This is a genomic window from Actinomycetospora aeridis (assembly GCF_037400275.1).
GTDB classification, from domain to species: domain Bacteria; phylum Actinomycetota; class Actinomycetes; order Mycobacteriales; family Pseudonocardiaceae; genus Actinomycetospora; species Actinomycetospora aeridis.
On the sequence record NZ_JBBEGL010000007.1, the window covers coordinates 54,958 to 245,644 of the forward strand.

At 74.6% G+C, this 190,687-nt stretch carries 201 protein-coding genes (1 of these 201 cut by a window edge); 111 read left to right on the plus strand and 90 right to left on the minus strand.

Features of this window, described 5'->3' with window-relative positions; all coding sequences use genetic code 11:
- Window positions 1-378 carry the 5' portion of an aldo/keto reductase gene (locus tag WCD41_RS23800; RefSeq protein ID WP_337717142.1) on the minus strand. It extends 474 nt beyond the left edge of the window, so only the first 378 of its 852 coding nucleotides appear in the window; its start codon is at window positions 376-378; its stop codon lies off the left edge, out of view.
- 75 nt (window positions 379-453) lie between these two features.
- Between WCD41_RS23800 and WCD41_RS23805 the strand changes: the two genes are divergently transcribed.
- Window positions 454-1,755, plus strand: coding sequence for a PP2C family protein-serine/threonine phosphatase (locus tag WCD41_RS23805; protein WP_337717143.1), 1,302 nt, complete (start codon window positions 454-456; stop codon window positions 1,753-1,755).
- Between the two features lie 30 nt (window positions 1,756-1,785).
- On the opposite strand, the gene WCD41_RS23810 is transcribed toward WCD41_RS23805, so the two are convergent.
- Window positions 1,786-2,397 carry a dihydrofolate reductase family protein gene (locus WCD41_RS23810; protein ID WP_337717144.1) on the minus strand — a complete coding sequence of 204 codons (612 nt, stop codon included), beginning with the start codon at window positions 2,395-2,397 and terminating at the stop codon, window positions 1,786-1,788.
- A gap of 110 nt (window positions 2,398-2,507) precedes the next feature.
- On the opposite strand from WCD41_RS23810, the gene arr reads away from it, so the two are divergent.
- Window positions 2,508-2,936: an NAD(+)--rifampin ADP-ribosyltransferase gene (arr, locus tag WCD41_RS23815; protein WP_337717146.1), complete on the plus strand. Its 429-nt coding sequence runs from the start codon at window positions 2,508-2,510 to the stop codon at window positions 2,934-2,936.
- Here the strand turns inward: arr and WCD41_RS23820 are convergent.
- The gene (locus WCD41_RS23820; RefSeq protein WP_337717148.1) at window positions 2,933-3,901 is read right to left on the minus strand and encodes an aldo/keto reductase; all 969 of its coding nucleotides are present in this window, start codon (window positions 3,899-3,901) and stop codon (window positions 2,933-2,935) included. The genes arr and WCD41_RS23820 overlap by 4 nt on opposite strands.
- Before the next feature lie 44 nt (window positions 3,902-3,945).
- Here WCD41_RS23820 and WCD41_RS23825 point away from each other — a divergent pair, with 44 nt between their 5' ends.
- Window positions 3,946-4,215, plus strand: coding sequence for a DUF2277 domain-containing protein (locus WCD41_RS23825; RefSeq protein WP_337717150.1), 270 nt, complete (start codon window positions 3,946-3,948; stop codon window positions 4,213-4,215).
- 9 nt (window positions 4,216-4,224) lie between these two features.
- Here WCD41_RS23825 and WCD41_RS23830 read toward each other — a convergent pair whose 3' ends face one another.
- Window positions 4,225-5,052: an SCO6745 family protein gene (locus WCD41_RS23830; protein WP_337717152.1), complete on the minus strand. Its 828-nt coding sequence runs from the start codon at window positions 5,050-5,052 to the stop codon at window positions 4,225-4,227.
- A gap of 119 nt (window positions 5,053-5,171) precedes the next feature.
- Here WCD41_RS23830 and WCD41_RS23835 point away from each other — a divergent pair, with 119 nt between their 5' ends.
- The 4 genes from WCD41_RS23835 to WCD41_RS23850 are packed head-to-tail and all read left to right on the plus strand — an operon-like array spanning window position 5,172 to window position 10,112.
- The gene (locus tag WCD41_RS23835; protein ID WP_337717154.1) at window positions 5,172-7,856 is read left to right on the plus strand and encodes a winged helix-turn-helix domain-containing protein; all 2,685 of its coding nucleotides are present in this window, start codon (window positions 5,172-5,174) and stop codon (window positions 7,854-7,856) included.
- Between the two features lie 59 nt (window positions 7,857-7,915).
- Window positions 7,916-8,143 (plus strand): DUF8691 family protein, encoded by a 228-nt coding sequence (locus tag WCD41_RS23840; RefSeq protein WP_337717156.1) that lies wholly within the window; start codon window positions 7,916-7,918, stop codon window positions 8,141-8,143.
- Window positions 8,144-8,154: 11 nt separating this feature from the next.
- Window positions 8,155-8,898, plus strand: a complete 744-nt coding sequence (locus WCD41_RS23845; RefSeq protein ID WP_337717158.1) for a DUF4386 domain-containing protein — start codon at window positions 8,155-8,157, stop codon at window positions 8,896-8,898.
- 50 nt (window positions 8,899-8,948) lie between these two features.
- Window positions 8,949-10,112, plus strand: a complete 1,164-nt coding sequence (locus WCD41_RS23850; RefSeq protein WP_337717160.1) for an acyl-CoA dehydrogenase family protein — start codon at window positions 8,949-8,951, stop codon at window positions 10,110-10,112.
- Between the two features lie 18 nt (window positions 10,113-10,130).
- Here the strand turns inward: WCD41_RS23850 and WCD41_RS23855 are convergent, their stop codons facing one another.
- Together WCD41_RS23855 and WCD41_RS23860 are read right to left on the minus strand one after the other, a co-directional pair.
- Window positions 10,131-11,540, minus strand: a complete 1,410-nt coding sequence (locus WCD41_RS23855) for a cytochrome P450 (protein WP_337717162.1) — start codon at window positions 11,538-11,540, stop codon at window positions 10,131-10,133.
- Window positions 11,537-12,184: a TetR/AcrR family transcriptional regulator gene (locus WCD41_RS23860; RefSeq protein WP_337717164.1), complete on the minus strand. Its 648-nt coding sequence runs from the start codon at window positions 12,182-12,184 to the stop codon at window positions 11,537-11,539. The genes WCD41_RS23855 and WCD41_RS23860 overlap by 4 nt, the downstream gene beginning before the upstream one ends.
- Window positions 12,185-12,338: 154 nt before the next feature.
- Between WCD41_RS23860 and WCD41_RS23865 the strand changes: the two genes are divergently transcribed.
- Both WCD41_RS23865 and WCD41_RS23870 read left to right on the plus strand, forming a co-directional pair.
- A complete protein-coding gene (locus WCD41_RS23865) occupies window positions 12,339-13,229 on the plus strand; it encodes a DUF2188 domain-containing protein (protein ID WP_337717166.1) in 891 nt (296 codons plus the stop codon).
- A 77-nt stretch (window positions 13,230-13,306) separates the two neighbouring features.
- On the plus strand, window positions 13,307-13,849 hold the full coding sequence (locus tag WCD41_RS23870; protein ID WP_337717168.1) for an NUDIX hydrolase: 543 nt from the start codon (window positions 13,307-13,309) through the stop codon (window positions 13,847-13,849).
- Window positions 13,850-13,853: 4 nt separating this feature from the next.
- Here WCD41_RS23870 and hrpB read toward each other — a convergent pair whose 3' ends face one another.
- From hrpB to WCD41_RS23890, 4 genes are all read right to left on the minus strand, one after another.
- Window positions 13,854-16,316, minus strand: a complete 2,463-nt coding sequence (gene hrpB, locus WCD41_RS23875) for an ATP-dependent helicase HrpB (protein WP_337717170.1) — start codon at window positions 16,314-16,316, stop codon at window positions 13,854-13,856.
- A 50-nt stretch (window positions 16,317-16,366) separates the two neighbouring features.
- Entirely contained in the window at window positions 16,367-18,910 is a 2,544-nt protein-coding gene (locus WCD41_RS23880) for an HNH endonuclease signature motif containing protein (RefSeq protein WP_337717172.1), read from the minus strand.
- A 210-nt stretch (window positions 18,911-19,120) separates the two neighbouring features.
- Window positions 19,121-20,158, minus strand: coding sequence for a CHAD domain-containing protein (locus WCD41_RS23885; RefSeq protein ID WP_337717174.1), 1,038 nt, complete (start codon window positions 20,156-20,158; stop codon window positions 19,121-19,123).
- Between the two features lie 116 nt (window positions 20,159-20,274).
- Complete coding sequence (locus tag WCD41_RS23890) at window positions 20,275-21,942, minus strand: YncE family protein (protein ID WP_337717176.1); 1,668 nt, start codon at window positions 21,940-21,942, stop codon at window positions 20,275-20,277.
- A 202-nt stretch (window positions 21,943-22,144) separates the two neighbouring features.
- Here WCD41_RS23890 and WCD41_RS23895 point away from each other — a divergent pair, with 202 nt between their 5' ends.
- From WCD41_RS23895 to wsfD, 15 genes are all read left to right on the plus strand, one after another.
- A complete protein-coding gene (locus WCD41_RS23895) occupies window positions 22,145-22,903 on the plus strand; it encodes an SDR family NAD(P)-dependent oxidoreductase (protein WP_337717178.1) in 759 nt (252 codons plus the stop codon).
- Window position 22,904: 1 nt separating this feature from the next.
- On the plus strand, window positions 22,905-23,408 hold the full coding sequence (locus tag WCD41_RS23900) for a DUF2306 domain-containing protein (RefSeq protein WP_337717180.1): 504 nt from the start codon (window positions 22,905-22,907) through the stop codon (window positions 23,406-23,408).
- A 29-nt stretch (window positions 23,409-23,437) separates the two neighbouring features.
- On the plus strand, window positions 23,438-25,279 hold the full coding sequence (gene asnB, locus WCD41_RS23905) for an asparagine synthase (glutamine-hydrolyzing) (protein ID WP_337717182.1): 1,842 nt from the start codon (window positions 23,438-23,440) through the stop codon (window positions 25,277-25,279).
- Window positions 25,280-25,418: 139 nt separating this feature from the next.
- Complete coding sequence (locus WCD41_RS23910) at window positions 25,419-25,892, plus strand: Asp23/Gls24 family envelope stress response protein (RefSeq protein ID WP_337717184.1); 474 nt, start codon at window positions 25,419-25,421, stop codon at window positions 25,890-25,892.
- 47 nt (window positions 25,893-25,939) lie between these two features.
- Complete coding sequence (locus tag WCD41_RS23915) at window positions 25,940-26,224, plus strand: hypothetical protein (protein WP_337717187.1); 285 nt, start codon at window positions 25,940-25,942, stop codon at window positions 26,222-26,224.
- Between the two features lie 24 nt (window positions 26,225-26,248).
- Entirely contained in the window at window positions 26,249-26,461 is a 213-nt protein-coding gene (locus WCD41_RS23920; RefSeq protein WP_337717189.1) for a DUF2273 domain-containing protein, read from the plus strand.
- Window positions 26,458-26,811: an Asp23/Gls24 family envelope stress response protein gene (locus WCD41_RS23925; RefSeq protein ID WP_337717190.1), complete on the plus strand. Its 354-nt coding sequence runs from the start codon at window positions 26,458-26,460 to the stop codon at window positions 26,809-26,811. Before WCD41_RS23920 ends, WCD41_RS23925 begins: the two co-directional genes overlap by 4 nt.
- Window positions 26,808-27,353 (plus strand): DUF6286 domain-containing protein, encoded by a 546-nt coding sequence (locus tag WCD41_RS23930; RefSeq protein WP_337717192.1) that lies wholly within the window; start codon window positions 26,808-26,810, stop codon window positions 27,351-27,353. The genes WCD41_RS23925 and WCD41_RS23930 overlap by 4 nt, the downstream gene beginning before the upstream one ends.
- Window positions 27,354-27,357: 4 nt before the next feature.
- Entirely contained in the window at window positions 27,358-27,933 is a 576-nt protein-coding gene (locus WCD41_RS23935; RefSeq protein ID WP_337717194.1) for an Asp23/Gls24 family envelope stress response protein, read from the plus strand.
- A 94-nt stretch (window positions 27,934-28,027) separates the two neighbouring features.
- Window positions 28,028-29,353 carry a DUF1254 domain-containing protein gene (locus tag WCD41_RS23940; protein WP_337717196.1) on the plus strand — a complete coding sequence of 442 codons (1,326 nt, stop codon included), beginning with the start codon at window positions 28,028-28,030 and terminating at the stop codon, window positions 29,351-29,353.
- A 246-nt stretch (window positions 29,354-29,599) separates the two neighbouring features.
- Window positions 29,600-30,628: a 3-oxoacyl-ACP synthase III gene (locus tag WCD41_RS23945; protein ID WP_337717198.1), complete on the plus strand. Its 1,029-nt coding sequence runs from the start codon at window positions 29,600-29,602 to the stop codon at window positions 30,626-30,628.
- A complete protein-coding gene (locus WCD41_RS23950; protein WP_337717201.1) occupies window positions 30,625-31,554 on the plus strand; it encodes an alpha/beta fold hydrolase in 930 nt (309 codons plus the stop codon). The genes WCD41_RS23945 and WCD41_RS23950 overlap by 4 nt, the downstream gene beginning before the upstream one ends.
- Window positions 31,551-33,158, plus strand: a complete 1,608-nt coding sequence (locus WCD41_RS23955; RefSeq protein WP_337717203.1) for a fatty acid CoA ligase family protein — start codon at window positions 31,551-31,553, stop codon at window positions 33,156-33,158. Before WCD41_RS23950 ends, WCD41_RS23955 begins: the two co-directional genes overlap by 4 nt.
- Window positions 33,155-34,150, plus strand: coding sequence for an NAD-dependent epimerase/dehydratase family protein (locus tag WCD41_RS23960; protein WP_337717205.1), 996 nt, complete (start codon window positions 33,155-33,157; stop codon window positions 34,148-34,150). The genes WCD41_RS23955 and WCD41_RS23960 overlap by 4 nt, the downstream gene beginning before the upstream one ends.
- Before the next feature lie 38 nt (window positions 34,151-34,188).
- Window positions 34,189-35,706, plus strand: a complete 1,518-nt coding sequence (gene wsfD, locus WCD41_RS23965; protein ID WP_337717207.1) for a glycan biosynthesis hexose transferase WsfD — start codon at window positions 34,189-34,191, stop codon at window positions 35,704-35,706.
- Between the two features lie 13 nt (window positions 35,707-35,719).
- On the opposite strand, the gene WCD41_RS23970 is transcribed toward wsfD, so the two are convergent.
- Window positions 35,720-36,484 carry a PfkB family carbohydrate kinase gene (locus WCD41_RS23970; RefSeq protein ID WP_337717209.1) on the minus strand — a complete coding sequence of 255 codons (765 nt, stop codon included), beginning with the start codon at window positions 36,482-36,484 and terminating at the stop codon, window positions 35,720-35,722.
- A 59-nt stretch (window positions 36,485-36,543) separates the two neighbouring features.
- On the opposite strand from WCD41_RS23970, the gene WCD41_RS23975 reads away from it, so the two are divergent.
- Genes WCD41_RS23975 through WCD41_RS23985 form a run of 3 tightly spaced genes read left to right on the plus strand, consistent with a single transcriptional unit; the run spans window position 36,544 to window position 37,972 of the window.
- Window positions 36,544-36,912 carry a hypothetical protein gene (locus tag WCD41_RS23975; protein ID WP_337717211.1) on the plus strand — a complete coding sequence of 123 codons (369 nt, stop codon included), beginning with the start codon at window positions 36,544-36,546 and terminating at the stop codon, window positions 36,910-36,912.
- Window positions 36,909-37,229, plus strand: a complete 321-nt coding sequence (locus WCD41_RS23980) for a hypothetical protein (RefSeq protein WP_337717213.1) — start codon at window positions 36,909-36,911, stop codon at window positions 37,227-37,229. The genes WCD41_RS23975 and WCD41_RS23980 overlap by 4 nt, the downstream gene beginning before the upstream one ends.
- A 14-nt stretch (window positions 37,230-37,243) precedes the next feature.
- Window positions 37,244-37,972, plus strand: coding sequence for a PIG-L deacetylase family protein (locus tag WCD41_RS23985; protein ID WP_337717215.1), 729 nt, complete (start codon window positions 37,244-37,246; stop codon window positions 37,970-37,972).
- Window positions 37,973-37,975: 3 nt separating this feature from the next.
- On the opposite strand, the gene WCD41_RS23990 is transcribed toward WCD41_RS23985, so the two are convergent.
- The gene (locus tag WCD41_RS23990) at window positions 37,976-38,863 is read right to left on the minus strand and encodes a LysR family transcriptional regulator (protein ID WP_337717217.1); all 888 of its coding nucleotides are present in this window, start codon (window positions 38,861-38,863) and stop codon (window positions 37,976-37,978) included.
- A gap of 95 nt (window positions 38,864-38,958) precedes the next feature.
- Here WCD41_RS23990 and WCD41_RS23995 point away from each other — a divergent pair, with 95 nt between their 5' ends.
- The 7 genes from WCD41_RS23995 (at window position 38,959) to WCD41_RS24025 (ending at window position 45,735) form a co-directional block, all read left to right on the plus strand.
- The gene (locus WCD41_RS23995) at window positions 38,959-40,356 is read left to right on the plus strand and encodes an MFS transporter (RefSeq protein WP_337717219.1); all 1,398 of its coding nucleotides are present in this window, start codon (window positions 38,959-38,961) and stop codon (window positions 40,354-40,356) included.
- On the plus strand, window positions 40,353-41,576 hold the full coding sequence (locus WCD41_RS24000) for an NAD(P)/FAD-dependent oxidoreductase (protein ID WP_337717221.1): 1,224 nt from the start codon (window positions 40,353-40,355) through the stop codon (window positions 41,574-41,576). Before WCD41_RS23995 ends, WCD41_RS24000 begins: the two co-directional genes overlap by 4 nt.
- Window positions 41,573-42,031 (plus strand): cupin domain-containing protein, encoded by a 459-nt coding sequence (locus WCD41_RS24005; RefSeq protein ID WP_337717223.1) that lies wholly within the window; start codon window positions 41,573-41,575, stop codon window positions 42,029-42,031. Before WCD41_RS24000 ends, WCD41_RS24005 begins: the two co-directional genes overlap by 4 nt.
- Window positions 42,028-42,939 carry an RNA polymerase sigma factor SigJ gene (sigJ, locus tag WCD41_RS24010; RefSeq protein WP_337717225.1) on the plus strand — a complete coding sequence of 304 codons (912 nt, stop codon included), beginning with the start codon at window positions 42,028-42,030 and terminating at the stop codon, window positions 42,937-42,939. Before WCD41_RS24005 ends, sigJ begins: the two co-directional genes overlap by 4 nt.
- A gap of 6 nt (window positions 42,940-42,945) precedes the next feature.
- Entirely contained in the window at window positions 42,946-43,791 is an 846-nt protein-coding gene (locus tag WCD41_RS24015; RefSeq protein ID WP_337717227.1) for an alpha/beta fold hydrolase, read from the plus strand.
- A gap of 116 nt (window positions 43,792-43,907) precedes the next feature.
- Window positions 43,908-44,564: a GIN domain-containing protein gene (locus tag WCD41_RS24020; protein WP_337717229.1), complete on the plus strand. Its 657-nt coding sequence runs from the start codon at window positions 43,908-43,910 to the stop codon at window positions 44,562-44,564.
- Window positions 44,565-44,763: 199 nt separating this feature from the next.
- A complete protein-coding gene (locus WCD41_RS24025) occupies window positions 44,764-45,735 on the plus strand; it encodes an alpha/beta hydrolase (protein WP_337717231.1) in 972 nt (323 codons plus the stop codon).
- Between the two features lie 179 nt (window positions 45,736-45,914).
- Here the strand turns inward: WCD41_RS24025 and WCD41_RS24030 are convergent, their stop codons facing one another.
- A complete protein-coding gene (locus tag WCD41_RS24030) occupies window positions 45,915-46,790 on the minus strand; it encodes an N-acetylmuramoyl-L-alanine amidase (RefSeq protein ID WP_337717233.1) in 876 nt (291 codons plus the stop codon).
- 1 nt (window position 46,791) lies between these two features.
- A complete protein-coding gene (locus WCD41_RS24035) occupies window positions 46,792-48,351 on the minus strand; it encodes a serine/threonine-protein kinase (protein WP_373695184.1) in 1,560 nt (519 codons plus the stop codon).
- Between the two features lie 71 nt (window positions 48,352-48,422).
- On the opposite strand from WCD41_RS24035, the gene WCD41_RS24040 reads away from it, so the two are divergent.
- A complete protein-coding gene (locus WCD41_RS24040) occupies window positions 48,423-48,929 on the plus strand; it encodes a HEAT repeat domain-containing protein (protein WP_337717238.1) in 507 nt (168 codons plus the stop codon).
- Between the two features lie 9 nt (window positions 48,930-48,938).
- Here WCD41_RS24040 and WCD41_RS24045 read toward each other — a convergent pair whose 3' ends face one another.
- Window positions 48,939-49,334: a RidA family protein gene (locus tag WCD41_RS24045; protein WP_337717240.1), complete on the minus strand. Its 396-nt coding sequence runs from the start codon at window positions 49,332-49,334 to the stop codon at window positions 48,939-48,941.
- Window positions 49,335-49,432: 98 nt separating this feature from the next.
- Between WCD41_RS24045 and WCD41_RS24050 the strand changes: the two genes are divergently transcribed.
- Window positions 49,433-50,401 carry a helix-turn-helix transcriptional regulator gene (locus WCD41_RS24050; RefSeq protein WP_337717242.1) on the plus strand — a complete coding sequence of 323 codons (969 nt, stop codon included), beginning with the start codon at window positions 49,433-49,435 and terminating at the stop codon, window positions 50,399-50,401.
- 7 nt (window positions 50,402-50,408) lie between these two features.
- On the opposite strand, the gene WCD41_RS24055 is transcribed toward WCD41_RS24050, so the two are convergent.
- The 4 genes from WCD41_RS24055 to WCD41_RS24070 form a co-directional block, all read right to left on the minus strand.
- A complete protein-coding gene (locus tag WCD41_RS24055; RefSeq protein ID WP_337717244.1) occupies window positions 50,409-51,317 on the minus strand; it encodes a catalase family peroxidase in 909 nt (302 codons plus the stop codon).
- A 106-nt stretch (window positions 51,318-51,423) separates the two neighbouring features.
- Window positions 51,424-52,539, minus strand: a complete 1,116-nt coding sequence (locus tag WCD41_RS24060; RefSeq protein ID WP_337717246.1) for an MBL fold metallo-hydrolase — start codon at window positions 52,537-52,539, stop codon at window positions 51,424-51,426.
- Window positions 52,540-52,579: 40 nt separating this feature from the next.
- Window positions 52,580-52,894 (minus strand): hypothetical protein, encoded by a 315-nt coding sequence (locus WCD41_RS24065; RefSeq protein ID WP_337717248.1) that lies wholly within the window; start codon window positions 52,892-52,894, stop codon window positions 52,580-52,582.
- 47 nt (window positions 52,895-52,941) lie between these two features.
- Complete coding sequence (locus tag WCD41_RS24070) at window positions 52,942-53,541, minus strand: TetR/AcrR family transcriptional regulator (RefSeq protein ID WP_337717251.1); 600 nt, start codon at window positions 53,539-53,541, stop codon at window positions 52,942-52,944.
- Between the two features lie 92 nt (window positions 53,542-53,633).
- Here WCD41_RS24070 and WCD41_RS24075 point away from each other — a divergent pair, with 92 nt between their 5' ends.
- Window positions 53,634-55,145, plus strand: coding sequence for a CocE/NonD family hydrolase (locus tag WCD41_RS24075; RefSeq protein WP_337717253.1), 1,512 nt, complete (start codon window positions 53,634-53,636; stop codon window positions 55,143-55,145).
- Window positions 55,146-55,153: 8 nt separating this feature from the next.
- On the opposite strand, the gene WCD41_RS24080 is transcribed toward WCD41_RS24075, so the two are convergent.
- Window positions 55,154-58,348 carry a beta-propeller fold lactonase family protein gene (locus tag WCD41_RS24080; RefSeq protein ID WP_337717254.1) on the minus strand — a complete coding sequence of 1,065 codons (3,195 nt, stop codon included), beginning with the start codon at window positions 58,346-58,348 and terminating at the stop codon, window positions 55,154-55,156.
- Window positions 58,349-58,574: 226 nt separating this feature from the next.
- Between WCD41_RS24080 and ppk2 the strand changes: the two genes are divergently transcribed.
- Window positions 58,575-59,423 carry a polyphosphate kinase 2 gene (gene ppk2, locus WCD41_RS24085; protein WP_337717256.1) on the plus strand — a complete coding sequence of 283 codons (849 nt, stop codon included), beginning with the start codon at window positions 58,575-58,577 and terminating at the stop codon, window positions 59,421-59,423.
- Window positions 59,424-59,426: 3 nt separating this feature from the next.
- Here ppk2 and WCD41_RS24090 read toward each other — a convergent pair whose 3' ends face one another.
- Window positions 59,427-60,371 (minus strand): NADP-dependent oxidoreductase, encoded by a 945-nt coding sequence (locus tag WCD41_RS24090; RefSeq protein WP_337717258.1) that lies wholly within the window; start codon window positions 60,369-60,371, stop codon window positions 59,427-59,429.
- A 96-nt stretch (window positions 60,372-60,467) separates the two neighbouring features.
- Here WCD41_RS24090 and WCD41_RS24095 point away from each other — a divergent pair, with 96 nt between their 5' ends.
- Window positions 60,468-60,971: a MarR family winged helix-turn-helix transcriptional regulator gene (locus tag WCD41_RS24095; protein WP_337717260.1), complete on the plus strand. Its 504-nt coding sequence runs from the start codon at window positions 60,468-60,470 to the stop codon at window positions 60,969-60,971.
- A gap of 107 nt (window positions 60,972-61,078) precedes the next feature.
- Here WCD41_RS24095 and WCD41_RS24100 read toward each other — a convergent pair whose 3' ends face one another.
- Window positions 61,079-61,900, minus strand: a complete 822-nt coding sequence (locus WCD41_RS24100; protein ID WP_337717262.1) for an LLM class F420-dependent oxidoreductase — start codon at window positions 61,898-61,900, stop codon at window positions 61,079-61,081.
- A 106-nt stretch (window positions 61,901-62,006) separates the two neighbouring features.
- Between WCD41_RS24100 and WCD41_RS24105 the strand changes: the two genes are divergently transcribed.
- On the plus strand, window positions 62,007-62,549 hold the full coding sequence (locus tag WCD41_RS24105) for a dihydrofolate reductase family protein (protein ID WP_337717264.1): 543 nt from the start codon (window positions 62,007-62,009) through the stop codon (window positions 62,547-62,549).
- On the opposite strand, the gene WCD41_RS24110 is transcribed toward WCD41_RS24105, so the two are convergent.
- Window positions 62,546-63,085: a hypothetical protein gene (locus WCD41_RS24110; protein ID WP_337717266.1), complete on the minus strand. Its 540-nt coding sequence runs from the start codon at window positions 63,083-63,085 to the stop codon at window positions 62,546-62,548. The two genes, WCD41_RS24105 and WCD41_RS24110, sit on opposite strands and share 4 nt — an antisense overlap.
- Before the next feature lie 160 nt (window positions 63,086-63,245).
- Here WCD41_RS24110 and WCD41_RS24115 point away from each other — a divergent pair, with 160 nt between their 5' ends.
- On the plus strand, window positions 63,246-63,869 hold the full coding sequence (locus WCD41_RS24115) for a ribonuclease H family protein (RefSeq protein WP_337717530.1): 624 nt from the start codon (window positions 63,246-63,248) through the stop codon (window positions 63,867-63,869).
- On the opposite strand, the gene WCD41_RS24120 is transcribed toward WCD41_RS24115, so the two are convergent.
- Window positions 63,866-64,447, minus strand: a complete 582-nt coding sequence (locus tag WCD41_RS24120; protein ID WP_337717268.1) for a TetR/AcrR family transcriptional regulator — start codon at window positions 64,445-64,447, stop codon at window positions 63,866-63,868. The genes WCD41_RS24115 and WCD41_RS24120 overlap by 4 nt on opposite strands.
- 65 nt (window positions 64,448-64,512) lie before the next feature.
- Here WCD41_RS24120 and WCD41_RS24125 point away from each other — a divergent pair, with 65 nt between their 5' ends.
- The 4 genes from WCD41_RS24125 (at window position 64,513) to WCD41_RS24140 (ending at window position 67,909) form a co-directional block, all read left to right on the plus strand.
- Window positions 64,513-65,652, plus strand: a complete 1,140-nt coding sequence (locus tag WCD41_RS24125) for an acyl-CoA dehydrogenase family protein (RefSeq protein ID WP_337717270.1) — start codon at window positions 64,513-64,515, stop codon at window positions 65,650-65,652.
- 40 nt (window positions 65,653-65,692) lie between these two features.
- Window positions 65,693-66,451 carry an SDR family NAD(P)-dependent oxidoreductase gene (locus WCD41_RS24130; protein ID WP_337717272.1) on the plus strand — a complete coding sequence of 253 codons (759 nt, stop codon included), beginning with the start codon at window positions 65,693-65,695 and terminating at the stop codon, window positions 66,449-66,451.
- Window positions 66,452-66,500: 49 nt separating this feature from the next.
- A complete protein-coding gene (locus WCD41_RS24135; protein ID WP_337717274.1) occupies window positions 66,501-66,824 on the plus strand; it encodes a hypothetical protein in 324 nt (107 codons plus the stop codon).
- Between the two features lie 137 nt (window positions 66,825-66,961).
- A complete protein-coding gene (locus WCD41_RS24140; protein WP_337717276.1) occupies window positions 66,962-67,909 on the plus strand; it encodes an AraC family transcriptional regulator in 948 nt (315 codons plus the stop codon).
- Window positions 67,910-67,924: 15 nt separating this feature from the next.
- Here WCD41_RS24140 and WCD41_RS24145 read toward each other — a convergent pair whose 3' ends face one another.
- From WCD41_RS24145 to WCD41_RS24200, 12 genes are read right to left on the minus strand one after another with little or no spacing between them, the layout of a single operon-like run.
- Window positions 67,925-69,361: an NAD-dependent succinate-semialdehyde dehydrogenase gene (locus WCD41_RS24145; RefSeq protein ID WP_337717278.1), complete on the minus strand. Its 1,437-nt coding sequence runs from the start codon at window positions 69,359-69,361 to the stop codon at window positions 67,925-67,927.
- Entirely contained in the window at window positions 69,358-69,735 is a 378-nt protein-coding gene (locus WCD41_RS24150) for a nuclear transport factor 2 family protein (RefSeq protein WP_337717280.1), read from the minus strand. Before WCD41_RS24150 ends, WCD41_RS24145 begins: the two co-directional genes overlap by 4 nt.
- A 29-nt stretch (window positions 69,736-69,764) precedes the next feature.
- Complete coding sequence (locus tag WCD41_RS24155; protein WP_337717282.1) at window positions 69,765-70,505, minus strand: iron-sulfur cluster assembly protein; 741 nt, start codon at window positions 70,503-70,505, stop codon at window positions 69,765-69,767.
- Window positions 70,502-71,746: an NAD(P)/FAD-dependent oxidoreductase gene (locus WCD41_RS24160; protein WP_337717285.1), complete on the minus strand. Its 1,245-nt coding sequence runs from the start codon at window positions 71,744-71,746 to the stop codon at window positions 70,502-70,504. Before WCD41_RS24160 ends, WCD41_RS24155 begins: the two co-directional genes overlap by 4 nt.
- Window positions 71,743-72,069 carry a Rieske (2Fe-2S) protein gene (locus WCD41_RS24165; RefSeq protein ID WP_337717286.1) on the minus strand — a complete coding sequence of 109 codons (327 nt, stop codon included), beginning with the start codon at window positions 72,067-72,069 and terminating at the stop codon, window positions 71,743-71,745. The genes WCD41_RS24160 and WCD41_RS24165 overlap by 4 nt, the downstream gene beginning before the upstream one ends.
- Before the next feature lie 6 nt (window positions 72,070-72,075).
- Complete coding sequence (locus WCD41_RS24170; protein ID WP_337717287.1) at window positions 72,076-73,098, minus strand: ferritin family protein; 1,023 nt, start codon at window positions 73,096-73,098, stop codon at window positions 72,076-72,078.
- The gene (locus WCD41_RS24175; protein WP_337717289.1) at window positions 73,095-73,382 is read right to left on the minus strand and encodes an MmoB/DmpM family protein; all 288 of its coding nucleotides are present in this window, start codon (window positions 73,380-73,382) and stop codon (window positions 73,095-73,097) included. Before WCD41_RS24175 ends, WCD41_RS24170 begins: the two co-directional genes overlap by 4 nt.
- The gene (locus WCD41_RS24180; RefSeq protein WP_337717290.1) at window positions 73,379-73,678 is read right to left on the minus strand and encodes a toluene-4-monooxygenase system B family protein; all 300 of its coding nucleotides are present in this window, start codon (window positions 73,676-73,678) and stop codon (window positions 73,379-73,381) included. The genes WCD41_RS24175 and WCD41_RS24180 overlap by 4 nt, the downstream gene beginning before the upstream one ends.
- Entirely contained in the window at window positions 73,675-75,201 is a 1,527-nt protein-coding gene (locus tag WCD41_RS24185) for a ferritin family protein (RefSeq protein ID WP_337717292.1), read from the minus strand. The genes WCD41_RS24180 and WCD41_RS24185 overlap by 4 nt, the downstream gene beginning before the upstream one ends.
- 16 nt (window positions 75,202-75,217) lie before the next feature.
- The gene (locus WCD41_RS24190; RefSeq protein WP_337717294.1) at window positions 75,218-75,700 is read right to left on the minus strand and encodes a nuclear transport factor 2 family protein; all 483 of its coding nucleotides are present in this window, start codon (window positions 75,698-75,700) and stop codon (window positions 75,218-75,220) included.
- Between the two features lie 16 nt (window positions 75,701-75,716).
- Window positions 75,717-76,148, minus strand: a complete 432-nt coding sequence (locus tag WCD41_RS24195; protein WP_337717296.1) for a nuclear transport factor 2 family protein — start codon at window positions 76,146-76,148, stop codon at window positions 75,717-75,719.
- Between the two features lie 25 nt (window positions 76,149-76,173).
- The gene (locus WCD41_RS24200) at window positions 76,174-77,190 is read right to left on the minus strand and encodes a DJ-1/PfpI family protein (protein WP_337717298.1); all 1,017 of its coding nucleotides are present in this window, start codon (window positions 77,188-77,190) and stop codon (window positions 76,174-76,176) included.
- Window positions 77,191-77,528: 338 nt separating this feature from the next.
- Here WCD41_RS24200 and WCD41_RS24205 point away from each other — a divergent pair, with 338 nt between their 5' ends.
- From WCD41_RS24205 to WCD41_RS24230, 6 genes are all read left to right on the plus strand, one after another.
- Complete coding sequence (locus WCD41_RS24205) at window positions 77,529-78,908, plus strand: flavin monoamine oxidase family protein (RefSeq protein ID WP_337717300.1); 1,380 nt, start codon at window positions 77,529-77,531, stop codon at window positions 78,906-78,908.
- Window positions 78,905-79,801, plus strand: a complete 897-nt coding sequence (locus tag WCD41_RS24210) for a dihydrodipicolinate synthase family protein (RefSeq protein ID WP_337717303.1) — start codon at window positions 78,905-78,907, stop codon at window positions 79,799-79,801. The genes WCD41_RS24205 and WCD41_RS24210 overlap by 4 nt, the downstream gene beginning before the upstream one ends.
- 21 nt (window positions 79,802-79,822) lie before the next feature.
- Complete coding sequence (locus WCD41_RS24215; protein ID WP_337717305.1) at window positions 79,823-81,028, plus strand: PucR family transcriptional regulator; 1,206 nt, start codon at window positions 79,823-79,825, stop codon at window positions 81,026-81,028.
- A 92-nt stretch (window positions 81,029-81,120) separates the two neighbouring features.
- Window positions 81,121-81,303, plus strand: coding sequence for a DUF7455 domain-containing protein (locus WCD41_RS24220; RefSeq protein WP_337717307.1), 183 nt, complete (start codon window positions 81,121-81,123; stop codon window positions 81,301-81,303).
- A gap of 89 nt (window positions 81,304-81,392) precedes the next feature.
- Entirely contained in the window at window positions 81,393-82,589 is a 1,197-nt protein-coding gene (locus tag WCD41_RS24225) for an MFS transporter (RefSeq protein ID WP_337717309.1), read from the plus strand.
- Window positions 82,590-82,630: 41 nt separating this feature from the next.
- Window positions 82,631-83,086 (plus strand): hypothetical protein, encoded by a 456-nt coding sequence (locus WCD41_RS24230; RefSeq protein WP_337717311.1) that lies wholly within the window; start codon window positions 82,631-82,633, stop codon window positions 83,084-83,086.
- On the opposite strand, the gene WCD41_RS24235 is transcribed toward WCD41_RS24230, so the two are convergent.
- Window positions 83,087-84,697 (minus strand): acetate--CoA ligase, encoded by a 1,611-nt coding sequence (locus tag WCD41_RS24235; RefSeq protein WP_337717312.1) that lies wholly within the window; start codon window positions 84,695-84,697, stop codon window positions 83,087-83,089. It abuts the gene before it with no gap.
- A gap of 165 nt (window positions 84,698-84,862) precedes the next feature.
- On the opposite strand from WCD41_RS24235, the gene WCD41_RS24240 reads away from it, so the two are divergent.
- Complete coding sequence (locus tag WCD41_RS24240; protein WP_337717314.1) at window positions 84,863-86,188, plus strand: MFS transporter; 1,326 nt, start codon at window positions 84,863-84,865, stop codon at window positions 86,186-86,188.
- Between the two features lie 135 nt (window positions 86,189-86,323).
- Window positions 86,324-88,174: a glycosyltransferase gene (locus WCD41_RS24245; RefSeq protein ID WP_337717316.1), complete on the plus strand. Its 1,851-nt coding sequence runs from the start codon at window positions 86,324-86,326 to the stop codon at window positions 88,172-88,174.
- 68 nt (window positions 88,175-88,242) lie between these two features.
- Here WCD41_RS24245 and WCD41_RS24250 read toward each other — a convergent pair whose 3' ends face one another.
- Window positions 88,243-89,268, minus strand: coding sequence for a DUF2332 domain-containing protein (locus tag WCD41_RS24250; RefSeq protein ID WP_337717318.1), 1,026 nt, complete (start codon window positions 89,266-89,268; stop codon window positions 88,243-88,245).
- Window positions 89,269-89,374: 106 nt separating this feature from the next.
- The gene (locus tag WCD41_RS24255) at window positions 89,375-90,214 is read right to left on the minus strand and encodes a helix-turn-helix transcriptional regulator (protein ID WP_337717320.1); all 840 of its coding nucleotides are present in this window, start codon (window positions 90,212-90,214) and stop codon (window positions 89,375-89,377) included.
- A gap of 164 nt (window positions 90,215-90,378) precedes the next feature.
- Between WCD41_RS24255 and WCD41_RS24260 the strand changes: the two genes are divergently transcribed.
- The 4 genes from WCD41_RS24260 (at window position 90,379) to WCD41_RS24275 (ending at window position 93,698) form a co-directional block, all read left to right on the plus strand.
- Window positions 90,379-91,260: a bile acid:sodium symporter family protein gene (locus WCD41_RS24260; protein ID WP_337717322.1), complete on the plus strand. Its 882-nt coding sequence runs from the start codon at window positions 90,379-90,381 to the stop codon at window positions 91,258-91,260.
- Window positions 91,261-91,336: 76 nt separating this feature from the next.
- Window positions 91,337-92,299 carry an AraC family transcriptional regulator gene (locus tag WCD41_RS24265; protein WP_337717324.1) on the plus strand — a complete coding sequence of 321 codons (963 nt, stop codon included), beginning with the start codon at window positions 91,337-91,339 and terminating at the stop codon, window positions 92,297-92,299.
- A 98-nt stretch (window positions 92,300-92,397) separates the two neighbouring features.
- Window positions 92,398-93,414 carry a hypothetical protein gene (locus tag WCD41_RS24270; protein WP_337717326.1) on the plus strand — a complete coding sequence of 339 codons (1,017 nt, stop codon included), beginning with the start codon at window positions 92,398-92,400 and terminating at the stop codon, window positions 93,412-93,414.
- Between the two features lie 131 nt (window positions 93,415-93,545).
- Window positions 93,546-93,698 carry a CsbD family protein gene (locus tag WCD41_RS24275; RefSeq protein ID WP_337717328.1) on the plus strand — a complete coding sequence of 51 codons (153 nt, stop codon included), beginning with the start codon at window positions 93,546-93,548 and terminating at the stop codon, window positions 93,696-93,698.
- A gap of 15 nt (window positions 93,699-93,713) precedes the next feature.
- On the opposite strand, the gene WCD41_RS24280 is transcribed toward WCD41_RS24275, so the two are convergent.
- On the minus strand, window positions 93,714-93,986 hold the full coding sequence (locus WCD41_RS24280) for a hypothetical protein (RefSeq protein ID WP_337717330.1): 273 nt from the start codon (window positions 93,984-93,986) through the stop codon (window positions 93,714-93,716).
- Window positions 93,987-94,117: 131 nt separating this feature from the next.
- Here WCD41_RS24280 and WCD41_RS24285 point away from each other — a divergent pair, with 131 nt between their 5' ends.
- Window positions 94,118-95,290 carry a uroporphyrinogen decarboxylase/cobalamine-independent methonine synthase family protein gene (locus tag WCD41_RS24285; protein WP_337717332.1) on the plus strand — a complete coding sequence of 391 codons (1,173 nt, stop codon included), beginning with the start codon at window positions 94,118-94,120 and terminating at the stop codon, window positions 95,288-95,290.
- Window positions 95,244-95,774 carry a GNAT family N-acetyltransferase gene (locus WCD41_RS24290; protein WP_337717334.1) on the plus strand — a complete coding sequence of 177 codons (531 nt, stop codon included), beginning with the start codon at window positions 95,244-95,246 and terminating at the stop codon, window positions 95,772-95,774. The genes WCD41_RS24285 and WCD41_RS24290 overlap by 47 nt, the downstream gene beginning before the upstream one ends.
- On the opposite strand, the gene WCD41_RS24295 is transcribed toward WCD41_RS24290, so the two are convergent.
- On the minus strand, window positions 95,748-96,326 hold the full coding sequence (locus tag WCD41_RS24295; RefSeq protein WP_337717336.1) for a TetR/AcrR family transcriptional regulator: 579 nt from the start codon (window positions 96,324-96,326) through the stop codon (window positions 95,748-95,750). The genes WCD41_RS24290 and WCD41_RS24295 overlap by 27 nt on opposite strands.
- A 73-nt stretch (window positions 96,327-96,399) precedes the next feature.
- Between WCD41_RS24295 and WCD41_RS24300 the strand changes: the two genes are divergently transcribed.
- The 4 genes from WCD41_RS24300 to WCD41_RS24315 all read left to right on the plus strand — a co-directional run bounded on the left by WCD41_RS24300 (window position 96,400) and on the right by WCD41_RS24315 (window position 100,299).
- Complete coding sequence (locus tag WCD41_RS24300) at window positions 96,400-97,272, plus strand: SDR family NAD(P)-dependent oxidoreductase (RefSeq protein WP_337717338.1); 873 nt, start codon at window positions 96,400-96,402, stop codon at window positions 97,270-97,272.
- A gap of 23 nt (window positions 97,273-97,295) precedes the next feature.
- A complete protein-coding gene (locus WCD41_RS24305; RefSeq protein WP_337717340.1) occupies window positions 97,296-97,991 on the plus strand; it encodes a hypothetical protein in 696 nt (231 codons plus the stop codon).
- A gap of 66 nt (window positions 97,992-98,057) precedes the next feature.
- Window positions 98,058-99,320, plus strand: coding sequence for an MFS transporter (locus WCD41_RS24310; RefSeq protein ID WP_337717342.1), 1,263 nt, complete (start codon window positions 98,058-98,060; stop codon window positions 99,318-99,320).
- Between the two features lie 10 nt (window positions 99,321-99,330).
- Window positions 99,331-100,299: a zinc-binding dehydrogenase gene (locus WCD41_RS24315; RefSeq protein WP_337717344.1), complete on the plus strand. Its 969-nt coding sequence runs from the start codon at window positions 99,331-99,333 to the stop codon at window positions 100,297-100,299.
- On the opposite strand, the gene WCD41_RS24320 is transcribed toward WCD41_RS24315, so the two are convergent.
- Window positions 100,289-101,572: an alpha-amylase family glycosyl hydrolase gene (locus WCD41_RS24320; RefSeq protein ID WP_337717345.1), complete on the minus strand. Its 1,284-nt coding sequence runs from the start codon at window positions 101,570-101,572 to the stop codon at window positions 100,289-100,291. The genes WCD41_RS24315 and WCD41_RS24320 overlap by 11 nt on opposite strands.
- 11 nt (window positions 101,573-101,583) lie before the next feature.
- Here WCD41_RS24320 and WCD41_RS24325 point away from each other — a divergent pair, with 11 nt between their 5' ends.
- Window positions 101,584-102,561, plus strand: a complete 978-nt coding sequence (locus WCD41_RS24325) for an alpha/beta hydrolase (RefSeq protein ID WP_337717347.1) — start codon at window positions 101,584-101,586, stop codon at window positions 102,559-102,561.
- Between the two features lie 105 nt (window positions 102,562-102,666).
- Here WCD41_RS24325 and WCD41_RS24330 read toward each other — a convergent pair whose 3' ends face one another.
- A complete protein-coding gene (locus tag WCD41_RS24330; RefSeq protein WP_337717349.1) occupies window positions 102,667-103,596 on the minus strand; it encodes a LysR family transcriptional regulator in 930 nt (309 codons plus the stop codon).
- Window positions 103,597-103,662: 66 nt separating this feature from the next.
- On the opposite strand from WCD41_RS24330, the gene WCD41_RS24335 reads away from it, so the two are divergent.
- The gene (locus WCD41_RS24335; RefSeq protein ID WP_337717351.1) at window positions 103,663-106,014 is read left to right on the plus strand and encodes a sulfatase family protein; all 2,352 of its coding nucleotides are present in this window, start codon (window positions 103,663-103,665) and stop codon (window positions 106,012-106,014) included.
- A gap of 1 nt (window position 106,015) precedes the next feature.
- Here the strand turns inward: WCD41_RS24335 and WCD41_RS24340 are convergent, their stop codons facing one another.
- Genes WCD41_RS24340 through WCD41_RS24355 form a run of 4 tightly spaced genes read right to left on the minus strand, consistent with a single transcriptional unit; the run spans window position 106,016 to window position 109,465 of the window.
- A complete protein-coding gene (locus WCD41_RS24340; RefSeq protein ID WP_337717353.1) occupies window positions 106,016-106,864 on the minus strand; it encodes a formylglycine-generating enzyme family protein in 849 nt (282 codons plus the stop codon).
- Window positions 106,861-107,628 carry an SGNH/GDSL hydrolase family protein gene (locus WCD41_RS24345; RefSeq protein ID WP_337717355.1) on the minus strand — a complete coding sequence of 256 codons (768 nt, stop codon included), beginning with the start codon at window positions 107,626-107,628 and terminating at the stop codon, window positions 106,861-106,863. The genes WCD41_RS24340 and WCD41_RS24345 overlap by 4 nt, the downstream gene beginning before the upstream one ends.
- Window positions 107,629-107,637: 9 nt before the next feature.
- On the minus strand, window positions 107,638-108,450 hold the full coding sequence (locus WCD41_RS24350; RefSeq protein ID WP_337717357.1) for a sulfite exporter TauE/SafE family protein: 813 nt from the start codon (window positions 108,448-108,450) through the stop codon (window positions 107,638-107,640).
- A gap of 16 nt (window positions 108,451-108,466) precedes the next feature.
- Window positions 108,467-109,465, minus strand: a complete 999-nt coding sequence (locus tag WCD41_RS24355; protein ID WP_337717359.1) for a carbon-nitrogen hydrolase family protein — start codon at window positions 109,463-109,465, stop codon at window positions 108,467-108,469.
- Window positions 109,466-109,613: 148 nt separating this feature from the next.
- Between WCD41_RS24355 and WCD41_RS24360 the strand changes: the two genes are divergently transcribed.
- The 5 genes from WCD41_RS24360 to WCD41_RS24380 all read left to right on the plus strand — a co-directional run bounded on the left by WCD41_RS24360 (window position 109,614) and on the right by WCD41_RS24380 (window position 113,616).
- Complete coding sequence (locus WCD41_RS24360; RefSeq protein WP_337717360.1) at window positions 109,614-110,675, plus strand: methylenetetrahydrofolate reductase C-terminal domain-containing protein; 1,062 nt, start codon at window positions 109,614-109,616, stop codon at window positions 110,673-110,675.
- A complete protein-coding gene (locus tag WCD41_RS24365; RefSeq protein WP_337717361.1) occupies window positions 110,672-111,472 on the plus strand; it encodes a methyltransferase domain-containing protein in 801 nt (266 codons plus the stop codon). Before WCD41_RS24360 ends, WCD41_RS24365 begins: the two co-directional genes overlap by 4 nt.
- 95 nt (window positions 111,473-111,567) lie before the next feature.
- The gene (locus WCD41_RS24370) at window positions 111,568-111,891 is read left to right on the plus strand and encodes a putative quinol monooxygenase (protein ID WP_337717363.1); all 324 of its coding nucleotides are present in this window, start codon (window positions 111,568-111,570) and stop codon (window positions 111,889-111,891) included.
- Window positions 111,892-112,029: 138 nt separating this feature from the next.
- Window positions 112,030-112,782, plus strand: a complete 753-nt coding sequence (locus WCD41_RS24375) for a GAF and ANTAR domain-containing protein (protein ID WP_337717365.1) — start codon at window positions 112,030-112,032, stop codon at window positions 112,780-112,782.
- Between the two features lie 81 nt (window positions 112,783-112,863).
- Complete coding sequence (locus WCD41_RS24380; protein WP_337717367.1) at window positions 112,864-113,616, plus strand: GAF and ANTAR domain-containing protein; 753 nt, start codon at window positions 112,864-112,866, stop codon at window positions 113,614-113,616.
- Between the two features lie 9 nt (window positions 113,617-113,625).
- On the opposite strand, the gene WCD41_RS24385 is transcribed toward WCD41_RS24380, so the two are convergent.
- On the minus strand, window positions 113,626-114,459 hold the full coding sequence (locus WCD41_RS24385) for an SAM-dependent methyltransferase (RefSeq protein ID WP_337717369.1): 834 nt from the start codon (window positions 114,457-114,459) through the stop codon (window positions 113,626-113,628).
- Window positions 114,460-114,582: 123 nt separating this feature from the next.
- Here WCD41_RS24385 and WCD41_RS24390 point away from each other — a divergent pair, with 123 nt between their 5' ends.
- The gene (locus WCD41_RS24390) at window positions 114,583-115,644 is read left to right on the plus strand and encodes a hypothetical protein (protein ID WP_337717371.1); all 1,062 of its coding nucleotides are present in this window, start codon (window positions 114,583-114,585) and stop codon (window positions 115,642-115,644) included.
- 4 nt (window positions 115,645-115,648) lie between these two features.
- Complete coding sequence (locus tag WCD41_RS24395) at window positions 115,649-116,227, plus strand: Clp protease N-terminal domain-containing protein (protein ID WP_337717373.1); 579 nt, start codon at window positions 115,649-115,651, stop codon at window positions 116,225-116,227.
- 13 nt (window positions 116,228-116,240) lie between these two features.
- Here WCD41_RS24395 and WCD41_RS24400 read toward each other — a convergent pair whose 3' ends face one another.
- Both WCD41_RS24400 and WCD41_RS24405 read right to left on the minus strand, forming a co-directional pair.
- Window positions 116,241-116,546: a putative quinol monooxygenase gene (locus tag WCD41_RS24400; RefSeq protein WP_337717374.1), complete on the minus strand. Its 306-nt coding sequence runs from the start codon at window positions 116,544-116,546 to the stop codon at window positions 116,241-116,243.
- On the minus strand, window positions 116,543-118,006 hold the full coding sequence (locus WCD41_RS24405; RefSeq protein ID WP_337717376.1) for an FAD-dependent oxidoreductase: 1,464 nt from the start codon (window positions 118,004-118,006) through the stop codon (window positions 116,543-116,545). The genes WCD41_RS24400 and WCD41_RS24405 overlap by 4 nt, the downstream gene beginning before the upstream one ends.
- Before the next feature lie 85 nt (window positions 118,007-118,091).
- On the opposite strand from WCD41_RS24405, the gene WCD41_RS24410 reads away from it, so the two are divergent.
- The 3 genes from WCD41_RS24410 to WCD41_RS24420 all read left to right on the plus strand — a co-directional run bounded on the left by WCD41_RS24410 (window position 118,092) and on the right by WCD41_RS24420 (window position 120,682).
- Window positions 118,092-118,655, plus strand: a complete 564-nt coding sequence (locus WCD41_RS24410) for a TetR/AcrR family transcriptional regulator (RefSeq protein ID WP_337717378.1) — start codon at window positions 118,092-118,094, stop codon at window positions 118,653-118,655.
- A 20-nt stretch (window positions 118,656-118,675) separates the two neighbouring features.
- Window positions 118,676-119,653: an alpha/beta fold hydrolase gene (locus tag WCD41_RS24415; protein ID WP_337717379.1), complete on the plus strand. Its 978-nt coding sequence runs from the start codon at window positions 118,676-118,678 to the stop codon at window positions 119,651-119,653.
- Between the two features lie 72 nt (window positions 119,654-119,725).
- Window positions 119,726-120,682 carry a helix-turn-helix transcriptional regulator gene (locus WCD41_RS24420; RefSeq protein ID WP_337717381.1) on the plus strand — a complete coding sequence of 319 codons (957 nt, stop codon included), beginning with the start codon at window positions 119,726-119,728 and terminating at the stop codon, window positions 120,680-120,682.
- A gap of 9 nt (window positions 120,683-120,691) precedes the next feature.
- On the opposite strand, the gene WCD41_RS24425 is transcribed toward WCD41_RS24420, so the two are convergent.
- Genes WCD41_RS24425 through WCD41_RS24455 form a run of 7 tightly spaced genes read right to left on the minus strand, consistent with a single transcriptional unit; the run spans window position 120,692 to window position 127,778 of the window.
- Window positions 120,692-121,735, minus strand: a complete 1,044-nt coding sequence (locus tag WCD41_RS24425; RefSeq protein ID WP_337717383.1) for a 2,3-butanediol dehydrogenase — start codon at window positions 121,733-121,735, stop codon at window positions 120,692-120,694.
- Window positions 121,735-122,493 carry an SDR family NAD(P)-dependent oxidoreductase gene (locus WCD41_RS24430; protein WP_337717385.1) on the minus strand — a complete coding sequence of 253 codons (759 nt, stop codon included), beginning with the start codon at window positions 122,491-122,493 and terminating at the stop codon, window positions 121,735-121,737. Before WCD41_RS24430 ends, WCD41_RS24425 begins: the two co-directional genes overlap by 1 nt.
- A gap of 7 nt (window positions 122,494-122,500) precedes the next feature.
- Window positions 122,501-124,051: an FAD-dependent monooxygenase gene (locus WCD41_RS24435; protein ID WP_337717387.1), complete on the minus strand. Its 1,551-nt coding sequence runs from the start codon at window positions 124,049-124,051 to the stop codon at window positions 122,501-122,503.
- Between the two features lie 4 nt (window positions 124,052-124,055).
- Window positions 124,056-124,664 (minus strand): VOC family protein, encoded by a 609-nt coding sequence (locus tag WCD41_RS24440; protein ID WP_337717389.1) that lies wholly within the window; start codon window positions 124,662-124,664, stop codon window positions 124,056-124,058.
- Window positions 124,661-125,644, minus strand: coding sequence for an alpha/beta fold hydrolase (locus tag WCD41_RS24445; protein WP_337717391.1), 984 nt, complete (start codon window positions 125,642-125,644; stop codon window positions 124,661-124,663). Before WCD41_RS24445 ends, WCD41_RS24440 begins: the two co-directional genes overlap by 4 nt.
- Window positions 125,641-126,510 carry a fumarylacetoacetate hydrolase family protein gene (locus WCD41_RS24450; RefSeq protein WP_337717393.1) on the minus strand — a complete coding sequence of 290 codons (870 nt, stop codon included), beginning with the start codon at window positions 126,508-126,510 and terminating at the stop codon, window positions 125,641-125,643. The genes WCD41_RS24445 and WCD41_RS24450 overlap by 4 nt, the downstream gene beginning before the upstream one ends.
- A 23-nt stretch (window positions 126,511-126,533) precedes the next feature.
- On the minus strand, window positions 126,534-127,778 hold the full coding sequence (locus WCD41_RS24455) for an acyl-CoA dehydrogenase family protein (protein WP_337717395.1): 1,245 nt from the start codon (window positions 127,776-127,778) through the stop codon (window positions 126,534-126,536).
- A 98-nt stretch (window positions 127,779-127,876) separates the two neighbouring features.
- On the opposite strand from WCD41_RS24455, the gene WCD41_RS24460 reads away from it, so the two are divergent.
- The 3 genes from WCD41_RS24460 to WCD41_RS24470 all read left to right on the plus strand — a co-directional run bounded on the left by WCD41_RS24460 (window position 127,877) and on the right by WCD41_RS24470 (window position 130,736).
- Window positions 127,877-128,638 (plus strand): GntR family transcriptional regulator, encoded by a 762-nt coding sequence (locus WCD41_RS24460; RefSeq protein WP_337717397.1) that lies wholly within the window; start codon window positions 127,877-127,879, stop codon window positions 128,636-128,638.
- 131 nt (window positions 128,639-128,769) lie between these two features.
- Complete coding sequence (locus WCD41_RS24465) at window positions 128,770-129,831, plus strand: alcohol dehydrogenase catalytic domain-containing protein (protein WP_337717399.1); 1,062 nt, start codon at window positions 128,770-128,772, stop codon at window positions 129,829-129,831.
- 26 nt (window positions 129,832-129,857) lie between these two features.
- Window positions 129,858-130,736, plus strand: a complete 879-nt coding sequence (locus WCD41_RS24470; protein WP_337717401.1) for an LLM class flavin-dependent oxidoreductase — start codon at window positions 129,858-129,860, stop codon at window positions 130,734-130,736.
- Window positions 130,737-130,801: 65 nt separating this feature from the next.
- On the opposite strand, the gene WCD41_RS24475 is transcribed toward WCD41_RS24470, so the two are convergent.
- Window positions 130,802-132,337 carry an HNH endonuclease signature motif containing protein gene (locus tag WCD41_RS24475; RefSeq protein ID WP_337717403.1) on the minus strand — a complete coding sequence of 512 codons (1,536 nt, stop codon included), beginning with the start codon at window positions 132,335-132,337 and terminating at the stop codon, window positions 130,802-130,804.
- A 396-nt stretch (window positions 132,338-132,733) separates the two neighbouring features.
- Between WCD41_RS24475 and WCD41_RS24480 the strand changes: the two genes are divergently transcribed.
- From WCD41_RS24480 to WCD41_RS24490, 3 genes are read left to right on the plus strand one after another with little or no spacing between them, the layout of a single operon-like run.
- Complete coding sequence (locus WCD41_RS24480) at window positions 132,734-134,851, plus strand: FG-GAP repeat domain-containing protein (RefSeq protein WP_337717405.1); 2,118 nt, start codon at window positions 132,734-132,736, stop codon at window positions 134,849-134,851.
- The gene (locus WCD41_RS24485; RefSeq protein WP_337717407.1) at window positions 134,848-135,171 is read left to right on the plus strand and encodes a hypothetical protein; all 324 of its coding nucleotides are present in this window, start codon (window positions 134,848-134,850) and stop codon (window positions 135,169-135,171) included. Before WCD41_RS24480 ends, WCD41_RS24485 begins: the two co-directional genes overlap by 4 nt.
- Window positions 135,168-135,794 carry a GNAT family N-acetyltransferase gene (locus WCD41_RS24490; protein ID WP_337717409.1) on the plus strand — a complete coding sequence of 209 codons (627 nt, stop codon included), beginning with the start codon at window positions 135,168-135,170 and terminating at the stop codon, window positions 135,792-135,794. Before WCD41_RS24485 ends, WCD41_RS24490 begins: the two co-directional genes overlap by 4 nt.
- On the opposite strand, the gene WCD41_RS24495 is transcribed toward WCD41_RS24490, so the two are convergent.
- The gene (locus WCD41_RS24495; protein WP_337717411.1) at window positions 135,791-136,255 is read right to left on the minus strand and encodes a MarR family winged helix-turn-helix transcriptional regulator; all 465 of its coding nucleotides are present in this window, start codon (window positions 136,253-136,255) and stop codon (window positions 135,791-135,793) included. The genes WCD41_RS24490 and WCD41_RS24495 overlap by 4 nt on opposite strands.
- A 50-nt stretch (window positions 136,256-136,305) precedes the next feature.
- Between WCD41_RS24495 and WCD41_RS24500 the strand changes: the two genes are divergently transcribed.
- Window positions 136,306-136,788 carry a VOC family protein gene (locus WCD41_RS24500; RefSeq protein ID WP_337717413.1) on the plus strand — a complete coding sequence of 161 codons (483 nt, stop codon included), beginning with the start codon at window positions 136,306-136,308 and terminating at the stop codon, window positions 136,786-136,788.
- A 4-nt stretch (window positions 136,789-136,792) separates the two neighbouring features.
- Here the strand turns inward: WCD41_RS24500 and WCD41_RS24505 are convergent, their stop codons facing one another.
- From WCD41_RS24505 to WCD41_RS24515, 3 genes are all read right to left on the minus strand, one after another.
- Window positions 136,793-137,695, minus strand: coding sequence for a DUF5996 family protein (locus tag WCD41_RS24505; protein WP_337717415.1), 903 nt, complete (start codon window positions 137,693-137,695; stop codon window positions 136,793-136,795).
- Between the two features lie 17 nt (window positions 137,696-137,712).
- A complete protein-coding gene (locus WCD41_RS24510; RefSeq protein ID WP_337717417.1) occupies window positions 137,713-139,215 on the minus strand; it encodes a S10 family peptidase in 1,503 nt (500 codons plus the stop codon).
- A 73-nt stretch (window positions 139,216-139,288) separates the two neighbouring features.
- A complete protein-coding gene (locus tag WCD41_RS24515) occupies window positions 139,289-140,464 on the minus strand; it encodes a M24 family metallopeptidase (RefSeq protein WP_337717419.1) in 1,176 nt (391 codons plus the stop codon).
- 112 nt (window positions 140,465-140,576) lie between these two features.
- Between WCD41_RS24515 and WCD41_RS24520 the strand changes: the two genes are divergently transcribed.
- The gene (locus tag WCD41_RS24520) at window positions 140,577-141,002 is read left to right on the plus strand and encodes a cupin domain-containing protein (protein WP_337717421.1); all 426 of its coding nucleotides are present in this window, start codon (window positions 140,577-140,579) and stop codon (window positions 141,000-141,002) included.
- Window positions 141,003-141,034: 32 nt separating this feature from the next.
- On the opposite strand, the gene WCD41_RS24525 is transcribed toward WCD41_RS24520, so the two are convergent.
- A complete protein-coding gene (locus WCD41_RS24525; protein ID WP_337717423.1) occupies window positions 141,035-141,250 on the minus strand; it encodes a hypothetical protein in 216 nt (71 codons plus the stop codon).
- Between the two features lie 114 nt (window positions 141,251-141,364).
- Here WCD41_RS24525 and fdxA point away from each other — a divergent pair, with 114 nt between their 5' ends.
- Together fdxA and WCD41_RS24535 are read left to right on the plus strand one after the other, a co-directional pair.
- Entirely contained in the window at window positions 141,365-141,709 is a 345-nt protein-coding gene (gene fdxA, locus WCD41_RS24530) for a ferredoxin (protein ID WP_337717425.1), read from the plus strand.
- A gap of 15 nt (window positions 141,710-141,724) precedes the next feature.
- On the plus strand, window positions 141,725-142,663 hold the full coding sequence (locus tag WCD41_RS24535; protein WP_337717427.1) for an NAD(+)/NADH kinase: 939 nt from the start codon (window positions 141,725-141,727) through the stop codon (window positions 142,661-142,663).
- Between the two features lie 2 nt (window positions 142,664-142,665).
- On the opposite strand, the gene WCD41_RS24540 is transcribed toward WCD41_RS24535, so the two are convergent.
- Window positions 142,666-144,912, minus strand: coding sequence for a S9 family peptidase (locus tag WCD41_RS24540; protein ID WP_337717429.1), 2,247 nt, complete (start codon window positions 144,910-144,912; stop codon window positions 142,666-142,668).
- 134 nt (window positions 144,913-145,046) lie between these two features.
- Between WCD41_RS24540 and WCD41_RS24545 the strand changes: the two genes are divergently transcribed.
- The gene (locus tag WCD41_RS24545; RefSeq protein WP_337717431.1) at window positions 145,047-146,021 is read left to right on the plus strand and encodes an amidohydrolase family protein; all 975 of its coding nucleotides are present in this window, start codon (window positions 145,047-145,049) and stop codon (window positions 146,019-146,021) included.
- 27 nt (window positions 146,022-146,048) lie between these two features.
- Here the strand turns inward: WCD41_RS24545 and WCD41_RS24550 are convergent, their stop codons facing one another.
- On the minus strand, window positions 146,049-146,366 hold the full coding sequence (locus tag WCD41_RS24550) for a DMT family transporter (RefSeq protein ID WP_337717433.1): 318 nt from the start codon (window positions 146,364-146,366) through the stop codon (window positions 146,049-146,051).
- Window positions 146,363-146,701 carry a DMT family transporter gene (locus WCD41_RS24555; RefSeq protein ID WP_337717436.1) on the minus strand — a complete coding sequence of 113 codons (339 nt, stop codon included), beginning with the start codon at window positions 146,699-146,701 and terminating at the stop codon, window positions 146,363-146,365. The genes WCD41_RS24550 and WCD41_RS24555 overlap by 4 nt, the downstream gene beginning before the upstream one ends.
- Window positions 146,702-146,773: 72 nt before the next feature.
- Between WCD41_RS24555 and WCD41_RS24560 the strand changes: the two genes are divergently transcribed.
- The 5 genes from WCD41_RS24560 to WCD41_RS24580 all read left to right on the plus strand — a co-directional run bounded on the left by WCD41_RS24560 (window position 146,774) and on the right by WCD41_RS24580 (window position 153,843).
- The gene (locus WCD41_RS24560) at window positions 146,774-147,715 is read left to right on the plus strand and encodes a LysR family transcriptional regulator (RefSeq protein ID WP_337717439.1); all 942 of its coding nucleotides are present in this window, start codon (window positions 146,774-146,776) and stop codon (window positions 147,713-147,715) included.
- A gap of 122 nt (window positions 147,716-147,837) precedes the next feature.
- Window positions 147,838-150,051 carry an RNA polymerase recycling motor ATPase HelR gene (gene helR / locus WCD41_RS24565; RefSeq protein ID WP_337717533.1) on the plus strand — a complete coding sequence of 738 codons (2,214 nt, stop codon included), beginning with the start codon at window positions 147,838-147,840 and terminating at the stop codon, window positions 150,049-150,051.
- Window positions 150,048-150,947 (plus strand): MBL fold metallo-hydrolase, encoded by a 900-nt coding sequence (locus tag WCD41_RS24570; protein ID WP_337717441.1) that lies wholly within the window; start codon window positions 150,048-150,050, stop codon window positions 150,945-150,947. The genes helR and WCD41_RS24570 overlap by 4 nt, the downstream gene beginning before the upstream one ends.
- A gap of 52 nt (window positions 150,948-150,999) precedes the next feature.
- Window positions 151,000-151,740 (plus strand): hypothetical protein, encoded by a 741-nt coding sequence (locus WCD41_RS24575; protein ID WP_337717443.1) that lies wholly within the window; start codon window positions 151,000-151,002, stop codon window positions 151,738-151,740.
- Between the two features lie 93 nt (window positions 151,741-151,833).
- Window positions 151,834-153,843: a SpoIIE family protein phosphatase gene (locus WCD41_RS24580; protein ID WP_337717446.1), complete on the plus strand. Its 2,010-nt coding sequence runs from the start codon at window positions 151,834-151,836 to the stop codon at window positions 153,841-153,843.
- On the opposite strand, the gene WCD41_RS24585 is transcribed toward WCD41_RS24580, so the two are convergent.
- Window positions 153,826-154,395: a hypothetical protein gene (locus tag WCD41_RS24585; protein WP_337717448.1), complete on the minus strand. Its 570-nt coding sequence runs from the start codon at window positions 154,393-154,395 to the stop codon at window positions 153,826-153,828. The genes WCD41_RS24580 and WCD41_RS24585 overlap by 18 nt on opposite strands.
- 53 nt (window positions 154,396-154,448) lie before the next feature.
- A complete protein-coding gene (locus WCD41_RS24590; RefSeq protein WP_373695186.1) occupies window positions 154,449-154,637 on the minus strand; it encodes a helix-turn-helix domain-containing protein in 189 nt (62 codons plus the stop codon).
- A gap of 80 nt (window positions 154,638-154,717) precedes the next feature.
- On the opposite strand from WCD41_RS24590, the gene WCD41_RS24595 reads away from it, so the two are divergent.
- Window positions 154,718-155,518, plus strand: coding sequence for an enoyl-CoA hydratase-related protein (locus WCD41_RS24595; protein WP_337717450.1), 801 nt, complete (start codon window positions 154,718-154,720; stop codon window positions 155,516-155,518).
- Window positions 155,519-155,543: 25 nt separating this feature from the next.
- Here the strand turns inward: WCD41_RS24595 and WCD41_RS24600 are convergent, their stop codons facing one another.
- From WCD41_RS24600 to WCD41_RS24630, 7 genes are all read right to left on the minus strand, one after another.
- Complete coding sequence (locus WCD41_RS24600; protein ID WP_337717451.1) at window positions 155,544-156,758, minus strand: acetyl-CoA hydrolase/transferase family protein; 1,215 nt, start codon at window positions 156,756-156,758, stop codon at window positions 155,544-155,546.
- The gene (locus WCD41_RS24605) at window positions 156,758-157,924 is read right to left on the minus strand and encodes an acyl-CoA dehydrogenase family protein (protein WP_337717453.1); all 1,167 of its coding nucleotides are present in this window, start codon (window positions 157,922-157,924) and stop codon (window positions 156,758-156,760) included. Before WCD41_RS24605 ends, WCD41_RS24600 begins: the two co-directional genes overlap by 1 nt.
- Before the next feature lie 5 nt (window positions 157,925-157,929).
- Complete coding sequence (locus tag WCD41_RS24610) at window positions 157,930-158,388, minus strand: CBS domain-containing protein (protein WP_337717455.1); 459 nt, start codon at window positions 158,386-158,388, stop codon at window positions 157,930-157,932.
- A 101-nt stretch (window positions 158,389-158,489) separates the two neighbouring features.
- Window positions 158,490-159,887, minus strand: coding sequence for a glutamate decarboxylase (gene gad, locus WCD41_RS24615; RefSeq protein WP_507237362.1), 1,398 nt, complete (start codon window positions 159,885-159,887; stop codon window positions 158,490-158,492).
- A gap of 50 nt (window positions 159,888-159,937) precedes the next feature.
- Entirely contained in the window at window positions 159,938-161,329 is a 1,392-nt protein-coding gene (locus WCD41_RS24620; RefSeq protein ID WP_337717457.1) for an alkaline phosphatase family protein, read from the minus strand.
- Window positions 161,326-161,829, minus strand: coding sequence for a cytidyltransferase (locus WCD41_RS24625; RefSeq protein ID WP_337717459.1), 504 nt, complete (start codon window positions 161,827-161,829; stop codon window positions 161,326-161,328). Before WCD41_RS24625 ends, WCD41_RS24620 begins: the two co-directional genes overlap by 4 nt.
- An 11-nt stretch (window positions 161,830-161,840) precedes the next feature.
- Window positions 161,841-163,100, minus strand: coding sequence for an acyl-CoA dehydrogenase family protein (locus WCD41_RS24630; RefSeq protein WP_337717460.1), 1,260 nt, complete (start codon window positions 163,098-163,100; stop codon window positions 161,841-161,843).
- A 61-nt stretch (window positions 163,101-163,161) separates the two neighbouring features.
- Here WCD41_RS24630 and WCD41_RS24635 point away from each other — a divergent pair, with 61 nt between their 5' ends.
- From WCD41_RS24635 to WCD41_RS24680, 10 genes are all read left to right on the plus strand, one after another.
- Window positions 163,162-163,677, plus strand: coding sequence for an isochorismatase family protein (locus WCD41_RS24635; protein ID WP_337717462.1), 516 nt, complete (start codon window positions 163,162-163,164; stop codon window positions 163,675-163,677).
- A gap of 61 nt (window positions 163,678-163,738) precedes the next feature.
- Window positions 163,739-164,080 (plus strand): ArsR/SmtB family transcription factor, encoded by a 342-nt coding sequence (locus WCD41_RS24640; RefSeq protein WP_337717464.1) that lies wholly within the window; start codon window positions 163,739-163,741, stop codon window positions 164,078-164,080.
- Window positions 164,055-164,582 carry an SRPBCC domain-containing protein gene (locus tag WCD41_RS24645; protein WP_337717466.1) on the plus strand — a complete coding sequence of 176 codons (528 nt, stop codon included), beginning with the start codon at window positions 164,055-164,057 and terminating at the stop codon, window positions 164,580-164,582. Before WCD41_RS24640 ends, WCD41_RS24645 begins: the two co-directional genes overlap by 26 nt.
- 169 nt (window positions 164,583-164,751) lie before the next feature.
- On the plus strand, window positions 164,752-165,423 hold the full coding sequence (locus tag WCD41_RS24650; protein WP_337717468.1) for a hypothetical protein: 672 nt from the start codon (window positions 164,752-164,754) through the stop codon (window positions 165,421-165,423).
- 76 nt (window positions 165,424-165,499) lie between these two features.
- On the plus strand, window positions 165,500-166,315 hold the full coding sequence (locus WCD41_RS24655; RefSeq protein ID WP_337717469.1) for an MOSC domain-containing protein: 816 nt from the start codon (window positions 165,500-165,502) through the stop codon (window positions 166,313-166,315).
- A gap of 29 nt (window positions 166,316-166,344) precedes the next feature.
- Window positions 166,345-166,821, plus strand: a complete 477-nt coding sequence (locus WCD41_RS24660; RefSeq protein ID WP_337717471.1) for a DUF1707 SHOCT-like domain-containing protein — start codon at window positions 166,345-166,347, stop codon at window positions 166,819-166,821.
- A gap of 56 nt (window positions 166,822-166,877) precedes the next feature.
- Window positions 166,878-167,357, plus strand: coding sequence for a hypothetical protein (locus tag WCD41_RS24665; RefSeq protein ID WP_337717473.1), 480 nt, complete (start codon window positions 166,878-166,880; stop codon window positions 167,355-167,357).
- Between the two features lie 143 nt (window positions 167,358-167,500).
- Window positions 167,501-168,010 (plus strand): hypothetical protein, encoded by a 510-nt coding sequence (locus WCD41_RS24670; RefSeq protein ID WP_337717475.1) that lies wholly within the window; start codon window positions 167,501-167,503, stop codon window positions 168,008-168,010.
- Window positions 168,011-168,141: 131 nt separating this feature from the next.
- Complete coding sequence (locus WCD41_RS24675; protein ID WP_337717478.1) at window positions 168,142-168,816, plus strand: MBL fold metallo-hydrolase; 675 nt, start codon at window positions 168,142-168,144, stop codon at window positions 168,814-168,816.
- Window positions 168,817-168,866: 50 nt separating this feature from the next.
- Window positions 168,867-169,217: a hypothetical protein gene (locus tag WCD41_RS24680; protein ID WP_337717480.1), complete on the plus strand. Its 351-nt coding sequence runs from the start codon at window positions 168,867-168,869 to the stop codon at window positions 169,215-169,217.
- Between the two features lie 7 nt (window positions 169,218-169,224).
- Here WCD41_RS24680 and WCD41_RS24685 read toward each other — a convergent pair whose 3' ends face one another.
- From WCD41_RS24685 to WCD41_RS24695, 3 genes are all read right to left on the minus strand, one after another.
- Window positions 169,225-170,730 (minus strand): CoA-acylating methylmalonate-semialdehyde dehydrogenase, encoded by a 1,506-nt coding sequence (locus WCD41_RS24685; RefSeq protein ID WP_337717482.1) that lies wholly within the window; start codon window positions 170,728-170,730, stop codon window positions 169,225-169,227.
- Between the two features lie 32 nt (window positions 170,731-170,762).
- Window positions 170,763-171,530: a hypothetical protein gene (locus WCD41_RS24690; RefSeq protein WP_337717485.1), complete on the minus strand. Its 768-nt coding sequence runs from the start codon at window positions 171,528-171,530 to the stop codon at window positions 170,763-170,765.
- A gap of 163 nt (window positions 171,531-171,693) precedes the next feature.
- Window positions 171,694-171,894, minus strand: coding sequence for a hypothetical protein (locus tag WCD41_RS24695; RefSeq protein WP_337717486.1), 201 nt, complete (start codon window positions 171,892-171,894; stop codon window positions 171,694-171,696).
- A 120-nt stretch (window positions 171,895-172,014) separates the two neighbouring features.
- Here WCD41_RS24695 and WCD41_RS24700 point away from each other — a divergent pair, with 120 nt between their 5' ends.
- From WCD41_RS24700 to WCD41_RS24710, 3 genes are all read left to right on the plus strand, one after another.
- Window positions 172,015-172,461: a hypothetical protein gene (locus WCD41_RS24700; protein ID WP_337717488.1), complete on the plus strand. Its 447-nt coding sequence runs from the start codon at window positions 172,015-172,017 to the stop codon at window positions 172,459-172,461.
- Between the two features lie 99 nt (window positions 172,462-172,560).
- On the plus strand, window positions 172,561-173,541 hold the full coding sequence (locus WCD41_RS24705; protein ID WP_337717490.1) for a helix-turn-helix domain-containing protein: 981 nt from the start codon (window positions 172,561-172,563) through the stop codon (window positions 173,539-173,541).
- 131 nt (window positions 173,542-173,672) lie between these two features.
- Window positions 173,673-174,014 (plus strand): hypothetical protein, encoded by a 342-nt coding sequence (locus WCD41_RS24710; protein WP_337711555.1) that lies wholly within the window; start codon window positions 173,673-173,675, stop codon window positions 174,012-174,014.
- 64 nt (window positions 174,015-174,078) lie between these two features.
- Here the strand turns inward: WCD41_RS24710 and WCD41_RS24715 are convergent, their stop codons facing one another.
- From WCD41_RS24715 to WCD41_RS24725, 3 genes are all read right to left on the minus strand, one after another.
- On the minus strand, window positions 174,079-174,900 hold the full coding sequence (locus WCD41_RS24715) for an adenylate/guanylate cyclase domain-containing protein (protein ID WP_337717492.1): 822 nt from the start codon (window positions 174,898-174,900) through the stop codon (window positions 174,079-174,081).
- Between the two features lie 37 nt (window positions 174,901-174,937).
- On the minus strand, window positions 174,938-175,786 hold the full coding sequence (locus WCD41_RS24720) for a GAF and ANTAR domain-containing protein (protein WP_337717539.1): 849 nt from the start codon (window positions 175,784-175,786) through the stop codon (window positions 174,938-174,940).
- Window positions 175,787-175,875: 89 nt separating this feature from the next.
- Window positions 175,876-176,805: a pseudouridine-5'-phosphate glycosidase gene (locus WCD41_RS24725; protein ID WP_337717494.1), complete on the minus strand. Its 930-nt coding sequence runs from the start codon at window positions 176,803-176,805 to the stop codon at window positions 175,876-175,878.
- 74 nt (window positions 176,806-176,879) lie between these two features.
- On the opposite strand from WCD41_RS24725, the gene WCD41_RS24730 reads away from it, so the two are divergent.
- On the plus strand, window positions 176,880-178,586 hold the full coding sequence (locus WCD41_RS24730; RefSeq protein ID WP_337717496.1) for an alpha-keto acid decarboxylase family protein: 1,707 nt from the start codon (window positions 176,880-176,882) through the stop codon (window positions 178,584-178,586).
- On the opposite strand, the gene WCD41_RS24735 is transcribed toward WCD41_RS24730, so the two are convergent.
- From WCD41_RS24735 to WCD41_RS24745, 3 genes are read right to left on the minus strand one after another with little or no spacing between them, the layout of a single operon-like run.
- A complete protein-coding gene (locus WCD41_RS24735) occupies window positions 178,534-179,337 on the minus strand; it encodes a cytochrome c oxidase assembly protein (RefSeq protein ID WP_337717541.1) in 804 nt (267 codons plus the stop codon). The genes WCD41_RS24730 and WCD41_RS24735 overlap by 53 nt on opposite strands.
- A 5-nt stretch (window positions 179,338-179,342) precedes the next feature.
- Window positions 179,343-179,786, minus strand: coding sequence for a DUF2243 domain-containing protein (locus WCD41_RS24740; protein WP_337717498.1), 444 nt, complete (start codon window positions 179,784-179,786; stop codon window positions 179,343-179,345).
- A 39-nt stretch (window positions 179,787-179,825) separates the two neighbouring features.
- Window positions 179,826-180,296 carry a MarR family winged helix-turn-helix transcriptional regulator gene (locus tag WCD41_RS24745; RefSeq protein ID WP_337717500.1) on the minus strand — a complete coding sequence of 157 codons (471 nt, stop codon included), beginning with the start codon at window positions 180,294-180,296 and terminating at the stop codon, window positions 179,826-179,828.
- A gap of 83 nt (window positions 180,297-180,379) precedes the next feature.
- On the opposite strand from WCD41_RS24745, the gene WCD41_RS24750 reads away from it, so the two are divergent.
- Entirely contained in the window at window positions 180,380-181,321 is a 942-nt protein-coding gene (locus tag WCD41_RS24750; protein ID WP_337717502.1) for a hypothetical protein, read from the plus strand.
- 9 nt (window positions 181,322-181,330) lie between these two features.
- Here WCD41_RS24750 and WCD41_RS24755 read toward each other — a convergent pair whose 3' ends face one another.
- The 4 genes from WCD41_RS24755 to WCD41_RS24770 all read right to left on the minus strand — a co-directional run bounded on the left by WCD41_RS24755 (window position 181,331) and on the right by WCD41_RS24770 (window position 185,191).
- The gene (locus tag WCD41_RS24755) at window positions 181,331-182,251 is read right to left on the minus strand and encodes an endonuclease domain-containing protein (protein WP_337717504.1); all 921 of its coding nucleotides are present in this window, start codon (window positions 182,249-182,251) and stop codon (window positions 181,331-181,333) included.
- 111 nt (window positions 182,252-182,362) lie between these two features.
- Window positions 182,363-183,856 (minus strand): flavin-containing monooxygenase, encoded by a 1,494-nt coding sequence (locus tag WCD41_RS24760; protein WP_337717505.1) that lies wholly within the window; start codon window positions 183,854-183,856, stop codon window positions 182,363-182,365.
- On the minus strand, window positions 183,853-184,320 hold the full coding sequence (locus WCD41_RS24765; protein ID WP_337717508.1) for a cupin domain-containing protein: 468 nt from the start codon (window positions 184,318-184,320) through the stop codon (window positions 183,853-183,855). The genes WCD41_RS24760 and WCD41_RS24765 overlap by 4 nt, the downstream gene beginning before the upstream one ends.
- Before the next feature lie 106 nt (window positions 184,321-184,426).
- Window positions 184,427-185,191: an IclR family transcriptional regulator gene (locus WCD41_RS24770; protein WP_337717511.1), complete on the minus strand. Its 765-nt coding sequence runs from the start codon at window positions 185,189-185,191 to the stop codon at window positions 184,427-184,429.
- An 81-nt stretch (window positions 185,192-185,272) separates the two neighbouring features.
- Between WCD41_RS24770 and WCD41_RS24775 the strand changes: the two genes are divergently transcribed.
- From WCD41_RS24775 to WCD41_RS24790, 4 genes are read left to right on the plus strand one after another with little or no spacing between them, the layout of a single operon-like run.
- Entirely contained in the window at window positions 185,273-186,034 is a 762-nt protein-coding gene (locus WCD41_RS24775; RefSeq protein WP_337717543.1) for an SDR family oxidoreductase, read from the plus strand.
- Between the two features lie 7 nt (window positions 186,035-186,041).
- Window positions 186,042-186,533, plus strand: coding sequence for a cupin domain-containing protein (locus tag WCD41_RS24780; protein WP_337717513.1), 492 nt, complete (start codon window positions 186,042-186,044; stop codon window positions 186,531-186,533).
- Complete coding sequence (locus WCD41_RS24785) at window positions 186,530-187,399, plus strand: alpha/beta fold hydrolase (RefSeq protein WP_337717515.1); 870 nt, start codon at window positions 186,530-186,532, stop codon at window positions 187,397-187,399. The genes WCD41_RS24780 and WCD41_RS24785 overlap by 4 nt, the downstream gene beginning before the upstream one ends.
- On the plus strand, window positions 187,396-188,328 hold the full coding sequence (locus WCD41_RS24790) for a DODA-type extradiol aromatic ring-opening family dioxygenase (protein WP_337717517.1): 933 nt from the start codon (window positions 187,396-187,398) through the stop codon (window positions 188,326-188,328). Before WCD41_RS24785 ends, WCD41_RS24790 begins: the two co-directional genes overlap by 4 nt.
- On the opposite strand, the gene WCD41_RS24795 is transcribed toward WCD41_RS24790, so the two are convergent.
- On the minus strand, window positions 188,329-189,273 hold the full coding sequence (locus WCD41_RS24795) for an endonuclease/exonuclease/phosphatase family protein (protein ID WP_337717519.1): 945 nt from the start codon (window positions 189,271-189,273) through the stop codon (window positions 188,329-188,331). It lies immediately after the preceding gene.
- Between the two features lie 25 nt (window positions 189,274-189,298).
- On the minus strand, window positions 189,299-190,687 hold a 1,389-nt coding region (locus tag WCD41_RS24800; protein WP_337717521.1), incomplete at its 5' end, for a carboxylesterase/lipase family protein.

Sequence of the window (190,687 nt, forward strand, 5' to 3'; positions counted from 1 at the left end):
CGACCACGTCTGCACGCACTCGGCGAAGGCGTCGGTCGGCCAGTGCACGAGGTACAGGTCGACGTGCTCGAGGCCGAGCCGGTCCAGGCTGGCCGCGGCGCAGTCCAGGGCGTGGTCACAGCCCTGGTGGCCGTTCCACACCTTGGTGGTGACGAACAGGTCCTCGCGCGGGAGGCCTGAGGCGGCGATGGCGCGCCCCACGCCGTCCTCGTTGCCGTAGACCGCGGCGGTGTCGATGCTGCGGTAGCCCTGCGCGAGGGCCTCGGACACCGACGCCTCGGCGTCGCGGGCCTCGGACACCCCGAAGCCCAGCTGCGGCATCCGCACGCCGTTGTTGAGCGTGATCGTGGCGTCGGCGCGACTCAGTGTCGACGACATGGTGCTCCCCGGTCGGTGGTGGAGCGACGCCGACGACGACGCCGACGCCTCCCCTTCACACCGTAGGGTCCGTGCGTGGCCAGGGACGAGCTGGAGTGGGGCGATGTCCTCACCGCGCTGACGGACCGGTCGCACCTGGTCGTCGGCGAGGGGCTGTCGGCGATGGTCGACGAGATCGTCGCGCCGCGGGGTCTGCGCGCCGACGTCCTGCTCGCGGACCTCGGCCAGGAGGTGCTGACCTCGGTGCGGGCCGACCCGCCGCCCCCGGTCGCGGTGGAGGGGACGCTGGCCGGGCGGGCGTTCCAGCACGGCGAGTTCGTCTCCGGCTTCACCGACGACGGCCGCCGGATCCTCTGGGTGCCGATGCTCGACGGCACCGAACGGGCCGGGGTCGTGCGCCTCGAGCTCGCCGACGACGTGGTCGACGACCTGGAGCTGCGCCGCCGCTGCTGGACGCTGTCGGGGGTGATGGGGCACATCGCGATCGGCAAGCTGCCCTACAGCGATCGCATCCGCCGCATCCGGGCGCCGCGCCCGCTCTCCGTTGCCGCCGAGCTGCTCTGGCAGCTGGTGCCGCCGCGGACCTTCGCGACGGAGAACGTCGTCGTCACCGCCCTCCTCGAGCCCTACGACCAGGTGGCCGGCGACGGCTACGACTACGTCGTCGACGCCGGGACCGCCTACGTCGCGGTGTTCGACGGCGTCGGGCACGACCTCGCGGCCGGGAGCGCGACGGCACTGGCCGTCAGCGCCATCCGCAACGCCCGCCGCCGCGGGGTGGAGGACCTCGCCGAGCTCGCCGCCGAGGCCGACGTCCAGATGCAGGCCGCCGGCACCCGTCCCCGGTTCGTCACCGCCGTCCTGGCCCGGCTGGACCTCGTCACCGGCGAGCTGCGCTACCTGGTCGCCGGCCACCCGCCCCCGCTGCTGCTGCGCCGCGGGCACCTGATCGAGGCGTTCGGGGCGGCCCCCGGTCTCCCCCTGGGCGTCGGGAACCGTGCCGAGGACGCCCAGGTGTCGGCCGAATGGCTCGAGCCCGACGACCGGGTCGTCTTCTACTCCGACGGCATCACCGAGGCCCGGGACGCCGATGGTCACTTCTTCGGCGAACGCCGGCTGGTCGACCTCTGCGAACGCGCCGAGCTCGACGAGGTCTCCGCGCCCGAGACCCTCCGGCGCCTCGCCGCCACGGTCCTCGAGCACCAGGGCGGGGTACTCCAGGACGACGCCACCCTGCTCATGCTGGACTGGTCGACCACCGGGCACGAACGGCTGCTGCCCTCGGTCGCCCGGGACACCGAGGCCGGCCCGCCCGGACGGCGTCCCGAGCAGGTGCCGGGTGCCGCCGCCGAGGGCTTCCGGACGCCCTCACGCTGACACCACGCCTCAGGACTCGAGACCAGACGCTCAGCCGCTGCCGACCCGTCGGTAGCGGATGTGGGTGGCCAGCGGCGAGTGCAGCACCTCGACGGGCTCGTAGTCGAAGGACTCGACACCGTCGAACATGCGCTCCCCGGCCCCGAGCAGGGTGGGGGCGATGTCGAGGGAGAACTCGTCGATCACGCCGGCGTTCAGTGCCTGCCGAACGGTGGAGGCGCCGCCGGCGATGTCCACGCCCCGGTCGCCGGCGGTCTCGAGCGCCCGCGCGTAGGCGGCGTCGAAGCCGTCGGTGACGAAGTGGAACGTCGTCCCGCCCTCCATCTCGATCGACTCGCGGGCGTGGTGGGTCAGCACGAACACCGGGGCGTGGTACGGCGGTTCCGCACCCCACCAGCCGCGCCAGTCCTCGTCCCACCCGCCGCGGACGGGCCCGAACATGTTCCGCCCCATCACGTAGGCGCCACGGGGGCGCATGAGCCAGCTGGTCGCGATCTCGTCGGCCTCGGTCGCCCGGGGGTCGCCGATGTGCCACCCGTGCACCTCGACGCCGCGCTTGCCGAGCGGGTCGTCACGGCTCTGGTCCGGTCCGGCGACGTAGCCGTCGAGGGAGATCGACATGTGGCAGGTGGTGTCCGTCATCGACACTCCCGGGTGATTGCGAGTTGCAAGTGGTCGGAGCACCGTAGATCGTCCGCCGGAGGAAGCGCAAACTCCCCGTCGGGCAGCGAGCACGACCAGGAGGACGGGACATGACGACCGGGCCGACCCCCTTCGAGATCCACGCACCGGGCGTCCTGCTGCACGGCACGAAGGCGGACCTCGCGGTGGGCGAGCTGCTGGTGCCCGGCCGGCTCTCGAACTTCGAGGAAGGCCGGGTGATGAACCACGTCTACGTGACCGAGACGCTCGACGCCGCGACCTGGGGAGCCGAGCTGGCCGCCGGTGAGGGCCGCGGACGCATCTACGTCGTGGAGCCCACCGGCCCGCTCGAGGACGACCCGAACGTCACCGACAAGAAGCTCCCCGGCAACCCCACCCGGTCCTACCGGACCCGCGAGCCCGTCCGCGTCGTCGGCGAGCTCGAGGACTGGACCGGCCACTCCCCCGAGCAGCTCCAGGAGATGGCGGACGGCCTCGCCGACCTCCGGCGACGCGGACTCGCGGTGATCTACGACTAGCGTTCGATGAGCGTCATCTGCGACTCGGTGTGGTGGCCGCCCTCGGCCGGGGGCAGCTCGTCGAGACGACGCCGCTGGTCGGCGGTGAGCTCTACGCCGTCGGCCGCCGCGTTCTCCTCGAGCCGGGTGACGCGCTTGGTGCCCGGGATCGGGGCGATGTCGCCTCCCCGGGACAGCAGCCAGGCCAGCGCGACCTGCGCGGGCGTGGCACCGACCTCGCCCGCCACCGCCCCGACCTCGTCGGCGAGGGCCAGGTTGCGCCGGAAGGCCTCGCCCACGAAGCGCGGGTTGTCCTTGCGGAAGTCGTCGTCGGCGAAGTCCTCGACCGTCCGGATCTGCCCGGTCAGGAAGCCGCGGCCCAGCGGGGAGTAGGCGACCAGCCCGATCCCGAGCCCGCGCAGCAGCGGCAGGATCTCCTCCTGGTCGCGGGTGAACAGCGAGTACTCCGACTGCAGCGCGGTGATCGGGTGGGTCGCGTGCGCGCGGCGGATCGTGTCGGTCCAGGCCTCCGACAGCCCGAGGTGACGGACCTTGCCGGCCTCGACCAGCTCGGCCATCGCCCCGACGGTCTCCTCGATCGGCGTGTCCGGGTCCACGCGGTGCTGGTAGTAGAGGTCGATGTGGTCGACGCCCAGGCGGCGCAACGACCCCTCGACGGCCGCCCGGACGTTCTCCGGGGTGGAGTCGGCGCCCTCGCGACCGGTGTGGGAGATCAGCCCGAACTTGGTGGCGAGCACGACCTCGTCGCGCCGGCCCCGGATCGCCCGCCCGACGAGCTCCTCGTTGACGTACGGCCCGTAGACCTCGGCGGTGTCGACGAAGGTGACCCCGAGGTCGAGGGCGCGGTGGATGGTGCGGATCGCCTCGTCGTCGTCGCTGCCGGCGCCGGTGTAGCCGTGGGACATGCCCATGGCGCCGAGGCCGAGGCGGCTGACCTCGAGGTGGCCGAGCTGCGCGTTCCTCATGTGGTGTCTCCTCCCAGCGGTGCTGTCTAGGGCACGATCGCAGCATGTGCCGCAACATCCGGGTCCTCCACAACTTCGAGCCCCCGGCCACCGACGGTGAGGTGCACGAGGCCGCGCTGCAGTACGTGCGCAAGATCAGCGGGGCGGCCCGGCCGTCGAAGGCCAACGAGGAGGCCTTCGCCCGGGCGGTCGCCGAGATCACGGCGAGCACCCGCGTGCTGCTCGACGAGCTGGTCACCACCGCCCCGCCGAAGGACCGCGAGGTCGAGGCGGAGAAGGCGCGGGAGCGGTCCCGCGAGCGCTACGGCCGCTGACCCGGGGCGTCACTGCGAGCCGGCGGCCACCAGCGTCGCGGTGATCGGCTCGAGCTCGGCGACCAGCTCGTCGAGCTCGGCGGGGGTCAGGGCGGCGTAGGGCGGGGCGGCGAGCTCGTCGGTCCGGGCCTCGATCCGGGCCTTCGTCGCGCGGCCGGCGTCGGTGAACCACCCGTCGGCGTCGACGAGCCCGCGCTCCCGCAGGCCGTCCATCACCGCGGCGAGACGCTCCGGTGGCAGGTGGTGGACGCGCCCGAACGACTCCGGCGGGTGGATGCCCATGTCCAGGGCCGAGAGCACGTGGGCCTCCGTGCTGCCGATCCGCTCGCCGAGCAGGGCGGCGACGTGCCCGTCACCGCGGTGCTCGCGCAGCATCGTCGCCGAGTGCCAGAGCCGCGCGACCGGATCGGCCGGCACCGGCATGCTGCGCATCCCGGCGAACATCACCCGGCCGTTCACCGGAGCGCCCGCGGCCGCCTTCGTGGCCAGGTCCGCGGCCCGCTCGAGGCCCGGAGAGCCGGCCAGTTCCGCGCGGAGGATCCGCCGCACCGAGGCCGCGCTCCCCCGCTCCCGCGCGGCGAACGACGCCTCGGGCGGGATGGTCGCCCACGCGCTCGGGATGTGGCGGGCGGTCTCACCGGGAGCGAAGCTGTAGAAGGCGGCGTCCACGACCTCGGCGGGCACCCGGCCGAGCGGCGCGGCGCGGCTGGCGAAGTAGCCGTCCCAGTACGTGCGGTGGCCGAGGGCGGCCAGCTCCTCGTTGCACTCCTCGGCGAAGTAGGTGACGAGGCAGATCGGCTCGAGGAGCTCGAACATGCGGCGGGCCGTGACGGTCATGGCGGGAGCCTCTCGCTCGGGGTGCGGGCCTTCGACAGGACGACGAACCGGGTGCCGCGGATTCGACATCGGCTCCGGGCACGTGTACGTCGTCGCTCCACGGGTGTAGACCGGCCGGTGTGGTGGGCCCGCTGCTGGAGAGCAAGTACCGGCGCCCGGCCCGCCGTCCGGGCACCGTGGCCCGCGCCCGGCTGACCGGGGCGCTCGACGGCGTCCTGCGCGCGGCGCTGACGGTCGTGTCCGCGCCACCCGGGTTCGGCAAGTCGACGCTGCTGGCCGACTGGCTCGCCACGGTCGGGGAGGACGTGGCCGCCGTCGCCTGGTTGTCGCTCGACGAGCGCGACGACGACGCCGTGCGCTTCTGGACCTACGTCGTCGCCGCGATCCGGGCCTCGGGGGCGGGCGTCGGCGACGGCGCGCTCGGGCTGCTGGCGCCGGGCTCGCCGTCGGCGGAGCCCGCGCTCGTCGCCCTCCTCAACGACGTCGGAGCCATGCCCCGTGACCTCGTGCTCGTCCTCGACGACCTCCACCTCGTGACCGCACCCGAGGTCCACGACGGGATCGCGTTCCTCCTCGAGCACCGGCCACCGCAGCTGCACCTGGTGCTGGCCACCCGGGTCGACCCGCCGCTGTCCCTCTCCCGGTGGCGGGCGCGGGGCGAGCTGCTCGAGCTCCGGTCCGCCGATCTCCGCTTCACCGGGCAGGAGGCCGCGACCTACCTCAACGGCCCCATGGGCCTGACCCTCTCCGCGGGCGACGTCGCGACCCTGGACGGGCGCGCCGAGGGCTGGATCGCGGCGCTGCAGCTGGCCGCGCTGTCGATGCGAGGCCGCGACGACGTCGGCGCGTTCATCACGCGGTTCGCGGGCGACGACCGCCACGTCGTCGACTACCTGACCGAGGAGGTGCTGGCCCGCCAGCCGCCGGACGTCCGGGACTTCCTGCTCGACACGTCGATCCTCGAGCGGCTCACGGGCCCGCTGTGCGACGCCGTCACCGGTCGAGAGGGTGGCCGGGCGATGCTCGCGACCCTCGAGCGCGCCAACCTGTTCCTGGTCCCACTCGACGACCGCCGCCGGTGGTACCGCTACCACCACCTGTTCGCCGACGTCCTGCGCGCGCACCTCGCCGAGGAGCGCGCGGCGTCGCTGCCCGATCTGCACCGGCGGGCGAGCCGATGGCTCGCCGAGGCCGGCGACCTCGTCGCCGCCGTCGACCACGCCCTCGCCGGCGGGCACGTCGACCACGCCGCGGACCTCATGGAACGCGGCACGCCCGCGATGCGCCGCGAGCGGCGGGAGGCCGAGCTCGGCCGCTGGGTGCGGTCGCTGCCCGACGAGGTCGTGCGGGTGCGCCCGGTCCTCGCGATGGCCTTCGTCGGCGCCCTCGCGCAGGTGTCGGACTTCGCCACCGTCGAGCAGCGCCTGGGCGACGTCGAGCACGCGGTGCGACCGGACGGCGGCGCCTGGCCGGAGGAGCCCCCGCCCGGGCTCGTCGTGGTCGACGAGGAGGGCTACCGGTCGATCCCCGCCGGGCTGGAGGTGTACCGGGCGGCGCTCGCACTGCGGCGGGGCGACCTCGACGCGGCGGCCGGCCACGCGCGCGACGGTCTGGCGCTCGCCCCGGCGTCCGACGACCTGGTCCGGGCCGCGGCCGGTGCGCTCGGGGGGCTCGCGTCGTGGGCGCGCGGCGACCTCGTCGCGGCCGAGGCCGCGTACGTCGCGTCGGTCGCCGGCCTGCACCGGGCCGGCTTCGTCGCCGACGTCCTCGGCTGCTGCATCGCCCTCGGCGACATCCGGCGCACGCTCGGACGGACCGGCGACGCCGAACGCCTGTACCGGTGGGCGCTCGACCTGACCGACCCGGCTGCGCCGGTGCGGGGCACCGCCGACATGCACGTCGCCCTCGCCGGCGTGCTGCTCGAGCGCGACGACCTCACCGGCGCCGCCGGGCACCTGGACGCGGCCCGCGGGCTCGGCGAGCACCGCGGCCTGCCGCAGAACCCGTACCGGTCGCGGGTGGCCGCGGCCCGGCTCGCCGAGGCCCGCGGCGACCTCGACACGGCCCTCGCCCTGCTCGACGAGGCCGAACGGCTCCACGACGGCGACTACTCTCCCGAGGTGGCGCCCGTTCCCGCGGTCCGTGCCCGGCTGCGCATCAGACGCGGCGAGCTGCACGACGCCGAGACCTGGGCCCGGCACCTGTCGCCCGACGACGAGCCGACCTACCTCCGCGAGTACGAGCACCTCACCCTCGCCCGGCTGCTCCTGGCCCGGCGCGACGACGCCGCAGGCCTCCTCGAGCGGCTCCGGGTGGCCGCCGAGCAGGGCGCGCGGACCGGGAGCCTGGTCGAGGTCCTCGTGCTGCAGGCGCGGGCCGCGCAGGTCCGCGGTGACATGCCGTCGGCGCTGGGCGTCCTGCGGCGCGCCCTCGGGCTGGCGGAGCCGGCCGGGCTCGTCCGGGTCATCACCGAGGAGGGCCCGCCGATCGCGATGCTCCTGCGGGCGCTGCCGAAGCAGGACCCGGCGTACGGGTCGGCCCGCCGTCTCCTCGCCCGTCTCGAGGCCACCGAGGGCGGCCCCGCCCCCCGGTCGCTCGTCGACCCGCTCAGCGACCGCGAGCTCGACGTCCTGCGCCTGCTCGGCTCCGACCTCGACGGGCCGGACATCGCCCGCGAGCTGTCGGTCTCGCTGAACACGATGCGGACCCACACCAAGGCCATCTACGCGAAGCTCGGCGTCGGCAGCCGGCGCGCCGCCGTGCGCCGGGCCCACGAGCTCGGCGTGCTCCCGCACCGTCGCTGACCGTCACTCACCAGCTGTGGTGAGGACCGCTCACCACGTCGGCGCCCATCGTTCCCGCCATGAGCAGCCGGGAGCCCCGCCGCTACGCGATCCGGGTGCGGGGACGTCTCGCCCCGCGCTGGGCGCCGTGGTTCGAGGGGATGGCCCTCGTCCCGCAGGACGACGGCACCACCGTCATCGACGGCCCCGTCGCCGACCAGCCCGCGCTCCACGGCCTGCTCCGCACGATCAGCGACCTCGGCCTGCCCCTCGTCTCGGTCACCGCGACCGACGAGCCCACCCTCTGAAGGAGAACGCCATGACCACCGACGTCCGCACCGCGCCACCGACGACCCACCGGCCCGACCCGACGAGGAGGATCGCCCTCGCCGGCGGCCTGCTCTACCTCGTCACCTTCGCCGCCTCGATCCCGCAGCTCGCGCTGTTCGCCGACCTCGTCGCCGACCCCGTCGCCTTCGTGAGCACCCCCGGCAGCAACACCGCCGTGCTGTGGGGCTCGTGGCTCGAGGTGATCACTGCGCTCTCCGGCGTCGGCACCGCGCTCGCGCTCTACCCGGTCACCCGGCGGGTCAGCCGGACCGCGGCGATCGGCTTCGTCAGCTCCCGCGTCGTCGAGGCCGGGATGATCCTCGTCGGCGTCCTGTGCGTGCTCAGCCTCGTCGCCCTGCGCGGCGACCTCGCCGGGGCCGTGGGGGCCGAGGCCGGCGCGCTCGGTGTCGTCGGTCAGGCGCTGGTGGAGGTCCGGCAGTGGTCGTTCCTGGTGGGCCCCGGCCTGATCCCGGGCCTCAACGCGCTGTTCCTCGGCTACGTGATGTACCGGTCGCGCCTGGTCCCCCGCATCATCCCGACCGTCGGGCTCGTGGGCGCCCCGCTGATCATCATGTCGGCCACCGTCACCATGCTCGGCGGCTGGGACCAGGTGTCGGTGGCCGGCAGCCTGTGCGCGCTGCCGATCGCGCTGTGGGAGTTCTCGCTGGGCGTGTGGCTGACCGTCAAGGGCTTCCGCCCGACGGCGGCCGCGGCCACCGCCCGGGCCGCGTGACCCCGGTTCCCGGTCTACGTTGATCGGGCCGCCCGCGAGAGGACACCGCCATGCCAGAGCTCGGCACCGAGGAGCAGGCCGTCGTCGACCTCGTCCGCGAGTTCGTCGACCGTGAGGTCAAGCCGCAGGTCCGCGAGATGGAGCACGCGAACTCCTACCCGGAGAAGTTCATCGAGCAGATGAAGGAGCTCGGGATCTTCGGACTTGCGATCCCGGAGCCGTGGGGCGAGGTCCCGGTCTCCATGCCCTGCTACGCCCTCGTGACCGCCGAGCTCGCCCGCGGCTGGATGAGCCTCGCCGGGGCGATGGGCGGGCACACCGTCGTCGCGAAGCTCCTCGTCGAGTTCGGCACGCGCGAGCAGCAGGACCGCTACCTGCCCCGCCTGGCCACCGGTGAGCTCCGCGCGACCATGGCGCTCACCGAGCCGGGCGGCGGGTCCGACCTGCAGGCGATGACCACCGTCGCCCGGGGCGCCGACGACGGCGGCTACGTCGTCGACGGCGCCAAGACGTGGATCACCAACTCGCGGCGCTCGGGGCTCATCGCGCTGATGTGCAAGACCGACCCGCAGGCGCAGCCCAAGCACCAGGGCGTGTCGATCCTGCTCGTCGAGCACGGTCCGGGCCTGACGGTGTCGAAGGACCTGCCGAAGATGGGCTACAAGGGCGTCGAGTCCTGCGAGCTCGTCTTCGAGGGCTACCGGGCCCCGGCCGACGCGCTGCTCGGCGGCGTCGAGGGCAAGGGCTTCGCGCAGATGATGAAGGGCCTGGAGACCGGGCGCATCCAGGTCGCCTCGCGCGCCCTCGGCGTCGGCAACGCCGCCCTGGAGGACGCCCTGCGCTACGCCCAGGAGCGCGAGACCTTCGGCAAGCCCATCTGGCAGCACCAGTCGATCGGCAACTACCTCGCCGACATGGCCACCAAGCTCACCGCCGCGCGCCAGCTCATCCTCTACGCGGCGGAGAAGTACGACGCCGGGCAACGCTGCGACATGGAGGCGGGCATGGCGAAGCTCTTCACCTCCGAGGTCGCCATGGAGGTCGCGCTGAACGCGGTGCGGATCCACGGCGGGTACGGCTACTCGACCGAGTTCGACGTCGAGCGCTACTTCCGCGACGCCCCGCTGATGATCGTCGGGGAGGGCACCAACGAGATCCAGCGCAACGTCATCGCCTCCCAGCTCGTCAAGCGCGGCGGGCTCGACCGCTGGTGACGGCGTTGCCCAGGTTGCTCAGGGCCGCTCGAGGCGCAGGGGCAGGTGGTCGGCCGGCGTCGGGCCCGTCGTCAGCCCGACCGGCATGACGTAGTCCGCCGGCACCGACCAGCGGAACCGCCGCAGCATCGCGTGCATGATCGCCTTGACCTCCATGCCGCCGAAGTGCAGGCCGATGCACTTGTGCACACCGCCGCCGAACGGCATCCACGCGAAGCGGTGCGACTTGTCCTCGGCCCGCTCGGGCGCGAAGCGGTCGGGGTCGAACTCGTCGGGGCGGTCCCACCACGGCTCCATGCGCTGCGAGGCGTGGATGCCGAGCGACATCAGCGTGCCGGCGGGGATGTGGAAGCCCTGCAGCTCGGCGTCGCGGACCGTGATGCGGGCGAGCTGGCCCACCGGCGCGTACATCCGCAGGGTCTCGCGCATCGCCAGGTCCAGCGAGACCAGGGAGTCGAGCTCCGCGGACGTGAGGTCGTCGCTGTCGAGCGCGAGCGACTCCGCGCGCAGCTTCTCCTGCCACTCCGGGTTCCTGGCCAGCAGGTAGCACATCATCGACAGCGTGATCGTCGACGTGTCGTGCGCGGCCATCAGCAGGAAGATCATGTGGTTGACGACGTCGTCGTCGGAGAACGTCTCGCCCTCGTCGCTGCGCGCCCGGCACAGCACGCTGAACATGTCGCGGCCCTCGCCCGCGCGCTTGGCGGGGATCTGGGCGGCGAAGTAGTCCTCGAGGAGCTTCCGGCCGTCGAGACCCCGCTTCCAGGAGCCGCCCGGGACCGGCGCGCGGACCACCGCGACCCCGGCGTGCACGGTGTCGACGAAGGCGCGGTTGACGCGGTCCGCCCGCGGGCCGAGCTCGTCGCCGACGAACACCTCGGTGCCGATGTCGAGGGTCATCTGCTTGATGCGGTCGTAGATCCGGATGCCGTCGCCGGTGGTCCAGTCGTCGAGGCTGCGCCGGATGCGCGGGTTCATGACCTGGAGGTACTCGGCGAGCCGGTCGCGGGTGAACGCCTCCTGCAGGATGCGCCGGTGGGTGCGGTGCTCCTCGAAGTCCAGCAGCATCACGCCGCGGCGGAAGAACGGCCCGATGAAGAAGCCCCAGCCGTCGGCGTTGCCGAAGTACTTGTCCTTGTTGACGAGCACCTGGCCGAGCGCGTCGGGCCCCAGCACCGCCACCAGGGGCCGCCCGAAGGCGCCGGTCCACGACACCGGCCCGTACTTCTCGTAGCGCTGCCGTGCGAAGCCGAGCATGTCCGCCGCGAACTCCAGGGACCGCCCGACGAGGGGGGCGCCGAAGTCGCCGGGGACCGCCGCGAGGTCGCTGCCCGGGGGCGGCGGCGCGAGCGGCGCGGACCGCGAGGGCACGCGGCTGACGGCGTTCGCCACGACCTGCTGGGCGTGGTGGGCCAGCATCGAGGTCATCGTTGCTCCCGGATCTCGGCGCCGTGGACCTCGGCGCAGTGGTGGTCGGCCGCGGCCACGACGAGGCGGGCGCAGCGGGTGAGGAGCGCGTCGACGTCCGCGTCGAGGCGGCCGTCGAGCCAGAACCCGACGGCGTCGACGACGCCGCCGGTCAGCACGAGCGTGGTGAGCTGCAGGTCCTCGCGCCGCAGCTCCGGGTGCGCCTCGGCGATCAGGCGCGCCAGCAGGGCCGCGAAGGCGGCGATGGTGTCCTGCCGGCGTCCGGCGAGCTCGGGGTGGCCGATCGCCTCCCGGTAGAGGCGGGCACTTCGCGGGTCGTCGCCGAGCAGCGTTGTGGTGGCGCCGATGGCCGCCCGGGCGCGGGCCTCGAGGTGGGCGGCCGGGACGGCCTCGGCGGCGCGGACGGCGTGGTCGAGCGCGGTGGCGGCGACGCTGTCGAAGAGGGCCTCGAGCAGGTCCTCGCGGCGGGCGAAGGACTCGTAGAAGTAGCGCTCGGTCAGTCCCGCGGCGCGGCACACGGCGGTCATCGTGAAGTCCCGGACCCCGCGGTCGCCGACGACGTCGAGCGCCGCGGCGACCAGGCGCGCCCGCCGATCGGCCACGCGCTCGGTCGCGCTCGCGCCCTGGAAGGTCCGGGTGACCACGCGAGCATCCTGACAGGACGTCCTGTCAGAAGGGAAGGGGCAACACCCGCCGTGTGGACGCCCGCGCGACACCGGGGCTTCCGGCGGCCCACAGAGGCCGTCCACCCGCCGGGGCGACAGTGATCGGGAGACCGACCACCAGGAGGAGCGCCGGATGTCCGATCGCCACGTCAAGCCCGCCGACGACGGCTGGGCCGTCGAGAAGCCCGACGCCCAGCGCTCGAGCGCGAAGGCGCCGACGCAGGCCGAGGCGATCAAGCGCGCGGTGGAGATCGTCGCCAACGACGGCGGCGGCGAGGTCGTCGTGCACGGCACCGACGGCGACGTCCGCGAGACCCGCACCGTCGACGCCGACGCCGACAACACCGACGCGATCGCCGCGAAGCTCGCCGCGACCGCCGCCGGCACCGGCGCCCGGGTCACGGCCGAGGCCGCGGCGGACGAGGTCTCGGACGCCGCGGACGACATCGCCGACGACGCCTCGATCACGGCGAAGAAGGTGGCCGGCCACACCCGCACCGGCGCCGAGCGCGCCGGCGCGACCGCGGAGGCCGGCGCGTCCGGGATCGGCGACGAGATCGACGCCGCGCGCCGGGGCGAGAAGGGCCTCGAGGCCGCGGCCCGCGACGGCGCCACCATCGCCCGCACCACCGGCGCCCAGATCGGCGAGCAGGCCGACCGGACCGGCCGCCAGGTCGCCGGGGAGGCCCGGGCCGCCGTGGACCGCGCCGCGACCCGGGTCGAGGCCACCGCCGAGGAGGCCGGCGACCACCTCGTCGCCGGCGCCGACCGGGCCGCGACCGTCGGCGCCGGCGTCGGGCAGCGGGCCGAGACCGCCGCCGACCGCGTCGGTCAGCAGATCCACGCCGCCACCGAGGCCGCCGCCGCACCGCTGGACCGGGTCGCGCAGGCGCTCAACCCCGTGCGCCTCACCGGCCGGGCGATCGGGGTGGTGGCCGCGGGCGGGCTGCACCTCCTCGGCCTCGGCGCCACGCGCGGCACGGCCGCCGCGCAGCGCGGCGCCCGCGAGATCACCGGCCGCTGAGCGCTCTCGGCGCGCGCGCAGCCCGGTGTTCGCGTGTCGGCCACCTTCCGTACACCTGTGCGTCCGAGTCTTGTCGCGTGGGCAGCGGCGGGGTGGCGGACGGGGCGGTCCCGCGATCGGCGTGGTCGCCGCCGCGGCGGATCGAGTTCTGGGGCGACACGCCTCCGGCCACCGCCGTCGTGGCGCTCGCCTTCACCCTCGTCCGCGACGGCACCGGGCGCGTCCTGCTGGTCCGCCGGATCGACACCGGCAACTGGGAGCTCCCCGGCGGCACCATCGAGACCGGCGAGACCGCCACGGCCGCTGCCGTGCGGGAGGTGCTCGAGGAGACCGCGGTCGCGATCACCGTGACCGGCCTGGCCGGGGTGTTCTGCGACCCCTCCCACGTCGTCGTCTACCCCGAGTCGGGGCAGGCGCGCCAGCAGCACGTCACCCTGCTGCACGCCGCGCCGGTGCCCGGCGACGCGGGCGAGCCGACCCCCGACGGCGAGGAGACCGACGCCGCCCGGTGGGTCGAGCTCGACGACCTGGCCGGCTTCCCGATCCACCCCTCGGTGCACCGGCGCCTCGACCACGCGCTGCGTCACCTCCGCGGTGACGCCGACGTCCACGTCGACTGACGGCTCAACGCCGCGGGTCCTCCGGCCAGGCGTGCTTGGGGTAGCGGCCCCGCAGCTCGGCGCGCACCTGGGGGTAGCCGGAGTCCCAGAACGACGCGAGGTCGGCCGTGACGGCGGTCGGGCGACCCGCGGGCGAGAGCAGGTGGACGACGACGGGGACGCCCGCCAGCACGGGCGCGCGCTCCCACCCGAACGCCTGCTGGACCTTGAGGGCCACGACGGGGGCGCCCGGGTCGGTGTAGTCGACGCGGACGCTGCGCCCGGACGGCGTGGTGATCCGCTGCGGGGCGAGCTCGTCGAGCCGGCCGGCCTCCGACCACGGCACGAGGTGGCGCAGCGCGGGCGCGACCTTGACCCGCGCGAGGTCGGCCCGGCGGCGCACGCGGGTGAGGTCGAGCCACTCGTCGAGACGCGAGACGAGGGCCTCGTCGTCGACGGCCGGCCACGGGTCGCCCCGCGCCGCGTGCAGGAACGCCAGGCGGGCCCGCAGGGCCGTGGCCACGTCGTCCCAGCGCAGGAGCGCGAGCCCCTCGGCGGCCAGGCCCTCGCGCACGGCGGCCGCGACCGCCGCCGGGTCGGGATGGGCCAGGGGCCGGCGGGCCAGCACGACGGCGCCGAGACGTTCGCGGCGCTCGGCCACGACGTCCCCGTCCTCCCAGGCCACCACCGCGTCGTCGTGCCACCAGCCCGCCGCGGCCTCCCGGGCGAGGTCCTCGTCGATCGGCACGGCGAGCCGCACCCGGGCCACCCGGTCGCCCGGGCCGCGGGCGGCGTCGGCGACGGCGAGCCACGGGCTGCCGCGCAGCCGGGAGCCCGCGGTGAGCTCGACGCCGGCGCCGCCGGTCGTGAGGTATCCCTGAGCGTCGTCGCCGCGGGCGCGGGCGAGGCGGTCGGGGTAGGCGAGGGCGACGACCGTTGCTCCGCCCGCCGACCGAGCGCTCGGCGGCGTCCTGCTCGACACCGAGGGCGACGGCACGCTGACGCCCCGCCGCGGGAGTCCCTCGACCTGCCGGAGCCTGCGCACCTCCGCCCGCCACCGCGGATCGTTCGTGGCCCGGGCCGCGCGCCACCGCTCGTCGAGGTCGTCGGAGTCGCCCCGCACGTCGGCGGCGAGCAGCGCCACCACCTCGGCCGCGGTGTCCGCCCCGACCATCCGGGCGCCGTCGAGCAGGGCGCGCCCCAGCCGGGGGTGCACGCCGGCTGTCGCCACGGCGTGACCGCGCTCGGTGATGCGCCCGCCCTCGTCGGTGAGACCGAGGCCGCGCAGCACCTCCCGGGCGGCGTCGAAGGCAGTCGGCGGCGGCGGATCGAGCAGGGCGATCCCCGCGCCGTCCGGGGTGCCCCAGCGCGCGAGCTGCAGGGCGAACCCGGCGAGGTCGGCGTGCGCCACCTCGGGCGCGTCCTGGCGGTCGCGGTGGGCGTGCTCGGCCTCGGACCAGCAGCGGTACACGGTGCCGCTGGACTCGCGGCCCGCGCGCCCGGCGCGCTGGGTCGCGGAGGACTGGGAGGCGAGGACGGTGACCAGGGCGTCGAGGCCCCGCGCGTGGTCGGTCCACGGGCGCCGGGAGAGCCCGGCGTCGACGACGACCCGCACACCGGGCACCGTCAGGCTGGTCTCGGCGATGGAGGTCGCGAGGACGACGCGTCGATGGTCCGTCGGGCCGCCCAGCACGGCGTCCTGGTGCGCCGCGTCCTGGCCGCCGTGGAGGGTGAGGACCTCGGCGTCGATACCGCCCAGGCGTCGGGTGACCTCGTCGATCTCCCGGCGCCCGGGCAGGAACACGAGTACGTCGCCGGCCGTCCCGGTCAGGGCACGGCGCACCGTCGCGGCCACGTGGTCGAGCAGCGCCGGCTCCACCCGCATCCCGCGCGGCGGCGGGACCGGTCGCGGGGGCGGGCTCCAGACGATGTCGACGGGGTGCATCGGATCCGGCGCGGTGACGACGGGCCCGCCGAGGGCCACGGACAGATCGTCGGCGGCGGCCGTGGCCGAGGTCGCGAGCAGGCGCAGGTCCGGGCGGAGGGCGCCGCGCGCGTCGGCGGTGAAGGCCAGGGCGAGGTCGGTGTCGAGGTGGCGCTCGTGGCACTCGTCGAGGACGACGGCGTCGACCCCCGCGAGCTCCGGGTCGCGCTGCAGCCGGGCGACGAGCAGGCCCGTGGTGACGACCTCGACCCTTGTCTCCGGGCCGGTGCGGCGTTCGCCGCGGATCGCGTAGCCGATCCGCCCCCCGACCGGCTCGCCGAGCAACCAGGCCATCCGTTGGGCCGCCGCGCGCACGGCCACGCGGCGCGGCTCGGCGACGATGACCCGGCCGTCGACCGTGCCGGCGAGCGCCAGGGGCACGAGCGTCGTCTTGCCGGTGCCAGGCGGGGCGACGAGGACGGCCGCGCCGCGCTCCCCCAGCGCCGCCTCGAGCTCCGGCAGCGCGGCGCGCACCGGCAGGTCGAGGTCGACCTCGTCGATCACACGTGCCGGTCTACCAGTCGGGGCGGTGCCCGGCTGAGCTGCCCGCGCCTCTAGAAGGGAGGTGGGTCGTCGGGGTCGAGCGGTGGCGGTGCCTTCGGTGTCTTCTCCTTCTCTTTCTCGGGGTGGCGGCCGGTGAACGTGGCGGCGAGGTGGTCGCGCCAGGCGGGCCCGGTGCCGGGTTCTTCGCCGGGTGCGGGGTCGGGCCAGTGCTCTTCGGGGATCGGCCGAGGCGTGGCCGCGTAGCGAGGTCCGGGGAGCGCGGTGAGGATCTTCTTCGGGCGGGTGGTGTGGGTGACCCCCGCCCGGGTGCGGATGGTGAACCAGCCCGGCCGGGGCTGCCGCACCCGCCAGCGGGCGTGGTGCTTCGCGCGGTGGTGATGCGCGCACCACGCCCCGAGGTTGCTGGTCACCGTGGGCCCGCCGGCGGCGTGCTCGCGGGTGTGGTCGATCTCGGCGCCGTGCGCGGTGCGCCGGCAGGCCGGGGCGACACAGCACCGGTCGCGGGCCCGCACCCAGCGTTCGGCTTCGGCCCCCGCCCGGCGGCGCCGCCAGGTGTCCGGACCGGAGTCGGCGTCCGGTGGGCGCCCCAACTTCCCGTCCGCGCGCAGGTCGGTGACCCGGTGCTGGAGTTCGCGCAGCAACGGCGCCCAGGAGGGGTGATCATCCGGGTCGAGGGCAGCGAGCAGTGTCGTCGGAACCTGCAGTTCGACGATCGCCCCGCTCGGCTGCCCCCGCGCCCGATCCGGGCCGCAGGGGCTGGCTGGTCGGGGACGCCGCGCTGGTCGGTGGCGGGCGAGCAGGACGTGCTCGAGGTGGCCCTCGGGGTCGGTGAGCACCGCGCGCCATTCCCCGTGGTGCCGCTCGCCCACCAGCTGTCGGGCGGTGGGGGCGGTGACGGTGCCGAACCCGGGCACCGCCCCGGGATGCCGGTCCAGGCCCAACGCGGTGGAGAGCCGCAGCCGGACCTCCACCACCCCGCGCCGCAACCGCCCCACCCGCCGGCCGTCGGCGCCCGCTGACCCGGCCTCCCGATCAGGCACCGGGTCGGTCCCGTCCTCGGGCGGGTCAGGCAGCGAGGGAAGTCCGGGGAGCCCGGGGAGGTCGAGGGCGCCCTGCTCGGCGGGGCGCCGCGGCGCCGGCACCACCGCCGACGATCCCTCGGCGGAGTCCTCTTCGACGGGGTCCTCTTCGGTGGGGTCCTCGCCGGGGCCGCCGTGGCCGGGACCACCGTCGCCAGGGCCGGTGTCGCCAGGGCCGGTGTCGCCAGGGCCGGTGTCGCCAGGGCCGGAGTCGCCAGGGCCGGAGTCGCCACGGCCGGAGTCGCCAGGGCCGGAGTCGCCAGGGCCGGAGTCGCCAGAGCCGGTGTCGCCAGAGCCGGAGTCGCCGCGGCCACCGCCATTGCTGGGCCCCTCGTCGTCCGGCCCGTCGTCGTCCGGCCCGTCGTCGTTCGGCCCGTCGTCGTCCGGCCCGTCGTCGTCCGGCCCGTCGTCGTCCGGCCCGTCGTCGTCCGGCCCGTCGTCGGCGGGGCCCTCGTCGGGGCCGTCGTCTTCGAGGCTGTCCTCGCCGGGGCCATCGCCGGGTCCGTCGTCGGGGCCAACGTCGGGTCCGTCGTCGGGACCGTCGTCGGGACCGACGTGGGGTCCGTCGTCGCTCGGCCCGTCGCTGTCGGGGCCGTCGTCGTCGGGGCCGTCGTCGTCGGGGCCGTCGTCGGGGCCGTTGTCGTCGCGGCCGTTGTCGGGGGTGTCGGGCCTGTTGTCGTGGTCGTCGGGGTTGTTGGTGGCGTGGTACTCCGCGGCCAGCAGCAGCACCAGATCGCGGTCGGTCATGCCCTCGGTGGAGCCGTCGAGGATCCGCATCCCCAGATGCGACCGCAGCGCGTCGGGGGTGGTGCGCACCCCGAGCTGACGCAACGCCACCACCAACCCGTCCAGACGGGCCTGGGAGTTGATGCCCTGCGGGGCCGGGGCGTCCACGAACGACAGGGTCGCGGTCCCCGACGGGTTCGCCGTCAGGATCACCCGCGCCCGCGCCTCCGCGCGTCGACGGCGCCGCTCGGCCCAGTCCGGGTCCAGATCGAGCACGATCTCGGTGACCCGCTCCCGCAACCCCATGATCGGCAGCTCGGCGGCCTCGGGCAGCACGACGGCGACAGCGTGGTTGGCGTGGTCGTCGCTCAGATCGGCCACGGTCTCGCTGATCGCGCGGACCTTGGGTTCGTCGAGCCAGCCCGCCCACAACGCCGCCCCCAGCTGCGGCAGCCGGACGTGCAGGTCGTCGGCGAGGTCGAGGCGGCGGGTGGTCATGGTCCGCGAGTGCCCCAGCAGCATCGCCACCTCGTCGCCGGAGAACTCATCCGAGCTCCCGAGCCGGGTGGTGTGCCCGTCCTGCGCCCTGCCGAGTTCCCGCATCCCGGCCAGCAGGTGGGCCTCGGCGCGGTTGTGCAACGCGAACCGCGCCCGCACGTACGCCGCCAGGTCCTCCCCGGCCAGCGTGGTGGGATCGACCTCGTCGAGCTCGACCACCAGCGCCGCGTCCGGGGCGCGGCCAGCCAACCGCGCGGCCAGGCCGCAGCGGGTGCCCGGGTCGATGCTCACGGGAAGAACGCTAGCCCCGACCCCCGACAAAGCCGCCCGCGAACAACCCCAACACAGTCGAACGTCAGATCACGAAAAGGTAACGATGCGCAAGTCGGCGGCCCACGCTCCCGAGCCGGCGTGTTCGAACGGCGCGTGAGAGTGGAGATACGGACACTCAACGTCTGCGGAGCCACTCCGCTGACACCGCGACACGCCCGAAGGAGGAGGTCAGGAGGCGTCCGCGAGCCACTGGTGCAGCTTCGAGCGGCTGTAGGCCGTGACCGCCAGCCCCAGGGCCTCGTCGGCGGCAGCCCGGCGCGCCTCGGCCTCGGCGTGCAGCACGCCGTAGGTGAAGCTCGGCTCCCCGGCCCGGTGGGCGAGGTCGGCGAGGTCGACCAGCCAGTGGGTCACCGACTCGCTGCGGCGACGCTCCTCGACCGTGCCGGCCAGAGCAGCGGCGGCGTCGGCGAGCTTGCGGGCCTGCTTGCCCAGCACGGGCCGGGAGACCCGGGCGGTGGTCGCGACCGTGTGGGCGGCGGTGGCGATCGGGGAGAGCTGGGCCCCGGCGCGGTCGGGGCTCTGCCCCTCCACGACAGCCGCCCCGGCGGCCTCGCGTGCCGCGGCGTCGGCGTCGGCGAGCGCCCGGGCCAGCACCCGCACAGTGCGCTTGGGCTTGCGGCCGCTGATCGGCGCGGTGAGCACGAGCTGGTCGGCGTGGGCGAGCAGGCTCGTCCACTCGGGCTGGACGAGCATCGCGGTGACGGCGTCGCGGCGCTCGGACGTGCGGGCGGCCACGACGATCCCGACCCGCGCCTCCACCGGGCCCTGGCGCAGGGTGGGGTCGAGGTCCTCGAGCAGCTCCTCGAGCACCTCGACCGTGCCGTCGAGCGCGCGGGCCTCCTCCACGGTCGACCGTGCCCAGGCCAGCTCCGCCCGCAGGGCCGGCAGCTCACCACCCTCGATGAGCGGCGCGAACCCCGTGACGACGGCCTCGAGGTCGGCCAAGGCCTCGGCGAGGCGCTCGACGTCCGGCCCGTCGGCGTCGCCCGTGTCGAGGACCGGCTCGTCGTCGGGCGTCTCGTCCTCCGCTGCCGGCACCGTCACCGACGAGCCGCCGTCGGCACCGAAGTCGGACGGTGGGTCGTCACCCTCGGGAGCGGAGACACCCTCGGGAGTGGAGACATCGTCGCTTCCGGGCTCGACGGCGGCATGGAGGGCGGCCACCCGCTCACGGATCGCGGCGAGGACCAACGTGGACGCAGACACGGTGTTCGGCACGTCGCCCGAGTACCCCGAGGACCTCCCGAGTGATCTCTCGACACCCCCCAACAGGAGAGCACCCCGACACGACGACCGTGTCGGGGTGCTCGTCGTCCTGCCGATCAGGGCTCGCGGCCGTCGGACCCGTCCGCGCCGTCGGTGCCGTCGGGTGAGGCGCCGCCGTTGCTGCCGCCGTCGCCGCCGTGGCCACCGGCGTGCTGCCCGGACTCCGACGACGCGTCGCCGCCGTCACCGCCGGCGCCGTTGCTCCCCGTGCCGTCGGCCGCCCCGGGGCCGCCGTCACCGCCGTCGCCACCGGTCGCGGCACCGCTCGAGGCGGCGTTCCCGCCGTCGCCACCGTCGCCGGCGGCGCCGAGGATCGAGTCGGCGCCGTTGCCGCCGTCGCCGCCCGTCGCGCGCCCGTCCGTGCCCCTCGCCGAGGCGTCGCCGCCGTCGCCGCCCCGGCCGCCACCGGCGATGGGGGTCGCGCCGTCGCCGCCGCGCCCGCCGGTCGCCGTGGCGCTGCCCGGGGCACCGGTCTGCCGACCCTGGCCGCCCTGACCCCCGGTCGCCTGCGCCGCGCCGCCGTGGCCACCGTCCCGCGCGTCGGGCGGTGACCCGGGACGCCCCGAGCCGACCGAACCGGCCCCGCCGATCGCGGTGGCGTCCCCGCCGCGGCCACCGACACCCTGTGCCGTCCCGGTCGCCGTGTGAGCGGTCCCGCCGTTGCCCCCGGTGCCGCCGACGGCGACGGCGTCCCGGCCGTCGCGGTCGCTCACCGCGTCGGTGCCGTCATGACCGTGGACGGTCACCGACCCGCCGGCTCCGCCCGCGGCCACGCCGGCGCAGGTGCCGTAGCACCACGCGGTGCCGCCGTCGCCGCCGCGACCACCCGTGGAGGTCTCACCGAACGCCTCGCCGTCCAGCGGACCACCCCGGCCGCCGTTGGCGACGTTGGTGCAGACACCCAGGCAGTAGCCGGTGCCACCACGACCACCGGAGGTGCCGTTCAGCTCGTTGACCCTCGGGCCGTCGGCACCGCTCGCGACGTCCGTGCAGTACCCGATGCAGTAGCCCGTGCCACCGCGACCCTCGTTGACGCCCGCCCGACCCACGGCAACCCCGTGGCAGACACCGGCACAGAACTCGATGTTGTGCGTCGCGTCGGTGAGGCGGAAGAAGTTCGGGCCGTAGGTGACGACGAAGTCCTTCGGAGTGAACGACGCCGCACCGAACGCCGAGAACGGCGCCGGCAGCGGCTGGGTCGCGGGACGACCCGGGGTCGGCTTCGGCGGCCGCGCAGGCTTCGACGCCGTGGCGACCCGTGGCGCGGCGTGCACGACGCCGTCCCGCCCGACGCCGACGATCGTCGGGGCGAAGGCCAGCGGCGTGGTCCGGGTGGCCGCGTAGCCATCCGCGCCGCTCGGGGCGATCGTCGTGACCGAACGGCCGCCCTCGTTCGCCGAGTAGGCCTGGTGGGTCGTGGGGTCCACGGCGACGGACACCGGGCGCGCCCCGGTGCGCACCTGCCCGACCTCGCGCATGCCGGTCGCCGTGCGGGTGTAGACGCGGACGACGTCGTGACGCGGGTCGGCCTGGTAGACGGTGCCGGTCCCGGGGTCGATCGCGACGCCGTGGGCGAGGGGAACGACGGGCGGGGCGGTCGGGGTGCCGCCGAGCGCGAGCACCGCGCCGGCCGCGATCACGAGCACGGCCCACAGGAGCCCCGGGCGCGGCCGGCGTGGTCGTGGCGGGGAGGCCGGCGGCGGATCGGTCAGGGTCGCGGTCATCGGTGTCTCCTCCGGAGGTCTCGGCCTGGACGGGAGCCACGGTCGCGTCGGGGACGGCCCTCTCTCGTCGGTGTCGCCTACGGATATCGGGCGCGGGGATGCCTACGTCGGCCCACCGAGGAAAGCGCTTGCCCAGCGTTCGTTACACCTGATAACTTTGTTAGCGGCAGTCACGCCAGCAGCTCCGACGGAAGGGGCCCGCATGCCCACCGCACTGATCACCGGCGCCACGGCAGGCATCGGCGCCGCCTTCGCCCGCCGGCTCGCCGCCGACGGCCACCGGCTCGTGCTGGTCGCCCGCGACGAGCCCCGCCTCGACGACCTGGCCGGCGAGATGCACGAGCGCCACGGCGCGCCGGCCGAGGGCAAGCACGAGGTGCTGCCCGCCGACCTGGCCACCGCCGAGGGGCGCGCCGTCGTGGAGCAGCGCCTGCGCGACGGCGCCGCCCCGGTGGACATGCTCGTCAACAACGCCGGGATCGGGTCTGTCGGCACGTTCTGGGACACCGACGCCGAGGCGCTGAACGCCCAGTTCGAGCTCGGCACCACCGCGGTGTTCCGCCTGACGCGCGCCGCCCTGGAGGGCATGGTCGAGCGCGACCGCGGCGCGGTCCTCACCGTCGCGAGCTTCGCCGGCCTCCTGGCCGGCCGCAACGGCGCGTCGTACACCGCGGCCAAGACCTACGCGGTGTCGCTCTCGGCCGAGATCGCCGCCGAGCTGCGCGGCACCGGAGTGCAGGCGATGGCCGTGTGCCCGGGCTGGACCCACACCGAGCTGCACCAGCGCTCCGGCAGCGACTGCCCCGAGGACTCCTCGGCGTGGTGGCTCGAGGCCGACGAGGTGGTCGACACCGCCCTGCGCGACCTCGCCCGCGGCCGCACCCGCTCGGTGCCCGGCCGTCGCTACCGGCTGCTGCTCGCCGCCGTCGACGCCATGCCGCACGCGTTCACCCGCCGCTGACATGGCGCTCGAACCGTGGACGCTGCTGATCGGCACCCACGCCGTCGCGGCGGTCCTGGCCCTGGTCCTCGGCGCGGTCAACACGCTGCGGCGGGTCCGCGGTGACCGCCCGCACCGGCGGATCGGACGCGCCTGGCTGGTGTCGATGCTGCTCGTGTCGGCCACGTCGTTCTGGATCGGCGACTACGACGACGCCGAGGGCCTGTTCCTGCACGGCCTCGCCGTCGCCACGATCGTCAGCATCGTCATCGGCTGGTGGGCCGCCCGGCAGGGGCAGTACATCACCCACGGCTGGTGCATGGTCTGCCCGTACGTCGGCCTGCTGGGCGCGCTCGTCGGGGTCGTGGCCACGCCCGTCCGCATGATCCCCAGCTGGTTCCGCGCGTACCCGCTGCCGATGACGCTGATCGCCGCCGGGCTGGTCGTCGCGGCCGCCGTGGGAGCGCGGGTCGCGCTCCGGCGCCGCACGCCCGTCCCGGCGCGCCCCGAACCCGTCACGACCTGACCCCCTGGTTCTGACCCGAGGAGACCACCATGTGCGGCATCACCGGATGGGTGTCCTACGGCACCGACGTACGCGCCCGCCCGGGCGTCGTCGAGGACATGACCGAGCAGCTGCGCGACCGCGGCCCGGACGCCGGCGCGACCTGGACCGACGCCCACGCCGCGCTCGGCCACCGCCGACTCGCCGTCATCGACGTCGCCGGCGGCGCCCAGCCCATGGTGGAGACCACCGCCGACGGGGACGTCGCGCTGACCTACAGCGGCGAGGCCTACAACTTCGCCGCCCTGCGCAGCGAGCTGGCCGGCCGCGGCCACCGCTTCACCACGCGCAGCGACACCGAGGTGGTGCTACGCGGCTACCTCGAGTGGGGCGCGGCGGTGGTCGACCGGCTCGTCGGCATGTACGCCTTCGCCGTCTGGGACGCCCGCGACGACACCCTGCTGCTGGTGCGCGACCGCCTCGGCGTCAAGCCGCTCTACTACTACCCCACCGCCGACGGCATCGTCTTCGGCTCCGAGCCCAAGGCGATCCTGGCGCACCCGGACACCGTCGCGGCGGTCGGCCTGGACGGCATGCGCGAGATCTACTCGGGCATCAAGCGACCCGGGGTCGCCGTGTTCGAGGGCATGCGCGAGTTGCGCCCGGGCCACACGCTGCGGCTGGACCGCTCGGGGCGCCGCGAGCACGAGTACTGGGCCCTGCAGGCCCACCGGCACGACCTCGACGGGCCCGCGACGGTCGCCCGCACCACCGAGCTGCTCGAGGAGATCGTCGACGAGCAGCTCGTGTCCGACGTGCCGCTGTGCACGCTGCTCTCGGGCGGGCTGGACTCGAGCGCCATCACCGGGATCGCCGCCGAGCGCGGCCGGGCCCACGGCGGGACCGTGCGCAGCTTCTCGGTCGACTTCCAGGGCCACACCGAGAACTTCCGGGCCGACCGCCACAACACCAGCGCCGACGCGCCCTTCGTCGCCGACGCGGCGGCCCACATGCGCACCGAGCACCGCGACGTGGTGCTCGACCCGAGCGCGCTGTCCGACCCGGCCGTGCGCCGCGCCGCGGTGGAGGCCCGGGACATGCCGGTGGGCTTCGGGGACATGGACATGTCGCTGTACCTGCTGTTCTCGTCGATCCGCGAGCGCTCGACCGTGGCGCTGTCGGGCGAGGGTGCCGACGAGCTGTTCGGCGGCTACTGGTGGTTCCACGACGACGCGGTCACCGCCGCGCCGGCGTTCCCCTGGCTGACCGCCACGATGGGGCAGGCCCGCCAGGAGCGCCCCTACGGCCCGCCCGACCTGGTGGCGGCGCTGGACATCCCGGGCTTCGCCGAGCAGACGTTCCACGACGCGGTCGCCGCCGCCCCCGTCCACGAGGACGACAGCGAGGTCGACCGGCGCTGGCGCCAGCAGCTGCACCTGCACATGACCTACAACATGCCGTCGCTGCTCGACCGCAAGGACCGGATGAGCATGGCGGTGGGCCTCGAGGTCCGCGTGCCGTTCTGCGACCACCGCCTGGCCCAGCTCGCCTACGACATCCCCCGCGCCCTGCACACCGCCGACGGCCGGGAGAAGAGCGTGCTGCGGGCCGCCGTCGGCCGCTACCTGCCGGCGTCGATCCTGGCGCGCACCAAGAGCCCCTACCCGCGCAGCCAGAACCAGGGCTACGTCATCAAGGTGCAGGACCAGGTGCGCGAGGCCCTCGACACCGGCGACGCCCGCCTCGGCGAGCTGATCCACCGCGGGTGGGCGAGCTCGGTGGCCACCCGGCCCGCCGAGGAGGTCGACCCGGGCTCGCGGATGGCGATCGAGCGGCTGCTGGACTTCCAGATCTGGCTCGAGCAGCACGACCCGGAGCTGCGGCTGGCCTGAGGATCTCCACGGTGGCGACCGTCACGCCCGGTTCGCCGTGAGGATCCGTGATCGGTCGTGTCCAACCGATTGAGTTCGACGGGCAGCGAGGCCCACCCCGGTGCCTCGCCGTCGACCCGTCGGCAGGAAGGACACGACCGTGAGCACCCCCGGCACCACCAGTCCCGCCACCAGTCCCGCCACCACGCCCACCGCCTCGCCGCTCGAGAGCACCCAGGGCCGCACCACGATCGCCGACGGCGTCGTCGCCCAGATCGCCGGTCTCGCCGCCCGCGAGATCGACGGCGTGCACGGCTTCGGCAGCAGCGCGGCCCGGGCCTTCGGCGCGATCACCGAGCGCATCCCGGGCGGGCGCTCGTCCACCACCCAGGGCGTGTCGGTCGAGGTCGGTGAGCGCCAGGCCGCCGTGGACCTGACCGTCGTCGTCGAGTACGGCGTGTCCATCGCCGATCTCGCCCGCGCCATCCGCCGCAACGTCATCGCCGCGGTGCAGCGGATGACCGGGCTCGACGTCGTCGAGGTCAACGTCAACGTCGTCGACCTCCACCTCCCCGGCGACGACGACGGCGACGACGCCGAGACGGCGACCACCGCACCGGCCCGCGTCCGGTGATCCGGCCCGCCCGACCCGGACGTCACGACACGACCGGCCAGGCCGTCGTGGCCGGGGTCGACGTCGACCGGGTCGCGGCGGCGGTTGCCGCGTGCCCGCTGGTCGCCGGGCTCCACGCCGGCGACCACGGCACCGCCGCCACGCTGCTGCCCGGTCGCCGGGTGGTCGGGGTCCAGGTGACCTCGCCCGCCGGCGACCCCGTGCGGATCACCGTCACCGTGCTCGCCCGGTACAGCGCGCCCCTGGACCGCCTGGTGGAGCAGGTCCGCTCCGCGGTCGGCGTCCGCGCGCCCGGCCATCCCGTCGACGTCGTCGTCACCGGCGTCTCCTGACCCTCACCTCCCGGGAGGAACCCCGTGGTCACCACCAACACCGTCCTGGGCCTCGCCGTCGGCGTGGCCCTCGGGTTCGCCGGCGCCTTCGGCGGGCTCGGCGCCTTCCTGCTCGTGCTCGTGCTCGGCGTCGCCGGCGTGCTCGCCGGCCGCTGGGCCGACGGCCGGCTCGACCTCACCGAGCTCGCCGAGCAGCTGCGCGGTGCCGCCTCCGACCGGGAACGGACCCGGCGATGACCCCCGCCGACGAGCCCGGACACCGCGGCGAGCTGACGATCGCCGACACGGTCCTCGAGAAGCTCGTGGCCGCGATCGCCGGCGAGGTGGACGGGATCACCGTTCCCGCCGCCGGTGGGCTCGCCGGCGTGGTCGGCGCCCGCCGCACCACCGCCCGGGTCCGCCGCACGCAGGACCGGCTGGAGGTCGCTCTCGGCCTGGCGATCACCTATCCGACCCCCGTCGCAGCCACGGCCGACGCCGCCCGCCGCCGCGTCGGCACGCGGGTCGCCGAGCTCGCCGGCCTCACCGTCGGGCGCGTCGACGTCGACGTCACCGCCCTGCCGCACCCCGGGCGGGTGGCCCCGTGACCCGCCGCTCCCGCCGGACCCTCCCGGCGACCCTCGTCGCCCTCGTGCTCCTCGCGGCCGGCGCGCTCGTGGCCACCAGCGCGGTCCAGGTCCTGCTCGGGCGCACCCCGCTGCTGGCCGTCGACGCCGTCACCGAGGCGCTCGCACGGACCACCTGGCAGGCCCCGGCCGTGCTCGTCGCCGCCGGCGTGGCCGCGGCGCTCGGCCTGGTCCTGCTCGTCGCCGCCCTGTGGCCCGGTCGCACGCACGTCCTGCCCCTGGTCGCCGACCCCGCGCTGCCCGAGATCGTCGCGGGCGGGTGGCACCGCCACGACCTCGCCGCCCGGCTGCGCCGGCGCGCCCTGGCCGTCGAGGGCGTCGAGGGCGCCACCGCCCGCGTCCGGCGCCGCCGGGTCCGCGTCACGACCCGCACCCACCGCGCCGCCACCGGCGCGCTGCGCGAGGCCGTGGCCACCGCCGTGCGGGCCGACCTCGACACGCTCGGTCTCGCCCGGCGCCCCCGCCTGCGCGTCACCGTGACCTCCCGCCGCAAGGAGCGCTGATCCCGTGGCCCGTGCCACCAACCCGCCCGCCCGCCTCAACCGTGCGCTGCTCGGCGTCTCGGGTCTGGTGCTGCTCGCCGCCGCGGCCCTGGCCGCCGGCATCGCCATCGGGCGTCTCCCCCTCGTCGCCGGTGACGCTCCCGTGCTCGGCGGAGCCCTGCCGTCCTGGTGGCCGTGGGCCGCCACGGTCGGCGCGGTCGTCGTCGGCCTCGCCGGGCTGCGCTGGCTGCTCGCGCAGACGCACCGCCGCCCGGTCGGCGACACGTGGACCGTGACCGCCGACGGCCCCCTCCCCGGGAGCACGAGCGTCGCCGGCGGCGTCACCGAGGCGGCCGTGCGCGCCGACCTCACCGACCACGCCGGGGTCGCCGACGCCCGCGTCCGCCTGACCGACGGCGCACCCCGGCCGACCCTGTACGTCGAGCTCGACCTCGACACCGAGGCCGACGCCCGTGGTGCGGTCGAGCACCTGAGCCTCTACGCCCTCCCGCGCCTGCGCCAGGCCCTCGGGGTCCCCGCCGTGCCCACCCGGCTCCTGCTGCGCTCGGGACGGGCACGAACGCCCGACCGCGTCGCCTGATCCGGCCGCGGCGGCGTCACCCTCCTCAGGTGAGGTCGTCGGGGCGCGCGGCGGAGACCGTCACTCGGAGACGCACACCGAGGAGCTGAGCCGCATGATCGAACTGTCCGTGGACGAGGTCCGGAACGTGGCGGCGGAGGCCTACGCGTACCTCTATCCGTTGGTGACCATGGACGTCACGCGGCTGCAGCTCACCGACACCTCGGTCGACGCGGTGGGCCACGCCGCCCCGAACACGCTCACGCACCTGCGCGAGTTCCCCGACGCGGACTTCCGCTCGGTGGTCGCACCCAACTTCGACACGCTCTACTCCAGCGCCTGGCTCGACCTCGCGGACGGGCCGCTGCTGCTCGAGATGCCCGACAGCGGCGGGCGCTACTACCTCCTGCCGATGCTGGACATGTGGACCGACGTGTTCGCCGCCCCCGGGTGGCGCACCACGGGGACGGCGGCGTCCCGCTTCGTGATCGCCCCGCCGGGGTGGACCGGGGAGCCGCCCGCGGGCGCGCAGGTGCTCCGCGCGACCACGTCGGTGGCCTGGATGATCGGCCGGACCCAGACCGACGGGCCCGCCGACTACGCCGCCGTCAACGCCTTCCAGGACGGCCTCGCCCTGACGAGGCTCGACGGCGGCGCGCCGCCGACCACGGTGCGGCCGTCCGTGGCCCCGGCCGGCCTCGACCTCGGCCGCGAGCCCCTGGAGATCGTCAACGGGCTCGACGGCGTCGAGTTCTTCGCCTACGCCTCGCGGCTCCTGGCCCTGCACCCGCCGCACGCGACGGACTTCGCCGTCCTCGCCCGCATGGCCGCGATCGGCATCATCCCCGGTCAGGAGTTCGACGCCGCGGGGCTCGACCCCGACCGCGTCGTCGCGCTGAACGGCGGCGCGAAGGCGGCGCTCGAGCTCCTGCACGCCGGCATCGCCCGGACGGGACGGTTCGCGAACGGCTGGACGATCAACACCGAGGTCATGGGCGTCTACGGCAACGACTACCTCAAGCGCGCGATCGTCGCGATGGTCGGGCTGGGCGCGAACGCGCCCGAGGACGCCGTCTACCCCCTCGCGCTCACCGACGCCGACGGTGCCCCGATCGTCGGCGAGAAGGACTACGTGCAGCACTTCGCCGCCGACCAGCTGCCGCCGGTCAAGGCGTTCTGGTCGGTCACGATGTACGACGCCGACAGCTTCCAGGCGCCGAACCCGCTCGACCGCTTCGCCCTCGGTGACCGCGACCCGCTGCACCGCAACCCCGACGGGTCGATCGACCTGTACTACGGGCCCACCGACCCCGGCGGCGAGCAGACCGCGAACTGGCTGCCGGCCCCCGCCGGCCCCCTGCGCATCATGCTGCGCCTCTACGCGCCGGCACCGGCCGTGCTCGACGGCGCCTGGGCGCCGCCGCCCGTGGCCGTCGTGTGAGGACCGCACGGCGATTGTCGTCTGCGTCGCAGGGCGGACCCGACGATTCCCGGGGATCGGCGCGTACGATCGTCGATCAACGAATTCGACCGCCGCGTTGGGACATCGGCAGGAATGGCGTTCTGCCGGGTGGCGCAGTTCCGGACAAGGTGTGCCTGTTACCGGGATTCGTAGGACCCACGGTAGCCGATTCCGCGCCGTCCGCGCATTCCTGCGTGACCAGACGCCGTGCCGCACGGTGGGGACATGAGATCCGCGCGACGCTATGACGACGTGGTGATCGCCGGGCTGGCACACCTCGACGCGCCGCACGTCGTCACCTCCACCTACCTCGAGGAGCAGCTCGCGGGGACGTTCGACCGCCTGCGCATCGGCCCCGGCCTCCTGGAACGGCTGTCGGGGATCCGGGAGCGGCGGCTCTGGGACGAGGGCACGGTGCCCAGCGAGGTGGCCGCCCTCGCCGGGGAGCGCGCGCTGCGGGACAGCGGGGTCTGCCGCGACGAGATCGGCGCGCTCATCAACACGTCGGTGAGCAGGGACCACCTCGAACCGTCGACCGCGAGCATCGTGCACGGCCTCATGGAACTGCCGCCCGAGGCCGTCAACTTCGACCTCGGCAACGCGTGTCTCGGATTCCTCGACGGCATGAACCTGGTGTCGACGATGATCGAGGCCGGGGAGATCGAGCACGGCCTCGTGGTGGCCGGCGAGACCAGCCGGTACGCCATGGAGGGCACGCTCGCCCGGCTCGCCGGGGACGACGCCACCCGGCGGATGTTCCACGAGCAGTTCGCGACGCTGACCGTCGGCTCCGGCGCGGTCGCGATGGTGCTCTCGCGGGCCGACGGACCCGGCGGCCACCGGTTCCTCGGCGGCCTCGGGCGCGCCAGCACCACCGGCAACGCCGGCCTGTGCGTCGGGCAGGGCGACGAGATGCGCACCGACAGCAAGGGGCTCCTCGAGGCGGGGATGGAGCTCGCCGGGCGCGTGTGGAAGGAGGCCGTCGCGACCTTCGACTGGGACCCCGCCGGGTACGACACCTACTGCCTGCACCAGGTCAGCAAGGTCCACACCGGCGCCGTCGTCGACCAGCTCGGCCTCGACGCCGACCGCTTCCCGTCGATCTACCCGCACTTCGGCAACATCGGCCCGGCCGGGGTGCCGACCGTGCTGAGCAAGGCGGTGCAGGACGGCACCGTGCGGGACGGGTCGCGGGTCATGCTCATGGGCGTCGGCAGCGGCATCAACGCGGCGGCCGCCGAGGTGCGCTGGTGAGCGCCCCGGCCCCCGCGACCGGGCTCGACGGCTACCCCTTCGTCACGCAGTCCGTCGAGATCGGCGGACACCGGATGTCCTACGTGGACGAGGGTGACCGCGACGCGCCGCCGGTGCTGCTCGTCCACGGCAACCCGACCTGGTCGTTCTACTACCGGACGCTCCTGCGGTCCCTGCCCGCCCGCGGCCGGCGCGTGCTCGCCCCCGACCACATCGGGATGGGCCTCTCGGACAAGCCCTCGCTGCAGGAGTACCCGCACACGCTCACGCGGCGGGTCGCCGACCTCACGGCGTTCGTCGACGGCCTCGACCTCGCCGGTCCGGTCTCCCTCGTGGTCCACGACTGGGGCGGGCCGATCGGGCTGGCGTGGGCCGCGGAGCACCCCGACCGCGTCGCCGACGTCGTCGTCATGAACACCGGCGCCTTCCCGCTGCCCGACGACCACGGGCTGCCGTGGATGCTGCGGGCCGCCCGCCTGCCGGTGGTGAGCGACGTCCTCGTCCGGCGTCTCGGCGCGTTCTCCCTCGGCGCGCTCGTCCTCGGGACCGGGCGGGCCTGGCTGCCCGGCGAGGCGCGCCGCGGCCTGCTCGCGCCCTACGACCGCCCGGAGCACCGCGTCGCGGTGCACGCGTTCGTCCGCGACATCCCGCTCGGGCCCGACGACCCCGCCCACCCCGTCCTCGTGCGCCTCGAGGAGCGGCTCGGCCTGCTCGACGCCCGGCCCGTCCAGGTGCACTGGGGGATGAAGGACCCCGTCTTCGACGCCGACATCCTCGCCCACGTCGAGCGCCACCTCCCCCGCGCCGAGATCTTCCGCTACCCCGACGCCGGGCACTACGTCCTCGAGGACGAGCCCGACGCGATCGGCGCGCGGGTCGACGCGTTCCTGGACCGCCGCCCGGACCGGCGCCAGGACCACCGATGACCGGCACCGCGCTCGCCACGCTCGACGCCATGCTCGCCGAGCGGGCGCGAGCGCACCCGGACCGGGCGGCCCTGGTCCTGCCCGCGCCCGTCCTCCCCGGCAGCCGCACGACGACGTTCGGCGAGCTGGACCGTCGCGTCGAGCGCGTCGCCGCCGGGCTGCACGCCGCCGGCGTGGGACCCGGCGCGCGGGTGGCGCTGCTCGTCCCGCCCATCGCCGACTTCTTCGTGCTCGCCTACGCGCTCATGCGCGCACGGGCCGTGCCGGTCGTCGTCGACCCGGGCATCGGGCTGCGCCGCGTCCGGAGCTGTCTGGACGAGGCCGCCCCCGACGCGTTCGCCGGCGTGCCGAAGGCCCACCTCGCGCGCCGCGCGCTGGGCTGGTGCCCCGGCGCCCGCCTGGCGATCACCGCCGGCGGGGTCCCCGTCCCGGGCACGACGCCGGTGCGGGACCTCGAGGGCGACCGTGGCCCGGTCGATGCCCAGCGCCCCGCCGGCTCCCCCGCCGCGATCGTCTTCACCAGCGGCAGCACGGGGCCACCGAAGGGCGTCGAGCACGACGACGACGGCCTCGTCGCCCAGGCCGCGCTCGTCCGCGACCTCTACGGGCTGGGCCCGGGCCACGTCAGCCTGGCGACCTTCCCGCCGTTCGCCCTGTTCGGCCCGGCGCTGGGGATGACCACCGTCGTGCCCCGGATGGACCCGACCCGCCCGGCGCGCGTGCGGGCCGGGAACCTCGTCCGCACGGCGCGGCGTACGGGCGCGACGGTCATGTTCGGCTCGCCCGCGGTCCTCGACCGCCTCGGCCGTGACGCCCCGCCCGGCACGATCCTGCCGGCGCTGCGCACGGTGATCTCGGCGGGCGCGCCGGTGCCCCGGGACGTCCAGCGCCGGGTGCTCGCGCTGCTCGGCGCCGGCGCACAGGTCCACACCCCGTACGGCGCGACCGAGGCGCTCCCCGTCGCGACGATCGGCAGCGACGAGCTGCTGGACCTCCCCGACGACGGCATCTGCGTCGGACGCCCGGTCCCGGGCGTCGAGGTCACCCTGATGCGGGTCGTCGACGGGCCGGTCGCGGCGCTGACCCCGGAGCTCGCCGTGCCCGACGGCGAGGTCGGCGAGGTGGTGGTCCGCGGCGCGGTCGTCAGCCGGCGCTACGCCGACCGGCCGGAGGCCACGACGGCGGCGACGGTCGGCTGGGACGGAGCGCCGGCGCACCGGATGGGTGACCTCGCGAGCCGGGACCCCGGCGGGCGGCTGTGGTTCGCCGGGCGGGTGTCGCACGTCGTCCGCACCGACGCCGGCCCCCTCTACAGCGTGCCGTGCGAGGAGGTGCTCAACCGCGACCCGGCCGTCCGGCGCTGCGCCCTGGTCGGCCTCGGGACCGGACCGGTCCGCCGGCCCGTCCTCGTCGTCGAGCCCGCCCGCGGGACGAGGCCCACGGACGACCTGCGCGCCCGCCTGCTCGGTGTCGCCGCCGCGGACGACCGCACGCGTCCGGTCGAGGACGTCGTGTTCCACCCCGGGCTGCCGGTCGATCCCCGGCACAACTCCAAGATCGACCGCGAGGCCCTGGCCCGCTGGGCGACGGGACGGGCGTCGTGAAGGCCCTGGTGACGGGGGGCGGCGGCTTCCTCGGCGGCGCGGTGGTCGACGCCCTGCTCGCCCGCGGCGACGACGTCACGAGCCTGGCCCGCGGCGACTACCCCGACCTCGCGGCCCGCGGGGTCCGGGCGCTGCGCGGCGACCTCGCGGACCCGGCGGCCGCGCGCGACGCCGTGCGCGGGCAGGACGTCGTCGTGCACGTCGCGGCCAAGGCCGGTCTGTGGGGTAGCGACGCGGACTTCCGTCGCAGCAACGTCGAGGGCACCCGCGTGCTGCTCGACGCCTGCCGCGCCGAGGGGGTGGGGCGGTTCGTCTTCACCAGCACCCCCAGCGTCGTGCACGCCGGCGGCGACATCGTCGGCGGGGACGAGTCGCTCCCGTACGCCGACCACTTCGACTCCGCCTACCCGCGGACCAAGGCGGAGGCCGAACGCCTGGTCCTCGCCGCCGACTCCCCAGACCTGGCGACGACGGCCCTGCGCCCGCACCTGATCTGGGGGCCGGGCGACACCCAGCTCGTCCCCCGCATCCTCGCCCGGGCCCGCGCCGGCACGCTGCGCCTCGTCGGCGACGGCTCGGCGCTGATCGACACGACCTACATCGAGGACGCCGCGGCCGCCCACGTCGACGCCGTCGACCACCTGCGTCCCGGCGCACCGTGCGCGGGGCGCGCGTACTTCGTGACGTCCGGCGATCCCCGCCCGGTGCGCGAGCTCGTCAACGGCATCCTCGCCGCCGGCGGGCTCCCCCCGGTCCACGCGACGGTGCCGCGGGCCGTCGCCGTGGCGGCGGGCGCCGCCGTCGAGGCCGCGTGGTGGACGCTGGGCCGGCTCACCGACCTCGGCGAGCCCCCGATGACCCGCTTCCTGGCCCGCCAGCTCGCGACCACGCACTGGTTCGACATCTCCGCCGCCCGCCGCGACCTGGGCTACCGGCCCCGCGTCGACGTGGCGGCCGGACTCGAGCACCTCGCCCGGGCGCTCGCGACCTGACCCGGGCCGGGTGGCCGCGGTGTGGGACTCTGCCCGCGATGACCGAGGAGGGCCGGCGTCTCGGCGTGCCGGCCCGGGTGGCCGTGGCCGTGCTGGTGGCGCTGGTCGTCACGGCCGGTCTCGTCGCCTCCCTGCGCCTGGTCGGCGGACCGGCGGTCGGTGCGGGCGACAACAGCGACGGGGGCCGCCTGTTCTGTGCCGCCGAGCTGACGCCCGACGCGAGCGGCGGGCGCTCCAACTGGCGGGGCGTCGTCGTCACGGAGTTCGACACCGGCGGGGAGCCGTGCCCGCCGGGAGCGGCCGGGAGCTCGGCGACGGTCGTCCTGCAGGTCGCGGTCGCGCTCGCCCCGGCCCTCGACGACGGCGACCGCACCGACGGCACCACCCGGTTCAGCCTGCGCTGGCTGGCGGCGCTCTACGCCCTGCTCCTCGGTGCCGGGGCCGGCGTCGCCGCGTTCGCAGCCACCGCGCGCTCGCCCGTCGGCGTCGCGGCGCTGGTCCCCGTACTGCTCCCGCTGGTGGCGGTGCCCTGGTGGTCGCGCTTCCTGGTCTCGACCTACGCCGAGTCCGCGGGCCTGCTCGGCACGGTGTGGGTGGGCCTCGGGCTCGTGACGCTCGCCGTGACGCGGTCCGGGGACCGCGGCGCCCGGTGGTGCGCGCTCGCGCTCCTCGCGGCGGGCGGGCTCGTCGCCGCGACGGCGAAGCCGGCGTTCCTGGCGGTCGGGCTCGTCGCCGTCGCCGCCTGCCTCCTGACCGCCGCCGGCACCGGTCCGGCCGCCCGACGTCGCGCGCCCGGACTCCTCGCCGCGGTCGCGACGGTCGCCCTGGCGGCGGCCCCGGTCGCGTCATCGGTGCGCGCGCAGGACGAGTTCTACCTGCTCAACAACGTGCACGACCTCGTCTTCACCGCCGTGCTCGTGGAGGCGGGACCGTCGGCCACCGCCCCGCTGGGCCTGCGCCCGGAGGCGGCCGCCCACGCCGGGGAGGGCTACTACTGGGACACCGGCCGCGCGGTCCCCGGCTACACCGAGACCGTCGCCGAGCGCCCGGAACAGCTGCGGGAGGCGACGTACCGGTACCTGGCGAGCGACCCCCGCGTGCTGGCGGCGATGGTCCACCGCGGGGTGACGGCCACGGCGCGCCCGCAGCTGCCCTACCTGCCCTCCGTGGCCGGCGGCCCGGGCACGGTGACCTCGGACCCCGCCGACCTCGGCGCGGACCGGTGGCTGCTCATGGGCGCGCTGTTCGCCGACCTCGACGCGCTCCCCGCGCCCTGGCTCCCGAGCGCGCTGGTCGTCGTCGCCCTCGCTGCCGGCGCCGCCACCGTCGTGGTCCCGCGGGCGGGACGCTCGAGCTCGGCCGCCGTGGGCCTCGTGCGCTGCGCCGCGGCGCTCGCCGTCGTCGCGCTCGGGATCGTGGTGCCCGCCGTCCTCGGCGACGGGTACTACGAGCTGACCAAGCACGTGTGGCTGGCGTCGTACGCGCTGGTCGTCGCCGCGGGCGCGCTGGTCGCGGCGGCACTGTGCGCGGTGGCCGCGGTCGCACGCCGCCCCTGACCACTCCAGGGCCCTACTCCAGCGCGGCGGCCAGCGCCTCGCCGGTCGGCATCGCCTCGCGGCCGCCGGGCGCGGCGGCGCACAGCGCGGCGGCGACGGTCGCGACGTAGAGCGCATCGTCGAGCTCCTGGCCGGCGGCCAGCCCCGCGGTGAGGACGCCGGTGAGGGTGTCGGCCGCGCCGGAGGTGTCGCACACCGCCGTGTCGGGAGCGGGAAGGCGCCGCACCCGGCCGTCGTCGGCCACCAGGACGCCCTCCTCGCCGAGGGGCACGATCACCGGGCCGCCGGTCCACGAGTGCAGCGTGGCCGCGCCCGCCGCCACCGAGGGCGGGCTCGCGGCCTGCGCCCCGCCGCCCAGACGCAGGATCTCGGTGAGCGCCGCGGCGTCGGGGGTGAGCACGGGGGCGAGGTCGAAGAGCCCGACGACGGTGTGGACCACGGGCGCGGGGTCGAGGACGCAGGGCACGCGCAGCCCGGACGTGGTCCCGACACCCGCGGCGACCGCGGCGGCGGGGATCGCCGTGCTGACCAGCACGGCCCCGAGATCGGCGGCGCCGTTCAGCACGGCCCGGACGTACGGGGCCTCGAGGTGCCCGTCGTCGGTGACGAGCACGTCGTCGACGACGACGCCCTCGCCGGCGAGCCCGTCGAGTGCCGACGACCCGGCGTGGTCCACCGCCCCGACGAGGCGGACGCCGACGCCGATCCGCGCGGCCGCCACCGCGGCGTCGGCGGCCTTCCCGTCGACCGCGCCGACGACGACCATCGACGGGCTCATGCGCGGCCTCCTGTGCTCGGTGTCCTCCGGGATCGTGCCCCGGGTCCTACGATCCGCGCATGCGGGGGCGGGGGCAGGGGCGCAGGGAGAGCGTCGACGAGGTGATCGAGCGGCTGGTGCGCGAGGGGCGCTTCAGTGAGGCGACCGCGGAGCGCAAGCGGGTCGTGGAAGCCACGAGCTTCCGCATGACCCAGCGGACCGCGCGTGCCCACCGCAGCGCGGTCGACCGCAGTCGCCGCTCCGGGGCCGGCGCGGAGGCCGCCGCGCAGGACGCGGCCACCGCCCGCCTCATCGCGGCGTCCCTGGAGCAGTCCCTCGCGCGCCACCCGGAGTTCGCCGACCCGGAGGTCGTGCGGTGGCTGGCGCCCACGCGCCGGGAACGTCTCGTCGATCGTGTGCGACGACGCTGGAGCGGTGGTACACCGTGACCGTGTACCTCGCGATCGCCACCGACGGCGTCGAGCTCCGGATGCCCGAGCACACCACCGACCTGTACGCGTCCTACTGGGAGCGCCTCGGTCCCGACCAGATCGTCCGGCTGCTCGCCGAGCACGACGCGGGCGAGCTCTCCGAGGACCGCCAGAGCGTCATGATCCCGGTGGCCACGCTGCGACGCCTCGCCGCCGGGCGCGTCTCCGAGGGGTGGGACGCCGAGTTCGAGGCGATGCTCGAGAAGGCCCGCGAGCGGGGCTGGCTCAACGAGTCCGGCGACGCCGTGCAGGCCCACCTCGAGCGGGAGCGCTGATCTAGGCTCCGGCCGTGCCCGACTCCGAGGTCAGCCGCGCGCTCGTCGTCGTCGCGCACCCCGACGACGTCGACTTCGGCGCGGCCGGCACGGTCGCGTCCTGGACGGCCGCCGGCGTCGCGGTGTCGTACTGCCTCGTGACCTCCGGGGACGCCGGCGGATTCGACGACACCCCGCGCGCGGAGATGGCGGGCCTGCGCGAGCGCGAGCAGCGCGACGCCGCCGCCGCGCTCGGCGTCACCGACCTGACCTTCCTGCGCTACCCGGACGGCGAGGTGGCCCCGACGCTCGCGCTGCGCCGCGACATCAGCCGCGTCGTGCGCCGGGTGCGCCCCCAGCGGGTGCTCACCCAGTCGCCGGAGATCTTCTGGGAGCGCATCGGCGTCTCCCACCCCGACCACCGCGCGACCGGCGAGGCGGCCCTCGCCGCGGTCTACCCCGACGCGCGGAACCCGTTCGCGCACCCGACGCTCCTCGCCGACGAGGGCCTCGAGGCGTGGACGGTGCCCGAGACCTGGCTGGCGGGCTGCCCGCCGGAGCGGGTGAACCGCGTCGTCGACGTCGGGCCCACCCTGTCGGCGAAGTTCGCGGCCCTGCGGGCCCACCGGTCCCAGACCGCCCACCGCGACGACCTCGAGACCCTCATCAGCGGCCTGCTCGCCCGCAACCGCGAGCGCTACGCGGCGCTCGCCACCGACGGGATGCAGTACGTCGAGGCGTTCCAGGTGGTCGACACGTCCTGACGGTCAGGGCGTCGTCACCCATCCCCGGCCCGCGGCGAGCTCGCGGACCGTCGCCCGGAGGTCCTCGAGCCGGCCGGCCCCGGGGCGGGAGAGCATCGACCACGCGAAGACCGGTGGCGGGGCGAGCGGGCGGAAGACGACGTGGTCGGGGGCGCGGCGCCAGGCGCAGGTCGGGACGACGCAGTCGCCGCCCGCGACGACGTCGGCGGCCGCGGACGAACCGTGCGTGATCCCGCGCCACCGCCGCGGCGTCACCCCCGACTGGCGGCAGAAGGTCGCCACGAAGCGGACCCACTCCCCCGCGGCCTCCTCCGAGGGCAGCAGGAGCGCCTCCTCCGCGAGCTCCGCGACCGGCACCTCGGCGAGCGCGGCGAGCCGGTGGTCCGCGGCCATCCCCAGCACGATCGGCTCGTGCCGCACGACCTCCTCCAGCAGGTCCTCCACGGGCCCGGAAACCAGGCCGAACAGCAGGTCGAGGCGACCCTCGCGGAGCTCGCGCAGACCCGCGCCCATCCCGACCTCGACCTCGTGCACGAGGACCTCGGGGTGGGTCCGGCGCAGGGCCTCGACGATCCGGGAGCCGGTGTCGAGGCCGGTGGACGACACGTCGACGCGGATCTCGACCGGTCCGGCCACGGGGTCGCGCGCGGCGGCCGCGGCCTCGGCGACGCCGGCGAGCGCTCGGCGGGCGGGTTCGAGCATCGCCGCCCCGGACGCCGTCAGGAGCACGACCCGCGTCGTCCGGTCGAACAACCGCACCCCGAGCTCGCGCTCGAGCTGGGCCACCAGCCGCGAGAGGCTCTGCTGGGCCAGGTGCAGCCGGGTCGCCGCGGCGGTGAAGTTCCGGGTCTCCGCCACCGCCACGAAGGCCTCGAGGTGCCGGAGCTCCATCCGCGGGAGCGTAGGCCGTACTCACTCGCCCCGCGTGTGGATCTCGTGGTGATCGGTGTTTCCGCACCCGCCCGGGCCGTTCCTACGGTCGGTGCGTGCCGACGCGGAACACCGTCCTGCTCGCCGTCGTGTGCGCCTCGATCTTCTTCGACGCGCTCGACCTCTCGATCACCCAGGTCGCGCTCCCGAGCATCCAGCGCGACCTCGGCGTCGAGGTCGCCGTCCTGCCGTGGGTCGCGGCCGCGTACGTCGTCACCTACGGCGGGGTGCTGCTGCTCGGTGGCCGCCTCACCGACGTCCTCGGGCCGCGCCGCGTCCTGCTGGTCGGGCTCGCGGTGTTCGGCCTCGCGTCGCTCGGGGCCGGGCTGGTGCCGGGCGTCGGATGGCTCGTGGCGGCGCGGGCGGTCCAGGGGGTCGGCGCCGCGCTGACGGTGCCCGCCGCCGTGGCCGTGCTCGCGGCGTCGTTCCCCGGGGGTCGGGCCCGGACGCGGGCGTTCGCGGCCTTCGCCGTCGCGGCGTCGAGCGGCTTCAGCGGCGGGCTCGTCCTCGGCGGGCTGCTGACCGACGGGCTCTCGTGGCGGTGGATCTTCTTCGCGAAGGTGCCGGTGGTCGCCCTCGTCCTGCTCGCCGGCGCGGTCGTCGTGCCCCGGCGGGCGGCGGTGGCCCGTCGCACGCTCGACCTGCCCGCGGCGGTGGCCGTCACCGCGGCGAGCGTGCTGGTGGTCCTCGGCGTCACCCTGGCCGGGACGCCCGCCGCGACCGTCCTCACCGTCGGCGTGCCCCTCGCCGCCGCCGCGGTGCTGGCCGGGGTGGTCGTCGTCATCGAGCGGCGCGGCCACGACCCGCTGCTGCCGGGGCGGCTGCTGCGCCGGCGCGAGGCGATGGTCAGCGACGCGGCCGCGCTGACGGTGCTCGCGGCACCGTTCGGCGTGTCCTACCTCGTCACCGTCTTCGCCCAGGACGTCCTCGGCCGATCCCCCTGGACGACCGCGCTGCTCCTCCTGCCCGGCGCCGTCCTCTCGGCCGTGGTCGGGCAGCTGGTCGCCGCGCGCCTGCTCGACCGTTTCGGTCTGCGGGTCGTCTACCCCGCCGCGCTGCTGGTCGTCGCCGCCGGCAACGCGCTCCTGCTGGCGCTCACGCCCGGCTCGGCGACGTGGGTGATCGTGGTGGCCACGGCCGTGTCGTTCGGTCTCGGGATGGGCGTCGCCTACCCCGCCGCGACGCTCGGGGGTGTCGTGGGCACCGACGAGGGCGACCACGGCACGGCCGCCGGGCTCAACAACACGGCGCTCCAGCTCGGCGGCGGGCTCGGGCTCGCCCTGGTCGCCGCGCTCGTCGCCGGCGCCCTCGGCGGCACCGGGGTCGGCGACGCGCCCGTCGAGGAGGCCACCGCGGCGGTCCGCGTCGGCGTCCTCGCCGCGGTGGCGCTCCCCCTGGCCGGGGCCGTGGTCGCCGCCGTCGGCCTCCGGCGTCGGGCGGGGGTTCGGGTGTGACGCACGACATCGCCCAGGCCGTCACGCTGGGCCCCTCGGGCGGCGTCGTGATGGCACCACCCCCGAGCGAGGAGGAAGGAGCGCCCGTGCCCCACCGCACCGTCGTCCTGGGCGCCGGCTACGCGGGACTCGCGGCGGCGCTGGGCCTCGCCCGACGCCTCGACCCGACCCGCCACCCGGTCACCGTCGTCACCCCCGACGACCACTTCGTCGAACGGATCCGCCTCCACCAGCGGGCCACCGGCCAACGGCTGCGCCCGCGGCCGCTGCGGCCGGTGCTCGCGGGCCACGGCGTCGAGCTGGTCGTGGCCCACGCGACCACGGTCGACACCGACGCCCGGCTCCTCGCCCTCGACCGCCCGCCGCACGTCCTGGGCTACGACGACCTCGTCCTCGCCGTCGGCAGCGAGGCCGACCTCCGCGACGTGCCGGGTGCGGCCCGGCACGCGCAGGCGGTGGCCGGCCCCGCGGGCGCCGACGCCGTGGCCCGGCGGCTCGCGGCCGGGACGGTGCGGCGGGCCGTCGTCGTGGGCGGCGGGCTCACCGGCACCGAGACCGCCGCCGAGATCGCCGAGCGCTTCCCGGCCGTCGGGGTGTCGCTCGTGACCGCGGGGACCCTGACGCCCGGGATCGGCGACCGCGGCCGCGAGCACCTGCGCCGCGCCCTGCGCGCCCGCGGCGTCGCCCTCCACGAGGGGCGCCGCGTCACGGCCGTGGGGGCGACCTCGGTGTCCCTCGACGGGGACGAGCTCCCGGCCGACCTCGTCGTCTGGGCCGGCGGCTTCCGCGCCCCCGACCTGCTCGCCCGCACCGGCCTGCCCGTCGATCCCCGCGGTCGGCTCGTCGTCGACGACCACCTGCACCCGGCCGGCCGCCCCGAGCTGACGGTGGCCGGCGACGCCGCCGCGGTACCGGTCGCCGGCGGGCCGGCCTCGCGGATGTCGTGCCAGACCGGGCTGCCCATGGGCCGCTACGCCGGGGCCGCCCTCGCGCGGCGTGCGCGCGGACGGGCTCCGCGGCCGATCCGGGTGCGCTACGTCTGGCAGAACGTCGGCCTCGGGCGCGGCGACGGTCTCACCCAGTTCACCGCCCCCGACGACAGCCCGCTCGACCGGGTGCTCACGGGGCGGCTCTCGGCGGCGCTCAAGGAGTACGTCGCCCGGGGCGCCGCCTGGGCCGCCGCCCACCCGGGGCCGCACCGGAAGGAGGCGGCGGCATGACGACGCTGTCGTTCGCCGACGGTCAGGTGGTCGTCGTGGAGACCTCGGAGCCGGACTTCGTCTTCTCCGCCGTGCTCCCGCCCCGGCACGCCGGGCCCCCGGCCCACCGACACCGGCACGAACGGGAGATCTTCACCGTGGAGGCGGGGCAGCTGGTGGTCCGGGTCGGCCGGGAACGGCGCCTGCTGCGTCCCGGCGAGTCCGTCGCCGTGCCGCCCGGCACCACCCACGCGTTCGCGAACCCGTTCGACGAGCCGGTCCGGCTGCGCACCGTGGAGAGCCCGGCGGGCCCGCTCCAGGCGCAGCTGCGTGCGCTGGCTTCGTCCCCGGGCCGGCCCCCGCTCCGGGAGCTCGCGCGCATCAACGCCGAGCACGACTGGTCGTTCACCGTCCGCGGGCTGCCCGACCGGCCGCAGCGGTTCCTGTGGTGGCTCCTCGCCCGGGCCGCCCGGTGACCACCGTTCCGGACGACGACCCGGCCGCGGTCTTCGCCGACCACCGCCCGGTGCTCTACGGCCTGGCCTACCGCCTGCTCGGGTCGGCGAGCGACGCGGAGGAGGTCCTGCAGGAGGCCTTCGTGCGCTGGTACGACGCCGACCGGGCGAGCATCACGACGCCGGCGGCGTGGCTGACCACGATCGTCACCCGCCTCGGCCTGGATCAGCTGCGCACCGTCCGCCGGCGCCGCGAGGTCTACCCCGGGACCTGGCTGCCCGAGCCGGTGCTCACCGGCGACCTCGGCCCGCTCGAGACCGCCGAGCAGCGGGACTCGGTGTCGCTCGGGGTCCTCACCCTGCTCGAGGGCCTGAGCCCACCGGAGCGCGCGGTGTTCGTCCTGCACGAGGCGTTCGCGTTCCGCCACCGCGACGTCGCCGACGTCCTGGACGTCGACGAGCCCACCTGCCGGCAGTGGCTGCACCGCGCCCGCCGCCACCTCGACGGCGGCCGGCCGCGCTTCGGCGTCGACCCCGCCCAGCACCGCCGTCTCGTCGACCGCTTCATGGCGGCCACGCTCGACGGCGACGTCGACGGCCTCGCCCGGCTGCTCGCCGACGACGTCGTCTCCTGGGCCGACGGGGGCGGCGACGGCGCCGCGCGCCGACCCGTCCGGGGCCGTGAGCGCGTGCTGCGCTACCTCGGGGGGCTCGGGTCGCACCCCGGGGCCGCCGGGGTCGTCCTCACCGCCGCGGAGGTCAACGCCGAACCCGCGGCCCTGGTCTGGCAGGGCTCCCGCCTGCTCGCCGTCGTCGCCCTCGAGAGCGACGGCCACCACATCACGACCGTCCGGTTCCTCGCCGCCCCCGCCAAGGTCGCGAGGCTTGCGCGCCGGCTCGACTCCGTCCCCTCCGTCCCCGAGGTGTGAGCTCCGATGCCGACCGTCTCCCTCTCTGCGGGCCCCATCGACTACGACGACACCGGTGGCGACGGGCCGGTCCTCGTGCTGCTGCACGGGGTGCTCATGGACGCCTCGGTGTGGCGGCCGGTCGTCGACCGGCTCGCCCGGGGGCACCGCTGCCTGACCCCGACCCTTCCGCTGGGCTCGCACCGGCACCCGATGCGCCCCGACGCCGACCTGTCCCTGCCCGGGCTGGCGCGGCTGATCGGAGAGTTCCTCGACGCGCTCGACCTGCACGACGTCGTCCTGGTCGGGAACGACTGGGGTGGCGCCCAGCTCCTCACCGTGCACGGCGACGACTCCCGCGTCGCGGCACTCGTCCTGGTCGCCTGCGAGGCCTTCGACAACTACCCGCCCGGCCTGCCCGGGCGCAGCCTCGCGCTGGCCGCACGCTCGCGCGCGGGCCTCTGGCTGGGCCTGCGGCTCCTCGGGACGCGGCTCGGGCGCCGGATGCCGGGCGGGTGGGGCTGGATGAGCAAACGTCCGGTGCCCGACGACGTCGTCGACGGCTGGTTCGCGCCCGCCACCCGCGATCCCGCCGTCCGTCGCGACCTCCGCAAGTACGCCGCCCGCTCCCCGGACACCGCCACGCTGCTGTCCTGGAGTGCGCGCCAGGCGGCGTTCGACCGGCCCGTCCTCGTCGTGTGGGCGAGCGAGGACAAGCTCATGCCCCGCGACCACGGACGCCGTCTGGCGCACCTCTATCCGGCGGGACGGCTGGTCGAGATCGTCGACAGCTACACGCTCGTGCCCCGCGACCGGCCGGCCGCGCTCGCCGCCATCGTGGAGGACTTCGTCGGGACGGCGACGCGCCCGTGACCGCGGCACCCGGGGCGCCGCACGAACCTGTCGCATCCGCGTCCCACGCCTTGGCGTGGGTGCCAGGGAGCGCTACACGTCCCTCAGCCGCTCCATCGTCTCTCCGGGGGGACCCCATGCGCCCGTCGTTCGCCGCTCTCGCGGCCGTCGCCCTGTTCGCGCTGGTCACGGCGGGCTGCTCGGGAGGAGGAGGCACGGCGGGATCGGGGAACGTCCAGACGCAGGACCGGCCCGTCGCCCCCTTCGACACCATCGACTTCTCCGCCGCCGGCACGGTGACGATCGAGCAGACCGGCACCGATTCGCTGCAGGTGCAGGCCGACGACAACGTCCTGCCGATGCTGACCAGCCAGGTCGACGGAACCACGCTCAGGCTCGGCGCGCAGCCGGGTGTCGACCCGGGGCGCGCGACGGTCAACTACCGGATCACCGTCCGGCAGCTCCGCGGCGTGGTGCTCTCCGGAGCCGGCAGCGTGACGGCGAACGGGGTCGACGGCGCGGACCTCTCGCTCGCCAACAGCGGCGCGGGCAGCATCACCGTCTCGGGCCGCACGGAGCAGCTCAACGTCGACCTGGTCGGTGTCGGTGCGGTCGACACCCGCGGACTCGTCGCGCAGGGCGCCGACGTGTCCGTCGGTGGTGCCGGCACGGCGACGGTCAACGCCGCGCGCACCCTCGACGCCCGGATCACCGGCGTCGGCAACATCGTCTACCTCGGGAACCCGGCCGTCACCCAGAACGTCTCCGGGTTCGGCACGGTCCAGCGAGGTTGACCCCGCTCCGTGTCGGATTTCCGCCCATCGGCTGGGCCGTTGGAGTGGTGACACATTGACGACCCGATCACGCCGAGCCGAACATCACCTCGACCGGCGGGCGCGTCACCAGGGGGTTCGTCATGACCGTCACCGACATCGTCACCAACACCGGAGCCGTTGACGTCCGGCCCGCGCCGCGTCCCGTGGTGTCGGCGACGTGAGGGCGCCCCGGCGATGGGCCGCGGTCGTCGGGGCCGTCGTGGTCGCGGTGGCCGTGCTCTCCGGCTGCAGCGGGCCGGCCTCGGCGGCGCCGGCCCCGCCGAGCGGCGGATCGGGCGACTTCGCCCGGGGCGTCGACATCGGCGGCCGCAGCGTCTACCTCGAGTGCCACGGGGCGAACGCACCCGGACGCCACACCGTCGTCCTGATCCCCGGCTACCACGACTCCGCCGACTCGTGGGGCATCGACGAGATCATCCAGCCGCCGGCGGTCGGGCCCGCCGTCCCCGTGGCCCTCGCCCGCGACCACCGGGTCTGCACCTACGACCGGCCCGGCACCCTCCGGGTCACGCTCGAGGGCGCCCCGCTCACCGAGCGCAGCACCCCAGTACCGCAACCGCGCACCGCGGCCGACGTCGTCGCGGAGCTGCACGCCGTCCTCGGGGCGGCGGGGGTGCCCGGGCCGTACGTCCTGACCGGGCACTCGATGGGCGGGCTGTTCGCCCGCCTCTACGCCCAGACCCACCCCGACCAGGTGGCGGGCGTGGTGTTCGTGGACGCCTTCTCCCCGACCGTGCCCGACGTCTTCGGGCCGGCGAAGTGGGCGATCTACCGCGACTCCTACCTCAACGCCGTCCCTCCGGGCACCCCGCTCGCCGACCCCGCGTCGGAGCGCATCGACGTGGATGCCAGCGCCGCCCAGGTCCGCACCGGTCCGCCGTTCCCACCCGTGCCGATCGCCGTGCTCACCAAGACCGAGCCGTTCCAGACCACGCTCCCCCCGCCGCCCGGGCTGACCGTGGAGGAGCTCAACGGGCTCTACGAGGACGCGCAGTCCGACTACGTCGCCCTGCGTCCCGGCACCCCGCAGACCATCGCCAACGGCGACGCCCACTACATCCAGTGGCAGAGCCCGGACCTCGTGGTGGGGGCCACGAACCTCGTCGACGGACGCGCGGCGCGTCCTTGACCTCGGGTGGCGTCGAGGTGGTGACGTCGTCGCGCTGACGGCACCGAGGGTGCCGGTCCCGGGGCGCGGTGCGAGCAATGCGGCTTTCCTGGCATCCCACGCCCGGATCGCCACATCCTCGCCGGCGCGACACGCGGTGACGCCCCGCGCGACGTGCGGGCACGGTCTGCTCCACGAGCTCACCGACGTCGCCGCAGCGCGATCATCCCGAGCGCCACCGCCGCGGCTCCGAGCGCGGCGCCCGCCACAGTGGTGGCCGTGGGCACGGCGTCCTCGGCGGGCCCCGGGAGGGCGGGCGAGGACGTCGGCAGAGGCGCGGCGGGAGCGGCGGGGGCGACGGGAGCCGCAGCCCGTCGGGCGTTGACGGCGGCGGGGAGGACCTCGTCGAGGAGCTCGTAGGCCCGGTCCCCGGGGCACTCGGTGGCGGAGACGTCGCGGTGACCGGCGATCGTGCGGATGTCCACGGTCTCGCCCGCGGGCCGGCGGTTCGATCCCCGCGACACGAACGTCGCGGTGGCGCCGGGGGTGGTGTCGATGGCGTGGCGATCGGCGAGGGCGGCGAGGAGCGCGGTCATCGACTCCACGGCCGCCGGGGCGGGGGCCTCCCGCTGGTGATCGCCCAGGAAGCAACAGAGCTGGGCGTATCCCTGGTTGCCGCCGGTCGCGTCGGCGCGGACGGGCCCCAGGAGGCTACCGGCGCGGCCTTCCCAGACGTCGCCGAACCGGTCGACGAAGAAGTTGTACGCGACGTCGTGCCAGCCCTTGTCGGGACTGGTGTGGAACCGCCGGACCCCGTCCAGGAGTCCGGGCACCTCCTCGCGCGCGTAGCCGTTCGCCGTGGCGGTGTGGTGCACGAGCAGGAAGCGCACCTCGGGTTCGGGGAGGAGGGGGCCGCGCGGCGCCGCGCGCGCCCAGGTCGCGCGCGGACGGACACCGAGGCCCTGGAGCGGCGGTGCCGTGCGGGCTGTCGCCGGGGACGCTCCGACGCCGACGGCCGTGGCGGTGGCCGCTGCGAACGAAGCGATCAGGAGCTGCCGTCGGTCGATGGTGGGCACCTCAGCCGCAGTCGATGGTGGTCCCCGGCGGGGTCACGTCGTCGAGGCGACGGAGATAGCTGTCGCCGCCCGCCGTCGCCTGTGCCGAGCACGCCTGGGAGACCGTGGCGAACGGCCCGAGGTACACGGCGTAGATCGCGTTGCCGGCGCCGTCACGTGGCGCGAACGACGAGCACGACGTCCCGGTCAAGGTGTAGTTCGCCCCGGGGAACTGGGCCAACGCCCCGGAGACGTCGGCGACGTACCGGGACGGGTCGACCGCCGACTTCACGACGACGACCAGGGTCCCGGAGCACGCCGGCGAGGCCATGGGCTGGCCCAGACCGAGGTCGCCCGACGGCCTCGTCGTCGTCGAGGCACCCGGGACGTCGGCGGTGGTCGGAGCCGCGGCACCCGCGCCTCCGCTCTGGTCGGCGCCCGCCGAGCCGGACGATGCCCCGGCGATCACCACCGCGGCGACGAGGATGGACGCCGCCACGAGGACGCCCGCGGCGACGATCCAGCCGGCGCCGCCGGCGCGCGCGGGCGGCCGGGGGTCCTCGCGCGACGTGGGCCGTGGCTGTGGTGGCGGTGGTGGTGGCTGCCGGGGCACCGGACCGCGGCGGGGATCGGGGCCGACCCAGGTCTCGGCCCGCGCGGCCCGTCGACGCACCGAGGATCCGTCGGTCGACGCGGCTCGCGCTGCTTCGATCAACGCCGTGGCCGACGGTGGGCGGTCGGCGGGGTTCTTGGCCATCCCCGCGGCGATGACGTCGTCGAGCGCGTGGGGCAGGTCGGTCCGGAACTGGCTCACGAGGGGCGGCGGTGCCGCGAAATGGGCGTGCATGAGAGCCGGCAGGCTCTCGGCGGTGAACGGCGCCCGCCCGGTGAGCGTCTCGAACAGCACACAGGTCAGCGCGTAGACGTCCACCGGAGGACCTGAGGGCCGGGGCTCGAAGCGTTCCGGCGCCATGTAGGCGAAGGTGCCGATCGCGGCGCCGGTCGCGGTGAGTGCGGTGCCCGCCGCCCCGGTCCCGACCGCCTGGGCGATGCCGAAGTCGACGAGGTAGACGAAGTCATCGGGGGTCACCAGGAGGTTGGACGGCTTCACGTCACGGTGGACCAGGCGCCGGGCGTGCGCGGCGTCGAGCGCGGACGCCGCCTGATCGAGCAGGGCCAGGGCACGGTCCGTCGGGAGGCCCCCTCGGTCCCGCAGCATGCGTCCCAGATCGACGCCCTCGACCAGGCGCATCTCCAGGTAGAGACGACCGTCGATCTCGCCGTAGGAATGGATCGGAATGACGTGCGGGTCGTTGAGGCTGGCCGCCAGGTACGACTCGCGGCGGAACCGTTCCGTGAACTCGCGGTCGGCCGCCCCGCCGGCCGCGAGCACCTTGACGGCGACGTCGCGACGCTGCTCCCGGTGGCGGGCGCGATGGACCTCGCCCATCCCGCCGCGGCCCACCACTTCGATCAGGTCGTAAGGCCCGAACCGTTCCACGTCGCCCCCCGGAGCCGAGCGAGCACATATCGTGACCTGGCCGGTCGACGAAAATCGCTCACCAGGGCATCGACCAGTCACGAGGGCGCGTTACTCGTCATCCGACGCCAGAGAATTGCGGGGATCGAGCGGCGGACCCTACTGTTCTCGCCGTGGGGTGGCTGCGGCGCATGTTCGGGGAACCCGAGGTGATCGGGCGCATCACCGTCGACGACCAGACGGAATTCGGACGCGACCCCGCGCAGATGATGGACGGGCGGGGCAGTGCCGGTTCAGGGTTGTCGGAGGGGATCCAGCTCCGGCTCGCCGGCGAGATCGGCCGCGGCGACCCCGCTGTCCGCGACGCCGCGGCGCGGGCGCTCGCGGGCTCGGTGACCTCGTCGGGCGTCCAGCTCCGGCTCGCCGGTCACATCGGCCGTGCCGAACCCGACGTCCGCGACGCCGCGGCCCGCGCCCTCCACGGCTCACCCCTCGACGCGGGGATCCAGCTCCGGCTCGCCGGCTTGATCGGTCGGGGCGAACCCGGTGTCCGGAACGCCGCCGCCGAGGCCCTTGCCGGTTCGCCCCTCGACGAGGGCATCCAACTGCGGCTCACCGGCATGATCACCCGAGGCGAACCCGCCGTGCGCGAGGCCGCCGCCCGTGCGCTCGGGCGGTGAGACCCGTGATCACGCCACGGCGGTGCCCTCGAGCTCGACCATCAGGCTCGGGATCGCCAGTCTCGCCACCCCGAGCACCGTGCTAGGCGGCGCTGCCCCGGCCGCGCCCAGTCGCGACGCGAGGACGCCGTAGTGCGCGAGCAGCAGATCGACGTCGGTGGTGTAGACGTCGAGCCGCACGAGATCCGCGAGCGACATCGACGCCTCGCCCAGCACGGATTCCAGATTGTCGAGGCTCCGGCCGAGCTGTGCCGCCATGTCGCCGTCGTGCTGCGGTTTCCCGTCGTCACTCGTCGCCGTCTGGCCCGCGCAGTACAGGACACGAGAAGGACCGGAAACGATTTCTCCCTGATTGAATCCGAAATCCAGCGACCACGTCACCGGGTTGACGGCGATCCGCTCCATTGAACCTCGACTCCATTCCGCCGTTCGACGATCGGTACGGGACGAGCCTGGCGAACAATCACGACATCCCCGGTCATGTATCTGCTAGCTTTTTCCCGGTGCGCGCCGACCGGCTGGTCTCGCTGGTCCTGCTGCTGCGTCGCCGCGGCCGGTCGACCGCGCCCGCCCTCGCCCGCGAGCTGGGCGTCTCCGTGCGCACCGTGCTGCGTGACATCGAGGCGCTCTCCGCCGCCGGGGTCCCGGTCTACGCCGAGCGGGGCCGGCACGGCGGCTTCGCGCTCCTGCCCGGCTTCCGCACCGAGCTCACCGGGCTGAACCACGACGAGGCCCTGGCACTGCTCGCTTCCGGGTCGGGACGCGGCGAGCAGGTGTTCGGTCTCGGTTCGGCTCTCGCCTCCGCCCTGCGCAAGGTGGTCGACGCGCTGCCCGAGGAGCACCAGCAGAGGGCGGACGGGGCCGCGCAGCGCTTCCTCGTCGACCCGGAGACCGACCTGCTCTCCCGCCGCCTGATCGCCGACGAGGTGGCCGACGCGACGATGCTCGCCGTGCGGCGGGCGGTGCTCGCCGGGCACCGTCTGCGGATCCGCTACGCGGCCGCGGGCGACGCGCCGGCCTGGCGCACGGTGGACCCGATCGGCCTGGTCACCGTGCGCGACCGCGCCTACCTGCTCGCCACCAAGGGCGGGGCCGACCGCACCTACCGGCTCTCGCGGGTGCTGGACGCCGAGGAGCTCACCGAGCCGGCCGAGCGGCCCGAGCAGGTCGATCTCGCGCAGGAGTGGCGGGACCGCGGTGCACGGTTCCGCCGCGGCGGCGACCAGGTCGTGGTGGTCGTGCGGATCGACCCGGATCGACGGGAGGAGCTGGCCGGGACGGTGCTCGCCGTCCGGGCCGAGGACGTCGAGCCCGACGGCCGGGTGCGCCTCACGGTGGTCTTCCAGGACGCGCGCCACGCCGAATGGGCGTTGTGGCAGATCGCGAGCGGCGCCGAGGCCCTGGACCCGCCCTGGCTGCGCACCTCCCTGCGCGACCGGGCGGCCGCGATCGCGGCCCGCTACGCGGGCTGAGGACGGGCTACGTGCGCCGTCGGATCGACTCCGCGTAGAGCAGCGGGCGCAGGTGCAGGATCGGGTCGTCGGAGGGCTCGATCCCGTCGGTCACGCGCATCGGGTCGTTGACGAGGACGTCGCCGTCACGCTCGCGTTCGGTGTCGGGTCCGGTGACCTCGACGACCCCGAGGTCGACCCACTCCCGCTCCGCGGGCCAGGCCCTGCTCGAGTCGGTGGTCTGGTCGCCGTCCTCGGCGAGCTGGGCGAGCACGCGGTGGCGCACCGGCACCTGCTCGAGGACCCCGGTCATGAGGTAGTCGTTGTCGGCGTCGGCCTGCTGCTCGGCGGGCAGGGAGGCGACGCCCGCCTCCGGCTCGAGGCGGAAGCGGACGAACCGGCCCTCGCCGTCGGCGTTGACCAGCCGGTACGCGACCAGCGAGTTGAACGCCATCGTGCCCCACGCCAGCGGCGGGTCGCCGAGGGCGGCGATCTGCTCCAGCGCGTCGGCGATCTCCGGGTTCTCCCCGAGGAACTGCTCCGTCGCGACGGGCCCGGTGCCCTGGGCGCGCATCAGGCCGAGGAAGCCCTGCGGCGTGCCGGCGGGAAAGACCGGCCACGACTGGCACACCAGGTCGGTCTCCGACCCGTCGGGAAGGAGGAACTTCACGGCCATGCCGCGCGGGTCGTTCTGCGCCGCGTCGGGGCAGTGGGGGTCGCCGGCGCCGTTGGAGAAGCGGACGATCACGGGTACGGGCTCGCCCTGCATGTGCGCCGCGCGCGTCAGCTCCCGCGCCCGCGGGGTCGCGGTGAACGTCCCGCGCAGGACGATGCCCTTCGCGTGCGTCACGCGGTGACCGGGCACCGAGCCCATGACCACGGCAACCGCGTCGATGAGCTCCCGCGCGAGCTCGGTGTCGTCCTGCACGCCGGTCATGGCTGCCCCCGCACGCCGGTGACGTCGTGGTGGTGACGTCGCGTGCACACCGACGGTAGTAGGTCGTGCACAACCAGACCAGGAGAGTCCGTGCCCGGACGGACGCTCAGGCGTCGGGCGTCGCGAGGTCCCGCCACCACGGCACGGGCCGCCCGACCGCGGCCACCTCGAGCCGCTCCCCCGGCCGCGGGAGGGCGAGCGTGACGCCGTGCTCCGCGGCGGCCCGCACGGCGCGCTCGGCGGGTTCGTCCCAGCCGTGGAAGCCCAGCACGAACGTCGCCCAGTGGATCGGCAGCATGCCGCGCCCGCCGAGGTCGCGGTGCGCCGCGACCGCCTGCTCGGGCGTCGTGTGGATGTCGGGCCACAGGTCGGCGTACGCCCCGATGGGCATGAGTGTCAGGTCGAACGGCCCGTGCGCGGCGCCGGTGCGCGCGTGCACCGTGCTCGGCCCGGTGTCCCCGGCGACGTAGACCGCGTGCGTCGAACCGGCGACTTTCCACGCCGCCCACTGCGTGGTGTTGCGGCGGAAGGAGCGGCCGGAGAAGTGCCGGGCCTCGAGGCACGTCAGCGTCAGCCCCGCGACGTCGAGGACGTCGTCCCAGTCGCCCTCGAGGACGCGGTGCGACGCAACGCCCCAGGACCGCAGGTGCGCGCCGACCCCGATCGGCACGACGAACACCGCGTCGGTGCCCCGGGCCAGCGCGGTGACCGTCGGGCGGTCGAGGTGGTCGTAGTGGTCGTGACTGAGGAGCACGACGTCGACCTCGCCGAGCGCCGCCAGCGGGACCGGCGGGGCGTGCAGGCGCCGGGGCCCGAAGCCCGGCACCGGCGAGGTGCGCTCCGACCAGACGGGGTCGACAAGCACGCGCCGGCCGTCCACCTCGAGCAGCACGCTCGCGTGCCCGCACCACGTCGCGGCGAGCTCGCCCCGTTCGCGCCATGGCCCGTCCGTCGCGAGCGGGATCGGACCGGGCGGCAGGCCTCGCGCGGTGCGCCCGAGCAGCATCGTCGCGAGCTGCCGCACCGTGAGGTCCGGCCGGGGCAGGCCCGTCTCCCGGTTGGCGAAGGTCCCGTCGGTCGCGTGCGGCGACCGGGCCGCGGCACGCCGCAGCTCCGCGGACGACGCCCCCATGGTGTGGCGGATGTGCGTCGCGAACGCGGCACCGCCGAGCACCGCGACGGAGGCGAGGGAGGAGAGCAGGGCGCGGGACCCACGGACCATGATCCCCACGATACGGAGACGATCTCCGCACGCCGCGTCCTCAGCGGGTCGGGTGGAAGAGCTCACCCAACGTCGTGTGGCCGTCGTGCCCGCCGGAGAGCGGCTGGCCGATCACGGCCTCGATCCCGGTGACGAGCAACAGGCCCAGCACGAAGACGATCAGTGCGGCGCCCACGCTGCTCGCGACCGTCGTGATCCGGCTGCGGGGCCGCCCGTGCGCCGGTCCGTTGCCGTCGCCGACACCGGCGAGGTGGATCCCCGGCGGCGTCGTCATGCGCCCGTGGTGGTCACGCGTCGCGGGACGCACGCGGTAGGGCGTCCTCTCGCGCGATCCGGTCTGGTTGGCCCAGTCCATGAGGCGTCTGTACCCCGGCTGCCCTGCGATGAGACACGGAGCACGCGTCAGGTGGGAGTGCCGGAGGACCCGACGACGCCGGCCAGCAGCGCGTCGACGATCCGGGCCGGCATCTCCGGCTCGATCGGCTCGCGCGTCATGACGACGCGGAAGTGCACGGGGCTCACGAGCATCTCGATCACCAGCCGGGGGTCGACGGTGTCCGGGAGCTCGCCACGCTCGATCGCCCGCGTGACCATCTGCCGCGACCGCTCGTAGCGCGAGACCCAGTAGCGCTCGCGGGCCCGCCGCGCGTCGGGGTCGTCGCCGGCGGCGGCGAGCGCGTGCTCGAGCGCGTGGCCGAGGGGCGTGGCGAGGAACGCCGCGAGGTCCCGCGCGTAGGCGATCAGGTCGTCGCGCACCCGGCCCGTGTCGGGGACCAGCAGCTGCTCGGAGACCTCGATCAGCGCGTCGAGCAGCAGGTTCTCCCGGCTCCCCCAGCGGCGGTAGATCGACGTCTCGTGCACCTCCGCGCGCTCGGCCACCTCGGCGACCCGCAGCCCTTCGAGGCCACGGGTGCTCAGCAGCGCGAACGTCGCGTCGAGGACCGCCGCACGGACCCGGGCGGACCGCCCTCCGGGACGTCGCTTCACCTCCGCGTCGACCATGCCCACACTCTAAAGCAAGTGCACTTGCTTTACGTGGTGGCACGGGAGCACACTCCTCCTGACGCAAGTCAACTGGCCTTAAGGAGCTCCCGATGCAGATCGATCGCGACGTCGCGGTCCCCACCCGCGACGGGTCACCCGTCGTCGTCGACGTCTTCCGTCCCGACGGCGAGGGGCCGTTCCCGGTCATCGCGTCGATCAGCCCCTACGGCAAGGACGTCCACTGGCCTGACCGCTACCCCCAGTACGACGCCGTGCCCCACAACGAGCACATGGTCTGGGAGACGCCGGACCCGGAGTGGTGGACGGCGCGGGGCTACGCCCTGCTGCGTGCCGACACCCGCGGCACCGGCAAGTCGCCGGGGCGCATGGACCTCTACGGCCCGAAGGACGCCGAGGACTTCTACGACGTCGTCGAGTGGGCCGGCGAGCAGCCCTGGAGCAGCGGCAGGGTCGCCTCCAGCGGCATCTCCTGGCTGGCGATGATGGGCTGGCGCGTCGCGGCGCTGCGGCCGCCGCACCTGGCCGCGGTGATCGCCTGGGAGGGCGCCACCGACTTCTACCGCGACGTGGCCTACCAGGGCGGCCTCTTCGGCAACGGGTTCGTGGACTTCTGGTGGGCCCGCCAGATCGAGCCCCAGCGCAACGAGACCGACGGCGACGACTGGCGCGCGACGCTGCCGCAGCACCCCCTGCTCGACGACTTCCACCGCGAGCGCACGACCGACCTCGAGCGCATCACGGTGCCGCTGCTCTCCGCGGGCAACTGGGGTGCGCTGCACCTCCACCTGCGCGGCAACATCGAGGGGTGGCGGCGGGCCGCGTCGCCCGAGAAGTGGCTGGTGGTGCACACCGGCAGCCACATCGACCCGTTCTACGCCGACTGGGCCGTCGACCTGCAGCTGCGCTTCCTCGACCGCTTTCTCAAGGACATGCCCGAGCGGATGGACGGCGTCCCGCCGGTGCAGCTCGCCGTGCGCCACGGACGCGAGGTCGCGTGGCGCGCCGCGACCGACCTCCCGCTGCCGCAGACGCAGTGGCGCGAGCTCTACCTGGGCGAGAAGGACCTCGGCTGGACGACACCGGCGCCGGCCACCGTCGGCTACCCCGCCTCCTTCGACACCGAGCCGGCGAGCGAGACCCTCGAGCTCACCGGCCCGGTCGCGCTGCGCCTGTGGCTCTCGACCGACCAGGACGACCTCGACGTGTTCGCCCGCCTCCAGCACCTCGACGCCGACGGGACCCCGATCCCGGGGATCGGGCCGCTCGGCGGGCCGGTGCCGATGGCGATGGGCTGGCTGCGTGCCTCGCACCGCGCGACCGACCCCGCACGCTCCGAGCCGCACCGGCCGTGGCACCCCCACGACCGCGAGACACCGATGCCACCGGGCGAGCCCACCCTGCTCGAGGTCGAGATCTGGCCGACGAGCATCACCCTCGCGCCCGGCGAGCGGCTACGCCTGGAGCTCCTGGCCGACGACAGCGACCTGGGGATGATGGCCCACGACGCGCCCGCACTCCGCCGACCGGCCTCCGGGGCGGCGGTCCACCTCGGCGGCGAGTACGCCTCACATCTGCTCGTCCCCGTGATCCCCGCCCCGTGAGGCCCGGCTCACGCCGCGGCGATGTCCCCTGCCGCCGGCGTGGCGCCGCCGAGGTCGAGGACGTCCACGCTCTGCTCGGTCGAGACGAAGGCGTAGCGACCGTCGGCGCTGAACGTCACGAAGGGCGAGCCGCCGTTGCGGAAGACGGTGACGCGATCGTCCGTGGTGCTGATGAACGTCAGGCTCGGGTCGACCCCGTCGGGGTAGACGTGACCGACGTAGGCCCAGCGCCCGTCCGGGGAGAACGACACCCGCTGGTAGCCCGTGACGGGCACGGTCTCGACCACCGTGTCGTCCGCGGTGTCGATCACCGTGACCTCCGAGGAACCGTGGTTCGACACGTAGAGGCGCCGACCGTCGGGGCTCAGCACCAGCTCCCCCGGGCCCGCGCCGACGGTGATCGTGCGGGACGTCCCGGCCACCGTGTCGATGGCCGTCACGGTGCCCTCCTCGTTGTTCGTCACGTAGACCCGGGCGCCGTCGGGGGTGACGACGGGGTCGCTCGTGTAGAGCCCGGCCGGGGCCGAGGCGAGCAGGGTGCCGGTCGTGAGGTCGATCGTGTTGACCACCCGCGGTGAGCCGAAGGCTCCGGACGTCACGTGGATGCGGGTGCCGTCCGGGCTGAACACCACCTCGCCGGGCTGGTCCAGCAGCACGTCGAGGACCGTGTGGCCGTCGGAGGGATCGATGACGAGCACCCGGCCCGCGGCGATGTCGGACACGGCGGCCAGGCTGCCGTCCGGGCTGGTGCGGACCTCGTTGAACAGCGCGGTCCCGGAGTCCGGATGGATGGTCATCGAGATCACGCGGAGCACGTCCCCGGTCGCGGTGTCGATCACCGTCAACGTGCCCTCGACGTCGTTCCCCACGTACGCCCGCGCGCCGTCGGGGCTGAACTGCGGGGTCCTGGCGTAGGCACCGACCGACGGGGTGGCGATGACCTCGTTGCGCGTGGTGTCGATGACGAGGACCCGGCCGCCGGTGTAGTCCCGGACGAGGATGCGGGTCCCGTCCGGCGAGATGGGCGTGTCGTACGTGCCGGTGGCCGCGATGCGCTCGACGATCGTGTTCGTCGCCGTGTCCACGACGGCGATCTCGCCCTCCGACTGGTTGAGCAGGTAGAAGCGGCTGCCGTCCGGGCTGAACAGCCCGTACGCGGGGGTGGTGTCGCCGGTCAGCATCGTCGTGGGGATCGCGGTGGCCGTGTCGATGGCCAGGATCCGGCCCAGCCCGTAGTCGAGGACGTAGTAGTACCTGCCGTCGGGGCTCTGCAGCGCGTAGCCGCCCTCGTCCAGCGTGCCCACCGGGATCGTCGACACCGCCCCGGTGGTCGTGTCGATCACGAGGATCTCGCCGGCGGAATGACTGAAGACGTAGGCACGCGAGGAGTCGGGGCTGAAGACGGCGGACTCGGGCGAGTCGGCGGTCGCGACCTGGGTCGCGACACCGGTCGCGCTGTCGATCAGCAGGATCCGCCCGTCGATGAACGTCGTGACGACGGCGTGCGTGCCGTCGGGGCTCACGGCGCTCCAGCTGTACCCCCCGACGGGCACGGAGCTCGTCGGCGTGAGCACCGGGCTGGGCGTGAGCTCGGGGATCGGGACGGTCTGGTTCACCTCGGAGGTGTCGCCCACCGCGAGGAGGGAGAAGCTGCGCCGGCTGACCGTGCCGTCCGCCTCGGTGACGGTCACCGTGAACGTGTCGTAGTCCGGCCCCGGCGTGAGGGCGGCGGCCTCCCGGGCGGCGCGGCTGGGGGTGTAGACGTAGCTGCCGTCCGCGTTGACCGTGACGCGCCCCCTGGTCGGAAGCGTGCTGACCACGTAGGTCCGCGCGACGCCGTCGTCGGGCGCCACGCGCCCGGTCGTGACGCCCGTGGTCGGGTCGACGACGATGCCGGTCGACGGCGCCCCGGCGGCGGTGACGTAGACGGTCACGCTCGTCGTGACCGTGTGGGAGCCGAAGAGCCGGTCGGCCAGCACGGGGTGGCGGACGGCGAGCGCGGCGTGCAGGAGCCGTGTGAACCCGCCCAGGCCGGGCTTCGTTGGGTCGTTGTCGCGCACGCGGATCGTGAACGTGTCGCTGCCGCCGGTCCGGGCAAGCTCGTCGCCCGGGGTGTAGACGTAGGTGCCGTCGCTGTTGACGACGACCGTGCCCTGGGTCGGTCCCTGCGCGAGCTCGTAGGTCAGCCGGTCGCCGTCCGGGTCGGTGCCCGTGACCGCACCGACGACCTCGCCGGTGCCGGGCCCACCGGTCTGACCGGGCCGCACGACGGGGCTCTGGTTGAACAGCGGGTTCTCGCCGCGGCGGAACCACGCCCACTGCGCCAGGAGCAGAGCCCCGGGCGCGGGTGGCGGCGCCGTGGGTCCGGCTGCGGTGCTCGGCCGGACGCCGAACAGGGCGGACACCAGGCGGCTCAGCAGGTCGGCGCGGGGGTGCGGGCGGGGCGGAGTGGCCGTACGCGCGGAGGCGGTGAGCGTCGTGGCCGCTGGTGCCGCCGCGTCGGTCGTCGTCGGCCCGGCGGCCGGCACGGCGGTGGCGGGGCTCGTGGCGGAGTTCGTGGCGGCCGGGGTCGGGGTCGCACTCGTCCGGGTGGCCGGTGCCGTCGCCACGGGCGTCGGGTCGACCTCGTCCACGGCGTCGGTCGGGTCGGCGGGCGCGTCCGGCGTCGCGACGCTCCCCGATGACGGGGTCTCCGGGGTCTCGGCGCTCTCCTCGCCGCCGGTCCCGCCGGCGCCGCTGCCGTCGGTGCCGGTCTCGCCCGTGCTGGTCTCGCCTGTGCTGGTCTCGCCCGTGCTGGTCTCGCCCGTGCTGGTCTCGCCCGTAGTGGTCTCGCCCGTCTGGTCCGCGTCGTCGTCATCGGTGTCGGTGACGTCCTCGTCGGTGCCGCTCTCCCCGGTGCCGCTCTCCCCAGAGGCGGTTGTGCCGTCGGCGTCGCCCGAGCCGCCGGCGTCGCCGGCGTCCCCCGCGTCGTCGTCGGCCGCCGCGACGGCGACGTTCACGATCACCCCGACCGAGACGCCCTCGTCCGCCGACTGTCCCCCCTGCAGCAGCAACCCCGTCCCGAGCGCAGCGACCACCGCCGCCTGCGCGGTCCGCGAGGTCGCCGCGGTCATCGCGGACCGACGGGCCTTGGCGATCCTCGCGGACTTCCGCGCCCTGGCCGCCGCTGCGGTCGCCGCCCTCGTGTCCACACGCTTCTTCACGCTCGGTTCCCCCCGGGTCGGAGCCGTTCGGCCCACCTCGGAAGAGTTCATCGCAGCAGAGCGCTACATCGCATCAGTCTTTACTAGGCTGATCGGGTGGTGGAACGGTCGACCACCCAGTACTTTTCGACGTTGCGTCACATCCTTGGCGGCGAGCGTGACGATCCCGCCCCCGCCGCCGGTGGGACATGCTGTCACCGGTGCCGGAGAACGGGAGGTCACGGCGATGACGACGTCCGAGGACACGACGAAGAAGTCGAAGAAGGCGAAGAAGGCCAAGCGCTTCCCGAAGGAGATCTACGAGGCCGAGCTGCTCCGCTTGCAGGGCGAGCTGGTCCAGATGCAGGAATGGGTCAAGGCGACCGGGACACGGCTCGTGGTGGTCTTCGAGGGACGGGACGCGGCCGGGAAGGGCGGCGCCATCCAGCGGGTCGTCGAGAACCTCAATCCCCGCGTCGCCCGCATCGTCGCCCTGCCCGCGCCCACCGAGCGCGAGCGCACCCAGTGGTACTTCCAGCGCTACGTCCCGCACCTGCCCGCGGCCGGCGAGATCGTGCTGCTCGACCGGTCCTGGTACAACCGCGCCGGCGTCGAGCGCGTCATGGGCTTCTGCACCCCGCAGGAGTACGACCGCTTCCTGCGCCAGTGCCCGACCTTCGAGGACATGCTCGTCGAGGACGGGATCCTGCTGCGCAAGTACTGGTTCTCGGTGAGTCCCGACGAGCAGGAGAAGCGCTTCCGCGAGCGCCTGGACAACCCGCTCAAGCGCTGGAAGCTCTCGCCGATGGACCTGGAGTCGATCAGCCGCTGGGACGAGTACTCGAAGGCGAAGGACGACATGCTCGCCGCCACCGACACCGAGATCGCCCCGTGGACGATCGTGGAGTCCGAGGACAAGCGCCGGGCCCGGCTGAACATGATCGCCCACCTGCTCGCCACGGTGCCGTGGTCGCCGATCGAGCTGCCCACGCTCGAGATCCCGGCCCGGCCGCCGAGCGAGGGCTACGTCCGCCCGCCCCGCGAGCTCGCCCGCGCCGTCCCCGACCACGCGTCCACGCTGCTCGGGAAGGCCTGATCCTCAGGCGCCGGGCGGGACGATCACGACCTTGCCGGGCAGCGACCCCTCGTTCGCGCGGGCGTGCACGTCCGCCAGGTCCGCCAGCGACACCCGCTCCGCGACGTCGACGCGCAGCTCGCCGCGGTCGACGAGAGCCACCAGGTGCGCGAGCTCGTCGGCGTCGCTGCGGACGAAGACGTCGACGGCGCGGACGCCGCGTGCCTCGTCGGCGGGCGCCGGCGTCCGCGGCACGGTGTTGACGACGACGCCGCCGTCGCGCACCCGGGCGACGAGCGCGCTCAGCTGCTCGGGGGTGATCGTGGCGAGGTTGAGCAGGACGTCGACCGGCTCGGCGACCGCGGCGACCACGTCGGTGGCAGTGTGGTCGACGACCTCGTCGGCGCCGGCCGAGGTCAGCCGCTCGGTGCTGCGCGCACCGCCGGTCGCGATCACGTGGGCCCCGGCGTGCTTCGCGAGCTGCACGGCGTAGCCGCCGACCCCGCCGCTCGCCCCGTTGATCAGGACACGCTGCCCGGCCGTCAGCTTCGCGTCGTCGATCAGGGCCTGCCAGGCGGTCAGCCCCACCATCGGCAAGGCGGCGGCGTCGGCCAGGGGGATGCTCGTCGGCGCCGGCGCCAGCACCTCGGCGGGCGCGAGGACATACTCCGCGGCCGCGCCGTCGGCCACCATCGGCAGGAAGCCGACCACCGCGTCGCCGACCGCGACGCGGTCGACACCGTCCCCGAGCGCGTCGACCGTGCCGGCGACGTCGATGCCGGGGACGTGCGGCAGCGCGACCGGGAAGACCTCGCGCAGGTACCCGCCGCGGATGCCGTCGTCCACGAGGTTGAACGCCGTCCCCGCGACGCGGAGCCGCACCTCGCCCGCGCCGGGAACGGGCTGCACCACGTCCTCGTAGCGCAGGACGTCCGGGCCACCGAACTCGTGGAACCGCACTGCCTTCATCAGGGGAGCCTCACTCTCGCGACCAGTGCTTCGAACTCGAAGCACTGCGGTGACGCTAGACCTGCTTCGATTTCGAAGCAAGTAGACTCCGGCGCCGTGCCGGACCCGCCCCACGCCGTCGACCCCGTCCAGCTCGGCGCCTACTTCGCCCTCATCGAGGTGTCCGGCCTGCTGCGCCACGCGATCGAGCAGCAGCTGCGCGAGGCGGGCGATCTGACGTTCGTGCAGTTCCAGGTGCTGATGCGCCTGGACCAGGCCGCGGAGGGCAGTCGTCGCATGACCGAGCTCGCCGACGCGATCGTGCACAGCCGCAGCGGCCTGACCTACCAGGCGGGCCGGCTCGAGAAGGCGGGCCTGATCACACGGACGCCCTCCCCGGACGACGAGCGGGGCGTCACGGTGACGATCACCGACGCCGGGCGCGCGCTGATCGCCCGCGTGCTTCCCGGCCACGAGGAGGTCGTCGGCCGGATGCTCTTCGAGCCGCTCTCGCGCGAGGACTCGCAGAAGCTGTCCGACCTGCTGCTCCCGGTCCGCGACCACATGCGCGCGGCCCCACCCCGCTCGGCGGCGCCGCGACGGAGGGGCGCGCCCGGATAGGTCATCGATGCTGCCCGGCCCCGCGCCCTTGATTCCTCCGGGTGCTCCTCCGGGGCGACCTCATCGCCCCAGAGGAGCACCGGGGGCGATCATGCCCACCCCTGGGGTCAGCGCACCCAGCGCTCCGCGATCGCGTCGAGCCGCTCAAGCACCTCGCGCTCGGGACCCGGGTCCACCCAGAACGCGATGCGCTCGACGCCGACGTCCTCGTACCCCGTGACGTCGAGGGCGTCGGGATCGGCACCGAAGACCGTGAACGGCACGTCGGGCCGCCCCTCGTCCGCCAGCCACGACCGGACCCGGCGGTAGGTCGCGACGTCGAAGGTGTCGGGGAGCCAGGCGTCGCCGTGGTCGCGCAGGCGGCGCAGGGCGGCCTCGCTCTCCCCGCCGACGTAGATCGGCGGGTGCGGGCGCCGGACGGGCTTGGGCCAGCACCAGATCGGGTCGAAGTCGACGTACTCGCCGTGGAACTCGGCCTGCTCCTCGGTCCAGATGCGGCGCATCGCGGCCAGCTTCTCGTCGAGCACCCTGCCGCGCCTGCGCGGGTCCACGCCGTGGTTGCGGGCCTCCTCGCGGTTCCATCCCGCGCCGACGCCGAACAGCGCCCGCCCGCCGGAGACGAGGTCGAGGCTCGCGACCTGCTTGGCGGTGTGGATCACGTCGCGCTCCGCCGGCAGGGCCACGCCCGTCCCGAGCCCGAGGCGCGAGGTGGTCGCGGCGACCACGGCGAGCGTCACGAAGACGTCGATCGTGCGGTGGAAGTGCCGCGGCAGCTCGCCACCCGTGGGCGCGGGACTCTCCCGGCTCACCGGGATGTGCGAGTGCTCGGGCACGAAGAGCGACTCGAAGCCCCGCTCCTCGAGCGCCGGCCCGAGCGCGGCGGGCGCGATGGTCTCGTCGGTGGCGAACAGCACGACCCCGTACTTCACCCGCGTGATGATCGCGGCATGCGGGCGACCACGCCACAGGTCTTTCGCTCAACTCGATGGTTGAGTACTGTTCTAGGACTACCGACACCGACGAAGGGACGGACCGATGCCCACGCTCATGGTCGACTTCATCATCTCGCTCGACGGGTACGGCGCCGGCGAGGGCTGGCCCGGCTTCTGGGGCATGGAGGGGCCGGAGTACCTCGGCTGGCTCGACGAGCAGGAGGAGCACACCGCTCTGCTGGGTGCGACGACCTACCGGCTCATGTCGGGGTTCGCCACCGAGATGCCCGACGAGCTCGCGCCGATGACCGCGCAGCCGAAGATCGTGTTCTCCTCGACGCTGGAGAAGCCCCTGAGCTGGGCGAACACGGAGCTCGTCGACACCGACCCGGTCGCCGCCGTCCGGGCCCTGAAGCAGGACCACCCGCGGTCCCTGCGCACCGTCGGCAGCCTCACCCTGACCCGGGCGCTGCTCGGCGCCGGCCTCGTCGACCGCTTCCGGGTCGTCGTGTTCCCGGTGATCACCGGCGTCACCGGCCGGGACAGGGTCTTCGACCACTACCCCGACATCCGCCTCGAGATGGTCGACACCCGCACGTTCGACGGGCGGCTCCAGCTCCTGGAGTACGTGCCGACGCTCCTCTAGTGGCCGGCGAGGAGCTTGACCGCGATCACGACGCCCCCGATCGCGACGTTCACCAGCCCGGCGACGAGGGCCGCGACGAACCCGGAGCCCATCCGGCGCCCGATCCCGAGCCCCCAGCCGAACATGATCAGCAGCGAGATCCCGGCCGACGTGTAGAGCGCGGTCGTCAGCTCCAGCACGTCCAGGGCCGCGACGCCGATCAGCAGGAGCGGCCCGACCGCGGCGATCAGCAGCGCGCTCGACACGAACAGCATGCGACGCAGCTCGTGACCCCGCGGCCGGTGGCCGTAGGCGGCGAGGTGGGCCTGGTAATCGGCGGCGACGGTGGCGAGCCAGAGGCCCAGCACGGTGCCGGCGACCGACAGGGCCGCGGCCCCCGCTCCCTCCGCGCCGGCCGCCGCGAGCCCGAGCACGACGGCGACGACGGTCAGCTCGGCGTAGATCCGCTCCTTGAGCCGCTCGGCGAGCACCGCGACCGGCGGGTGCTCCCGCCAGTGGTCGGCATCCCTCTCGGAGAGGTCGTCGGCGGAGCTCACGGCGACACCGTAGGCCGTCGGACGCGGAAGGCGTCGGCCGGAGATCACGGGCGGCGGGTGCACCTCGCCCGGCCGACACGAGTGCACGACGCGCTCGTGATCTCGAGTGGAGCGCCCGGCGGCGCCCGCAGTCGGCGCATCTAGCCTGGGCGGTGTGCCGATGACCGCGAAGTACGCCACCACGTGCGGGGTCTGCGCCTCCGCCGTCTCCCCCGGCGAGGAGATCGCGCGCTCGGGCGAGCGCTGGGCGCACGCGGCCTGCGCCGACACGTCGGGCGCGGGCGCCACGCCGAAGAAGACGACGAGCACGACCAAGGCCAAGAAGCCGCCCCGCCCGGACATGCCGGCGGCCGAGGGCGCGCTCGAGGTGTGGACGGACGGCGCGTGCTCCGGCAACCCCGGCCCGGGCGGCTGGGCCTGGGCCACCCGCGACGGCCGCCAGGACAGCGGCGGCGCCCCGGGCACCACGAACCAGCGCATGGAGATCCAGGCCGCGCTGGAGGCGGTGCGCGCGCTCGACGGCCCGCTCGTCGTCGTCAGCGACTCGACCTACGTCGTGAACTGCTTCCGCGACGGCTGGTGGAAGGGCTGGATCGCGCGGGGCTGGACGACCAGCGCGAAGAAGCCCGTGGTCAGCCGCGACCTCTGGGAGCCGCTGATCACCATGGTCAACGACCGCGGTGACGTGTCCTTCCGGTGGACCAAGGGCCACTCGGGCGACGAGATGAACGACCTCGTCGACCGGCTCGCCGTCGAGCAGTCGAAGGCCGTCGCCGCGTCCTAGGCAGCGAGCCCGTCGACGACGAGCGTGGCGAGCTCGGCGTAGGCCTCGCCGTCGGACAGCCCCGTCGCCTCGGCGACCGCCCGCTGCTGGATGCGCACCATCTGGGCCGCGACGAGGTCGGCGACGAACCCCGCATGCACGGCACGGAACGCGCCCGCCGCCACGCCCTCGTCGATGAGCTCGCCGATGCGCCGGGCCGCGACCCGGGTGTTGCGCTCGTAGACCTCGGCCGCCGGCGGGAAGGACGCCACGTCGTCGAAGAACCGCGGCGAGGCGGCGGCGAGCTCGCGCGAGACCGCACCGAGGTAGGCCGCGATGCGGTCGCGGGGTGAGCGCGCCCGTCCCAGGCTCTCCTCGACGCGGGCGGTCGCGCCCCGGAAGAACCCGACCACCGCGGCGCGGACGAGCTGCTCCTTGCTCCCGGCCAGCGTGTAGAGCGTCCGCTTCGAGCAGCGCAGCCGGGCGGCCACGTCGTCGAGGGTGAGGTGGGCGAACCCCTCGGCGAGCACCAGCTCGACCACGCCGGCCTCGAGCTCGTTGCGCCGGGCCTCACCACGGCGGACGGGGGCGCTGGTCACATCGGCATCCCTTCACCGGCTCTATCGGTACTGTGTAGCGTACTTCAGTACCGACAGGAGGACCCATGGCCGTCGACCGCTTGCTGCCCACCCAGGAGGCCGAGGACCTCCTGGAGCTGACCCGCGACCTCGCCGACAAGGAGCTCGCGACACGGGTCGAGCAGCACGAGCGGGCGGAGACCTATCCCGAGGGCCTGTTCCCGACGCTGGGCGAGGCCGGCCTGCTGGGGCTGCCCTACCCCGAGGACCTCGGCGGCGGCGGCCAGCCGTACGAGGTCTACCTGCAGGTCCTCGAGGAGCTCGCGGCCCGCTGGGCGGCCGTGGCCGTGGCGACGAGCGTGCACGGGCTCGCGTGCTTCCCGCTCGCCACGTACGGCAGCGAGGAGCAGCAGCAGTGCTGGCTGCCGAGCATGCTCGCCGGCGAGCAGATCGGCGGCTACAGCCTCTCCGAGCCCCAGGCCGGGTCGGACGCCGCCGCGCTGCGGTGCAAGGCGGAGCAGGTCGAGGACGGCTACCGGATCACCGGGACGAAGGCGTGGATCACGCACGGCGGGATCGCCGACTTCTACGCGCTGTTCGCGCGGACCGGCGAGGGCTCCGCGGGCATCTCCTGCCTGCTCGCCCCGGGGCAGGCGGACGGGCTGAGCTGGGGGAAGCCCGAGGAGAAGATGGGCCTGCACGCCGTCCCGACGGCGACGGCCCACTGGGACGGCGCCGTCCTCGACGCCGACCGGCTGATCGGGCGCGAGGGCCAGGGCCTGCAGATCGCGTTCAGTGCCCTCGACTCCGGTCGGCTCGGCATCGCCGCCTGCGCCACCGGGCTCGCCCAGGCCGCCCTGGAGGCCGCCGTCGACTACGCGAACGAGCGCGAGACGTTCGGCCGGAAGATCGTCGACCACCAGGGCCTGGGCTTCGTGCTCGCCGACATGGCCGCCGCCGTCGACTCGGCGCGCGCGACCTACCTCGACGCCGCCCGTCGTCGCGACCTCGGCCGCCCCTACAGCTGGCAGGCGAGCGTCGCGAAGCTCGTCGCCACCGACGCGGCCATGAAGGTCACCACCGACGCCGTCCAGGTGTTCGGCGGCTACGGCTACACCCGCGACTTCCCGGTGGAGCGCTTCATGCGCGAGGCGAAGATCATGCAGATCTTCGAGGGCACCAACCAGATCCAGCGACTGGTCATCAGCCGCGGGTTCGCCCGCTGACGGTCCCGTCGGCGGCCCCACCGAGCGCAGGAGAGCCACCATGGACATCGACGGCATCGCGGCGGTGGTCACCGGCGCGGCGTCCGGCCTGGGCGCCGCCACCGCGGCACACCTCGCCGCACGGGGGGCGACGGTCTTCGGTCTCGACCTGGAGACGTCGATCGCCGCGGCCGGGCCGGTGCCCGACGGCGTGACCCTTCTGCCCGCCGACGTCACGCAGGAGGAACCGGTGCGCGCGGCGGTCGCCACCGCCGCGGGCGCCGCGCCCCTGCGTCTGGCCGTCAACTGCGCGGGCATCGCCCCGTCGGCGCGCATCCTGTCCCGCCGGGGCCCGCACGACCTCGAGCTGTTCCACACCGTGCTCAAGGTCAACCTGCTGGGCACCTTCAACGTGATGCGCCTGGCGTCGGAGGAGATCGCGAAGACCGAGCCCGACACCCACGGCCAGCGCGGTCTCATCGTCGACACCGCGTCGATCGCGGCGTTCGAGGCCCAGGTCGGCCAGGTCGCCTACGCGGCCTCGAAGGCCGGGGTCGCCGGCATGACCGTCACGGCCGCCCGCGACCTCGCGCAGTACGGCATCCGCGTCGTCACCATCGCCCCGGGCATCGTCGACACCCCGATGATGTCCGGTTTCAGCGACGACGTCCGCGCCGGTCTCGCCGCCTCGGTGACGTTCCCGCAGCGGCTCGCCGGGCCCGACGAGTACGCCCGCCTCGTGGGCATGGTCGCCGAGCACGACTACCTCAACGGCGAGACCATCCGCATGGACGGCGCCCTGCGGATGACCGCGCGCTGAGACGGCGGAACGGTGCGATCCGACGGGCGGTCCCGCGCGAACCCCTTCTGTGTCCCCGTCGTCCTCGTCGTCACAGCCCCCGCCCCGGGACGAGGAGCGCCCGCTCGACGCCCGCGAGACGCGCGAGTTCGAGGGCCTGATGGCCGACTACCGGCGCACCGCGCGCCGACGGACACGCCTGCCCCGGCACCCGGCGCCGGAGGGTCTCCGCGCACGCACGGTCGTGCTCGTGCTGCTGGCGAGCGCGGTGTTCGCGGTCCTCAGCGCGATGCTGCCCGCGCCCGCGAACCTGTGGTCCCCGGTCGGCCTGCTCGCCGCGGTGGCGCTGGCGAGCCTGGCGTGGGCGGTCCGCGCCGCCCGGCGCCGTCCCTGACGCCTGTTCCGCCCGTCGGGACCTTCACATGCCCGTGAACCGCCCTGTATCTTCTCAGGAAACGCATGCTCCCTTGCTGAGACACGGCGGTCTCACCACCACGGACGCGCACCTGGGCCCCAGGTCGGGAGGAATCGATGACCAGCCTGAACCCTCTGGAATTCCGCATCACCCCGGGCGATCTGGTCGCCGAGCTCAAGACCAGGACCCCGAAGATCGGGATCAACGAAGGGCTGTGGCCGGGTCTCACGATGTACCGGTACGACGCCCCGGCGGTACCGATGTGGGAAGAGGTCCGTGAACTGCACCTGTGCGTCATCGCGCAGGGCCGCAAGTGCGTCACCGCCGACGGCGGCAAGACCTACTACGACCCGCTGACCTACTTCGCGATCAACGACAACGTGCCCTTCCGCACGGAGATCATCGAGGCGAGCCCCGCGAAGCCGTTCCTCTCGTTCGGCCTGCAGCTCGACCACGAGCTGGTGCGCCAGGTGTCGTCGGACATCCTCCTCGAGCGCCAGACCACCGCTTTCACCAGCTCACGGCCCCAGAAGCCGACGAAGCCGTCCTTCGTCTCGGCGCTCGACCGCGACATGATGGACGCGATCCTGCGCTTCCTGCGCGCCCTCTCGAACGGGGCCGACCGCCGCATCCTCGCGCCGGTCTACCTCAAGGAGATCGTCTATCGCGCGCTGCAGGCCGAGCAGTACTCACGGCTGATCGAGCGGGCGGCGAGCGAGAGCCAGAGCAACCCGGTGAGCGCGATCATCGCCTACGTGCACGAGAACCTCGCGGAACCGCTGTCGGTGAGCGAGCTCGCGGAGCGCGCGTTCATGAGCCCGTCCGCGTTCTCGCACCTGTTCCGGGACGTCGCCGGGAAGTCGCCGTACCAGTTCATCAAGGAAATGCGTCTCACCAAGGCGCGCGAGCTGCTCATCGAGAACGAGTCCAGCATCACGAACATCTCGAAGGCCGTCGGCTACCGTTCGACGTCGCATTTCATCAACGAGTTCCGCGATCGGTACGGCATGACGCCCCGCGCGTGCAGCGACGCCCTCTCCGGCCGCGAGGAGCAGCACGGCTGAGACGCCGCGCCGCGGTCACCAGTCGGCGGCCAGGTAGGTCGTCTCGAGGAACTCGTAAATACCCTCGAAGCCGCCCTCGCGGCCCAGCCCGGACTGCTTCGTGCCGCCGAAGGGCGCCGCGGGGTCGGAGAGGGCGCCGCGGTTGACCCCGACCATGCCGACGCCGAGCCGCTCGCCCACCGCGAGGGCCCGGCCGAGGTCGCGCGAGTACACGTAGCCCGCCAGCCCGTACTCGGAGGCGTTGGCCAGCGCGACCGCGTCGTCGTCGTCGGCGATCGTGATGATCGGCGCGACCGGACCGAACGTCTCGTCGACCGACAGGACGCCCTCGCGGTCGACGCCGCTGAGCACCGTCGCCGGGTAGAAGAACCCCGGCCGGTCCAGGGGTGCTCCCCCGGTGTGCACCTTCGCGCCGTCGCCGACGGCGCTCTCGACCCGGGTCGCGAGGTCGTGCCGGCGGCGCGCGTTGACCATCGGGCCCAGCTGGGTCGCCTCGTCGGTGCCGGGGCCGACGACGAGCGCCGCCATCCGGGCGCTGAGCAGCTCGGCGAAGTCGTCGGCGACCGCGGTGTGCACCAGGAAGCGGTTGGCCGCCGTGCACGCCTGCCCGCCGTTGCGCATCTTCGCGATCATCGCGCCCTCGACGGCGGCGTCGAGGTCCGCGTCGTCGAGCACCACGAACGGCGCGTTCCCGCCGAGCTCGAGCGAGGTGTTGACGATCCGCTCGGCGGTCTGGCGCAGCAGGGCCCGGCCCACCGGCGTGGATCCCGTGAACGACAGCTTGCGGACCCGCGGGTCGGCGAGCGCGCGCTCGACCAGCTCGCCCGGCCGGTCCGTGGTCAGGACGTGGACGACGCCCTCGGGCACGCCGGCGCGGGCCAGCAGGTCGGCGAGGTACAGCGCGGTGAGCGGGGTGTCCTCCGCGGGCTTGAGCAGCGCCGTGCAGCCGGCCGCGAGCGCGGGGGCGAGCTTGCGGGCCGCCATCGCCGCGGGGAAGTTCCACGGCGTGAGCAGCAGCGTCACCCCGACGGGACGGTGCACGGTCAGGATGCGGTTCGCCCCGCCCGGAGCGGTGCGCAGCTCGCCCCCGATCCGCACGGCCTCCTCGGCGAACCACCGGAAGAACTCCGCGGCGTAGCGCACCTCGGCCCGGGCGTCCGCCCGTGTCTTGCCCATCTCGAGGCTCATCAGCCACGCCAGCGGCTCGAGCTCGTCGAGCATCAGCTCGTGCGCGGCCGCCAGGATCTCCGAGCGCCGCCGCGGCGCGGTCGCCGCCCAGCCCGGCAGGACCCGGGAGGCCTCCTCGACCGCGGCGCCGACGGCGGCGCCGTCGACCCGCGGGACCTCGGCGATCGGCTCGCCCGTCGACGGGTCGAGCACCGTGAAGGTGTCGCCGGACGTCGACGGGACGAGCCGCTCCAGGAGGGGAGCCGGGTGAACGTCGAGGATCACCCGACGATCTTCCAGTAGGAGTCCTTGCGGGAGATCAGCTCGCCGCGGAACTCCCAGTGGTCGCACCCCCGCGCGTTGATCGTCGTGCCGTCGGTCGTCGTGCCGTGCACGAGCCACTCCGACACCCCGAGGTCACCGCTGACCCAGTGCCGGTCGGCGTCGTACTGCACGTCGGGGACGCCCGCGAACCGGGCGGCCAGCGCCGCGCGGACGGCGTCCTTGCCGGTGGAGCGCGCGCCCCACGGGTCCGGGCCCTTCGACGCGTCGAACACGCAGTCGTCGGTGAAGTACTCCATGATCGCGTCCAGGTCGTGCGCGTTGAACGCCTTCATCAGCGCTTCCAGCGTCTCGACCGTCACCTGGGCGTCCGTCATCGCCGTGTCTCCCGTGTCGTCGGAATCGGTCAGAAGGCCGAGAAGCCGATGGCCCTCAGCTGCTCGCGCCCGTCGTCGGTGATGTCGGCCGGCTTCCAGGTCGGCAGCCACTCCCACTCGACGCGGAACTCCGTGTCGATCGCGTCCATCTCGTGCTTGACCTGGATCTCCATCACGTCGGTCAGCGGGCAGGCCGCCGACGTCAGCGTCATGGTGATCGTGGCGACGCCCGCGTCGTCCAGCCGGACCCGGCGGACGAAGCCGAGGTCGACGACGTTCACCCCGAGGTCGGGGTCGATCACGTCGTAGAGCGCCTCGCGGACAGCGAGCTCGGCCCCGGTCTCCGGCCGGTCGTCCCGTGGCCGCGGCTCCGCCGCCGGGGCGGGCGCCTCGACCGGCACGGACCGCGACGCCACGACGCCCCTGGGGCGCAGCACGATCGTCACGTCGCTGGTCTTGCTGCTGATCCAGTCGGCGACGCCGTGCGCCTTGCGCCGGACGCGCACGATGTCCTCGGCGGCCACGGCCGTGGCGCCGGAGAGGACGAGCACGTCGGTGTCGAGCCCGGCCTCCTGCGCCCGGACGATCGCCTCGTCCAGCACGCGGGCCAGCTGCTCGCAGGTCCTCCCCGGGCCGAAGCGCAGCCGGGCGCGTGCCGGCACGGCCGGCTGGCCCACCACCCGGTCCAGTGCTGCGGTGGCCTCGGCCTCGGCGACCCGGACCTGGTCCTTCCGGACGACGATGTCGGTCATGTCCGCCAGTGCGGTCATCGGACAACCTCCGATCGGCGTGCGCCTGCCCCGCGCGGCAGCAGGCTCTTGAGTGCGACGTCCTGGTCGGCGAGCTGCTCCGCGGTGACCTCGTGCGGGACGCCCATCACCTTGCGCGCCTGCAGCACGTCGCGCGGGCGGTCGAGCGCGACCATCGCCGCGATCCGTCCCCCGACGAGGGAGAAGATCGCGAACGAGCGGTCCTCGACCGACCCGCGGATCACCGTCTCGCCCTCGCCGGTGAGCTGACCCAGCGACTGCAGGTTGTGGTCGTACTGGTGGGACCAGAAGAAGTGCTGCCCGGTGAACGGTTCGGCGTGTCCGAGCAGGGTGCGGGCCAGGTTCCCGCCGTGCTTGACGGCCGTGTCGTGGTGCTCGACCCGCAACCGCCGGCCGTGCTCCGGGTGGAGCCGCTCGGCGACGTCGCCGATCGCGTACACGTCGGGCGCGCTGGTCCGGCCGTACTCGTCGGTGAGGATGCCGCGCTCGACGGCGAGGCCGGCCTCGACGGCGAGCTCGACGTTCGGCACCGAGCCGACGCCGACGAGCAGCTCGTCGCACGCGACGATCTCGCCGTCGCGGGTGGTCAGCTCGAGCCCGGCGCCGGTCTCGGTCATCGCGGTGACGACCTCGCCGGTCCGGATCGCGACGCCGTGCTCGCGGTGGATGTCGACGATCGCGCGACCGAACTCCGGTCCCAGCACGCGGCCCAGCGGCAGCGGCTCCGGCTCGAACACCGTCACCCGCACACCGCGCTCCGCCGCCACCGCGGCCACCTCGCACCCGATGAACCCGGCGCCGAGGATCACCAGGTGCCTGCCCGCCGACAGGCGCTCGCCGAGCCGCTGCGAGTCCGCCAGCGTGCGCAGCGCGTGCACGCGCTCGCCGGCGAACCCGTCGAGCGTCCGCGCCCGGACACCCGTGGCGAGCACGAGCGCGTCGTAGCCCAGCGCGCGGCCGTCGGACAGCGACACCCGGCGCTCGGCCGGCCGCAGCGCCTCGACGCGGGTGCCGAGCACCAGCTCGACGTCGTGCTGCGCGTACCAGTCCTCGGGGTTGGCCCGGAAGTCCTCCACCGCGAACGTCCCGGCCAGGTACTCCTTGGACAGCGGCGGCCGCTCGTACGGGAGGTGGGGCTCGGCGGCGACGATCACGATCTCGCCGTCGAACCCCGCCTCCCGCAGGCCGGTGGCGGTGGCCGCGCTCGCGACCCCGCCACCGACCAGGACGAACCTGCTCATGCCAGGCCGACCAGGATGTTGCCGTCGTCGTCCACCGTGCACTGGTAGCCGATCAGGGCGCAGTTGGACGGGTTGACGCCCTTGCCCGTGGTGACGTCGAAGACCCACAGGTGGTTGGCGCAGGTGAGCTCCTTCTCGTCGAGGTCACCGTCGTGCAGCGGCCACTCCTGGTGGGGGCACCGGTTCTTGTAGGCGTAGACCTCGCCCTCGTGGTTGACGAGGAGGACGGACCTGCCGTCCACCTCGACGGCCTCCATCTCGCCTTCCCAGAGGTCGTCGAGCGGCATCACCACGTGCCACTGCCAGGTCGCCGTCTCAGCCATCGCCGATCACCCCGCCACCGTGGCGTCGGCGACGTCGAAGATGCCCGCGTGGAGCTTCTCCCGCGCCGCGCGGGCCTCGGCCACGACCTCGGCGGCAGGCTTGCCGAGCAGCGGGGCGAGCCCCTCCGCGGCGGCGTCGGCGAGCGGCGCCCAGCGGTCGATCCACTTGTGCAGGGGCCGGGTGTTCTCCGCGCGCTGCGCCACGGTGAACCGGGCCAGCCCGCCGCACCAGCGGTCGCGACGCCGGGCGTCCTTGGTGAGCTGGGCCGACAGCAGCCACTCCAGCTCGTCGCCGCTCGCCTTGCTGACCTCGCCGAGCTGGCGGAGCAGCACGTCGTCCAATGTGGGCGCGAGCACCAGGTTGAGCGCGGTGAACGCCTCGCCGAAGTCGTAGGCCACGAGCATCCGCTCGACGGCCTCGCGGGCCGGCTGCCACGCCGCGTCCTGCTCCCAGTGCCGGCGCTCGTCGGTCCCGATCCCGGAGTCCGGGTGGGCGAGCTGCAGCTCGCGGGTGCGGTACCCGACGATCGTGACGCGCCGCAGCAGGTCCGCGTTGGCGTAGCCGGCCGCGCTCGTGATGTACGAGCTGTGGCCGAGGTAGCCGATGTAGGCCTGGACCTGCTGGAACCCGTGCACCAGGTAGCGCGACGGCGTGAACAGCGCGCCGAGCCGGGCGACCTGCTCCGCGGACAGCGAGGCGTCCGAGCCGGCCTCGTTGTAGCTGTCGAGGATGCCGTCGAGCTTGAGCTGCTCCTCGGCCTGCAGGTTGACGTACGACCGGTAGGCGACCTTGTCCGGGTCGTGCCAGCCGTTCCAGTCGTCGACCTGCAGCGGCGAGTTCTCCCGGTAGGTGAGGAACCACAGGTTGATCGGCGACGACGGGTTCTGCTCGAACGTCGACATCCGCCCGTCGCGGGTGTTCCAGTTCTGCGCGTGCGTGACGATCTCGTACTCGCTCGGCATCTTCCGGACGTCACCGAACGCCGAGAACGTGCGCTGCTTGCGCGGTTTGCGGGCGGGCGCGCTCATGTCGTGGCTCCCTTGCGCTGCCAGGTGATCTTGTCGCTCGCGGTGATGGCGCGGCCCGTGAAGGACGACATCAGGTTCTCGAGCGAGCGGATGCGGTAGTCCGAGCCGAGGTACTCCTGCAGCGTCGCCTCGGTCAGCACGAGGCGGTCCTCGCCCTGGATCCGCACGTAGGACCCGCGGTCGATGATCTCGATCTCGGTGTGCGGGTTGTCGTCCTCGATCGCCGCGATGATCTGGTCGGTCTCGTCGCCCAGCGACAGGATCGGCCCGACGGGGTTCTTCATGAGGGGGCTCCCTGGTCGTACTCGACGGCGACGTGGTCCAGCGGGCCGATGCCCGCCTCCGCGACCGTCATCTCCCCGGGGAGCTTCCGGCCCCGGTGGACGACGACCTTGGGAAAGGGCTGGGCGCGCACGCGCTTGCCCTCGACGTGGTCGGCGACCGCGGCGGCGACCTCGTCCATCGTGTTCGCCGTGGTGACCGGCACCAGGATCTCGACGAAGTCGGTGGAGAAGATCGCGTTGAGCGGCACCAGCTGGGGTGCGGCGTCCATCGGGCTGTCCACCGTCTCGGCGCTCATGCCTGCGCTCCCGCCGGCACCGCGAGACCCGTGGCCGTCCGGCCCGCGTAGTCCTTCGTCCAGGCCTCGTAGTCGGCGTCGTCACCCATGACGTCGGGGGTCATGCTCATGTAGTTCATGAGCCCGCCGAGGTCCATCGGCTGGATCTGCCCGGCCAGGAAGCGGTCGACCAGCGTCTCGTGGTTGACGTTGTCCCGGTCCTTCCACCAGATCTGGCGGCAGCCGTTCGAGCAGAAGTGGTAGGTCCGGCCGTCGTAGGTCAGCGGCTTGTTGCGCACGCGCCAGCTGCCGTCACGCGACTGCGTCGGGTTGCAGCACGGCAGGTGGCAGAGGCTGCAGAGGTACGGCAGCGTCGCCGGGAGCGTGGCCTCGACGTTGTTCGCGTTGACGTTGTCGATGATCACGTCCCACTTGTCGCCGTAGGTCTGCTCCCAGTTCGGGTACTTCTCCCGCAGCCAGTCGCGCTCGTCCTTGCTGACGCCGGCCTTCGGGCGCCACCAGATCGTCGGGCGCCAGAACCACAGACCCATGTGCAGGCTGTGGTGCCAGGTGTCGAGCCCGCGCATGAACTCGTCCCAGAACCACGGCTTCTTCAGGCCGTAGTCCTCGATCGTGCGCACGAACTGGTCGACGATCCACTCCTCCATGAACTCCCGGTAGGACTGCTTCCGGTGCTCGAGGGGGGTGTAGTAGTCCATCGCCGGCCCGGTCAGCGCGGAGAACGCGCGGGCGGAGCCCCAGAACGCCTTGTCGATGACCCACTGCGCGCGCGTCGGGTCGTGCTCGACGAGGATCTGCAGCGTTGCGACGCCCTGCTGGGAGTGCCGCGCCTCGTCGGTCTGGATCGACGAGATCATGTTGGCGAAGTTGATGTCACCGGACTGCAGGGCGTCCGCCGACAGCGCGACGAACTGCAGGTTGGTGAAGCCCGTCTCGAACGCGAGCGGCACCTGCAGCGCGCAGTCGACCACGTTGGACGTGGTCATGATGCCGTCGAACAGGGTGCGCAGGGAGATCGGCACCCAGTCGTTCGTGGTGTAGGTCTTCTGCGTCCAGTCGTACTGCGGGTCCTTCACGACGAGCTCGTGACCGAAGTAGGTCGTGAGGGCGTTGTGCCGCAGCTCGTCGAGCTGGCCGAACGTGGCCATGTTGCGCCACGCGCCGTTGAGGCCGAACCGCGCCATCTTCAGCTCGGCGAGCGTGGCCGTGTACTCGACCTGGGCGACGCCGCCGAAGTGCATCTTCGTCGCGGACTTCCAGCCCTCGTCGAGGTGGTCGAACGTGTCGGAGCGCGACAGGGCGGCCTTGACCGCGTACGTCGACGCCTCCTTCTCCTTCTGCGTGTAGACGTACTCCTGGTAGGAGACCTTGTAGTCCTCCTCCCAGTTCAGCCACGCCTCCCGCGGCACCTTGCCGGTGCCGGAGAACCATTCCGGGTAGACCGCCTCGTCGTCGACGTACGAGAGCGTCCAGTCGACGTCGCGGACGAAGTCCTGCCACTCTTCGCGCTTGAGGAGCGCCATCGTCAGTGTCCCCTTCTCAGTCGACTTCGAGGTGGCCGAGGTCGCGACAGACCTGGGCGTTGTCCCAGTAGGCGCGGATGCTGTCGATCAGCCCGTCGCCGTCCACGTGCAGGATGAACAGATGGGGGGCGACGATCGAGCCGCCGGCCGGCTTGATGAACGCCCACGCGATCTGCTGCGTGCCGGTGATGTCGCAGACCACCGCGACGTCGCCGTTGTCGTTGCCGTCGATCTGGTGGACCACGTTGCCGAGGTTCGGGAACGAGTTGATCAGCCCGGTCCAGATCACCTTGCCGACGGTGCGGACCTTGCCGTCACCGCGGAACACCCGCTGCTTGGCCCAGACCTCGAAGGGCGGGTACGAGAAGTCCGCGTTGTCCGTGCAGAGGTCGACCATCCCCTCGACGTCGCGGCGGCGGTAGCGGTCGAAGAACTCGGTGACGACGGCGACCGCTTGCTCAGCGGTCATGGTGGCCGGCGCGGATGCCAGTTCGGTCATGACGATTCCCTCCCTCTCAGACGATCGCGATCTGGTCGGTGCGCTTCACGGCGAGGCGGCGCAGGAGCTGGTTCTGGCACCAGTAGACGTCGATCCCGGTGATCTCCTCACCGGTGACGGTGAAGCGCCACGCGCTGTCCACGTCGAGGTGCTTCTCCTGGTTGACGACGCCCAGGAAGTCGGCCGCCTGCGTGCCCTCGATCTTGACCTCGGCGACGACGACCCCACCGAGCTCGAGCACGCTGCGGACCGTGAGCATCAGGTCCGGGAGCGACCGGGCGATGTCCTGGAGCAGGGTGGCCATCGCGTCGCGGCCGGCGTCGACGATCTGCAGCGGGTAGACGGTGATCCGCGCGTCGGCGGAGACCGTGGACAGGGCCGCGTCGGAGTCCAGGTGACGGAACCCCGTCAGGAACGCCTCGACGGTCTGGCGTGGACTGGTGGTCACTGCGCGCTCCTCGGGTGGTGGGGGCTCACAGGCTCAGGGCCTTGAGCACGGCGTCGGCGGTCGCCTCGGTGGAGTTCGGGTTCTGACCGGTGATGAGGTTCCGGTCGACGACGACGTGGGACGCCCAGGCGAACGGGGCGTCGTCGAAGATCGCGCCGGCGTTCTTCAGCGCGGCGTCGAGGTACCACGGCATGCCGAGCATGCCGATCCGGTTCTGGTCCTCCTCCTCGTCGGTGTACGAGGTGAGGCGGAAGCCCTCGAACAGCCACTGGCCGTCCCAGCGCTCCGGAGCGGCCAGCAGCACGGCCGGGCCGTGGCACAGCGACGCGACGACCGCGCCCTTCTCGTGCAGGATCTCCAGCAGCCGGCCGGCCTTCTCGTCGTGGGCCAGGTCCACCATCGGACCGTGGCCACCCGGCGCGAACACCGCGTCGAACGCCGCCATCTGCTCGTCGCCCAGGTCCGACAGCGCGACCGGCGACCGGAAGCCCGGGATGGCCTCGAGCTTGGCCTGGCGCTCCTCGGAGAGGGCCTGCGCGTCGGCCTCGAGGTCCGCGACGGCCTCGCGCAGCGTCTGCTCGGACAGGCCGCCGTCCAGGCCCTCCGAAAGCATGACGTCGACGAGCAGCTTGTCCTGCTTCCACGCGGACTTCGCGGCCCGGCTGACGAGCTCGTGCGCCTCGGTCGGCGTCATGCCGGTGTCCACCAGCCGGTAGACGATCCGCCGGGCGGCCACGAGCTGCTGCTCGGTGGAGTGGTGCAGGGTGATGCGGATGTCGTCCGGGTCCTGGTGGAAGGTCCGGTAGACCGACGCGAAGTAGTCCCGGTCGGCGTCCGGGTAGTGGAACTGGGGCTCCAGGCTGTACGGGTCGGCGACCGGCGGCGCGCCGTCGGGCGTCATCACGACGACCTCGGCCCCGGCCGCCGCCAGTCGCTCGTAGGCCTTCAGCGCCTCCTCGGCCCAGTAGCCGGTCGGGTGATGGCTGCTGTCGCGCAGATCGATCTCGCGGGCACTCGACACGAGATAGGCGATGCGGGGCATGAGGTCTCCCGGGAACGGGTAGTGGCAAGGAGCAGGAGCGTTCCTGCGCGGGTGGTGGCTTCTCGGCAGTGAGTCCGAGGTGTCCGCGGTGCGGCGTCCGAGCGTCGGTGCGATGAAGGTAGCGAGCGCTCCTCCGCGCCGGTACGCAGAATCCTGCTGCGAAGTTGCGGGTTCCTGCGGCGTCGCCGGAATCCGGCATCGCGCCCGGAATCGCGTTCATGTCGTATGCATGACGGCGTCGTCACGACGCCGTTTCCGACGATCTGTCGGAACGGTCCGGCGATCTTTCGTCGTGCTGTCGGAGGTTTCCGCACGCCCGCGCTGACACCGTCGTGCCCATGAAGGACGCCATCGTCGTCGGCGGCGGGCTCGCCGGCCTCTCCGCCGCCTGGCGGCTGCGCCACCACGACGTGACGCTGCTCGAGTCGGCCGACCGCGTCGGGGGCCGGGTGCGGTCGGAGCCGCGCGGGGCCCACTGGCTCAACTGGGGCGGGCACGTCTACGCGGGCGGCGACTCGGCCACCTCGTGGCTGCTGGACAGCACCGGAGTCGACGCGGTCGAGGTGCCCGGCTCGCTCGCCGGCCTGTCGATGAACGGCACGCTGCTGACCGGCGGCCGCGTCGAGACCTTCCCCTTCCGCGTGCCGATGTCGTGGCGCGACCGGGCGCAGCTGGTCCGCGCCGGGCTGAAGGTGCGCCTCGCGGTCGCCCGCTACGCCCGGATCGTCGCGCGGCGACGGCACGAGAGCGACGCCGAGCGCCAGCAGCGGGTGTACGACTTCATGAACGACCGGTCGTTCGCCGACTTCGTCGGGCCGCTGCCGCCGGACGCCGAGGCCCTGTTCGCCCCCACCGTCACGCGCTCGTCGGCGGACCTCGACCAGATCGCGGCCGGGGCCGGCGTCGGCTACTTCAGCCTGGTCTGGAACATCGGCGCCGGGCTGAACCGGAACATCCTCGGCGGGCCGTCGACGGTGACCGGGACGATCGCCGCGGCGCTGGGCGAGCGCGTGGAGCTGGGCGCGACCGTGCACGAGGTCGTCCACCGCGCCGACTCCGTCGTCGTGCGCTACCGGCAGGACGAGCGCGACCACGAGGTCGAGGCGCGGACCGCCGTGCTGGCCACCCAGGCGCATGTCACGCACCGGATCGCGGTGGACCTCGACCGAGACCTCCGCGACGCCCTCGCGCAGATCGAGTACGGCCCGTTCGTCAGCGCCGCGTTCCTGACCGACGAGACGTCGCGACGCCCCTGGGACGACACCTACGCGATCGCGACGCCGAAGCGCTCGTTCAGCGTCGTGATCAACATGTCGAACGTCGTGCACGGCCACGCCCGCGAGCGGATCCCGGGCGGCAGCCTCATGGTGTTCGCCCCCGCGGCGCAGGCCCGGGCGCTGGGCGACCTCGACGACGACGCGGTCCTCGACCGCTTCGCGGACGACCTCGCCGACGTCCTGCCGGGCGTGGGCGTCGCCGAGGCGTCGCTGCAGCGCTGGCCGACCGGCTCGCCGTACGCGTTCCCGGGGCGCGGTCGGCTCCAGCCCGCGCTGACCCGTCGCCGGGGCGGTCGCGTGTTCCTGGCCGGCGACCACCTCGGGACGCTCTTCACCGAGACCGCCGTCCGCTCGGGGTTCACCGCCGCGCAGGAGGTGCGCGGCGTGCTGAGCGCCTCCACCCGCCGTCCGATCCCGACCCCCCGAGAGGTCCTGTCATGACCGAGCTCTCCGGCGTCCTGTCCGCCCTGGTCACCCCCTTCGCCGCCGACGGCGGCATCGACGAGCCGACGCTGCGTGCCGTCGTCGACCGCAGCATCGACGGCGGCGTCAGCGGCGTCGTCGCCTGCGGCTCGACCGGCGAGTTCGCCGCCCTGAGCGCCGATGAGCGGCGCCGGGTCGTCGAGACCGTCGTCGACCAGACCGCGGGGCGCGTCCCGGTCGTCGCGCAGACCGGCGGGCTCACCGCCGCGGAGGCGATCGCGCACTCGCGGCACGCCGAGCGGGCCGGGGCGTCGGTGCTGATGCTGGTCACGCCGTTCTACGAGGCGCTGACGATGGACGAGACGCTGCGCTACCTGCGCACGGTCGCCGGTGCGGTCGACGTCCCGGTGATGCTCTACAACCTGCCCGCGGCGACCGGGGTGTTCCTCGACGCCGACACGGTCGGGGCGCTGGCCCGCGAGGTCGGGACCATCCGCTGGATCAAGGACACCAGCGCCGACATGACGCAGGTGGGCCGGCTGATCCGCCACCACGGCGACGTCGTGTCGACCATCGTCGGCTGGGACGCCCTCGCGCTCGCGGCGCTGTGCGACGGCGCCGCCGGGGTCATGTGCGGGACGGCGAACGCGGTCCCCGCCGAGCTGGTCGCGGTCGCCCGCGCGGTGGCGGCGAACGACCTCGCGCGGGCCCGTGCCGCGTGGGAACGCGTCTATCCCCTGGTCGACGCGATGCTGTCGACGAACTTCATCCCGGCGGTCAAGGCGGCCGTCACCGCCCGCGGGCTCGCGGTCGGCGACCCCCGCGAGCCGCTGTCACCTCTGGGCGGAGCGGACCGGGCCCGTCTCGAGGAGCTCGTGACCGCCCTCCCGGAGCCCGTGCCCGCCGGCTGAGCGACGTGCCACGGTGAGGCGGTGACACACGCCTCCGTGGACGGGCTGCAGCAGGCGGTCGACGCCCTCGCCGCGCGCCTCGGGCGCTCGGTCGCGGTCGACGACACCCACGGCCGGCTCGTGGTGGCCAGCCGGCACTTCGGCGACGAGGACCCGCTGCGCACCCACGCCGTCCTGCAGCGCAGCTCCGACCCCCGCGTGCTGGCGCACTTCGCGGCCCACGGCATCCACCGCTGGACGGCGCCCGGCCGCATCCCCGCCGCGCCGGAGTTCCACTTCAAGGCGCGCGTGGTCTGCCCGGTCCGGGCGCACGGCATCCCGTTCGGGCACCTGTTCCTCATCGACGGGATCAACGAGATCGACGGGATCAACGGGTCGGTGCCCGACGCGGAGATCGACCTCGCCGCGGGGGTCGCCGCCGAGATCGCCGAGCTGCTCCACCGCCGCCTCGTCCACCGCGAGCGCGACCACGACCGCCGGGACGCGCTCGCCCGCGACCTCCTCGCCGCCGACCCGGACGTGCGCGCCGCCGCCGCCCGGGCCGTCGTCGACGAGCAGGTCGCCGACGCCGCGGAGCCGGCGATCGCCCTGTCGGTACGCCTCGCCGACCCCGCGGGGCAGGAAGCGGCGCTGCGACGCGCGGGCGAGGAGCTCGCGCGCCGCGGTGTGCTCGTGACCGGCGCCGGGCGCCAGGCCACCGTCCTGCTCCTCGGCGCGTCTGCCGCCGTCGACGCCGCCCGCACGGCGGCCGCCCGGATCGTGGACGGGATCCCCGGGCACGTCGTCGTCGGGCTCGGCAGCCCGGCCTCCGGCCCGGACGCCGCGCGCCGGTCGGCGGACGAGGCGCGCGGGCTCGCCGAGGCCGCGACCCTGCTCCCCCATCTCGGCGACGTCGTCGCGCCCGAGGACCTGGGTGTCTACGCCGTCCTGCTCGCCCTGCCCCGCGAGGCCGTGAGCAGCGCGCTGTACCCGCCCGCCCTGCGGCGGCTCCTCGGGCACGAGACGACCGACCTCGTCGACACGCTGGAGACCTACCTCGACTGCTGCGGCGACGCCACTCGCACGGCCGCCGCGCTGCACGTCCACCGCTCGACGCTCTACTACCGGCTCGGGCGCATCGAGTCCCTCGCGGGGGTCGACCTCCGCGACGGCGAGCAGCGGCTGGCGCTGCACGTGGGTGTCAAGCTCCGCCGCCTCGTCGGTGCCGCGGAGCGTTCGTCGGGTTGACCCCCCGCCTCCGGGGGCTCGCACCATCCTCGGTGTCGGTCCCCGCGGGCAGTCTCGGGTCATCACCCGAGAGCCCGGAGGGGGCGAACGCCATGACCATCATCCTCGAGGCACCACAGCAGGCCACCAGGGAGAACTGCGACCGGTGCGGGGTGCGCGCCTCGTCCGTCGCGACCTTCCCGGGCGGGGGCGAGCTCACGTTCTGCGGCCACCACGGCCGCGCGCACCGCGACCGGCTCCTCGCGGCCGGGGCGGCGCTGCGGCCCCTGCCCTGAGGTGAAGGTGACGTTCGTCCTCCCGGTGGTTGTCCCGGGCGAACTACCCTGGTCCCCGTGATGCTGCACGGCGGGACGGTCTGAGGCCGGTGCTGCGGACCCGCACCCCCAACGGATCGGCCACCACGTTCTCGGTCGCGTCGGTCGCCTTCGTCGCGGCCTGTGCCGCGGCGGGGGTCCCGGCCCCGCTCTACGTCGTCTACCAGCAGACCTACGGGCTCTCGACGGTCGTGCTCACCGGCGCGTTCGCGATCTACATCCTCCCGTTGCTGGCCGCGCTACTGTGCTGCGGCGGCCTCTCCGACCACCTCGGACGCCGCCGGGTCGCCGTGCCGGCGCTGCTCGCGGGCGCGGTCGGGAGCCTGGTCCTCGCCACCGTGGACTCCGCGCTGCCCCTGCTCGCGGGGCGGGCGGTACAGGGCCTCTCGGTCGGGCTGGCGCTCAGCGCGCTCGGCGCGTTCGTCGTCGACCTCGTGCCCCCGTCGCGGCCGGGTCTCGCCGGCGCGGTGACCAGCGGCGCGCCTCCCGGCGGCATCGCGCTCGGGGCGCTGACCTCGGGCATCGCGCTCCAGCTCGTGCCGGCGAGCGCGCCCGTCCTGTCGTTCGTGGTGACGGCGTCCGTCCTCACCGCGGCCGCCGTGGCCGTGCTGTTCCTGCCGGAGACGGTGACCCGTCGGCCCGGCGCGGCGCGCTCGCTGCGGCCCGTGGTCCGGGTGCCGGCGACGGCGCGCCGGGTGTTCCCGCCGGTGTGCCTGCTCGTCGCGGGCACCTATGTCCTCGGCGGCTTCACCCAGGCGCTGGCGCCGTCGCTGGTCGTGACGGTGCTCGACGGGCACGGCGGCCTCAGCGGCGCGCTCGCCGTGGCCGTGTACCACCTCGTCGGGCCGGCGGCCGGGCTCGCCGCCAACCGGATGGGCGCCGCGCGGGCCCTGACGGGCGGGGCGATCGGGCTGGTCGTCGGGATCGCCGGCTACGTCGTCGCCATCGCCGTCGGGAGCTTCGCGGCCTACCTCGTCGCCGCGGCCGTCGCCGGGGCCGGGTTCGGCGTCGCGTTCGCCGGCGCGATGCGGATCCTGCTCGAGCGCAGCCCCGAGGGCACGCACGCCGGCACGCTCGCCGCGATCTACCTCTACTGCTACCTCGCGGCGGCCGTCGCGAGCCTGCTCGCCGGGGTGGCGGTCGAGGTCTGGGGGCTGGCGGCGGTGGCGGTCGGCCTGTGCGGGCTGGTCGTGGTGATGGTCGCCGTCGGCGCCGTCGTCTCCTCGCTGCGGGTCCGCGCCGCCTGATCGCTGGACGGCACGCGCGGGCCCGGGCAACCTTCTCGGCCATGAGCGAGGAGCACTCGAGCACGGTCGGCAGCGCCGGGACCGAGGGCAGCGTCGCCGTCGCGGGCAGCGTCGACACCTCCCACAGCGTCGCCGTGGCCGGGAGCGTCGCGACCAGCGGCAGCGCCGGCGTGTTCCGCAGTGCCGGGACGGCCGGCAGCGTCGCCGTCGCGGGCAGCGCCGCCACCGCGGGCAGCGTCGCGGTCGCCGGCAGCGCCGCCACCGCGGGCAGCGTCGCCGTCGCGGGCAGCGCGGGCACCGCCGGCAGCGTCGCGATCCTGGCCAGCGTCCTCACGCTCGTCGGCCTCCGGCTCCGCCTGTGCCTGGGCACCATCGCCTGCGTGGACTGCACACGGTGCGTGGGCTGCATCGGGTGCGTGGACTGCGTCGACTGCGTGGGGTGCATCGGCTGCGTCGGCCTGCGCGGCGCGGTCGGGCAGCGGGGCGTGAGCGCCTGATCAGTCCGGCCGCAGGGCCCTCCTGAGGATCTTGCCGGTGGTGGTGCGGGGCAGCTCGTCGAGGAACTCGATCGCCGCCGGCACCTCGTGGGCGGCCAGCCGCGCCCGGACGTGCGCGCGCAGCTCGTCGGCCAGCTCGGCGGACGGCGTCACGCCGGGGCGCAGGACGACGAACGCCTTCGGCACCTGTCCGCGTCGCTCGTCGGGCACGCCGATCACGGCGGCCATCGCGACGGCGTCGTGGCCCCCGAGGCTCTGCTCGATCTCGCCGGGCCCGATGCGGTAGCCGGCCGAGTTGATCACGTCGTCCTTGCGGGACTCGAACCACACGTAGCCGTCGGCGTCCTGGCGGGCGAGGTCGCCGGTGAGCAGCCAGTTCCCCCGGAACTTCGCGGCCGTCGCCTCCGGGTTGCGCCAGTACTCGAGCATCGTCGACGGCGTCCGGCGGTCGAGGGCGAGTTCGCCGACCGTGTCGAGCACCGGCTCGCCGTCCTCGCCGAGCACCACCGGCGTGAAGCCCGGCAGACCCTTGCCCAGCGACCCGGGGCGCACGGGGTAGACCGAGGCGCAGTTGCCGATGCAGGCGTTGAGCTCGGTCTGGCCGTAGCCCTCGTTCACCGTCGCGCCGAAGAACTCCTCGCTCCACTTGAGCAGGTCGGCGCCCAGGGCCTCGCCGCCGGAGCAGATGGCGCGGAACGCGAAGTCACCGCCGTCGAGACCCGACGCCCGGATGACGCGCAGGGCGGTGGCGGGCAGCAGGGTCAGGGTGATCCCGTGCTCGCGCATCAGCCAGACCGCGCGCTCGGCGGTGAAGGCCGGCTCGCGGTCGACCACCACCGGCAGGCCGTGGAACCACGCCGGCGTGAGGATGTCCATGATCCCGGCGATCCACGCCCAGTCGGCCGGCGACCACAGGACGTCGCCCGGCTGCGGGAAGAACTCGTAGACCGCCTCGAACGCCGGCAGGTGCCCGTAGACGATGCGGTGGGCGTGCAGCGCGCCCTTCGGGTCGCCGGTGGTGCCCGAGGTGTAGATGAGGAACGCCGGGTCCTCGGCCGCGGTGTCGACCGGGGTGAACGCGTCCGACGCGGTCGCCAGCGCCTGCTCGTAGCCGTCGTCGCCGTCCCCTCCGATCACCAGGAGAGGGATCTGCTCGCCGCCGTCGTCCAGCGCCTCGCGCACCCGGTCGGCGTTCGCGGCCGCCGTGACGACGGCCTTCGCGCCGGCGTCGCGCAGGCGGAAGCGCAGCGCGTCGGGACCGAACAGCGCGGACAGGGGCAACGCGATCGCGCCCATGCGGAACATCGCGACGAAGCCGACGCCGGTCTCGAACGAGGCCGGACTGACGAGGCCGACGACGTCGCCGCGCCCGACGCCGAGCGCGGCCAGGGCGTTGGCCAGCCGGTTCGACGACGCGGTCAGCTCACCGAAGGTGTGGTCACGCGCGCTGCGGTCCCGCTCGACGACGGTGAGCGCCCGCGCCTGCGGGTCCTGCCGGTCGGCGCAGGCGACGCCCAGGTTGAACCGCTCGGGGATGTCGAGGCGGGTGAAGTCGACCTGCCGCCAGAGCTCGTCGTAGCTCGCGGCCGGGCGCAGCAGCGGTGGTTCCACGACGACCCCCAGTGGTGTGACCGCTCTCACGGTAAGGGGAGGCCGCCGTGGCCGGTAGGTGTCCGGACCGTCCGGCACACGCATCGTCTGGTGGAAACGCGAAGCGCTCCGTATGGTCTGCGTCACACACAGCGACCACCGCCTCGCGGAAGGCAGGGCCCGGCCATGCATCCTGCTCCGAGCGCACCACCCGCTCCGACCGCGCGCGAGACCCGCCGGGTCGCCGCCGCCACGCTGATCGGCACGTCCATCGAGTGGTTCGACTTCTTCGTCTACGGCGCCGCGGCCGCCCTGGTGTTCGGGAAGCTCTTCTTCCCCTCGGCCGACCCGCTCACGGGCACGCTGCTCGCGCTGGCCACCTTCGGCGTCGGCTTCGTGGCCCGGCCGTTCGGCGGCGTGATCTTCGCGCACTTCGGCGACCGGATCGGCCGCAAGTCGATGCTGGTGCTGTCGGTGGTGATGATGGGCGGCGGCACGTTCGTCGTCGGGCTGCTGCCGACGTACGCGACGATCGGGATCGCCGCGCCGATCCTGCTGGTGCTCCTGCGGATCGTGCAGGGCATCGGCCTCGGCGGCGAGTGGGGCGCCGCGGCGGTGATGGCCGTCGAGTACGCGCCGCCGCAGCGCCGCGGGTTCTTCGGGAGCTTCCCGCAGACCGGTGTGCCGGCCGGCATGCTCACCGCGAACCTCTCACTGCTGATCATGTCGGCGCTGATGTCCGACGAGGCGTTCCTGTCCTGGGGCTGGCGGGTGCCGTTCCTGGCCTCGATCGTGCTCGTCGCCGTCGGCATCGTGATCCGGCTGCGGGTGGCCGAGTCGCCGGTCTTCGAGGCGGCGAAGTCGGCCGGGAAGATCGAGCGTCAGCCCGTGCTCGCGGTGCTGCGCCGCCAGCCGGGCAACGTGCTGCGGGCCGCCGGCCTGCGCTTCGCCGAGAACAGCACGTTCTACATCCACACCACCTTCGTCCTGACCTACGGCACGGTCGTGCTCGGGATGGCGCGCAGCGACCTGCTCGTCGCGGTCATCGTCTCGTCGGCGCTCGGCCTCGCGAGCATCCCGTTCTACGGCTGGGCGTGCGACCGGTTCGGACGGCGCCCGGTCGTGCTCTGGGGCTCGCTGGTGCTCCTGCTCATGAGCTGGCCGTACTTCTGGGCGCTGGACACCCGGTCGCTGCCGTGGATCATCCTCGCGACGGTGATCGCGGTGAACGTCGGCAACTCCGCGGTCTACGCGCCGCAGCCGGCGTGGTTCTCCGAGCTCTTCGAGCCCGAGGTGCGCTACAGCGGCGCGTCGATCGGGGCCCAGGGCGCGAGCGTGTTCGCCGGTGGCCTGGCCCCGGTGATCGCCACGGCGCTGCTCGACGCGACCGGTGGCTGGGGCTGGATCGCCGTCTACATGTCGGCCATGGTGCTGATCACCATCGTCGCCGCGCTGCTCTCCCCCGACCCGTACCGAACCTCGTCGCGCGCCCGGGAGGCCGTCGCGGCGTGACCCCCCAGACGGCCGCGCGGCGACACCCTTCCGGGTCTGCCTCGTTGGACTCCCCAGACCGCTGTGCCGTACCGAGCGTGACCACGGCACCCTCGGTCACGCCGGTGGGGTCGACCGTCCCGGGGAGGACACGCCATGCCCGAGGGGACCGACGCGTGCCGACATCCGGGGCGGCGGGGACCCGACTCGCTGGTGCGTGTGCTCCTGCCCCTCGTCGCCGTGGTCGCGACCGTGCCGGCGCCCCTCGCCGCCCCGGTCCTCGGCGCGGGCGCGCCGCCCGAGCTCCTGCTGGCCGGGGGCGCGGTCGTGCTCGCGGGGGTCGGGCTCACCGCGGCGGGCACGTGGCGGCTCCTGGCCGCCGGCGCCCGCGCCGTCCCGGCGGCAAGCCTGCTCGGGGCCGCGGTGATGCTCGGCGAGGGCGTCGCGATCGGTGGCGAGCTGGCCCCGGACGGCTCGCCCGGGCTGCTCGTCGGCGCGGCCGGCGGCGCGGTCGCCGGGGCCGGGCTGCTCGGCGTGCTCGGGCGGTGGTGGCACCGGTCCCGATCCGGGGCGCCCGCCCCGCGGACCCGGCGCCGACCCCTGGTCGCCGCGGTGGCGCTGCTCGTCCTGCTGGTGGCGACGCGGGGGTCGGTGACCGCCTGGCTCGTCGCGCTCGGCGTCGTCGGCGTCGTCGTCGCCGGGCTTCCCCTGCTCGTCCGGCACGTCCGGGCCGGGACGCCGCGGGCCGCGCTCGTGGTCGACCCCGTGGTGCGACCGACCGCGGACGCGCCCGCCCCTGCCCCCGAGGACGACCCGTACGCGACGATCGAGGTGGGACCGCCCGCCGCCCCCGCCCGCGCCGCCGCCTGGGCACCGACCCTGCGGATCCTGCACCTCGGCGGCGCCGACCCCGACGCCGCCGCCGAGCTCCACCGTCGCCTCGCCGTCGCCGGGCACGAGATCACGGTGCTGAGCCCGCGCCGCTCCGGCGTCGTCGACCGGATCGAGCACCACGGCGCGGGGATGGTGCGCTGGACCCACCCCGTGCGCCGCGGCTGGACCCGGCGCGGGCGGCTGCTCGCCTACGTCGCCGCCGCGGTCGTCGCGGCCCGCCACACCCGCGCCGACCTCGTCGTCGAGGAGCTCGGCACCTCGCCCGGCCCGCTGGCCGTCCCGCGCTGGACGTCCCGGCCCGTCGTCGCGCTCGCCACGACCCTCCCCGCCCCGGAGCCGACCGACCGGCGCGCGCCGCTGCTGCGCCTGCGATGGTGGGCCGTGCGCACGCACCGCTCGGTCGTCGTGCGCTCCCCCGCGGGCGCCGAGGCGCTCGCCGCCGGGCGCTCCCGCGCCCACGTCGCGGTGGTCGGCGACGGCATCGACCCGGCCGCTCTCTGGACCTCGCCGCGTCATCGTGACGAGGACGTCGTCGTGCGGGTCGGACGTCTGGGGCTGGAGCCCGACGCCGTCCGTCCGCTGCTCTACGCCTGGGCGCGGGTGGTGTCGCCGGGGCGCCTCGTGCTGCAGGGCTGCGGGGTGCACGAACCGACCCTGCGGGGCTGCGCGGCGCAGCTGGGGCTGTCCGGGCAGGTGGCGTTCGCCGAGGAGCGGGACGGGGAGGCACGGCACGCGCGGGTGGCGTCGGCGCGCGTCGCGGTGGTCGCCCCGGGGGCGTCGGACGCGGCGTCGCGGGCCGTGGCGCTCGAGGCGCTCGCCGTCGGCACCCCGGTGCTCGGGCCGGACACCGCGGCCCTGCGCGAGGTCGTGCCGTCGGAGGTCGGGCTCCTGGTCCCGCCGGGCGCCGACGCCGCCGCGCTCGCCGACGGGCTGGGCGCGCTGCACGCCGACCGAGCGCGTAGTCACGCCGCCGCGTCGCAGGGACCGGGGCTCGCCCGGGCCCACGACCTCGACCTCCTCGCGGGCCAGACCGCCGACGTCTACCTCGCCGCGGTGACGCGGCGGGCCATGACGCGGGGCACGGCCCGGGTCGGCGGGCTCGTGCGGAGCTGACGGCCCGCGGTCGCCCCCACCAGGGGCCTCTTCGCTCCGCCGGGAACGCTTCGAAGATCGAAGCATCGTCACCGGGGAGCCGCCAGCCAGGACAGCAGGCGGCCGCGGGACCAGCAGCGCCCGAGGACGGTGGGCGCCGGACCGTCGTTCGTGGCCAGGCCGAGGAGGCTGTGGCCCGAGGCGGGGCGGTCGCCCGGTGTCGGGATCGACGGCGCCACGCCGACACCCTCCACCGACACCCAGGCCACCGGACGGCGAGCCTGCTGCAGGCGTTCGAGGAAGACCCGGCGCTGCTCGAGCGAGAAGGCCGAGAGCGCCCACGTGGTGGTGACGACCGGCAGGGCCCCGTCCGGGACGCGGGCGAGGGCGTCGGGCAGCAGGTCGAGGGGGTCGCCACGCAGGAGGACCCTCGGGGTCGCCCGCGCCAGGGCGATCTCGGCGTCGAGGCGGGCGGCGCGCTCGTGCTGGTCCGGGGCGAGACAGGCGCGCAGCCAGCGGGCGTCGTCGGCGTCGGTGACGTCGAGCGGGTCACGGTCGACGCCGACGCGGGCGACGACCTCGGGGATCGCCAGCGTCGGCACCGGCCGGTCCCCCACCACCGTCGCCGACTGCTGGACGGGCGACGACGCGTCGCCGAGCGTCCGGCCGTCGTCGTAGGTGATGCCGACGCGGTCGACGCCCAGGTCGAACGCGGCCCCGCACCCCACGTCGACGAGGCCGATCGCCGCGGCGCCGACGCGGTGCGCGGCCTCCGCGACCGTCGGGTGGAGGACGGTCGCGCGCGCCGTCTCGTCGGGGCGGTGGCGTCGGCGGGTGACGATGTCGACCACCGCGTCGGTCATCGTCCGGAGGGTCTCGACGGCGGCGTCCGCGCGGGTGAGCGCCGGCGCCCGGCCGGCGAGGGCGAGGTCGTGCAGGGCGGCGAGGACCAGCGCGGGCGCCCGCCGACACGCCGGCGCCGACTCGACCGCACGCATCGCGGCGTCGGACTCGCTGAGCGCCACCGCGATGCGGGCGTACAGGGGCGACGTCTCGGCGATCTCGACCTCACCGAAGTGCCGGTACCGCTCCGCGAGCGTGCGTGGCCTCCCCATGGCGGTGATCCTGCCCGGGTGCGGCGCGCCTGGGACGACCGGCACGTTGCGCATGATCAACAGGGCCCGCAAGGTGCGGAACGTGCCGGTCGCGCCGCGGCAGGGGTCAGGTCAGCGCCTGCGCGCCGATCACCGAGAGCAGCTGGAGCTTCTCGTGGCTCTCGCTGCCGGGCGCGGCCGTGTAGACGAGCAGCGACTGCGCCTGGTGCGGGTCGAGCAGCGTCTGGCAGGTCAGGTCGAGCCGCCCGAGCTCGGGGTGGACGAAGTGCTTGACGCCCTGGGGTCGGATGCCGACCTCGTGCTCGCCCCACACGGCGCGGAACTCGGCGCTGTCGGCCAGGAGGAGATCGGCGAGGTACGCCGCGCGGGAGTCGCGACCGTGGCGGCCCATGACCTCCCGCAGCCCCGAGGCCCACATGCGGGAGAGGAAGTCGTGGTCCTCGGGGGCGTAGAGCGCGCGGGAGGCGGGGTCGGCGAACCACCGGTAGCCGATGCTGCGGAACGGCCCGGTGTAGTGCGTGGTCTCGCCGGTCAGGGCCACGCCGAGCCGGGTCTGGCGCAAGGTCTCGCCGAGCTCGGTGACGATCTCCGCGGGCGTGTCGTCGAGGCGGTCGAGCACCCGGAGCATCCCGGGGCTGATGTGCTCGGCCACCGCCCCCCGGGCCGGCGGGTGGTGCCCGGCGAGGCGGAAGAGGTGGTCGCGCTCGTCGAGCGAGAGGTGCAGGCCCTGCGCCATCGAGGCGATCATCTGCTCCGAGGGCTGCGGCCCGCGCTCGCGCTCGAGCCGCGCGTAGTAGTCGGTCGACATGTGGCACAGCGCGGCGACCTCCTCGCGCCGCAGGCCCGCCGTCCGGCGTCGCTGCCCGCGCGGCAGCCCGACATCGTCCGGCTGCAGCGACTCCCGGCGGCGCCGGAGGAACTCCGCCAGCCCGGCCCGATCGATCACGGCGCGGTCCCCTCTCCTCGGTCTGCCCCGTTCCTACCGCCGGTCCGCGGGCGCAACCACGACCCGCCGATCCCCCCCTGGACCCCCGGCGCGGACCAGCTTGTCCGGTAGGCCCGATCTGTCCGACCATGGGCTCCCGCCCCACCGACGCCGGGAGACCGCCGATGGACACCGCGCTGACCACCGTCGGGCTGCCCCTCGCCCTCGCCGTGGTGATGTTCGGCCTCGGGCTCTCGCTGACCGTGGGGGACTTCGCGCGGATCGCCCGCGAGCCCCGTGCCGTCGCGGTCGCGCTCGCGACGCAGGTCCTCCTGCTGCCGGCGATCTGCTTCGCCCTCGTCGTGGCGTTCGGGCTCAGCCCGGTCCTCGCGGTGGGGATGATGCTGCTCGCGGCCTCGCCGGGCGGCACGACGGCGAACCTCTTCAGCCACCTGTTCCGGGGCGACGTCGCCCTCAACGTCACCCTGACCGCCGTGAACTCGGTGCTCGCCGTGGTGACGCTCCCGCTCATCGTGAGCCTGGCGATCGGGTGGTTCGCGCCGCCGCTGGACGGCTCGGTCGGCCTGCAGTTCGACAAGATCGTGCAGGTGTTCGCGATCGTCCTCGTGCCGGTCGCCCTCGGCATGCTCGTCCGTCGCCGGTGGCCGTCGTGGGCGGACCGGGCCGACCGCCCCGTGCGCATCCTCTCGGCGGTGGTGCTCGCCCTCGTCATCCTCGGGGCGCTCCTCGCGGAGCGGGAGAACCTCGGCAGCTACCTCGCCGACGTCGGGATCATCACGACGCTGTTCTGCCTCGCCAGCCTGACCATCGGTTTCCTCGTGCCGCGTCTCTTCCGCGTCGGCCACCGGCAGGCGGTGGCGTCGGCGTTCGAGATCGGCATCCACAACAGCACGCTGGCGATCGCGGTGGCGCTGACGGTGCTGGGCGACGAGGCGCTGGCCGTCCCCGCGGCGGTGTACGGCGTGATCATGTTCCCGCTGGCCGCGGGCGCGGGGTACGTGCTCGCCCGCGGCGCCCCGACCCGGGAGACGACCCCCGCCGTCTGACCCGGCCCGGCCCGCCCGTCCCGCTGGACGGGACCGGGGCTGGCCCCGCCGCCACGACCGGCATCACGGTCGTCGGATGCCCGCCGGGACGTGGAACGAGCCGCTCGCGGCGCACCCGTCGGTGCGGACCCGCGACGTCGACCGGGCGCAGGCCGAGCTCGGTCGGGTCTTCAGCCCGCACCGGCTCGAGGGCGGTCGGTCGGCGGCGTTCGCCGCCCGCGCCAACGCCCTCGACCTCGGGCACGTGAAGATCGTCTACCTCGAGCTCGGCGCGGCGATGACGATCCGCCCCGACCCGCTGCACTACTACGCGGCCAACCTCGGCCTGCGCGGGCGGGCGGAGGTCCGGGACGGCGCCCGCACGGTGCGGGTCGGGGATGCGGCCGCCGGATCGGTGATCAATCCGGGTACGACGGTCGACATGCGGTGGGCTCGGGGCTTCCGCCAGCTGTCGGTGCTGGTGCCGCGACGCCATCTCGAGTCGCGGGCCGGTGCCACCCGGTGTCCGGTGACGCTGCGGACGGGGCTGGACCCCCGGCAACCCGCGGTGCGCAGCTGGCTGCGGCTCGTGCGCTGGGTCGTCGAGGACGCCGACCGCGGCGGGCTCACCGCGAGCCCGCTGGCCGTGGCGCACCTCGAGGACCTGCTCGTCACCGGTCTGATCGCCGCGCAGGGGCCGCCCGATACCGGCCCCGGCACCGACCCCGGCCACGTCGACCAGGCGGCCGACTTCGTCCACGCGCACCTCGGCGAACCGATCACGGTGTCGGACATCGCGGACGCCGCCGGGCTCGCGGTGCGCACCCTGCAGACGGCCTTCCTCCGCCGGTACGGCACGTCGCCGAGCGTCTACGTGCGGGACGCCCGCCTCGACCGTGCCCACGCCGAGCTGGCCGGCCGGGGCGACGCCCTGCCCTCCGGCGTGACCGAGTGCGCCACGTTCTGGGGGTTCACCCACGTCCCCCGGTTCGCCGCGCACTACCGCCGCCGCTTCGGTGAGGCGCCCTCGGACACCCTGCGCCGCGCCCGCTCCTCCTGAGCCCCGGCGCGTTCCGGCTCACCGGCGCGCAGCGGATCGCCGGCGCCCTCCCGTGTTCCTAGCGTCCGCGGCACAGGGACCGGCGGACGGAGGACGACATGGCACTGCCCATCACCGTGGTCGGATCGTGGTGGCCCTATGACGACCACACCGACGAGCTGGCGCGAGCACGCCGCGAGGACCCCACCGGCGACGCCGCCCGCAAGATCACCGACATCTGGGCGACCCGGGCCATCCGCGAGCAGCGCGAGTTCGGCTTCGCGGAGTGGACCAGCGGCGAGTACTTCGTCGAGAACTTCGTGGCCACGCTGCCCCGGTACCTGACCGGTCTGACCGTCGACGCGGCGCCGCCCTTCGAGGAGTACGACTACGACGACTTCGGCCACCTCACCATCGACGGCCCGATCGCGGCCCCGGGTGGCCTCGGGTACGCCGCCGCCTACGAGCACGACCGGACGCTGCCGGGCGGGGTCACCAAGGCCACCGTGGTCACGCCGTTCGAGATCATGGTGCCGGCGCTGCTCGACCAGCAGGACGCGATCGACCGGGCGATGCCCGACCTCCTGGCGATCGTGAACACCGAGCTGCGCCGCCTGGCGGCGGCGGGGTGCCCGCACGTCCAGCTCGACGCCCCGATCATCGCGACGCTGGTCAACGAGGGGCGCATGACCGCGGAGGCCGGCGCCGGACTCATCGCCGCCTGCTTCGACGGCGTCGAGGGCACGACCCGTGGCGTGCACTTCTGCAACGGCAACAACAAGGGCCGCCCGATCTCGAGCGTCCTGCGCCTCGCGCCGTGGGTGCCGATCCTGCAGCGCCTCGACGGCGTGGTCGACGACGCCCTGCTCGAGGCGACCTACTGGAGCGAGTGGGCCGAGCGTGAGGCGCTGAAGGACGTGCCCCGGAGCATCGCCCTGACCGTCGGCCTCGTCGACGAGGCCGACTACTCCCCCATGCCCGTGTGGAAGATCCGGGCGGCCGGCTGGGCGGAGGTCGTCGGGGAGGATCGCCTCCGGCTCTCGATGTCGTGCGGGTTCGGACGCCACGGCGCCGCCGACCGCGCGCTGCTCGAGCAGAAGGTCACGAACCTCGCCGAGGCCGCGGCCGGCTTCTGAGCCGGGACGGGGCAGTGCGGTGCGCCGCAGGGAGGAGTCAGGGACGTGTCGGACGGAGCCTTTCCGGGCGCAACCGGCCTCTTTACCGATGGTGCGCGACTGGTTGTGCACCACCAGGGAATCTCGATCACATGAGTGCTGACAAGACCGCCAAGAACCGCGCCCAGCAGGTCAAGGGAAAGGCGAAGGAGGTCACCGGACAGGCCACGGGCAACAAGAAGCTCGAGTACAGCGGCAAGAAGGACATGGCCTCCGGAGAGGTCAAGCAGCGCACCGGGAACTGAGCCCGGCCGCGGAGCTCACGCCCGGCGGCGGCGGTAGACGTTGCCGCCGGCGTGGCTCGCGATGTCGGCGAACAGCGCGAGGGCGAGCCACAGGAAGTCGATCCCGACGATCCCGCCCGGCGCCACGAGCACGAACATCAACGTCGTCCACGGCAGGAGCAGGAAGCCGAGGATCGGCAGCAGCAGGCTCCCGCCGAAGGCCACGCTCCACGTCAGCGGAGCGAGAAACCACCAGATGACGATGACGGCGCGGGGCCCGAGGACCAGCAGCAGGATGAACAGGCACACGCGTCGGTTCTAGACACGAACGCCCGCCCCGTCCCCACCCGCGGAGGATGAGGTGGGGCGTTGACGTGATCTAGATCACATCCTAGCGTCGGCGACGGCTCCCCGATTCGTCGACGAACTGGAGCTTCGCCATGGCCGACTACGACCCGCGGACCGCGACCGGCATCCCGACGGAGCCGGTGGGCTCTATGCCCCGGCCAGCGAAGCTGCAGGAGGCGTACGCCGCCTACGACGACGGGACGATCGACAAGGCCGCACTGGAGGCCGAGCAGGACGCCGCCGTCGACGACACGCTGGCCCGCTACGGGGCGACCGGCGCCCCGATCATCTCCGACGGCGAGCAGCGGTGGTCGTCGTTCGCGACCTACCCGATCACCGACACCCTCGCCGGCACCGGCCTCGCACCCTCGCTCGGGCCCGGCGGACAGTTCTTCGCGATCTTCGCCGACGGGCACGGCCGCCAGCTGCCCAAGCTCGTGAAGGGCCCGTTCGAGTACGTGAACTACGCGGCCGACTCGCTGCGGAAGTCGATCGGCAAGGCGACGGCGCCGATCAAGCAGGCGGTGATCTCGCCGTCGATGCTGGCGCTGCTCTACCCCTTGAAGGACCCGGTGGACGGTTACAGCCGCGAGGACTTCGAGGCGAAGCTGATCGACGAGTGCGAGAAGGACATCCGGCAGTCGTTCGACGCGGGAGCGGCACGGGTGTCGGTCGACTTCACGGAGGGCCGTCTGGCGACCCGCGAGGACCCGCGCAACCCGTGGACCGGCGCCGGCCTGCTGCCGCACTTCATCGAGCTGATCAACGGGGTGATGGACCGCTTCACGCCCGAGGAGCGCACGAGGATCGGCATCCACACCTGCCCCGGTGGCGACCGCGACTCGGTGCACTCCGCCGACGTGCCCTACAACAACCTGCTGCCCGAGATGTTCAAGATCAACGCCGGCTACTTCCTCATCCAGCTCGCCAGCGAGCGCGAGAAGGACCCGGTCTACGAGTCGATCGGCAAGAACCTGCGCACCGACGCGAACGGCGTGACGCAGATGGCCTACCTGGGCGTGATCAACCCCGGGAACCCGCGGGTGGAGAGCGCGGAGGAGGTCGCCGACCGGCTCGTGCGCGCGGCGGACTTCATGGACCGCCAGCAGATCGGCTCGACCGACGACTGCGGCTTCTCGCCGTTCTCCATCGACGAGAAGCCCAACCACGGCTCGCCGGACTTCGCCCGCGACGTGGCGTTCCAGAAGATCACCAACCGTGTCGCGGGGACACGGATGGCCGCCGAACGGCTCGGGGTGTCCTGAGCTGCTGGAGTTCCGCGCCGAGCGCTCCGACGCCTCCCCCGGCCGGGAGCTCCTCACCGACCTCAACGCGCTCCTCGACACCCAGTACCCCGGGCGCGCGGCGCGCCCGGGGTCGGTGACGACCCCCGACGAGCTCGCGCCCCCGCGGGGCCGGTTCCTGGTCGGCTACGAGGACGGCGTGCCCGTCGCGATCGGCGGGGTCCGCCACCTCGGCGCGGGCGTCGGCGAGATCAAGCAGATGTACGTCGTGCCGCACGCCCGCTCGCGGGGCGTCGGCCGCGCCCTCCTGGCCGCGCTCGAGGACGCCGCCCGCGCGCTGGGCCACACCCGCGTACGCCTCGACGCCGGCCCGGAGCAGCGGCACAGCCGGACCCTGTTCGTCGCCACCGGCTACCGGCCGATCCCGCCCTACAACGGCAACCACATCGCCGTGTTCTTCGGCGAGAAGGAGCTGTCGTCACGGGACGAGAGCCGCGACCTCTGACTCGACGGCGTCGAACGCCTCCACGAGCGTCACGCCGTCGGGACCCTCCAGCCAGCGCGTGAGGGCCTCGACGACGCAGGCGATCCCGAGACCCGCCACCAGGCGGGCCCGCTGCGGCGGGTGGCCGCGCCGCACGAGCTCGTCGACGAAGAGCTGCTGCATCACCGCGTGCTTCATGGCCTCGCGCGCCTGCAGCGCCGGCGTCCGCGCGGTCACCCGCGCCCGCCGGACCAGCATGTCGCGGTCCGGCTCGACGAGCGCGGCGACCTCGCGGACCGCCCGGGACAGGATCGCGGCGGGGGTGGCGTCGGCGGGCGCGCCGGCGGCCGCTCGGGTGATGGCGGCGTGGTGCTCGGCGTCCTTGGCGAAGAGGAAGTCCTCCTTGTCGGCGAAGTGCCGGTAGAGGGTCCGCGGGCCCACCTCCGCCGCCTCCGCGACCTCGGCGACGGTCACGGCGTCGTACCCGTGCTCGTCGAACAGCCGCGCCGCCGCCGCGACGATGGTGTCGCGGGTGCGCTGCTTCTTGACCTCGCGCAGGGACGGCGTGCTCACCCGCCCAGTGTGACAGGAGGCGCCAAACGGCACACGTTGCCACTTGGCACGACGTGCCGGTACGGTCGCCGCCATGCGCATCCTCATCACCGGGGCCACCCGCGGTCTGGGCCTGGCCACCGCCCGCTCCCTCGCCCGTCGCGGCGCCGACGTGGTCGTCAGCGGGCGCGATCCCGCCGCCGTCACCCGGGTCGCCGAGGAGATCGGCGGCACGCCCGTCGTCCTCGACCTCGCCCGCCCGGAGCACGTCCGCGAGGTGGCCGCGGACCTGCCGCCGCTCGACGCCGTCGTGGCCAACGCCGGCGTCCAGTTCAGCGGGCCGACGCCGACGTTCACCGCCGAGGGCGTCGAGGAGACCCTCGCGATCAACGTCCTCGGCCACGTCGTCCTGCTCGACGCCCTCATGGCGGGCCCGCTCCCGCCGTCCCTGGTCGTCCTCCTGGGCTCGGGCACCCACGTGCCGGGGCTGACGCCGATCATCCCGGACCCGGTGGAGGACCTCGACCTCGGCGCCCTCGCCCGCGGCGAGGTGGCGGGCGCGAGCGGCCCGCAGCGGTACAGCACGTCGAAGCTCCACACGACCGCACTCACCGGCGCCTACGCCCGGGCCTACCCCGCCACGCACTGGACCTGCTACGACCCCGGACTCATGCCCGACACGGGTCTCGCCCGCTCCCGGCCCGCGTGGCAGCAAGGTGCCCTCCGGGTGCTCGGGGCCCCGCTCGTGGCGCTGGCGCCGTTCGCCGTCTCGGCCGACCGGTCGGGCGCGACCCTCGCGAGCCTCGTGCTCAACCCGTCGGGTCCGTCCGGCGGCGTCCTCGACTACCGCCGAGGCTTCGGCGACCGGTCCGCGCGCGCCGCCGACCCGGCCTACCAGGACGGACTGCTCGCCGCGGCCCGCGCGCTGCTCGCCGCTCCGGCCGTGGGCAACCGTTCGACGGGCTGAATCGCCGGAACCCCCGTACCGTGATGGCGGTCACGGTCGGGGGTGGTCAGCACATGGTGTCGACGTCCGACGCACCGGTGCGTCCCGACCGCCTGTTCGACCTGGTCACGGGCTTCCCGCCGGAGGACGCGATCGACCTCGTCGTGCCGGTCCCGCTCTCGCTCGCGATCTACATGACGATGCTCGAGTCGACGGGCCACGCCGGCGACGTCGCGGCGCTCCGGAAGCTGCACCAGAACGAGGCGTCGACCACCGCGCAGGCGGTCCAGGCGACCGTCGGGTTCGTCGACGGGCCCGACGGCCCGGAGCCGGCGCGACTGGCGCTCGCCCACGTCATCGAGGAGCGCGTCCCCCGCGTCAACGGCGTGCGCCCGCACCTGCACGTCTACATCGGCGCGACCGCCGTCGCCCTCTCCGACGGGCGGCGGGCCCCGCTCGACCTGGACCTCCTGCGGTCCCGCGCCGACGAGGTCCTCTTCCCCGACCACCGCGACCGCCTCGCCGCGGCCTCGGCGGAGCAGCTCGGTCTGGCGTGGGGCACGGCGGCGACCGGCGCGCTGGAGCTCCTCGAACCGGCCTGGCTCGCCGACCGGGCCGCCCAGCTGCTCCGTGACGACGAGCCGTTCTGTCCCGGCCCGTTCGGCCGGCGGCGGATCGTGGCCGGGGAGCACCACCTGCGCCGCGTCGGCGCGGAGCTGCGGGCCAACTCGCCGTCATGACGCGAGCGCCGGTTCATCCACGGCGGATGAGGCGCCCACGGCCCCCGGCGGGTGAGGGTGCGGTCCGTGTCCGCCGTCGATGACCTCACCGAACTCGTCGAGCGCGCCGGCGCGGCCGAGCGCGAGGCCCTGGCCTCGAAGTGGAAGGACCGCGACGACGTCGAGCGCCTCCGGCGCCACGTTCGGCGGGTTCTCGACGACGAGCGGGCCGCGGAGCGCCGGGAGCCCCTCGGTCACGGGGGCGACGAGCGGCGGCTGCGGGTGCGCTCGGCGCTGCTCTCCCACGACGACACGGCCGGCGACGACACGGGGGGCGACACGGGAACGCCGGTCACCCACGCCGCGGCCGCGCGCGCCGAGGCGGACGCCGCGGACGCCGTCACCGTCGCCCGCCTGGCCCTGGTCGAGGCCCACCTGGCCGTGCTCGACGCCCGCCTCGCCCGCCTCGACGCCGGGGAGTCCGCACCGGGAGCGGCGGAGGTCGACGGCCACGCCGTGCTGTCCGGGCGCACCGCGGTCGGGCGCCACGGGCCCGCCCTCGCCCACGGCCTGCGCGGCGAGATCGCCTACATGCTCACCCGGAGGCCGCGGACCCTGCTCAAGAGCCTCGCCGTCAGCCTGGCGCTCGGGCTGCTCTACCTCGGCGTCATCCGCCTGTTCCAGTGGGACCGGATGGCGCAGTACCTGCCCTACCTCGGGCTCTGGACCGTCTCGGTGGTCATGGGCGGTGCGGTGTGCCTCAACGCGATGAGCTTCGACGGCATGCGCGTACGCGCGGCCCTCGAGAGCGGGTCCCGGCTGTGGCACCTCCTGATCACCAAGAACCTGGCGCTGGTCTGCCTGGTGGCGCCCATCGGGTTCCTGATCAGCGCGCTCCTCGCCTGGCGGGCCGGCAGCTGGGAGGCGTTCCTCCGGGCCTGCGCGCTGATGATCTCGTTCATCGTGCTCTGGCTGGGGGTCGGCAACATCGCCTCGGTGATCGTGCCGATCCGCGACGAGCCCATCTGGCACCGGCGCAGGGACGGCACGCTCAAGCAGTTCGCGATCGTCTTCGCGGTGTCCTACGTGCTCGGCTACGTCGTCAACCTCATGCTGATCGTCCGCATCTTCGCCGCGCAGGAGTGGGCGGAGCGCTCCGGCATCATCATCCTGCCGGCGATCTTCGTCGTGCTCAGCAGCATCACGATGTGGGTGCTGCTCACGATCGTCGCCGTGGCGCTCTCGCAGCAGCCGAAGATCCGCCGCGGGCTGATGGCAGAGCTCGCGAAGGACACGGGCGACACGGGCGACACGGGCGACACGGAACGGCGCGTCCCGCAGACGACGTAGCGTGGCCGCCGTGCGCCGCGTCCTGTGCCGCGAGTTCGGCCCGACCGACCGTCTCGAGCTCGTCGAGGAGCCCGACCCCTCCCCCGGACCGGGGCAGGTCGTCGTGGCCGTCGAGGCGGCGGGGGCGAGCTTCGTCGACGCGCTGATCGTGCGCGGTGGCTACCAGCTGCGCCCCGAGCTGCCGTTCACGCCCGGGACGGCGGTGGCCGGGCGGGTCGTCGGCGTCGGCGAGGGCGTCGACGGGCGTGTGCGGGGCTGCCGGGTGGCGGCGCTGATGATGGGGTTCGGCGCGTACGCCTCGCACGTGGTGGTGCCCGCCGAGGAGGTCGCGCCGCTGTCCGAGGACGTCGACGCCGCCGTCGCGGCCACGGCGCTCGAGAGCTACAGCACGCTGCTGTTCGCGACCACCCACCGGCTGCCGATCACGGCGGGCGAGCGCGTCGTCGTGCTCGGCGCCGGCGGTGGGATCGGGCTGGCGGCGGTGGACGTGGCCCGCGGCCTCGGCGCGCGGGTCCTGGCCGTGGCGTCGACCGAGGAGAAGCGGAACGCGGCGGTGACCGCGGGCGCGGAGGACGCCGTCGGCTATGACGCGCTCAAGGACGCGATCCGCGCCGGCACCGACGGGGGCGCGGACGTGGTGATCGACCCGGTCGGGGGCGACGCCGCCGAGCAGGCCCTGCGCGCGCTGCGCCCGCTCGGCCGCTACGCCGTGCTCGGGTTCACCAGCGGCGAGATCCCGCGGCTGCCCGCCAACCGCGTGCTGCTCGCCAACCGCACCGTCGTCGGCGTCGACTGGGGCGACTGGGCCCGCGCCGACCCGCGGGCGGCGACCGCGCTCGCGGCGGACCTGCTCGCCCGCGTCGACCGGGGCGAGCTGCACCCGCCCGCTCCGGCCCGGCGCCCGCTGGAGGAGGCCGGCGCGGCGCTCGGGCGCTACGCCGAGCGCGCCGTCACCGGGAAGATCGCGCTCATCCCCTGAGGATGCGCCACCCCTGGGGCGGCACCAGGAGCGCGTCGTGCCCGTCGTCGGACGCGGCGAGGATCTCGCCGTGCGGCAGGTCGGGGAACCGCTGCGGCGCGTCGTCGGTCGAGAGCAGGACGAGGATCGCGTCGTCGGGACCGGTGGACCGCAGCGCCAGGGCCGTGTTGGTGAGGTGCTCGACGCGCGTGCGGGCGTGGGTGAGCCAGGGGTGGCGGCGGCGCAGGCCGACGAGGCGCTGGTGCAGCTCGCGGGTGGGCGCGCCGAAGGGGGCGAGGCCGGTGGGGTCGTCGGGGAACGGGGGCCGGACGGCGTCGTCGCCGAACTCGTGCTCCTCCTTGACGCCGGTGAAGGCCTGCTCGTCGCCCGCGTAGATCGTCGGGATCCCGCCGACGCCCAGCAGGACCGCGAGCGCGTGCCCGAGGTGGTCGGGGTGCTCGAGCCTGCTCGCGATGCGCGTGACGTCGTGGTTGCCGAGGAAGGTCAGCGGGGCGAAGGTGTCGAGCATCGCCGAGTGCCGCTCGACGGCGTGCGCGAGCTCGTAGAAGTTGCGGTCGTTGAGCGCGCTCCAGATCGCCTTCCAGAGCTCGTACTGGGTCACCGAGTCCAGGCCGGCGTCGGTGACGAACGCGGCGTAGTCGCCGTGGATGACCTCGCCGACGAACCAGGCGTCGGGGAACTCGCTGCGCACGCCCGGCAGGACGGCGCGCCAGAACGCGTGCGGCACCTGGTAGGCCGCGTCGAGCCGCCAGCCGTCCGCGCCGCGGCCCAGCCAGTGGCGCAGGACCTCCCCGACGTGCTCCTGCACCGCCGGCGCGTCGTGGTCCAGCGCGACGAGCAGGTCGTGGCCCTCGAAGACCGCGGGCCCGTCCCCGTCCCAGCGGAACCACGCCCGGGCGTCAGGGTCGCCCTGCTCGGCACGGCGGAAGACCTCGAAGTCCCGGCCGACGTGGTTGAACACGCCGTCGAGCAGCACCCGGATGCCGCGGGTGTGGCAGGCGTCCACCAGCGCGCCGAAGTCCGCGTCGTCGCCGAGGCGCGGGTCGATGCGGAAGTAGTCGGTCGTGTCGTAGCCGTGGGAGCCCGACGCGAACACCGGACCCAGCGCCAGGCCCGAGCAGCCGAGCTCGAGGAGGTAGTCGAGCCAGTGCTCCAGGCGCCCGAGCCGGTGGCGCGGGGCCTCGCCGGGGGGCAGCGCCTCGCGCTCGGCGCCGGCGAAGCCCAAGGGGTAGACCTGCCACCAGATGGCGTGATCGGCCCACGTCGCACTCATGAGGGAGCAGCATGCAGGTTCGTCGCGACATGATCGACCCGGAGCTGCGTCGGCGTGGCGCGCTGCTGGGCCGCGTGCTCGCCGCGCGGTCCGAGGAGCAGCTGCGCCGCGGGATGTCGGTCCCCGGCGCCGTCGACACGTGGTTGCGCGCCCGCGTCCCCCGCGGCCTGACGCGCACCGAGGAGCACGTCACCCGCCCGGACGGGTCGACGCTGCGCCTGTTCGTCTACCGGTCGACGGGCCCGCGGACGGGCGACGCCCCGGGCCTGCTGTGGATCCACGGCGGCGGCTACGCGAGCGGCGCGCCCGAGTACGAGGCGGCCGGCCTCCGGCCCCTGATCAGCGGGAGCGGGGCGGTCGTCGTCAGCCCGGCCTACCGGCTGAGCACCGAGGCGCCCTACCCGGCCGCGCTCGACGACTGCTACGCCGCCCTGCGCTGGCTGCGCGACCACGCCGAGCGGCTCGGTGTGCGGTCCGACCGGATCGCGGTGGCGGGCGCCAGCGCGGGCGGCGGGCTGACGGCGGCGACGACGCTCTACGCCCGCGACCGGGGGAAGGTCGCCGTCGCGTTCCAGATGCCGATCTACCCGATGATCGACGACCGTGGCGACACCGCGTCGACCCGCGACAACGACGCCCCGGTCTGGGACGCCGTCACCAACCGCTCGGCCTGGCGGATGTACCTCGGCGACCTCGCCGGCACCGCCGACGTCCCCGCCTACGCCGCCCCGGCCCGCGCGACGGACTTCTCCGGGCTCCCGCCGACCCTGACCTACGTCGGCGACATCGAGGCGTTCCGCGACGAGACCGTGGCCTACGTGGAGAACCTGCGCGCCGCGGGCGTCCCGGTGGAGTTCCGCGAGTTCCCGGGCGCCTACCACGGCTTCGACGCCATCGTGCCCAAGGCGGCGGTCAGCGTCGCCGCGCGGGCGTTCCGCGACCAGTGGTTCGGCTACGCCGTGCGCACCTACTCCGCGCCGCAGCCCTGAGCGGGGCCGGCGCCCGGAGCGCCCCGCCGACGCCCGGCGTGTCGCGCAGCGAGACTGTGGCGATCCTGGCGTGACACGCCAGGAAAGCCGCATCGCTCGCACGACTCAGGCCGCATCGACCGGGCCCAGGCCCTGGGCGGCGGCGGCGCGGGTGAAGGCGTCGATCACCGCGCGGACGGTCGGGCGGTCCTCGGCGTGCGGGAGGTGCGCGACGACGATCGCGCGGCGCAGGGGCCGCTCGAACGGCACGATCCGGATGCCCTCCGCCGGGGTGAACACGCGCCCGAGGTCGCTCGCGAGCGTGACGCCGAGGCCGACGGCGACCATGGCCAGCGCGGTCGCGAGCCCGTCGACGCGGTGGCGCACGAGCGGGTCGAAGCCGGCGCGGCGGCAGGCGGTGCGCACGGCGCGGCCGTAGTAGGTCCGGGGCCCGGAGATGATCCAGTGCTCGTGGGCGAGCGCGGCGAGGTCGACGCCCGGCGCGTACGGGGCGTCGGCCGGGCAGGCGAGGTGGATGCGGTCGAGGCCGAGGGGCACGACGGTGAGGTCGCCCGCCCACGGCTCGGGGGCGTCGGGGTAGTCGAGCAGGAGCGCGAGGTCGAGCTGCCCGTGGCGCAGGTCGGTGACGGCGTCCTCGGTGTCGACCTCGAAGCTGTCGAGCGTGATCCCCGGGTGGTGGGCGTGGAGGTCGGCGATGACCGCGGGCAGCAGGGACGCGGCGGCCGCGGCGAACACGCCGACCTCGAGGCGCGCCGAGAGCGTGTGCCGGGCCTCCTCGACCGCGGCGCACGCCCGCCGTTCGGCGGCGAGCAGGATGTCGGCGTGCTCCGTGAGGACCCTCCCCACCTCGGTCAGCCGGACGCCCCGTCCGCGGCGCTCGAGCACCGGGGCGCCGACCTCGGCGCCGAGGGCCTCGAGCTGCTGCGAGACCGCCGAGGGCGAGTAGTGCAGGGACGCGGCGGCGGCGTTGACGCCACCGCGCCGGGCGACCTCGCGCAGGGTCCGCAGGCGCCGCAGCGACAGCTCCATGCACATGAGCTGAACATCTCCGTGCACGAACGTCCAGTGGACACGAATGATCCCCCGACGGAAGCTGAGGCCGTGAGCATCCCCAACGATCGCCGTGTCCTGCCCGAGCCCGAGGCGCGTCCGGACGTGGTGACGGCGCTCGGGATCGACGAGCAGCGGGGCGCGTTCGAGCCGGTGCGCCCGACCGCGCCGCCGGCGGGCGCCCCGAACGTCGTGCTCGTGGTGCTCGACGACCTCGGCTTCGGCAGCTCCAGCGCGTTCGGCGGCCCGTGCCGGATGCCGACCGCGGACCGTCTCGCCGCCGACGGCCTGCGCTACACCCGCTTCCACGTCACCGCGCTGTGCTCGCCGACCCGCCAGTCGCTGATGACCGGGCGCAACCACCACTCGGTCGGCATGGGCGCCACCACCGAGATGGCGACCTCGGCCCCGGGCTACACCGGCTTCCGCCCGCGCAGCGCCGCGACGCTCGCCCGCACGCTGCAGGGCAACGGCTACAGCACCGCGGCGTTCGGCAAGTGGCACCAGACCCCGCCCGCGGAGATCAGCCCGGTCGGCCCGTTCGACCGCTGGCCCACCGGCGAGGGCTTCGACCACTTCTACGGCTTCATGGCCTGCGAGATGAACCACTGGTACCCCCTGCTCTACGAGGGCACCACGCCGGTCGAGCCCACCCGCGGGCCGGAGGACGGCTACCACCTCTCCGAGGACCTGGTCGACCGCGCCGTCGACTGGGTGCACACCCAGCGCTCGCTGACGCCCGACCGCCCGTTCTTCACCTACCTCGCCTTCGGCGCCGCCCACGCGCCGTTGCACGTCGCGCCGGGCTGGCAGGAGCGCTACCGGGGCGAGTTCGACGGCGGGTGGGACCGGCTGCGCGAGGCGACGCTCGCGCGGCAGAAGGCCCTGGGGGTGGTGCCGGAGGCCACCGAGCTCTCCCCGTGGCCCGACGGCGTGCCGCACTGGGACGACCTCGACGACGACCGCCGGCGCCTCGGCGCCCGCTTCATGGAGACGTTCGCCGGGTTCACCGAGCACGCCGACGCCCAGCTCGGCCGGTTCGTCGCGGAGCTCGAGGAGCTCGGCGAGCTGGAGAACACGCTGTTCGTCTACCTGCTCGGCGACAACGGCGCCTCGGGCGAGGGCGGGATCGAGGGCACCCACGTCGAGCACCGGCTCGGGCACGGGCTCGTCGACGACCCCGCGGACATGATCGCCCACCTCGACGAGATCGGCGGGCCGGCGAGCTACCCGATCGCGCCCGTCGGCTGGGCGCTCGCGATGAACACGCCCTACCAGTGGACCAAGCAGGTGGCCTCGCACTTCGGCGGCACCCGCGACGGGCTCGTCGTGCACTGGCCCCGCGGCATCACCGACGGCGGCGGCCTGCGCCACCAGTTCCACCACGTCATCGACGTGCTCCCGACGATCCTCGACTGTGCGGGCATCGCCGCGCCGGGCACCGTCGACGGCGTCGCGCAGCAGCCGATCGAGGGCACGAGCATGCGCTACACGTTCGCCGACCCCGGCGCGGCCGACCGCCGGCGCACCCAGTACTTCGAGATGTGCGGCAACCGCGGCATCTACCACGAGGGATGGACCGCCGTGACGCGTCACGGCATCCCCTGGGAGATGGTGCCGTCACGGCGCGGGGCCTTCCGGGCGGACGTCTGGGAGCTCTACGACACGAACCGCGACCCGAGCCAGGCGCACGACGTCGCCGCCGAGCACCCCGAGACCCTCGCGCGGCTGCGCGAGCTGTTCCTCGTCGAGGCGGCGAAGTACCGGGTGTTCCCCCTCGACGACCGGGTCACCGAGCGCGAGAACCCGCGGCTCGCGGGCCGCCTCGACCTCGTCGGCGACCGCCCGTCGGTCACCTTCCGCGGCGCGACGCGGCGGCTGATCGAGGAGACCACCCCGAACGTCAAGAACCGCTCGCACGCGGTGGTCGCCGACGTCGACGTGCCCGAGGGCGGCGGTGCGGGCGTGCTCGTGGCCCAGGGCGGCCGGTTCGGCGGCTGGGCGCTCTACGTGCTCGGCGGGCGCGCCTGCTACGTCTACAACTACTTCGGGAAGCAGCGGCACACGGTGCGCGCCGACCACGTGCTGCGCGCCGGGCGCCACGAGGTGCGCGTCGACGTCGCGTACGACGGCGGCGGCGTCGGCCGGGGCGCCACGGCGACGTTGCGGGTCGACGACCTCGAGGTCGGGTCGGTGCGCATCGACGCGACGATCCCGTACTACTTCTCGTTCGACGAGACCTTCGACGTCGGCGTCGACCTCGGCACCCCCGTCACCGACGACTACGCGACGGGCGCGAACGCCTTCACCGGGCGGGTCCGCTCGGTGCGCGTCGACCTCACCGCCGCGACCCCGGAGCGCGACCCCGAGGGCATGCGACGCCGGGTCATGGCGTCGCACTGACTCACGGACCGGCGGGCCCGGCACATCGGAAGCCCAGGTTTCCCGAGCTCGACTCCGGGGTGTTCGACGTGCGCGCCGCGACGCGGTAGCGGTTGCAGTACGAGTCGTGGCACAGGTACGAGCCGCCGCGCATGACCCGCGCCTCGCCCTCGTCGGGGCCGGCCGGGTCGTGCTCCGGGGAGCGGGCGTACCAGTCGGCGGCGAACCGGTCGGCGCACCACTCCCAGACGTTGCCGACGGCCTGCCAGAGCCCGAGCCCGTTGGGGCGGTAGGTCTTCACGGGCGCCGTGGTCAGGTAGCCGTCCTCCCGGGTGTTCTCGGTCGGGAAGCGGCCCTGCCAGATGTTCAGCGGCCACTTCCTGCCGATCTCGTCCCCCCACGGGAACCGCGCCCCCTCGAGCCCGCCGCGGGCCGCGTACTCCCACTCCGCCTCGGTGGGCAGCCGCTTGCCCGCCCACGCGCAGTACGCGGTGGCGTCGTGCCACGACACGTGGACGACGGGGTGGTTCGCCCGGTCGCCGATCCCCGACCCCGGACCCTCGGGGTGCCGCCACGACGCCCCGCGCACGGCGAGCCACCACGGCGCGCCGTCGACGCTGGTCAGCACGTCGGACCGGTCGCCGACGAACGCCAGGTGGAACACCGCCGACGATTCCCAGCGCTCGGCGTCGGTGACGTACCCGGTGTCCTTGACGAAGCGCGCGAAGGACGCGTTGGTCACCGTGGTGGCGTCCATCGCGAACGCCGAGACGGTGACGCGGTGCACCGGGCGCTCGCCGTCGCCGGGGTCGCCGTCGCCGTGGTGGTCGCCCATCGCGAAGGTGCCGGCGGGCAGGAGGACCTGGCTCACCGGGCGTGCGTCTCCTGCGGCGGCACCGACACCCACGCCACGTGCTTGCCGTCACGCCCGTCGCCCGAGGAGTGGCCGCGCAGCCGCCGCGCCACCCACGGGACGACGTGCTCGCGGTAGTACCGCAGCTCGGCGAGCGGGTGGCGCGCCGGCCCGTCGGCGACGGGGTCGATCGGCGCCGGGTCCTCACCCAGCGCGTCCAGGATCAGCCCGGCGACGCGCCGGTGCCCGGCGGGGCCGAGGTGCAGGCGGTCGGCGGACCAGTACCCGGGGCGGTGGCGGATCTCGGCGTCGTGGAAGACGTCGACGAAGTCCGTCCCGTACCGCGCGGCGAGCTCGGCGACCCCCGCGGTGAGCGCCTCGCCGCGCCGGCGCACGACGCCGCCGAGCGGGAGCCGCGCGGACGGGTCCGCCCCCGCGATGAGCACGACCCGCACCCCGGCGTCGCGGCAGCGCCGGACCGCCTGCTCGGTGAGCCCGACCAGGTCGGCGACCTGGATGTGCCGGCGCAGCATGTCGTTGCCGCCCCCGTTGAGGGTCAGCAGCGTCGGCGGCGGGTCGAGAGCGAGGGCGGCATCGAGCTGGTCGGTGACGATCGGCGCGAGCAGGCGGCCCCGCACCGCGAGGTTCGCGTACCCGACGGGCTCGCCCCGCGTCCGTGCCAGACCGGCCGCCACGAGGTCGGCCCAGCCACGGGTGGAGCCGTCCGGCTGCTCGTCGCCCACGCCCTCGGTGAAGCTGTCCCCGATCGCCGCGAAGTGCACCCGACCGTTCTACGTGCCCCGCCGTCGACGGGCCAGCGCGACGATCTCCCGCACGGCCATCAGCAGCGCGAACGTGCCGAACACCAGCCCGAGCACCTCGGTGTCGAGGGCGAGCCCGAGCAGGGCGCCGGCGACGACGCCGGGCACGGAGGCGAGCCCGAGCAGCCAGCCCCACCGCGTGGACGCCGTGCCCTGCCTCACGTGCACCCAGGAGCCCACCAGCGAGTTCGGGATGAACATCAGCAGCGACGTCCCGGCCGCGACGTGCAGCTCGACCCCGAACAGCAGCACCATCGCCGGCACCGCGAGCAGCCCGCCGCCCAGGCCCATCGCCCCCGACCACGCGCCGACCACGACCCCGACACCGACCGCGGTCGGCAGGAGGAACCACGGGTCGGCGAGCAGGCCCGGCGACACGAGCGCGTGCGTGAACAGCGGCGGGCCGACGGCGTCGATCCCGAACTTGACCGCGGTGAGCACCAGGATCGCGATCAGCAGGACGCGCAGCACGGTCTCGCGGGTCCGCGCGAGCAGCCACGGCCCGAGGAACCCGCCGAGCGTCCCGCCGATCATCATGGGGACGCCGACGCGCAGGTCGATCGCCCCGCCGCCGACGGCGTAGGCGGCGACACCGGCCACGCAGAGCCCGATCTGGGCGATCGTGGACGTGCCGTGCACCCGAGCGCGGCTCATCCCGGTGAAGCGGTCCAGCGCCGGGACGTACAGCACCCCGGCGCCGCCGCCGATCAGGCCGCCGACGACCCCGCCGACCGCCCCGATCGTCGCGATCCCCGCGGTCGAGCCCCGTTCCCGTGACGCCACGGGGAGGGAATCTGCCCTACTCGGCCGGAGCGAGCCGGTCGGCGTCGACGAACCCGGGCATCGGCGTCTCGCGCTCGACCACCACTGGTGTCGGCGCGCGGTTGATGAGCAGGCGCATCACGTCCGGGCGCGAGTAGTGGCCGACGGGGTCGGCGGCCGACTTGGCGATCGCGATCATCGAGAAGTCGAGGTCGGCGACGACCAGGCCCTCCTCGGTCTCGGGCAGGTTCTCCCCCAGCGGGCTGCCCTCGGGGCCGAAGATGCGCGCGAAGCCGCCGCCCTGCAGCAGGAGCTGGCGCTTCACCTCGGTGTCGCACCACAGGTCGTGGCCGGCCTGCCCCACCACCGCGCAGGGCGCGACGACGAAGGTCTGGCCCTCGACGGCGTAGACGAGGCTGGCGGCGTTGTTGACCTCCGGCCCGAGGGCCTGCGCGGCGCCCCGGTACACCGAGAAGCTGGGCCAGGCGCCGACGTGGATCTGCTCGCCGAGCGAGTACATCGCGTACTTCGTGAGCGGCTGGAAGTGCTCCCAGCAGTTCAGCGCCCCGACCCGCCCGAGCGCCGTGTCGTGGACCTGGATGTCGCTGCCGTCGCCCTCGCCGAACACGGAGCGCTCGACGTGGGTCGGCTTGAGCTTGCGGCGGACGCTCACGACCTCGCCGGTGTCGGACAGGAAGGCCTGCGACATGTAGAGGCTGCCGCCCGCGCGCTCGCTGAACCCGAACACGACGTGGATGCGGTGCTCGGCGGCCGCGGCCGCGAGCCGGCGCATCTCCTGGCCGTCGCGCGTCATCGAGTTCTCGGCGTAGCGGGGCACGAACGCCATGCCCGCCGCCGGGGAGTCCAGCCAGATCCACCACGGGTAGCCGGGGATGAACGTCTCCGGGAACGCGACCAGCTGCGCGCCGCGGGCCGCCGCGTCGGCGATGTAGCCGATCATGTGCTCGACCCCGGCGTCCAGGTCCAGCCAGCGCGGTTCGGCCTGCACCGCCGCCGCACGCACCACGTGGGCCATCTCGGTCCTCCCAGTCCTCGTCTCCCGACCTCCGCGGTGAGCGTGGCCGAGGAACGCCGCGCCCGACTGACGCCGCGTGCCACCGGCACTCGCACCCCGTGCCAGGTGTGCCGTTTGATCGGGACGCCGGATCGGGAAACGCGCGGCGGTGAACCACGACAGCTCCACCACCGCGGGCTGCCCCAAGCACATGGTGTTCGGCCCGTGCGGCGGGGTCCGCGCCGACGGCGCCTGCGAGCTCGACGCCGCGCTGCCCTGCCCGTGGGTCGGCGACGACGGGACCGAGCCGGTGCCGGTGCGCCCCTGGCCCGGCGCGTCCGTGGGCCTGCGGGAAGGGCTGGAAGGCGGCCTCTCGGCGGCCGGCCTGCTCGCCCGGGCGCAGCGGGCGCCGGTGGTGCTCACCGACCTGAGCGTGCCGTCGTTCGACCGCGAGGCCCTGCGCTCCGCCACCGAGATCATCGCCCCGGTCTCGGACGCCGTGCTCTCCGGTGACATCCACCACCAGCCCACGTTCCCCCCGACCTACATGGCCGCGGAGCTCCGGGCCGTCGGCGCCCACCCGTGGATGACGCTGACGTGCCGCGACCGCAACCGCGTCGTGCTCGAGCAGGAGCTCGCCGGCCTCGCCGCCCTCGGCGTCGAGGGGGTGCTGTGCGTGACCGGCGACATCCGGGGTCCCGACGTGCGCCCCGACGCCACCCAGGTCTTCGACCTCGACGCGACGCGCCTGTGCCACCTCGCCGCGACCGCGGGCCTCGCCGCGACGGTGGCGATCACCCCGTCGGCGCCGCCCCGCGACGCGCGGTTGCGCGTGCTCGCCGGGAAGCAGCGGGCGGGCGCCACGCTGGCGATCTCCAACCACGTTGCCGACCCCGCCGAGCTCGACGCGTTCCTGCGCGACGGCCGCGAGCACGGCGCCGACCTGCCGGTGCTCGGCGCGGTCGCCGTGTTCACCGACGAGGCCGCGGCGGACTCGCTGCTGGCGTTCCCGGGGCTGGCGATGGACCCGGCGCGCGTCGCCGCGGTGCTCGAGTCCCCCGACCCCGTCGCCGCCGGCATCGACGCCGCGGTGGCCGAGGCCGAGGCGCTGCTCGCGGTGCCCGGCGTCGTCGGGGTCAACCTGTCCGGGCGGGCCTCCTCGGCCGGCCATCTCGAGGCGGCCGAGGTCCAGGCCGAGATCGCCCGACGCGTGCGGAAGGTCGTGCGGTGAGCAGCTCCGACACCAGCCAGGACGTCACACCCATGGAGGCGGAGTTCGACACGGTCGCCGCGTGGACCGAGCAGGCCGTCGCCGAGCTCGGCCGCGGCTACGCGATCCCCGCGGCCTGCCGCGGCAGCGGGTCCCCGCCCGAGCTGGCGTGGCTGGCCGAGGGCCTCGGGCTGGAGGACGACGCGCCGTTCCTCGACGCGGGTGCCGGGCTCGGCGGACCGGCGGCGTGGCTGCGCGGCTACCTCCACGACCGCTGGGACGGAACGCCCCTGCTCGCCGAGCCGATGACGCACGCCGCCGCCGCGTCCCGGCGGCTCTTCGACCTGCCCGCCGTGGCCGCGTGGTCGCAGCACCTCCCCCTGCCCGACGGGTCCATGGCGGCGGCGTGGCTGCTGGGGGTGCTGTGCACGACGTCGGACAAGCGGGAGGTGCTCGCCGAGGTCCACCGCGTCCTGCGCCCGGGCGGCCGGCTCGGGCTGCTGGTGCTCGTGGCCGACCGTGAGCTCATCGAGAGCCCGGAGGGCAACGACTTCCCGACCCGCTCCTCGCTGCACGCCGACCTCGCCGCCACCGGTTTCCGCGTCGACGACCAGGTGGACGGCGCCGACCTGCCCGGTGCCCCCGAGGACTGGGTCGCGCGCGCCGACGCCGTCGACGAGATCGTGCGCCGCGACCACTCCGACCACCCCGAGTGGCGTCAGGCCCACGCGCAGGAGGACGTGCTGGGCCGGGTCATGGAGCGCGGCGACGTCGTCACGGTGCTGCTGCACGCCACCGCGGTAGCCGACGGCGGCTGACGGGCTTTCTGCACGCCCCCCGCCGATCTTGACCGCGGTCGGCCGGGCTCACGACGATGACGGCGCCGACGCCACCGTCTTCGAGGAGCGCCCCCGTGATCGTCATCAACATCGTGATCCCCATCCGCCCCGAGAAGACCGACGAGTGGCTCGCGCTCGCCGACTCCTACGCGAAGGACGTCAACGGCGAGGAGGGCTGCCTGCACTTCATCTTCTCGCGCAGCCTCACCGACGAGAACTCCTACGTGTGCATCGAGGGCTTCCGGGACGCCGACGCCGGGGCCGTCCACGTGCAGCAGCCGTACGTGAAGAACTTCTTCGACCGCATGCCCGACCTCGTCTCGGCGCAGCCGCAGATCCTGTACATCGACACGCCGCACGACGGTTTCGGGCCGATGGGGGAGATCCAGCCCCGCTGACCACGGGGAGCAGTCGGCCCGTCGCCTTGAGACACTACGCGAGCTGCTTGTACGCTCCTGGCGGGTCAACCAGCCGCCCTCGACCGTTGGCATGCCGTGATCGATCGACGGCGCTGGACCTCGAAGGGCGCTGCTCCCATGACCACCGACGGCCTGCGAGCCCGGGAGAACGATCTCGTCGTCGCGCTGCGCGCCGCCTCGCAGGACCTCATCGCCAAGCGCAGCATCCGTGACCGGGACGTGCTGCTCACGCAGCTGGTGGCGTCGGCGGTGACGCTGGTGCCGCCGGCCGTCGGTGGTGGTCTCTCCCGCACCGAGGACCGCGCGGTGCGCTCCAGCCACGCCACGACGAATGCCATCGAGGAGCTGGACCGGCTCCAGAACACCCTCGACGAGGGCCCGTGCATCGAGGCCGCCGACCACCCGCCCGAGAACGGCGTGATGCTCACCCGCGACCTCGCCGGGGTGGACGCGGGCCGGTGGCCGCGGTTCGCGCCGCGTGCCGTCGAAGCGGGCTTCCGGTCGATGCTGTCGGTGTCGCTCACCGGGCCGCCGAACGGGCGCCGCGCCGCGCTCAACCTCTACTCCGACACCCCCGACGCGTTCGACGAGACGGCCATCGTCACCGCCGGCCTGTTCGCCAACCAGGCCGCCGCGCTGGTCTACGGCGCCGACCACGCCCACGACCTGAGCGTCGCCCTCGCGAGCCGCGACGTCATCGGCCAGGCCAAGGGCATCCTCATCGAGCGGTTCTCCGTCGACGCCGACGAGGCGTTCGCGATGCTCGTGCGCTCCTCGCAGGACACGAACATGAAGCTGTTCGACGTGGCGCGGTGGCTCGTCGACGAGACCGAGCAGCAACGGAAGGGGCGAGGACAACCCGTCGCGTGACGAGTAGACATCGAGCGCAGCGCTTGTACCGTGGACGACGGGTCGGTCCGACGGCCGACCCCCCCGTCCGAGGGACCTCCCATGATCGACCCCGCCCACAAGCAGCTCGTCAAGTCGCTGCGCTCCGCCGCCGAGCAGCTCACCGAGAACCGCAGCATCCGTGACCTCGAGACGACGGTGTCCAAGCTGGTGCACGCCGCGGTGGACACCGTCCCCGGCGCCGTCGGCGGCGGCATCTCCCGCACCGAGCAGGGCACGGTCCGCTCCAGTCACGCCACCGACGACGTGATCTACGAGCTCGACCAGCTCCAGTCCGAGCTCGGTGAGGGTCCCTGCATCACCGCCGCCGACGACCCGCCCGCCGCCGGCGTCGTGCTGGCGCAGGACCTGGCCCGCGCCGACGGCGACCGGTGGCCGCGGTTCGCGCCCCGCTGCGTGGCCACCGGCTTCCGCTCGATCATGTCGGTCCAGCTCTCCCTGCACGGGCGGCGCCGCTCGGCGCTGAACCTCTACAGCCACGAGGCGGGCGTCTACGACGGGAGCGCCGAGCTGACCGCCGGCCTGTTCGCCGTGCAGGCCGCGACCCTGCTGCACGGCGCGGACCACGCCGCCGACCTCGGGCAGGCGGTGGCGAGCCGTGATGTCATCGGGCAGGCCAAGGGCATCCTCATGGAGCGCTTCACGGTCGACGACGACGAGGCGTTCCAGATGCTGGTCGACGCCTCGCAGGACACCAACGTCAAGCTCGTCGAGGTCGCCCGGTTCCTCACCGCCGAGGCCCGCGACCGGCGGATCGGGTCCGGCCCCCGCCGCCCGGACCAGCGGGACCGGTGATCCGGCCCGTCAGGGCTTGCGGCCGACCCCGCCCGCGATGCAGCGCTGCACGGGATCGAGGGGCTTGAGCAGCGGGCCGTCCGGCCACCACCGCGCGCACACGACGAGGCCCGGCTCGACCATCTCGAGGCCGGGGAACAGTCCCTGGATCTCGGCCCGCGTGCGGAACACGCCGCTGCCCATCGGGCTGTGGACGAACACGTCCTCCATGCGCCGGGCGAGGACGCTGTCGTCGTCCTCGGGGTCGTAGAAGTGGGCGAGCACGACGTACGAGCCGGACGGCAGCGCATCGACGTAGGTCGCCATGATGTCCTGCGGGGACCGTGCCGGGTCGGCGTAGTGGTGCAGCGTGCCGTTCTGGATCAGCACGATCGGCCGGGAGAAATCGAGGAACCGCCGGATCGACGGGTCGCCGAGGACGCTCTCCGGGTCGAAGATGTCCGCCGCGCTGAACATCGTGAACTCGTTGTCCTCGAGCAGGGCCCGCCCGTGCGCGATCACCGACGGGTCGTTGTCGACGTACACGACGCGGGACTCGGGGCGCAGCCGCTGCACCACCTGGTGGGTGTTCTCCGCGGTCGGGAGCCCGGAGCCGAGGTCGAGGAACTGCGTGACGTCGGTCTGGGTGGCGAGGAACCGCAGGGCCCGGATGAGGAAGGCGCGGTTGTCGACAGCCAGCAGCGGCACCTCGGGCGCGACCTTGCGGACCTGCTCGATCGTCAGCCGGTCGGCCTCGTAGTGGTCCTTGCCGCCCAGCGCGTAGTCGTAGACGCGGGCGATGCTCGCCACGCTGGTGTCGACGTTCGCCGGCGCGCGGCCGTCACCGGTCTTCGAGACGGTCATGCAGTTCCCCCAGCAGCGCGTGTCGTGGTCCGCTCAACCATATCGGGCACGAAGATCGACTACTGGGTCCCGCCACCACGGAGAGCCTTCCCGCCGCCGACGCCGACCGGGACGATGCGTCGGATGTGGTCCTCCCGGTCGCGGCGCCGCCTCCTCGCGGTCGTGCTGGGGCTCGGGCTCGTGGTGGAGGCCGCCCACCAAGTCCGCACGGGCGGCACCCACACCTCGGACCTGCCGATCGTCGACGACTGGCTGCACAGCGCGCTGATCCTCGCCTCCGCGGCGTGCTGCGCCTGGGGCGTGCGCGCCCGGCCGCCGGGGGGACCGGCCCGCGCGGCGTGGTGGTGCTTCGCTGCGGCGCTCGCGGTGTTCGCGCTCGCGGAGATCACCTGGAGCGTCCTCTACTCCGGCGGCGGCGACGTCCCGACGCCCAACCCCACCGACCCCCTCTACCTCGCCACCTACCCGCTGTTCATGGCCGGGCTCGTGTGCATGGTGCGCGCCCGGGTGGTCGACGTCCCCTGGCACCGCTGGCTCGACGGCTTCGTGCTGGTGCTCATCGTGGCGACGCCGGGCGTCCTCGTCGTGATCGTGCCGGTGCTCGCGGCCGCCCCGATCGACCCGCTCGGGCAGATCATCACCGTCGCCTATCCCCTCGGCGACGTGCTGCTGTTCGGCGGCCTGCTCGGCACCCTGCCGCTGATCTCGTGGCGGCTGGTCGGGAGCTGGCCCTGGGTCGGCCTCGGGCTGCTCTGCCTCACCGTCGCCGACTCCGCCTACAGCCTCACGGCGGCCGACGTCGTCTCCCACGACGGGCCCTACGACTTCCTCTGGAGCGCGGGCGCGCTCGCGTTCGCCGTCGGCGCCTTCCGGCCGCCGGCGGGTGCCCGCCCGTCGCGCGAGATCACCGGCTGGCCCGCGATCGCGCTGCCCCTCGGGGCCCAGCTGGTCGCCCTCGCAACCCAGGTCTACGGCTGGTACCGCCCGCTCCCGCCCGCGGAGCGGCTGCTGACGATCGGGGTCCTCGCCGTCGGCATCGCCCAGATCATCGTGTCGCGGCCGCGTCCCGTGCGGGCCGAGATCACGGAGACCACGGAGATCTCCGAGACCACGGTGCAGTCCGAGACGGCGGTGATCACCGAGGGCGTGGGGCGTACCCCCGGCGGCCCGGGGCTGGCAGGCTGACCCCGTGCTGCCGGGGCCGGACGACGGGGCGCCCCGCGGGGGCGGTGCTGCCGGTGCTCCCGGGGCTCCCGGGGCTCCTGACGACCCCGACCTGACCACGTGGGCCCGCGGGCTCGGCGCGATCCAGGAGGCCGAACGGCTCGGCTCGGCGCGCCTGGGCACCGAGCACCTCCTGCTCGCGAGCCTGCTCGACCCGGTGACGCGGCGCCTGGCGCACGACGCCGGACTCGACTTCTCCGCCGTGCAGCGCCACCTCGGGCCACCTGTGCGGGTCGGCGTCGGCGCGGGGACGGGAGCCCTGCCGACCACCGAGCAGATGTACCGCAGCGACGGCGCGACCCGGGTCCTGTCCACCCTGCGCGACGGAGCGGCCGACGAACCGCGACTCACGGGCTGGGTGCGCCCCGACCGCAGCACCGACCCCCGCGGACGCAGCGTGCTGCGCCGGCGCCTGCTGGCCCTGCTCCTCGAGGACACCGCACCGGGCGCCGCGCGCACGGCGCTGGACCAGCTCGCCACCGGGTCCCGGGCGGCCTGGCTCGTCGAGCAGTTGAACGGCCCCGACGCGTGGGGCGAGCGCTGAGCGGGAGGCCCTCTCAGCCCGCGGCGCCGCGTTCCACCACCGTGGCGTTGGTGATCGCGGGTGGCGCGGCGAACAGCGTGCCGACCTGGGCGTACACGGCGTCCCGGCCCGAGCCGCCCGCGATGTGGGCCTCGAGGGCCGCCCGGTCGGCGAAGGTGTCGAACACGCCGTAGGTCTCGTCGTCGATGCGCACCACGAAGAAGCTGGTGGTGCCCGGCTCGGCGTCGAGGATCGCGCGGCTGCGCGCGAAGAACCGCTCCGCCTCGGCCTGCCGGCCGGGCAGGACGGTGATGGTGGCCCACACCGCGAGCTCGCTCATCGGGTCGTCCTCTCGTCGGGGGTGACGTCGGGGGTGAGGTCGTGGGCCGGGGTCGCGGCGGGGCCGCTCCACGCGGCGAGCGCACGACGCCGGCCGTCGTCGCCGTCGGCACTGCTCCCGGCCCAGGCCACGTAGCCGTCGGGGCGCACGAGCACGGCAGGCCCGGTGTCGCGGCGGTCGGTCTCGCGGATCACCAGGAACCCCCCGTGGCGCTGGCGGGCGGCGACCGTGCCCGTCGCGAGCGGGATCGTGGCGGCGTTGGTGCCGACCAGCGGATGGTCGCCGCGCCGGCGTCCGTAGCGCAGGCCGACGCCGGAGAAGCTGCCCGCGACGAGGTCGCCGAACGGGCGCCACGCCAGCAGCCGCCCGCTCACGGCGTTGCGCAGCGCCCGGGCCGGGCGGGGGTGCAGCGTGACCGCGCGCATCATCGCGCCGCTCTGCCGCAGCACGCGGCGGCCGATGGGGTGGCGCTCGGCGTGGTAGCTCTCGAGCACGGAGTCGTCGGCCCCGGCGAGCGCGGCGTCGAGCTTCCAGGCGAGGTTGGCCGCGTCCTGGATGCCGGTGTTCATGCCCTGTCCGCCCATCGGCGAGTGCACGTGGGCGGCGTCGCCGGCGAGGAACACGCGAGCGTGGCGGTAGCGGGTGACCTGGCGTTCCTCGCAGTGGAAGCGGGAGCGCCCGCTGATGTCGTGGGCGCCGACGGGGCGGCCCATCGCGCGGTCGAGCACTCCGGCGACGTCGTCGTCCTCGACCGGGGCGTCGTCCGGGAGCTGCCGGCGGCGGTCCCAGGTCATCGACCGGTACCGGCCGTCCCCGTAGGGGGCGAGGAACCCGAACACCTCCGGGGTCGTGCCGAGCGTGAGCCCTTCCGTGGCGGGTGGGTGCGCGAGGCGGACGTCGGCGAGCACCACCGACGACAGCACCTCGCGCCCGGGGAAGTCGGCGCCGAGCAGCCGCCGCACGGTGCTGTGGGCGCCGTCGGCGGCGACGACGTACGGCGCGCGCCAGCTCGTGTCGCCGGCCGTCGTGACCGTGACGCCGTCGGCGTCCTGGACGAGGCCGACCACCTCGCTGCCGCGGACCACCGTGACGCCCTCGGCCCGGGCACGCTGCTCGAGCAGCTCGTCGACGACGGTCTGCGGGGCCACGAGCACGTACGGGTGGGGCGAGTCGAGATCGCCGAGGCGGACCGCCGCGCCGGGCCAGAGGTTCACCCGCGGCACCGTCGTCCCGTGCTCGAGCAGGGCGTCGGTGACGCTGCGGCCGCCCGCGGGCCCGTCGGCCAGGCGGCTGTCGAGCACCTCGAGGGTGCGCGGCATGGTCGCGAACGCGCGGCTCCCGGGATGGCGCCGCGGCCACCGCTCGAGGAGCACGACCGACCGTCCCGCGCGGGCGAGGTCGCCCGCGACCGTCATCCCGGTCGGCCCGCCGCCCACCACCACGACCTCGGTCTCCCGCATCGAGCCTCCCTGGTCAACGCTTGTTGACTTGAGGCTAGGGCGGCCGGGGACATCAAGTCAACACGCGTGGACCTAGGATCGGCCCGTGCCGTCCCGACCCCGCGACGCGACCGCCACCCGCGGCGCGATCCTCGACGCCGGCCGGGCGCAGTTCGCTCGCGACGGCTTCGAGCGGGTGACCATCCGGTCGGTGGCGGCCGAGGCGGGCGTGGACCCGGCGATGGTCATGCGCTACTTCACCAACAAGGCCGGCCTGTTCACCGAGGCCGCGGCGCTGGAGCTCGTCCTGCCCGACCTGCGCGGGCTCGGCCCGGACGCGATCGCCGACGCGCTCGTCGACCGCTTCTTCGCGCTGTTCGAGGAGAGCCCGACGCTGCTGGTGCTCCTGCGGGCGGCCGCCACCAGCCCCGAGGCCGCCGAGCGCCTGCTCGGCGTCCTGCTCGAGCAGGCCGGCCCCGCCCTCGCGACGGCCGCGGTCGACCGTCCCGCCGAGCGTGCCGCGCTCGTCGGCTCGCAGATCCTCGGCTTCGCGTTCGTGCGCCTCGTGCTCGGCGCCCCCGCCCTCGCGGCGATGTCGCGCGAGGACGTCCGCGCCTGGGTCGGCCCGACGCTGGCCCGCTACCTCACCGACCCGGACCTCGGACCCTGACGAGCATCGAGGAGGCCAGGATGGGCGCCGTGCTGCGGTGGCTCCGGCGGATCGGGGTCGCCCTGGTGGTGCTCGTGGTCCTGCTCCTCGCGGCCTCCGGCGCCTACCTCGGCTGGGACCGTCTCGACCCCGTCCGGCTCGACGTCCCGGCGCCCGGGTTCACCGTCGACGCCGCCGGCGTGCGCACCCACGTCGAGCACTGGCCCGCCGCCCGGCCGTCGGGGCGCGCGCCCCTGGTGCTGGTGCACGGGTTCGCGGAGTCGACCTACGTCTGGTCGCGCGCGGCACCGCTGCTCGCGGCGGACCGCGACGTGTACGCCTACGACGTGCGCGGGTTCGGCTTCACCGACCGGGTCCCGCCCTACGACCTCGCCGCCGACACCGACCAGCTCGGCGGGGTCCTCGCCGCTCTGCACCTCGAGCGCCCGGTGGTCGTCGGCCACTCGTCCGGGGTGGCGATCGCGCTGTCGTGGGCGCTGCGCGCGCCGGCCTCGGTGCGCGGGGTCGTCGCGGCCAACGGCGACGGCACCCCGTACTTCGGTGCCGACCGCACGAACGCCGGGGGCGGCGCGCGGTGGGTGCTCGTCGACCCGGTCGCGCCGGCCGTCGTCACCGCCGTCGTGCGGCACCGCGCGCCGATCCGGTCGGTCGTCGCCGCGCAGTGCGGGCCGGGGTGCCCGGTCGACGACGCCGCGATCGACCGCTGGCGGGCGCCGTTCCTCGGCCCGGGCGCCGTGGACGCCCTGGTGGACGTGGTCCGGCAGCCGCTGATCGGACTCACCGACGCGCAGGAGGCCGCCGTCACCGTGCCCACCGCGATCCTCTACAGCAGCGAGGACGGCAGCTTCGGCCGGCCCGAGGCCCTCGCGACGGCCGCCCGCCTGCGCACCGGACTCGTGGCCGAGCTGCCCGGCGCGCGCCACCTCGCCCTGCTCGGCGAGCCGGAGCGCTTCACCGCGGCACTGCGCCCCGAGATCGACGCGCTCGATGGACACTGAACGATCACGAGGGTGCGATCAGTTCGCCCTGGTGGATACGGTGGTCGTTTCCTGATCACGAAAGGTCCTGGGATGGGAGCTCCGGCGACGCCCGTGGTGCGCAGTCGCGTGCACACGACGGACCCGGACGCCGCCGTCTCGCACCTGCAGGGCTTCACCCGCTTCCGCGCCGGCCCGATCGAGCGGCGCGGCTTCGCGTTGTCCCTCACGTCGGCGCTCGCCGCGGGACTCGGGGTCAGCCACCTCCGGCACGGGACGCGGATGGAGGCGCAGGCCGAGCCGACGCCCGCGCTGACCGCCGTCGAGCGTCGCGACGGGGAGCTGACCGTCGACGCCGGCGGCGGCGAGATCGACGTCGACCTGGTCCTCGCGCCGCACTGGTCGCGCTATGCGTCGCGCTGGGCCGGATACCTGCGGATGACCACCCTCGACCTCGCCGAGGTCGGTCGGGTCGGCGCCGAGGTGTCCGGCCTCGACCCCGAGGACGTCCGTTTCGACGCCGTGACCCCGCTCTCGGCGGCCCGCGCCCGGTACTGGGCCTCGCTCGTCGACCACGTCGAGCGCGACCTGCTCGCCCACGACGAGCTGATGGCCCTGCCGCTGCTGCGCCAGGAGGCCCGGCACCGGCTGATCGTCGGCGCCCTCGCCGTCTTCCCCAACAGCACCCTCGAGCACCACACGGACCGCGGCCGGGACACCGGCGAGCCGGCCACCATCCGCCGCGCCGTGGAGTTCATGGACGCCCACGCGGGCGAGGACATCACCGTCACCGACGTCGCCGACGCCGCCCGCATGGGCCCGCGCGGTCTGCAGGCGGCCTTCCGCCGGCACCGCGGGCAGACACCGCTCGACTACCTGCGCCGGGCGCGCATGGAGCACGCGCACCGCGAGCTGCGGGCAGCCGACCCCACCGGCGGGGACACCGTCGGTGACGTCGCCGCCCGGTGGGGGTTCACCAACGCCGGGCGGTTCTCGGTGGCCTACCGCCGGGCCTACGGGTGCTCGCCGGTGGAGACGCTGAGGCGCTGATCGCTCTCGTCACAGGTCGATGAGCACCTTCATCCGCTCGCCGCGGCGCAGCTGCTCGTAGACCGTGAGCAGGTCGTCGAGCGACGCGTGGTCGACCCAGCCCTCACCGGTGATCTCCCCGCGCGCCATGCTGTCGATGACGTGGCGGTAGTCGTCGTCGGTGTAGACCAGCGACGCGACGATCTGCGCCTCGCCGAGCAGCAGCGAGGTCGGGTTGAGCTCCATCGCCTGCTCGTGGATCCCGACGACGACGACCTTGCCCTGCGGGGCGAGGGCGCCGATGCCGGTGAGGATCGCGGCGCCGACCCCGGCCGCGTCGAACACCACCCGCGCGCCGAGGCCGTCGCTCGCGTCGTGGGCCGCCGCGGCGACCTCTGTCGTGGTGGGGTCGATGACGTGCTCGGCGCCCAGCCGCGTCAGGATCTCGCGGCGCTGCGCCGACGGGTCGCTCGCGACGATGTCCGTGATGCCGGCGGCCCGCAGGGCGAAGTACAGGCCGACGCCGATCGGGCCGAGCCCCGCGATCACCGCGAGCTCGCCCGGCCGGACGCCCGAGATCTTCACGGCGTGGTAGGAGACCGCCATCGGCTCGACCAGCGCCCCCATCTCGAGCGAGACGCTCTCCGGCAGCGCGAACACCATGCTCTCGGGCAGCACCGTGTACTCGGCGAGCCCGCCGCCGGGTCCGGACAGGCCGTGGAACGCCAGCACCCGGCAGGTGTTGGGCGACCCCGCCCGGCACGCCGGGCACTGCCCGCAGGTGTAGGTGGGCCGCACCGCGACGCGGTCGCCCTCGCGCACCGACGCGACGCCGTCGCCGACCGCGACGACGGTGCCGGAGAACTCGTGCCCGAGGGTGACGGGTGCCTGGATGCCCGTCTGCGGGTGCGGCGCGACCGGCACGAACGTCTCCTGCGAGAAGTACTCGTGCAGGTCGGAGCCGCACACGCCGTTGTGCGCGACGCGGAGCTTCACCTGGCCCGCGCCCGGCTCCGGCTCGGCGACGTCGTCGATGCGGATGTCGTGCGGGTGGTGGTAGACCGCGGCGCGCATCAGCCGGCCATCCCGCCGTCGATCGCGAAGGTGGTGCTCGAGACCATCGCCGAGGCGTCGGAGGCCAGGTAGAGCGCGGCCTGCGCGATCTCGTCGGTGGTCGTGTGCCGTCCCAGCGGGATGAGCCCGTCGAAGACGCTCGCGGCGTCGGCCTGCGACTTCCCGGTCGCGCGCATCTCGATGTCGTCCTGGAACGGCGTCGACGTCGGCCCCGGGTGCAGCGTGTTGACGCGGATGCGGCGGTCGGCGACCTCCTTGGCCGCCGAGCGCATCAGGCCGACCTGGCCGTGCTTCGCAGCCACGTAGGCCGAGAGGTCGCCGAAGCCGACCAGGCCGACCACGCTGGAGGTGATGATGACGCTGCCGCCGTCGGTGACGTGCGGGAGCGTGTGCTTGAGGACGTGGAACGCGCCGGTGACGTGCACGGCGAGCACCCGGGCGAACACGTCGTCCGGATAGTCGACGATCTTGGCGACCTCGCCGGAGATCCCGGCGTTGGAGAACACGACGTCGAGGCGCCCGAACCGCTCCACCCCGGCGGCCACGGCGGCCGCCACGGCGTCGGAGTCGGTGACGTCGGCGACCGCCGAGACCGCGCGCTCCGCGCCGATCTCCTCGACCGCGGCCTCGAGCTTCGCCTTCTCGATCCCGACGAGCACGACCTTCGCGCCCTCGCGGACGAACAGCCGCGCCGACGCGAGGCCGATCCCGCTCTCGCCGCCGGTGATGAGGACGACCTTGTCCTGGAGCTGAGCCATCGACCCATCATGGCCGTGATCGGCCGTGCACAACAGGAGCGCCGCACGCCCGGCCCAGCACCTCGGGGGCTCCGGCGGCGGCGTCGGTGGTCCCCCGCCAGGCCACGTGCTGATCCGGACGCACGAGCAGGAGGTCCGGTCCGGGCGCGTCGAGGATGCGGAGGTCGACGCCCCGGGCGCGGGCGGCGTCCGCGAACGCCCCGGTCGCGGCGCCCCGGGGTCCGAGCAGCGTCAGCTCCGGCCCGAGGTCGTCGTAGCGCGAGTGGCCCGGCGCGACCCATGCGTGGGGCAGGCGGTCGCCGGCACCCTCGGCGACCACGGGCGAGCGGTCGTGCACGACGTCGAGGACGAGGTCGAGCGCGTGGAACTCGGCCGCCTTGGTCTCCTGGATGCGCCGGTGGGCCGCGGCGCGGGCGCGCTCGCCGGCGGCGTCGTCGCGGTCGAGGTCGGGGTGGAGCAGGTCGGTCGAGAGCGTCCGCATGTTGTCCTCGGCCGCGCGGACCACCCGCTCCTGCACGGGACGGCGCTCGGCCTCGTAGCTCGCCAGCAGCTCGGGACCACCCCAGCCCCGCAGCACCGCGGCGAGCTTCCAGCCGAGGTCGACCGCGTCCCCGAGGCCGGTGTTGAGCCCGTGTCCGCCGAAGGGCGGGTTGAGGTGCGCGGCGTCCCCGGCGAGGAACACCCGCCGGTCCCTGGCCCGGTCGACGAGCTGCATGCGCGCGGTCCACGGGTCGGTCGAGAGGACCTCGGCGTCGACCGGGACGCCGGCGACGGCCTCGACGATCTCCCGGGCGCGCGCGTGCCCGGCCTCGCGCTCGACCCCGAACGCGATGACCCACCACGTGCCGTCCCGGTCGATCGGGCCCATGAGCGCCGGGGCGTCGGGGTTGACCGTCCAGTACTGCACCGCCGGGCCGTGGCGCACGTGCCGCCACAGGTCCGGGGCGCGCACGACCATCCCGAAGTTCGGGCGCAGCGCGTGCTCGCCGAGGTAGGCGGCGCCGATCTGCTCGCGGACCACGCTGCGCGGCCCGTCGCACCCGACGACGTGGTCGGCCGTGATCGTCTTCTGCGTTCCGTCCTCGTCGTGGACCTGCACCCGGACCTCGTCCTCGTCCTGCTCCAGCGCGACCACCCGGCGGCCGGTCGCGAGGGTGCACGGCGCGAGCTCGCCGACGACCTCGCGCAGCAGCTCCTCGAGCACGTACTGCGGCGCCTGCTGCCCCGGCTCCGCGCAGCGCCCTTCTTCGGGCGCCAGGCCGAGCACCCCGTGGAAGCGGGAGAGCTCGTGCCCGGCGAGCGAGATGCAGAACACGACGTCCTGCGACCACGCCACCGGCAGTGGCGCGCGGTCCCGGAGCCGGTCGGCGATCCCCCAGCGCCGCAGGTGCTCCATCGTGCGGACGTTGACCGTCTTGCAGCGCGGCCGGCTGCGCGACACCGTCGTCCGCGGCTCGACGACGACGCACTCGATGCCGCGCCGGCCGAGCTCGACAGCGGTGGCGAGCCCGACCGGCCCGCCACCCGCGACGAGGACCTGCGTGCGCTCGGGAAGCACGGGGTCAGTAGACCTCGGGCAGCAGGAGGTCGGCGGGCGGGTTCTCCGGCTTGTACTTGCCGGCCCGCGCGCCCTCGTGGATCTCCTCGGGCGAGACGCCCTGCGCGCGGGCCTCGACGAGCTGGTCGGGGTCGAACCACTCGCCGATCGGGTTCTCGGCGAACTCCCGGGACGCCCAGATCCACTCCTTGGACGTCGCCCAGTCGCCGAACGCGTCGAACTGGATCTCGACGCCGTTGCCCTCCGGGTCGGCGTAGTACATCGACATCGTGATGCCGTGGTCGAGGCACATGAACGGCGTGATGCCGTGGTCGCGCAGCCGCTCGTAGTTGTCGAGCCACTGGCCGAAGGTGTCGTACTCGAACGCCGTGTGGTGCAGGCCCGCGCTCGTCGGCTTGTTCACCGGTGCGTGCACCGCGGGATGCCTGATCAGCGCGATCCGGTGGTTGGCCTCGTCGTTGGTCAGCCAGGCCGCGGTCTCGGCGTAGTGCACGGGGTAGAGCCCGCACACGAGCCCGTACCAGCGCACCATCTCGTCCAGCTTCAACGTCAGGAACGTCGCGTGGTGCAGCTTCGGCGGGATGATCGGCGACTGTCGGTGCGCGGCGGTCATGGCGTCTCCAGTGGGTCGAGGGTCGCGACGAAGTCGAGGACGGCCTCGACGTACTGCTTCGGGGCGTGCTCGTGCATCGAGTGCGGCATCTCCGGGAACGAGCGGTAGTCGATCCGCTGCCCGGCCTCCGCCACGAGCTCGCAGGCGCGGCGGGCCTGCTGGTCGGAGGACGCCCCGATGAGGCGCGCGGTCTGCTCGTCGACGGTGCGGAAGTGGTGGGTGAACAGCACCGGCACGCGGACCGCGCGCAGCATCGTCACGTGGTCGCACGACGCCGTCGCGGCGCCGCTGGTGAAGGCCCGGCCCCACTCCGGGTCGTACTCGCGCAGGTTCTGCCCGGCGGGCGGGTAGGCGTCGGGGGCCGGTGGCGGGATCATCGACGCCAACGCGCGCAGGATCTCCGGGGGCAGCGCGGTGGGCATCGCGCGCAGGAGCCCGTCCCAGTCGCCGACCTTCCACTGGTCGCCGAGCCAGGTGTTCCACGCGTCGAACACGGGCCCGATGGCCTGGCGGATGCCCGGCCCGACCGCCGGCGCGGTCTGGCACGCGAACACCGGCGGGTCCTCCCACACCGCCGCCCGGATCTGCCCGGGCTTGGCGAACGCCGAGAGCCAGGCCGAGAGCACCCCGCCCGACGACATGCCGCTGACCAGGGTCGGCCGCCCGATCACGAGGTCGATGAAGCGGACGAGGTCGCCGCCGAAGATGTCGATCGTGTACCGGCCGGGCGTCCACGTGGAGCGCCCCTGCCCGCGCAGGTCGACGGCGTGCACGTGGAAGTGCTCGACGAGCAGCGGCATCGCCGCCGCGTAGCCCCACCACGACTCCGACTGCCCCGGGATCAGCAGCAGCGGGGGCGACGACGGGTCACCGGCCGTCGCGTAGTTCATGCGGATCTCGCCGAGGTCGACGAGGTGCTCGTCGAACGCGTGGGAGACGAAGGTGCCGGCGCGGTCGGCGGCCTCCAGCGGGGCGCTCACGAGACGAACCTGTGCTGCATCTGCCCGATCCCGGCGCACCAGGTGACGAGCTCGTCGCCGTCACCGAGGAAGCGCGGCGGGGTGCGGCCCGCGCCGATGCCGGCCGGGGTCCCGGTGAAGACGACGTCGCCGGGCAGCAGCGTCACGATCGCCGAGAGCTCGGCGACCAGGTCCGGCACCGAGAAGATCATCGCCCCGGTGCGGCCCTTCTGGACGCCCTCGCCGTTGACGAGGCAGCCGAGCTCGAGGTCGTCGGGGTCGAGGCCCGCCGCCCGGAGCTCGTCGACGCTGACGAGGGCCGGGCCCATCGGGCTGAAGCCGGGGTAGGACTTGCCCAGCCCGAACTGCGGGGGCGGGGCGGCGAACTGGGTGATGCGGTCGGAGAGGTCCTGCCCGACGGTCAGGCCCGCGACGTGGTCCCACCCCTGCGACGCCGGGATGCCGTGACCTCCCCGGCCGATGACGGCGACGAGCTCGACCTCCCAGTCGACGGTGCCCGCCGACAGCCGGATGTCGCCCTGCGGACCGGTGAAGCTCGACGCGTACTTGGTGAACACCAGCGGTGTCGTCGGCAGCTCCATGCCCGACTCGGCGGCGTGGTCGCGGTAGTTCAGCCCGATCGCGAAGACCTGCGGCGGGCGCGGGGCGACGGGGCCGAGGGCGCCCGCGTCGAGGGGGACGGCGTCGGCGAGGTCCGCCGAGGCGGCCCAGTCGCGGAACTCGTCCCACCGGTCGTAGACGGCCTGCGGGTCGGCGGCGAAGCGGCCGTCGGCGGCGCGCTCGACGTCGATGCCGCGGATCCCGCCAGACGACTCGGGGTCGGGCTCGACCAGGGTGAGCCGTCCCGCGTGGTTGGCGATGCGCACGTGTGTCCTTTCGGGGAGGAGGGCTAGACGAGGGCGGTGACGCCGTCGGTGAGGCCCAGGAGGGCCCGCCCGTAGACCTCGGTGGAGATCGCCGGGCTGATCACGGCGTGGCGGGAGGCGACCTCGGAGTCGCGCCAGATCCGCTGCAGGGGGCTGGCCTCGGCGAACGAGCCGGCGCCGTGGGCGGAGACGAGCGTCCGGATGGCCTCGCGCGCGTTCTCGATCGCGGCGCCGGTGTCCATGCGGACGCGGGCCCGGGCGGCGTAGTCCGGGTAGACGCCGTCGGCGGCCGCCTGGTCGATGTCGGCGGCGGCCCGGTAGGCGAAGAGGTGCGCCGCGTCCACGAGCGACGCCGCCTTCGCCACCGCGAGCTGGAACGTCGGTGCGTCGGTCTGGACGTCGTAGAACGTGTAGGAGATCGCGCGCTTCGGGGCCTTCTCGATGACGAGGTCCAGCGCGGCCTGCGCGAGGCCGAGTTGCGGGCCGGCGAGCACCAGCGCGGCGACCGGGATGAACGCCGAGCGGTAGAGCGCCTCGTCGGTGTGCTCGGTGGCGTAGCGCCCGCCGATCGCGGCGGGGATCGAGATCACCCGGTGCTCGGGCACGAGGACGTCGCGGGCGACGAGGGTGTTGGAGCCGGTGCCGCGCATGCCCGCGACGAACCAGGTGTCCTCGATGGTCAGGTCGCTCATCGGCACGAGCGCGAGGCCCTGGTCGACGACCTCGCCGTGCTCGTCCTCCCATCCCGTCGCTTCGCTCGCCCCGGCGGGCACCGGGAAGCCGACCACGGCCCACTGGGCGTGCAGGCAGCCCGACGCCCAGCCCCACGTGCCCGTCACCCGGTAACCGCCGTCGACCTTGGTCGCCTCCGCCGACGGCGCGAGCACGCCGGCGATCCGGGCCTCGGGCGCGCTCTCCCACAGGTCGCGCTGGGCCTGGTCGGGGAAGAGACCGGCGAAGAAGGAGCAGACGTTCATCAGCGTCGTCACCCAGGACGTCGACCCGCAGCCACGGGCGAGCTCGCGGGACACCTCGAGCTTCGTGCGCATGTCGGTCTCGAGGCCGCCGAGGCGCCGCGGCTTCATGATCGAGAACAGGCCGGCCTCGTCGATCAGCGCGATGTTCTCGTCGGCGACCCGCCGGTCCTCCTCGGTGCGCGCCGCGTGGCGGGCCAGCACCGGGACGATCTCGCGGGCCCGTCCGACGAGGTCGGCCCGCAGCGCGCGGGCGGCGTCGGACGTGCCGGGTCGGTCGAGGGAACAGGTCATGAGCACCTCCGCGTCGCGGCCACCTCGGCGTGACCTGAGCCACGTCGGACGGTAGAGCGCTAACTTATAAGATGTCAACGCGCGCTATGCTGCCGCGCATGCCGGACCAGATGGGGGTGGCGGTGGACGGGGGCGTGCGCTCGGTGGCGTCGCGCAAGGCGTCGGCCGTGGACCTCGTGCTGCACGAGATCCGTCGCTCGATCCTGTCCGGGGAGCTGCCGCCGGGGCGGCCGTTCACGGTCCCGGCGCTCACCGAGCAGCTCGGCGTCAGCCACGTGCCGGTCCGCGAGGCCCTGCGCCAGCTCGAGGCCCAGGGGCTGATCACGCTGAGCCCGTCGCGCAGCGCGATCGTCACCCCGCTCGACCCCGACGACCTGCGGGCCATCTACCGGCTGCGGATCACCGTCGAGTCCGAGCTCGCCGCGCTGTCGGCCCCGGAGCGCACCGACGAGGAGATCGCCTCCCTCGACGCCCTGGTCCGCGAGACCTTCGGCGAGGTGATGCAGGAGGCGTTCTGGGCGCCCCACCGCGCGTTCCACGCCGCGATGATCGAACCGGCCGCGAGCGACTGGGACCGCCGCATGCTCGCCCCGCTCTGGGACGCCTCGGAGCGCTACACCCGACTCGTCTTCGACCCCGTCGAGGCCCCCGAGTCGTTCGCCGAGCACCGGGCGCACGCGCACGACGCGATCGTCGACGCGGCCCGCACGCGCGACCCGCGGCGCGTGGGCGACGCGGTGCGCGAGCACCTCGAGAACAACCTGGCCACGATGCTGCACGAGATGCGCACGCTCGACGCCGCGCGCCGGCAGCGGTGGAGCGGCGATCACGGAGCCGGGGGCCGGCGCGCCACCTCGTGACCGTTCCGGAGCCGAACCGTCGTGGACGACCGGTTCCCCCGGCTGGAAGCGTCCTCGGCGGACCGGGAGTTCCTGCCCAGATCGACCGTGACCGCCACGAGCTCCTGGAGACCCCTGATCGGGAGGGAACCATGAGCGACACCATGAAGGCCCTGGCGTTCCTGGGCGCCGGCAAGGTCGGGCTCGTCGAGCGGGCGATCCCGCACGCGGGCCCGGGCGACGCCGTCGTCCGGACCACCGCCTCGCTGATCTGCACCTCGGACGTGCACACCGTCGCCGGCCTGCTGCCGGTGCCCGAGGGGCGGCTGCTCGGGCACGAGAGCGTCGGCGTCGTCCACGAGGTCGGTGAGGGCGTCACGTCGGTGCAGGTCGGCGACCGGGTGGCGGTCAACGCCGTCACCCCCGACGGGACCTGCGACAACTGCCAGGCGGGCTACACCTCGCAGTGCGGCGGCCCGCTCGGCGGCTACCGGTTCACCGTCCAGAAGGACGGCAACATGGCCGAGTACTTCCACGTCAACGACGCCGACTACAACCTCGCACCGATCCCGGAGGGCCTCGCCGACGAGGTCGCCGTCTACGCCTGCGACATGCTCTCCACCGGCATCATCGGCTCGGAGAACGCGAACATCCCGATCGGCGGCACCGTCGCGATCTTCGCCCAGGGCGCGGTCGGGCTCTCGGCCACGATCGGCGCGAAGCTGCGCGGCGCCGGGCTCGTCGTCACCGTCGAGGGCATACCGGGCCGCCAGGAGCTGTCGCGGCGCTTCGGGGCCGACGTCGTCATCGACCCGGCGTCGGGCAACGTGGCCGAGCAGATCGTCGAGCTCACCGACGGCGGCGCGGACTCGACGGTGGAGGCCCTGGGCAACCAGGTCACCTTCGAGGGCGCCCTGTACGCCACCCGGCCCGGCGGGACCCTGTCCAACGTCGGGTACCACGGCGAGTCGGGTCCGACGGTCACGATGCCGCTCGACGCCTGGGGCCTCGGCATGGCGAGCAAGAAGATCGTCACCGACCTCTGTCCCGGCGGCCGGCTGCGCATGGAGCGGCTGATGCGGCTGCTGGCCAACGGCAAGGTCGATCCCACGCCCATGACCACCCACCGCATGGGGATCGACCAGGTCGAGGAGGGCTTCGCGATGATGAGCGAGAAGCGCGACGGGATCGTGAAGCCGTTGATCACCTTCTGAGCCGGGTCGCGGCAGGATCGTCTCCCGTGCGCATCGGGCTGACGATCCTGCCGGAACACCCCGTCGCCGAGACGCGGCGGCGCTGGGCCGCGCTGGAAGAGCTCGGGTTCGACCACGGGTGGACGTTCGACCACCTCGGCTGGCGCTCGCTCGCGGACTCGCCCTGGTTCGGGACGGTGCCGACCCTTTCCGTCGCGGCCCTGGCGACGTCACGGCTGGAGATCGGCCCGCTGGTGACGAGCCCGAACTTCCGGCACCCGGTCGTCCTCGCCCGCGACGTGATCACCCTCGACGAGATCTCCGAGGGCCGGGTGACGATCGGGCTGGGCGCCGGCGGATCCGGTCACGACACGGAGGTCCTCGGCGCGCCGCCCCCGGCGAACCGGGCCGCACGATTCGAGGAGTTCACGACGCTCCTCGACCGCCTGTTGCGCGAGGACCACGTCACGGTCGAGGGCGAGTACTTCTCGGCCGTCGACGCGCGCACCCTACCGGGGTGCCGGCAGCGTCCGCGGGTGCCGTTCGTCGTCGCCGCGAATGGGCCGCGGGCGATGCGCCTGGCGGCGACCGTCGGCGACGGGTGGGTCACGACGGGCGCGAAGGTCGGGACCCTCGACGCCTGGTGGGCGGCCGTGCGCGACGCCGCCGGGCGGATGTCGGAGGCGCTCGAGACGTCGGACCGCGGGGCGGGTCCCCGTGGTTTCCGGCGCTTTCTGCAGACCGACGCCGCCCCGACGTCGAGCATCGCCTCGGCGGCGTGCTTCGAGGACTTCGTCGGACGCGCCGCCGAGCTGGGGTTCACCGACGTCGTCGCGCCCTGGCCGCGCGCGGACGGCCCGTTCGCCGGCGAGCAGCACGTCGTCGACGACATCGCCGCCGATGTGCTTCCGCGGTGGCAGGCGTAGGCGGCCGCTCGGTCTCCGGAGGCTTTCAGGAGAACGCTTCGATTCTCGAAGCGTTCTCCTGCTCCTCAGAGGGGGACGTGGGGTCGGCCGCCGGGTCGGGGTGTCTGGTCGGTGTCGACGATCCAGGGTGGGGTGAACCAGGGCCTGCCCTCGATCATCTCCATCGTCCAGTGCCGGTGGTGGAGCAGCTGGTGGTGATAGCGGCACAGCAGCACCATGTTCTCCAGCGCGGTGTCACCGCGGTGCCGGTACCACTCGCGCACGTGGTGGGCTTCGCAGCGGCGCGGGCTGCGGTCGCAGCCGGGGAACGCGCACCCCCCGTCCCGCAGGTGCAGCGCGCGGCGGATCGCGTCGGTGGCGGTGCGCTGACGCCGACCGACATCCAGCGGCTCCGATTTCGAGCCGAGCACGACCGGCACGATCTCGGCGTCGCAGGCCCACCGGCGCACGGTGGCGGCGTCGACGGTGAAGCCCGAGTCCAACGTCCCGAACCCGCCGGCCGTGCCGTTGTTCTCGGCGAGGGCTTCGCAGAGCCAGCGGTGGTCGATGGTGACGGTCAGCAGCGCCCGCCCCGGTCCCCCGACCCAGCCAGTCCTGCCGCGCGTCGTGGTGGTGGTGGGGCGGCGGGGTTCGGGGATCAACGCCCACGGCTCGTCAGCACCGACCGCGTCGCCCTCAGCCTGGGTGCTAGAGCCCGTGCTGTCGCTCTCGCCCGAGTCGCTGTCGCCCGAGTCGCTCGTGTTGCTCTCGCCCGAGTCGTCGGCCGCGGCGGGCTCCCTGTCCTCGGCGGCGTCGGCGGTGCTGTCGGTGGTGTCGGTGTCGGCGGTGGTGTCGGCCTGCCCGTGTTCGGTCTCGGTGGCCAGGCCGTGGGGGCGGCGGGCGTCGCGGACCAGCTCGTGCAACGCCTCCATCTGCCGCCGCCCCAGCGGACGCTGATCCTCCGCACCCGCCGGGGCGGAGAGCACGGCGATCACGTTGACGAACGCCTCGGCGTCCATCGGATCGTGCATCGCACCCTTCAACACCAGCGACCCGTCCCGGCGGCGCACCACCAGCAGCTCGTCGCGGGAAGCCCCACCCTCGGGTGGGGCGGCCCCGTCGGGGTCGCAGCGGTCGATGATCTGCTTGGCGAGCTTGTCCAGCATGTGCGGCGCCATCGCCCGCGCGGCTTGGGCCAACGACGCCTCGATCACCACCAGATCCGGCAACGACGGCGCCGCCACCCCCGCCAGCCCAGACAGCCCCGCCAGCTTCCGCATCGTCTCCCGAATGATCTTCACATGCCCCGGGTCGACCAACCCCGCGCGCAGCGCATCGCCAGTGGCCGGCAACCGCGCCGGCAACGGCTCTCCCGCCATGCTCCGACGTGGACACACATCCTGGGCCTCGGCCACCAACCGCTTCGCCTCCGTCTGGCCGAGGTGGTCCCGATCCGCGAGCAACCCGTAGGTCGTGCGGTACCCGGCCCGGCCGGCCACACCCGACTCGTCGAGCTCGGCGACGACCTCGAGGCGCTGGTAGTACCCGCGGCGGTGAGCGCGCACGGCAGCGTCAGCGCGGTCCAGGACCTCCCGCTCGACACCACCCACCTGTTCGCTCATGTGTTCGAATGTAGCCCCGACCCCCGACAGTCCCGGGCTCGTTCGGAGAACCCGGCCGAAGAATTTCGCGATCAGCGCCACCTCGGTCGCGACGAGGGAGAATTCCGCGCGCTCGCGTCGGTCACGCCGTGACGTCGAGAGGTCACGCACCGAGCGTCACCACAACGGAGGTAGATGCACGTATTCGGTGCCTGTACAACAACTCACGGGGCAGGTGGCGACGAATATCGCATCAGAACGAGTATCGCGCCGCCGGAAAGTGTTGGGGGATGATCGATCATGGCCGGCGATCTCGGTATAGCGGAATGGATCGTCCTCGGATCCTCGGATCGTGAGCGCCCGTCGAGGCCCGCCGCAGGGCCTCCGCTCCTGCATCGCTACGGGCGGGTCGGGATCGTGGGTGCGTCGAGCCGGAAGGCCGCGACGCAGGGCGCCGGCGCGGCCGCCGCGGCCGCCGTGGCCCCCGAGCTCACCGACCCGACCGAGGTCGAGGAGCTGGGCCTCGCGGCGTTCCGGCTGCGGGAGTCCGACGAGTTCCGCTCGGCCAAACGCCACCGACCCCGGCAGGGCGAAGCGTGGGACATGGTCGGCTGCACGCCCGAGCCGCCCACCTCCACCGCCCGCACCGCCGCGGCTCCGGGCACCGCGGAGGGAGCGGCGGAGGCAGCGGCGGGGGCAGCAGCGCCGACGAGTTCCTACCTCGAGGGCAGCGTCGCGGTCGGCATCGTCATCGTGGACGGGCCGGGCGCGCAGGCGTTCACCGCCGCCGAGCGGACCAAGGTGGTGGCCGAGGTCCAGAACGGGCTCGGGTACTTCGCCTCCGTCAATCCGATCGCCGGGATCAGCTTCACCTACGACGTCCGGCACGTCACGTTGACCCTCCCGGCGAACCCTTCCGCGGCGGATCTGGAGGGGTACTGGCGGGATCCGGCGATGGCGGCGCTCGGCTACAGCGCCGACTGGAGCGGCGTCCGCGCGTACGTCGAGCACATCCGCACACAGTTCGGCACGACCTGGGCCTACTGCGGGTTCTTCACGAAGTATCCGCTGCCCCACTTCGCCTTCGCGAGCATCGGCGGTCCCCGCCTCGTCATGGACTACAACAACGACGGGTGGGGCCCCGACAACATCGATCGCGTGTTCGCCCACGAGACCGGACACGTCTTCGGATGCCCGGACGAGTACGCCGCCAGCGGCTGTGACTGCGGCGGTTCCTGGGGACGATTCGGCCTGCCGAACTCGAACTGTGAGAACTGCGCGCCGGAGGGTGGCGTGCCCTGCCTGATGCGGTCGAACACCTTCGGCCTCTGCCTCTACACCCCCGGCCACCTCGGGTGGGCCCCCAAGCTGGTCATCAACGACCTCGGCTACAACGCCGGCGGCTGGCGCGTCGACCAGCACCCGCGGTTCCTCGCGGACACCGACGGTGACGGGCGGGCCGACATCGTCGGCTTCGGCAACGCCGGGGTCCTCGTCTCGCGGTCCCTCGGTGGTGGCGCCTTCGAAGCGCTCAAGCTGGTGATCAACGACTTCGGCTACAACGCCGGCGGCTGGCGCGTCGACCGGCACCCACGGTTCCTCGCCGACACCACCGGCGACGGCAAGGCCGACGTCGTCGGCTTCGGCGACGCCGGGGTCTACGTCTCGCGATCTCTCGGTGGCGGCACCTTCGAGGCGCTCAAGCTGGTCATCGGCAACTTCGGCCAGAACGCCGGCGGCTGGCGCGTCGACCGCCACCCACGCCTGCTCGCCGACACCACCGGCGACGGGCGGGCCGACGTCGTCGGCTTCGGCGACGCCGGCGTCTACGTCTCCCGGTCACTCGGTGGCGGCACCTTCACCGCACCCCAGCTCGTCATCAGCAACTTCGGCCACAACGCCGGCGGCTGGCGCGTCGACCGGCACCCACGGTTCCTCGCCGACACCACCGGCGATCGCTGCGCCGATGTCGTCGGCTTCGGCGACGCCGGGGTGTACGTCTCGCTGTCTCTCGGCAACGGCACCTTCTCCGCGCCTCAGCTCGCGATCTCCGACTTCGGCTACAACTCGGGCTGGCGGGTCGACCGGCACCCACGGTTCCTCGCCGACACCAGCGGCGACGGCCGGGCCGACGTCGTCGGCTTCGGCGATGCCGGGGTCTACGTCTCCCGGTCACTCGGTGGCGGCACCTTCGAGGCCCCGAAGCTGGTCATCAGCAACTTCGGCTACAACGCCGGCGGCTGGCGGGTCGACCGACACCCGCGGTTCCTCGCCGACACCACCGGCGACGGCAGGGCGGACGTCGTCGGCTTCGGCGACGCCGGGGTCTACGTCTCCCGGTCCCTGGCCAGCGGCACCTTCGAGAGCCCGAAACTGGTCGTCGGCAACTTCGCCTACACGGCGGGCGGCTGGCGCGTCGACCGCCATCCCCGCCTGCTCGCCGACACCACCGGCGACGGCAAGGCCGACATCGTCGGCTTCGGCGACGCCGGGGTGTACCTCTCGGGACTGTGGCCGTCGAACCTGACCCCGTGACCGACGACGAGGTGCTCGTGGTCCTCGCCGACACCGCCGACTTCGACGAGGCGGTCGAGGAGCTCCGACGGCGGGCGACGGTCCTGCACCTGATGCCGCCGCGGCTCGCCGTGGTCCGCCTCCGGCCGGGCGTGCCCCTCGAGGCGCTGGGGGTCGCGGGGAGCCAGGTGTACCGCGGCGCGCCCCCCACCTCGGTCCTGGCCGACCTCACGGAGGCCGAGCAGGGCTTCGCGCAGGGGTGGACGGCGCCCCCGAAGCAACGGCGCGGAGATCAGCTGAGCTGGGACGCCTCCGGGTTCGAGCCGCCCGACCCTCGGTGACGCTCCCGCAGTCCGCGCTCCGGATCGAGCACGCCGGGCTGGTGCTCGCGCCGCCCGGGGACGGGGAGCTCCGGGTCCTCGCGGAGATCGTCGAGACACCGGGCGGCATCGTCACCGCCGAGGAGGCGCACTACGTCACCTGGCCCACCGGGAGCGCGGCGGCCGTGGCGAGCTTCCTCGCCTTCCACCGGAGCCTGCGCGTTCCGCCGGCGCCGCAGCGCTGGCTCGTCCCGTTCGCCGTGCTCCACGACGGCCGCGCGGTCGGCGTCGTCGTCCTCGAGTCGGCGGCGTGGACGACGGAGCGGACGGTCGGCACCCGCGCCTGGCTCGCGCGCACGCACCAGGGACGCGGCCTCGGACGCCGCGCCCGTCTCATGCTGCTCGAGCTCGCGTTCGCCCACCTCGATGCCGCCGGGGCCGTGACCACCGCGGCTGCGGACAACGCGGCCTCCCGGCGCATCACCGAGCGCCTCGGCTACCGCGAGACCGGACGGGGCCGGGCCGCCGACGGCGTCGACGAGGTCCACTACCGCCTCGCTCCCGACGCCTGGCGGGAGCAGCGCCTCGACGCCGTCGAGGTCCGGGGCATCGCGCCGTTCCGCGCCGCGATCGACCGCGCCTAGCCGGGCGCCCCGTCGACCCGCGCGAGCACCGCGTCGGTGATGTCGGCCCAGGTCCGCACCTGCGCGTCGTCCAGCCCGTCGAACACCAGCGACTGCACCGCCTCGACGTGCGCGGGCGCCGCCCGCTCGATGGCGGAGCGGCCCGCCGTGCTCAGCACGACGAAGGCGCCGCGGGCGTCGTCGGGGCAGTCCTGGCGCTCGAGAAGACCGCGGCGCTCCATGCGCGAGAGCTGGTGGGACAGGCGGCTCTTCTCCCACTGCACGTGATCGGCGAGCTCCTGGACCCGCATGGGCCCGTCGTGGGCCTCGCTGAGGGCCACGAGCACGTCGAAGTCGGACAGCGACAGCCCCGAGTCGGCCTGGAGCCGGCGGTTGAGCTGCGCGTGCAGCCGCGCCTGCATGGCGAGGTGGCCACGCCACGCGCGCTGCTGGCGGTCGTCGAGCCACCGGGGATCAGCCATGCAGGCCATCGTAGTTGACACGTCATCGAAAGGCGAGGAAGGTAGGTGACATGTCAACGATCACCGAGGCCCGCGACCGCATCCGCGACACCTACCTCAAGCCCCTCGGCGAGCGGCCCGCCTCGACCGCCCGCGGGCTGCACCACACCGCCCTCGTGTCGAGCGACGTCGAGCGGACCGTGCGCTTCTACCAGGAGATCCTCGGCTTCCCGCTCACCGAGCTGATCGAGAACCGCGACTACCCCGGCTCGTCGCACTTCTTCTTCGACATCGGCAACGGCAACCTCGTCGCCTTCTTCGACTTCCCCGGCCTCGACGTCGGCCCTTACGCCGAGGTGCTCGGCGGGCTGCACCACCTGGCGATCAGCGTCGAACCGGAGCGCTGGTCGGAGCTGGTCGCGCGCCTCGAGGAGGCCGGCGTCGAGCACGAGGTCCACAGCGGCGTCTCCGTGTACTTCCGCGACCCGGACGGCGCGCGCATCGAGCTGATCGCCGACCCCCTCGGCGAGATGTACGGCCACCAGGTGCTGTGACGGTCTACCGCTCCAGCTCCCCGCGGTCCCAGTCCCCGCGCACGGCCGCCGCCTCGTAGGTGTCCTGGAGGAACGCGAGCAGCGTGCCCTCGGGATCGGCGCTGGTGCGCACGGCCTCGTAGGGCAGCAGGAACTGGCCGCCGGCCTCGAAGTAGTACGCGTCCGACGGGCGCACCGGGTGCTCGCGGAACCCTGCGGGCTCCGGGTAGGCGTAAGCGTAGAACGCGCCCTCCTCGCCCCCGCCGGGCCAGAACCCGGCACTGGAGAGCTCGTGGGAGTAGCCCTCCACCATCACCCAGTCGCCGCAGTTGGGCGCCCCGCCGGGGTGCTCCGGCGCGCGGCGTCCCGAGAAGCGGGTGACGGCCATGTCGAAGCTGCCCCAGAAGAAGTGGACGGGGCTCACCTTGCCGAGGAAGCGCGACCGGAACTCGGTGAGCACGCGGTCGGTCGCGACGAGCTGGCCCCAGAAGCGGTGCACCGCGTCGGCGTCGTAGCTCGCGTGCTCGTCGTCGTCCTCGAACGGGATCGCGCGCACGACCTCGACGGGCCGGGTGTAGACCGGGACGTCGAGCCCGAGGTCGTCGAGGGCCCGGCGCGTCTCCGCCCAGAACGCCGAGACGGGCTTCGGCTCGAGCGCGACCGTGCGCTCCTCGCCGCTGCTCACGCGGATGCGCAGCACGTGGGCGACGAAGTCGAACTCGACGTCGAACAGGCGCCGGCCCCACGGGACCGACGACGTCGTGAGACCGCGGGGCGACACGTAGAGCGGCACCTGCCACCAGTGGTTGACCATGGGCGCCGCGGCCAGGCGGAGCTTGCCGACCACCTGCGTCCACATGTGCAGCGTGTCGCGCGTGGCCTCCCACTCGGCGACGCGGAGTGCGGGCCAGCCCTCGTCCGTTGTCATGATCACGAAAGTACCCGTCAGCTCTCGGCAGGTCCGGCGACGAAGCGCGCGATCGCCGCCGTGAACTCGCGGCGGCTCTCGGTCCACGCGTAGAACATGTGGCCCCCTTCGAAGTGGTGCACCGTCAGGCGCTCGGCCGTCCCGGGGTCGAGGCGCATGAGGTTGCACAGACGGTCGGTCGCGAAGTACGGCGTCTGCAGGTCGTGACGGCCGTGGGTGATGAACGCGCGGGTGTGCGGGTTGAGCGCCATCCCGTAGCGGAAGTCGTCGGTCGCGCCGGGGATGGGCTGCAGGTAGACGCCCGCGGCGTCGTTCTTCCAGTTCATCACCACGTCGACGTTGAGGAGCTTGTACTCGCGATCGGTGTCGACGCCGATCTCGGAGCGCAGGATGCGGTTGACCCCGGCGGTGAACACCGGCCCGATGCCGGTGAGGGTGGGGTCGCCGCCGGTGAAGACGTCGCGGTCCGGGAACGGGTCGGTCGCCGTCACCGTCGCGTCGTAGCGGCCGACGATCCGGCCCTCGTCGCGCAGGAGCTCGCGCGTGAACGCGGCCACGCGCACGCGCCCGGCCATCCGCGTGACGAAGGGCAGCGAGAGGCCGAGCAGATCGGCGAGGCGCGTCATCACCCGCTCGCGATCCTCCCCGGGCAGCGACGCGCCGCGGGTGAGGAACACGGCGTACTCGCCGGTCGCGAACTCCTCGGCCTCCCGGCGGACCTCGGCCAGCGGCGTGCCGGACGCGAACGCCCGCGACCGCCCGTGGTGGTGGGCGGCGAGGACCATCGTCGGCAGGACGTCGACCCACGGCACCACGTCGTAGTCGCCCCCGCCGAGCGCGCCGACGGCGAGACCCGCGAACTCCAGCGCCGGCGAGATGAGGATGGACCCGGTGATCCCGATGCCGGCGGTCTCCTGCAGCACCCGCGTGAGCCGGCCGACGCGGTAGCCGCCGTAGCTCTCGCCGGCGAGGAACACCGGCGAGCTCCAGCGCCCGTTCTCGGACAGCCAGCGGCCGATGAACTCCGACATCGCGGCGAGGTCGCGGTCGGTGCCGAAGTAGGCGTTCGGGTCGGCGTCCTTCGACTCCCCCTCCCCGCCCTTCTCGATCATGCGGCTGAAGCCGGTGCCGACGGGGTCGACGAAGACGAGGTCGGTGAACGCGAGCCACGAGTCGTCGTTGCTCACCAGCCGGGGCGGCGGGGCCGGCATCGTGCCGTCGCCGGGGACGTCGATGCGCTGCGGGCCGACCGCCCCGACGTGCAGGTAGGCCGACGACGCGCCGGGGCCGCCGTTGAAGACGAACGTGACGGGCCGTTCGCCGTCGGGGTCCGCGACGTACGCGACGGAGAAGATCTCCGCGGTGGGCTTCTCCTCCTTGCGGAGCACCAGCCATCGGGCGGTCGCCGTGTACTCGAGCCCGTTCCAAGTGCCGGTGGTCGAGGCGCCCTCGGGAGGCTCGTGGGTGGTGCCGGGTGCGGGCTTCTCGCCGGCCTTCTCGGTGGCCTCGCCGCCGCTCATCGTCTCTCCTCGTGCCGGGTCGCTCGTCGGTACCCGGACATCGAAAGGCATGCCGCCACGGCACGGTCAAGCGCTACAGCAACCGGTCCTCCACCGGCGCGTGGGAGATCAGCTCCGGGGCGCCGTCGGTGACGACGATCTGCTCCTCGAACTTGGCGCCGACGCTGCCGCCGACGCGGCCCATGTAGCCCTCGACGCTGATCACCATGCCGGGCAGCAGCACGCCGTCGTGGTGCCCGTCGACGACGATCGCGGGGTACTCGTCGGCGGCGCCGCAGCCGTGGGCGATGAAGGGGTAGCGCAGCGCCCGGTACTCGGCGGGCAGCCGCGGCGCGAGCAGCTCGCCGAGCTCGCGGAAGCTGCGCCCGGCGCGGAACTCCGGGATCGCCTCGTGCACGAAGTCGTGGGCGGCCCGGTACACGTCGCGCATCTCGCGGGTGGGCCCGGCGTCGCCGCAGACGTAGCTGCGCGAGATGTCGGTGAGGTAGCCGTAGGGGCCGACGAGGTCGGTGTCGAACGCGACCATCTCGCCGTCGCCGACGACGCGGTGGGTGGCCTCCTGCATCCACGGGTTGGTGCGCGGCCCCGAGCTCAGCAGGCGGGACTCGGCGTGCAGCGCGCCGTGCGACACCGTCTCCTGGGCGAGCACGGCCCACAGCTCGAGCTCGGTGAGGCCCGGCTTCATGCGCTGCAGGAAGTTGCCGACGGCGATGTCGGTGAGGCGGGCGTTCTCGCGGTGGATGGCGAGCTCGACCGGCGACTTCACGGCGCGCGCCGACTCGATCGCCGGCACGGCGTCGACCACGCGCCGCCCGAGCCCGGCGAGCGCGAGGAACACGACGGTCTCGGCACGGTCGACGCCCAGCGGCGCGTCGGCGAGCCCGCGCGCGCGCAGCTCGTCGTCCACCTCGGCCATGGCGACCGCGGCGTCGGCGGCGGTCTTCGGCCCCGAACCGAAGAAGGTGAACGCGTGCGCCGGGCGGATGTCACCGTCGGGCCAGCGCTCGCGCGCGACGTGCATGGCCTCGGTGGACTCCCAGAGCACCGGGTCGGACTCGGCGAACACCAGCGCCCACCGGTACGAGCAGTGCAGGTTGGCGACGAGGAACGGGCCGTCGCACGTCACGTAGCGGACGTTGCCCGGGTCGAAGAGCACGGCGACGGCGATGCCTGCCGCGGCGAGCGAGGCCTGCGCGCGGGCGAGCCGCTCGGCGTTGAGCGCGGGGAGATCGACCGTGGACGGCGCCATGTCGCGCATGGTGCGACCGCCGTGTGCTCCCCGTCCATCACGGCCGCGGACAGACGATCGTGTACCGCCGGTACACGGTTGACTCGGCGACACCGCCGCGCACGCTGGGGCGATGAGCGAGACGAGCATCGAGCGCGCCGACGAGGGCGCCTTCCCGTACCGCCTGCACGAGGGCGAGGCGCCCGTGCGGATGCAGTGGTACTTCCGCGAGCAGACGCGGCTGCCGGTGGCGGTGCACCGCTGGGTGTTCCCGCCCGGCGCGACCGAGGGCAACCACGTCCACGGCGACGACCACCCGCTCGACGAGCTCTACCTGCTCGTCACGGGGCGGGCGACGATGACGCTCGGCGAGGAGCGCGTCGACATGGTGGCCGGCGACGCGCTGCTCGCGCCGGCAGGCGTTGACCACGGCGTGCGCAACGACGGCTCGGAGCCCGCCGAGTTCGTCGTCGTGTGGGGCGCGCCGGGCGGGGGGTTCGACTGGAGCCCGTACGGCTCGGGCCGGGCGGCGGAGGAGGCGGCCGCGGCCGGAGCGTGAGCTCACGTCCGGAGCAGCGGACCGCCCGGGACTCAGTGCTCGGGGTGCGGCGTGCGGAAGGGCGGGGCCGGGCGCCCGCGCAGCTCGTCGTCGAGGGTGTCGTCGCCCGGCTCGGCGTCCGGGAAGACGTCGGGCTCGTGGTGCTCCCCGAAGCCCGGGGCCTCCCCCGGCGCGCCCAGACCCGGGTCGGCGGCGGCGATCTCGTCGGCGTGGACGTGGCCGGGGACGTGGAACGACTCGTCGGTCATACCTGACGATGGCGCACGCGGGCGAACGGCAGGTGAACCCGGCGGCCCCGCGACCCATCCGTGACGTTCTACAGTCTTGCCTCGCAACGATCAGAGTTTGTAGATTGTCGGTCCATGCCGTTCGTCATCGCCGACCCCTGCATCGACGTCACCGACAAGTCGTGCATGGAGGAGTGCCCCGTCGACTGCATCTACGAGGGCGCGCGCAAGCTCTACATCAACCCCTTCGAGTGCATCGACTGCGGCGCCTGCGAGCCCGCCTGCCCGGTCGAGGCCATCACCGAGGACCGGCACGTCGCCGAGGGCAGCGAGGCCTTCGTCGACGACGGCGCCGCGTTCTTCACGATCGTGCTGCCCGGCCGCGACGCCGCCCTCGGCGAGTACCCGGGCGGCGCGCAGGGCGTGGGCGCGGTCGCCGGCGACACCGACCTCGTCGCGAACTTCCCGCGCGAGGAGTAGGGCACGATCGGTGCCATGACCGCCCCCCGGTTGGCGACCGTCGGCGTCGTCGTCCACCCGACGAAGGACGTCGACGCCTCGCTCACGACCCTGCGGGAGTGGGCCGCCGGGCAGGACGTCGAGGTCGTCGCCCGCCAGGCCGAGGTCGCGCGGGTGCCCGCCGGCGTCACGGTGCTCGCCGAGGCCGACTTCCTGGCCCGCGTCGACGCCGTCGTCAGCCTCGGCGGGGACGGCACGATGCTCGGCGCCATGCGCCTGTTGATCGGGCGGCCGGTGCCGGTGCTCGGCGTCAACCACGGCAACGTCGGCTTCCTCGTCGAGGTCAGCCCGGCCGAGCTCGCCGGGGCGCTCGACCGCCTGGCCGAGCACCGGTTCGTCGTCGAGCCCCACGCGTGCATCGAGTTCGAGCAGGACGGCGCGACCGTGATGGCGTTCAACGACGTCGTCGTCGGCGCCGACGTCCCCGGCGGATCGGTCGAGCTGGACCTCGAGGTCGAGGGCACGCGGTTCGGCTACTACCGCTGCGACGCCCTCGTGCTCGCCACCCCGACCGGCTCCACCGCCTACAACTACGCCGCCGGCGGCCCCGTGATCTCGCCCGCGGCGGACGTCATGGCGCTCACCCCGGTGGCGCCGATGTCGGGCGTCAGCCACTCGATCGTCCTGCCCGCCGGCGACACCGTGCGGCTGCACCAGGCCCGTGCGGACGACCAGGCGCTGGCGCGCGTCGACGGCGTCGCGACGACCCCGTTCCCGCCCGGGGCCGTCGCGACGGCCAGGCTGCGCCCGGAGGCGGCCCAGGTGGTCCGCATCGACCCGGACCGCCACGCCCAGCGCAGCCGCATCAAGCTCAGCCTGCTCGACCTGCCGCTGCGCCGCGAACAGCTCGCCGAGCTGCTGCCCTCGGACGTGCGCGAGGACCTGGCGCACCTGCGCGGGCGCAAGGTGTTCTGAGCTCAGACCCCGAGATCCGGCGGCGGGAACGGCGCGAGCCGGTACGACGGCGGCTCGCTGCCGTGCAGGTGGCGCACGAAGTGGTCCCAGGTCCGGCGCGTCGCGTAGTGCCGTCGGCCCATCAGCGAGTGCTCCACGCCCGGGATGATCAGCAGGTCGACGTCCTTGTCCGCCTCGATCAGCGCGTCGACGAGGCGCAGCGCGTGGAACGGGAGCACGTTGTCGTCGAGCTCGCCCTGGATGAGCAGCAGCTTGCCCTGCAGGTTCGCCGCCAGCGCCGGGGTGGACAGGGCGCGGCGGGCCTCGTCGTCGACGGAGCCGTGATACCACTCGATCCACATCGGGACGTACCAGCCGACGTCGTGGTTGCCGGCCGAGGCGACGCCGACCGTGTAGAGCTCCGGGTGGGCGACCATCGCGCGCGCGGTGGCGAACCCGCCCCCGGAGTGCCCGGTGATGCCGACCCGCCCGGTGTCGATCCACGGGTGGCGCAGCCCGAGCTCGCGGATCGCGGCGACGTGGTCGACCAGCGAGCCCGCGTCGTCGAGCGCGCCCCACGAGGCGTCGTGGAAGGCCTTGCTGCGCCCCGGCGTCCCCCGTCCGTCGACGGTGACGACGGCGAACCCGAGCGCCGCGAACGCCTCGGCCTCGCCGGGGATGACGGTGTCGAAGGCCGGCGACGACCGGTGGATCTGCGGGCCGGGGTAGATGCAGTCGATCACCGGGTAGCGACGGGCGGGGTCGAAGCCGTGCGGCTTCCAGAGCAGCCCGTGGATCGGCGTCCTCCCGTCGGCCGCCGTGGTGCGGAACCGTTCGGGCGGCGCCCAGCCCAACGCCTCCAGCGCGGCCGTGTCGGGGGCCTCGAGCTCGACCAGGACCTGCCCGTCGCCGGCGCGCACCGTCGACCGCGGCGGCGTGGCGACGTCGGAGGCGCGGTCGACGAGGTGGCCCCCCTCGGGCGGGCTGACCGCGTCGTGGTCGAGCGCGTCGTCGGTGAGCCGCGTGAACCCCGTGCCGTCGAGGCCGATCCGGCAGATCTGGCGGACGTACGGGTCGTCGTCGACGAGGCCGTTCGCGAGGAACCAGACCTGCCGGCGTTCCTCGTCGACCCAGAGGACGCGGCGGACCAGCCACGGACCGCGGGTGACCTGCTCGGTGGTGCCGTCCGCGGAGTACAGGTACATGTGCCCCCACCCGTCGCGCTGGGACCACCAGAGGACCTCGCCGGTCGCGAGGACGTGGACCATCGGCGTCTCCCCGAGCTCGGGGGTCGGGTCGACGCGCGTCTCGCCGCTCTCGCTGACCAGCGTGGTGATCTCGCCGGTCGCCGGGTCGAGGCGGCGCAGCTCGAGGGTCCGCACGTCGCGCGAGCGGTGCACGAGGTGCACCGCCTCGCCCTTCTCGCCGGTCCACCACGCGGTCATCAGCGCGCCCGGGTGCAGGAGCGGCTCCGGCGCGTCCTGCTGGGCCACGACGCTGCGCGAGGGCACGTCGAGCACGACCCACGCGAGCGTCGGCTGCGCCTCGTCGCCGGGCATCGGGTAGCGGATGTGGCGCGCGACCGGGCGGCCGCCACCGGCGGGCGAGGACTCGACGAGCACCTGTTCGGGGAGGTCACGCTGGTCGACGCGCGGCACGAGCAGCCGGGTGGAGTCCGGTGACCAGTGCACGATCAGCGGGTCCAGGCCGAACTTCCGCATCAGCACCCCGGAGTTCAGCGGCTCGGGCAGGAAGCCGTAGCCGTGGTCGGGCTCGCCGTCGTCGGTGAGCGCGAACTCCTGCTCGCCGTCGCGGGAGCGCACCCAGATGTCGTCGTCGCGCCGGAACGCGATCCACTCGCGGTCGGGTGACGGGACGTCGGAGAGCCCGGGCTGCGGCTCCTCGACGCGCACGCAGGTGCCCGCGCGGTCCGACCATTCCCAGGTCGCCTCGAACGCGGCGAACCGCATGGTGTCGGGGTCCCGGCCCGGGGCCTCGAGGTCGATCGCGGTGAACGGGAGGTCGTCGGCCGCGACGGCCGTGCCGGAGGCGACCGACAGGGCCGCGGCGAGCCGGTCGTGGTCGAACGCGGCGCGACGGGTGCCCTCGCCCGGGTCGACGACGGTGAAGCGCGACCCGATCCGGTACCAGAACCGGGTGCCTTCCGCGAACCACTGGGGCACCACGGCGGCGCCGGGCACGCGGCGGGCCCGGTAGGGGGCCAGCATCTGCTCGGCGCGGGCGTAGTCGGCGGTCTCGAGCTCGATCACGGTGGGCGTCCTTCCGGTCCCGGGGTTGACGGGACCGACGGAACACCCGGCCGCCGCGGCACACTCAAGGTCTCCGGCCCGGTGACGCACGCCACGCCCGACTGGCCCGGCGCCGGGCGGGGAACCGCTCCCCCGTGCCGCTCATCGCCGTCGAGGAACACTGGGTCGCCCCGCGCATCACCGCCGCGCTGGCGGCCCTCCCGCCCGGGGAGGCCGACGGGAGCCTCGCCCTCAACGACCGTGGCGACACGCTCGACCGCCTCGCCGACCTGGGCGAGGGACGGCTGCGCGCGATGGACGCGCAGGGCATTGACCTCGCGATCGTCTCGCACGCCCCGCCGGGCACCCAGGCGCTGCCGGCCGCCGACGCGGTGACGCTCGCCCGCGACGCGAACGACGCCGTCGCCGAGGCGGTCGACCGGCACCCGACGCGGCTGCGGGCGATGGCCACGCTGCCCCTCACCGCGCCGGACGCCGCCGCCGCGGAGCTGGAGCGCGCCGCCGGCCTCGGGCACGTGGGCGCGATGGTGCACGGCCGCGCCCGCGACCTGCTGCTCGACGACCCCGTCCTCGACGACGTGTTCGCCGTGGCCGCCGCGCGGGACCTGCCGGTCTTCATCCACCCCCAGATCCCGGCCGGGGCCGTGCGCGACGCCGTGTACTCGGGCTTCGACCCGGTGACCGACCTCGGGCTCGCCACGTTCGGCTGGGGCTGGCACGTCGAGGCCGCCACCGCCGCGCTGCGGCTGATCCTGCGCGGCACGTTCGACCGGCACCCCGACCTGCAGATCGTTCTCGGGCACTGGGGCGAGCTGCTGCTGTTCTGGCTGGACCGCGCCGACAGCCTGGCGCGGGTCCGCGGGCTCGAGCGGTCGGTCACGGACTACGTGCGCACCAACGTCGTCGTCACCAGCTCGGGGATGTTCAACCCCGCCCTGCTGCGGCACGTCCTGAGCGTGACCACCGCCGACCGGCTGGTGTTCTCGACCGACTACCCCTTCCAGCAGCCGACGGCCGACGAGATCGAGACCTTCCTCGGCGAGTTCGGCGCCGCCGACCGCGAGGCCGTGTCCCACACCACCGCGCGGTCCCTCTTCGGGCTCGGCTGACGCCGGGTCGCGCACCGGCCCACCCCGCTAGAGCCCGTGGACCAGGAGCACCCCGCCCAGCACCAGCACGAGGCCGGCGACGTGCACCGGCCGGAGACGGTCGCGGAACACCAGGACGCCGGTCGCGGCGCCGAGGGCGATCCCGGCCCCGCTCCACACCCCGTACGCGACGGCGAGCGGCATGCCGAGCGCCATCGCACGCGCCATCAGGAGGACCGACACGGCCATCGCCCCGAACGCCACGACGACCCACCCGGGGCGGCGCAGCCCGTCGGCCGCCCGCATCGCGGCGAGGCACAGACCCTGGGTCGCGACCGACCCGGCGAGCAGCACTGTCTCGGTCACGAGGGCACCGCACGGCGCTGGAGCAGCAGCGCACCGCCGAGGATCAGCACGAGCCCGAGGCCCTGTGGCGCGGTGACGGGCTCGTCGAGGAGCACGGCGCTGACGGCCGTCGCCGAGACCAGCCCGCAGCCCGTCACCGTGGCGTAGGCGATGCCGAGCGGCAGCCCGTGGTCCAGCGCCCGCGAGAACAGGATGATCGCGGCGGCGTAGCCGAGCAGCACGCCGACGGTGCCCGGTACGCGGGTGAAGCCTTCCGACGCCGGGAGGGCGAGGGTGCCGAGCACCTCGCAGACGATGGTGGCGGCCAGCAGCACGAGGCCTCGTATCCGATGCACGAAGGCCATCGTGCGGTCGCCGGGACGTCAGCGGGAGTGACTTCTCCTCGCCCACTGCTTCAGGCTGAGTGAATGACCCTCGACCCGCACCGGCTCCTGGTGCTCCGCGCGGTGCACCGGACCGGCAGCATCCGTTCCGCCGCGGCCGCGCTGCACCTCACCGCGTCCGGGGTGTCCCAGCACCTCACCCGCCTCGAGGCCGAGACGCGGCTCGCCCTGCTCGACCGCTCGCGCCGCGGCGGCGGGCGCACGGCCGCGCTGACGTCGGCCGGGCTCGCCCTGGCCGAGCGCGCCGACGACGTGGCCGCCGCGCTCGCGGAGGCGGAGCGGGAGGTCGACCGGATGCGCGAGGGCACCGAGGGCACCGTGCGCGTCGGCGGCTTCCCCACCGCGCTCGGCAGCTTCGTGGTGCCCGCGCTGCAGGAGCTCGCCGTCAGCGACCCGGCGCTGCAGGTGCAGGTCGTCGAGGTCGACGCCGCCGAGGGCGTGGCGCTGCTGCGGGCGGGCGAGCTCGACCTGCTGCTCGGCGAACGGTATGCGGAGTCGACGACGGCGGCGCCCGGACCGCACCCCGGGCTCGTGGAGGACGACCTGCGGCGTGACCCGTTCCGGATCGTGGTGCCGCGGATCCGGTCGGCGTCCGCGACCCTCGACGAGCTCCTCGCGGGCCCGTGGGTGACGACGCCGCGACGTCACGTCGTGCGCGACGTCCTCGAGCGGCTGGCCGCACGGCACGGCGTTGTCACCGGGCACCTGCACCTCTGCACGGACTCGCGCACCGTCCTCGCCCTCGTGGCGGCCGGGCTCGGCGCCGCGGTCGTCCCCGAGCTCGCGCTGGCGTACCTCCCCAGCGACGGCGTGACGACCTTCGGCACCGCCGTCGACCTGGGTGCACGGGTGCTGACGGTGGTGGGCCCGGAGCACGCGCGCCGGTCGGCCGCGACCCGGCGCTTCCACCGCCGGATCCGCGAGATCGCGGGACGGGAGGCCGTTCCTGCCGTATCCAACGTATAGCGGGTGGGGGGACTTGCCGCAAGACCCGGGTGGTTCCGCACAATTCTGCGCGTCGAGGACGAGGGAGGCCAGTGCCGTACCAGGAGATGCCGTCGTACCAGGACATGCCGTCGTACCAGGACATGCCGTCGGACCAGGAATTGCAGGACGAACGCGGATACGTCGCCGGGCTGTACGCGCGTCTCGACGCGCAGCGTGACCGGGCGCGCGACGAGTACCGCAGCGCGCTGCGGGCCGAGGAGACGCCGACGGACCGGGACGTGAAGGTGCGGGCCGCTGCCGCGCAGGTGAGGCGGCTGGAGGTCGCCGACGACGGGCTGTGCTTCGGCCGGCTGGACAGCGAGGCCGGCGAGCGCACCTACATCGGCCGGATCGGGATCCTCGACGAGGAGGACGATTTCGCGCCGTTGCTGATGGATTGGCGCGCCCCGGCCGCGCGCCCATTCTACACCGCGACCGGCGCACATCCGGAGAACATGCGCCGGCGTCGCCAGTTCCACACGCGCGGGCGCCGGGTGGTCGCTTTCACCGACGAACTGCTGGGCCGGCCGGACGAGGGTGAGGGCACCACCACCGACACCGACGCCGCCCTCCTGGCCGCGGTGAACGCGCCGCGCGGCGAGGGCATGCGCGACATCGTCGCCACGATCCAGGCCGAGCAGGACGAGATCATCCGGCTCGATCACCCCGGGGTCACCGTGATCGAGGGCGGCCCCGGCACCGGCAAGACGGTCGTGGCCCTGCACCGCGTCGCGTACCTGCTGTACACCCAGCGCGAGCGCATCGAGCGCCACGGCGTGCTCGTCGTCGGGCCGAACCCGGCGTTCCTCGACCACATCGGGCAGGTGCTGCCCTCGCTCGGCGAGTCGGACGTCGTGTTCATGACCCCGGGCGACCTCACCCCCGGCCGCCACGTCACCGCCGAGGACGGGCCCGCGGCCGCCCGCGCCAAAGGGTCGCTCGCGATCCTCGACGTGCTCGCCGCGGCGGTCGCGGACCGTCAGCGGCTGCCCGCCGAGCCCGTGCCGATCGAGCTGTCCGACCTCACCGTGCGGATCGACGCCCCGACCGCCGAGTGGGCCCGCGAGGAGGCGCGGGCGACCGGGCTGCCGCACAACGAGGCGCGCGCGACGTTCCGGGAGATCGTCGTCTACGTGCTCACCGAGCGTGCGATCGGGCGGATCGGCCAGGGCTGGCTGTCCCGCGACGACACGGCGGCGTGGGAGCAGATGCGGACCGACCTGCTCGACGAGCTCGCCGGGCACGAGGGGTTCGCCGCGGCGCTGCAGGAGCTCTGGCCGATCCTCACGCCGGAGGACGTGCTGGCCACGCTGTACACGTCGCCCGAGCGGCTGCGTGCGGCCGGCGCGGACCCGTCGCTCCTGCGGGCCGACGGCACCGCCTGGACGGTCCCGGACGTCCCGCTGCTCGACGAGCTCGTCGACCTGCTCGGGCGGGACCCCGCGGCCGTGCAGGCCGAGGACCGGGCCGCGGCGGCCGACGAGGTGGCGCGGGCCGAGTACGCCGAGGGCGTCATGCAGATCCTGACGCTGGACACCGAGGAGCTCGACGAGGACCTCGGGGTCCGGGTCGACGACCTGATCCGGGCCGAGGGCATCGCCGACCGCTTCGTCGAGTCCGACACCCGCGAGCTCGCCGAACGCGCCGCCGCCGACCGCGACTGGACCTACCGGCACGTCGTGGTCGACGAGGCCCAGGAGCTCTCGGCGATGGACTGGCGGGTGCTCATGCGCCGCTGCCCGGCGCGCGCGTTCACCGTCGTCGGCGACCTCGCCCAGCGCCGCTCGCCCGCCGGTGCGACGTCGTGGGGCGCGATGCTCGACCGGTACGTCGCCGACCGCTGGGTGTACCGGTCGCTGACCGTCAACTACCGGACCCCGGCCGAGATCATGGCCGTCGCCGCGTCCCTGCTCGCCGAGTTCGCGCCGCACGTCGCGCCGCCCGAGTCGGTGCGCGCGAGCGGGGTCGCGCCCTGGTCGCGGCAGGTCTCCGCCGGCGAGCTGCCGGCCGCGGTCGAGGAGTTCGTGCTCGCCGAGGAGCCGCTCGAGGGGACGAGCGTGGTGATCGGGCCGCCCGACCTGGCGGGGGTCGTGCCGGGTGTCGTGCCGCCGTCGGAGACCAAGGGCCTCGAGTTCGACGCGGTGCTCGTCGTCGAGCCGGAGCGGATCCTCGCCGAGGGACCGCAGGGTGCGGCCGATCTGTACGTCGCCCTCACCCGCGCGACCCAGCGCCTCGGCGTCCTGCACCGCGCCCCGCTGCCCGCGGTGCTGGCCGGGCTGACGGCGGTGGCGCCCGCTGCGAGGGTGGGGTCGTGACCGCCACCCTCGACTGGTACGGCTGCGCGACGTTCCGGCTGCGCACCGCGGAAGGTCTCACGGTGTGGCTCGACGCGTACCTCGACCGCGTCCCGGGCGCCGAGCAGAGTGGCGTCGGGGTGGAGGACGTGGAGGCCGCCGACTGGATCCTCGTCGGGCACAGCCACTTCGACCACCTCTGGGGCGCCGAGCGGATCGCGGTCCGCACGGGGGCGACGGTCGTCGGCTCGTACGAGTCGGTGCGCGTCCTCGCCGCGGCCGGGGTGCCCGAGGAGCAGCTGATGGCCGTGGCGGGCGGGGAGCGGGTCGCGCTGGACGCGTCCACCTCGGCGCGCGTGCTGCCGAGCCTGCACTCGTGCGTGTGGTCGTCGCAGCCGATGCCACCCGCCGACGAGGTCTGCCTCGGCGAGACGGGGCTGACCCTGCAGGAGCGGACCGAGAGGATGCGCGCGCTGTGGGCCGGCTTCGGCGCCATGGGCGTCGAGGTGCGCGAGCACATGGTGGCCGCCGCGCAGGGCGAGCGTGGCGACGGCGGCGCGCTGGTGTTCGTCGTCGAGACCTCGGAGGGCAGCCTGCTGTTCCAGGACAGCATCGGCTGTTGGGGCGGGGTCCTGGCCCACGAGACGCCGGACGTCGCCGTCCTCGCCGTCGCGGGGCGGGGCAACCGCGACGGCGAGCCGGTGCAGGGGACGACCGCCGACTTCGTCGCCGAGCAGGCCGCGGCCCTCGGCGCTCGCACCGTCGTGCCGTGCCACCACGACGACTGGCTGCCCGGCTTCTCGCGCCGGATCGACACGGCGCCGATCCGCGCCGCGATCGCGCGGGCGGCACCGGGCACGGAGCTCGTCGACCTCGGCTACGGGTCGGGGTACCGGCTGTTCCGGCTGGAGACCTGATCGGGGCCCGTCTCACCGACGGCGGACCACGGAGGGCAGGCACGATGGGCGCGTGACCGCCCACCCGCACGACACCGAGGTGGTCCTGCGCCTGCCCTCGGTCGGGCCCGAGCCGCTCCCGGCGCACCGGGCGCTCGCCGGCGTCGTGGGGTACGCCCGCGCGCTGCGGTGGCTGCGCTTCCGCTCCCCCGGCACGCCCGAGGGCCGGTGGGCGCAGGTGCCGGCGTTCGGCTGGGCGAGGTTCGACGCCCACCCCGTGAGCCTGACGCCCGACGGTGACGTCCTGATCGCCGAGGGCCTGCACGGGCGGCTCGACCGGGCCGGCTGGCACGAGGTGCACGACGCCCTCGTCACGTCGGCGCCGCTCGTCGACGCGCTCGTCGCGCGGGCCGACGGACGCGCCTTCTGGGATCTGCCGGAGGAGGACCTCTCGGTGCTCGGCGAGCCCGGCACCGCCGGGGCGCTCCTGCGCCGCATCGCGCAGGACGCGGGGGCCCGGTCGGCCCACGTCCTGGCGGCGCTGCACCACCGCCACCCCGCCCTCGTCCCGCACCTCACCCCGACCACCCGCCGCGCGCTCCTGCCCTTCCTCGAGGAGGGCGACAGCGGCGTCGAGGCGGTCGTCCACCGTGAGCTGCGGGCCAACGAGGCGGCCTTCGCCGAGCTCGAGGCGGCGGTCGCCGACGCCGTCCCCGACGCCCGCCCGACCCGCCTGCGCCTGCACGACGTCCTGCTGTGGCTGACGACGACCCTGCGCCGGGCCCACGCCGAGGAGGCCGGCCGGGGCGGATGACGAGGAGGTCTCGCCGGTCCGCTCGCAGGCTCCACCGGCTCGCCCGACGATCCGGGCGTGCGGTCACTTCGCGATCGGGACATCGTGGGGGGCATGGCCCCCGACGGGCCCGTCGAGACACCGGCGGGCACCCCTGACGACGTCGTCGCGGCGTTCGAGGACATCCCGGCGGTGCTGTGGGCGTTCGAGGGCCCCGAGCACCGCGTCGTGGCCGCCAACCGGGCGGCACGGGCGAGCATGGGGTTCCGCCCCGGCATCGTCGGACGGCCGATCCGCGAGGTCGCGCCGGAGCTGGAGGGCCAGCAGGTGTTCGAGACCCTCGACGAGGTCTGGACACGAGGCGAACCCGTGATCGGCGACGAGCGGCGCCTCCTCGTCGACCGCGACGGCGACGGCCGCCTCGAGGAGGACTGGTACTCCTACACCTTCGTCCCCACGCACCATCCCGACGGATCGATGCGCGGCATGACGGTGCACATCGGCCGCGTCACCGACGAGGTGCTGCGCCGGCACAAGGCGGAGACCTCCGCCGCCGAGTCGGAGAAGGCCCGGCAGGCCGCCCAGGACGTCGTGCTCACCCTGCAGCGGTCGCTGCTGCCGTCCGGGCTGCCGGTCCTGCCCCGGGCGCGTCTCGCCGCCCGCTACGTCGTGGCCGGCCGGGAGCTCGCCGCCGGCGGTGACTGGTTCGACGCGCTGCCGCTGCCCGACGGTCGCCTGGCCGTGGCGGTCGGCGACGTCGTCGGCCACGGCGCGGCGGCGTCCGCGGCGATGGGCCGGCTGCGGGCCGTCGGCGCCAACGCACTGGAGGCCGGGCGCGGCGTCGCCGGGACCCTCGCCGAGCTCGACCGCTTCGCGGCCCGCGAGCACGCCACCCGCGCCGCCACCGTCTGCGTCGTCGTCCTCGACCCCCGCACCGGCGAGCTCGAGGTGGCCGCGGCCGCGCACCCGCCGCCGTTCGTGGTCACCACCGACGGCGCCGTGCGCTGGATCCCCGTCGCCGGGGGCGGGCCGCTGGGCACCGGTGCCGCGGCGCCGGCGCCGTCGCCGACCACCGACCGGCTCGGTCCGGGCGACGTGCTCGTCCTCTACACCGACGGCCTCGTCGAACGCCCCGGCCACACCCTCGACGAGGGGCTCGCGGCCCTCGCCCGCACGGCCGTCGCGGCCGGTCACGAGGACGTCGAGGACGACGCGACCGTCCCCACCGCGCAGGTCGACCGCATCGCCGCCCTCACCGTCGAGCGCATGGGCTGGACCGGTGGCGGCCTCACCGACGACGCGACCCTGCTCGCCGTCCAGCGCACCGCGACCGGCCCCGCGCCGTTCGCTCTCGAGATCCCGCCCGACCCCCGCGGGCTGCGGTCCCTGCGCCGCGCGCTCGACGCCTGGCTCGACGACGCCGGGGTGGGCGAGGACGACGCGATGTCGCTCGTCCACGCGGTCGGCGAGGCGGCGACCAACGCCCTCGAGCACGCCTACCCGCAGCCGCCGCCCGACGGTGCCGGGGTCCGCGCGGACGCCGAGCTGGACGACGACGGCCGCGTCACGGTCACCGTCGCCGACAGCGGCCACTGGCGCCCGGCCTCGGACGACCCCGGTGGACGCGGGCGGGGTCTGATGATGATGCGCGGCCTCGTGGAGCGCGTCGACGTCGCCACGGGGGCCACCGGCACCACGGTCACGCTGTCGACGCCGCTGCACCGCGACGTCCTCATCGGCTCCTACGGGGACGAGGCCGCGGCCGGCGTGCACGGCGCAAACGAGGAGCTCGGCGCCGAGCAGCGGGGTCCCGACCTGCTCGCCGTCTCCGGGCCGGTCGACACGACGACCGTCGACCGCTTCCGCGTGCGCGTGCTCGAGGCCGCGCGCGGCGGGGCGAGGGTCCTGACCGTCGACCTCGACGGCGTGTCGGTGTTCTCCAGCGCGGGGGTGCAGGCGGTCCACGAGCTGCGCCGCGACCTCCCCGGTCTGCGGCTGCACGCGGCGGCCGGCAGCGTCGCCGGGCGGGTCCTCGCGCTCACCGGTCTGGACGACCTGCTCCGCACCCCGGAGCGGCCACCGGCCCCCGGCGACGACCCGGACGGCTCATCCGCGCTCGGCTGACTTCCCGAGCTGACGCTCGACCGTGGTGCGGTCGCGGTGGTCACGTTCGTGCTCGAGCGCCCGCTGCGCGGTGTCCGGGTCCATGCGGCGGGCCTCCTTCACCGCGTCGTCGGCCGTCATCTCGTCGAGGTGGGCACTCCTGCGCTCCTTCTTCGCGGCGTCGGTGTTGGGGACGTCGCCCTGCCCCTCCTTCGAGGCCTCCCGCTTGCGTTTGCGGGTCGCCTCCTTCTCCTCGTCCGACATCTGCTCCCAGGCCTGCTTCGGCAGGTAGCGGTCGGTCTCGTCCTCCCCGCGCGCCTCGGTGGACCCGTCCGCGGTCTGCCACTGCTCGTCGGTCCACTGCTCGAGGCTGCGCTGGGCGTCGGTCGGCTCGTCGGGATGCCGGTAGCCGCCGCCCTGCTTCTCGTACTCCTGGGTGAGCAGCTGGCTCTTGCGCGCCGACCACTTGCCGGACGCGCCGCCCTTGTCCGAGGCCTTGATCTCCTCCTTGAGCCGCTCCCGCAGCTCGGGGTGGGTGTAGTCCTGCGCGTAGTCCTGTGCGCCCTTGGCCATGGCCGCGGTTACCCACCGGGCGGCATGCTGCCCGCGTGGACGGAGACTGGTGCTCAGGTCGTCCGGGGACGGCTCCCGCCGCGCGGACGCAGGGTGACGCCCGCGTCGAGGAGCAGGCGACGGACGTGCCCGAAGCTGCGGCCGGTGTCCTCGGCGAGGCGCATGAGGCTCGCGCCGGCCGCGTAGTGCTCGACGACGTAGCGCGCGAGCGCCGCCCGATCGTTCGACACCGTCTTCGACACCTGGTGGCTCCCTCCGTCGGTTCGCGCCGAACACTAGGCACGGGCGGACGACGAGTTCGTGAACCGTCCAGGATTGAGACATGACCGGTCTCTGGCCCGCACCACCCACGCCCACCGAGGACGAGATCGCCGCGCGCGTGCGGACCGAGCGCCGTGGGCACGTGCTGCTGGTGCGGATGACCCGCACCGACAAGCGCAACGCCGTCGACCGCGCCATGACGACCGCGCTCGACCGGGCCCTGGACACCCTCGACGACGACCCGGAGCTGCGCTGCGGGGTGCTCACCGGCGGGCCGGAGGTCTTCTGCGCCGGCACCGACATCAGCGTCGGGCCGGGCGCGCCGACGCCACGGGGCGGCAACTACGGGGTGGTCGCCCGCCGGCGTACGGCGCCGCTGGTCGCCGCCGTCGAGGGGATCGCGTTCGGCGGCGGCTTCGAGATCGTGCTGGCGTGCGACGTCGTCGTCGCGTCCCGGGGCGCCCGGTGCGGGCTCCCGGAGGTCGGGCTGGGGCTCGTCGCCAACTGCGGCGCGCTCTTCCGCGGGCCGCGCGCGCTGCCGCCGACCGTGGCGCGGCAGATGCTGCTCACGGGCGACCCGATCGGCGCCGAGCGGGCGTACGAGCTCGGGCTGGTCGGCGAGCTCGTCGACCCGGGGCAGGCGGAGGAGCGCGCGCTCGTCCTCGCCGAGCGCATCGCCGCGCGCTCCCCCGTCGCCGTGCAGGCCACGCTCGCCGCCCTCGACGCCGCGCTGCGCGACGCCGACGCGCAGGGCTGGGCGGACACCGACGCCGCCGTCGCGCGCGTCGTGGACAGCGAGGACCGCGTGGAGGGCGTGTCCGCGTTCTTCGCGAAGCGTCCGCCCGTGTTCCCCGGCCGCTGAGGGCGGCACCGGTGAGGCCGTCGCTTCACCGGGACCGACCGTCCGACCCGACGCGATCACGACCCTGGAGCGCCTCGCGGTGCTCCGGCGCGGCGATCGCCCGCAGCCGCCGGGCCCGGTCGCGCTCGCCGCATCCGCGCAGGTGGGCGACGCCGTGCTCGGTGACGACGGCGTCGACGTCGGCCCGCGCGGTGGTGACCGGCCCGGACAGCGCGCGGACGATCGTCGAGCGCCCGCCGGCGACGGCGCGCAGGGCGATGATCGAGCGCGCGCCGGTGCGGGCGGCGGCGCCGGAGAAGTCGGCCTGTCCCCCGATCGCGCCGAGCCGGCGCCCGCCGGCCGACTCCGCGCCGACCTGTCCGGCGAGGTCGACCTCGAGCGCGGAGTTGATCGCGACCAGGCGGCGCAGCTGCGCGAGGACGCCCGGGTCGTGGGTGTAGGACGCGGGCCGGAAGAGCACGGGCAGGTCCGGGACGCGCGCGTAGAGCTCCTCACCGCCGATCGCGGTGCCGGTGACCAGCAGCCCCGGGTCGATCTCCTTGCGCGCGCCGGTGATCGCGCCCTGCTCGACGAGGCGCAGCACGCCCGTGGTGAGCATGCCGGCGTGGAAGCCGAGGTCCCGGTGCCCGGACAGGCCCGCGAGGATCGCGGTGGGCAGGGCGCCGACGCCGATCTGCACGGTGTCGCCGTCCTCGACGAGCCCGGCGACGTGGCCGGCGATCGCGGCGTCGACGGCGTCGGGGACCCGGTCGGGCACCGGGGCGAGCGGCCGGTCGGTCTCGACGACACCGGCGAACCGCTCGCGCGGGATGCCGGGGGTGCCCGCCGTGCGCGGCATGCGGTGGTTGATCTCGGCGAGCAGCACGCGGGTGTGGGGCACGGCATCGGCGACGTAGTCGGGCCCGACCCCGAGCGAGCACGTGCCGTCGGGGCCGGGCGGCGAGACCTGCACCAGGCCGACGTCCGTGGGCAGCAGCCCCTCGGCGAACAGCCGCGGCAGCGCGGAGTAGTGCGCGGGCACGACGTCGAGCGCGTCCGCCGCCCGCAGCGACCCGAGCGCGCCGTAGGAGGTCAGGGCGAGCCCGGCGGGCGGGTCACGCAGCCGCGGGTTCACGGTGAGCCCGCAGAACGCGCGGACCGGCACACCACGGTCGAGCAACGCGTCCACCAGCGGCGCCGCCTCCGCGCCGGCCTGGCCCCACCACACGCCGTCGCCGGGCCGGACGTGGTCGCCGAGCATCAGTACGAGCGCTCCAGCCCGAGCACGGACTGCGCGAGGTAGTTCAGGGCCATCGCCTGGGGCAGCGGGGCCAGGCGCTGCAGCCGGGCCTCCCGGAAGTAGCGCTCCACGTGGAACTCCTCGGCGTACCCGAAGCCGCCGTGGGTCTGCACGGCGACGTCGGCCGCGAAGAACCCGGCTTCGGCGGCGACGAACTTGGCGGTGTTCGCGGCCTCGCCCGCCGGGTCGCCGCGGTCGATCGTCCAGGCCGCCTCGGCGACCACGAGCGACGCCGCGTGCAGCCGCGCGTGGGCCTCCGCGAGGGGGTGCGCGACGGCCTGGTTGGCGCCGATGCTGCGCCCGAACACGCGCCGTTCCTTCGCGTACGCGACGGCCCGGCGCAGCGCCGCCCGCCCGGTACCCAGCGCCTCCGCGGCGATGAGCACGCGCTCGGCGTTGAGGCCGTCGAGCAGGTGACGGAACCCGCGGCCCTCCTCCCCCACGAGGTCGTCGGCGGCCACGAGGAGCCCGTCGTAGGCCACCTCGCAGGACGCGACGGCGTTGCGGCCCATCTTCGGGATCGGCGTGATGGTCACGGCGGGGTCGCGGAGGTCGGCCAGGAGCAGGCTGAGCCCGTCGGTGCGCTTCGTGCACTCGGCGAGCGGCGTCGTGCGCACCAGCAGGAGCACCTTCTCCGACTCCAGCGCCTTCGACGTCCACACCTTGCGCCCGTGCACGCGGTAGGCGTCGCCCTCGCGGACGGCGCGGGTCGTCACCGCCGTGGTGTCGAGCCCGGCGTCCGGCTCGGTGACGCCGAACGCGACGTGCAGCTCGCCGGTCGCGACGCGGGGCAGGTACCGGGCGCGCATCTCCTCGCTGCCGTGCAGCACCACCGGGTGCATCCCGAAGATCGACATGTGCACGGCGCTGGCGCCGTTCATGCACGCGCCGGAGGCCGCGACCTCCTCGAGCACGATCGCGGCGACCGCGATGCCCTGCCCGCCGCCCCCGTACTGCTCGGGGATGGCGACGCCGATCCAGCCGCCCGCGGCCATGGCGTCGTAGAACGCCCACGGGAACGTGTGGGTGCGCTCGCACTCCGCCCAGTAGTCGTCGTCGAAGCGCGCGCACAGCTCGCGGACGGCCGCACGCACGAGCCGGTGGTCCTCGGGTTCGCGGAAGTCCACACGCGTCAAGCTACGGGTCGGGGCTGGCCCGCGAGGCGCCGTTCCCGCTCCCGCGCCGCGACGTCCTCCGCCGTGCAGAAGCCACGCCGGCTGCGCTTGAGGCACAGCAGGCCGAGCAGGTGCCCGCGCACGTCGACCACGGCGAGCCGCCGTCCGGTCATGGCGTGCCAGGTCTCGTGCAGGTCGGCGTCCGGGCCCACGACCCGATCGCCGAGCTGCCCGCACCGCGCCGCCGGGGCGGCGTCCGGCGCGCCCTCGAGGTCAGCGCGCTCCACCACCGCCAGCAGCACGTCCGCGGCGACGACGAGCAGGGCGTGGACGTGGTCGTCGCCGAACATCCGGCGTGCCTGCCCGACCGTGGTGGACGGCTCGCACACCTTCGGCCGGCGCAGCATCGCGTCGGCGACCATCGTCCCGGGCGCCCACGCGCCACCGCGGCAGGGCACGACGGAGGGGACGGTCATGGCCGGACCTCCCGCCGTCGTGGTGCGCTTCCCCCGACTCTCTCATCCGCGTCGGGGTGCGGGCTTGTCGCAGACGGACGGATTCCCGGACGCGGGCGTGCTCACCGGGCGGGCGCCCCGGTGTGGCTGAACGACGCGTCGTGGGCGGCGTCGCGCTGCGGCCGGTCCTGCCGTCCGAGGCGGTCGAGCACGCGACGGAGGTCGGCGAGCAGGAGGTCGGCGAGGCTGTGCGTCATGCCGTTGCGGACGACGAACCGCAGCACCGCGAGGTCGGTGCGGTCGGCCGGGAAGGTGTAGGCCGGGACCTGCCAGCCGTGCTCCCGCAGGCCGGCGGAGACGTCGAACACCGAGTACGCGGTGACGTCGGGTCGCAGCGCCGCCGCGAACACGGGCAGCTCGTCGCCGCGGGTGAGCAGGCGGAACGGGCCGAGGCGCTCGAGGCCGGCGGCGAGCGTCGTGGCGACCTCCCGGCAGTGCCGCTGCACGCGGGTGTAGCCGTCCCGGCCCAGGCGCAGGAACTGGTAGTACTGCGCGGCGACCGGCGCGCCCGAGCGCGAGAAGTTGAGCGTGAACGTCGCCATCTCGTCGCCCAGGTAGTTCACCCGATAGATCAGTTCCTCGGGCAGCGCGGCCTCGTCGCGCCAGGCGACCCAGCCGAGGCCCGGGTAGACGAGGCCGTACTTGTGGCCGCTCGTGTTGATCGAGGCGACGCGCGGCAGGCGGAAGTCCCACACCAGGTCCGGGTCGAGGAACGGCGCGACCATCGCGCCGGAGGCGCCGTCGACGTGCACGGGCACGTCCGGGCCGCCGCGCGCGGCGAGGTCGTCGAGGGCGGCGCAGATGTCGGCGACGGGCTCGTAGCTGCCGTCGAAGGTGGAGCCGAGCACCGCGACGACGCCGATCGTGTCCTCGTCGACCCGCGCGAGCGCCTCCTGGGCGTCGAGGTGGAAGCGCTCGCCGCTCATCGGCACGAGGCGGGCCTCGACCTCGAAGTAGTTCGCGAACTTCTCCCAGCAGATCTGCACGTTGCCGCCCATGACGATGTTCGGGCGGCCGGTCCGGCCCCGCGCGTGCCAGCGGCGCTTGAGCGCGAGGCCGGCGAGCATGCACGCCTCGCTCGACCCCGCCGTCGAGGTGCCGGGCGCCGTCCGCGGGTGGGGCGCGTGCCAGAGGTCGGCGAGCATCCGCACGCACCGCTGCTCGAGCTCGGCGGTGCGCGGGTACTCGTCCTTGTCGATCATGTTCTTGTCGGCGCACTCGGCCAGCAGCATTGACGCGTGCGGCTCCATCCACGTCGTGACGAACGTGGCGAGGTTGAGGCGCGCGTTGCCGTCGAGCATCAGCTCGTCGCGCACGAGCTGGTGCGCGATCTCCGGCGCCAGCTCGTGCTCGGGCAGCCGGTGGCCGGGCATCACGCCCGGTTCGGCGGTGAAGGTGGGGACGACGGCGGCGTCGAGGCCACTGCCTGCGTAGGGGGCGTGACCGTGCTCGGGCGGCATGGAGCTGATCGTGGTGCATTCCCGGCCGGTGGCGGGAAGACCTGCCGAGGTCAGCCCGAGCGCCGCGCGCCCCGTCGACCCCACGCACCCGCCGGCAGGACCATCGCCTCGGGGGCGTCGGGCAGCGCCGCGGTCGGACGGGCCGTGGGGCGGTGACCCAGGAACGACGCCCGGTTGGCGTGGCCGAGCAGCAGCGGCAGCAGCTCACGGGCCTGCAGCGAGCCGTACCAGCCGGCGGCGGCCGGACCCTCGCCGAACGCCTCGACCGCGTCCCGGCGCACCGTCGGCCCCGCGACCACGAGCGGGGTGGGGTCGCCGGTGTGCAGGACCCCGCCGGTCGAGGGCGTCGCGTGGTCCCCGGTGACGGCGACGACCGCCCGGTGGGCGAGCTCGTGCAGCGCACCCAGACCCGGGTCGGCGGCCTCGAGCACCTCGAGCTTGGCCCGCGGCTGCTTGGTGTGTCCGGCGTCGTCGGTCGCCTTGGTGTGCACGTGGACGAACGCCGCGCCCTCGTCGAGCAGCTCCTGCGCGGCGGTGAGGCGGTCGGCGAGCTCGGTGCCGAGGTCGGCGCGGGGGTCCAGGTAGGGCGGCAGGTGGCGGGTGCGCAGGTCCAGGAGGGCGCCGAGGCCGCGGTAGAGCCGGGTGCTGGTGACGGCGGCGCCGCGCACGCCGACGTGGTCGACGAAGCGCGGCACGTCCCCGCGCGCGCCGGACCACTTGGTCGTCAGGACGTCGAGCGGCGGGCGGTCGCGGGCGCGGCGGTCCGCGTTGACGGGGTGCTCGACGAGCACCGACCGCGCCTCGAGCAGCAGGGCGGTCAGCGTCTCCGCGGTCGACGACGCCGCCTCCTCGCACGCCAGCACCCGCAGCCAGGGGTGGCGGTCCTCGAAGAAGGGATCGGAGTCGGTGACGGCGCCGCTGCCGCGACTCGACAGCACCAGCAGCGCCTCGCCCCGCCCGCCGAGCCTCTCCAGCCGCGCGCCGTGCGCCGCCACCACCGGCCCGAGGGCGTCGAGCAGCGCCGCCGCGTCGTCGGCGTCCCGCCCCGCCGTCCGGCCGGTGATCCACACCCGGCCGTCGGGGGCGACCGTCGACGTCCGCAGCGCGGCGTGCGTGACGGCGGTGTCGGGCGCCACGTCGAGGCCCGCGCCGAGCGCCTCGAGCACCGCCCGGCCCGGGAACGGCACGTCGTCGTAGCCGAACATCGCCCAGTGCGCGAGCTCCGAGGACGGGGCACGTCCCCAGCCGAACGGCAGGTGCCAGCCCGACGAACCGCGCGCGGCGAGGGCGTCGAGCACCGGCGTGCGCGCCGCCTCGGACGGCGTGAGGCCCCCGAGCTCCGGGACCGGCCGGTCACCGAGGCCGTCGAGGACGACGAGCACGACGGGCAGCCGGTCGTCGTCGAGCCGCGGCTGGTCCTCCCCGTACCCGGGCGGTCTCACCGACGCTCCAGCAGCTCGCGCAACAGGGGCACCGTCGCCGGCGGCACGAGCTCCGCCCACGTCCCGTCGGTGAACGCGGCGCGGATGGTGGCCGCGTCGAGCTTGACCGCGGGGTCGCCGTCGACGACGACCACGCCGTAGCCCCCGTCGGCCAGCCGCTCGGCCTTGTCCTTCTCCCACGCCGAGTAGGCCCGGACGTAGTGGACGGCGTCGCGCGGGACGTAGTCCGGCCACACCGCGGGGCGGGTGAGGTCGAACGGGACGACGGTCGCGCGGTCGGCCATCCCCGCGCCGTGCAGGGCGGCCGTGAGCAGCCGGGCGCGCTCGAAGTAGGTGAACGGGTTGGCGTCGTCGGTGTGGCGGTGGGACGAGGTGGCCGCGACGTGGCGGGCGTCGGCGTCGGGGTTGGTGACCGCGACGACGAGGTGGTCGTGCTCGGCGAGGGCGAGGGCGAACAGCTCGAGGTGCTGGGCGTGCACCGGCTGGAAGCGCCCGGTCACGGCGGCCACCCTCACCGGCCGGTCCCCCGCCGCAAGAGCCCCCGCGCGATCGCGTTGCGCTGGATCTCGACGGTGCCCGCCGGGATCTTCAGGTTGCGGGCGAGCCGGAAGAGCTTCTCCTCGGGCGAGCCCAGCCGCAGGCCCGTCCCGCCGTGGACCTGCACCGCGCGGTCCGCGACGCGGAAGAAGGCCTCGTCGTTGATCACCTTGACCAGGCTCGTCAGACGCGGCGCGTCCGGGTGCAGCGGCATCCCGAACGCCCCGCCGGGCAGCGCGTCCAGCTCGACCTGGGCCTGCAGGGACGCCGCCCGCGCCGCGTACACGTCGGCGTCCATGTCGGCCAGCATGTGCTGCACCGACTGCAGCTCGCCGATCGGCCGGCCGCCCGAGGTCCGCTGCTGCGCGCGGTCGAGGGCGCGCTCCAGCAGCCACGTGCCCCACCCCGCGCACATCCCCCCGCGGCACAGGCGTCGCCAGTTGATCCACGCCATGGCCAGCGCGAAGCCGTCGCCGACCTCGCCGACGACGTTGTCCGCCGGCACCCGCACGCCGTCGAGGTGGAGCTCGCCGGTGAGGCCGTCGTTCAGCATCGTGGGGATGTCGCGGCCGCGGGTGAAGCCGGGGCTGGTCGCGTCGACGAGGAACATCGACAGCGACCGGGTGCCCGCGCCCGGGTCGGTGACGGCCACGACCTGCACGACGTCGGCGAAGTGCGCGTTGGTGATCCAGGCCTTGCTGCCGTCGAGGATCCAGTCGTCGCCGTCGCGCCGCGCGGTGGTCTCCATCGCGAGGACGTCGGTGCCGACGGCCATCTCGGTGTTGGCGAACGCCGCGGTGATCTCGCCGGCCATCAGCGGTTCGAGCCACTCCTTGCGGGCGCGCTCCGAGCAGTGCTCGATCGCCGGGTTCGCGCCCTCGGTCCACGCCAGGGCCGCCAGCCCGAGACCGAGCCCCGCGCGCCGGTAGACGAACTCCTCGACGTGCTGCATCTCGGCACGCGTGAACCCGCCGCCGCCGACCGCGGCCCCGACGTGCGGGTTGTAGAGCCCGGCGCGCGCGGAACGGCGCTGCACCTCCCGCCGCGCCTCCCACACCGCGCCGTGCATGCGGCCGGCCTCGTCGAGGCGGGGGTTGAAGGCGGTGCCGACGTCCGCGGCGGCGAGCTCCTCCTCCAGCGGCGCGACCTCCGCGTCGAGGAAGGCGGCGAAGCGCTCGGTGTAGTCGGCGACGCGGTCGGTGCGGCCGTGGTCGGCCGGGGACGCAGTGGTCACGTGCATGCCCTACGGCGCGCGGACGGTCCCGTCAACCGCGCGCAGCGCCTACGGTCGTCCCGTGCCCCTGATCTCCGCCGAGGACTCGACCCTGCTCGTCGTCGACCTGCAGGCACGCCTCATGCCGGCGATCGCGGACGGCGAGGCGGTGGTCGAGAACACCGCGCGTCTCGTGCAGGCGGCCACGCGGCTGGGGGTGGGCGTCGCCGCGACCGAGCAGAACCCCGACGGCCTGGGCCCCACCGTCGCGGCAATCGCCTCCCTGCTGCCGGAACCCGCCGTCGCCAAGACGGGCTTCGCCGCGGGCATCGATCCCGGTCCCGGCGCGATCGTCGTCGCCGGCTGCGAGGCCCACGTCTGCGTCCTGCAGACCGTGCTCGCGCTGCGCGCGACGGGCCGGGACGTCGCGGTGGTCGCCGACGCCGTCGGCAGTCGCACCGCCACGAACCGCGACCGCGCCCTCGAGCGGATGTGCGCTCACGGCGTCGACGTCGTCACGACCGAGATGGTCGTGTTCGAGTGGCTGGGGTCGAGCGAGAACGCGGCGTTCCGCGAGGTCCAGAAGCTGATCAAGTAGGCGCGCTGGCCCTCGACCGTGCACCTGCGCTAACGTTCGTTCTTGCTGACGGAGGTGCACCGTGGAGGACCCGGAGACCGTGACGCTGCGCGCCCTCGTGGAGCCCCGGCGCCGGTCGATCCTGCGCCTCGTCGCCCACGACGAGCTCTCGGCCGGCGAGATCGCCGCGGCGTTCGAGGTCACGCGCCCGGCGGTGAGCCAGCACCTCACGGTGCTCAAGGACGCCGGCCTGCTCACCGAGCGCCGCGAGGGCACCCGCCGGCTCTACCGCGCCCGCCCGGAGGGGCTCGAGGGGCTGCGGGAGTTCCTCACCGACATGTGGGGGTCGTCGCTGGACACCGCCCGGCGGCTCGTGGAGGCGGACAGGGGGATCAGCGATGACGAGCACCACGCCGCGGGCTGACGTGACGGCCGGGGTGACGGGTCTGCGCCGTCCACCCATCCGGCAGTCGACGATGGTGCGCAGCACCCGCGAGCACACGTTCGACGTGTTCGTCTCGACGATCGGGCAGTGGTGGCCGCTGCAGCCGTACTCGGCGGGGAAGGACCGCGTGCGCGCCGTGCACGTCGAGCCGCGCGTCGAGGGCCGCGTCTACGAGCGCTGGGACGACGGCACGGAGTGCGACTGGGGCCACCTGCTCGCCTGGGAACCGCCCGAGCGCCTCGTCATGACCTGGAACATGACGCCCGCGCCCACCGAGGTGGAGCTGACGTTCACCGCGCTGGGCCCGGCGCTGACCCGCGTCGCGGTGGAGCACCGCGGCTGGGAGGCGATGTCCGACGCCCAGCTCGGCGAGGACTGCGCCCGGCCCGGCGGCTACCTCGGCGGGGCGTTCGTGCGCGGCTGGACCGAGGTGCTGGGGCGACTCACCGAGGCCGCCGAGGGGCTCGGCCCACCCGCGTGATGTCGGCGGATGCCGGAGCGGTCCGGGAGGAGGACATCTCCGACGATCGGCACGCTTCGCCCGGGCCACGCCCCCGGGTGCGCGTGCCCTGACCTGCGTAGGGCACGGTGCGGGGCGACACGGCACCGACCCGGCGCCCCGTCGGCGCGCCGCGAGAGGACTGACGAGGATGGCCGATCCCGGCCGCAGCGAGACCCTGACCGACGAGCGGGACACGGACGCCGTCACAGAGACCGACACGGAGCCCGACACGGAGACCGACACCGACTCCGGGTCGACGAGCACCGACGCGACCGACACCACGTCGGAAGCGGAGGCGACCGATTCGGAGACGACCGATTCCGAGACGACCGGCGCGGACACGGCGAGCACCGACGGCCTCCTCGACGACGAGGACGGGGACGACCTCGACGAGGACGACGAGCCGGAGCCGCGGCCCTGGGCGCTGGTCGTCACCACCGCGGTGGCGGCCGTCGCCGTGGTCGCGCTCGCGGTGACGGCGTTCATCGCCCCCGGCTGGGTGGTCACGCCCGGCTCGCCCGACGCCCGGGCCGCCCAGATGACCTCCGCGCTCGCGGCCAAGGACCCGGCGGCCCTCGAGGCCGTGTCCTGCCGCGACCAGCAGGGCAACCCGACCAACCCGTTCCCGCCCGACGCGCTGGGCCTGATCCAGGCGGCGGAGCCCGCGGGGCCGACCCAGCTCGTGCTCGACACACAGGCCCGGGCCCCCGTCGACCTCACGCTCAGCGCGCAGGGCCAGGTCCAGCGGCTGCCGGCCGACCTGGTGCTCGGCGTGACCGACGGTCAGTGGTGCATGAGCGGGATCTCCCAGCGCCAGTGAGACCCCGCCCGCCCCGCGGCCCGGCTACGGTCCGCGGGGATCGGGCGGCGGGATCAGGCGAGGGTGAGGACGGCGGATGCAGATCACGGCGCTGTGGCGGTACCCGGTGAAGTCCATGCTGGGCGAGCCGCTCGACGGCTCGCCGGTGGACCACGGCGGGCTGGCGGGCGATCGGGGGCTCGCCCTGGTGGACGAGCTCACCGGGAAGGTCGCGACGGCCAAGCACCCGCGCCTGTGGCGTGACCTGCTGCGGTACTCCGCGGTCGCGCAGGACGGCCGGGTGCGGATCACGTCGCCGCAGGGCTGGACCCGCGACGCGCTCGACCCGTGGGTGGCCGACGCGCTCGCCGGCGAGCTGGGCCGCCCGGTGCGGGTGGCCGCGGACCGCCCGGACGCGGCGTCCGTCGAGCGCCCCGACCCCGACGACGTGCTCGACCAGGGGGTCGAGGCGGAGGTCGACGCGCCGAGCCTGGAGATCGCCCAGGGCACCACGGGGACGTCGTTCGTCGACCACTCCCCCGTCCACCTCATCACCACGGCGACGCTGGACGAGATCGGCGTGGAGTACGTCCGTTACCGGCCGAACCTCGTCATCACGACACCCGAGGGCACCCCGCCCTACGTCGAGAACACCTGGCTGGGCCGCGAGCTGCACGTCACGGCCGCCGACGGCACCACCGTCATGCTGGAGGTGTCGCTGCCGACGCCGCGGTGCTCGGTGCCGACGCTCGAGCACGGCACGCTGCCGCGCTCGCCGCACGCCGTCCGCGAGCCGATGCGCGCCAACCGCGTCGAGGTCACCGGCTTCGGTGTGCTCCCGTGCGCGGGCGCGTACGCGCAGGTCACCCGCGGCGGCGCGCTGCACGTGGGCGACATGGTGACCGTGCACTGACCCCACGCTGCGGTGGCATGCTGACGGCCATGACCGAGCCGGTGCCCGCGCAGCCCGAGCAGCCCGGGCACCCCTCGCCCCGCATCGGCACCGCCGACCGGGACGCGGCGATGGCGGCGCTCGACCAGCACCTCGAGGCGGGGCGTCTCGACGCCGAGGAGTACGGCGAGCGCAGCGCGCGCGCCGCCGAGGCCCGCACGGTGGACGACCTCGTGCCGCTGTTCGCCGACCTCCCCCAGCCCCACCCGCCGCTGCCCGGCGAGACGTCCGCGCCGGTCGCCACCACCTCGGCCGGCCCGTCCGCCGCGGTCCCCGCCCGCCGCGAGCCCGGGGCGCTCGCCCGGTACGGGCCGGCGATCAGCGGCGCGCTGCCGATCATCGCGCTCGTCCTGTTCTTCACCGTCCCGATCTCCAACGCCTGGGTGTTCTTCCTGCTCATCCCCCTCGGCGGCGCCCTCTTCGCGAGCTCCCGGCGCAACGCGGGTGACGAGCGGGACGGAAGGTGACGGAGTAGCCGGCCGTCCCGATCGACTCTCGACCCGGGGGTCGCGTCAGGAGGACCATGGCTGGCTCGACCCCGGCGGGAGAGGCGGCGGACATGGCACACGCGGCGGGCGGTCCGATCGGTCCGGGTGAGACGCCCACGGTGCGCATCGCGCGCGGCGAGCGTCGCTCGACCATGCTCTGGCAGGTCCTCAGCGCGATCGCCCTGCTGGCGATGGGCGGCATCCACCTCTACCTGGTGGTGTGGGGCGGCACCGGCGGCGTCCTCGGGAACCTCTTCCTGCTCAACGCGCTCGGCGGTCTCGTCCTCGCGATCGCGGTGGTGGCCCTGCGCGGGCCGCTGCTCACCGTCGCGACGGTGCTGGGCCTGCTGTTCCTCGCCGGCACGCTCGCCGCCCTCGTCCTCGCCCTCACCGTCGGGCTGTTCGGGATCGAGTCGAGCCTCGAGTACGAGCTCGCGACGACGACGCTCGTCGTGGAGACCCTCGGCACGGTGGTCCTGCTGATCACCACGGCGCTGGTGCTGCGCCGGCGCTGACGGCGCGGGACCGCATCCCGTACTCGGGCGTAATGGCGGATGTCCGGGACCTCGACCCGGCCGGGAGGGCTGCCACCGTTCCCTCAGAGAGCCCTCAGCGCTGTGTGACCCGACGGGCGACGACGCCTCGCAGACTGCGGGTCATGACCTCACACGGAGACGACACGCAGCGGATCGACGTCCCGCACGCGCCCGCCCCCGGCGTCCGGGTCTGGGTCCTCCCCCGGTGGCGACGCTTCCTCAACCTGGCGCTCCTCGTCGTGGTGACCACGATCTTCGCGTTGGGCGCCCGGTCGCTGCTGCACGGCGGCGGCGCGCTGAGCCTGTTCTCGATCGTGTGGCTGGTGGCGGTCGTGGTCCTGGTCCCGCTGAACATCGTGCTCACGCTGCGCACCGCCGACCGCGTCGAGCTGCACCCCGAGGGCACGCTCCTGCTCTCGGGCGCGGCGCGGGTGCTGCACACCCACGTCCGTCGCGTGCGGCGCCTGCGGCGCAAGCGCTCGGGCGAGGGCTGGGTGTGGACGGTGCACACCGACGACGGGCGCATCGCCATGACCCCGGACCTGCCGCGGGTCGACGAGCTCCTCGCCGTCCTGCGACAGGCGGGCGCCGAGGTCCCCGAACGGCCGCGGCGGCGCGGTCCGTTCGGCTAGCGTGCGCGCCGATGGGCGCCTCGTCACCGACGCGCCGGGGTTCGCCCACCCCGTCCCCGCGACCGTCACGGGCACCGCCGAGCGCGACGGGTTCGTCGTCGCGACGTTCGCGACCTGACAGGCTCCCCGGTATGCCAGCCCAGCTCCGCGAGGTCGCCGACGGCGTGCACCTCGGTGCCCTCGCCCCCGCCGGCCTGCTGCAGACCGTGCTGCTCGAGGGCCCCGACGGCGACGTCGTCGTCGACGCGGGCCTGCCGTGGTCGGCGCGGCGGCTCGCGGTGCTGCTGCGGGGACGGCACATCGCCGAGCACGCCGTCACCCATGCCCACGGCGACCACGTCGGCGCCACCGCGTGGCTCTGCCGGCAGACCGGCGCACCGCTCGCGATGGGCGAGGGCGACGCCGACCGGTTCGAGACCGGACGGCTCGACACGCACTCCGGCGCGCTCGGCCGGACGGTCCTCGCCCCGCTGGCCCGCGAGCGGCGGCGGGTGGACCGGCGCCTCGTCGAGGGCGACCGCGTCGCCGGGTTCGCGGTGCTCGCCGTGCCCGGCCACAGCCCCGGCACGCTCGCGCTGTGGCGCGCCGAGGACCGGGTCCTCGTCGTCGGCGACGGCCCGGTGAACGTGTCCGCCGACCCCCGCACGCCGCGCTGGCTGCCGCTCCCGCAGGGCCTGCACGACGACCCGGCGACCGCCGACGCGTCCCGCCGCCGTCTGGCCGAACTCCGTCCGGCGCTCGTCGTCGCCCTGCACGGCCGGCCGGTCGCGGCCCCGGAGCAATGGGCCCGCGCGGTCGGGGTGTGATCGGGATCCGGCGGGGTGGGCGCGGGGAGATCCGGGCGTAACGTCGCTGGATGGCCAAGGACAAGACCCGCGAGGACCCGGTCGAGACCGCCCTCACCGCACCCGAGACCCCGATCGGCGCCGAGCCCGTGCCCGCCGGGATCACCGCCGGACCGGCCGCCCAACGCCCCGCGCTCCCGGCCGGCCCGACCTCGACCCCGGCCTCCACCCACGGCATCACGGACTCCGTGGTGTCCGTCGCCGCGGAGGGCGCGCGGGTCGTCCAGCGCGTCCTGCCCCACCGCACGCCGATCTACCTGGGCGGGGCGGCGCTGCTCGTGCTCGGACTCGTCGACCTCCCCGCCGCCGCGGGCGGTGCGCTCGTGTACGAGGCGATCCGGCGGTGGCACCCCGCGCGGTGACGCGCCCTCAGACGTTGCGGGGGAACCCCAGGTCGAGCTCGCCCGCCCCCCCGCGGCGGGCGGGGTCGGTCCACCGGGTGGTGACGACCTTCGCGCGCGTGAAGAAGTGCACGCCCTCGGTGCCGTGGGCGTGGGTGTCGCCGAACAGCGAGCTCTTCCAGCCGCCGAAGCTGTAGTAGGCGGTGGGTACCGGGACGGGCACGTTGATCCCGATCATGCCGACCTCGACCTCGTTCCGGAAGCGCCGCGCGGCGCCCCCGTCGTTGGTGAAGATCGCGGTGCCGTTGCCGTACGGGTTGGCGTTGACGAGCGCCACGGCCTCGTCGTATGTCCCGACGCGCAGCACCGACAGCACCGGCCCGAAGATCTCGTCGGTGTAGATCGACATGTCGGTGGTGACGTGGTCGAACAGCGTCGGACCCACGAAGAAACCGTCGCCGTCGGCATCCGGCGTCACGCCACGCCCGTCGACCACCAGCGTCGCCCCGGCCGCCTCGCCGGCGTCGACGTAGGACGACACCCGCTCCTGGGCCGCGCGGGTCACGAGCGGCCCCATGTCGGCGCCGCGGCGCCCGTCGCCGGTGACCAGACCCTCGGCCCGCTGGCGGATCCTCTCCACCAGCGGGTCGGCGGCCGACCCTACGGCCACCACCGCCGAGATCGCCATGCACCGCTCGCCCGCCGACCCGAACCCGGCGTTGACGGTCTGGTCGGCGGCCAGGTCCAGGTCGGCGTCGGGCAGCACCACGGCGTGGTTCTTCGCCCCGCCCAGGGCCTGCACCCGCTTGCCGTGCGCAGTCCCGGTCTCGTAGACGTGGCGCGCGATCGGGGTCGACCCGACGAAGCTGATGCTGCGCACGTCGGGATGGGTCAGCAGCCCGTCCACGGCGGTCCCGTCGCCGTGCAGGACGTTGAACACCCCGTCCGGCAGGCCCGCCTCACGCCAGAGCTCGGCCATCCACTGCGCTGCCGACGGGACCTTCTCCGAGGGCTTGAGCACCACGGTGTTGCCCGCCGCGATCGCGATCGGGAAGAACCACATCGGCACCATGGCCGGGAAGTTGAACGGGCTGATGATCCCCACCACGCCGAGCGGCTGGCGGATCGAGTGCACGTCGACGCCCGTGGAGGCGTTCTCCGTCGCGGAGCCCTTGAGCAGGTGCGGTATCCCGCACGCGAACTCCACGACCTCCTGACCGCGGGCGACCTCGCCGGCGGCGTCGGAGAGCACCTTGCCGTGCTCGGCGGTGATGATCTCCGCGAGCTCGCCGGCGCGGGCGTTGAGCAGCTCCCGGAACGCGAACAGGATCTGCGTGCGCCGCGCCAGCGACGTGTCGCGCCACCCCGGGAACGCCTCCCGCGCCGCGCCCACGACCGCCTCGACGTCCGCCTCCGTGGCGAGCGCGAGGTGGCGGGTCACCTGCCCGGTCGCGGGGTCGGTCACGTCGCCGAACCGCTCCGTCGTGGACGTGAGGACCGCACCGCCGGCCCAGTGCTGGAGCGTCGTCGTCATGGGTCGATCCTGCCGGGCGTCGGGCCGGACCGTCAGCGGTAGCGCGCGCTGCGGAGCTGGTCGGTCCACAGCGCCGTCTTCGTCCGGTGCGGTGGAGCCGGGTCGAGACCGTGGGTGGCGAGGAAGTCGGCGAGCGCCTCGGCCGTGCCGCGGGCCTCGGTGGGGGCGCACCGCGCGGAGAACTCCTCCAGCTCCCGGCCCCCGGGGAACCGGCAGCGCTCGTGCCGCGCGTGCGGGAGACGGCAGCGCACGCGGGGCACGGTCGCCCGCTCGATCACCAGCGGGCCGAAGACGCCGAGCTCCGCGCCGGCGAGGGCGCCGGCCGCGCCCTGCAGCAGCGTCGTCTGGTCGTCGGAGAGGACGTCCCGGACGTCCCGCAGGCCGTCGCGGACGGCGAGGGCCGTCCCCGGCGGCACGGTGGTGCGCACCTCGGTGCTGCGGAAGACCAGCCCGGGCAGCACGTCGAGCTCGACGCGCGACCCGGTCGGCGGGACGCCGCCGGGGACGGGGTCCTCGCCGCGGACCCGCACGGTGAGGTCCCAGCGGTCGCGACCGCGGTCCCGCAGCCGGATGTTCACGCCGAGGTGGGCCAGGCCGAGGTCCGGTGTGTCGAGCAGGTGGAGGCGGCGCACCCGGACGCGACCGTGGCGTCCGGCGAGGTGGAGGGTCGATCCCGGCTGCGGCGTGAGCAGGACCTTCAGCTCGACGCTCTCGGCGCCGGCGTCGACGATCCGGCTCCAGGCCGCGTCCTCGGGAGGCGGGAAGCCCAGCGTGGCGGCGAAGTCCGCCCCGTCCGACACACGCGACAGCGTCTCGCAACGCTCGAGCATGCGCGCTCCTGCCGTGGTCGGCGATCCGGGTCGGGGGCGCCGCGGCGCGTTGCTGGACCGCGGGCCCCGCCGACGGTAGGAGATCCCGCCCACATCGGCCACACCATCGAGGGAACGAGGGGTGGCGGGGGCGTCACGCGCCGGTCTTCTTGCCCTCCCACAGCTCGCCGCCGGTGAGCACGTAGACGAACGGCACGATCGGCACGAGGGCGAGCACCGCCCAGACGATCTTCGCCGTGCCGCTGAGCTCCGGGCGCACCACGAGGTTGAGCCACACGAGCACCACGGCCACGGGGTGCAGGAAACAGACCAGGAGCTCGGCGAGCTTCTTCATCGGCGCGTCCGCGGTGTTCGGGGTCGCCCGGACGGGCCACCGGTCGCCACTGACCGTAGCGGCCGCCCCGGCACGGCACCAGAGCCGTGGATCTTCGTCGGGACTGCCAGGCTCGCTCCCGTGACCGCCAGCGTCCTCGACGTCACCACCGCCCTGCGCCGTCTCGCCGCCGCGTGCGGCGAGACCGTGCTCCCCGGGGCGTCGGAGGAGGAGCTCGCCGGGCTGGTCCGCCGGGTCGCCGACCTCGGCGCCGTCGTCCCGCGCGAGCACCTCGCGCTGCTGCGCGACCAGGACGGCTTCGAGGCGAACGGGCTGCGGGTGTTCGGCACGACGCGGCGGCGCCTGGCCGGAGGCGCCGAGCTGCCCGCGCTCGACGAGGTCGCGCTCGACCTCGAGGGCGGCGAGCTCGACGACCACCTCGTCCTCGCGCAGGGCAGCAGCGCGTTCTGGGCGGTCCACCGCCGCACCGGCGCCTGCCACGAGCTCGACGTCGTCCCCGCCCAGGTACTGGCGACCCACCCCGGCGTCCCGGCGCTGCTCCTGGCCGCCGTCGCCGCCCAGAGCTGACCGAGGCACCACGTCGGCAAACCGACGATCTCCTCACCGTCGCCCTCCCGGCATCGGTCGTCCATAATCAATCGCGCACGATCGACCAGGGAGCGAGAGATGACGGGCGTCGCGGGCCGACCGGAACCGGTCATGCGCTACCAGTGGGCGAGCACCGATCCGGACGCCACCACCGAGTACCTCCGCGAGACCTACACCGACTTCCGCCCGGTCAAGGTCGACCCGGAGGGCTTCACCTTCTGGACCGAGGTCACCGCCACCGACCTGTTCGGGATCGGGCGCCTGCGCCACTCCGGTCCGTTGCGCACCCGCTGCGATCCCACGCCCGCGCTGGTCGTCGTGCAGAACCTCGCCGGCGGGCCCCACCACGTCGACGACGGGTCGGGCTTCGTCGGCGGCCCGCTGAAGCTCAGCCCGAGCTGGTCGGACTACGACACGGGCTGGGAGGACGTGACCGTGCAGGTCTCCGTCCTCGACCACGCCGAGGTCAGCCGCATCGCCGCCGAGATCGCCGGGATCGAGCCCGAGGCGGTCGCGTTCACGTCCTCGGCACCCGTGTCGCTCGCGCTCGCCGAGTACTGGAGCCGGCTCGCCACCCACGTCCACGACGACGTCCTGACCTCCGACGCGCTGATGGGCGCGCCGCTCGTCCGGTCGAACACGCTGCGCCAGCTGGCGACCGCGCTGGTGGCGACCTTCCCGAACACCGCCCTCGAGGTGCTCAACGACCCCGGCACGGGCGACGGCGGGGCCGAGCCCGCCACGGTGCGACGGGCCGTGGAGTACATGGAGTCGCACGCCCACGAGGACATCGGGCTGACCGAGATCGCCGACGCCGCCCGGATCGGCGCGCGGTCGCTCCAGCTCGCGTTCCGGCGCCACCGCGACACCACGCCGCTGGAGTACCTGCGCCGCATCCGCCTCGAGAGCGCCCACCGCGACCTGCTCGCGGGCGACCCCACCCGCGGCGACCGCGTCGAGCTCATCGCCGCCCGCTGGGGATTCGGCCACCCCGGGCGCTTCTCGGTGGTCTACCGCGAGCACTACGGCCGCTCACCGAGCGCGACGCTGCGGCACTGACGTTCCGTAGCCGTCACCTCGCGGAGAGAATTCCCTGCTCCGCAGGGAACATCCGTGCCCGCTCGCGCCGTCAGAGTGCCGAACGCCCACCACGGGGCACCGGGACACTCCACAGAGAGCGAGCAACGATCATGAGCGCCGACACCACCGCCAGCGACCGCCACTTCGCCGCCGACGGCAACATCTACGAGGCCGACGGCAGCGTGGTCGGCACCTACCAGCTCGACGAGCACGGCCACCTCGAGTCCACCGCCACCGACGAGGACGGCGACGGCCGCGTCGACACCGTGGTCGCCGACACCGACCACAACGGCACCTTCGAGACCGGCGTGGTCGACACCAACGGCAACGGCTACGGCGAGACGATCGTCATGGACACCGACGACGACGGCGACTTCGACACCGCCGCGGTCGACACCGACGGCGACGGCACCTACGAGACCGTGCGCACCGACCCCGACGGCTTCGCCTGACCCGTCCACCCCATGTGAGCGAACTTGGGGTCTATAAGCCCCGAGTTCGCTCACATAGGCATGTCTAGGGGCGGTCGACCGCGAAGATCTGCAGGTCCTCGGGAGTGCCCTTCAGCTTCGTGTGCCACCGCTTGCGGCGCACCGACAGCGACGCCTCGTCGAGGCGGCCGAGCAGGTCGCCGCTGACGAGGACCTCGCCGGCACCGGCCCGGTCGCCCAGGCGCGCGGCGGTGTTCACGGCGACACCGAGGTAGTCGCCGCCGACGCGGCGGGGCCGCCCGAGGTGCAGCCCCGCCCGCATCCGCGGCGTCCATCCCGCGACCTGCACGCCGGCCAGCCGGTCGCGCGCGGCGAACACCGCCTCGAGCGCCGCGGCCGGATCGGCGAACGCGGCCATCAGCCCGTCGCCGAGACGCTTGACCACCGTGCCGGCGCGGTCGGTCATCGGCGTCTCCCAGGCCTCGCTGACGGCGCGCAGCACGCGCTGCACCTCGTCGTCGCCGGCCTCCAGCGCCCAGCGGGAGAACTCGACGAGGTCGGTGAACACCAGCACGATCTCGCGGTCGCCGGTCCCGCCGCCGAAGCGCTCGAGCACCGCCTGCCACAGCTGCAGCCCGCCGAGCCCGACCTCGCGGGTGACGCCGGGCCGGTCGCCGGTCAGCCCCACCACCGCGCGGCCGGCGAACTCGGCGTGCCGGGCCCCGCCGAGCGAGAGCGGGTCGCCGAAGTGCGCATCGCCGGGCAGGGCACGGCGCACGCGCTGCACGGCGGTCCGCAGCCCCTCGGAGCGGTCGAGCTCGCGTGCCCGGCGTCCCGCGCGACCCAGCGCCTCACGGGCCCGCTGCGATCGGGGTGCTGCGCCCTGGGTGGCGTCCTCGTCGGCCATGCGGTGATCCTCGCCCACGACCGGTCGGGAGCACCCGTCAGAGCTCGGCGCGGCGCTCCGCGAGCGTGGCCGCGACGTCGCGCAGCTTGACGTTGAGGTCCTGCGAGGCCCGCCGCAGCACGTCGAACGCCGCCCCGGCGTCGAGGCCGCGCCGCTCCATGAGGATGCCCTTGGCCTGGCCGATGATGTCGCGCGAGTCGAGCGCGGTCTGGAACTGGAGGTCGTGCAGCTCGGAGGCCTCGGTGGCCGTCACGTACGCGAGGGCCGTCGAGACGTGGGCGGCCAGCAGGAGCGCCGCCTCCCGGTCGGTCTGGTCGAGGCCCCCGGTGGCGAAGCGGTAGAGGTTCAGCGCCCCGCGCACGGGGCGCTTCTCGCCGACGGGGAAGAGCCCGACCGCGAAGACGCTGCCGACCCCGAGCTCCGCGGCCGGCGGACCGAACCGGGGGAACGTGCTGTCGTGGGCGAGGTCCTCGCTCCCGGCGACGCCGAGCCCGCCCGCCTCGAGCGCGCGGACGCAGGGCCCTTCCTCGTGCTGGTACTGCACGGCGTCGAGCCGCACCGCGAGCTCGTGGGAGAACGCGGGCGTCGAGTAGCCGTCGTGGCCGCCGCGGCGCAGCGTCACGCTGACCACGTCGGCCCCGGCGACGACGTCGGTGGCGACCTCGACCACGCGCGCGAGGAGGTCGTCCATCCCGCCGGCGCCGGGCGCGGCGAGCAGCCGGCGCGTGAGGTCGCCGACCGCGTGCGACAGCAGCCCGATGCGCGGACCGCCGGCCGGGCCCGTCCCGTTCTTCGGGTAGCCGTCGCGACCCCGGGACCGCTCGGTCGCGTCCTCGGCCACGAAGGCCGAGCGCTCCGCGTCCCAGTCGACCTCGCTGCCCTGCATGGTCACCGCGTCTCCCCTCGCCCGATCGGTCCGTCACCGCCCATGGTGCCCACACCGGGCGCCCGGCGCGTACCCGGGAACCCGCCGGGTCATTCCTGGATCATGCCTCCCGCGAGTGACGCCGCGACCCGGCCGGCGAGCGCCACGTTGCCGCGGTACACCGCGACGTTGACGTCGAGGCTGCGACCCCCGGTGGCCCGGTGGACGTGGTCGAGCAGGAACGGCGTCGTGTCGTGGCCGGCGATCCCCCGCGCGGCGGCCTCCGCGAGCGCCGCGTCGAGCACCGCCCGGTGCTCCGCGACGTCGAGCTGCGCCTGCGTGGCCACCGGGTTCGCCAGCAGCACCGCACCGCGCAGGCCCAGCGCGTCGCGGGCGTGCACGACGGCGGCGGCCTCCTCCGGCCCGTCGACCCGGGCCGGCACCTGGACCCCCGCGTCGCTGACGTAGAAGCCGGGGAACGCGTCGGTGCGGTACCCGAGCACGGTGACGTTGAGGGTCTCGAGCCGCTCCAGCGTCGCCGGGACGTCGAGGATCGACTTCACCCCCGCCGACACCACGAGGATCGGCACCCCGGCGAGTGCCACGAGGTCGGCGGACTCGTCGAACGTCGTCGCCGCGCCGCGGTGGACGCCGCCGAGCCCGCCCGTCGCGAACACGCCGACGCCGGCCCGGTGGGCGAGCAGCGCGGTCGCCGCGACCGTCGTCCCGCCGTCGGTGCCGCGGGCCACGGCGACCGGCAGGTCGCGGACGCTGAGCTTCTCGACCCCGTCCCCCGCGGCGAGGTGCGTGATCTCCTCGTCGGTGAGCCCGACGACGGGCCGGCCGCCGACGACGCCGACGGTCGCGGGGACCACGCCCGCGGCGCGCAGCAGCTCCTCGGCCCCGCGCGCGACCTCGAGGTTGCGGGGACGCGGCAGGCCGTGGGTGAGGATCGTCGTCTCGAGGGCCACCACGGGCCGGCCGGCGTCCACGGCCGCGCGCACCTCGTCGGACACCTGCAGGGCGGACGATGTCGGCACGGCTCTCCTCCCGATCGTGACCCCGCCGGCCTCGGTCCTGGCCCGAGCCCTGAGCTGATGGGAGTCTGCCCCGCGTGAGCGGATACACCGTCGCCGACCACCTCGTCGACCGGCTGGCGGAGCTGGGGGTGGACCGCGTCTTCGGGGTCCCCGGCGACTACAGCCTCGCGATGCTCGACCACGTCACCCACCACCCGACCGTGCGCTGGACGGGCTGCACCAACGAGCTCAACGCCGGTTACGCGGCGGACGGCTACGGGCGCCTGCGCGGGATCGCCGCGCTGTGCACGACGTTCGGGGTGGGCGAGCTGTCCGCGATCAACGCGATCGCCGGGGCGTTCGCCGAGCACGTCCCGGTGGTGCACGTCGTCGGCGCGCCCGCCCTGACGTCGCAGGCGCAGCACCGGCCGGTGCACCACACGCTGGGCGACGGGTTGTTCGGCCACTTCACCGCGATGCACGCCGACATCACGTGCGCGCGGGCCTCGCTGACCCACGAGAACGCCGTCGAGGAGATCGACCGGGTGCTGCGCGAGGTCCGCGACCGGCGCCTGCCCGGCTACCTCGTCATTCCCGCCGACGTCGCCGCCGGCCCGGCGGAGCGGTCACGCGCGGCCCTGCCCGCGGCCGTCGACACCACCGACCCCGAGGCCCTCGCGGGCTTCGTCGACGCCGCGCGGCGCCTGCTGGAGTCGGCGTCGACGCCCGAGGACGTCACGCTGCTGGCCGGGCTCACCGTCCACCGGCTCGGGGCGGGCGAGACGCTCGCCCGGCTGCTCGCCGCCGGGCCGCTGCCGCACGCGGTGACGCCGTGGGCGAAGAGCCTCGTCGACGAGAGCGCGCCACGGTTCGCCGGCACCTACACCGGGGCCACGAGCCCGCCCGCCACGCGCACCGCGGTCGAGGACGCCGCGGTGCTCGTCGTGGCCGGTGTCGTGTTCACCGACCTCAACAGCGGCATGTTCACCCAGCGGATCACGCGCCGGCGCACCATCGACATCGGCCCGCGGGCCGCGACGGTCGGGGCGGCGACGTTCTCGCCGATCGAGCTGCCCACCGCGCTCGCGGCGCTCGAACCCCTCGTCGCCGAGCTCGCCGACCGCCGTGAGGGCCCCGCGCCGTCGGCGCCGCTCGCCGAGCCCACACCGGCCGCCGACGCCGCCCCGGACGGCCAGGCGCTCCGCCAGAACACCCTGTGGGCCGAGGTCAGCGGGTTCCTGCGCGGCGGCGACATCGTGCTCGCCGACCAGGGCACGAGCTTCTACGGGATGGCACCGCACCGCCTGCCCGCCGGCGTCACCTTCGTCGGGCAGCCGTTGTGGGCGTCGATCGGCTACACGCTGCCGGCGCTGCTCGGGACCTGCACGGCGATGCCCGGTCACCGCGGGGTGCTGCTGATCGGCGACGGCGCCGCGCAGATGACCGCGACCGAGCTCGCCACCGTGCTCCGCGAGCGGATCCCGGCAGTGATCGTCGTCGTCGACAACGACGGCTACACCGTCGAGCGCGCGATCCACGGGCCGGCGGAGCCGTACAACGACATCACGCCCTGGGACTGGCCCGCGCTCGCGCGGGCCGTCGGTGGCGGCGAGCACCTGGTGGCCACCCGGGCGACGACCGTCGGCGAGCTCCGCGCGGCCTTCGCCGACGCCACGACCGGTCCGGCGCGGGTGACGCTCGTGCAGGCCGTCGTCCCCCGCGACGACGTGCCCGAGCTGCTCGCCGCCCTCACCCGCGTGCTCGGGTCCCCGCCGGCTCCGCAGCCTGAGCCGTCCTCCTGACACCGCGCCGCAGCTCGCGCCCGCCGCGGGCGTACCAGCCGGCCATGATCGCGACGGCGAGCGCGATCTCCACCGCGCTGCCGCCGTAGTACATGACCTGAGCGCCGAGCCGGATCTCCGCCGGGGTGCCGCCCTGTGCGGGCAGGGTGCGCGCGTACATGAGCTTGGCGAGCACGTCGTGGCCAGCCGCGGCGACCAGCAGCGTGAGCAGGGAAACGGCGAGGCGCGGACGTCGCGGGAGCGGGTCGGCGCCGACGAGGACCACGGCGAGCAGCAGGCCCGCGAGCACCATGTGCAGGTCGACCACCGCCATGACGAGCGGGTGCGCGTGCGCGAGGGCGAAGAGGTCGGTGAGGTAGAAGGCGAACATCCCGCCGAGCTCGAGCACGAGCACCACGGGCGGGGTGACGATCACGCGTGCCGGCGGGCTGTGCAGGACGCGCAGCAGGCGCCGGCGGCCGGTCGCGGGCAGGGCGCGCAGCGCGAGCGTCACGGGGGCCGCGAGCGCGAGCAGCAACGGCCCGAGCATGGCCAGCAGCAGGTGGCCCACGACGTGCACGGCGAACGGGGCAGGCGGCAGCGCCAGGGCCGTGGCCAGCGCGGCCACTCCGCCCGCGGCGGCGGCCCAGCGCGAGGCGGGCCAGCGGTCCCCGCGGCGGTGCAGGCGCAGGCCGGCCGCGAGGTAGGGCACGGCGACCGCCAGCACCGCGAGCACCGGCCACCACCCGGCGCCCCCGCCGTGCTCGTGCATGCCGCTCACGCCGCCTCCACCTGCCTCGCCCGCCCGGTCAGCAGCACCGCGCCGACGACGATGCCGAGCGCGCCGCTGAGGTTCCAGGCGAGGTCGTAGGGCAGCAGGTCGACCTCGTAGCGGATCTGGTGCAGCCCCAGCACCTTGTGCTGGAACAAGCCGTCGTAGACTTGGAAGACGCCCCACCCGAGCAGGCCGCCCGCCCACACGCGCTTCGGGACGGTGAGGTGGCGGCGCTGCAGGTCGGCGAACAGGAACAGCCCGACGACGATCGCGATCCAGCCGCCCGCGTGGAAGACGCCGTCGGAGACCAGCCCGGCCTCGAGCCCCGCGCCGTCGTAGAAGTGGTGCCAGTGCAGCAGCTGGTGGAAGACGGTCTCGTCGAGGAAGGCCGCCACGCCCACCCCGATGAGGACGCCGGCGAGGACGGAGCGCCCGGTGGGTGACATGGGACGTGGTGCCCGGCCCCGGCCGGACCGCACACCGCGTCAACGCAGCGTCTTGTACCCGGGGTGCACGCCGGGCGTGAGGCCCTGGTCGACCGCGACCTTCGCCAGGAGCTCGTGGAGGCGGGCGCGCTCGGTGGGATCGAGCGCGGCGAGCACGGCGTCGTCGTGCTGCCGGGCGACGCGGCCGATGTCGGCCATGAGCGCCGTCCCGGGGTCGGTGAGGTGGACCGCGTGGAGGCGCCGGTCGGACGGGTTGCGCCGGCGCTCCACGAGCCCGCGCTCCTCGAGACCGTCGACGAGCGCGACGAGCCGCGTCGCCGGCGTGCCGAGCAGCTCGGCGAGCGCCTGCTGGCTGCTGCCGGGCGCGCCCGCGATCGCGCGGAGCAGCCCGGTCTGCGGCGGGGTCAGGTCGAGCTCACCGATCCGCGTCGCGAAGGCCTGCGCGGCGTGGGTGCCCAGCTGCGTGAGGAGGAAGGCGCTGCCCACGGGCGGCGGGTCGCTCGGCGTCACGCCCGGAACCATAGCTCTTGACAAACGATACCGTGACGTCGACCGTTACATCTTGTCATCGTTTCTCACGAGAAGGACTTGCCATGGCCGCCACCCCCACCTGGCCGCGGGTGCTGTGGGCGGCCGGCGCGGTGCTGCTGGTCGCGATGGTCGTGCACGTGGTCGCGCTGGTGCTGCTCGGCGGACCTGTCGGCGGCCCGGTGTCGCTGCGCAAGCCGGCGACGTTCGCCGAGACCGGCTGGTTGCTGTGCTGGTCGGTCGCGGTCGTCCTGCCCGCGCTGCGCACCCGCGCCTGCCAGCGCCACGTCGTCGGCGCCACGGTGCTCGCCTTCGGGATCGGTGAGACCGCGATCATCGCGGTCCAGGCGTGGCGCGACGTGCCGAGCCACTACAACTTCACGACCCCGCTCGACGCCGCCCTCATGCGCGGCGGCGCGGCCGGCACGGCGGCGGTGTTCGTCGTCGGCATGGTCGTGCTGCTCGTGGCCACGCTCCGGACGCCGGCGCCCCCGGCCCTGCGCCTGGGTGTCGCCGGCGGGGTCGGCGTGCTGCTCGCCGGCTGTGCGGTCGGCCTGGTCATGATCTCCACGAACAGCGGCGTCTACCGGGGTGGGATCGGCAGCGGGTTCGGGCGCACCGGCGCGTACTTCGGCCCCGACCCCGCCACCGTGGGCCCCGACCTCGCGGGCTTCCGCCCGGCCACCGCGGGCGGCGACCTCGTGCTCCCCCACGCCGTCGGCGTCCACGGGCTGCTGCTGCTCGCGGTGCCCGCGGTCCTGCTCGCCGGCACCGCGTGGCGCAACCGCCGCGCCCCCTTGGCGGCGATGGTCGGCGCGGTCGGCCTCGCCCTCGCCGTGCTGCTCGTCCACGCCTTCCGGACGCTGCCGCTCGACGCCCTCGGCGCCCCGGCCCTGGGGGTGCTCGCGGCGTGCGCGCTCGCCTACCTGGGGGCGCTCGCCGTCACCGCGCGGGCGCTGCTCGCCGACCGTGATCGTCGTCCGGGTGACGATCGCACTCATATCTGACAGCGATCGTCACCGGAACAGCGATCTCGACGCCAGGGTTCGGCGCAGCGTCGCGAGGAACCCGTCGGGGTCGCCGGTCAGCTCGTGCCAGTGGGTCCGCAGCACGGCCCAGCCGGCCGCGACCAGCGCGGACTGCCGCGGCCCGTCGAGCAGGAAGGCGCGCTGTCCGCGGTGGTACGCCCACCCGTCGATCTCGAGCACGACCTTCTCCGCGGCGAACACCACGTCGCCGAGAAGGCAGCCGTACCCGGGGACGACGATCTCGGTGTTCGCCGTCCACCCGCCGATGCCGGCGCCGCGCATCAACCGGTGCGCCCGCCGCTCCGCCTCCGACCTTGCGCCACCCGCGGCGAGGGCCAGCAGCTTCCCGGCCATCGGGGACCCACGCCGCCCCAGGGTGCGGTGGTGGGCCTCGCTCAGCGCGGCGAGCGAGACCCGCCGTCGCAGCAGCGCGTTGTCCATCAGGTGCGCCCCGCCCTGCCGGCCAAGGACCGCCGCGGCGTCCAGGACCGTCGCCGGGCGGCACGTCACGGCCAGCCCGCGGTACCGCGTCCGGTCGGCGGGGGCGATGTCGCGTCGCCACGACCGGACCCCGTCACGCGGACGTACCTGGCGCCCACGGCCCACCGCGATCTCCGTCGTCGCGGGCGGGCGCTCGTAGAGGTCCCACCACCACGCCGCCGAGAGGCCGACGAGCACCGCGCCCTCGCCGACCGACAGCATCGCCGCGACCGTGCGCGACGCGGGCGTCTCCTCGTACTCCGCCACGAGGAACACGCACGGACCCACGGGCAACCAGGCCCGCGCGGCGACGCGACGGCGGATGGTGGCGTCGCTCAGCCCGGCGGCGCGGGCCTGGCGGAGACTCACCACGCCGTGCTGGGCGCGGACATGACGTCGGATCGTGGACTCGGCGGACGGGGTGCTCATACGGGGTTCGACGCAACCGGGCGCCCCGTGGATCCATCCGGGTTCCCCCGAGATCGCGGTCTCGGTGACGATCGCACTCAGATATGAGAGCGATCGTCACCCGGACCGCGATCACGCCTGAGCGACCGACCTCCGGTGGGGGTCCGGCGACCCCAGCCGCTCCCGCAGCCGCGGCGCCACGCCCGCGTAGGCCGAGGGGTCGACGGGGTTGAGGTACTGCTTGAACCGGGCGCCGCGGGAGATGTCGAGGTCGAGGTCGCCGAGCACCTCGTCGACGTTGTGCAGCGAGAACGGGATGATCTTCGTGCCGTGGGCGTGGTGGCCGTCGGTCGCGGAGTCCATGAACGCGATCTGCTCGTCGACGGCCAGGCGCCGGGCGGCCGGGGAGGGCAGGTCGACCTCCCCGGCGAGGTGCGCGGCGATCCACGCCGCCGCCATCTCGGCGTTGAGCGGGCTGAAGAACGAGGAGTTGTAGCCCGCGAAGGTCAGGTCCTCGACGTCGGTCGGGAGGATCTGGCGGTAGAGCAGGAAGTTGCCGCGCTCGTCGTGCAGGCGCGCGACGACGTCGTCGGGCAGGAACGGCACGCCCTGACGGAAGCCGGTGGCGCAGACGAGCACGTCGGCGCGCAGCACGGACCCGTCGTCGAGCTCGACGTGCGGGGCGCCGTCCTTCTCGAGCAGCCGCGTGATCGTGCGGTCGCGGCGCACCCCGATCTCGCCGGCGCGCACGGCGTCGTAGAAGCCGTCGGTGGTCAGGCCGATCGCGCCGCGCACGATGTCCTCGAAGCAGCCCCGCGGCACGAGGTCCAGCTCGCGCAGCCCGAACTGGCGCGACGACACCGGGCCGAGGGAGTCGAGGATCCGGCTGCGCAGCCCGTTCGCGGGGCCGTGCAGGAACGTCTCGATCCCGCGCAGGTAGCGGTAGCGGAACAGCGACTCGCCGAGGCGGGTGAGCAGCAGGTGCTTGAAGTTGAGGAACCCGCCGACCCAGCGCGGCACCTTCCACACGAGCTGGCGCGCCACGACCGTCGTCGACGCCGCGGTCGGCCCCACCGCGACCGCCACGTCGCACGCGGTCTTGCCGTAGCCGAGGACGACGACGTGCCGGTCGCGCACCGACTCCGCGTCGTGCAGCTCGGTCGCGGGCAGCACCCGCCCGCCGGCCGCGGTGTACTCCTCGACGCCCGGGAACGCCGGCACCGAGGGCTCGCAGAACACGCCGTTGGCGACGACGAGGTGGTCGACGGTGTCGGTGCCGGCCGACGTGGTGAGCACCCAGCCGACGTCGCCCGGCACCGCCGAGATCACCTCGGTCCCCAGGCGCAGCAGCTCCTCGACCCCCGTGTGCGCGGCGTAGGCGGCGAGGTAGGCCTGCACCTGCTCGCCGGACGGCCACTCGGGCAGGTCGCGCGGCATCGGGAAGTCGGAGAACGCGTAGGTGTCGCGCGGGCTCTGCGTGCACAGGCCCGGGTAGCGGCGGGTCGCGCTCCAGACGCCGCCGACGTCGGGGGTGCGGTCGTAGACGACGACGTCGTGGCCGACCTCGGTGAGGACCTTCGCGGTGACGAGCCCGGCGACCCCGGCGCCGACGATGCCGATCCTCACGACGGGCTCCCCGCGGGCAGGCGCAGCTCGATGCCGAAGTCCGCCATGATCGACTGCATCACCGCGATGTCCCGCTTGCCCGGCGGCAGGTCCGCGAGCGCCTGGTAGTAGGCCTCGAGCCCGGCCGGGGAGACCACGGAGATGACGCGGGCCTCGTCGTCGTACGGGTTGCGGAAGGTGTGGACGACGTCGCGGGGCAGCAGCAGGTAGTCGCCCGCGCCCAGCGTGACGTCCTCGCCGCCGAGCATCACGTCGAGCTTGCCGGCGAGGCAGATGAACGACTCGTCCTCGCGGGTGTGCACGTGCGGCGGCGGCCCGTTGACCCCACCGGGCACCGCGTACTCGAACAGCGAGTAGGCGTCCCGGGTGTTCTCGCCGGTGGCCTTCGCCGTGATGCCGATCCCGATCGCCGGGATCTGCCGGCCCTCCCGGGACGGGAGCATGTATCCGCCGCCCAGTGACATCGGTGCCTCCTCGCTGTGGGTGGGGTCACAGCGTCGGAAACGGACACCGCACGGCACCACCCTCCGTCCCGCTCACTGGGACCGATGACGCAGCGGGGCCGGACGGCTACCGACGCGAGGAGGCCCGCGACGCCGCCGCGGCCGCGAGCTGCACCGGCGGGCCCGCGCGCTCGGAGCGCACCGCCGCGGACGGGCCGGTCACCGAGAGCGCGGCGACCACCTCGCCCAGCGGCCCGAAGATCGGCGCGGCGACGCAGGAGACGCCGATGTTGCCCTCCTCGCGCTCGATCGCCCAGCCCCGGTCGGGGATGGCGGCGAGCTCGCGGCGCACGGCGTCGGGATCGGTCAGCGTGCGCGGGGTCCGCGCCGGGAGCGGCCCCGCGAGCGCGGTACCGACGGCCTCCGGCGGCGACCACGCCAGGATCGCCCGCCCGAGCGCCGAGCAGTACGCGGGGATCGTGCCGCCCACCTGCGAGAGCATCGGCATCGGCCGGTGCCCGGTGATCTTCTCGACGACGAGCACCTCGGTGCCGTGCAGCACCCCGAGCTGCACCGCGACCTTCACCGCGGCGTGCAGGTCGTGCAGGAACGGCAGCACCGCCTCGCGCAGCTCGTGGCGGATCGGGACCAGGCCGGAGAGCTCGAAGAGGCGCTGCCCGATGCGGTAGCGGTCCTCGGGCTTGTCCAGCCAGCCCAGGCGCAGCATCCGGTCGGCGGTGCGGTGGGTCGTCGAGCGCGGCAGGCCACAGCGGTGCACGAGCGCGGCCAGCGTCAGCTCGCGGTGGGTGGCGTCGAAGGCGTCGAGGATCGCCGCGGCCCGGTCGAGGCCACCCGCCGCCTCCCGGCTGTCCCGGTCAGTGGGACTCACCATCGCTGTCTCCTCGCCCGGGAGGTCACGCTCGCTCTCGGACCGGGAGCATCCAGGGAGGGCGTCATCAAGGCAACCACGGCGCTGGTCGGCGGCGGCGCGAGCGGGATCGGGCGCGCGACGGCGGCACGGCTCGGCCTGGACGGGTGGGACGTGGTCCTGGCCGGGCGCACCGAGGAGACGCTGCGGGCGGCGGCGTCGGACCTGACGGCGACCGCGGGGCGGGAGGTCCGCTGGGTCGTCGGGGACCTCGGCGACCCGGAGGGCGCGGACGACCTGGTCGCCGACGTCGAGGACCGCTTCGGCGACATCGCGGTGCTGGTGCTCAACGCCGGTGGCCCGCGGCCCGCACGGATCCTCGACGTGGACGCCGACGACTGGCGCGACGCCGCCGACCTCCTGCTGGTCGGGCCCATGGCGCTGGCCCGCAACGTCGTCGCCGGCATGCGGGAGCGGGGCTTCGGACGGGTCGTCGTCGTCACCTCGACCGCGGTCCGCCAGCCCATGCCCGACCTGGCCCTGTCGACGGTGCTGCGCTCGGCGATGACCGCGGCGGCGAAGCTGCTCGCGGGCGAGGTCGCCGCCGACGGCGTCACCGTCAACTGCGTCGCCCCCGGACCGATCGCGACCGAGCGGCGGGCGCGCATCCTCGCGCACCGCGCCGAGGCGACCGGGGCGAGCGCGGCGCAGGCCGACGCCGCCGACCTGACCGTCGTCCCGGCGGGCCGAGCCGGCGACCCCGACGAGATCGCCGCGGCGATCGCCTTCCTCGCCTCGCCCGGTGCGGGCTACGTGACCGGCACGGTGCTGACCGTGGACGGCGGACGGACGGAGACGACGTGGTGATGACGCCGTGAGCAGCTTCGACATGGCCGCGTTCCTGGCCGGCCTGAACCCCGAGGTGCCGCCGAGCGGCGCGCGCCCGCTCGTCGTGCACGCCGACGAGCTGCAGCCCCTCCCCGCGGGCGAGGTGCACAACCCGACCGCGCTGTCGGTCGTCGGGAACCTCCCGACCGCGACCTTCGAGCTGTTCCGGCAGACGATCCCGCCGTCGAGCAGCTCGGACATGCAGCGCCACCACCACGAGACGGTCCACTTCGTGATCTCCGGCGAGGGCTACAGCGAGATCGAGGACGAGACCGTCGAGTGGGCGACCGGAAGCTTCGTCTACACGCCGCCGTGGACCTGGCACCGCCACCACAACGCCTCGACCGAGCACCCGGTCGAGTTCCTGACGATCGAGAACTCGCGGCTGCTCGGCGCGCTCGGGGTCAACCGGCGCCAGAGCGCCGGGCTGGTCACCGTCGCCGAGGCGCGAGCGATGTTCAAGGAGGATCCGTCGTGAGCGACCACATCAGCATCTGGGCCGAGCTCGCCGACGTCGACCACGAGCTGCGTCACGTGGACGTCGCGGGTGTCCGCACCCGGGTCCTCCGCGCCGGCTCCGGCCCCGACCTCGTCCTGCTCCACGGGACGGGCGGGCACCTCGAGGCGTACGCCCGCGACATCGCCGGGCTCGCGCGGAGCTTCCGCGTCACCGCCTACGACATGGTCGGCCACGGCTGGAGCGACCTGCCCGACGTGCCCTTCACCGTCGACGTCCTCTCCGACCACCTGCTCGGGCTGATGGACGCGCTCGGCATCGCGTCCGCGCACCTGTCCGGCGAGTCGCTGGGCGGATGGGTCGTCGCGTGGACCGCCGCGCACCACCCCGAGCGCGTCGAGCGGATCGTCCTCAACACGCCGGGCAACATCGCGAACAAGCCCGAGGTGATGCAGCGGCTGGTCGCGAGCACGACGGCCGCCGTCGAGGATCCCTCCGACGCGACGGTGCGCGCCCGCGTGGCGTGGCTCTTCCACGACAAGAGCATGGTCACCGACGAGCTCGTGGCCCTGCGCCGCGGCGTCTACACCCGCGAGGGGTTCCGTCGCGCGGTCGACAACATCCTCGTGCTGCAGGACCCGGTGACCCGCGCGCGGTTCAGCTGGGACCCGTCCTGGGTCGGGCGGATCACCGCGCCGACGCTGCTGCTGTGGACCGACCACGACCCCACCGGGGGTCTCGACGAGGCGCAGATGCTGCTCGGCTGGCTCCCGGACGGGCGGCTGCACGTGATCACCGGCGCGGGGCACTGGCCGCAGTGGGAGAAGCCGGGCGAGTTCGTCGAGCAGCACGAGGCCTTCCTCGGCGCGGTGGCGGTCGAGGCATGAGCGAGATCGTCGGCTTCGTGGGGATGTCCCACTCGCCGTTCGCGACGCTCCTGCCGCCGACCGGGCCGGACGCGCCGGGCGCGCCGTTCCTCGCCGACGCCGCCCGCGTGCGCGCCGCGGTGACCCGGCTGGCCCCGGACACCGTCGTGGTCGTGGGTCCGGACCACTTCCACGGCAACTTCTACGACGTCATGCCCCCGTTCGTGCTGGGCGTGGAGGAGGCCGTCGGGTTCGGCGACTTCGGCAGCACGTCGGGGCCGCTGCCGGTGGCCGCCGACCTCGCGTGGTCGGTGTACGACGGGCTCACCGACGCCGGGTTCGACCTCGCGCTCTCGTACTCGCTGACCGTCGACCACGGCATCGTGCAGGGCTACGAGATGGTGACCGGCGGGACGTCGGTGCCGCTGGTCCCGCTCGTCGTCAACACCGCGGCGCCGCCCCTGCCCACGCTCGGACGCTGCGTCGCGCTCGGCCGCGCCCTGGGCGCCGCGCTGACCGCGGCCCCGGGCGGCCGTGTGCTGCTCGTCGCCAGCGGCGGGCTGTCGCACTGGCTGCCGTCGAACGATCCGCGCGACCCGACGGTGGCGGGCGACAAGCGCGCCTCGCTCATCCACGGGCGCCGGGACGCGCAGGCGTTCGCCGCCGCCCGGGAGCCGAAGGTGCGGGCCATGGGCGGCGACCCGGACGCGCGCGTCAACGACGCCTGGGACCGGTGGTTCCTCGACCGCCTCACCGCGGGCGACCTCGACGCGATCACCGAGCTGGGCCACGACGGCCTGGAGAAGGAGGCGGGCACGGGCGGGCACGAGATCCGCACCTGGCTCGTCGGCGCCGCCGCCGTCGCGACTCCGCTGCGGTGGACGAGCTACGAGCCGGTGCCGGAGTGGATCACAGGGATGGGCAGCGGGGCCACGTTCGAGGTGGCCTGATCACCCGAGGTGCGCGAGCACCGCGCGGTGGTCACTGCCCGGCAGGTCGAGCACGCGCGTGGCGCGCACCGCGATCCCGCCGCCCGCGAGCACGTGGTCGATCCGGAACCCGAGCCACCGGGGCCAGCGCGACGGCCAGGTCGGCGGACCGGCGGGGGCCCGGACGTCGCCGAGCGCGGCGAGGGCGCGGTGCTCGGTGGTGGTGTTGAGGTCACCGGCGATCACGGTGGGGCCGCCCGCCGCGGTGCGCCACGCCGCGACGAGCTCGAGCTCGGAGGCCCAGCGCCGGACCCGGCCGTGCACCGGCGCCACGGAGTGCACGGCGAGCACGCGCACGCCGTCCAGCCCGCCACCCCGCACCTCGAGCCACCCGTAGAGCCCGCCGGCCTGCACGGGCGTCACGCGGACGTCGCCGAGACCGGGCGCGGTGAGGACCGTGGTCCAGGGGCCGTCCGGATCGTCGGGCACGTGGCGGTGCGGGTGCGGCGGCGGGGCGGCGCAGGCGCTGTAGTGCAGGTCGTCGTCGGAACCCGCGATGTGCTCCTTGAGCCGCGCGAGGAACCGCTCCCCGGCCTCGGGCAGCACCGCGAGGTCGGGGCGCTCGGCCCGCAGGATCGCGGCGAGCCCGGCGGGGTCGGCGCGGCCCTGCCAGACGTTGGCGACGAGCACGGTGAGCCGCGTCGGGCCCGGGGTGACGCGCGCACGCCGGCGCGGGTCGGCCAGCACCGCACCCGCGACGGCGGCCGCGCCGAGGGCGGCCGGGCGGGCCCGCGGCGCCGCGGCGACCAGGGCGCCGGCCAGGGTGCCGACCCCGGCCGCGAGCGCGGGCCGGGCGGCGAGCAGCACCGGCCACGCGCCGCGCCGCTCCCGGCGGATGGTCTCGGGGACGAGCAGCGCCGCCGCCGCGGCGGCCCCCGCCGCGCACTCCACCGCCCGCCTCGTCACGCACCCCTCCTGCCCGCTGCGGAGATCATGCTCCCCCGGATGCCCAGATCGTGTCGGACGCCGCCAGGGGGTCGTCCCCGTCGGTCGGGACGACGTCCCAGCGTCGCGTGGTGCCCGTGACCAGGTCGTAGGGCGGCCAGCCGGGGTCGCCGGTGGCGGCGAAGTCGACCCACGCGCGCCGCAGATCGGCGCCGAGCGCGGCGGCCGCCGGCGGCGGTGGCGTCCCGAGCATCCGCGCGGCGGGCCGGGCGTCGAGGGTGCCGAGGAGCAACGGGACGTCGAGCAGGTGGCAGGCGCCGAGCAGCGGGCTGCGCCACGCGAGCTCCGAGGCCCACACGGCCCCGCCCACGGCGGCGTGGGCCCGCGCGGTCCAGCGCGTCGGCAGCCGGTGCAGGGCGTCGGACATCAGCGTCAGGACGGCGTCGTCGCCCGCGAGCGCGGTGTACGCCGCGCCGGCCGCGCGGTCGAGACCGAACGCCGCGGCGACGTCGGCCGGGTCGATCCCGGCGGGCGGCGGCGGGAACGCCCGGGCCTCCTCGGCGGTCCACGTCGCGAGCAGCGGCACCCCGGGCCGCGGTCGCGCGGCGATCCCCTCCCACGGCTGCCCCACGACGAGGTCGCCGTCGATCACCGGACCGAACGCACCGGCGTCCTGGGCATCGACGACGAGCTCGGGGGCCACGGTGCCGAACCCGTCCACCGTGGGCTCGACGCCCAGCGCCGCGGCGAGCCCGGCCGTCACCCCCGCGGCCTCCCCGGGCGTGCGGAAGCCGCCGTGCACGCTCTGCGCGACCGCGCGGTGCAGCAGGCCCTCGGTCGCGGGGGACGCGAGCAGCACCGCGACCGACGACGCGCCCCCGGACTGCCCGGCGACGGTGACCCGGTGCGGGTCGCCGCCGAAGGACGCGATGTGGTCGTGCACCCACGTCAGCGCCGCGATCTGGTCGCGCAGCCCGCGGTTGTCGGGCGCGCCGGGGAGCGCGAGGAACCCCTCGGCGCCGAGCCGGAACCCGACGGTCACGACGACCGCGCCCGCCGCCGCCATCGCGCCGCCGTCGTGGAGCGGCATGCTCGGTGACCCGCGGACCCAGGCGCCGCCGTGGAACCAGACGATCACCGGCAGCCCCGACCCGCCGGGGTCCGGGGTGAACACGTTCAGCGTCAGCTCGCCGAGACCGTCCGCCGGGCGCCACGGCGAGGGCGCCCCGGGCGCGGGCGGCCCCTGCGGCACGGCCGGCCCGTACCGCGTGGCGTCCCGCACGCCGCCCCACCCGGTGACCGGCGCGGGCGCCGCGAAGCGCCGCTCCCCCGCGGGCGCCTGCGCGTAGGGCAGGCCGAGGAAGACCCCGAGGCCGTCCCGGTCGATCCCCCGCACCGCGCCGGCGGAGGTCCGCAGCTCCATGGAGCCGGGACG

Coding starts and splice junctions, on each gene's coding strand:
- WCD41_RS24070 (WP_337717251.1), bottom strand. CDS start 53,541: ATGGTCGACGCGGAGGTGAAGCGACGTCCCGGAGGGCGGTCCGCCCGG.
- WCD41_RS24585 (WP_337717448.1), bottom strand. CDS start 154,395: ATGGCCAAGGGCGCACAGGACTACGCGCAGGACTACACCCACCCCGAG.
- WCD41_RS24715 (WP_337717492.1), bottom strand. CDS start 174,900: ATGGCCGACGAGGACGCCACCCAGGGCGCAGCACCCCGATCGCAGCGG.
- WCD41_RS24320 (WP_337717345.1), bottom strand. CDS start 101,572: ATGAGTGCGACGTGGGCCGATCACGCCATCTGGTGGCAGGTCTACCCC.
- ppk2 (WP_337717256.1), top strand. CDS start 58,575: ATGACGACGTCCGAGGACACGACGAAGAAGTCGAAGAAGGCGAAGAAG.
- WCD41_RS24405 (WP_337717376.1), bottom strand. CDS start 118,006: ATGCGGGAGACCGAGGTCGTGGTGGTGGGCGGCGGGCCGACCGGGATG.
- WCD41_RS24055 (WP_337717244.1), bottom strand. CDS start 51,317: ATGACCGGCGTGCAGGACGACACCGAGCTCGCGCGGGAGCTCATCGAC.
- WCD41_RS24175 (WP_337717289.1), bottom strand. CDS start 73,382: ATGAAGAACCCCGTCGGGCCGATCCTGTCGCTGGGCGACGAGACCGAC.
- WCD41_RS24265 (WP_337717324.1), top strand. CDS start 91,337: ATGCCCGCCGGGACGTGGAACGAGCCGCTCGCGGCGCACCCGTCGGTG.
- WCD41_RS24125 (WP_337717270.1), top strand. CDS start 64,513: ATGGCCGTCGACCGCTTGCTGCCCACCCAGGAGGCCGAGGACCTCCTG.
- WCD41_RS24475 (WP_337717403.1), bottom strand. CDS start 132,337: ATGAGCGAACAGGTGGGTGGTGTCGAGCGGGAGGTCCTGGACCGCGCT.
- WCD41_RS24770 (WP_337717511.1), bottom strand. CDS start 185,191: ATGGTGAGTCCCACTGACCGGGACAGCCGGGAGGCGGCGGGTGGCCTC.
- WCD41_RS24610 (WP_337717455.1), bottom strand. CDS start 158,388: ATGACCGTCCCCTCCGTCGTGCCCTGCCGCGGTGGCGCGTGGGCGCCC.
- WCD41_RS24005 (WP_337717223.1), top strand. CDS start 41,573: ATGACGACGCTGTCGTTCGCCGACGGTCAGGTGGTCGTCGTGGAGACC.
- WCD41_RS23850 (WP_337717160.1), top strand. CDS start 8,949: ATGCCAGAGCTCGGCACCGAGGAGCAGGCCGTCGTCGACCTCGTCCGC.
- WCD41_RS24455 (WP_337717395.1), bottom strand. CDS start 127,778: ATGACCTGTTCCCTCGACCGACCCGGCACGTCCGACGCCGCCCGCGCG.
- WCD41_RS23940 (WP_337717196.1), top strand. CDS start 28,028: ATGATCGAACTGTCCGTGGACGAGGTCCGGAACGTGGCGGCGGAGGCC.
- WCD41_RS24655 (WP_337717469.1), top strand. CDS start 165,500: ATGCAGATCACGGCGCTGTGGCGGTACCCGGTGAAGTCCATGCTGGGC.
- WCD41_RS24165 (WP_337717286.1), bottom strand. CDS start 72,069: ATGGCTGAGACGGCGACCTGGCAGTGGCACGTGGTGATGCCGCTCGAC.
- WCD41_RS23945 (WP_337717198.1), top strand. CDS start 29,600: ATGAGATCCGCGCGACGCTATGACGACGTGGTGATCGCCGGGCTGGCA.
- WCD41_RS24685 (WP_337717482.1), bottom strand. CDS start 170,730: ATGACGACGACGCTCCAGCACTGGGCCGGCGGTGCGGTCCTCACGTCC.
- WCD41_RS24430 (WP_337717385.1), bottom strand. CDS start 122,493: ATGGCTCAGCTCCAGGACAAGGTCGTCCTCATCACCGGCGGCGAGAGC.
- WCD41_RS24525 (WP_337717423.1), bottom strand. CDS start 141,250: ATGACCGACGAGTCGTTCCACGTCCCCGGCCACGTCCACGCCGACGAG.
- arr (WP_337717146.1), top strand. CDS start 2,508: ATGACGACCGGGCCGACCCCCTTCGAGATCCACGCACCGGGCGTCCTG.
- WCD41_RS24115 (WP_337717530.1), top strand. CDS start 63,246: ATGACCGCGAAGTACGCCACCACGTGCGGGGTCTGCGCCTCCGCCGTC.
- WCD41_RS24105 (WP_337717264.1), top strand. CDS start 62,007: ATGCCCACGCTCATGGTCGACTTCATCATCTCGCTCGACGGGTACGGC.
- WCD41_RS24240 (WP_337717314.1), top strand. CDS start 84,863: ATGCATCCTGCTCCGAGCGCACCACCCGCTCCGACCGCGCGCGAGACC.
- WCD41_RS24090 (WP_337717258.1), bottom strand. CDS start 60,371: ATGAAGGCAGTGCGGTTCCACGAGTTCGGTGGCCCGGACGTCCTGCGC.
- WCD41_RS23890 (WP_337717176.1), bottom strand. CDS start 21,942: ATGACCGCGACCCTGACCGATCCGCCGCCGGCCTCCCCGCCACGACCA.
- WCD41_RS24065 (WP_337717248.1), bottom strand. CDS start 52,894: ATGGACTGGGCCAACCAGACCGGATCGCGCGAGAGGACGCCCTACCGC.
- WCD41_RS24285 (WP_337717332.1), top strand. CDS start 94,118: ATGGCCGACTACGACCCGCGGACCGCGACCGGCATCCCGACGGAGCCG.
- WCD41_RS24355 (WP_337717359.1), bottom strand. CDS start 109,465: ATGGCCCACGTGGTGCGTGCGGCGGCGGTGCAGGCCGAACCGCGCTGG.
- WCD41_RS23975 (WP_337717211.1), top strand. CDS start 36,544: ATGCGGGGGCGGGGGCAGGGGCGCAGGGAGAGCGTCGACGAGGTGATC.
- WCD41_RS23865 (WP_337717166.1), top strand. CDS start 12,339: ATGTCCGATCGCCACGTCAAGCCCGCCGACGACGGCTGGGCCGTCGAG.
- WCD41_RS24710 (WP_337711555.1), top strand. CDS start 173,673: ATGAGCGCCGACACCACCGCCAGCGACCGCCACTTCGCCGCCGACGGC.
- WCD41_RS24150 (WP_337717280.1), bottom strand. CDS start 69,735: ATGACGGACGCCCAGGTGACGGTCGAGACGCTGGAAGCGCTGATGAAG.
- asnB (WP_337717182.1), top strand. CDS start 23,438: ATGTGCGGCATCACCGGATGGGTGTCCTACGGCACCGACGTACGCGCC.
- WCD41_RS24670 (WP_337717475.1), top strand. CDS start 167,501: ATGACCTCACACGGAGACGACACGCAGCGGATCGACGTCCCGCACGCG.
- wsfD (WP_337717207.1), top strand. CDS start 34,189: ATGACCGAGGAGGGCCGGCGTCTCGGCGTGCCGGCCCGGGTGGCCGTG.
- WCD41_RS24200 (WP_337717298.1), bottom strand. CDS start 77,190: ATGCCCCGCATCGCCTATCTCGTGTCGAGTGCCCGCGAGATCGATCTG.
- WCD41_RS24495 (WP_337717411.1), bottom strand. CDS start 136,255: ATGGCTGATCCCCGGTGGCTCGACGACCGCCAGCAGCGCGCGTGGCGT.
- WCD41_RS23840 (WP_337717156.1), top strand. CDS start 7,916: ATGAGCAGCCGGGAGCCCCGCCGCTACGCGATCCGGGTGCGGGGACGT.
- WCD41_RS24650 (WP_337717468.1), top strand. CDS start 164,752: ATGGCCGATCCCGGCCGCAGCGAGACCCTGACCGACGAGCGGGACACG.
- WCD41_RS23845 (WP_337717158.1), top strand. CDS start 8,155: ATGACCACCGACGTCCGCACCGCGCCACCGACGACCCACCGGCCCGAC.
- WCD41_RS24160 (WP_337717285.1), bottom strand. CDS start 71,746: ATGAGCAGGTTCGTCCTGGTCGGTGGCGGGGTCGCGAGCGCGGCCACC.
- WCD41_RS23830 (WP_337717152.1), bottom strand. CDS start 5,052: ATGACCGTCACGGCCCGCCGCATGTTCGAGCTCCTCGAGCCGATCTGC.
- WCD41_RS24380 (WP_337717367.1), top strand. CDS start 112,864: ATGATCGACCCCGCCCACAAGCAGCTCGTCAAGTCGCTGCGCTCCGCC.
- WCD41_RS23810 (WP_337717144.1), bottom strand. CDS start 2,397: ATGACGGACACCACCTGCCACATGTCGATCTCCCTCGACGGCTACGTC.
- WCD41_RS23900 (WP_337717180.1), top strand. CDS start 22,905: ATGGCGCTCGAACCGTGGACGCTGCTGATCGGCACCCACGCCGTCGCG.
- WCD41_RS24385 (WP_337717369.1), bottom strand. CDS start 114,459: ATGACCGTCTCGAAGACCGGTGACGGCCGCGCGCCGGCGAACGTCGAC.
- WCD41_RS24560 (WP_337717439.1), top strand. CDS start 146,774: ATGACCCTCGACCCGCACCGGCTCCTGGTGCTCCGCGCGGTGCACCGG.
- WCD41_RS24375 (WP_337717365.1), top strand. CDS start 112,030: ATGACCACCGACGGCCTGCGAGCCCGGGAGAACGATCTCGTCGTCGCG.
- WCD41_RS24390 (WP_337717371.1), top strand. CDS start 114,583: ATGTGGTCCTCCCGGTCGCGGCGCCGCCTCCTCGCGGTCGTGCTGGGG.
- WCD41_RS24505 (WP_337717415.1), bottom strand. CDS start 137,695: ATGACAACGGACGAGGGCTGGCCCGCACTCCGCGTCGCCGAGTGGGAG.
- WCD41_RS24755 (WP_337717504.1), bottom strand. CDS start 182,251: ATGAGCACCCCGTCCGCCGAGTCCACGATCCGACGTCATGTCCGCGCC.
- WCD41_RS24515 (WP_337717419.1), bottom strand. CDS start 140,464: ATGGCGCCGTCCACGGTCGATCTCCCCGCGCTCAACGCCGAGCGGCTC.
- WCD41_RS24245 (WP_337717316.1), top strand. CDS start 86,324: ATGCCCGAGGGGACCGACGCGTGCCGACATCCGGGGCGGCGGGGACCC.
- WCD41_RS24140 (WP_337717276.1), top strand. CDS start 66,962: ATGACCAGCCTGAACCCTCTGGAATTCCGCATCACCCCGGGCGATCTG.
- WCD41_RS24275 (WP_337717328.1), top strand. CDS start 93,546: ATGAGTGCTGACAAGACCGCCAAGAACCGCGCCCAGCAGGTCAAGGGA.
- WCD41_RS24300 (WP_337717338.1), top strand. CDS start 96,400: ATGCGCATCCTCATCACCGGGGCCACCCGCGGTCTGGGCCTGGCCACC.
- WCD41_RS24205 (WP_337717300.1), top strand. CDS start 77,529: ATGAAGGACGCCATCGTCGTCGGCGGCGGGCTCGCCGGCCTCTCCGCC.
- WCD41_RS24330 (WP_337717349.1), bottom strand. CDS start 103,596: ATGTGCATGGAGCTGTCGCTGCGGCGCCTGCGGACCCTGCGCGAGGTC.
- WCD41_RS24535 (WP_337717427.1), top strand. CDS start 141,725: ATGACCGCCCCCCGGTTGGCGACCGTCGGCGTCGTCGTCCACCCGACG.
- WCD41_RS24735 (WP_337717541.1), bottom strand. CDS start 179,337: ATGCACGAGCACGGCGGGGGCGCCGGGTGGTGGCCGGTGCTCGCGGTG.
- WCD41_RS24190 (WP_337717294.1), bottom strand. CDS start 75,700: ATGACCGAACTGGCATCCGCGCCGGCCACCATGACCGCTGAGCAAGCG.
- WCD41_RS24420 (WP_337717381.1), top strand. CDS start 119,726: ATGGGAGCTCCGGCGACGCCCGTGGTGCGCAGTCGCGTGCACACGACG.
- WCD41_RS24460 (WP_337717397.1), top strand. CDS start 127,877: ATGCCGGACCAGATGGGGGTGGCGGTGGACGGGGGCGTGCGCTCGGTG.
- WCD41_RS23990 (WP_337717217.1), bottom strand. CDS start 38,863: ATGGAGCTCCGGCACCTCGAGGCCTTCGTGGCGGTGGCGGAGACCCGG.
- WCD41_RS24510 (WP_337717417.1), bottom strand. CDS start 139,215: ATGAGCGGCGGCGAGGCCACCGAGAAGGCCGGCGAGAAGCCCGCACCC.
- WCD41_RS24155 (WP_337717282.1), bottom strand. CDS start 70,505: ATGACCGCACTGGCGGACATGACCGACATCGTCGTCCGGAAGGACCAG.
- WCD41_RS24750 (WP_337717502.1), top strand. CDS start 180,380: ATGGCCGCCACCCCCACCTGGCCGCGGGTGCTGTGGGCGGCCGGCGCG.
- WCD41_RS24705 (WP_337717490.1), top strand. CDS start 172,561: ATGACGGGCGTCGCGGGCCGACCGGAACCGGTCATGCGCTACCAGTGG.
- WCD41_RS24660 (WP_337717471.1), top strand. CDS start 166,345: ATGACCGAGCCGGTGCCCGCGCAGCCCGAGCAGCCCGGGCACCCCTCG.
- WCD41_RS24740 (WP_337717498.1), bottom strand. CDS start 179,786: ATGTCACCCACCGGGCGCTCCGTCCTCGCCGGCGTCCTCATCGGGGTG.
- WCD41_RS24230 (WP_337717311.1), top strand. CDS start 82,631: ATGAGCGAGGAGCACTCGAGCACGGTCGGCAGCGCCGGGACCGAGGGC.
- WCD41_RS24250 (WP_337717318.1), bottom strand. CDS start 89,268: ATGGGGAGGCCACGCACGCTCGCGGAGCGGTACCGGCACTTCGGTGAG.
- WCD41_RS24425 (WP_337717383.1), bottom strand. CDS start 121,735: ATGCGCGCCGCGGTCTACCACCACCCGCACGACATCCGCATCGACGAC.
- WCD41_RS24440 (WP_337717389.1), bottom strand. CDS start 124,664: ATGACCGCCGCGCACCGACAGTCGCCGATCATCCCGCCGAAGCTGCAC.
- WCD41_RS24665 (WP_337717473.1), top strand. CDS start 166,878: ATGGCTGGCTCGACCCCGGCGGGAGAGGCGGCGGACATGGCACACGCG.
- WCD41_RS24130 (WP_337717272.1), top strand. CDS start 65,693: ATGGACATCGACGGCATCGCGGCGGTGGTCACCGGCGCGGCGTCCGGC.
- WCD41_RS24695 (WP_337717486.1), bottom strand. CDS start 171,894: ATGAAGAAGCTCGCCGAGCTCCTGGTCTGTTTCCTGCACCCCGTGGCC.
- WCD41_RS24185 (WP_337717292.1), bottom strand. CDS start 75,201: ATGGCGCTCCTCAAGCGCGAAGAGTGGCAGGACTTCGTCCGCGACGTC.
- WCD41_RS24180 (WP_337717290.1), bottom strand. CDS start 73,678: ATGAGCGCCGAGACGGTGGACAGCCCGATGGACGCCGCACCCCAGCTG.
- WCD41_RS24020 (WP_337717229.1), top strand. CDS start 43,908: ATGCGCCCGTCGTTCGCCGCTCTCGCGGCCGTCGCCCTGTTCGCGCTG.
- WCD41_RS24465 (WP_337717399.1), top strand. CDS start 128,770: ATGAGCGACACCATGAAGGCCCTGGCGTTCCTGGGCGCCGGCAAGGTC.
- WCD41_RS23925 (WP_337717190.1), top strand. CDS start 26,458: ATGACCCCCGCCGACGAGCCCGGACACCGCGGCGAGCTGACGATCGCC.
- WCD41_RS24790 (WP_337717517.1), top strand. CDS start 187,396: ATGAGCGAGATCGTCGGCTTCGTGGGGATGTCCCACTCGCCGTTCGCG.
- WCD41_RS23955 (WP_337717203.1), top strand. CDS start 31,551: ATGACCGGCACCGCGCTCGCCACGCTCGACGCCATGCTCGCCGAGCGG.
- WCD41_RS24260 (WP_337717322.1), top strand. CDS start 90,379: ATGGACACCGCGCTGACCACCGTCGGGCTGCCCCTCGCCCTCGCCGTG.
- WCD41_RS23970 (WP_337717209.1), bottom strand. CDS start 36,484: ATGAGCCCGTCGATGGTCGTCGTCGGCGCGGTCGACGGGAAGGCCGCC.
- WCD41_RS24415 (WP_337717379.1), top strand. CDS start 118,676: ATGGGCGCCGTGCTGCGGTGGCTCCGGCGGATCGGGGTCGCCCTGGTG.
- fdxA (WP_337717425.1), top strand. CDS start 141,365: ATGCCGTTCGTCATCGCCGACCCCTGCATCGACGTCACCGACAAGTCG.
- WCD41_RS23825 (WP_337717150.1), top strand. CDS start 3,946: ATGTGCCGCAACATCCGGGTCCTCCACAACTTCGAGCCCCCGGCCACC.
- WCD41_RS24400 (WP_337717374.1), bottom strand. CDS start 116,546: ATGAGCGAGCTCGCGGTGTGGGCCACCATCACCGTCCTGCCCGGCCGG.
- WCD41_RS24170 (WP_337717287.1), bottom strand. CDS start 73,098: ATGAGCGCGCCCGCCCGCAAACCGCGCAAGCAGCGCACGTTCTCGGCG.
- WCD41_RS24675 (WP_337717478.1), top strand. CDS start 168,142: ATGCCAGCCCAGCTCCGCGAGGTCGCCGACGGCGTGCACCTCGGTGCC.
- gad (WP_507237362.1), bottom strand. CDS start 159,887: ATGCCGCCCGAGCACGGTCACGCCCCCTACGCAGGCAGTGGCCTCGAC.
- WCD41_RS23855 (WP_337717162.1), bottom strand. CDS start 11,540: ATGACCTCGATGCTGGCCCACCACGCCCAGCAGGTCGTGGCGAACGCC.
- WCD41_RS24520 (WP_337717421.1), top strand. CDS start 140,577: ATGAGCGAGACGAGCATCGAGCGCGCCGACGAGGGCGCCTTCCCGTAC.
- WCD41_RS24270 (WP_337717326.1), top strand. CDS start 92,398: ATGGCACTGCCCATCACCGTGGTCGGATCGTGGTGGCCCTATGACGAC.
- WCD41_RS24720 (WP_337717539.1), bottom strand. CDS start 175,786: ATGCAGGGCAGCGAGGTCGACTGGGACGCGGAGCGCTCGGCCTTCGTG.
- WCD41_RS24075 (WP_337717253.1), top strand. CDS start 53,634: ATGCAGATCGATCGCGACGTCGCGGTCCCCACCCGCGACGGGTCACCC.
- WCD41_RS24015 (WP_337717227.1), top strand. CDS start 42,946: ATGCCGACCGTCTCCCTCTCTGCGGGCCCCATCGACTACGACGACACC.
- WCD41_RS24600 (WP_337717451.1), bottom strand. CDS start 156,758: ATGCTCGGCGACCACGTCCGGCCCGGCGACGGCGTGTGGTGGGGCCAG.
- WCD41_RS24305 (WP_337717340.1), top strand. CDS start 97,296: ATGGCGGTCACGGTCGGGGGTGGTCAGCACATGGTGTCGACGTCCGAC.
- WCD41_RS24580 (WP_337717446.1), top strand. CDS start 151,834: ATGGCCCCCGACGGGCCCGTCGAGACACCGGCGGGCACCCCTGACGAC.
- helR (WP_337717533.1), top strand. CDS start 147,838: ATGCCGTCGGACCAGGAATTGCAGGACGAACGCGGATACGTCGCCGGG.
- WCD41_RS24060 (WP_337717246.1), bottom strand. CDS start 52,539: ATGGTCCGTGGGTCCCGCGCCCTGCTCTCCTCCCTCGCCTCCGTCGCG.
- WCD41_RS24325 (WP_337717347.1), top strand. CDS start 101,584: ATGCAGGTTCGTCGCGACATGATCGACCCGGAGCTGCGTCGGCGTGGC.
- WCD41_RS24595 (WP_337717450.1), top strand. CDS start 154,718: ATGACCGGTCTCTGGCCCGCACCACCCACGCCCACCGAGGACGAGATC.
- WCD41_RS24210 (WP_337717303.1), top strand. CDS start 78,905: ATGACCGAGCTCTCCGGCGTCCTGTCCGCCCTGGTCACCCCCTTCGCC.
- WCD41_RS24765 (WP_337717508.1), bottom strand. CDS start 184,320: ATGTCACTGGGCGGCGGATACATGCTCCCGTCCCGGGAGGGCCGGCAG.
- WCD41_RS23820 (WP_337717148.1), bottom strand. CDS start 3,901: ATGAGGAACGCGCAGCTCGGCCACCTCGAGGTCAGCCGCCTCGGCCTC.
- WCD41_RS23895 (WP_337717178.1), top strand. CDS start 22,145: ATGCCCACCGCACTGATCACCGGCGCCACGGCAGGCATCGGCGCCGCC.
- WCD41_RS24045 (WP_337717240.1), bottom strand. CDS start 49,334: ATGGAGCGGATCGCCGTCAACCCGGTGACGTGGTCGCTGGATTTCGGA.
- WCD41_RS24680 (WP_337717480.1), top strand. CDS start 168,867: ATGGCCAAGGACAAGACCCGCGAGGACCCGGTCGAGACCGCCCTCACC.
- WCD41_RS24645 (WP_337717466.1), top strand. CDS start 164,055: ATGACGAGCACCACGCCGCGGGCTGACGTGACGGCCGGGGTGACGGGT.
- WCD41_RS24220 (WP_337717307.1), top strand. CDS start 81,121: ATGACCATCATCCTCGAGGCACCACAGCAGGCCACCAGGGAGAACTGC.
- WCD41_RS24500 (WP_337717413.1), top strand. CDS start 136,306: ATGTCAACGATCACCGAGGCCCGCGACCGCATCCGCGACACCTACCTC.